Source organism: Lacrimispora xylanolytica, assembly GCF_026723765.1.
Taxonomy (GTDB): Bacteria; Bacillota; Clostridia; order Lachnospirales; family Lachnospiraceae; genus Lacrimispora; species Lacrimispora xylanolytica.
Window position 1 is genome coordinate 3,337,198 of the sequence record NZ_CP113524.1, and the last position, 230,686, is coordinate 3,567,883.

The 230,686-nt window shown below is 43.1% G+C and carries 227 protein-coding genes, 1 tRNA gene and 1 riboswitch (2 of these 229 running past the window's edge); of the genes, 43 read left to right on the forward strand and 185 right to left on the reverse strand.

The window, feature by feature from the left end:
• From OW255_RS15570 to OW255_RS15610, 9 genes are all read right to left on the reverse strand, one after another.
• Positions 1–1,232 carry the 5' portion of a polyribonucleotide nucleotidyltransferase gene (locus OW255_RS15570; RefSeq protein ID WP_024838568.1) on the reverse strand. It extends 907 nt beyond the left edge of the window, so 1,232 of the gene's 2,139 nt are visible here — the first part of the coding sequence; it begins with the start codon at positions 1,230–1,232; its stop codon lies off the left edge, out of view.
• Between the two features lie 202 nt (positions 1,233–1,434).
• Positions 1,435–1,701, reverse strand: a complete 267-nt coding sequence (gene rpsO / locus OW255_RS15575) for a 30S ribosomal protein S15 (RefSeq protein ID WP_024838569.1) — start codon at positions 1,699–1,701, stop codon at positions 1,435–1,437.
• 145 nt (positions 1,702–1,846) lie between these two features.
• A complete protein-coding gene (locus OW255_RS15580; protein WP_268114595.1) occupies positions 1,847–2,104 on the reverse strand; it encodes a hypothetical protein in 258 nt (85 codons plus the stop codon).
• 98 nt (positions 2,105–2,202) lie between these two features.
• Positions 2,203–3,528, reverse strand: coding sequence for an amidohydrolase (locus OW255_RS15585; RefSeq protein WP_268114596.1), 1,326 nt, complete (start codon positions 3,526–3,528; stop codon positions 2,203–2,205).
• Positions 3,529–3,546: 18 nt separating this feature from the next.
• Positions 3,547–5,247, reverse strand: coding sequence for an adenine deaminase C-terminal domain-containing protein (locus tag OW255_RS15590; protein WP_268114597.1), 1,701 nt, complete (start codon positions 5,245–5,247; stop codon positions 3,547–3,549).
• Between the two features lie 15 nt (positions 5,248–5,262).
• Positions 5,263–6,315: an ABC transporter substrate-binding protein gene (locus OW255_RS15595; protein WP_024838573.1), complete on the reverse strand. Its 1,053-nt coding sequence runs from the start codon at positions 6,313–6,315 to the stop codon at positions 5,263–5,265.
• Between the two features lie 46 nt (positions 6,316–6,361).
• Complete coding sequence (locus OW255_RS15600) at positions 6,362–7,399, reverse strand: ABC transporter ATP-binding protein (RefSeq protein ID WP_268114598.1); 1,038 nt, start codon at positions 7,397–7,399, stop codon at positions 6,362–6,364.
• 10 nt (positions 7,400–7,409) lie between these two features.
• Positions 7,410–8,192, reverse strand: coding sequence for an ABC transporter permease (locus OW255_RS15605; protein ID WP_024838575.1), 783 nt, complete (start codon positions 8,190–8,192; stop codon positions 7,410–7,412).
• The gene (locus OW255_RS15610; protein WP_024838576.1) at positions 8,185–9,018 is read right to left on the reverse strand and encodes an ABC transporter permease; all 834 of its coding nucleotides are present in this window, start codon (positions 9,016–9,018) and stop codon (positions 8,185–8,187) included. Before OW255_RS15610 ends, OW255_RS15605 begins: the two co-directional genes overlap by 8 nt.
• Before the next feature lie 191 nt (positions 9,019–9,209).
• On the opposite strand from OW255_RS15610, the gene OW255_RS15615 reads away from it, so the two are divergent.
• The gene (locus tag OW255_RS15615; protein WP_024838577.1) at positions 9,210–10,154 is read left to right on the forward strand and encodes a LysR family transcriptional regulator; all 945 of its coding nucleotides are present in this window, start codon (positions 9,210–9,212) and stop codon (positions 10,152–10,154) included.
• A 96-nt stretch (positions 10,155–10,250) separates the two neighbouring features.
• Here the strand turns inward: OW255_RS15615 and OW255_RS15620 are convergent, their stop codons facing one another.
• From OW255_RS15620 to OW255_RS15660, 9 genes are all read right to left on the reverse strand, one after another.
• Entirely contained in the window at positions 10,251–10,454 is a 204-nt protein-coding gene (locus OW255_RS15620; protein ID WP_026892923.1) for a hypothetical protein, read from the reverse strand.
• Positions 10,455–10,538: 84 nt separating this feature from the next.
• On the reverse strand, positions 10,539–12,635 hold the full coding sequence (locus OW255_RS15625) for a BglG family transcription antiterminator (RefSeq protein WP_268114599.1): 2,097 nt from the start codon (positions 12,633–12,635) through the stop codon (positions 10,539–10,541).
• A gap of 339 nt (positions 12,636–12,974) precedes the next feature.
• A complete protein-coding gene (locus OW255_RS15630) occupies positions 12,975–13,457 on the reverse strand; it encodes a hypothetical protein (RefSeq protein ID WP_024838580.1) in 483 nt (160 codons plus the stop codon).
• A 25-nt stretch (positions 13,458–13,482) separates the two neighbouring features.
• A complete protein-coding gene (locus OW255_RS15635; protein WP_024838581.1) occupies positions 13,483–14,325 on the reverse strand; it encodes a DUF4886 domain-containing protein in 843 nt (280 codons plus the stop codon).
• Between the two features lie 203 nt (positions 14,326–14,528).
• Complete coding sequence (gene larC / locus OW255_RS15640) at positions 14,529–15,785, reverse strand: nickel pincer cofactor biosynthesis protein LarC (protein WP_268114600.1); 1,257 nt, start codon at positions 15,783–15,785, stop codon at positions 14,529–14,531.
• A 1-nt stretch (position 15,786) separates the two neighbouring features.
• On the reverse strand, positions 15,787–16,530 hold the full coding sequence (gene larB, locus OW255_RS15645; protein ID WP_024838583.1) for a nickel pincer cofactor biosynthesis protein LarB: 744 nt from the start codon (positions 16,528–16,530) through the stop codon (positions 15,787–15,789).
• A gap of 97 nt (positions 16,531–16,627) precedes the next feature.
• Positions 16,628–16,810 (reverse strand): hypothetical protein, encoded by a 183-nt coding sequence (locus OW255_RS15650; protein ID WP_024838584.1) that lies wholly within the window; start codon positions 16,808–16,810, stop codon positions 16,628–16,630.
• Positions 16,811–16,917: 107 nt separating this feature from the next.
• Positions 16,918–17,634, reverse strand: coding sequence for a transglycosylase domain-containing protein (locus OW255_RS15655; protein WP_024838585.1), 717 nt, complete (start codon positions 17,632–17,634; stop codon positions 16,918–16,920).
• Positions 17,635–18,074: 440 nt separating this feature from the next.
• The gene (locus tag OW255_RS15660) at positions 18,075–18,626 is read right to left on the reverse strand and encodes a LytTR family DNA-binding domain-containing protein (RefSeq protein WP_024838586.1); all 552 of its coding nucleotides are present in this window, start codon (positions 18,624–18,626) and stop codon (positions 18,075–18,077) included.
• 178 nt (positions 18,627–18,804) lie between these two features.
• Here OW255_RS15660 and OW255_RS15665 point away from each other — a divergent pair, with 178 nt between their 5' ends.
• Positions 18,805–19,014, forward strand: coding sequence for a hypothetical protein (locus tag OW255_RS15665; RefSeq protein ID WP_024838587.1), 210 nt, complete (start codon positions 18,805–18,807; stop codon positions 19,012–19,014).
• Positions 19,015–19,076: 62 nt separating this feature from the next.
• Here OW255_RS15665 and OW255_RS15670 read toward each other — a convergent pair whose 3' ends face one another.
• The 3 genes from OW255_RS15670 to uxuA form a co-directional block, all read right to left on the reverse strand.
• The gene (locus OW255_RS15670; RefSeq protein ID WP_024838588.1) at positions 19,077–21,134 is read right to left on the reverse strand and encodes a methyl-accepting chemotaxis protein; all 2,058 of its coding nucleotides are present in this window, start codon (positions 21,132–21,134) and stop codon (positions 19,077–19,079) included.
• 277 nt (positions 21,135–21,411) lie between these two features.
• Positions 21,412–22,260 (reverse strand): SDR family oxidoreductase, encoded by an 849-nt coding sequence (locus OW255_RS15675; protein ID WP_024838589.1) that lies wholly within the window; start codon positions 22,258–22,260, stop codon positions 21,412–21,414.
• Positions 22,261–22,277: 17 nt separating this feature from the next.
• A complete protein-coding gene (uxuA, locus tag OW255_RS15680; protein WP_024838590.1) occupies positions 22,278–23,333 on the reverse strand; it encodes a mannonate dehydratase in 1,056 nt (351 codons plus the stop codon).
• Between the two features lie 155 nt (positions 23,334–23,488).
• Between uxuA and OW255_RS15685 the strand changes: the two genes are divergently transcribed.
• Positions 23,489–24,367 carry an AraC family transcriptional regulator gene (locus OW255_RS15685; protein WP_268114601.1) on the forward strand — a complete coding sequence of 293 codons (879 nt, stop codon included), beginning with the start codon at positions 23,489–23,491 and terminating at the stop codon, positions 24,365–24,367.
• Positions 24,368–24,377: 10 nt separating this feature from the next.
• Here OW255_RS15685 and OW255_RS15690 read toward each other — a convergent pair whose 3' ends face one another.
• Both OW255_RS15690 and OW255_RS15695 read right to left on the reverse strand, forming a co-directional pair.
• Positions 24,378–24,701 carry a branched-chain amino acid transporter permease gene (locus OW255_RS15690; RefSeq protein ID WP_268116619.1) on the reverse strand — a complete coding sequence of 108 codons (324 nt, stop codon included), beginning with the start codon at positions 24,699–24,701 and terminating at the stop codon, positions 24,378–24,380.
• Positions 24,702–24,709: 8 nt separating this feature from the next.
• Complete coding sequence (locus OW255_RS15695) at positions 24,710–25,441, reverse strand: AzlC family ABC transporter permease (RefSeq protein WP_268114602.1); 732 nt, start codon at positions 25,439–25,441, stop codon at positions 24,710–24,712.
• A gap of 214 nt (positions 25,442–25,655) precedes the next feature.
• On the opposite strand from OW255_RS15695, the gene OW255_RS15700 reads away from it, so the two are divergent.
• A complete protein-coding gene (locus OW255_RS15700; RefSeq protein ID WP_268114603.1) occupies positions 25,656–26,564 on the forward strand; it encodes a radical SAM protein in 909 nt (302 codons plus the stop codon).
• 60 nt (positions 26,565–26,624) lie between these two features.
• Here the strand turns inward: OW255_RS15700 and OW255_RS15705 are convergent, their stop codons facing one another.
• From OW255_RS15705 to OW255_RS15735, 7 genes are all read right to left on the reverse strand, one after another.
• A complete protein-coding gene (locus OW255_RS15705) occupies positions 26,625–27,428 on the reverse strand; it encodes a ChbG/HpnK family deacetylase (RefSeq protein WP_268114604.1) in 804 nt (267 codons plus the stop codon).
• 1 nt (position 27,429) lies between these two features.
• Entirely contained in the window at positions 27,430–28,611 is a 1,182-nt protein-coding gene (locus OW255_RS15710; RefSeq protein WP_268114605.1) for an N-acetylglucosamine-6-phosphate deacetylase, read from the reverse strand.
• A gap of 17 nt (positions 28,612–28,628) precedes the next feature.
• Positions 28,629–29,447: a PTS system mannose/fructose/sorbose family transporter subunit IID gene (locus OW255_RS15715; protein ID WP_024838597.1), complete on the reverse strand. Its 819-nt coding sequence runs from the start codon at positions 29,445–29,447 to the stop codon at positions 28,629–28,631.
• The gene (locus OW255_RS15720; protein ID WP_268114607.1) at positions 29,447–30,253 is read right to left on the reverse strand and encodes a PTS mannose/fructose/sorbose/N-acetylgalactosamine transporter subunit IIC; all 807 of its coding nucleotides are present in this window, start codon (positions 30,251–30,253) and stop codon (positions 29,447–29,449) included. The genes OW255_RS15715 and OW255_RS15720 overlap by 1 nt, the downstream gene beginning before the upstream one ends.
• A gap of 13 nt (positions 30,254–30,266) precedes the next feature.
• Positions 30,267–30,758 (reverse strand): PTS sugar transporter subunit IIB, encoded by a 492-nt coding sequence (locus OW255_RS15725; protein ID WP_268114608.1) that lies wholly within the window; start codon positions 30,756–30,758, stop codon positions 30,267–30,269.
• 16 nt (positions 30,759–30,774) lie between these two features.
• Positions 30,775–31,182: a PTS sugar transporter subunit IIA gene (locus tag OW255_RS15730; RefSeq protein WP_268114609.1), complete on the reverse strand. Its 408-nt coding sequence runs from the start codon at positions 31,180–31,182 to the stop codon at positions 30,775–30,777.
• Between the two features lie 129 nt (positions 31,183–31,311).
• Positions 31,312–33,288: a BglG family transcription antiterminator gene (locus OW255_RS15735; RefSeq protein ID WP_268114610.1), complete on the reverse strand. Its 1,977-nt coding sequence runs from the start codon at positions 33,286–33,288 to the stop codon at positions 31,312–31,314.
• Positions 33,289–33,534: 246 nt separating this feature from the next.
• On the opposite strand from OW255_RS15735, the gene OW255_RS15740 reads away from it, so the two are divergent.
• Positions 33,535–34,533, forward strand: coding sequence for a saccharopine dehydrogenase family protein (locus OW255_RS15740; protein ID WP_268114611.1), 999 nt, complete (start codon positions 33,535–33,537; stop codon positions 34,531–34,533).
• 58 nt (positions 34,534–34,591) lie between these two features.
• Here the strand turns inward: OW255_RS15740 and gnpA are convergent, their stop codons facing one another.
• From gnpA to OW255_RS15765, 5 genes are all read right to left on the reverse strand, one after another.
• Positions 34,592–36,748, reverse strand: a complete 2,157-nt coding sequence (gnpA, locus tag OW255_RS15745; RefSeq protein ID WP_268114612.1) for a 1,3-beta-galactosyl-N-acetylhexosamine phosphorylase — start codon at positions 36,746–36,748, stop codon at positions 34,592–34,594.
• Positions 36,745–37,986: a rhamnogalacturonan acetylesterase gene (locus tag OW255_RS15750; protein ID WP_268114613.1), complete on the reverse strand. Its 1,242-nt coding sequence runs from the start codon at positions 37,984–37,986 to the stop codon at positions 36,745–36,747. The genes gnpA and OW255_RS15750 overlap by 4 nt, the downstream gene beginning before the upstream one ends.
• Before the next feature lie 63 nt (positions 37,987–38,049).
• Positions 38,050–39,717 (reverse strand): extracellular solute-binding protein, encoded by a 1,668-nt coding sequence (locus tag OW255_RS15755; RefSeq protein WP_268114614.1) that lies wholly within the window; start codon positions 39,715–39,717, stop codon positions 38,050–38,052.
• Positions 39,718–39,750: 33 nt separating this feature from the next.
• Positions 39,751–40,665: a carbohydrate ABC transporter permease gene (locus OW255_RS15760; protein WP_268114615.1), complete on the reverse strand. Its 915-nt coding sequence runs from the start codon at positions 40,663–40,665 to the stop codon at positions 39,751–39,753.
• A gap of 12 nt (positions 40,666–40,677) precedes the next feature.
• On the reverse strand, positions 40,678–41,634 hold the full coding sequence (locus OW255_RS15765) for an ABC transporter permease (protein ID WP_024838607.1): 957 nt from the start codon (positions 41,632–41,634) through the stop codon (positions 40,678–40,680).
• A gap of 286 nt (positions 41,635–41,920) precedes the next feature.
• Between OW255_RS15765 and OW255_RS15770 the strand changes: the two genes are divergently transcribed.
• The gene (locus OW255_RS15770; RefSeq protein ID WP_268114617.1) at positions 41,921–42,874 is read left to right on the forward strand and encodes an AraC family transcriptional regulator; all 954 of its coding nucleotides are present in this window, start codon (positions 41,921–41,923) and stop codon (positions 42,872–42,874) included.
• 48 nt (positions 42,875–42,922) lie between these two features.
• Here OW255_RS15770 and OW255_RS15775 read toward each other — a convergent pair whose 3' ends face one another.
• The 9 genes from OW255_RS15775 to hemA form a co-directional block, all read right to left on the reverse strand.
• A complete protein-coding gene (locus OW255_RS15775; RefSeq protein ID WP_268114618.1) occupies positions 42,923–43,702 on the reverse strand; it encodes a hypothetical protein in 780 nt (259 codons plus the stop codon).
• Positions 43,695–44,306 carry an RNA polymerase sigma factor gene (locus OW255_RS15780; RefSeq protein ID WP_268114619.1) on the reverse strand — a complete coding sequence of 204 codons (612 nt, stop codon included), beginning with the start codon at positions 44,304–44,306 and terminating at the stop codon, positions 43,695–43,697. The genes OW255_RS15775 and OW255_RS15780 overlap by 8 nt, the downstream gene beginning before the upstream one ends.
• Before the next feature lie 210 nt (positions 44,307–44,516).
• Complete coding sequence (ftsH, locus tag OW255_RS15785) at positions 44,517–46,379, reverse strand: ATP-dependent zinc metalloprotease FtsH (RefSeq protein WP_024838611.1); 1,863 nt, start codon at positions 46,377–46,379, stop codon at positions 44,517–44,519.
• Positions 46,363–46,905 (reverse strand): flavodoxin family protein BilS, encoded by a 543-nt coding sequence (gene bilS, locus OW255_RS15790; RefSeq protein ID WP_268114620.1) that lies wholly within the window; start codon positions 46,903–46,905, stop codon positions 46,363–46,365. Before bilS ends, ftsH begins: the two co-directional genes overlap by 17 nt.
• Positions 46,906–47,109: 204 nt before the next feature.
• Positions 47,110–48,384: a glutamate-1-semialdehyde 2,1-aminomutase gene (hemL, locus tag OW255_RS15795; RefSeq protein ID WP_268114621.1), complete on the reverse strand. Its 1,275-nt coding sequence runs from the start codon at positions 48,382–48,384 to the stop codon at positions 47,110–47,112.
• A gap of 3 nt (positions 48,385–48,387) precedes the next feature.
• Complete coding sequence (cobA, locus tag OW255_RS15800; RefSeq protein WP_268114622.1) at positions 48,388–49,932, reverse strand: uroporphyrinogen-III C-methyltransferase; 1,545 nt, start codon at positions 49,930–49,932, stop codon at positions 48,388–48,390.
• A 12-nt stretch (positions 49,933–49,944) separates the two neighbouring features.
• On the reverse strand, positions 49,945–50,847 hold the full coding sequence (gene hemC / locus OW255_RS15805) for a hydroxymethylbilane synthase (protein ID WP_268114623.1): 903 nt from the start codon (positions 50,845–50,847) through the stop codon (positions 49,945–49,947).
• The gene (locus tag OW255_RS15810; protein WP_024838616.1) at positions 50,807–51,478 is read right to left on the reverse strand and encodes a precorrin-2 dehydrogenase/sirohydrochlorin ferrochelatase family protein; all 672 of its coding nucleotides are present in this window, start codon (positions 51,476–51,478) and stop codon (positions 50,807–50,809) included. The genes hemC and OW255_RS15810 overlap by 41 nt, the downstream gene beginning before the upstream one ends.
• Positions 51,479–51,480: 2 nt before the next feature.
• Positions 51,481–52,644, reverse strand: coding sequence for a glutamyl-tRNA reductase (gene hemA, locus OW255_RS15815; protein WP_268114624.1), 1,164 nt, complete (start codon positions 52,642–52,644; stop codon positions 51,481–51,483).
• Positions 52,645–52,810: 166 nt separating this feature from the next.
• On the opposite strand from hemA, the gene OW255_RS15820 reads away from it, so the two are divergent.
• Positions 52,811–53,305 (forward strand): GNAT family N-acetyltransferase, encoded by a 495-nt coding sequence (locus OW255_RS15820; RefSeq protein ID WP_268114625.1) that lies wholly within the window; start codon positions 52,811–52,813, stop codon positions 53,303–53,305.
• Between the two features lie 56 nt (positions 53,306–53,361).
• Here the strand turns inward: OW255_RS15820 and OW255_RS15825 are convergent, their stop codons facing one another.
• The 3 genes from OW255_RS15825 to OW255_RS15835 are packed head-to-tail and all read right to left on the reverse strand — an operon-like array spanning position 53,362 to position 55,632.
• Positions 53,362–54,096 carry an amino acid ABC transporter ATP-binding protein gene (locus tag OW255_RS15825; protein WP_156951373.1) on the reverse strand — a complete coding sequence of 245 codons (735 nt, stop codon included), beginning with the start codon at positions 54,094–54,096 and terminating at the stop codon, positions 53,362–53,364.
• A 4-nt stretch (positions 54,097–54,100) separates the two neighbouring features.
• Complete coding sequence (locus OW255_RS15830; RefSeq protein WP_024838620.1) at positions 54,101–54,793, reverse strand: amino acid ABC transporter permease; 693 nt, start codon at positions 54,791–54,793, stop codon at positions 54,101–54,103.
• A 17-nt stretch (positions 54,794–54,810) separates the two neighbouring features.
• Positions 54,811–55,632, reverse strand: coding sequence for a basic amino acid ABC transporter substrate-binding protein (locus OW255_RS15835; protein ID WP_268114626.1), 822 nt, complete (start codon positions 55,630–55,632; stop codon positions 54,811–54,813).
• Positions 55,633–55,839: 207 nt separating this feature from the next.
• Here OW255_RS15835 and OW255_RS15840 point away from each other — a divergent pair, with 207 nt between their 5' ends.
• Together OW255_RS15840 and OW255_RS15845 are read left to right on the forward strand one after the other, a co-directional pair.
• Positions 55,840–56,619, forward strand: a complete 780-nt coding sequence (locus OW255_RS15840; RefSeq protein WP_268114627.1) for a TMEM164 family acyltransferase — start codon at positions 55,840–55,842, stop codon at positions 56,617–56,619.
• Between the two features lie 35 nt (positions 56,620–56,654).
• Positions 56,655–57,077: a C-GCAxxG-C-C family protein gene (locus OW255_RS15845; RefSeq protein WP_024838623.1), complete on the forward strand. Its 423-nt coding sequence runs from the start codon at positions 56,655–56,657 to the stop codon at positions 57,075–57,077.
• Here the strand turns inward: OW255_RS15845 and OW255_RS15850 are convergent.
• The 3 genes from OW255_RS15850 to OW255_RS15860 all read right to left on the reverse strand — a co-directional run bounded on the left by OW255_RS15850 (position 57,046) and on the right by OW255_RS15860 (position 59,833).
• Entirely contained in the window at positions 57,046–57,774 is a 729-nt protein-coding gene (locus OW255_RS15850) for a peptidoglycan recognition protein family protein (RefSeq protein ID WP_024838624.1), read from the reverse strand. The genes OW255_RS15845 and OW255_RS15850 overlap by 32 nt on opposite strands.
• A gap of 84 nt (positions 57,775–57,858) precedes the next feature.
• Complete coding sequence (locus tag OW255_RS15855) at positions 57,859–59,442, reverse strand: ClC family H(+)/Cl(-) exchange transporter (protein WP_268114629.1); 1,584 nt, start codon at positions 59,440–59,442, stop codon at positions 57,859–57,861.
• A gap of 169 nt (positions 59,443–59,611) precedes the next feature.
• Entirely contained in the window at positions 59,612–59,833 is a 222-nt protein-coding gene (locus OW255_RS15860) for an HPr family phosphocarrier protein (RefSeq protein WP_024838626.1), read from the reverse strand.
• Positions 59,834–60,110: 277 nt separating this feature from the next.
• Between OW255_RS15860 and OW255_RS15865 the strand changes: the two genes are divergently transcribed.
• Positions 60,111–60,196: transfer RNA gene (locus tag OW255_RS15865), tRNA-Ser, on the forward strand.
• Positions 60,197–60,396: 200 nt separating this feature from the next.
• Here the strand turns inward: OW255_RS15865 and OW255_RS15870 are convergent.
• The 3 genes from OW255_RS15870 to catA all read right to left on the reverse strand — a co-directional run bounded on the left by OW255_RS15870 (position 60,397) and on the right by catA (position 63,938).
• Positions 60,397–60,831 carry a MarR family winged helix-turn-helix transcriptional regulator gene (locus OW255_RS15870; RefSeq protein WP_024838627.1) on the reverse strand — a complete coding sequence of 145 codons (435 nt, stop codon included), beginning with the start codon at positions 60,829–60,831 and terminating at the stop codon, positions 60,397–60,399.
• A gap of 12 nt (positions 60,832–60,843) precedes the next feature.
• Positions 60,844–63,105, reverse strand: a complete 2,262-nt coding sequence (locus OW255_RS15875) for an excinuclease ABC subunit UvrA (protein ID WP_268114630.1) — start codon at positions 63,103–63,105, stop codon at positions 60,844–60,846.
• Between the two features lie 176 nt (positions 63,106–63,281).
• On the reverse strand, positions 63,282–63,938 hold the full coding sequence (catA, locus tag OW255_RS15880) for a type A chloramphenicol O-acetyltransferase (protein ID WP_268114631.1): 657 nt from the start codon (positions 63,936–63,938) through the stop codon (positions 63,282–63,284).
• A gap of 642 nt (positions 63,939–64,580) precedes the next feature.
• On the opposite strand from catA, the gene licT reads away from it, so the two are divergent.
• The 3 genes from licT (at position 64,581) to nagE (ending at position 67,461) form a co-directional block, all read left to right on the forward strand.
• Entirely contained in the window at positions 64,581–65,408 is an 828-nt protein-coding gene (gene licT, locus OW255_RS15885; protein ID WP_268114632.1) for a BglG family transcription antiterminator LicT, read from the forward strand.
• A 16-nt stretch (positions 65,409–65,424) separates the two neighbouring features.
• A complete protein-coding gene (locus tag OW255_RS15890; protein WP_268114633.1) occupies positions 65,425–65,916 on the forward strand; it encodes a PTS sugar transporter subunit IIA in 492 nt (163 codons plus the stop codon).
• 111 nt (positions 65,917–66,027) lie between these two features.
• Complete coding sequence (gene nagE, locus OW255_RS15895; RefSeq protein WP_268114634.1) at positions 66,028–67,461, forward strand: N-acetylglucosamine-specific PTS transporter subunit IIBC; 1,434 nt, start codon at positions 66,028–66,030, stop codon at positions 67,459–67,461.
• Between the two features lie 184 nt (positions 67,462–67,645).
• On the opposite strand, the gene OW255_RS15900 is transcribed toward nagE, so the two are convergent.
• Positions 67,646–68,077 carry a DUF6097 family protein gene (locus OW255_RS15900; protein WP_024838633.1) on the reverse strand — a complete coding sequence of 144 codons (432 nt, stop codon included), beginning with the start codon at positions 68,075–68,077 and terminating at the stop codon, positions 67,646–67,648.
• Positions 68,078–68,457: 380 nt separating this feature from the next.
• On the opposite strand from OW255_RS15900, the gene OW255_RS15905 reads away from it, so the two are divergent.
• Positions 68,458–69,333: an AraC family transcriptional regulator gene (locus OW255_RS15905; protein WP_024838634.1), complete on the forward strand. Its 876-nt coding sequence runs from the start codon at positions 68,458–68,460 to the stop codon at positions 69,331–69,333.
• A 121-nt stretch (positions 69,334–69,454) separates the two neighbouring features.
• On the opposite strand, the gene OW255_RS15910 is transcribed toward OW255_RS15905, so the two are convergent.
• The 5 genes from OW255_RS15910 to OW255_RS15930 are packed head-to-tail and all read right to left on the reverse strand — an operon-like array spanning position 69,455 to position 73,719.
• The gene (locus OW255_RS15910; RefSeq protein WP_024838635.1) at positions 69,455–70,825 is read right to left on the reverse strand and encodes a sensor histidine kinase; all 1,371 of its coding nucleotides are present in this window, start codon (positions 70,823–70,825) and stop codon (positions 69,455–69,457) included.
• Positions 70,813–71,475 carry a response regulator transcription factor gene (locus tag OW255_RS15915; RefSeq protein WP_024838636.1) on the reverse strand — a complete coding sequence of 221 codons (663 nt, stop codon included), beginning with the start codon at positions 71,473–71,475 and terminating at the stop codon, positions 70,813–70,815. Before OW255_RS15915 ends, OW255_RS15910 begins: the two co-directional genes overlap by 13 nt.
• 54 nt (positions 71,476–71,529) lie before the next feature.
• Positions 71,530–72,279 (reverse strand): lantibiotic immunity ABC transporter MutG family permease subunit, encoded by a 750-nt coding sequence (locus tag OW255_RS15920; RefSeq protein ID WP_024838637.1) that lies wholly within the window; start codon positions 72,277–72,279, stop codon positions 71,530–71,532.
• Positions 72,279–73,013, reverse strand: coding sequence for a lantibiotic immunity ABC transporter MutE/EpiE family permease subunit (locus OW255_RS15925; protein WP_024838638.1), 735 nt, complete (start codon positions 73,011–73,013; stop codon positions 72,279–72,281). Before OW255_RS15925 ends, OW255_RS15920 begins: the two co-directional genes overlap by 1 nt.
• Positions 73,006–73,719, reverse strand: coding sequence for a lantibiotic protection ABC transporter ATP-binding protein (locus OW255_RS15930; protein ID WP_024838639.1), 714 nt, complete (start codon positions 73,717–73,719; stop codon positions 73,006–73,008). Before OW255_RS15930 ends, OW255_RS15925 begins: the two co-directional genes overlap by 8 nt.
• Before the next feature lie 219 nt (positions 73,720–73,938).
• Between OW255_RS15930 and OW255_RS15935 the strand changes: the two genes are divergently transcribed.
• Positions 73,939–74,517: a hypothetical protein gene (locus OW255_RS15935; RefSeq protein ID WP_268114636.1), complete on the forward strand. Its 579-nt coding sequence runs from the start codon at positions 73,939–73,941 to the stop codon at positions 74,515–74,517.
• A 110-nt stretch (positions 74,518–74,627) separates the two neighbouring features.
• Here the strand turns inward: OW255_RS15935 and OW255_RS15940 are convergent, their stop codons facing one another.
• The 3 genes from OW255_RS15940 to OW255_RS15950 form a co-directional block, all read right to left on the reverse strand.
• The gene (locus tag OW255_RS15940) at positions 74,628–75,332 is read right to left on the reverse strand and encodes a hypothetical protein (RefSeq protein ID WP_268114637.1); all 705 of its coding nucleotides are present in this window, start codon (positions 75,330–75,332) and stop codon (positions 74,628–74,630) included.
• A gap of 298 nt (positions 75,333–75,630) precedes the next feature.
• The gene (locus OW255_RS15945; protein ID WP_024838642.1) at positions 75,631–76,236 is read right to left on the reverse strand and encodes a uracil-DNA glycosylase family protein; all 606 of its coding nucleotides are present in this window, start codon (positions 76,234–76,236) and stop codon (positions 75,631–75,633) included.
• 336 nt (positions 76,237–76,572) lie between these two features.
• Positions 76,573–77,403, reverse strand: a complete 831-nt coding sequence (locus OW255_RS15950) for a class I SAM-dependent methyltransferase (RefSeq protein WP_024838643.1) — start codon at positions 77,401–77,403, stop codon at positions 76,573–76,575.
• A gap of 131 nt (positions 77,404–77,534) precedes the next feature.
• Here OW255_RS15950 and OW255_RS15955 point away from each other — a divergent pair, with 131 nt between their 5' ends.
• Positions 77,535–78,125 carry a methyltransferase family protein gene (locus OW255_RS15955; protein WP_024838644.1) on the forward strand — a complete coding sequence of 197 codons (591 nt, stop codon included), beginning with the start codon at positions 77,535–77,537 and terminating at the stop codon, positions 78,123–78,125.
• Positions 78,126–78,233: 108 nt separating this feature from the next.
• Here OW255_RS15955 and OW255_RS15960 read toward each other — a convergent pair whose 3' ends face one another.
• From OW255_RS15960 to OW255_RS15980, 5 genes are all read right to left on the reverse strand, one after another.
• Positions 78,234–79,763, reverse strand: coding sequence for an ABC-F family ATP-binding cassette domain-containing protein (locus tag OW255_RS15960; protein WP_024838645.1), 1,530 nt, complete (start codon positions 79,761–79,763; stop codon positions 78,234–78,236).
• A gap of 424 nt (positions 79,764–80,187) precedes the next feature.
• On the reverse strand, positions 80,188–80,946 hold the full coding sequence (locus OW255_RS15965; RefSeq protein WP_268114638.1) for an ABC transporter ATP-binding protein: 759 nt from the start codon (positions 80,944–80,946) through the stop codon (positions 80,188–80,190).
• 3 nt (positions 80,947–80,949) lie between these two features.
• Positions 80,950–83,268, reverse strand: a complete 2,319-nt coding sequence (locus OW255_RS15970; protein ID WP_268114639.1) for an ABC transporter permease — start codon at positions 83,266–83,268, stop codon at positions 80,950–80,952.
• A complete protein-coding gene (locus OW255_RS15975) occupies positions 83,235–84,551 on the reverse strand; it encodes an MFS transporter (protein ID WP_268114641.1) in 1,317 nt (438 codons plus the stop codon). Before OW255_RS15975 ends, OW255_RS15970 begins: the two co-directional genes overlap by 34 nt.
• Complete coding sequence (locus tag OW255_RS15980; RefSeq protein ID WP_268114642.1) at positions 84,541–85,185, reverse strand: TetR/AcrR family transcriptional regulator; 645 nt, start codon at positions 85,183–85,185, stop codon at positions 84,541–84,543. Before OW255_RS15980 ends, OW255_RS15975 begins: the two co-directional genes overlap by 11 nt.
• Before the next feature lie 197 nt (positions 85,186–85,382).
• Here OW255_RS15980 and OW255_RS15985 point away from each other — a divergent pair, with 197 nt between their 5' ends.
• Entirely contained in the window at positions 85,383–85,805 is a 423-nt protein-coding gene (locus tag OW255_RS15985) for a GNAT family N-acetyltransferase (protein ID WP_024838650.1), read from the forward strand.
• 84 nt (positions 85,806–85,889) lie between these two features.
• On the opposite strand, the gene OW255_RS15990 is transcribed toward OW255_RS15985, so the two are convergent.
• From OW255_RS15990 to OW255_RS16010, 5 genes are all read right to left on the reverse strand, one after another.
• Positions 85,890–86,714 (reverse strand): MerR family transcriptional regulator, encoded by an 825-nt coding sequence (locus tag OW255_RS15990; RefSeq protein ID WP_024838651.1) that lies wholly within the window; start codon positions 86,712–86,714, stop codon positions 85,890–85,892.
• A gap of 86 nt (positions 86,715–86,800) precedes the next feature.
• Positions 86,801–87,385, reverse strand: coding sequence for a helix-turn-helix domain-containing protein (locus OW255_RS15995; protein ID WP_024838652.1), 585 nt, complete (start codon positions 87,383–87,385; stop codon positions 86,801–86,803).
• A gap of 22 nt (positions 87,386–87,407) precedes the next feature.
• The gene (locus OW255_RS16000; protein ID WP_024838653.1) at positions 87,408–87,692 is read right to left on the reverse strand and encodes a DUF2087 domain-containing protein; all 285 of its coding nucleotides are present in this window, start codon (positions 87,690–87,692) and stop codon (positions 87,408–87,410) included.
• Positions 87,676–88,032 carry a GIY-YIG nuclease family protein gene (locus OW255_RS16005; protein ID WP_024838654.1) on the reverse strand — a complete coding sequence of 119 codons (357 nt, stop codon included), beginning with the start codon at positions 88,030–88,032 and terminating at the stop codon, positions 87,676–87,678. Before OW255_RS16005 ends, OW255_RS16000 begins: the two co-directional genes overlap by 17 nt.
• Before the next feature lie 182 nt (positions 88,033–88,214).
• Positions 88,215–89,756 (reverse strand): LysM peptidoglycan-binding domain-containing protein, encoded by a 1,542-nt coding sequence (locus OW255_RS16010; RefSeq protein WP_268114643.1) that lies wholly within the window; start codon positions 89,754–89,756, stop codon positions 88,215–88,217.
• 335 nt (positions 89,757–90,091) lie between these two features.
• Between OW255_RS16010 and OW255_RS16015 the strand changes: the two genes are divergently transcribed.
• The 3 genes from OW255_RS16015 to OW255_RS16025 all read left to right on the forward strand — a co-directional run bounded on the left by OW255_RS16015 (position 90,092) and on the right by OW255_RS16025 (position 94,064).
• Complete coding sequence (locus OW255_RS16015) at positions 90,092–92,617, forward strand: HD domain-containing phosphohydrolase (RefSeq protein WP_268114644.1); 2,526 nt, start codon at positions 90,092–90,094, stop codon at positions 92,615–92,617.
• A gap of 181 nt (positions 92,618–92,798) precedes the next feature.
• Complete coding sequence (locus OW255_RS16020) at positions 92,799–93,272, forward strand: glutathione peroxidase (RefSeq protein WP_024838657.1); 474 nt, start codon at positions 92,799–92,801, stop codon at positions 93,270–93,272.
• 42 nt (positions 93,273–93,314) lie between these two features.
• Entirely contained in the window at positions 93,315–94,064 is a 750-nt protein-coding gene (locus tag OW255_RS16025) for an MBL fold metallo-hydrolase (RefSeq protein ID WP_268114645.1), read from the forward strand.
• A 14-nt stretch (positions 94,065–94,078) separates the two neighbouring features.
• On the opposite strand, the gene OW255_RS16030 is transcribed toward OW255_RS16025, so the two are convergent.
• Complete coding sequence (locus OW255_RS16030; RefSeq protein ID WP_024838659.1) at positions 94,079–95,752, reverse strand: methyl-accepting chemotaxis protein; 1,674 nt, start codon at positions 95,750–95,752, stop codon at positions 94,079–94,081.
• A 191-nt stretch (positions 95,753–95,943) separates the two neighbouring features.
• Positions 95,944–97,074 carry a site-specific integrase gene (locus OW255_RS16035; protein ID WP_024838660.1) on the reverse strand — a complete coding sequence of 377 codons (1,131 nt, stop codon included), beginning with the start codon at positions 97,072–97,074 and terminating at the stop codon, positions 95,944–95,946.
• Between the two features lie 685 nt (positions 97,075–97,759).
• Here OW255_RS16035 and OW255_RS16040 point away from each other — a divergent pair.
• Positions 97,760–99,118 carry an FAD-binding oxidoreductase gene (locus OW255_RS16040; RefSeq protein ID WP_024838661.1) on the forward strand — a complete coding sequence of 453 codons (1,359 nt, stop codon included), beginning with the start codon at positions 97,760–97,762 and terminating at the stop codon, positions 99,116–99,118.
• 435 nt (positions 99,119–99,553) lie between these two features.
• Positions 99,554–101,335 carry a methyl-accepting chemotaxis protein gene (locus OW255_RS16045; protein WP_268114646.1) on the forward strand — a complete coding sequence of 594 codons (1,782 nt, stop codon included), beginning with the start codon at positions 99,554–99,556 and terminating at the stop codon, positions 101,333–101,335.
• Positions 101,336–101,377: 42 nt separating this feature from the next.
• Here OW255_RS16045 and OW255_RS16050 read toward each other — a convergent pair whose 3' ends face one another.
• Positions 101,378–101,821, reverse strand: a complete 444-nt coding sequence (locus OW255_RS16050) for a MarR family winged helix-turn-helix transcriptional regulator (RefSeq protein WP_024838663.1) — start codon at positions 101,819–101,821, stop codon at positions 101,378–101,380.
• 39 nt (positions 101,822–101,860) lie between these two features.
• The gene (locus OW255_RS16055) at positions 101,861–102,406 is read right to left on the reverse strand and encodes a glutathione peroxidase (protein ID WP_024838664.1); all 546 of its coding nucleotides are present in this window, start codon (positions 102,404–102,406) and stop codon (positions 101,861–101,863) included.
• Positions 102,407–102,600: 194 nt separating this feature from the next.
• Here OW255_RS16055 and OW255_RS16060 point away from each other — a divergent pair, with 194 nt between their 5' ends.
• The 3 genes from OW255_RS16060 (at position 102,601) to OW255_RS16070 (ending at position 104,031) form a co-directional block, all read left to right on the forward strand.
• On the forward strand, positions 102,601–103,056 hold the full coding sequence (locus OW255_RS16060) for a MarR family winged helix-turn-helix transcriptional regulator (RefSeq protein ID WP_024838665.1): 456 nt from the start codon (positions 102,601–102,603) through the stop codon (positions 103,054–103,056).
• A gap of 33 nt (positions 103,057–103,089) precedes the next feature.
• Complete coding sequence (locus tag OW255_RS16065) at positions 103,090–103,380, forward strand: putative quinol monooxygenase (protein WP_024838666.1); 291 nt, start codon at positions 103,090–103,092, stop codon at positions 103,378–103,380.
• 120 nt (positions 103,381–103,500) lie between these two features.
• Positions 103,501–104,031, forward strand: a complete 531-nt coding sequence (locus OW255_RS16070; protein WP_024838667.1) for a flavodoxin family protein — start codon at positions 103,501–103,503, stop codon at positions 104,029–104,031.
• A 57-nt stretch (positions 104,032–104,088) separates the two neighbouring features.
• Here the strand turns inward: OW255_RS16070 and OW255_RS16075 are convergent, their stop codons facing one another.
• Positions 104,089–104,736 (reverse strand): cytidylate kinase-like family protein, encoded by a 648-nt coding sequence (locus tag OW255_RS16075; RefSeq protein WP_024838668.1) that lies wholly within the window; start codon positions 104,734–104,736, stop codon positions 104,089–104,091.
• Positions 104,737–104,820: 84 nt separating this feature from the next.
• Entirely contained in the window at positions 104,821–106,119 is a 1,299-nt protein-coding gene (locus OW255_RS16080) for a galactokinase (protein ID WP_024838669.1), read from the reverse strand.
• A 170-nt stretch (positions 106,120–106,289) separates the two neighbouring features.
• On the opposite strand from OW255_RS16080, the gene mnmL reads away from it, so the two are divergent.
• Positions 106,290–107,234: a tRNA modification radical SAM protein MnmL/YtqA gene (mnmL, locus tag OW255_RS16085; protein ID WP_268114648.1), complete on the forward strand. Its 945-nt coding sequence runs from the start codon at positions 106,290–106,292 to the stop codon at positions 107,232–107,234.
• 2 nt (positions 107,235–107,236) lie between these two features.
• Here the strand turns inward: mnmL and OW255_RS16090 are convergent, their stop codons facing one another.
• The 5 genes from OW255_RS16090 to OW255_RS16110 all read right to left on the reverse strand — a co-directional run bounded on the left by OW255_RS16090 (position 107,237) and on the right by OW255_RS16110 (position 113,185).
• Positions 107,237–108,424: a CapA family protein gene (locus tag OW255_RS16090; protein ID WP_024838671.1), complete on the reverse strand. Its 1,188-nt coding sequence runs from the start codon at positions 108,422–108,424 to the stop codon at positions 107,237–107,239.
• A 328-nt stretch (positions 108,425–108,752) separates the two neighbouring features.
• A complete protein-coding gene (locus OW255_RS16095; RefSeq protein ID WP_024838672.1) occupies positions 108,753–109,055 on the reverse strand; it encodes a hypothetical protein in 303 nt (100 codons plus the stop codon).
• A 477-nt stretch (positions 109,056–109,532) separates the two neighbouring features.
• Positions 109,533–110,375, reverse strand: coding sequence for a DegV family protein (locus OW255_RS16100; RefSeq protein ID WP_024838673.1), 843 nt, complete (start codon positions 110,373–110,375; stop codon positions 109,533–109,535).
• Between the two features lie 161 nt (positions 110,376–110,536).
• Entirely contained in the window at positions 110,537–112,537 is a 2,001-nt protein-coding gene (gene htpG / locus OW255_RS16105; protein ID WP_268114649.1) for a molecular chaperone HtpG, read from the reverse strand.
• 150 nt (positions 112,538–112,687) lie between these two features.
• Positions 112,688–113,185: a DUF5721 family protein gene (locus tag OW255_RS16110; protein WP_024838675.1), complete on the reverse strand. Its 498-nt coding sequence runs from the start codon at positions 113,183–113,185 to the stop codon at positions 112,688–112,690.
• Between the two features lie 154 nt (positions 113,186–113,339).
• Here OW255_RS16110 and OW255_RS16115 point away from each other — a divergent pair, with 154 nt between their 5' ends.
• Complete coding sequence (locus OW255_RS16115; RefSeq protein WP_268114650.1) at positions 113,340–114,626, forward strand: M18 family aminopeptidase; 1,287 nt, start codon at positions 113,340–113,342, stop codon at positions 114,624–114,626.
• Between the two features lie 205 nt (positions 114,627–114,831).
• Here OW255_RS16115 and OW255_RS16120 read toward each other — a convergent pair whose 3' ends face one another.
• The 51 genes from OW255_RS16120 to OW255_RS16370 all read right to left on the reverse strand — a co-directional run bounded on the left by OW255_RS16120 (position 114,832) and on the right by OW255_RS16370 (position 162,174).
• Complete coding sequence (locus OW255_RS16120) at positions 114,832–115,068, reverse strand: hypothetical protein (protein ID WP_268114651.1); 237 nt, start codon at positions 115,066–115,068, stop codon at positions 114,832–114,834.
• Positions 115,069–115,094: 26 nt separating this feature from the next.
• Positions 115,095–116,066 carry a peptidylprolyl isomerase gene (locus tag OW255_RS16125; RefSeq protein ID WP_268114652.1) on the reverse strand — a complete coding sequence of 324 codons (972 nt, stop codon included), beginning with the start codon at positions 116,064–116,066 and terminating at the stop codon, positions 115,095–115,097.
• 19 nt (positions 116,067–116,085) lie between these two features.
• Positions 116,086–116,871, reverse strand: coding sequence for an HAD family hydrolase (locus tag OW255_RS16130; RefSeq protein WP_268114653.1), 786 nt, complete (start codon positions 116,869–116,871; stop codon positions 116,086–116,088).
• 10 nt (positions 116,872–116,881) lie between these two features.
• Positions 116,882–117,469 (reverse strand): Maf family protein, encoded by a 588-nt coding sequence (locus OW255_RS16135; RefSeq protein WP_035318573.1) that lies wholly within the window; start codon positions 117,467–117,469, stop codon positions 116,882–116,884.
• A 56-nt stretch (positions 117,470–117,525) separates the two neighbouring features.
• Positions 117,526–118,083 carry a putative ABC transporter permease gene (locus OW255_RS16140; RefSeq protein WP_024838680.1) on the reverse strand — a complete coding sequence of 186 codons (558 nt, stop codon included), beginning with the start codon at positions 118,081–118,083 and terminating at the stop codon, positions 117,526–117,528.
• 111 nt (positions 118,084–118,194) lie between these two features.
• Positions 118,195–118,653, reverse strand: a complete 459-nt coding sequence (locus OW255_RS16145) for a divergent PAP2 family protein (protein ID WP_034599603.1) — start codon at positions 118,651–118,653, stop codon at positions 118,195–118,197.
• Between the two features lie 13 nt (positions 118,654–118,666).
• Positions 118,667–119,236: an HD domain-containing protein gene (locus OW255_RS16150; RefSeq protein ID WP_024838682.1), complete on the reverse strand. Its 570-nt coding sequence runs from the start codon at positions 119,234–119,236 to the stop codon at positions 118,667–118,669.
• Between the two features lie 37 nt (positions 119,237–119,273).
• Positions 119,274–120,719 (reverse strand): glycogen synthase GlgA, encoded by a 1,446-nt coding sequence (gene glgA, locus OW255_RS16155; protein WP_268114654.1) that lies wholly within the window; start codon positions 120,717–120,719, stop codon positions 119,274–119,276.
• A 107-nt stretch (positions 120,720–120,826) separates the two neighbouring features.
• The gene (gene spo0A / locus OW255_RS16160) at positions 120,827–121,633 is read right to left on the reverse strand and encodes a sporulation transcription factor Spo0A (RefSeq protein ID WP_024838684.1); all 807 of its coding nucleotides are present in this window, start codon (positions 121,631–121,633) and stop codon (positions 120,827–120,829) included.
• A gap of 476 nt (positions 121,634–122,109) precedes the next feature.
• Positions 122,110–123,384, reverse strand: a complete 1,275-nt coding sequence (gene spoIVB / locus OW255_RS16165) for a SpoIVB peptidase (protein WP_024838685.1) — start codon at positions 123,382–123,384, stop codon at positions 122,110–122,112.
• Between the two features lie 100 nt (positions 123,385–123,484).
• Positions 123,485–125,158, reverse strand: coding sequence for a DNA repair protein RecN (recN, locus tag OW255_RS16170; RefSeq protein WP_024838686.1), 1,674 nt, complete (start codon positions 125,156–125,158; stop codon positions 123,485–123,487).
• A gap of 10 nt (positions 125,159–125,168) precedes the next feature.
• Positions 125,169–125,618: an arginine repressor gene (gene argR / locus OW255_RS16175; protein WP_024838687.1), complete on the reverse strand. Its 450-nt coding sequence runs from the start codon at positions 125,616–125,618 to the stop codon at positions 125,169–125,171.
• Between the two features lie 12 nt (positions 125,619–125,630).
• On the reverse strand, positions 125,631–126,488 hold the full coding sequence (locus OW255_RS16180; RefSeq protein WP_268114655.1) for an NAD(+)/NADH kinase: 858 nt from the start codon (positions 126,486–126,488) through the stop codon (positions 125,631–125,633).
• Positions 126,489–126,499: 11 nt separating this feature from the next.
• Entirely contained in the window at positions 126,500–127,315 is an 816-nt protein-coding gene (locus tag OW255_RS16185) for a TlyA family RNA methyltransferase (RefSeq protein ID WP_268114656.1), read from the reverse strand.
• Complete coding sequence (dxs, locus tag OW255_RS16190) at positions 127,312–129,237, reverse strand: 1-deoxy-D-xylulose-5-phosphate synthase (protein ID WP_024838690.1); 1,926 nt, start codon at positions 129,235–129,237, stop codon at positions 127,312–127,314. The genes OW255_RS16185 and dxs overlap by 4 nt, the downstream gene beginning before the upstream one ends.
• A 16-nt stretch (positions 129,238–129,253) precedes the next feature.
• The gene (locus tag OW255_RS16195) at positions 129,254–130,153 is read right to left on the reverse strand and encodes a polyprenyl synthetase family protein (RefSeq protein WP_197029695.1); all 900 of its coding nucleotides are present in this window, start codon (positions 130,151–130,153) and stop codon (positions 129,254–129,256) included.
• The gene (xseB, locus tag OW255_RS16200) at positions 130,131–130,343 is read right to left on the reverse strand and encodes an exodeoxyribonuclease VII small subunit (RefSeq protein WP_024838692.1); all 213 of its coding nucleotides are present in this window, start codon (positions 130,341–130,343) and stop codon (positions 130,131–130,133) included. The genes OW255_RS16195 and xseB overlap by 23 nt, the downstream gene beginning before the upstream one ends.
• 11 nt (positions 130,344–130,354) lie before the next feature.
• A complete protein-coding gene (gene xseA / locus OW255_RS16205; RefSeq protein ID WP_024838693.1) occupies positions 130,355–131,653 on the reverse strand; it encodes an exodeoxyribonuclease VII large subunit in 1,299 nt (432 codons plus the stop codon).
• A gap of 1 nt (position 131,654) precedes the next feature.
• On the reverse strand, positions 131,655–132,098 hold the full coding sequence (gene nusB, locus OW255_RS16210) for a transcription antitermination factor NusB (protein WP_024838694.1): 444 nt from the start codon (positions 132,096–132,098) through the stop codon (positions 131,655–131,657).
• Between the two features lie 115 nt (positions 132,099–132,213).
• The gene (locus OW255_RS16215) at positions 132,214–133,641 is read right to left on the reverse strand and encodes a sensor domain-containing diguanylate cyclase (RefSeq protein ID WP_268114657.1); all 1,428 of its coding nucleotides are present in this window, start codon (positions 133,639–133,641) and stop codon (positions 132,214–132,216) included.
• Between the two features lie 153 nt (positions 133,642–133,794).
• Positions 133,795–134,181 (reverse strand): Asp23/Gls24 family envelope stress response protein, encoded by a 387-nt coding sequence (locus OW255_RS16220; RefSeq protein WP_024838696.1) that lies wholly within the window; start codon positions 134,179–134,181, stop codon positions 133,795–133,797.
• Positions 134,182–134,258: 77 nt separating this feature from the next.
• Positions 134,259–135,110 carry a SpoIIIAH-like family protein gene (locus OW255_RS16225; protein WP_268114658.1) on the reverse strand — a complete coding sequence of 284 codons (852 nt, stop codon included), beginning with the start codon at positions 135,108–135,110 and terminating at the stop codon, positions 134,259–134,261.
• Between the two features lie 15 nt (positions 135,111–135,125).
• Positions 135,126–135,752: a stage III sporulation protein AG gene (locus OW255_RS16230; protein ID WP_268114659.1), complete on the reverse strand. Its 627-nt coding sequence runs from the start codon at positions 135,750–135,752 to the stop codon at positions 135,126–135,128.
• The gene (locus tag OW255_RS16235) at positions 135,700–136,371 is read right to left on the reverse strand and encodes a stage III sporulation protein AF (RefSeq protein ID WP_268114660.1); all 672 of its coding nucleotides are present in this window, start codon (positions 136,369–136,371) and stop codon (positions 135,700–135,702) included. The genes OW255_RS16230 and OW255_RS16235 overlap by 53 nt, the downstream gene beginning before the upstream one ends.
• Before the next feature lie 5 nt (positions 136,372–136,376).
• Complete coding sequence (locus OW255_RS16240) at positions 136,377–137,561, reverse strand: stage III sporulation protein AE (RefSeq protein WP_024838700.1); 1,185 nt, start codon at positions 137,559–137,561, stop codon at positions 136,377–136,379.
• Between the two features lie 17 nt (positions 137,562–137,578).
• The gene (gene spoIIIAD / locus OW255_RS16245; protein WP_268114661.1) at positions 137,579–137,965 is read right to left on the reverse strand and encodes a stage III sporulation protein AD; all 387 of its coding nucleotides are present in this window, start codon (positions 137,963–137,965) and stop codon (positions 137,579–137,581) included.
• 8 nt (positions 137,966–137,973) lie between these two features.
• Positions 137,974–138,168, reverse strand: coding sequence for a stage III sporulation protein AC (spoIIIAC, locus tag OW255_RS16250; RefSeq protein WP_024838702.1), 195 nt, complete (start codon positions 138,166–138,168; stop codon positions 137,974–137,976).
• Positions 138,169–138,178: 10 nt separating this feature from the next.
• On the reverse strand, positions 138,179–138,700 hold the full coding sequence (locus OW255_RS16255; protein ID WP_024838703.1) for a stage III sporulation protein AB: 522 nt from the start codon (positions 138,698–138,700) through the stop codon (positions 138,179–138,181).
• Position 138,701: 1 nt separating this feature from the next.
• Entirely contained in the window at positions 138,702–139,706 is a 1,005-nt protein-coding gene (spoIIIAA, locus tag OW255_RS16260; protein ID WP_268116620.1) for a stage III sporulation protein AA, read from the reverse strand.
• 181 nt (positions 139,707–139,887) lie between these two features.
• The gene (locus OW255_RS16265; protein WP_024838705.1) at positions 139,888–141,015 is read right to left on the reverse strand and encodes a glycosyl hydrolase family 8; all 1,128 of its coding nucleotides are present in this window, start codon (positions 141,013–141,015) and stop codon (positions 139,888–139,890) included.
• Positions 141,016–141,027: 12 nt separating this feature from the next.
• Positions 141,028–141,927 (reverse strand): carbohydrate ABC transporter permease, encoded by a 900-nt coding sequence (locus OW255_RS16270; RefSeq protein WP_268116621.1) that lies wholly within the window; start codon positions 141,925–141,927, stop codon positions 141,028–141,030.
• Between the two features lie 14 nt (positions 141,928–141,941).
• Positions 141,942–142,877: an ABC transporter permease gene (locus OW255_RS16275; protein WP_268114662.1), complete on the reverse strand. Its 936-nt coding sequence runs from the start codon at positions 142,875–142,877 to the stop codon at positions 141,942–141,944.
• A gap of 71 nt (positions 142,878–142,948) precedes the next feature.
• Positions 142,949–144,634 carry an extracellular solute-binding protein gene (locus OW255_RS16280; RefSeq protein WP_024838708.1) on the reverse strand — a complete coding sequence of 562 codons (1,686 nt, stop codon included), beginning with the start codon at positions 144,632–144,634 and terminating at the stop codon, positions 142,949–142,951.
• 139 nt (positions 144,635–144,773) lie between these two features.
• On the reverse strand, positions 144,774–146,363 hold the full coding sequence (locus OW255_RS16285; protein WP_024838709.1) for a response regulator transcription factor: 1,590 nt from the start codon (positions 146,361–146,363) through the stop codon (positions 144,774–144,776).
• A 14-nt stretch (positions 146,364–146,377) separates the two neighbouring features.
• Positions 146,378–148,147, reverse strand: a complete 1,770-nt coding sequence (locus OW255_RS16290) for a sensor histidine kinase (RefSeq protein WP_268114664.1) — start codon at positions 148,145–148,147, stop codon at positions 146,378–146,380.
• Between the two features lie 167 nt (positions 148,148–148,314).
• Positions 148,315–148,869: a C40 family peptidase gene (locus tag OW255_RS16295; RefSeq protein WP_024838711.1), complete on the reverse strand. Its 555-nt coding sequence runs from the start codon at positions 148,867–148,869 to the stop codon at positions 148,315–148,317.
• Between the two features lie 24 nt (positions 148,870–148,893).
• Entirely contained in the window at positions 148,894–149,433 is a 540-nt protein-coding gene (locus OW255_RS16300) for a DUF3877 family protein (RefSeq protein WP_035318576.1), read from the reverse strand.
• A 90-nt stretch (positions 149,434–149,523) separates the two neighbouring features.
• Positions 149,524–150,459, reverse strand: a complete 936-nt coding sequence (locus OW255_RS16305) for a M14 family metallopeptidase (RefSeq protein WP_024838713.1) — start codon at positions 150,457–150,459, stop codon at positions 149,524–149,526.
• The gene (locus OW255_RS16310) at positions 150,456–151,394 is read right to left on the reverse strand and encodes a M14 family metallopeptidase (RefSeq protein ID WP_024838714.1); all 939 of its coding nucleotides are present in this window, start codon (positions 151,392–151,394) and stop codon (positions 150,456–150,458) included. Before OW255_RS16310 ends, OW255_RS16305 begins: the two co-directional genes overlap by 4 nt.
• A gap of 135 nt (positions 151,395–151,529) precedes the next feature.
• Complete coding sequence (locus tag OW255_RS16315; RefSeq protein ID WP_268114665.1) at positions 151,530–152,138, reverse strand: DUF1062 domain-containing protein; 609 nt, start codon at positions 152,136–152,138, stop codon at positions 151,530–151,532.
• A 159-nt stretch (positions 152,139–152,297) separates the two neighbouring features.
• Complete coding sequence (locus OW255_RS16320; RefSeq protein ID WP_024838716.1) at positions 152,298–152,594, reverse strand: CD3324 family protein; 297 nt, start codon at positions 152,592–152,594, stop codon at positions 152,298–152,300.
• Between the two features lie 218 nt (positions 152,595–152,812).
• Positions 152,813–153,472, reverse strand: coding sequence for a pentapeptide repeat-containing protein (locus OW255_RS16325; RefSeq protein WP_268114666.1), 660 nt, complete (start codon positions 153,470–153,472; stop codon positions 152,813–152,815).
• Between the two features lie 83 nt (positions 153,473–153,555).
• A complete protein-coding gene (locus tag OW255_RS16330; RefSeq protein ID WP_024838718.1) occupies positions 153,556–155,688 on the reverse strand; it encodes a methyl-accepting chemotaxis protein in 2,133 nt (710 codons plus the stop codon).
• A 339-nt stretch (positions 155,689–156,027) separates the two neighbouring features.
• Positions 156,028–156,252 carry a DUF6718 family protein gene (locus tag OW255_RS16335; RefSeq protein WP_268114667.1) on the reverse strand — a complete coding sequence of 75 codons (225 nt, stop codon included), beginning with the start codon at positions 156,250–156,252 and terminating at the stop codon, positions 156,028–156,030.
• A complete protein-coding gene (locus tag OW255_RS16340) occupies positions 156,224–156,649 on the reverse strand; it encodes a nucleotidyltransferase family protein (RefSeq protein ID WP_268114668.1) in 426 nt (141 codons plus the stop codon). Before OW255_RS16340 ends, OW255_RS16335 begins: the two co-directional genes overlap by 29 nt.
• A gap of 109 nt (positions 156,650–156,758) precedes the next feature.
• A complete protein-coding gene (rlmH, locus tag OW255_RS16345) occupies positions 156,759–157,238 on the reverse strand; it encodes a 23S rRNA (pseudouridine(1915)-N(3))-methyltransferase RlmH (protein WP_268114669.1) in 480 nt (159 codons plus the stop codon).
• Between the two features lie 9 nt (positions 157,239–157,247).
• On the reverse strand, positions 157,248–158,276 hold the full coding sequence (locus OW255_RS16350) for an alpha/beta hydrolase (protein ID WP_268114670.1): 1,029 nt from the start codon (positions 158,274–158,276) through the stop codon (positions 157,248–157,250).
• Between the two features lie 24 nt (positions 158,277–158,300).
• A complete protein-coding gene (locus tag OW255_RS16355; RefSeq protein WP_268114671.1) occupies positions 158,301–160,157 on the reverse strand; it encodes a DUF6320 domain-containing protein in 1,857 nt (618 codons plus the stop codon).
• 121 nt (positions 160,158–160,278) lie between these two features.
• The gene (locus OW255_RS16360) at positions 160,279–160,977 is read right to left on the reverse strand and encodes a response regulator transcription factor (RefSeq protein WP_024838722.1); all 699 of its coding nucleotides are present in this window, start codon (positions 160,975–160,977) and stop codon (positions 160,279–160,281) included.
• A 21-nt stretch (positions 160,978–160,998) separates the two neighbouring features.
• Positions 160,999–161,646, reverse strand: a complete 648-nt coding sequence (locus OW255_RS16365; protein WP_024838723.1) for a ComEA family DNA-binding protein — start codon at positions 161,644–161,646, stop codon at positions 160,999–161,001.
• Positions 161,647–161,748: 102 nt separating this feature from the next.
• Positions 161,749–162,174, reverse strand: coding sequence for a DMT family transporter (locus OW255_RS16370; protein WP_024838724.1), 426 nt, complete (start codon positions 162,172–162,174; stop codon positions 161,749–161,751).
• Positions 162,175–162,314: 140 nt separating this feature from the next.
• Positions 162,315–162,413: riboswitch (TPP riboswitch) on the forward strand.
• A gap of 27 nt (positions 162,414–162,440) precedes the next feature.
• On the opposite strand from OW255_RS16370, the gene thiT reads away from it, so the two are divergent.
• Complete coding sequence (thiT, locus tag OW255_RS16375; RefSeq protein WP_024838725.1) at positions 162,441–163,112, forward strand: energy-coupled thiamine transporter ThiT; 672 nt, start codon at positions 162,441–162,443, stop codon at positions 163,110–163,112.
• 166 nt (positions 163,113–163,278) lie between these two features.
• Here thiT and ablB read toward each other — a convergent pair whose 3' ends face one another.
• From ablB to OW255_RS16410, 7 genes are all read right to left on the reverse strand, one after another.
• Complete coding sequence (ablB, locus tag OW255_RS16380) at positions 163,279–164,145, reverse strand: putative beta-lysine N-acetyltransferase (RefSeq protein ID WP_268114672.1); 867 nt, start codon at positions 164,143–164,145, stop codon at positions 163,279–163,281.
• Positions 164,126–165,403: a lysine 2,3-aminomutase gene (kamA, locus tag OW255_RS16385; RefSeq protein ID WP_268114673.1), complete on the reverse strand. Its 1,278-nt coding sequence runs from the start codon at positions 165,401–165,403 to the stop codon at positions 164,126–164,128. The genes ablB and kamA overlap by 20 nt, the downstream gene beginning before the upstream one ends.
• A gap of 54 nt (positions 165,404–165,457) precedes the next feature.
• Positions 165,458–166,180: an amino acid ABC transporter ATP-binding protein gene (locus tag OW255_RS16390; protein ID WP_268114674.1), complete on the reverse strand. Its 723-nt coding sequence runs from the start codon at positions 166,178–166,180 to the stop codon at positions 165,458–165,460.
• 7 nt (positions 166,181–166,187) lie between these two features.
• Positions 166,188–166,859 (reverse strand): amino acid ABC transporter permease, encoded by a 672-nt coding sequence (locus tag OW255_RS16395; protein WP_268114675.1) that lies wholly within the window; start codon positions 166,857–166,859, stop codon positions 166,188–166,190.
• A 31-nt stretch (positions 166,860–166,890) separates the two neighbouring features.
• Entirely contained in the window at positions 166,891–167,679 is a 789-nt protein-coding gene (locus tag OW255_RS16400; protein WP_268114676.1) for an ABC transporter substrate-binding protein, read from the reverse strand.
• 250 nt (positions 167,680–167,929) lie between these two features.
• Positions 167,930–169,381 (reverse strand): MFS transporter, encoded by a 1,452-nt coding sequence (locus OW255_RS16405; protein ID WP_024838730.1) that lies wholly within the window; start codon positions 169,379–169,381, stop codon positions 167,930–167,932.
• Between the two features lie 54 nt (positions 169,382–169,435).
• Positions 169,436–169,888 (reverse strand): MarR family winged helix-turn-helix transcriptional regulator, encoded by a 453-nt coding sequence (locus tag OW255_RS16410; RefSeq protein WP_024838731.1) that lies wholly within the window; start codon positions 169,886–169,888, stop codon positions 169,436–169,438.
• Between the two features lie 158 nt (positions 169,889–170,046).
• Here OW255_RS16410 and OW255_RS16415 point away from each other — a divergent pair, with 158 nt between their 5' ends.
• Entirely contained in the window at positions 170,047–171,609 is a 1,563-nt protein-coding gene (locus tag OW255_RS16415; RefSeq protein ID WP_024838732.1) for a class I SAM-dependent methyltransferase, read from the forward strand.
• Between the two features lie 88 nt (positions 171,610–171,697).
• Here the strand turns inward: OW255_RS16415 and OW255_RS16420 are convergent, their stop codons facing one another.
• The 15 genes from OW255_RS16420 to argC form a co-directional block, all read right to left on the reverse strand.
• Positions 171,698–172,408, reverse strand: a complete 711-nt coding sequence (locus OW255_RS16420; protein WP_024838733.1) for a response regulator transcription factor — start codon at positions 172,406–172,408, stop codon at positions 171,698–171,700.
• A 1-nt stretch (position 172,409) separates the two neighbouring features.
• Positions 172,410–175,127: a sensor histidine kinase KdpD gene (locus OW255_RS16425; protein WP_326498135.1), complete on the reverse strand. Its 2,718-nt coding sequence runs from the start codon at positions 175,125–175,127 to the stop codon at positions 172,410–172,412.
• Positions 175,128–175,148: 21 nt separating this feature from the next.
• Positions 175,149–175,706 carry a potassium-transporting ATPase subunit C gene (locus OW255_RS16430; RefSeq protein ID WP_268114677.1) on the reverse strand — a complete coding sequence of 186 codons (558 nt, stop codon included), beginning with the start codon at positions 175,704–175,706 and terminating at the stop codon, positions 175,149–175,151.
• A gap of 14 nt (positions 175,707–175,720) precedes the next feature.
• Positions 175,721–177,772: a potassium-transporting ATPase subunit KdpB gene (kdpB, locus tag OW255_RS16435; protein WP_268116623.1), complete on the reverse strand. Its 2,052-nt coding sequence runs from the start codon at positions 177,770–177,772 to the stop codon at positions 175,721–175,723.
• 20 nt (positions 177,773–177,792) lie between these two features.
• Positions 177,793–179,478 (reverse strand): potassium-transporting ATPase subunit KdpA, encoded by a 1,686-nt coding sequence (gene kdpA / locus OW255_RS16440; protein ID WP_268114678.1) that lies wholly within the window; start codon positions 179,476–179,478, stop codon positions 177,793–177,795.
• Positions 179,475–179,564, reverse strand: a complete 90-nt coding sequence (locus OW255_RS21105; protein WP_416861621.1) for a potassium-transporting ATPase subunit F — start codon at positions 179,562–179,564, stop codon at positions 179,475–179,477. The genes kdpA and OW255_RS21105 overlap by 4 nt, the downstream gene beginning before the upstream one ends.
• A gap of 325 nt (positions 179,565–179,889) precedes the next feature.
• On the reverse strand, positions 179,890–180,729 hold the full coding sequence (locus tag OW255_RS16445; protein WP_268114679.1) for a bifunctional 5,10-methylenetetrahydrofolate dehydrogenase/5,10-methenyltetrahydrofolate cyclohydrolase: 840 nt from the start codon (positions 180,727–180,729) through the stop codon (positions 179,890–179,892).
• Positions 180,730–180,746: 17 nt separating this feature from the next.
• Positions 180,747–181,379 (reverse strand): cyclodeaminase/cyclohydrolase family protein, encoded by a 633-nt coding sequence (locus OW255_RS16450; RefSeq protein ID WP_024838739.1) that lies wholly within the window; start codon positions 181,377–181,379, stop codon positions 180,747–180,749.
• 70 nt (positions 181,380–181,449) lie between these two features.
• Complete coding sequence (locus tag OW255_RS16455) at positions 181,450–182,334, reverse strand: HD domain-containing protein (RefSeq protein ID WP_268114680.1); 885 nt, start codon at positions 182,332–182,334, stop codon at positions 181,450–181,452.
• Between the two features lie 154 nt (positions 182,335–182,488).
• Positions 182,489–183,688 carry an aspartate aminotransferase family protein gene (locus tag OW255_RS16460; RefSeq protein ID WP_331485663.1) on the reverse strand — a complete coding sequence of 400 codons (1,200 nt, stop codon included), beginning with the start codon at positions 183,686–183,688 and terminating at the stop codon, positions 182,489–182,491.
• Positions 183,678–184,574, reverse strand: coding sequence for an acetylglutamate kinase (argB, locus tag OW255_RS16465; RefSeq protein WP_024838743.1), 897 nt, complete (start codon positions 184,572–184,574; stop codon positions 183,678–183,680). Before argB ends, OW255_RS16460 begins: the two co-directional genes overlap by 11 nt.
• 25 nt (positions 184,575–184,599) lie before the next feature.
• Positions 184,600–185,823, reverse strand: a complete 1,224-nt coding sequence (gene argJ / locus OW255_RS16470) for a bifunctional glutamate N-acetyltransferase/amino-acid acetyltransferase ArgJ (RefSeq protein ID WP_268114681.1) — start codon at positions 185,821–185,823, stop codon at positions 184,600–184,602.
• Between the two features lie 17 nt (positions 185,824–185,840).
• Positions 185,841–186,215 carry an ACT domain-containing protein gene (locus tag OW255_RS16475; protein WP_268114682.1) on the reverse strand — a complete coding sequence of 125 codons (375 nt, stop codon included), beginning with the start codon at positions 186,213–186,215 and terminating at the stop codon, positions 185,841–185,843.
• A 10-nt stretch (positions 186,216–186,225) separates the two neighbouring features.
• On the reverse strand, positions 186,226–186,672 hold the full coding sequence (locus OW255_RS16480; RefSeq protein ID WP_268116625.1) for a GNAT family N-acetyltransferase: 447 nt from the start codon (positions 186,670–186,672) through the stop codon (positions 186,226–186,228).
• Positions 186,673–186,704: 32 nt separating this feature from the next.
• On the reverse strand, positions 186,705–187,745 hold the full coding sequence (gene argC / locus OW255_RS16485) for an N-acetyl-gamma-glutamyl-phosphate reductase (RefSeq protein ID WP_268114683.1): 1,041 nt from the start codon (positions 187,743–187,745) through the stop codon (positions 186,705–186,707).
• Between the two features lie 223 nt (positions 187,746–187,968).
• On the opposite strand from argC, the gene OW255_RS16490 reads away from it, so the two are divergent.
• Positions 187,969–189,192 (forward strand): argininosuccinate synthase, encoded by a 1,224-nt coding sequence (locus tag OW255_RS16490; RefSeq protein WP_268114684.1) that lies wholly within the window; start codon positions 187,969–187,971, stop codon positions 189,190–189,192.
• A gap of 84 nt (positions 189,193–189,276) precedes the next feature.
• On the opposite strand, the gene OW255_RS16495 is transcribed toward OW255_RS16490, so the two are convergent.
• The 6 genes from OW255_RS16495 to nifS form a co-directional block, all read right to left on the reverse strand.
• A complete protein-coding gene (locus tag OW255_RS16495; RefSeq protein ID WP_268114685.1) occupies positions 189,277–189,750 on the reverse strand; it encodes a GNAT family N-acetyltransferase in 474 nt (157 codons plus the stop codon).
• Positions 189,751–189,791: 41 nt separating this feature from the next.
• Complete coding sequence (locus tag OW255_RS16500) at positions 189,792–190,679, reverse strand: patatin-like phospholipase family protein (RefSeq protein WP_268114686.1); 888 nt, start codon at positions 190,677–190,679, stop codon at positions 189,792–189,794.
• A gap of 178 nt (positions 190,680–190,857) precedes the next feature.
• Positions 190,858–191,976, reverse strand: a complete 1,119-nt coding sequence (locus OW255_RS16505; RefSeq protein WP_268114688.1) for an N-acetylmuramoyl-L-alanine amidase — start codon at positions 191,974–191,976, stop codon at positions 190,858–190,860.
• On the reverse strand, positions 191,973–193,052 hold the full coding sequence (gene mnmA / locus OW255_RS16510; RefSeq protein ID WP_024838751.1) for a tRNA 2-thiouridine(34) synthase MnmA: 1,080 nt from the start codon (positions 193,050–193,052) through the stop codon (positions 191,973–191,975). The genes OW255_RS16505 and mnmA overlap by 4 nt, the downstream gene beginning before the upstream one ends.
• Positions 193,053–193,101: 49 nt before the next feature.
• Positions 193,102–193,539 carry a Fe-S cluster assembly scaffold protein NifU gene (nifU, locus tag OW255_RS16515; RefSeq protein WP_024838752.1) on the reverse strand — a complete coding sequence of 146 codons (438 nt, stop codon included), beginning with the start codon at positions 193,537–193,539 and terminating at the stop codon, positions 193,102–193,104.
• A gap of 62 nt (positions 193,540–193,601) precedes the next feature.
• Positions 193,602–194,786, reverse strand: coding sequence for a cysteine desulfurase NifS (gene nifS, locus OW255_RS16520; protein WP_024838753.1), 1,185 nt, complete (start codon positions 194,784–194,786; stop codon positions 193,602–193,604).
• Between the two features lie 168 nt (positions 194,787–194,954).
• Between nifS and OW255_RS16525 the strand changes: the two genes are divergently transcribed.
• The 6 genes from OW255_RS16525 to asrC all read left to right on the forward strand — a co-directional run bounded on the left by OW255_RS16525 (position 194,955) and on the right by asrC (position 200,872).
• The gene (locus tag OW255_RS16525; protein WP_024838754.1) at positions 194,955–196,502 is read left to right on the forward strand and encodes a putative polysaccharide biosynthesis protein; all 1,548 of its coding nucleotides are present in this window, start codon (positions 194,955–194,957) and stop codon (positions 196,500–196,502) included.
• A 49-nt stretch (positions 196,503–196,551) separates the two neighbouring features.
• A complete protein-coding gene (locus OW255_RS16530; RefSeq protein ID WP_268114689.1) occupies positions 196,552–197,238 on the forward strand; it encodes a Crp/Fnr family transcriptional regulator in 687 nt (228 codons plus the stop codon).
• An 83-nt stretch (positions 197,239–197,321) separates the two neighbouring features.
• On the forward strand, positions 197,322–198,089 hold the full coding sequence (locus OW255_RS16535) for a formate/nitrite transporter family protein (RefSeq protein ID WP_024838756.1): 768 nt from the start codon (positions 197,322–197,324) through the stop codon (positions 198,087–198,089).
• 1 nt (position 198,090) lies between these two features.
• Positions 198,091–199,110, forward strand: coding sequence for an anaerobic sulfite reductase subunit AsrA (gene asrA / locus OW255_RS16540; RefSeq protein WP_268114690.1), 1,020 nt, complete (start codon positions 198,091–198,093; stop codon positions 199,108–199,110).
• On the forward strand, positions 199,100–199,894 hold the full coding sequence (asrB, locus tag OW255_RS16545; protein ID WP_024838758.1) for an anaerobic sulfite reductase subunit AsrB: 795 nt from the start codon (positions 199,100–199,102) through the stop codon (positions 199,892–199,894). The genes asrA and asrB overlap by 11 nt, the downstream gene beginning before the upstream one ends.
• A gap of 15 nt (positions 199,895–199,909) precedes the next feature.
• On the forward strand, positions 199,910–200,872 hold the full coding sequence (gene asrC, locus OW255_RS16550) for a sulfite reductase subunit C (protein WP_024838759.1): 963 nt from the start codon (positions 199,910–199,912) through the stop codon (positions 200,870–200,872).
• A 116-nt stretch (positions 200,873–200,988) separates the two neighbouring features.
• Here asrC and OW255_RS16555 read toward each other — a convergent pair whose 3' ends face one another.
• Together OW255_RS16555 and OW255_RS16560 are read right to left on the reverse strand one after the other, a co-directional pair.
• A complete protein-coding gene (locus tag OW255_RS16555; RefSeq protein WP_268114692.1) occupies positions 200,989–201,321 on the reverse strand; it encodes a phage holin family protein in 333 nt (110 codons plus the stop codon).
• An 84-nt stretch (positions 201,322–201,405) separates the two neighbouring features.
• A complete protein-coding gene (locus OW255_RS16560) occupies positions 201,406–202,317 on the reverse strand; it encodes a helix-turn-helix domain-containing protein (RefSeq protein ID WP_268114693.1) in 912 nt (303 codons plus the stop codon).
• Positions 202,318–202,442: 125 nt separating this feature from the next.
• On the opposite strand from OW255_RS16560, the gene OW255_RS16565 reads away from it, so the two are divergent.
• Together OW255_RS16565 and OW255_RS16570 are read left to right on the forward strand one after the other, a co-directional pair.
• Positions 202,443–203,630: an MFS transporter gene (locus OW255_RS16565; RefSeq protein ID WP_024838762.1), complete on the forward strand. Its 1,188-nt coding sequence runs from the start codon at positions 202,443–202,445 to the stop codon at positions 203,628–203,630.
• Positions 203,627–204,478 carry a histidinol-phosphatase HisJ family protein gene (locus tag OW255_RS16570; protein WP_331485665.1) on the forward strand — a complete coding sequence of 284 codons (852 nt, stop codon included), beginning with the start codon at positions 203,627–203,629 and terminating at the stop codon, positions 204,476–204,478. Before OW255_RS16565 ends, OW255_RS16570 begins: the two co-directional genes overlap by 4 nt.
• Here the strand turns inward: OW255_RS16570 and OW255_RS16575 are convergent.
• Positions 204,470–205,564, reverse strand: a complete 1,095-nt coding sequence (locus OW255_RS16575; protein ID WP_024838764.1) for a CdaR family transcriptional regulator — start codon at positions 205,562–205,564, stop codon at positions 204,470–204,472. The genes OW255_RS16570 and OW255_RS16575 overlap by 9 nt on opposite strands.
• Before the next feature lie 193 nt (positions 205,565–205,757).
• Between OW255_RS16575 and OW255_RS16580 the strand changes: the two genes are divergently transcribed.
• Together OW255_RS16580 and OW255_RS16585 are read left to right on the forward strand one after the other, a co-directional pair.
• The gene (locus tag OW255_RS16580) at positions 205,758–206,903 is read left to right on the forward strand and encodes a glycerate kinase family protein (protein WP_268114694.1); all 1,146 of its coding nucleotides are present in this window, start codon (positions 205,758–205,760) and stop codon (positions 206,901–206,903) included.
• Positions 206,904–208,172 (forward strand): GntP family permease, encoded by a 1,269-nt coding sequence (locus OW255_RS16585; RefSeq protein WP_268114695.1) that lies wholly within the window; start codon positions 206,904–206,906, stop codon positions 208,170–208,172.
• 96 nt (positions 208,173–208,268) lie between these two features.
• Here the strand turns inward: OW255_RS16585 and OW255_RS16590 are convergent, their stop codons facing one another.
• From OW255_RS16590 to modA, 18 genes are all read right to left on the reverse strand, one after another.
• Complete coding sequence (locus OW255_RS16590; protein WP_024838767.1) at positions 208,269–209,255, reverse strand: hypothetical protein; 987 nt, start codon at positions 209,253–209,255, stop codon at positions 208,269–208,271.
• Between the two features lie 15 nt (positions 209,256–209,270).
• Positions 209,271–209,882 carry a Fe-only nitrogenase accessory AnfO family protein gene (locus OW255_RS16595; RefSeq protein ID WP_268114696.1) on the reverse strand — a complete coding sequence of 204 codons (612 nt, stop codon included), beginning with the start codon at positions 209,880–209,882 and terminating at the stop codon, positions 209,271–209,273.
• 18 nt (positions 209,883–209,900) lie between these two features.
• The gene (locus tag OW255_RS16600) at positions 209,901–210,191 is read right to left on the reverse strand and encodes a PqqD family peptide modification chaperone (RefSeq protein WP_268114697.1); all 291 of its coding nucleotides are present in this window, start codon (positions 210,189–210,191) and stop codon (positions 209,901–209,903) included.
• Position 210,192: 1 nt separating this feature from the next.
• A complete protein-coding gene (locus OW255_RS16605; RefSeq protein WP_268114698.1) occupies positions 210,193–211,587 on the reverse strand; it encodes a TCP-1/cpn60 chaperonin family protein in 1,395 nt (464 codons plus the stop codon).
• Positions 211,571–212,392: a beta/alpha barrel domain-containing protein gene (locus OW255_RS16610; protein WP_024838771.1), complete on the reverse strand. Its 822-nt coding sequence runs from the start codon at positions 212,390–212,392 to the stop codon at positions 211,571–211,573. The genes OW255_RS16605 and OW255_RS16610 overlap by 17 nt, the downstream gene beginning before the upstream one ends.
• The gene (locus tag OW255_RS16615; protein ID WP_024838772.1) at positions 212,367–213,350 is read right to left on the reverse strand and encodes a homocitrate synthase/isopropylmalate synthase family protein; all 984 of its coding nucleotides are present in this window, start codon (positions 213,348–213,350) and stop codon (positions 212,367–212,369) included. Before OW255_RS16615 ends, OW255_RS16610 begins: the two co-directional genes overlap by 26 nt.
• Positions 213,351–213,381: 31 nt before the next feature.
• Entirely contained in the window at positions 213,382–213,690 is a 309-nt protein-coding gene (locus OW255_RS16620) for a 2Fe-2S ferredoxin (RefSeq protein WP_024838773.1), read from the reverse strand.
• Positions 213,691–213,704: 14 nt separating this feature from the next.
• Entirely contained in the window at positions 213,705–216,350 is a 2,646-nt protein-coding gene (locus OW255_RS16625) for a nitrogenase component 1 (protein WP_268114699.1), read from the reverse strand.
• Positions 216,351–216,368: 18 nt separating this feature from the next.
• Entirely contained in the window at positions 216,369–217,724 is a 1,356-nt protein-coding gene (gene nifE / locus OW255_RS16630; RefSeq protein WP_024838775.1) for a nitrogenase iron-molybdenum cofactor biosynthesis protein NifE, read from the reverse strand.
• 84 nt (positions 217,725–217,808) lie between these two features.
• Positions 217,809–219,182, reverse strand: coding sequence for a nitrogenase component 1 (locus tag OW255_RS16635; RefSeq protein WP_024838776.1), 1,374 nt, complete (start codon positions 219,180–219,182; stop codon positions 217,809–217,811).
• Entirely contained in the window at positions 219,182–220,780 is a 1,599-nt protein-coding gene (locus OW255_RS16640; RefSeq protein ID WP_024838777.1) for a nitrogenase component I subunit alpha, read from the reverse strand. The genes OW255_RS16635 and OW255_RS16640 overlap by 1 nt, the downstream gene beginning before the upstream one ends.
• 15 nt (positions 220,781–220,795) lie before the next feature.
• Positions 220,796–221,179 carry a P-II family nitrogen regulator gene (locus OW255_RS16645; RefSeq protein ID WP_024838778.1) on the reverse strand — a complete coding sequence of 128 codons (384 nt, stop codon included), beginning with the start codon at positions 221,177–221,179 and terminating at the stop codon, positions 220,796–220,798.
• A gap of 28 nt (positions 221,180–221,207) precedes the next feature.
• Positions 221,208–221,531 carry a P-II family nitrogen regulator gene (locus OW255_RS16650; protein WP_024838779.1) on the reverse strand — a complete coding sequence of 108 codons (324 nt, stop codon included), beginning with the start codon at positions 221,529–221,531 and terminating at the stop codon, positions 221,208–221,210.
• Positions 221,532–221,555: 24 nt separating this feature from the next.
• Positions 221,556–222,374 carry a nitrogenase iron protein gene (gene nifH / locus OW255_RS16655; protein WP_024838780.1) on the reverse strand — a complete coding sequence of 273 codons (819 nt, stop codon included), beginning with the start codon at positions 222,372–222,374 and terminating at the stop codon, positions 221,556–221,558.
• Between the two features lie 260 nt (positions 222,375–222,634).
• The gene (locus tag OW255_RS16660; protein WP_024838781.1) at positions 222,635–222,841 is read right to left on the reverse strand and encodes a TOBE domain-containing protein; all 207 of its coding nucleotides are present in this window, start codon (positions 222,839–222,841) and stop codon (positions 222,635–222,637) included.
• 116 nt (positions 222,842–222,957) lie between these two features.
• Positions 222,958–223,986, reverse strand: coding sequence for a sulfate/molybdate ABC transporter ATP-binding protein (locus tag OW255_RS16665; protein WP_024838782.1), 1,029 nt, complete (start codon positions 223,984–223,986; stop codon positions 222,958–222,960).
• 1 nt (position 223,987) lies between these two features.
• Entirely contained in the window at positions 223,988–224,686 is a 699-nt protein-coding gene (modB, locus tag OW255_RS16670) for a molybdate ABC transporter permease subunit (protein WP_268114701.1), read from the reverse strand.
• A 29-nt stretch (positions 224,687–224,715) separates the two neighbouring features.
• The gene (modA, locus tag OW255_RS16675) at positions 224,716–225,555 is read right to left on the reverse strand and encodes a molybdate ABC transporter substrate-binding protein (RefSeq protein ID WP_268114702.1); all 840 of its coding nucleotides are present in this window, start codon (positions 225,553–225,555) and stop codon (positions 224,716–224,718) included.
• A 271-nt stretch (positions 225,556–225,826) separates the two neighbouring features.
• On the opposite strand from modA, the gene OW255_RS16680 reads away from it, so the two are divergent.
• Positions 225,827–226,819, forward strand: coding sequence for a helix-turn-helix transcriptional regulator (locus OW255_RS16680; protein ID WP_268114703.1), 993 nt, complete (start codon positions 225,827–225,829; stop codon positions 226,817–226,819).
• Here OW255_RS16680 and OW255_RS16685 read toward each other — a convergent pair.
• The gene (locus OW255_RS16685) at positions 226,816–227,970 is read right to left on the reverse strand and encodes an MFS transporter (protein ID WP_268114704.1); all 1,155 of its coding nucleotides are present in this window, start codon (positions 227,968–227,970) and stop codon (positions 226,816–226,818) included. The two genes, OW255_RS16680 and OW255_RS16685, sit on opposite strands and share 4 nt — an antisense overlap.
• Before the next feature lie 248 nt (positions 227,971–228,218).
• Between OW255_RS16685 and OW255_RS16690 the strand changes: the two genes are divergently transcribed.
• Positions 228,219–228,602: a BlaI/MecI/CopY family transcriptional regulator gene (locus OW255_RS16690; protein ID WP_024838787.1), complete on the forward strand. Its 384-nt coding sequence runs from the start codon at positions 228,219–228,221 to the stop codon at positions 228,600–228,602.
• 1 nt (position 228,603) lies between these two features.
• The gene (locus OW255_RS16695) at positions 228,604–230,394 is read left to right on the forward strand and encodes a BlaR1 family beta-lactam sensor/signal transducer (RefSeq protein WP_268114705.1); all 1,791 of its coding nucleotides are present in this window, start codon (positions 228,604–228,606) and stop codon (positions 230,392–230,394) included.
• A 66-nt stretch (positions 230,395–230,460) separates the two neighbouring features.
• On the opposite strand, the gene ascB is transcribed toward OW255_RS16695, so the two are convergent.
• Positions 230,461–230,686: the final stretch of a 6-phospho-beta-glucosidase gene (gene ascB / locus OW255_RS16700; protein ID WP_268114706.1), read on the reverse strand. 1,187 nt of this gene lie beyond the right edge of the window; 226 of the gene's 1,413 nt are visible here — the last part of the coding sequence; the start codon falls outside the window, past its right edge — the gene reads right to left on this strand; it ends in the stop codon at positions 230,461–230,463.

Genomic DNA, 230,686 nt, shown 5'->3' on the forward strand with positions numbered 1-230,686 from the left:
GGAACCAATGCTTTTTCAGCTAATGCACCATGACCGATTTCACGACGTCCCGGACCTCTGGAAGGTCTTGTCTCACCTACAGAGAAGGAAGGGAAATTGTAGTGGTGCATATATCTCTTAGAGGTCTCCATATTATCGATGCCGTCTAATCTCTGGCTTTCAGATAATGGAGCAAGAGTACAAATATTTAAAATCTGAGTTTGACCACGGGTGAACATAGCAGAACCGTGAACTCTTGGAAGCATATCTACTTCAGCTGCCAGATGGCGGATTTGATCCATAGCACGGCCGTCAGGACGCTTGTGATCCTTTAAGATCATCTTACGAACGGTCTTTTTCTGGTACTGATAAATTGCCTCTCCCAGTACAGAAAGCCACTCTTCATTATCTGCAAATGCTTCCTGAAGCTTTGCGGTAATGTTCTTGATGTTCTCTTCTCTTACCTGCTTTTCATCGGTGAAAACAGCAACTTCCATCTCTGCAGGAGGAACTACTTCACGAATGGCAGCAAATAATTCATCTGGAACTGCACAGCTTGTATAGGTGTGTTTTGGTTTTCCGCACTCTGCTACAATGGTATCAATAAACTTAATGATTTCCTTGTTTACTTCGTGAGCTTTAAAGATAGCTTCGATCATTAAATCTTCCGCAACTTCATTGGCTCCTGCTTCAATCATAATGACTTTGTCTCTTACAGAGGCTACGGTAAGAGCCATGTCAGACGCCTGCTTCTGAGCCTGAGTCGGATTGATGACGAACTCGCCGTCAACAAGACCTACCTGAGTGGTCGCGCAAGGACCGTCAAAAGGAATATCAGAAATAGAAGTAGCAATGGCAGAACCTAACATAGCGGTAAGCTCTGGGCTGCAATCCTGATCAACGGACATTACGATGTTATCTAACGTAACGTCGTTACGGTAATCTTTTGGGAATAAAGGTCTCATGGGACGGTCGATAACACGTGATGTCAGAACCGAATTCTCAGAGGCTTTTCCCTCTCTTTTGTTAAAGCCGCCTGGAATCTTACCTACGGCATACAGTTTTTCTTCATATTCTACGCTCAGAGGGAAGAAATCAATTCCATCCCTTGGCTTGTCGGAAGCAGTTGCGGTAGCCAATACTACGGTATCTCCGTAATGCATGAATGCCGCTCCATTTGCCTGCTTCGCTACTCTGCCGACTTCAACGGTTAATGTTCTGCCGGCCAGTTCCATACTAAAACTCTTGTACATATTGGATCTCCTTTAAAAATTTATAAATTTATATTAATTGCAGAAGATGCCGAAACTACTGATCTACACGTAAGCCATTCTAACGGGTCAATTATTCAAATATTACGCGCACATCAGCGGTCTCGGGGGAAACTTCTGCCTTTAACTATCTTTTCATATATAGACAGATAGGGTGGAGAAGTTCTCCACCCTAAATGGTCTATTATTTTCTGATTCCTAATCTTTCGATTAAAGCACGATAGCCCTCTAAGTCTGTCTTCTTTAAGTAATCAAGAAGACCTCTTCTCTGTCCAACCATCATCAGAAGACCTCTTCTGGAGTGATGATCTTTTGGGTTCTTCTGAAGGTGATCTGTTAATTCTGTAATTCTCTCTGTGAGAATTGCAATCTGTACTTCAGGTGAACCTGTGTCGCCAGGCTTTCTGCCAAATTCTGCGATAATTGCTGTTTTCTTTTCCTTTGAAATCATGTTGATTTCCTCCTTTATTGAATGATTCTTACCGTATACCAAGCAACGGCTGGAGTGGCCAAAATACCGGGTATCGGCGCAAATTTTTACCTATACAGTTTACCACAGGGATATAGGCTTGTCAACATTTCTGCCCCTGTGAAAATTAAATCTTTGATAAAAGGAACCGGGCCTTTTCTTCCTCTTCTTTGGAAGTGTACAGCATATAGATGGTTTCTTCTCTCCCGGCTCTAAATAACAGACTTCTCTCATTTGGAAAATTCCTCATGAATGAAGTGAGATTACGGCTGAATGCATTGGTTTTATAAAGAATCCCATGCTCCCTCAGACAATTCTCTGCTTTATACATGGTTTCCAATTTTACGCCAGAGTAAACCAAAAACCATTTCTTTTTAAAAATCATGGCACAACCCTCCTGTTAAATAACACCGGAGCCTGATCGGCTTTTATGTACCATTTCATCATACTCTCTGGGTGGGGAAAATGCAATCCTTATCTCCCTTATTCCGTTTTACCCATGTGTTTTTGAAAGTCTGTGCCTTTCATTTTCTGAAACAGTTGGTTTCTTAAGCCGTCCAAATCGGTTTTTACCAGCTTTTTATCCTTAACAAGACATTCTCCTGCTACGAATACGGCTTCCACATTGGAGGGGTTTGCACTGTAGACAAGGGCGGAATATGGGTCATAGACAGGGAACATATTGGCTGACTGGGTTTCTATTAATACCAGATCCGCCTGTTTTCCAGGCTCCAAAGAACCGGTCACCAAATGGAGTCCCATGGCTCTTGCTCCCTCAATGGTAGCCAGGGAGACAATGATCTCTGCTGGAAATGCACTTCTGTCCTTTGTTTCATTTTTATGAAAATCAGCACAAAGCTTCATCTGGGTTAAGATATCCAGGGTGTTTCCGCTGGCAGGACCGTCCGTTCCAAGTCCAACCGGAATGTTTCTTTTTAACATTTCGGTTACAGGAGCCACACCCTTTGCGGCCTTTGTATTAGAGCCGATGCAGTGAGCTACCCTGGCTCCCCTTTCTTTAAAAAGGTCTAAGTCTTTCCCTGTCATATGAATGCAATGAGCGGCCAGAGTATCCTTTCCAAGAACTCCAATGCTGTCTAAATACTCTGCCGGTGTCATGGAGTATTCTTTTTCAAAAAAATCCATCTCATAGTCCATCTCCGCCGTATGAAGGGTAAATGGAACCTCATAAGAGGAATCAATGGAATAAGCAGCCTTTAAAACCTCACTGGAGCAGGTACTGGTACCGTGAGGCGCAATACAGGCTGAGATTCTGGGGTGGGAGTGATATTTTTTAATCAGCCGCTCTCCATAGGAAATCGCCTCATAAGGGTCGGAAAAATCACACGCCCCCTCATCCATCACCGTCTGACCGGCAATGCCTCTGATTCCCATCTCATCCATGGCCCTTGCTGCCTCTTCTTCATAGTAGTACATATCTAAAACAGAAGTCACACCAGAAAGAAGCATCTCACCTGCGGCGTATCGGGTGGATAAATAGACCATTTCCTCGTCCATGGCCTTATTTTCCATGGGAATTAAAAATACCCGAAGGCGGTCCTTACAGTCATCCCCAAGTCCCCTGAATGGAATCATCCCCATATGAGTATGGAGATTGACCATTCCAGGCATGAGTATTCCTTGCTTTCCATCTATTTGACTGGCACCTGCCAGGATTTCCTCTGTCAGCTCTTTCATTGGTCCAGCTGCTATTATCGTATCATGTTCAAACAATAGGTAACCGGGACTAAAAATCTCTCTTGCCTCATTCATGGTTACCACTATTACATTTTTAATTACAGTTCTCACACTTATCAACCTTTTCCCTTAGGCCGGATTATAGCGTTCCACCAAAGGGACCTTCCTTTTCGTCCTTACATCAAACAACCCCTTATCACTCAGCTTTAATTCCGGCGATACCAAAAGAGTCAGGGTGGAAATGGACATTATCACATTGCTGTTTTCATATCCCATAGCTTCGATTTCACATCTGACCGCGGATAAGGCTTCCGAAAGAGCCGAAAGACCGCCGTCCCATAAAATACCACCTACAGGAAGAGAGGCTGACGACGTTACCTTTCCATCTCTTGCAGTTACATATCCCCCCTGCATATGAACCACCTGGTTCTGTGCAAGCACCATATCCTTGACCGAATTGCCTAAAACCAGCAGATTATGGCTGTCATGGCTCCAAGTGGTGGCAACCGCACCCGGTCGTTTAAATCCGCTTTCCACCAGCCCGTAGGCCACATCACCAGTCTTTCCATACCGCTCATAAACTGCAGCCAGACAAAGACCTGCTTCCCGCCAGCGAAGAGAACCGCCCTTAACCGGAATCTCCCGTTTTACATGGCATATCCTGGTGCCAAAGCTTTGAATCTGCATTACATTGACGATTGCTGTGCCTTCTGAAATCTCACAATGATTTAACTTAAAATCAGAAGCAAGGGCCAGACGGCATTTCACGGACTGATAAAAATGATCCGGGAATTGTGGCTTTTTAACCGTAGTTTCTTTCCTATGCTCTTTTCCGTTCTTATAGACACGTTCCGGATTAAAGTCAACCAGGTTGTCATAGACAGCAAAGTCTGCCAGCTTTCCAGGAGCAATCATTCCCCGGTCATGAAGTCCCATTCTTCTTGCCGGAGTAAAGGTCCCGCAGTAGATCGCCTTCTCTGCCGGCATACCGCATTCCACCGCAAGCTTTAAAATCAGGTTTAAATGACCCTTTGCCAGATGATCCGGCATGGTATCGTCAGTTACAAGAGCTACATTTTCATAAAGATTATGTGCAACCACCGTTTCTACCACTTCTTTTGTCAGGGATTTTTTCTGTAATTCCAGAAACATGCCCATGTCTGTTTTTTCAAGAACGGATTCCGGTGTCTGCTGGGTATGATCTGCATCCACGCCACTTCCAATAAACGCTGCCAGCTCCTCTTTTGTGAGAGCCGGGCAATGGCCCTCGATACGAAGTCCTCTGCCCTCTTTTTTACAAAGAGCCACGATTCGTTTAATCAGAGTATCTTCCTCAGAAAGGAGATCCGTTTCATTCATTACCTCACCAAGACACAAGACACGGTCATCTTTAATCAGTTCCATGACCTCAGCCTCTCCGATGGTTCCACCGGAGGTTTCAAGCTCCGGGCTTGTGGAGGGTACACAGGAGGGAATGCCGTAAAAGATATCCAGTTTTGTTTCCTGAGAAAGAAAGCTTTTGATGCCTTCCAAACCGAATACATTGGCGATTTCATGGGGGTCCGCTACTACTGCAGTGACTCCAAAAGGCAGCACTGCCGCTGAAAATTCACCGGGATAGGTCATAGAGCTTTCGATATGCATGTGGATATCAATAAGCCCTGGAATGATATATTTACCGCTTGCATCCACTTCGGAGTCTGCCTCATAACAGGAAGCAGGGGAAATGTCGTAAAACCTTTCCCCCACTACTGCAATGTCCGCCTGTTCAAAACATTGCCTGTATGTCCGGTAGACCCATCCATTACGGATTAATAAGTCAACCTTCATATTTTTTCACTGTCCTTAATTATTAATGATACGGTTCCACTGGTCAATCCAGTCACTTAAAACCGGATTTACGAAGGAATAGTCAAGAACTTTTGCATTTTCTGCAACTTCACCGTAAGTCATGTTTTTCGCATTTTCTTCTGCAACGGTTACCTGGTTATTGGTAGGAGCTTCGTTTAATGCCTTTGTTGTCTTCTCCTGTAATTCCTTGCTTAAACGGTAATTAATGTATGCATAAGCAAGTTCTTTATCCTTGCAGTTTTTGGTAATGCTTATGGTGTTAAAGTTTGCATAGGTCACTTCTGGTGTTACGAATACCAGATTTGGATTTGCCTTCTGAATGGTAGGTACTCCGAAATCGCCTACAATCGCAGCTTTGATTTCTCCTGAAGTAAACATATTGATTAAGTCAGAGGATTTTGCATAAGTCTTAACCAGATTTGGTTTTAATTCCTCTAATGCCTCAAATGCAGCTTTTCCGTTGTCGCTTTTAATGTCTACATTTTTATAATCACTTGCCATATAGACCATAGCAGGTCCAAAGGTAGTTGTAATATCAGGTATGGCAATGCTTCCTTCTAATTCTGCTTTCCATAAATCATCAAAGCTCTTAATCTCGAATCCAACGGCTTCGGGATCGTACATGATTCCGATGCTGTTGATGGTGTAAGCAACACCCTGGCCAGCCTCTGCCATGGTTTTTGCTGTACCGATCAGATTTTTGCTGTTTTCAATCTTAGATAAATCAAGAGGCTCAAAAAGACCTTCTTCGATCCCCTTTGCTGTCATAGCCTGAGACAGCTCGATGACATCAATGGTGCTCTCCGCATTAGCAGAAAGCTTTGTATAACGCTCATTGGTGCTTCCTGTCTCAGTCACGATCTTGCAGTTAAACTGATCCTCAAAAGGCTTATATACTTCTTCTGCAGAAATATCTTCGCTTAACCCATAAGTAGATAAAACCAGTTTCTTTTCTTCTGTGCTCTTGTTTTCTCCCTTTGGAGCAGCGCCTGCGCAGCCGGTCAATGCCATGGCAGCACATAAGGATAATGCTAATACTTTTTTCATAATTTTGTTCCTCTCTCTTTTATCATTCTTCGGCATGATGCCGCTGTTACCTGTTTACTAAAATCAGCTTTGTCTCTGGAAGATAAAGACGGACGGTGCTTCCCTCTTCATAGGCTTCATCTGCCGGGCGGCTTACCAGGAACTTGCCTGCCTCTGTTTCCACCTCGTACTGATAGCTTTTTCCAAGGAACGTTCTGACCCCAATGGTGCCTGTCAGAATATTTTCAGTCTGGCCTTCCTTAGCGACCCGGATATCCTCCGGACGTATGGTTCCAAGAACGGAAGCATCTCCATTCCCACCTTCTACGGTAAATACTGCGCCAGCCTCTGATTTATATACATCTCCCTGCTTATTTAAAGGAAGGAAATTTTCAAATCCAATGAATCTGGCTACAAATTCTGTTTTTGGTCTGTGATAGATGGTTTCAGGTGTATCAAACTGCTCGATCACTCCCTGGTTCATAACCGCCACTTTATCAGAGATGGAAAAGCATTCTTCCTGGTCGTGAGTTACGAACAATGTGGTAATGCCTAGCTGTTTCTGGATTCTCTTGATTTCCACACGCATATTGATACGCAGCTTCGCGTCCAGATTGCTTAATGGCTCATCCAGTAAAAGCAGCTTTGGTTCAATGACAAGGGCTCTTGCAAGTGCTACCCTTTGTCTTTGTCCGCCGGACATCTGCTGAGGAAATCGGTCTTTTAAATCCGTAAGGCCGCATACCTCAAGAATATTTATTACTTTTTTGTCGATTTCGGACTTTGAAAGCTTTCTCATCTTAAGACCAAAGGCTACATTGTCATAGACACTTAAATGAGGGAACAGGGCGTAGCTCTGGAACACGATACCAAAGTTTCTCTTATGAACGGGAACCTTTGTTAAATCGTCTCCGTCCAGAGTAAATACACCGTTTTCCGGTTCTATAAATCCGGCAACCACGCGAAGTGTGGTGGTCTTGCCGCAGCCACTGGGACCTAAAAGAGAAACCAGCTCTCCCTCTTTTACTTCCAGATCAAGGCCCTTTAAAATCTGTTTCTTCTTATCATAACGGACATCAATGTCCTGTAATGTCATAAATGCCATGGTTTTCCTCCTATTTTGCCAATGCTGCAACGCCAAGTGTTTTATCAACGATTACCATGAGAAGTACGGTGACTGCCATTAAAATAACGGAAACAGCTGACACGGTAGGGTCATAATTGTATTCAATGTAGTTCATAAGGGTCGCCGGAAAGGTAGAAACTCCTGGACCTGAAAGAAACATGGAAACCGGAATGTTGTTAAATGAGTTGATAAAGGCCAGCATAAAAGCAGCCGAAATTCCAGACGTTATATTTGGCAGAACTACCCTAAAAAAAGCACCGGTTTTTGTGCAGCCCAAGCTCCAGGCCGCCTCTTCCACAGAAAAATCAAATTGATCCAGACTGGAACCAACCACTCGGATTACGTATGGAAGTGTCACCATAAAGTGTCCGGCTAAAAGTCCTACAAAGACTGGAATCCGTAAGGTCAGTACAAGGAACTGGTAAAGAACAAAACCGATTACGATTCCTGGAACAATGGTTGGGGATAAAAACACAGATTTTAAAAATCCTTTTCCCTTCATTCCAGACCTTGCCAGTGCATAAGCCGCAGGAATGCCCACCAAAAGAGCGATTAAGGTGGCAAGCAGGGCTATTTGAAGACTGGTGAGAAAGGAAATCCGAAAGGATTTTAAGGCGAACACATTAACAAACCATTTGACAGAAAAGGATTTAATAGGGAACGTAATGGCGCTGCCTTCACCAAATGCGGTAACCGTAATAATGATAAGCGGTGCGATCATGAATACAAATACCAGCAGTGCAAATGCAGTCAGAAGTCTATTTTTACGCATGGTCTCCTCCTCTTTGGTCCAGTCTTTTCGCCAGAGCATTAAAGCCCTTTATCACGGCCAGGGTCACCACGATCATGATTAAGGAAATCACGGCAGCTCCATTCCAGTCTCCCACACTCATCGCTCTCTGATAGATGAAAGTGGCAAGGACCATATTTTTATTTCCTCCTAAAAGCTGTGGAGTGGTATAAGCGGTCAAGGTTCCTGTAAATACTAAAATTCCGCCTACAATGATGCCTGGAAGGCTCATAGGGAAAATGACCTTCATAAACGCTTTCAACCGGTCGGCTCCAAGACTAAGAGCTGCCTCCATCATATCGTCTCCGATGTTTTCCATCACACCGGCAACGGTTACGATCATGAGGGGGAGAAATAAGTATACAGAACCGATGATGATGGCAAAATCCGTATATAAAAGCTTTACAGGCTTTTCCACAAGTCCGGCTGTCATCAGGAACTTGTTTACAATTCCATTGCTTCCTAATATATTAATCCAGGCAAAGCTGCGGATTACGGAATTGGTCATCATGGGGAAAATAGAAACAGAAAGAAGAATTCCTCTCCATTTTTTATCACACCGGCTGATAAAATAAGCAGTCGGAACCCCTGCTGCCATGCATATGGCAGTGGTGATCACAGCGACCTTTACAGTTCGTATAAAGATTTTTAAGTAATACCCATCCTTAAAAAAGTCTGCGTAGGCGCTAAATAAATAATCTCCGGTATAAAATGTGGGCACCAGAACTCTTAAAAGCGGTAGAAACAGACAAATTGCCAGGATCACTAGTCCCGGCACCACCATGATAAATGCACTACTCTTCTTCATCTTTACCTCTCCATGCGTTGAAAAACGTAATTCATTGGTTTTTCTTATAATTATTTATAAGTTTTATTAATTTATCTCTATACATTTATTATAATTTATGATATACTCTACGTCAAATACATATAATCTATATTTTCTATGCAGTAAAGCTATAGTATGCAAACTGTTTGGATCAAAAGGGGACACTCACTATGGAACTAAAAGAAGCAAGATATATTCTGGCCATTGCAAGAGAAAAAAATATCAGTAAAGCGGCTGAAACACTTTTCATCTCCCAGCCTTCCCTGAGTAAGTATTTAAAAAACCTGGAGCAGCAGCTTGGAACCCGTCTTTTTGACCGGATTGGAAGCAGCTATCATCCTACCTACCTTGGAGAGCGCTATATTCACTATGCGGAAAAGATCATGGATTACGGAATGGAATGGGATATTGAATTTGATGATATTATGCACCAGAACCACGGCCGGCTAAACATTGCCATCCCAATCATGCTGGGAAACAGCCTGATCGGACCCACTCTTTTACAGTTCCACAAGCAGTATCCTCATGTCACCGTCAACATGATGGAAGAAGTAAACTTTGTAGCGGAACACACACTGACAGACCATACCGTGGATTTGACCTTTTATAATGTCCATGAATTTCCCACAGATCTTGATTACGAAATCATTGGAAAGGAAGAATTGGTGCTGGTTCTTTCTGCCGGGAATCCGCTGGTTTCCCTGGCTGAAAAAAAAGAAGGCTTCGGGTATCCCTGGATTGATTTAAGTCATCTATCAAGGGAACCCTTTATCCTTCTCTATCCTGACCAGAATACCGGAGGTCTGGCCTTAAAATTATTTAAAGATTATGATATGGAGCCAGAGATCCTTTTGCACACCAGAAACAGTGAAATGTCCATCTGTCTTGCCATGGAAGGCCTTGGCGCAGCATTTGCACCGGAAAGCTATTACCACTATCTGAAAAAACGGGAACCTCAGGAATCTGTCTGCCTCTCCATTGGAAGAGAGCGAATGGATAATACTTTGATAGCCGCCTATCAAAAGAACCGGTATCTGCCCAAATATGCAAAAGCATACCTTGAAATACTGAAGACTTATTATAGGAAAGCTCATTATGGAGCTTCCTCAACATGAGTTTATGGCAAATTATATACAGGATTTAGAAAACACAAAATACGCCTTGATATGGATGTTCATCCAATCAAGACGTATTTTAACTTAAGTCCTTACTTAAGCCTGCCTTGCTAAAAGCTGCCTTGCAAGCTCTGCCGGTGATAACCCGTTTTTCTCTGCTGTCTCTACAAATCTTCGGAGCTCTTCCCGCTCCTTCGCTACCATCAACTGTTTTTTTCTCTCCTGTAAATCAGTGATCTTTGTATCAATTTCTTTGATCTGTTCTTCCAGACTTATTTTACATAGTTCCTTAAGCATCATCTTTACCCTTCATAATAAGTATTTATATTACTTGAGGCCAATATCAAGATATAGCCCATTAACTCTAATTTCCTGACTGGCCCGCTATATGATCAGCTGGTGCAGCTCTTCTACCGTATCTGCCTTCATAAATTTATCATAAGCTGCCCCATCAGAAAATAAGGATGACAGCTCTTTCAGTGCATTCAGATGACTATTCCCATCTGTACTCGCCAGTACAAAAAACAGATTGGCATATTTTTCTTCCGTAAAATAAACCTTTTCTTTTACCTTCAGCAACGACATGGACATCCATCGGACACCAGCTTCCGGTCTGGCGTGGGGAAGCGCAATTCCAGGAGACAGTATTATAAAGGGACCCCCGCTTTCTACTGATAATATCATAGCTTTTGTATAAGCAGGTTCAATACTTCCGTCTTCCTCCAAAGGTTTTGCTGCCAGATAAATCGCTTCTCTCCAGTCCTTCACTGAATCTCTGACTGTGATTCTGCGTTCCGTCAGCAATTCCTTTAATATCTGGCTTTTTTCTATTCCATATTTAATTCTGACCCTATTTGACTTAATATATTCCTCTATTTTACCCCTCAGATGGATACTGTCCTCAAAACAGACTACTTCATTTGAAATATCTGTAAAATCTGTGAGAAATCGTGACAGCTGCTCATCCTCGGAAAATTTATGCTCTGTCAGTCTTTTAATTCGTTCTTTGTCACATTCGGTCAAAAACGTGTTTACCACTACTACTGGAATCCCATGCAATTCAATTGGTATGGTGGATACAATCATATCCATATATTCCGTAAACCTGGTCAAATCCTGAAACAGGGATGCTGTCAGGACTCTTGCCCCTGGCAAAAGATTTTGTAACTGTCCCTGAAGCAGAATGCTGGAATCGGAATTTCCCGCATATACCACCAAAATGCGGGGAGTTCGAACTGTGACATGTCTTACCTTGTATAATCCTCCCAGAAAATTAACACTGAGGAGAATACAGTCACTTTCTGTCATTGAATCTTTGAGTTCATCAATTTCTTCCATTGCTAATTGTGTCATTCCAACGATATGAATGTAATGTTTTTTTACTTCCAGACCTAAGGCATTACAGATCCGAAATCCATACTTTTTCCTTAAAAAAATGCATTTTAAGCTAAGGGCCACGCTTTTTAATAATTCGTTCTTATTCTCAAAAAACATCCCAATGAGAGTTTCAAATTTTTGCATGATCCTGTCTGCATAAATGATTAATTTTTCTTCCTTCATGTGTATCGAGGTAATATCTTCCCCCGTCTCTCCCAAGACACAAACAAGCATCCTGGCCAGACATTCTGCCATCCCATTTCTGACCGCATCCAAAAATGGCTTTCCAAATGAGGAGGCCTCGAGCTGTAAAACAGTGTCCACCACATTTGACTGATAAAGAATGCTGCGTATCCGGCAATTATAAGCACACATTCGGTGATAATTAGGTATCATATCCTGAGAGATCATATGACCAAGACGTATTCTTCTTGTGACCAGGGTGCAGGAAGCACAAAAAATGTAAAGAGCTTCACGATTGAGAGAAAGGTTAAATTGTTTCGATGCGTGAATGAGCATTTGGCCAATGTTTTCGATATCCTTTGCTGGAAATTCAAATAAGGACATAGCCATCTCATAATTTTTAGGAAACAATTCAGAAAAAATCTTTGAGACCACCCATAAGCAGAGCCGGTAAATATCATACTCTTCTCCAGTCAGGGAATAGCCATGATTACCAGCTGTGTATCCAAGGTTGAATTTATCCAGCAGACGATTGACTCCGGCAAGATCCAAAATACAGGTATTTCTGCTGATGCGGAACCGCTCCATAATTTCATGAGTGGAAACAAATTTTTCTCGGATAAGCAGTACGATGATATAGATTCTTCGTTCTCTTGGAGAGTAGTCAAATTCCTCATAATTGGATGTTGACAGTAGTTTTTTTAATTTTTCTTTTGAATCTCCTTTCCTTATGTAGAGTTCTCTCCGCTGATGTAAGGAATCCTCCCCCAAATGATTCTCAATCAACCAGATCTGGCAATTTTGTATAAGAAGATATGCTGCGCTTTTTGATATATTCAAATATTGCATTACCTCGTGCACACCAATGGGCGTATCACTATTTTTTGAGGCCTCAAGAACAATCCCCATTTGATAATTCAAACGCATATTTTTCCTCTCTAAGGTCCAAGTCCAAATAAGGTCATGGATGCTATTGTACATTACATCTACAATAATGTTATATTCAAAACTATGGTTCGTCAATATTATTCCATTAATTTGTTCTTTTAACTCAAAATATGTATTTTACTATATATTACTCTGTTTTTTTTAGATTTTTTTATATATTTTGCTCAATTTATGTTTTTATTTACGTCAAATTGTCCTCAGATGTTGAATTTTCAGGAATTCAGATATAAAAATCCTGAAAGATCCACATACGTTCTATGCTGTCCTTTCAGGATTTTATTTTCCCTCATATTAGCGGTTTAAAAATGAATCTTATCGAGAGAGATTAAAAGTCAGGAACAGGAACAGGATCTGGAGAATCAATGCAACGGCTGCCAGTCCAATACATATTGGCTTTGGATTATCTCGTTTCGGTGATACAGACTGTGTAATCAGCAGAATACCGAAAATAACACCGATTAACAATCCAATCAATCCCCCTGTTGCCATTCCAGACAGAAGCAAAGCTCCTGATAAGATATTAATCCAGGAGGGAACGGTCTTAAACGGGACATAGGGCTTTTGGGAATTCATGTATATCCCATCCACTGCAAGATCAACTTTGTTGCCAATGGCCGTAAGATGAAGGGTCTTACCATCCACCTCAAACGCTTCATCAAAGAGCCGCATGAACCAGTTAGTATTCTGCACGATGGTTCCAACACCATCTACGGTTCGCTTTCCTTTTATAAAGCCAGGTGTATATATAATCTCATGTTGATTCCCATCAATCGTAACGTTCCATTTGTTCTTCACAATTTAACCTCCAAATATTTAGTTCTTAATTCATTCCTGCCGCTATCTTCTGCAACTTTAATGCGGTAGAGCCATCAAGCTCTTCCGGATAGCTAAGTCCCTCCGGAGATTGTTCATACAGAACCTTATATAAGGTGCATGCTGCCAGATAAGTCCCGGCAATGGACGGATGGGTTCCGTCTGCATCCCATAGTTCAATTTCTGGATTGGTTTTTGCACACCTCATAAATGCGATTCCAGCTGGTGCCAGGAGCGCGTTCCGCTCTTTTGAAATATTTAAATAATTCTCTGCCATCAAGGTCTGCATCTCTTCTCTGGTATTCCCAACTTCACTGCCAAGCAGATTACGGGATACTCCATCCTTATAGGCCCAGGTCATTAGAAATACAGACTGTCCGCCGCCAGCTCGGATCTTATTATCAAGAGCCCTTGCCGCCGGAAACATAACCTCCTGCCCAAAGGCAGAAATTCCGCTCTGTTCCTGCATCACTACATAATCCCAGGTATAATTTTCAATGGCATTCAGTGCCTCGGCACCTAACTCATCCGTCTCATCTGCAAAATACTCCAGGCGATAGCTTCCTTCCGTCAGCTCATAAATTTCAGGAACAAATCCACCGCTTAAGCTCAGCCTTTCAAAAACCGTGGGAAGGTCATTGACATAGGTCATGCTGTTTCCAAGAAATAAAATAATGGGTTTCGTCTTAACCTCAGACGGCTTCTTTAAATTCAAATCCTGGTCAAAATTCATGACATTAACCTTTAAGCTGCTGGCACAACTGGAGATAAAGAAGAAAATCCCGGCAAAAACTACGCCGACAAGAATTATAATTCCTATCCCAGCTTTTATCCATACTGATTTTTTCATACTTACACCCCAAAAATAAAATCATTTATATAGTTATCGACCGAATGCTCCGAAATTATAGTTAAAATCGACAAAATTTTATTTTTTAACATTTTTTAACCACTTTTTTAGCCAAAAAGGCAAAATACAGCAGCGGCTCCATTGGATTAATGGTTATCTGGAACCGCCGCGGCCGTAAATCTTTATTAAATTTATGCTCCCATTTAAAGAATTTCAGTAGTATGACGGATTGTGTCGTATACGGTCTGGAAATCCATACCAGTCTGTTTGCATATACTTCTCACGCTTTCATACTCGGGATAACAAAAGGTCCTTTCCTTCCAGAAGCAAACCTTAACCTCTGCCTCTCCCCACTCTGTCTTTATGAGCTTCTTTTCCCGACCAAGAATCGTTCTCTCTACCTGGTATCTCCTGACTCCGATGGTCGTTGTCTGAAGAAACATAAGCTCTTCCATTGTCATTAAGTCCTTTTGTTTGCAAAGAACTGAAATCATATAGGCAGGTCGGTTCTTCTTCATATAGATGGGTGTATTCCAGACATCTGCCGCTCCTGCTTCCAGTAAAGTTTCCATGGCATATCCTAACATCTCACCGCTGCAATCGTCAATATTCGCTTCCAGTACCCACATGGTTTCTTCCGGCTCTTCTTCCCGAAGAACTTCAAGAATCATTGCCCGAAGGACATTGGCATGCTTAAAATCCTTTTTCCCCGCTCCCATTCCAGTTTTAAGGATGCGAAAGGTTTCTGGCAGATTCGTTCTGGTGTTAAGTGCGGCTGCAATGGCAGCGCCGGTAGGTGTCACCATCTCACCCATGGTGTCTGTAAACCGAAGCTTAAGTCCATACTGGGATGCTATATTCACTGTGGCCGGAACCGGAACCGGGATGACACCATGCTGGCAGCGTACATTACCAAACCCTTCCGAAAGAGGAGAGACCACCACCTCTGTCACGCCCAGATTATCGATACAAACAGCCGCACTTATGATATCAACAATGGAATCTATGGCTCCTACCTCATGAAAATGAACCTGGCTTATTGGAAGCGCATGAGCCTTTGACTCCGCTTCTGCCACGATTTCAAACATGCGCTTTGCCATGTTTTTTACATGATCGCCGGCTTCCAGCCGGTCGATGATCTCATAGATGTCTTGGAGATTGCGGTGGGGATGGCTGTGGCTATGTCCTACATCATGGCTATGTCCTGCATCATGACTATGTTCTGCATCATGACTATGACCGCTCATGTTGTCATGCTCATCCTCCAGATGAACCTGAAAATCAAATGCATCAATCCCGCACTTTTTTGCCCGTCCAAAATGCAGATGATATCCGTTTACATTCAGGCTGTCCAAAGCTTTTATAAGTACCTCACGGTCAGCGCCAAGGTCTAAAAGTGCTCCTACGGTCATATCTCCGCTAATACCTGAATTACATTCCAAGTAAAGTATTTTTTTCATATTATTTCTCCGCAATTCGATTGATTTGTGTCGCAATGTATCCGGCTCCGTAACCGTTGTCAATGTTGACAACGGAAATTCCGTTTGCACAGGAATTGAGCATGGTTAAGAGGGCGGATAGTCCGTGGAAGCTGGCTCCGTAGCCTACAGAGGTTGGTACTGCCACCACCGGACACTCTGAGAGGCCTGCGATTACCGTACCTAAAGCTCCCTCCATACCAGCAACTGCAATAATACAATTGGCTTTTATCAGCCGTTCCCTCTGGGATAAGAGCCTGTGGATGCCGGCAACCCCTACGTCATAGACCCGGTCCACATGACAGCCGAAATACTCTGCCGTCTGTGCCGCTTCCTCTGCCACGGGAATGTCAGCCGTCCCGCCTGTGCAGACGGCGATACAGCCTTTCTTATCCTTATCAGGTTTTTCCGCTTTCAAGATTCTGGAAATAGGATCATAGGTGATCTGAGGAAGGGCCGCTTTTACCAGTTCATACTGTTCTTTCGTTGCCCTGGTTCCAAAGACCTCTCCGTCCCGCCCGTATAAGCGTTTATAGATTTCTACCAGATAAGAGTCCGGTTTTCCCTGGCAGAATATGGTCTCCCCAAAACCGGAACGCAGTTTCCTGTGATGATCAAGCTTCGCATATCCAAGTTCTTCATAGGGAAGATTCTTTAACAGCTGTTCTGCCGTATCCATATCCATTTCTCCAGACTTAACCTGCAAAAGCATTTCTCTAACGTCCATAAATCCCAACCTTTCCCCGATAAAAAAGGTACCAGAAATTATCATGCTTTTCTGGTACCTGCTTTTATTTATCATTGCCTGTCCGTATCCGCCATCTTTATGAAGAATATCGTTTTGTTGTCTCTTCCAGCACAAGTACTTTGGCGTTCTTTACTGGACCTTTTATGTCTGCGCCTGTTTTTTTTCCACTGAAATAGCTGTAGGATCCGGCACACAGCAGAACCACGATCAGAACAAACACCAAAAGCATCAGCTTATTGTATAAATCCTTATCCTCCATACTGTTTCCCCTTTTCCTTTGTAATCATACTATGTGGCAGAACCCCACTTAGAACATTCTGTCTTTTCTATTATTATACCTTTTGTTGTATCATTGTTCAAGTAAAATCAGTTGATTGATACAATCTGCTGGGCAACGGTCTCCACTTCATCTGAGGAAAAATATCCACATGCCTCCATTCTGGCAAGCACTTTCTTCTGTCTCATCTGAGCCAGCTTTAAATTCTTTGTTGGGGCGTATTTGGAAGGGGCATTGGGTACTCCAGCTAAAAGTGTACTTTCATAATCCGTCATTTCTTCTGGTGATTTATTAAAATATCCCATACTGGCATCGCCAACGCTGTAATATCCTTCGCCGAAATAAATGCAATTTACATATAATTCAAATATTTGATCTTTTGTATAATGTTTCTCTAATTCAAAGGCCATAAGTACTTCTGCGACTTTTCTGGTAAGCTCTTTATCCTGATTAAAATAAAGATTTTTTGCAAGCTGCTGAGTGATGGTGCTTCCTCCCTCCACAAAACGGCCTGCCTGAATATCATTTAAAATGGCACGGCCAATGGCAATTGCATCAATTCCATTGTGCTTGAAAAAACGCTTATCTTCTACAGATACCACCGCATTTATATAAACATCCGGGAGATCTTTAAAAGAGGTATATCCGTCTTTTTCCTGTATGGCTTCCACACGTTCCTTCAGACTGTCCTCACTTAATACTTCTCGGTAAAGCTCATAACCTTTATGTGCCACAGTGAATCCGGTCAACAGACAAACTGTGACAAATAAAAACAATATTGTTCTTGTTATTTTTCCAAGTTTCATACGTTCACTGCCTCCTTTTTGGTTATCTTTCTTTGTTACTGATTTGATTGTATCATAGACTTCCATTGAAATCAGGAATAATTCCTTATATTTCCCTAAAGTTTTCGGACTGTTACTAACAATTTTATTACAATTCTTACAAATTCAGGAATTTCTCTTCCTCTTAAGCGTCATGTACATCCTGCAGGTCGTGCTTTTTATTATATAGAGGAGTTCGCAGGACTCCCCTATATAATAAAAAACAGACAGCAAATTCGGCAAAATCTGCTGTCTGTCCTGATATGTTAAAGATTTACAAGATATGATTAATAGAAATAAAATGCCGAAGAATGAATGGAATCAGTTGTATTTCTGAATAGAACAACAATATCATTTGTTTCATGCACCCGCAATGGGCTTTGCGCTTTTTGCTTGTTTTATTGCGCTTTTTCGACAATTTTCTACAATAGCATGAAATTGATTTCCAAAAACTTAAGGTATTTTTTTTCAAACTTCTTTCTTCTTGTGTCATTTACATACAGAACATCACCATTCTGCATCTCAATGACCTCTCCTTTTACATTTTTCACATATTGCATATTTACTATATTATGGCGATTGATCCGGATGAAGTGGTCACTTGGAAGCTTTCCTTCCTCTTCATCTAACTTTGCCCGTATCCGTATTCTTTCATTTTCTATTACCACGCTTGTTTTCCGGTAATAGGATTCCAGAAAAAATATATCCTGGATGTCAAACACCCAGGTATGACCGTTAAAAAATGCAGTATACTTTTCTCTCATATCCACCTGCCTGATTATTTTCCCGCAGGAAGCCGTTCCCCCTTTTGGATAGATCACTATCACATCGTACGCGGCGCAATCCAACGTCGGAAGAAGCTTCTCTTCCATGGAAAAATAATCGACCTTTAACAAATGGTTTCTGCTGTCTGTAATTTCTTCCTCCTGTAATTCAGTCAGCTGTTTTTCATTTGTGAAAAAGGCAATTTTCATATAACATTTCCTCCATCATTCTAAATTCTTTTCCGGACTTAATCGCCCCGCACTTTTTATAACGATGAAAGCAAAAAAATATAACGCAAATTATGGATATAAATCCTCAATGAATAATTACTGTATTTTTCCTTACACTAAACAAATAAGAAATCCACCTATTGAAAGGAGAAATCATATGAGTTCCAATAACGAAGAAAAAGAGAAGGACATCATAAAATCAAAACTGGCTAAAAATAATTATGATATTGATATTCAGGCCTGTTCCTCTATGGACTGTACCGGTCTTATTCCTGCCACACCAGGAACAGAGGAAGAACTGGAAGCATACCAGGATATCTATCACTACATCCCACATGCCAATGTAAAAAAGGACGAAACAAAATAGATGAAATAAAAAAACAGCAATACCAAAAGATAAAATCTGCTTTGGTATTGCTGTTATTTATTTTATCGAATCTTAAACCGGCTCATAAGCACGCTTAAGTTCTCTGCCTGTCCGGAAAGCTCCTCGCTTGCTGCAGCACTTTCTTCGGCTGTGGCGGAATTGCTTTGAACAACGGCTGAAATCTGCTCGATTCCTGCGGTTACCTCTTTTACCTTTTCGCTCTGCTCTTTTAATTCCTCTGCAGACTGCTCAATGGCTGAAACCATGCTCTTTGTTTCTGCCAGAATTGTATTTAAGGAATCTCCGGTAGAACTTGCCAGCTGGGTTCCCTTGTTAACGGCCTGAATGGTATCGGCAACAAGGCTTGATGTATCCTTAGCCGCATTGGCACTCTTACCTGCAAGGTTTCTTACCTCATCTGCTACTACTGCAAAGCCTTTTCCTGCTTCTCCTGCACGGGCTGCTTCTACGGCTGCGTTAAGAGCCAGGATATTGGTCTGGAATGCAATGTCTTCAATCAGCTTATTGACCTTTTCAATCTCTTTGGATTTCCGGCTGATCTGATCCATGGAATCCATCATCTCATGCATCTTTTCATTGCCTTCTTCCATAGCTTTACCAACATGGCCTGCCTGCTTATTCATGCCTACAACAGAATTAGCCGTATTCATGAGACTAACTGAAATTTCATTGACGGAAGAGGAAAGTTCCTCAACAGCTGCTGCCTGCTCTACTGCTCCCTGACTTAAGTTCTGAGCTCCAGAGGATACCTGGGCGCTGCTCTTTGCAACTTCGTCAGCAGAAATTTCTACGGTCTCCATGGTCTTTGCAAGCATATCTTCCGTTCTCTGGATTGCCTGCTGAACCATAACATAATCACCCTTGAAGTCCGTTATTTCGGAAGGGCGGAAATCTCCAGAGGCAATCTTGTCAAGTACCTTTATGATGGTGTGGTTTGTATTTCTTACGCTTTGAACATAGTTATTCGCTTCTTCTGCAAGAATTCCAATCTCATCTTTTCTGTTAACGACTGGAACTTCACTGAATAAATCACCCTCAGATAACAGCTTCATACGCGTTGCAATGGCTGAAATCGGTCCGGCAATTGGTGCGGCAAATCTAAATGCCATGATACAGCCTAATGCGATGGATGCTACTCCCAGAATAATCATTGCAGCAACAACGGTATAAATGGAAGTCGTTGTTTCATTCACCGGAGCAACAACTCCAAGTGCCCAGCCGTCAGCGCCAGTTACAGGACTGTAGTAACAGAATCTGGAAACACCTTTGTAATCATAGGTTCCGATTCCTGTTTTTCCGGTAAGCATGGTCTGATACATACGTGCTGATGATTGATAGGATTTATCTGTTTTAGACATTTCAATGAAGTTCTGGCGTTCATTGACCACTTCAGGATAAATACATGCAATCATGGTACCTGTGTTATCAATTAAGAATGCATTACCGCTCTTACCAATGCGGAGATCCTGAATCAGATTACTTAACACGGTGCCGTCATAGGTAGCAACGAGAATTCCCAGGTCATATGGTGCTGCAACACGAATGACCAGCTGGTTATTGCTGTCGAGTTCTGTCGTTGAAACTGCAGTTTCTCCGTTTAAAGCCTTCTTTATGTATTCACGGTCGGAATAATTATCTCCCACGTGATCACCGCTTGCGCTGCGGGTAACCACTCCCTGCTGGGTAATCACTTCCAGATCCTTATAGCCATAAAGCTTACACTGGTTTGTAAGATACTCGGTTACAACTCGTGAGTTAATGGACTTTAAGCTTCCGCCCTGGGTACTGGCTTCGATGTTTGTCTTCATCTGGCTAAGATTCTGTACAATCAGACTGTTTACCAGCTTTCCGGTTGATTCCAGATCGCTTTTTACAACGTCTGTGATCCCTTTGTAGCTGACCGAGATGCTGATGACCATATTGGTTACAGTCAGTGCAAGAATAATAGAGATGATGAACATAAGCATCTTCATCTTTAATGATTTCATGGTAAGCTTAGCGGAAAACAGTGCTCCCACTTTTCTTTCTTTTTTCTTCTTTACTCCTTTCCCCTCTTTTTCACTTCTCTGAAACCATTTCTTTTCCCCCGAAGTCTTCATAGTTTTGTGCTCCTTGTCTTGTCATTGGTGATGTGTACCATTACAAATTATACATGGCTTTAGCTATTATATCCTATTTTGTAATAATTTGTCAACGTATCCATAAATTGACAATATATTACATATATTTCATTTATAGTCCCAGTTGACACAACTTCAAGGAACATAATAAAAAGATATCTCTTTTATCAAGAATGACAAAAAAAGATATCTTTTTATAAGGTGTATTTATATGTTATTGAAAGACAGAATGCTCCCTGCTACAGGAGACAGCCTGTTATACTCCGGAATAAGCAGAAAAACCGCCATCAATTGGGAGTACTACGCCTGTAATAAAGCTTGCTGCCTCATTGTTTAAGAAAAATAAGAGTGCTCCGTTTAACTCGCTCGCATCTCCAAACCGTCCCATTGGAGTTGCGGAAAGAATCTTTTCCGTTCTCTTGGTAGGAGTTCCGTCCTCATTAAATAAAAGCTTTTCATTCTGCTGTGTCACGAAAAATCCTGGTGCAATGGCATTCACACGGATTCCAACCTTGGAAAAGTGAACCGCCAGCCACTGGGTGAAGTTGCTGATGGCTGCTTTTGCTCCGCTGTAAGCCGGAATCTTAGTCAGTGGGGTAAAGGCATTCATAGAAGAGATATTTAAAATACTGCAGCCTTCTCTTCCAATCATATCCTTTGCAAAAATCTGACAGGGAAGCAGGGTTCCTAAGAAGTTTAAGTTAAATACAAATTCAACGCCAGACTGATCTAAGTCGAAGAAGGATTTTACATCTGCCTCTATATCTCCCATTTCAAAGTATTCTTTATCTGTGTTGGCTCTTGCATTGTTTCCGCCTGCACCGTTTATTAAAATATCACAAGGTCCAAGCTCTGCCAGAATGCTTGCGTGAACTTCTTCCAGGCTGCTTCTCTCCAATACATTTGCCTTATATGCTTTTGCTGTGAAGCCTTCTTTTTCAATGGTATCAGCGATTTCCTTTGCTGCCTGCTCGTTTAAATCAAGAACTGCAACCTTTGCTCCCGCCTCTGCAAGTGTTTTTGCAAACATGCCGCATAATACACCGCCAGCTCCTGTTACAACTGCTACTTTTCCGCTTAAATCTGTTCCAAATGTCAATGCCATGGTATCGCCCTTCCTTCTCATTTGCTTGTTTTTTCAATTGCTTCCCATAAACCATTTAAATAGGTAGCGCCAAGGGCACGGTCATAAAGTCCGTATCCAGCCCGTCCGGTCTCTCCCCAGATCATACGACCGTGATCCGGGCGTACATAACCATCAAAGCCATTGTCGTGAAGAGCCTTTAAGATGGCAAACATATCAAGGGAGCCGCATTTGGATAAATGAGCACGCTCTTCAAAGCCCTTGTTATCTTCAAGAACTTTTACGTTTCTGGCATGTACGAAGTGAACGCGTCCCATAGCTGCGTACTTGGCAGCCATTTTAACAACGTCGTTTTGGTTGGAACAGCCTAAGGAGCCGGTACAAAGAGTGATTCCGTTATGAGGATCGTCTACCAGCTTTAAGAAGCGGTCCAGATTCTTCTCATCGGTGATGATTCTTGGGAGACCAAAGATGCTCCAGCATGGGTCATCCTCATGAATGGCCATATTGACACCACACTCTGCTGCCACTGGAATGATTTTTTCCAGGAAATACTTTAAGTTATCCCAAAGATCTTCCTCAGACATGGAATTGTATTCACTTACCACCTGCTTTAATTCTTCTCTTGTATAGCTGGAATCCCAGCCAGGAAGAGTTAAATCACCATCTGACTCCAGAGGATTTACCTTATCCACCTGATCCTGGTAATACACAAGAGTTGTAGAGCCATCCTCTAATACATGGTCAAGCTGGGTTCTGGTCCAGTCAAATACTGGCATGAAGTTATAGCAAACACACTTGATTCCTGCTTCTGCCACTCTTCTGATATTTTCGCAGTAGTTTTCAATGTACTGTTCTCTGCTTGGTTTTCCTAATTTAATATCTTCATGAACTGGTATGCTTTCAATCACTTCAAAAGCAAGTCCTGCTTCTTCTGTTTCTTTCTTTAAATGTGCAATGGTCTCACGGCTCCATACCTCACCAACCGGAACATCGTAAACAGCGGTCACGATGGAATACATTCCTGGAATCTGTCTTATGTTCTGTAATGTAACCTTGTCATCGTCCCCATACCATCTGAATGATAATTTCATTAAAATACCTCCTTTTTTGTTCGGATCATTAGTATGGACTTAGTATATACAAAATACGGATGTATTACCATGGATTAATTTGCCGTTCACATTGCAAATCTTGCGGTCATGTCCTATAATGAAAACAATACATGAATTTTAAAAGGAGGGATTTTATGAAAAAAGAATTGTCCACCGGTTTTAATGACCGGCAGTATATGAACTCCGGAGAGTTTGAAGTGTTCTTTTATAAGGATGCCAATTTAAATCATATAGTGGATCACAGCCATCCTTATTATGAAGTGTACTTTTTTTTAAGCGGAGATGTGACTTATGATGTGGATGGAAATCAGTACAACCTGCAATACGGCGACTATCTGCTCATACCTCCCGGTACGAAGCATCACCCTATCTTTCATTCCACGGATAAGAATTATCAGCGTTTTGTTCTCTGGATCAGCCGGAGCTATTATGAATCCATGTGCACCTGGTCTGAGGATTTTTCCTACAGCTTCCGGTATGCAGAAGAAAAAAAGAGTTACCGGTTCCGCACGGATTTCATCACCTTCCAAAGCATTCAGGGGCGGCTTTTGGATCTTCTTGAGGAGCTTCATGGTAATAGAGCCTTTCACAAGCTGAATGCAGAGCTTTTAGTCCTCTCCTTTCTTCTGCAGATTAATAGAATCACCTACGATATGCTCCATCAGGTTCCAGTGGCTTATGAAAATGTGCTGTATTTAAACCTCTGCGACTATATCAACAATCATCTCAGTGAAGATCTATCCCTGGATAAACTGGCTTCCTTTTTCTATTCCAGTAAATATCATATCTCCCATGTCTTTAAAGACAACATGGGAATATCCATTCATCAGTACATTATTAAAAAGCGGTTACATGCAAGCAAAAATGGAATCCTTTCCGGGATTCCATTTACAGAGCTTTATCACCAATATGGATTTTCAGATTACACCAGCTTTTACCGGGCATTTAAAAAGGAATTCGGCCTTTCCCCGAAAGAATTCAGGGAGCAAAAAGGATTGCCGGAAGGATATTAATTCCCTGCTCTTACCGGAAAATAAGCTGAGTCAGAATCATATAGAAGGCAGTTCCCGCTCCAATGCTTAAGAGGGAATTTCCTTTTATATGATGAAGGATGACAATCAGTACAACGGACAATGCCTCAGAAAGTCCATAGGGATAAGACTGAAAAGAGACCCCCTTTAAGCAGTAGACCACCAAAAGACCAATGGTCGCATAGGGAAGAGTCTTACCAAGATAGGCAATATAAGGGGGCGTCTCCTTGCCTGCCGGAAACATGATAAAAGGCAGAAACCGTGTGATTACAGTGGCAGCCACCATGGAGATTATAATAAGCAGGTATGATATCATTTCCTGATTCAAGACTGTTTCTCCTTTCTCTTTTCCCTATAATAAGCGAAAGTAATCATTCCCAGAATAAGGATCATGGCTGGCACAATAAAGCCGCTGCTTCCAAATATCTTAAGACAAATTACAGACGCTGCAATTCCTGTGACCGCTGACCAATGTCCTTTCCCGGATTTCCACTGATCTACAAATATGACCACAAAAAGGGCAGTCAGTGCAAAGTCCATGCCCGCCGTATTAAAGGTAATCATACTTCCTGCAATGGCACCAAGGAGGGTTCCTGCCACCCAATACAAATGGTCCAGAAGGGATACAAAAAAATACACCATGTATTTTGGGATGCCCTTTGGAGGTTCTTCGTTGCATAAAACGGAAAATGTTTCGTCTGTTAATGCAAAGATCAGATAAGGCTTTAATTTACCAGCCTCCCTGTATTTATCAAGCATGGAAATTCCATAAAACAAATGTCTGGCATTTAACATGAGGGACATAAAAAAAGCATACCAGGGGTTCACCAATGCCACAAAAAATGTGATTCCCAGGTACTGCAGGCTTCCGGCATATACAAACATACTGATTAACAGAGGCCACCAAATTCCATGACCATTGCCGCTCATAAGGATTCCATATGCAGCTCCAAGTACAAGGTAACCTGCCATAACAGGCGCTGTTTTGGGAAATGCATAACGGAGGGCTGATAGATTGGGGGAATGTTGCTCGCAGATTTCTTCTTTGTTGCTCATAATGATATGAATGGTTCCTTTCCTTTTTTTCTTTCTATAATTGAAGTAGAAAAAATTCAAAGTTTCTTATATAATTTTAAATATAGCTTTCTGTTCTTTTTCATCTGATGATTGGATTATTAAGCTAACCCTTTCTTTTTCTTTTAAAGAATCAGCATAATGTTTATTATAGTAACGTACAAAAGTGACTTTGTCAACAACAGGAGAACCCAATATGAATTACGACCATTTATATAAATCCTGCACCTTATGCCCCAGAAACTGTAAGGTGGACCGGACCGTGACCACCGGTTACTGCGGCTGCTCAAGTACCATTAAGGCTGCCAGAGCTGCACTTCACCACTGGGAAGAGCCGTGTATCAGCGGCACCAGGGGGAGTGGCACTGTATTTTTCACCGGCTGTACCCTTCGATGCTGTTTTTGTCAGAATCACTCCATCAGCCAGGAGGAGGTTGGGAAAGAGCTTTCCCCAGAGGAGCTTTCCCAAATCTTTTTAAGACTTCAGGATGAGGGGGCCCACAATATTAATCTGGTCACTGCCACTCAGTATCTTCCCTCTATTCTGTCAGCCCTTGATATGGTCAAGGATAAGCTGTCTATCCCTGTGGTCTATAACTGCGGCGGCTATGAAACAGTAGAAACGGTAAAAGCACTGGAAGGATATGTGGATATATGGCTTCCGGATTTAAAATACGAAAGTACAGATCTGTCCCTGCGCTACAGCGGAGCGAAAGATTATTTTCAGGTTGCTAAAAAAGCAATCCGCCAGATGATTCTCCAAACAGGAGCGCCTGAGTTTGAGGAAGATGGGGCTATTATGAAAAAAGGAGTCATTATACGTCATATGGTTCTTCCGGGTGCTAAGGATGATTCCATAAAACTTCTTCATTTTATAAAGGAGGAACTTCCTGAGGGTATGTATTATATCAGCCTTTTAAGTCAGTACACTCCCTTCTTTCTAAGCAAGGACTTTCCAGAAATCAATCGTAGAATCACTTCTTATGAATATAACAAGGTTCTTGATGAAGCCATATCCCTTTCCCTTGACCAGGGATTTATGCAGGAAAAAAGCAGTGCAAAGGAGGAGTACACACCGCCGTTTGATTTGGAAGGAATTCTTTAAATCGTAAATAAGGGGTGCCGCTTGTATACGGCACCCCTTATTGTCACTTATAACTTTTCTTTACTTATAAATAGAAGAAAAATCTACTAACTCTATGTCGTGGTCAAGAAGCCACTGTTTGACTCCCGGGTCGCATGCAGTCTGTAAATCTCTGCAACGGGCTGTAGTTAAAGAAGAGTTATCCAGAATGTATGCATCCACATACCCTGGATGCAAATGGATGATGTTGTATTCATAAGGACTATTAAGAATTCCAAACCGGTCCTCATAGATATCTTCCGGTCTCAAGCCCCGGTCCAGTATTTCCATAAACAAAGGATTTCCCGTCATAATTTCATGAACCGGATGCCATTTTTCCGTCTCCACCTCCGGCTCTGTCATACAGTGGATATGAAACTCCATGGCTGCCTGATGAAATGCAGCAGAGATATTTTTATTAATAACAGAATGGCCTTCAAAATGATTGGGATAATATCCTGTCAATTCCCGGAAACGATTAATCTGTGCCACCGTCTCCTTATAGCAGTCCTCCACCGTCACCACAATATTACCAATACATTTCTTATCAGAGGGATTGTCTCCCTTCCATTCATAGGAGCGGTAGAACTGCCCTTTTTCATTGACAAGACTCCTGATGTGTTCTGGTTCGCTTACTGGTTTTCCCTGAACGAAATTGGTATGAAGCACCAGATTGGCCTTTGGCACCTCCCGTTTTGCAAGGTTCACTCCATGGGGAGCGGAGGCCATATTGCTCATCAGGGAAAGGACGGTTATGATTCCTTCCTGATAGCCTTTCACCGCTCCGTAATTATATGCCTCGCTGAATCCGAAATCATCGGCAGAAACAATCAGCTTTTTCCTCATTTCACACCTCCTTTTGCCTCCATTCCCTTAGGAAATCAGGATTAAAGACAGGGCCTTCTTTTGCATCGTAAACCTTTTTTCCCATGGAATAGGTGGCAATGGTACGGTATTCATCGTTAATTACCACAAAATCTGCATCTTTTAAAGCCTTCAAGGAGCCTTTATTCCTTTCAAACCCATACTTCCGGCTGGGGTTTAGAGAGAACATGGGCCAAACCTTCTCCATTGGCATGTGAAGCTTCTCCACCAGATTGCCGATTCCATATAAGACCGGCTGGCTGGAGCCCATGAGGCGCCCGGTATCTGTAAGAACAAACCCATCCTTGGATACGTGAATGGTCATGCCTTCTTCAAATCCACGATAGACGCCCTCAGGAGCACCGGAAAATGGAGTACAGTCGGATATCATCATAAAACGCTCTGTGGACTTTATCCGAAAGAAAATTTCCAGCATTTCCAGGGAGATATGCATGCCGTCACAAATCACTTCGCAATCCACCTTGTCATTTAAAAGGGCTGCTCCAAGGCCCCCCACATCTCTGTGGTGAAGTCCGGTCATCACATTGCCTGTATGGGTGGAAACAGAGAAGCCATGCTCATAGGCCCTCTTTGCTTCTTCATAATTACTATCACTGTGGGCCATGGCCAGAACCACTCCCTTATTCAGGAAATACTCTGCCAAAGGGGCAATTCCCGGTATCTCAGGGGCCATAGCGACCAGTTTTAAAAGTCCCTGTCCATGGGAAACCATTTGTTTTGCTGTCTCTAAGGAAACCTCCGGCCAGCCGGTTCGCACTCCTTTTTCTCCGGTCCGGTTTAACCAGGGGCCTTCGCTGTGAATGCCAAGAATGGAGGCCCCCTCATAATGTTCTTTTGCTGCTCTTGCGACTGCGGCAATGGCAGATCGTTCTGCTGTGGGAAACACATTGGTGATTCCCTGAGAAGCACAGCCTTTAAGATAGCCTTTGATTTCTTCCTGGGTTACTTCTCCTGAAAGACCAAAACCGCAGGTTCCATGATTATGGGTATCAAAGATTCCTGGAATGATACGCATATCCCCATAATCAATGATTTCCTCATTATCTGTACGGGGCAGAAACTCCTTTATGGTTCCATCTTCCACTACCAGAAACCCATCTTTTAAGCCGTCTTCCATGTAGATTCGTCTCGATTTTACAATCATGTTTCATCCTCTCCCTTTTAGAATATTCCAATAAAGGCTCCAATAAAGGCAAAGGCAAAGATTCCAACAATCAGCTGTACCGGGCGTCTGCCCTTTTTAATCAGTCGCATCAGGAATAATACAAGAATGATGCTCAAAATACCAGGAAAGATGGAATTTAATACATCTAAGATCACCACAGAGGTCTTTCCCATCTGAATGGTCCAGTTAAGAGGAACATTAACAATGCCTGCCGTCATCGCTCCTACCATGGTAACTCCCAGAATAGATGCTGACTTTCTAAGAGCCGGCATGAGTCCGGAGCTGAATATCTTATCGATAAATGAAGTTCCGTAAATGTATCCGAATTTGACACCAAAATATTTTAAAATAGACTGGGTGATGCCGTACAAAAAGATAAATATAGGGACTCCTAAAAAGTTTCCCTGTGAACAGAGTCCGATGGCAACGCCTGCTGCAATGATTCTCAAACAGTTAAAGAACAGGGAATCGAACATGCCTGCCGTAGGTCCCATTAATGCTGCTTTAATGCTTTCAATGGTCTTTGCGTCAACCGATTGTTTCTCCTTGTGCTCCTTTTCCATGGCATAGGATAGTCCGGCGATAAAGGAAAATGGAACAGCGTGTGTATTAAAAAAATTCTGATGTCTGGCGTAAGCCTCTTTTTTTCCTTCCTCATCGCCTTCGTAGGTTTTCTCGATGGCTGGCTGCATGGTAGCGGTAAAGCCATTGGCCTCCATCTTGGTCATATTAAAGGACAAAAAGGTCAAATGAGAACGGATAAACATAGATTTTAAGACTTTCTTTTCTTCAATGCTTAAATTTTTCTTTTCCATTAGAAAAAATCCTCCTCATCGTCTGATGGCCTCTGTTCCGATGCCACCATGGAATTTTTTACATCAATCAATTGCTTTTCGTAGAAGAACATGGTAATTGCAATGGCTCCTCCGATGATTGCGATGGATAAGGAATCCATTTTAAGAATTTTAGCCATGACATATCCAACAAAGAAGAAGCTGGCTACATCTTTGGACCAGATCATGGAGATCAGGATGGCAAATCCAACTGCCACCATCATACTGGAAGCTGCTGTTAATCCAGTCATGACAAATGGAGGAAGTGCAGCAAGGGCACTATTTAAACCGGTAACTCCAAAAGCGATTCCCAAAAAGATAATAATTACATTGGGAAGGGGATAGATTAGGCCGGAAAAGATTAAGTTCTGTGTAAGGAACCTTCCAGGCTTTCCGGATAAGGCAAGCTTTTCCCAGTAAGGAGCCAGTGCAGAGCTAAAGGATAATAAGATGCTTGATAAGGAAGCCATAACGGTTCCAATGGGAAGAGCAATGGCAAGTCCTGTTTCCACATCAGAGCCGGTCAAAACGGTATAGCATACTGCTACAATACTGGCGGAGAGCGCATCTGCCGGGACAGAACCTCCGATGGCTGAAATCCCCATGAAGATAGATTCAAGAGAAGCTCCCATGATAATGCCCGTTTGAAAATCACCTAACAGCAGGCCGAGAATGGGGGCAACTACAATGGGACGATTCAAACACTGCCAGGAAAGAATATAGGGATCTAATACAAAAAAGATCCAATAGGTCAGAGTACCAATGAGTGCAACTGTTATTACGGACATAATTCACTCCTCCTTATTCCAATATTTTTGATAGTTCCTCCGGAGCATCATCCGGAACCGTCTGGTAATTACATTTGATACCGGTTTCGATTACTTTCTTTAATACAGCAACCTCTTCGTCGTAGGCATATAAGTTTTTCCGGTAGGATTTCCTTGGTTCTGCATTGATCTTTGTCGCTACCCTGCCGTAATTTCCTACATTCACAAGAGGGATATCAGGTACTTCCGTAACAATCCGAAGGAGGTCCAAAGGAGTGCTGACGATGATCAGTATCTTATGCTCCGCTGCCTTTGGATTTTTAAGAAGTTCAATGGAGGAATTCACATCCTTAATGGCTGTTTTCGCCGTGCTGGGCGCTGCCATCATCAGGGATTTTTGTATGAGCGGATTGTTTGCCGCTTCATCATTGGCTACAATGATCCGGTCCACTTCTGTGTGTCTTGACCACTTGATTGCCACCTGTCCGTGTATCATTCGTTCATCAAGTCTTACCATAACAATCATGTTTTTCACGCTCCTTCTAAAAAAAGTCATCCTCTGGTGTCTTATCATCCTGCTCCAATTGTACGATGCAAAGCATCTCCCGGCTCTGCTCAATCAATTGGTTCAATTCCTCTTCTGTGACGGAGTCTCTGCCCATAAGTCCGATTAAAAATGCCAGATTCGCTCCTGCCACAAGAGTGGTGTTAGGTCGTTGCAAATGCATGCTCATGGCCTGGTTGACACTGCTTCCGTAAAGATCGGAAATCAGAAGAACCTGCTCTCCTTCCTTTACTGTTTCAAAAAACAATTCCAGTTGTTCCTGTACGGAATTTTCATCTACATATGCATCAAATACTGTAATATTTTCACAGTTCCCATAGAGTATTTCCAGAGAACTTTTTAATCCGCTAGCTAAATGGCCATGAGACGATAAGAATATTTTCATATGCTCTCTCCTCCTTTGATACGTTTATTATAATACGGATACTGCATTTTTTCCATGCCTGTATTTGTTTGTAAAAAGTGAAAAGCACTAATTCTGCTTCGAATTAGTGCAAATATTTGCATAGATATATTATTCACTTTTTATACAGGTTTCAATCATTTCCAGCAGAACCGGGCGGCCCCTGTCTGAAAATGCCTTCATGCTTTTGTAGTCAGAAAAAAGCTGGCGCAAACAGTTCTCCATTGCCTTTACTCTCTTCCAGTCATGATTCCAGTTCATGGATAAAAGAAGGAGAAATTCAATCTCCTTCCCCTTCCAGGTTCCCGGTGACTGAAGACAATATAATTCCATGCAGTCCCCTTTACACAGCGAATAAGGAAGATATAATACGGCTAGCCTGGCAGGAAATTGTTGTCCGGAGTCGTAACGGCTGATGGTTTTTAAATGCTTTAACAGTTCCTCCCTCTCTTTCGCTGTTTTTCCGTGACGGTATGATAAAAACTGAAGAAACTGAAGTTCGTCCGTATAGTGATAGTTTTTATTTATTTCAATCTGACTCTCCGGCAGGACCAGTTCATCCGTCTGAAAGGCTTTAATCAGGCTCCGGTTGAATAAGATGTCCATCTCTTTTTCACTGCTTAAGGTGTGGATGACACAGCATGGCAGATCATAATGATAGGCAAGCTCGGTGGTATCCGTAAGGACTACATCGTATTCTTCCTGGTTCATCCCTCTGATCTCATATAATTCTACGATTGTAAAAGACTCTATCAAAGGCTTGTACCTTCTTAAAATCCTTTTTATGATAATTTCATTCAGTCCAAGACCATTGGAATTAACCAAAAGCAGCTTCTGCCCCTTAATCTCGTATTCCGCAAGTGAAGCCATCTTAAATACAAAAGATGCCAATCTGGAATAAAAGGAGGTAGAAAGCGAAATCTGAAACCTCTCTTTTAAAAACTCCGATGCAATGGAAGCTATGGCACAGGACACCGGGCTTTTAAACGCTTGATTTTCATAATCATACCAGAACCGGTCAATGCTTTCTAAGCCAAAGTGTATATGGATGATGAGCGAAATAAGGAGACTGATCAATTCCTTTTTCGCCCATGGCTGATCGGAGAAATCCAGTCTGCACGTATCCCTTATCACATCACGCAGCTCTTCATAAATAAGGCTTGCCTCTCCATAATAAGAGGCGTACTCTATCTCCGGATAATCCACATTCCACATATCCCGGCAGGCCATGAGATAGACGGCCAAAAATATGGTCTCCTCTTCCACAAGGTCATAGCCCTCAAACTGAGTTCTGAGATTTTCATAGATTTTGCCTGCCAGACAATATTCCTTGGAATCTTTTATCTCTTCCTTCCACTGTGAAGGCAGCTTAAGACGGTAGCCTGCCTGGCAGCGGTTTCTTACAATAATAAAATAAATGGCAAGGCGTTGAGTGTTGACATCCGATATTTTGATTTCCGTTTCCCGCAGTGTCTTTAAAAATACGTGGCGGATATCCTGCCGCTCCTCATAATCACAGGTGGTCCATTTGGCATAATCCATCCCTGCGTTATCTAAAAGCACCTTATGAAAATGTACCGCAAAGAGCTCCGTCATGGCAAGTCTCATGTGATATTCTGTTCCAAAAGCCCGGATGCCAAGGCCCGGTTTACTTTCTGTTTCCAGATGATAGCTTTTTAAAAAGTTCATCACATGATTGACCGCTTCCCGGATGGCGCTTCTTGATAAGTAAAGTTCATTTGCAATGTCTTCCAGTCTGGAAAAGCGTGAGGAGGAAACCAGCTTTCGTGCAATATAAAGAAACCTGGCATTGTCGTCGGAGCCAAAGTTATTGGCAAGGCTGGATTGAAATCCGATGGGCTCTAAATATTGTTTAAACAACTCCTGGTCAATAACATGTAGGGAGTAGCCTTCATTCCGCTTTGCAATGAGCTCGGCTCCAATGCCTCTAAGACGTTCTCTGACCTCGGTCATCTCATATTTTATGGTACGGGAACTGACTGACAGTCGTTTTGCCAGTTCATCGGTAGTCAGCGGCCTGTCGCTGACAGCTAATTGATATATAATGCTTTCCTGTCTGCGCTTCATTTTAATTCCCCCTGTTTGCCCCTATTATATCAGAAATTCCAAGGTGGTGCTTCCTGTTTTTTAATGCTTTTTTATCTGTTACAATATAAGGAATGTTATAGTATAATAAACTTATAATAAAACCACACCAACCAGATTGATTCTCTGACTCATGGGAATCATAAAAGTATATGTAATCACACGATACCAGACGCATTCTTCTGTTGTGGTTTAAAAATCATTTGGAAAGGAGACTGATACATTCCTATGAGAGATAAAATAATGATCGTGGGTGGTCATGGCCAGGTGGGCCAATATATTTCCCGAGCCTTAAACGGCGAAAAACTTGTGCTGGCTGGACGTAGCCAGGAAAAAATTGCTGCTTTCTTAAAAACCAGTCATATCAAAGCAGAAATCAGGATCGTGGACATTCACACCCCTGACTGGGCACTTCTTGAGGATATCAGAGCCCTGATTGTATGTGTGGACCAGACAGACACAAAGCTGATTCAATACTGCAACAACAATGAAATGGCTTACATGGATGTCACTGCTAACTCTGATTTTATACAAAAGGTCTATGATTTAACCATTGACCGGGCTTCCATTGTTCTTGGAATCGGCCTGGCTCCTGGAATTACGAATCTCCTGGCCCATGAGCTCACCAAGAAACTGACTCCTCCTGCCGAAGTCCAGCTTCATGTAATACTTGGTATGGGGGACAAGCACGGAGATGAAGCTATTTCCTGGACGTTAAAGCAGTTTACCACTCCTTACACTCACAAAAAATATAACCAGCTAAAGCCGCTTTCCCTGGCATCTTCTACCAGATACAAAAACAAGCAGCTGCCAACCTACAATTTTAATTTTGTGGATCAGCATATGTTAAACAGAAACAGGGAAGGTATGGTTTATACCACATACTTTGGGTTTGATGTGGCCTTTTTAAGCCGGCTTCTGCATCTTATGCAAAAAGTAAACGTAATGGGGGTATTCAAATGGCCCTTCCTTCAGTTCGGGATCCGAAAGATGATGAAAAAGCCATTTATGGGTTCTGATATGTTCATGGCAACAGCAGAAGCTCAGGGGAAAGCTTTAAAAGTAGTGGGAAAAGATGAAGCAAAGTTTACCGGATTGGTGGCTGCAGAAGTTGCTAAGAATCTGGCTGGCAGTAAGCTAAGGCCAGGCTTACTTGGAATTGAAGATGTGGTCACCTTAGACCAGCTAAGTAAGGCAATTGGCTTTAAGGTAATTCAAAGAGATTAGAAAAAAGAAAGCAAAGAACAGGGCACCTCTCTTTGCTTTCTTTTTATTTATCCATTGCTTACAGCTCGATCACTGTAGTGTCATATGGCTCCAGCCTTATTTCTGTCATGCCATCATCCGTCTTAATACGGGTGCTTTGCACCGAATCACTGTTGTTGATGACAACCAGCTTTCTGCTGTTGGGATACCAGGCACATTCTGTTTGCGCATTATCCGTCAGATATTTTTGCTCCAGCTCCATCTTTTTTCCAAAGAGCATGAGATTTAAGAGCAGCCTTGTGTTCTCGTTGGTCACCTTAAAGCTACTTAAAAAGATGCCGCAGCCCGTTCCAAAGGCGTGGTATGTAATCAGTGGCTGCTTATCCTTAGCTGCCAGTACTCTGGTGTCCAAACCGGTCAGGTAAAGGTTGGTTCCTTCTTTTATCTTGGCTCCATCAGGAATCAGTCCTGTAATTTCTTCTTTTATAAAATCATATCGGCCATGACACACTCTGGCTCCTGTGTCCTTATCAAGCCCAAGAACGTGAGACATACGTAAGAAGGTGTGATATCCCTCTATAGCAGATGGCTCATTGACTCCAAGGAATACTCCTCCCTGAGAAACAAAGCCGGATAAGGCCTCCACAATACCAGCATCTGACCATGCCTCGCCGCCGCTCCAGGCTGTGCCTGCTGCACCTGCATTGATGACCACATCGATATTTTTTAATCCGTCCTGTCTGATATCATCAAAGTTTATAAAATCCACCGTAACAGGAAGACCGGACAAGGCTTCATTGATATGAATCAAATCGTGCATAAAGGTTTCATGAAAATGGCCGGATAAGGTCCAGGATCTGAGTTTTCCCCAGGAATGAAGGACTGCTACCCGGATTGGCAGGCAGTATACCTCTCCATCTTCATGAAAGGATTTAAGACTGCGGAATTCATCGGCCACCTTTTCCATATAGCTGCAAAAATCAGGATAATCTTCCACCAGATGAAGATACCCACCCAGGCCAATACGGTCGATTTTTTCCCGCAACAGGGCACGCCGCACTCGAATCCAGTATTCCTTTGCATCCCTCACAGGATCTCCCCCTTCACAGAAGGTGGGAGCACCGCCAAGACCAACGGGGAAGAGATAGGGGTGAAGCCTTAGCTCATGGGTGTCTACAAGAGCGCCTGCACACAGTCTTGCTTCATAGCCAGAGAATACACATTTAATCAATCCGTCAAATCCAAACTCTTTAAATCTACTGCCATAGGGCTCCAGGCCGATCCAGCTGTCATCGTAAAATACATAAGCCTTTTTATGATAGGTATGAACCAGCTCTACAAGCTCTTTTCCGAATTCCACTACAAACTTATTTACAAAATCCATATAATCAAGCTGCTGCTTTTCAGGAGGCATATGAGTGACATGGAATTTTCCCTGATGAATGAAATCTTCTGCGGTTAAGGCATAACCGTATTCTTTCTCAAACTCCATAAGTGCCCTTGGGCTTACGGTGAAATCATAGGAGCCCCAATCGCTGAACAGATTCCGTTTTCGATCACTGCTTCCCCACATCCAGACAAAATTATAAAAGAGGGAAGTAAAACGAACTACGGTTGTAGTGGGGTGCTCTTCACACCATGTTTTAAGCCATTGGTATAAATAATTCCTGGTCTCTTCATGTCTTGGGTCCAGAGGCATCAGGTGCTCTTTCTCCCAGTGGTTTGTTACATGGTTGTACATGGATATCTCTTCCCATATCCGGTATGCCAGAAAGCTGACCGTATATTCATGAAAGGGAAGGACGTTGTTAATCTCTACTTCTTTTGTTTCCGAATGATAGGACCAGGAATCATGTGGCATCTCCTCATTGACGGTGCGGTCATAAACCTGCCAGTATTTCATGGAATCAGAAGTTTCGTTGATCTGAAACTGATCCTCATAAAAATCTTCCATCAGGGGAATTCTTAATTGGCCTGTAAATGCCACCCTTGGCTCTGTCATCAAAAAGGTCTGCTGAAGGTGCTCTGTATGGGTGCTTGCCCATTCATTGTGATCACGAATCAGACAGATGGTAGAATAAATTCCGTATCCTGCTTCTGTTATCTCATCGGATAGGGCAGTTCCGTCACTGTCACGGATCACATCCGCTCCCCAGCGGTCCGCCAGGGTAAGGGTCAGTTCTTCATAGCCGGATTCTCCCGGAAGGGTAAAGCTTCCTCTCTTTGTCTCTCTCATAAATGTTCTCCTTTTTCATATGATAACCAGGCATTCCCCCTGGAGGGTACCCATACCGGTATTTCCCTCCCCGAAGCAGATATTACACCTAAATCAAGCAGCTCTTTCCAAACGTAACCAGCCATATGAAAAGCCCCATAATCATTGGTGTGTGTATAATCAAGTGGATAGAACCATTGTTTGAACTCTTCCATTCCATGCTCCTTCATAAGCTCCATGCTCTTTCCATGAAGGTCAACAACTGGAACACGTAAGATGGTTCCAAGGCTTATGACCTCTTTTGCATAATCTTTTAACAGGTCATTATAAGTAGTTCCATTGTCGATCCAGCTATTTCTCGCAAGAGGCGTAACAAGCACGGGTAAGGCTTCCTTTTCCCGTATCTCCTCCACAAATTCCATTAGATTTTTACGATATCCCTCATCTGCTTTTAGATGGTCAAGCTTCTGGTCGTTATGACCAAACTGAAACAGACAGATATCTCCTTTTCCGATTCCTTCCATCATGATCTCATGATGGCCCTCCGCCCGAAAGCTTTCTGTGGTCAGACCGGAGTGGGCATGATTGGATACTGTGTAATCTCCTTCTAAATAAGCAGGCAGCATCTGGCCCCAGCCTCCGTAGCAGACATTGGGAGCATAAGGATACTCTCCGGTTTGATCTGTCAATGTAGAATCCCCGGCAAGGAATATTGTTTTTCCAATCCAAGGCTCTACCTTCAGCTTTTTTATACGAACAGACCTGCTGATGACCGATATTTTTATTGCCTGATCCGGGAACCGTTTCGTCTGTCCTCTGGGTATAAAGTCACAGACCGATACAGGAAATGCACCGTTCCATTCTACCCCTGCCTTAAGACTTCCCTGAAAGACCAGCTGCCTCCTCCCAACGAATACCAGAACCTCAGGCTCATCTTCCTCTGCACAAAGATTTATAGACAGGAGATAATTTCCCTGAGCCTTAACACCTGCCTGAAAAGATAAGGGAATATCTCCATACGTTGATTTAGAATCCATATAGCAGCCCAATTCTTCCTGTTTGATTCTGATTTCTTCCCCAAAGCCAGCAGCAGGAACAAAACCAGTATTAATCTCCGGCAGGCTGAAAGAAAGAGACGAGCCATGAGACTTCTCCGTAAAAAAGCCATACCCAGAACCAGGCATATAAATGTCACTTGGATCTACCGAAATTCCGTCTTTTCCCATTTCCTCTGTTTGATAAAACAAATATTCTGTCATAGAAAACTCCCATTTTGTTTTTAAGAAAGGGCTGCTGCCAGATCTGCAACAGCCCTCCAATTCTTATTGCGCAATAAAATCTCCGGAATCAATCAGCTTCTGCTTTTCATCAAGAATTTCCTGATATCCGTTGTCTAAATATTCCTTACAGTACTTTTCATACTTGGCATCCAGTTCTTCTGGCTTACAGGTAATCATATCCACATAGAATTCCTGCCACATGGCTGTTAAATCTGCTGCATACTCTCCAGTGGATTCAATGCTCTTTGTAAAGATCGGACTGATTAGTCCATACTGCTCCACTTCTTTTGTATAATCATAGGACTGCTTTACCAGGTCCTCATAGCCGGCTGGGGCAAGGGTTCTGATATTTGCTTTCAGATTTTTCTCTTCGTCCCCGTAATCTGCCATTTCCGTTACCAGACACCAGTAATCCTTGTTATTGTTATTGGAAAGCTTGCTTTCTCCTTTAAAATCCTTGACAGGTTCTGCAATTCCATCGGAATCCAGAGTATAATTAGCTCCCTCCACACCATATTGCAGGAAGAAAAGATTATCAGGCTGTGACATCCAATTTAAGAACATATAGACTGCCGCTCTTTGCTTTTCGTCTGTCTTTGAATTGATTCCCATAATCATTCCGTAGGGTGGGTATTTATAATAGTACGCATGACTGCCCTTTGGTACACCAGCGGTTGGACTAATAACAGAAACCTCTGCTTTTGGGTCGTTGGCCTTTAAGCTGTTTATCACATCTGTATTAGAAGTGATATAAAATGAATAGGTTCCCACATTGCCAGCCACGAAATCTGCTTTCCATGCGGCATCATCAGTATTTAAATAAAATTCCGGGTCAAGAATGCCATCGTTAAATTCCTGGTTTCTTACTTTTAAGTAATCCTTAGTCGCACTCCAGGTAAGAGGTGCCACATTTAAGTCCAGATACAGGTTCAAATCCTTTTTATCTGGCGTGGAACCGATAAATGGATATTCGTAGGTGTAGCTTTTATTAATGATCTGGTCTCCCAGTTTACCAAGACCAGCTTCCTTCCAGGCCTTTGCAGCCTCCTGAAGCTCCTCTCTTGTTGTTGGCTTTTCTTTTCCTACCTGATCCAGCCAATCCTGGCGAATCAGAGTGACCCAGTTATAATAGATAGGATTTCGTTCTGCAAAAAAGAACGTATTCTTACCATCCAGGTTTCCGTATGTACTAATATTTTTTTCCGTTTTCTTAAAATAGTCAGGAGCGTAATATTTCATCTCTTCTAAATTAAGCTCCTGCATGGCACCCTCTGAATTATAGTTCACTGCCTGAGGCATATCGTAATGATAAATAATATCAGGTGCGTTTCCAGCAGCAATCATCTGCATATAATCTGCAATCTCATTCTGCCGGTTAATGGCAACATACTGAACCGTTACATTGTATTTATCTCCAAATTCTTTCTGAATCCAGCGGGTGTAATAATTATTGGCAGGATCCCAGCCTTCAAAGCCTCGGTCATATACCGGGATTTTTATGGTCACATTTTCAGGAAATCCTTTGGAGTAATCGGTAAATCCATTGCCCTCCGCCTTTGATGCTTCTGTCTGGCTCCCCTCTTCTTTTTTGTCATTTGCCGTAGTAGCAGAAACCTTAACCTTTGCGCCACATCCCGACAGAACCCCCGCTGCCATCATGGATGCAAGACCAAAGGCTGCTGCCCGTTTGAAACCCTTCCCTTTTCTCATGAATATCCTCCTTTTCATTTTAATTCCATATCATTAGCCCTTCACCGCACCTATCATAGTTCCCTGAACAAAATATCTCTGTACAAAGGGATAGATACAGATAATTGGCAATGTTGCAAATATAATACAGGAAGACTTTAACACCTCAGGACTTGTGATCTGCCCAGCCAAAGATCCTCCCTCCGCCTTAAAGGATTCACTGGCAGCTACCACAAGATAATAAAGCTTTAACTGTAAGGGCCGTAAATCCACACGCTGCTTAATGTAGAACAGAGCATCGGAATAAGCATTCCAGCGCCCTACCGCGTAAAACAGGGAGATGGTTGCTATAATAGGTTTTGATAAAGGAACCACTATGTGGCTTAAAATCTTAAAATGGCTGGCTCCGTCGATCAGTGCGGATTCAATCAGGCTGTCAGGAATGGAGGCCTTAAAGTTATTTTTCATAATCAGAAAATTATAGGCTGCAAAGGACAGGGGCAAAATCATGCACCACCAGGTATCCAGCATACGAAGATTATTCATCAGCAGGTAATCCGGTATGGTTCCTGCTGTGAAATACATGGTAAACATAATCAAAAAGGTCATGACCTTTCTTCCCTTTAGCTGAACTCTGCTTAAGGCATAGGCAGCGCTTATGGTAAGGAAGGTTCCTATGGCTGTAAAAGCAGCCGTCACAACTACGGATACATATAAGGACCTTACAATAGAAGCATCCTGAAAAACCTTCTTGTACGCATCAAAGTTAATTCCCTTGGGAATCAAGAAAATTTTGTTTGCAATGACATAGGCTTCTTTGCTGATGGACTTTGCAAAGATATGGATAAATGGCAAAAGGCAGGTCATTGATATGGCAAGGAGCAATGCGTAAAAGAATAAGTCTACCAGTAAATTCTTTGCTCTGGTTTTGGTCCATGCCCTATGCCTCTGGTTCTTACTATACTGCATGATCTTCCCTCCTTATATAAGACCGTCTTCTCCAAGACGTTTGGCTATGTAGTCAGCGAGAACAACAAGTAAAAGGCCGATGACAGACTGGAATAAGCCCAAAGCCGTGGCTTCACTGAATTTGCCGCTTTCAATTCCCCAACGGTATACCAAAACAGGTATGGTGGTGGTAAATTCTGTGGCCTTCGCATTGGCCAGGGCGTAAATCCGTTCAAAGGAGCCTCCCATCAGTTTTCCAAGATTCATGATTAAGAGTGTGACAATGGTGCTCCGGATGCAGGGAAGTGTCACATGAAGGCACTGCTTTAACCTTCCAGCGCCATCTACCCTGGCTGCCTCATAAAGCTCAGAATTCACACCAGTAATGGCCGCCAGATATATAATCGTCCCCCAGCCCATGGACTGCCATACTCCAATCAGTACGTAGCTGATCAGCCACCAGGTATTATCCTGCAAAAATGGAATCGGACTGTGGCCCGCATTCTGGATCAATACGTTAACTACCCCGCTGCTGATGGAGAACAGGGAATAACCAATTCCTCCAATGATGACCCAGGACAAAAAATGAGGGAGGTATAAAAGAGTCTGCATGACGCTTTTGAAATATCTGTTTTTAATTTCATTGAGGATTAAGGCTAAAATCACTGGCATGGGAAAGGAAAAAACCAGGTCCAGAATATTTAAAAGCAGCGTATTGCCTACGGCCTGACCAAAATCCCGTTTTCCAAACACCTTCTGAAACACAGAAAATCCCACCCATGGACTTCCGGAATACCCTTTTGCCACCTTGTAATCCTTAAACGCTATGGATAACCCGCTGTAAGGCAGAAATTTAAATACCAGTATAAAGAGCATGGGAAGAATCATGAGTACATAAAGCTGCCAGTCTCTTTGTAAATAACGAAGGAACCCATTCTTTTTTTCCCGATTTGTTCTGCTCTGGTTCGTCATTCTTTCCGATTTTTTCATAATATCCCCCCATAGGTGCAAATATTGTTACATCTATTATAAAAAATTCATAAATCCGTTTCCAATCAATTACCGGTTAAAACTATGCAATTTCAACCTTTTATTTCTTTTGCCTGCCTTGTAATACCTTTTATTTTTCTTCCTATTTCGAGTTTATTTGCATTTTCAACGGATACAGAAGGATTTTTTACATGCAAAACCACTTATTCAAAAAGATTTTTGGTTGAAATGAGAATTATATATCATGTATAATAAAAGGAATAAAATCAGGAAGGATTCAGTACATATGCCCAAGCACAAAAAGACAGTGATTGAATTTAGAGATTATGATCTGCCCACCCACTTTCCTGTCCTTCTTTTAACTGGAGAACATTGGAGGATCTCTGATGTACCTTCGGGGCGTCTTCATATTCACAACTGCCTGGAAATCGGTATATGCGAGACAGACAGCGGCATTATGATTTTTGAAGATACCTCCTACCCCTTTCAGGCTGGTGACATCACAGCCGTATCCTGTGACATCCCCCACACCACCTGCAGCGCTTTCGGCACCAGCAGCAAATGGTCCTATTTATTCGTTGATATGGGGGAACTGCTCCACCCCTTTTTCTCTGGTGCAGATCTTCACAATATGGAGCTTTTCTCGGTCTCTGAGCACCATCTAAGCCTGATCATGGGAAAAAGGGAGTATCCAGTCATTCATTCCCTTGTTACGGAAATCATAGAGGAGCTTAAAAGGAAGGAACCTGGGTTTGAACTGGCGGTGCGGGGATTGTTTCTAGCCCTGGCTTCCAATCTTATGAGAATTTCTGCCCTCCATCATCAAAAAAAAGACCAGCCCCCGGAAAATGCACTTGTCATTGCACCGGCACTGGAATTTATTCGCTACCATTATATGGAAGACTTCCCTATGGAACATCTGGCCGCTTTATGCGGTCTAAGTCCTACCCATTTTCGAAGGCTGTTTTCTTCTATTACAGGAACAAGACCGCTAGAGCATCTTAATACCACACGCATCCGAAAGGCGTCTGATCTGCTGCGCATGACAGAGGAATCCGTCTTAAGCATTTCCGAACGGGTGGGGTTTCATTCTATCTCTAGCTTTAACCGGCATTTCCTATCTGTAACAGGAAAATCACCAAGGGACTGGCGTAAACAGATGTCAATTCTTAAGGACCAGTCCTTGTATAAGTATAATGGCTGGATGTATGCAGAAATCCTTAAAAAATCTGATTCTTAAAAGACCGCCTGGGAAATGCCAGGCGGTCTTACCACGTTCAAACTATAATTATTTCATATCAATGATATCTCTGGCCATTCCAGTTAAGGGTTCCAGACCGAATTCATCAAAGGTAAACAGCAGATAATCAATTCCATTTTCAGACCAGCTTACCATTTGGTATACCTTTCGTTCTTCCTCACTGCTTCCATAACTGATCATCAATTTTCCTTCCTCTTCAAGCTTTTTATCTTCTGGAGAAGGCTCTTTATCTGGGGGAAGAAACAAATAGCTTTGAGATGAAACTGTCATTGTTACGTTATGATAGACTTCTTTTTTAGCAGCCTTGTCATTCTCCTCTGCCAATGCTTCCTGATGAACATGACTGGTAAGCGTTACCTGTTTATTCTTTCCATAGTTGGCATAAGCCTGTGGATATTCCATCACCTCAATATTGTCATCGCCCACACCCCTGACCTTTGAAATATGTCCATTTAGAAAGTTCAGATCATTGGATAATGATTCTGGGATTTTGGGTGACATTTTCATCTGGTCTGCTGCCTTTTCACGAAGTTCTGCTATGGTATAATTATCCCTGTTATCTGAACTACTAATAAAACTTGTGATTTTTCCTGAAGCAACTGCAGTCACTGTACCTAATACTGTAATAACTGCCACTGCCATAAATGCTGCTGCCAGCTTATTGGTTCTTAATTTCATATGACCACTCCTTTGATTACATTTTTTATGAATTTCTAATAGGCGGCGTTCCCTGTCCACCATGGGTTCTAAGGAATCTAATTCTGTTTTTATCTTATCTCTTAACTCATCATCCAGATTTCTAGCCATGACAGATTCCCCTTTCCTCTTCCTCTCTGCTGTCATCCTCCAGCAAATCCTTTAAAAGCTTCCTGGCCTTATATAGACGGGATTTTACAGTTCCCTCCAAGGTTCCGGTCACTTTAGCTATTTCCTTTGTACTCAGCTCATTGTAATAATACAATAGAACAACTGTCCTGTATTTTACGTCAAGGCACTGGAGTGCACTTTGAATCTCTAAAGCAGACTCTGCTTCCAGAACTGTCCCAAGGGGCCCTTTATTTGTTTCATCTTCCAGAATCCGCTCCGCCCTCATTTTATCCTCCTCATTAAAAAGAATCCCTTCAAATGAGAGCTCATATCTTCCCTTTTTTCTTTTCTCATACCGCCAGGCTGTTCTCACCATAATCTGGTAGAGCCAGGGTACAAACCGTTCTGGCTCTTTTAGCGTGGCTCTGTGGAGAAAGCATTTCACAAATGTTTCTTGAATGATATCTTCACTGTCGCTTCGGTTTCCAGTTATGAAATATGCCATTCTGTAAAGCTTTCCGAAGCAGGAACGGTATAATTCATCAAACGCTGTCTCGCTGCCGGCAAGCATGCTTTCCACCAATGTCTTTTTCGCTTCGTCCATTGCCTTTTCCTTTCCTTTTTCGATGCATCTATATACTAAGAGCCAGCAAAGACTCCATTGGTTCATTTTAATTGAATCTTTTTGAAATTTTTTCCAGTCCAACGCAAAAAAAGAACCAGAGAATGAAACAACTGGCTGCAGTCTTACGGCATTCGTAATCCTTGTTCCTACACTGCAGTCAAAGCCGTTTTCGTCTCTGATTCTTTTTATTTATCCTTGTACCGCTTCTTTTCGGAAGATTTCCATAAACTCTTCTCCGGTTATGGTCTCCCGTTCTAAGAGGTATTCTGCAATTTCATGAAGCTTATTGATGTTATCCTTTAAGATCTTATACGCCTTCTGGTGCTGCTCACGAACGATCTGGATTACTGCCTCATCGATCCGTTTTGCAGTCTCTGGGGCACAGGCAAGTGACGTATCTCCGCCCAGATATTGGTTGGTCACGGTCTCAAGGGCTACCATATCAAACTCATCGGTCATACCGTAGCGGGTAACCATGGCTCTGGCAATTCTAGTCGCCTGCTCGATATCATTGGAAGCACCGCTGGTAACTGTTTGAAATATCAGTTCTTCTGCCGCTCTTCCTCCGGTAAAGGTGGCAATCTTATTAAGAGCCGCCTCCTTGGTAAGAAGATGACGTTCTTCTTCATCTACCTGCATGGTATATCCAAGGGCTCCTGAGGTTCTTGGAATAATCGTAATCTTATGAACCGGTGCGGATTGTGTCTGGGAAGCGGCTACCAATGCATGTCCCACCTCATGGTAAGCAATGATCTTCTTCTCTTCCACATTGACAGAGGCATCCTTTTTCTGATAACCAGCGATTACAACTTCCACGCTTTCTTCCAGATCCCTCTGTGTTACGGTTTTTCTTCCCAAACGCACGGCTCTTAATGCACCCTCGTTAATAATATTGGCAAGCTCCGCTCCGCTTGCTCCAGAAGTGGCAAGAGCGATTCCTCTAAAATCCACATCATCAGACAGCTTAACATTCTTTCCATGAACCTTTAAAATAGATTCTCTACCATTTAAATCCGGCAGCTCCACTGGAATACGTCTGTCAAACCGGCCTGGACGTAACAGGGCTTTATCCAGAGAATCGGGGCGGTTGGTGGCCGCCAATATAACGACACCCTTCTTTCCGTCAAACCCATCCATCTCAGCCAGAAGCTGATTTAAAGTCTGTTCTCTTTCATCATTACCGGAAAATCCGCCACCATCACGTTTCTTACCTATGGTATCAATCTCATCAATGAACACGATACAAGGTGCTTTGTCGTTGGCCTGCTTAAATAAATCCCTGACCTTAGCTGCACCCATACCTACAAACATTTCCACAAATTCCGAACCGGAGATAGAGAAAAACGGTACGTGAGCCTCACCCGCCACTGCTCTTGCAAGAAGTGTCTTACCAGTTCCAGGAGGTCCTACTAAAAGGGCTCCCTTTGGTAGTGAGGCACCGATTTCTGCATACTTCTGAGGATTATGAAGAAAATCTACAATTTCTTTTAAGGCGTCCTTTGCTTCTTCCTGACCGGCAACATCACGGAAGGTCTTACCTGTCTCAGATTCCGCATAAATCTTTGGATTTGACTTTCCAAAAGACATGGTATTGGGACCGCCCATACGCTTTTGAAGCTGCCTTGACAAGAAGTTACCTAAAAATACAAAAATCAGGATCGGTATGATCCAGGTGAGCATAAAAGAAAGAATGGGTGACATCTGGGCAACGATGGTCTTTTCAAACTGAACATTATGAGAAACCAACCGCTGCATTAAAGTATCATCCGGCCATGGTCCGGTTTTATATACCTGATATACTGGCTTTCCTTCCCAGTCCTTTTTCCCGGTATCGGATTTAAACTGAATCTCTGTTTCTGTTTTTGCCACTGCCTGAACCTTACCCTGATCCACCATTTCCAAAAAGGTACTGTATGGCACCTCTGTCATGGCTTTTGACTGAATCCATGGTACTGTCAGTGCGTTAAATATGATCATAAGCACTAAAACAATGGCGTAATAGTACATAAATGATTTTTTATTTCCAGAGTCTTTATCATCTTTTAACCCCATTTTGATCCTCCTCTTCTTTTGTTACCTGCTTTAATACGGATTTTACGAACCGGCATACATTATCTAAATCCTGCTCATTGGGATGCAGCATGGCATCCTCGTAAGCAGATATCAAAGCCCTGATCTGCGGCGTATTGCTCACCGCCTGCATCTGTCTGTATTTTTCAAGTATAAAGGGTCCTAACTTCCCTCCACACAAAAAGCAGCCAAGATATTCGTTATCTTCCGGCAGAAAAACAGCCACTTGCCGCTCCACCTGCTTTAAATAATCTTCATTTCCCATCAGCCCGCAGGTTCCAAATAATGCAACCCGTTTTCCATGCAGACTGGAAAGAAAGTCCATCATCTCAGTCTCACAGGTTCCGCGGTTATTCCAGAAACCAATAAAATACGTATCAGCTTCCTCCGTTCGTAATTCCTCCAGTCTGACGATATCTTTGGACTTTCCGGGAAGGGCTTCAAAAATTTTCATAGCCACCTTCTGAGTATTTCCGGTTTTACTAATATATACAACCAAATAGTCCATAGATTGAGCCTCCTCTATGAATAAAATATACCAGAGTTGGTTTTTTATCAATAGAAATTCCAAATGTTAATACAATTTATGTAATTTTTAGAATTTTAAAGAATTTGATCCAGCAATATTCGATAGAGGAAATACTGATTTCTTACACATAAAAAGACCGCAGAAGGAAGTTTTTCCTCTTTCTGCGATCCATGTTTCAACCGATTAAAGATGGCTGGCTGCTTCTTTTATAATACGACAGGTCTTCTCAATATCCTCGTCCGTATGGGCTGCGCTTAAGAACAGAATCTCAAACTGAGATGGGGCTGTGTAAATGCCATGGTCTAACAGATAATGGAAGTAGGCTGCATATTTCTTCGTATCAGAGGTGAGGGCTGTTTCAAAGTCCACCACCGGAGTTTTGGAAAAGAACACGCTGAATAAGGAACCTGCCTGATTGATCTGAGTGTCAGGCAGCGCCTCTTTCAGTGCCGATATAAGCCTGTCTGCCTTTTCTTCCAGCCCCTTATAAATTTCTGGGCGTTCCATTAACGTTTTAATGGTAGCGATTCCTGCCGCCGTTGCAATTGGATTGCCGGAAAGGGTTCCTGCCTGATACACCTTTCCCACAGGAGAAACCGTTTCCATGATTTCCCTGCGTCCTCCATAAACTCCCATTGGCATACCGCCTCCTGCTATTTTGCCAAGAGTGGTCATGTCAGGAATCACACCGTAATATTTTTGAGCACCTCCGATTCCCATTCGGAATCCGGTAATGACCTCATCAAAAATAAGCAGCGCCCCATAGCGGGTGGTAATCTCTCTTAAGAATTCCAGAAAGCCCTGACTTGGAGGAACCAGACCCATATTGGCAGCCACAGGCTCAACCACAACTGCAGCTATTGACTGTGGAAACTGTTGAAACAACGTCTTAACGGATTCTTCCCCATTGTATGTGGCAAGCAGAGTATGCTCTGTATAGGAAGCCGGTACACCGGCACTGTCTGGTGCCGATCCGGTTAAGGCACCGGAACCTGCTTTCACCAAAAGGCCGTCGGAATGGCCGTGATAGCAGCCTTTAAATTTTACAATTTTATCTCTTCCTGTAAATCCTCTGGCTGCACGAATGGCGCTCATGACTGCTTCTGTGCCGGAGCTTACCATTCTCATCATCTCCATGGAAGGAATGCATTCCCGGATGAGCCCGCCAAGGACCAGTTCCTTTTTCGTCGGCGCCCCAAAGGACAGGCCATCAAGACACGCTTCTCTGACTGCCTCTATGACAGGTCCGTAACCATGGCCTAGGATGCTTGGCCCCCAGGAATTTACGTAATCAATATATTCATTGCCATCCTCATCAAAGATATGGGAACCTGATGCCCGTTTTACGAACACAGGTGCCCCTCCTACGGATCCAAAGGCTCGGACGGGACTATTTACCCCTCCCGGGAAATAGTTCCTGGATTCCTCAAATAATGCGTTTGATTCTTCGAATTTCATTTGTCAAACTCCTTTCCTGCCATTGGTCTTCTCACTCCAGTGCTGGCATATAGCCTTTGCCACTCCCTGGATGCTGTATTCTTTTGCAATCAGATCTGCTTTTCTTCCATTGGCCTCCAGCGCCTGTGCCGTGATATCTCCGATACAGACAACCATAAGACCCTCTAATGACTTTAATGCTGCCAATGAATCCTCTTCGAAAAATGCGTCAGCTCCGGAAGCACTTGCAAAGGTGATATAATCAAATTCCTTTGTAATATCTGCTCTTTTACCTTTTGCCTGTTCTTCTTCCCGCCCTTCTTTCCTTACATCGTAAAGCACCACATCATCGTAATCAGCTTCCGTCTCATTGAGAATCTGATTTAATTCTCTGGAGCCTCGTGATGATCTTGGAATCAGCAGCCTGTCATGTTTCGTGATTCGTTCCCTTAATCCTTCTGCCAGATCAATGACCTGGTAATGCTTCGGAGTATAATCCGACCGAAAGCCATATTTTAATAGCTCATCTGCCGTTCCTTTTCCTACCGTGGCAAATTTAATATGTCCAAGAGCCCGGTGATCCTCTCCCTGCTCCATCAGTCCAAGAAAGAACTCCCGGACCGCATTGGCACTGGTAAATACAATCCAGGTATAGCTTTTTAAGTCCTCATAGGCTGCTTGCATCCGTTCATCCGACCGGTAAGATTGTAAGGAGAGACTTAAGAGATATTCTACTGTTCCCCCAAGAGAAGACAGCTCCTTATGAAGCTTTCCTGTAAAGGAAGGAGTTCCTGTTATTCCGATGCGGCAGCCCTCTAAAGGCTGTTTTCCTGTGGAGGAGAAATCAAGAGCCGCCGTTTCTCCTACCACAATAATGGCAGGGCTTTTGACTCCAAATGCTTCTACCTTCTGCTGAATATCCAGTAGATTTCCACGTACCACCTTTTGACCGGGCAGGGTCCCATTCTCAATCACAGCGGCTGGCGTGGTACCAGGCTTTCCCTGATCCATAAGCCCCGATACAATTAAAGGGAGATTTCCCAGTCCCATAAGAAAGATAAGCGTCCCGGATAAGCTTGCGAAGGCATTAAAATCAGGAGGCAGGGTTCCTTCCTCTGACAAGGTATGTCCTGTCATCACATGAAAGCTGCGGCTGATGGCCCGATGGGTCACCGGAATTCCTGCGCTTGCAAGGGCGGCCACTGCTGAAGTAACACCAGAAACCACTTCATATGGGATGTCTGCCTTTTTAAGCGCCAGAATCTCTTCTCCGCCTCTTCCAAATACAAAGGGGTCTCCTCCCTTTAAACGGACTACCTTACGTCCCTTTTCTGCCAGTTCCACCAAAAGCTGATTGATTTCCTCCTGCTTCATGGAATGGAAACCTGCCCGTTTTCCCACATAGATTTTCTCACAGTGGTCTGGCACTGCCTTTAGAAGAAGATCAGAAGCCAGGGAATCATATACCACTGCGTCACAGCTTTTCAGTCTCAGCATTCCCTTTTCCGTAATAAGCCCCGGATCCCCGGGGCCTGCACCTACCAGATAGACAATTCCTCTTTCCTTCATTCTTTCCTCCTGTTATGAAAGGCCTTTCGCGGCTAAATGAGCCAGATCGTCCAATTCCGTTAATTCCCCTTTTAAGTGAATCCTTTTTGTTTCTTCTCCTCTTCGGTTGATGCCAAAGACCTCCATCTTATCACCGATTAATCTGGAGTAAATGCCGATTGGCTCATGACAGCCGGCCTCCAGAAGCTTTAATATCCTTCGTTCCAGAGAAAGACAGAGTCCTGTCTCTTCATCATGAATCTTAGCATAGAAAGATTCCATGCCAGAATGGAGGCGCCCTTCCACAGCCAGGATTCCCTGGCCTCCTGCCGGTACAAAGTATTCACAGTCAAAGCATTGATACTGATATCTTTTATCTTTCCAAAGTCCAAGCCTTTTAAGCCCAGCCGCTGCCAGGATAATTCCGTCGTATTCCCCTTGGGACAGCTTATAAAGCCTTGTCTGAACATTGCCTCTTAAATTCTCACAGCGAACCTCCATATCAGGCCACAGATTTTTTCCCATTTCATAAATCTGCATCTGTCTTCGTAAGCTGGAGGTCCCAATCACTAATTCTTTTTTTCCCGTAAAGCTGCTGCCAGCCATGGTCACCAGAACATCTCTTGGGTCCTCTCTCTTAAGAACGGCTACGATTCCAAGCCCCTTCTCCAGTTCCATTGGCATATCCTTGGCACTGTGGACGGCAAGGTCTATTTCCCCATGCAAAAGGGCCTGTTCAAATTCTGTCACGAACACGCCCTTTCCGCCAAATTCCAAAAGTGGTTTGTCAAGGATCCGGTCCCCTTCTGTCTGCTTTAATACCAGTTCTGTCTTCATTCCGTTTCCGGTCTTTTCAATGGCCTCTGCCACTAAATTGGTCTGGGTAACGGCCAATTCACTTCTCCTGGTTCCGATTCGTATGACTTTTTCCTTCATGTTCCAATAGCTTCCTCTCTATCAGTTCTTCTGCCTGTTCTCTGGTAAAGACTCCTCCCTGCCGGATTCCTTCCTCTACCATGGTCTGAAATATATCCGTCCGTATGGAAATTAAATCCACCTTTTCCTTTACTAAATCCCGGTAAGACCCAAGCTGCTCTGCCAGATCACCAAACCCGTCTGGAATAGCCTCTTTAAATTTGCCCTTTAAATACTTGGCTATGGTTGGGGAATCTCCTCCCGTGGATATGGCAACCGTAATATGCTTCTCCTTTATTAAAGCAGGAAAAATAAAGCTGCACTCCTCCTGCACATCGACCACATTAATAGGAATGTTCTTCGCCTTACATAAAAGAGAAATATGTCTGTTCAGCTCTTCCTCTGATGTTCCGGCTATGACAAAGTCAGCGTCTTCTAAATCAGAGTCCTGAAACTTCCGCTCCAAAAGTGTAAGCTTACCGCCCAGTTCTTTTTTAAGCAGGGGAAGCTCCGGGTGAAACTGAGGCGCTACTACCGTAATTTGAGGTCCGTACTCCATGAGTACCAAAACCTTCCGGTACGCCACGATTCCTCCTCCTGCAATCAGACACTTTTTTCCTTCCAAATCCACAAAAAACGGAAAATAAGCCATCCTTATCCCTCCTTGATCCAACTCTCCAGGCCGTCCAACGTCTTAAGTATCACCTTAAGCTCCTCGCTGTTTAACTGATCTCTTACACGAAAGAGAAGGCTTTCCAGCCGCTTTCCGGAAAATGCCGCCTTAAGCTCGTCCATGCGGTGGATATAAGGGTGAAATACCATCTCTTTTATGGCACTGTCCAAATCTTCCTCCATAATGGCACTGGCAAGATCCAGCTCCCTTAGCTTTATCTCCGTGTTGTTCTTTGTCAGGGTATCAAAATAATCGATATCACAGAGGGTCACTCCATCTATCTTTTCAATGGAAGCATCCATATCAACAGGCACTGCCACATCTATAAAAAGGCGCTTCTTTTTACTGGCCAATGCTCCACATAAATCCTCATAGGTTACGGTATAATGGGGACCTAAGGTTGCACTTATGACAATGTCCATGTCATCCATATATTGATACCGGTCTTTATACTCTACTACCTTTACCCGTTCGTGCTCAATATTAACGGTTAAGTAATCGTTGTGTCTTCTGACGGTACCAGTGACCTCAATGCCTCCCTTTGAGACAAGGTTCTTTGTAATGGTGGTTCCCATCTTTCCAGACATGCCGATGACCATTACCTTCTTGCAGTCCCCTCCATGCTTAAAATGAAATACTTCATTGGCAACGAGGGTTGCTATGGACAATGGTGTCTTAGATAAATTAGTATCCGTTTTGATTCGTTTGGCACAGGTAACCGCTCTTTGGAACAGTACATTCATCTCATAATCTACCGTCTTCATATCCTTAGACATCTGATATGCTTCCTTTACCTGCCCAAGAATCTCATCTTCTCCCAGCACCATGGAATCAAATCCGCAGGTCACTTTAAATAAGTGTCCGATGGCACTTTCTCCTCTGTAGATATTTAAATATTTCAGTACTTCCTCAAGCCGCACATTTTTATAATCAGCCAGCTCTTTTTGAAGCTCCGAAACCGCCTGTTTACTTCCTGACACGTAAATCTCACTCCGGTTACAGGTACAGAGGATAACAATTCCCGTAATCGCTTCCCTGCCAGCCAGAAGCTCTATGAACTCTTTTTTCTCCTCTTCCCGAAACGCAAACCGTTCCCGAACACTAACGGGAGCCATCTTATGGCTCACACTTATACAGTACATCATTTTATTCAGCCTTCTTAATCGTTAATATCAATCTAATTGTAAACTCTTTCCTATTCTAACATAACCAAGGCAAAAAGAGCAATCCATAATCACAGGAAGTAACAAATTGAAACTCCTTTTATTTGTGATATAATAAAGAAAATAACAGAAGACAGGAGAATGATGGATGAATTTCAGACAAGCTACCCCGCAGGATTCCAACTGCTTTTTAGAACTGATGAAGCAGCTGGATTATGAGACAGAATTTATGATGCTGGAACCGGGCGAACGTACCTCGACCGCAGAAGATATGGAGCATTACTTACATACGATGGAAACATCAAATTCCCTTCTCCTGCTGCTTTTTGACGACCAAAGGGCCGTTGGCTTTCTATCTGCCAAACGAGGGGCCGCGAACCGAATCAGGCATTCCGCCTATATTGTCTGCGGCATCTTAAAGGATTACAGGGGAAAGGGCTGGGGGAAAATACTGTTTCAGGAACTGTTAACATGGGCCCCTGAAAATAGCATTACCAGACTGGAATTAACCGTCATGGCTCATAATGATAAGGCCATATTATTATATCGGAGCATGGGTTTTGAAGTGGAAGGAAAGCTTGTCCATTCCATGATTGTAAATGGAAGCTACGTGGATCAGTACTCCATGGCAAAGCTTCTGTAATTAAATAAGGGTGATGCAAGAATGGAACTTCCATTTTGCATCACCCTTAACTATATTTACAGCACTTTACTTAAAAATGATTTCAGTCTGTCATTCTTTGGATGTTCAAAGAATTCCACCGGCTCATTCTCTTCCAGGAAATAGCCGCCATCCATGAACATGACCCGGGTGGCGACCTCTTTGGCAAAGCCCATCTCATGGGTCACCACCACCATAGTCATCTTCTCTTCGGCAAGCTCTCTCATAACATTTAAAACCTCGCCTACCATCTCTGGATCAAGAGCAGATGTGGGCTCATCAAACAGCATCACATCTGGATTCATACATAAGGCACGAACAATGGCAATACGCTGTTTCTGACCGCCGGAGAGCTGGTTTGGATAGGAATTTGCTCTGTCCTTTAATCCTACCTTATCCAGAAGCTTTAAGGCCTGCTCTTCTGCTTCCTTACTGCTTTTGCCCTGCAGCTTCATGGGTGCAAGGGTCAAGTTCTTTAATATCGTCATGTGAGGGAATAAATTGAACTGCTGGAATACCATTCCCATCTTCTGACGGTGCTTGTCTATATTTGTATTTTTATCTACAATATCGGTTCCCTCAAAGAGGATATGGCCGCTTGTCGGTTCCTCCAGGCGGTTTAAGCACCGAAGAAATGTACTCTTACCGGAACCGGAAGGACCGATGACACAGACCACATCTCCTTTGTAGATATCAACGGAAATGTCCTTAAGGACCTCCAAATCACCGAATTTCTTTCCCAGATTCTGAACCTGGATTAAGGGGTTTCCCATTTCATTAATGCTCACTCTTTTTCAGCCTCCTCTCCAGTAATGTTACAAGATATGAAAATACCATTACCATGACCAGATAAATAAGGGCCACAGAGATCAGAGGAAAAAATGCGGAATAGGTCCGGCTTTTTATAATATCACCGCCCTTTGTTAAATCCTGGAGACCTATGTATCCGGCTACGGACGTCTCCTTTAACAGGACGATGAACTCGTTGGCCAGAGTAGGAACCACATTTTTGAAGGCCTGGGGCATAATGATAAACCACATGGTCTGGGCATAATTAAAGCCCAGGCTTCGTCCTGCTTCAAACTGTCCCCGCTCAATGGAACTGATTCCGCTTCGGAAAATCTCTGCCACGTAGGCGCCGGAGTTGATTCCGAATGCCAGGATTGCAGTAAATATCTGCCCCGGATCATGAAATGAAAATATAATGAAATACATGATCATAAGCTGTACAACCACCGGCGTTCCGCGGATAACGGTCAAATAAACACTACAGATGGCATTTAAAATCTTTAATCTGCCGGTATTTTCATAGGTGGAGCGAATGATGGCAACCAAAAATCCTAATAAAATACCAATCAAAACTGCAAAAAACGTGATTTTCAGCGTATTTTGCAGACCTTCCGTAATGTATTTCCAACGATCATCCACAATAAAATTCTGATAAAAATCATCCCTTAGCTTTTCCCACATGGCACTCTTCCTTTTTCTTAATTTGCAGTAATGTATTTATCTATGATTTTCTGCAATTCGCCAGAGTCCTTTAATTCCTTAATGGCTCCGTTCATCTTCTCTAATAATTCTGTATTGCCTTTTTTAACAGCAATGGCATACTCTTCTTCTGTAAATGCTTCATCAAGAATCTTTAATCCTGTATTATCCTTAACGAATACAGTTGCAGGCTCACGGTCAATAACAACCGCATCGATTTTATCCTGAGTAAGAGCCATTACAGCATCCATTCCTTTGTTAAAACGCTGTACAGCGGCATCCTTGATATCATCTGCATAGATATCACCGGTCGTTCCAGTCTGAACGCCTACCTTCTTTCCTTCCAGACCATCTGGATTAACAATGTCGCTTCCTTCTTTTACGATAATGACCTGAGCAGCTTTTGCATAAGTATCAGTGAAATCAACGTTTTTCTTACGGTCTTCATTCACAGTCATACCAGCAGCCGTAAAATCTGCCTTTCCTGACTGTACGGCTGGAATCAGAGAATCAAATGCCATATCCTGAATCTCAAGCTCCATGCCTAATTTATCAGCGATTGCCTTAGCGATCTCTGCATCAATACCAACAATTTCATTATTGTTATGGTATTCATAAGGTGGGAATTCGGCATTGGTGACCATAACAAGCTTTCCACCTGCTGCACTTTCTGCTGTTTTTGTCTCTGCAGCAGTGCTTTCTGCTCCTGCTTTTTCCGTTGCTTTCGCAGTTGTTTCTGTTTTAGTACCTGTTCCGCCACAAGCGGTTAAAACTGCGGCCATACATACGGCAGCGGCTATTGCGATTACATTCTTCTTCATAATGCTTCCTCCTTATATGCACAAATCTGCATAATTATTAAACAAAGTATCAGTTATACATTATATAGCATTTTCGGAATTAATCAAGTACTTCGTCCTAAGAAAACGCTTAATTTTATACATCGTTTCATTTACCTTGCATGTTTTTTTCCAATCCTTTATAATATAGTTTAAATTTGGATGACAGGTAGAATTGAGGGTATCAATATGAAGGATTTCCTTGAAAAAACCGCATGGCCTATGAATCCGCCGCTCCCTTACTCCTTGTTTCATATTCTCTTTCTGGCGGTGGGGCTTACACTGGCTGTTTTACTGGCCTATTATACCAGCAGGAGAATTGATAAAAAGAAGCTTCCGCGCCTGCTTTTTATCTGTGGGCTGGTCCTTTTAGGCACGGAGCTTTGGAAGCAGCTTTTTCTTTATTATGTAGTCAATGAGCAGACCTATAACTGGTGGTATTTTCCATTTCAGCTTTGCAGCCTTCCCATGTATTTTTGCCTCCTCCTTCCCTTTGTCCCAGGGAGACAAGGTCAAAGGATTATCTGCACCTTTATGCAGGACTTTAACTTGTTAGGAGGAATCATGGCACTGGCTGAGCCTTCCGGGCTCTTTCACCCTTACTGGCTCTTAACGCTTCACGGTCTTATCTGGCATCTTTTGCTGGTCTATATCGGTCTCTTAATCGCATTCTCCCGCTTTTCAGATGTCTCACTTAAGGGATTTGTAAAAACCTTGCCCCTGTTTTTGATTTGCTGCATCATCGCTTCTATTATAAATCGAACTGCCAAGCCTTTGGGTCAGGCTGATATGTTCTATATTTCCCCCTATTACCCTTCCGCACAGATTGTATTTCATGAAATCGCTGTAGCGTTTGGTATAGGAGCTGGAAATGCAGTCTATTTATTTGCAACCTGTCTGGGTGGATTTATCTTTCACGTGATCTTTAACAGAATCCATCTGCGACCGGTACAGCCAATAGAAAAATAGTAACTTATAAGAGTTAGAAAAAGGAGGAATTTCACATGTCAGATACAACAAAAAGAATGGAAGAAGCTTTGAAAAAGCACGATATGGGATATAACTGTGCCCAGGCCGTTTCCTGTGTCTTCTGCGACAAAGTGGGCATTGACGAGGAAACCATGTTCCGTATCACCGAAGGTATGGGACTGGGAATGGGCGGCATGGAAGGCACCTGCGGAGCCATTGGCGCTGCATCCATACTTTCCGGACTGAAAAACAGCTCCGCCCATTTAGACAGCCCGGACTCTAAAAAGATTTCTTATCAGATGTCCAGGCAATGCTTATCAAATTTTAAAAACCAGAATGGAAGCTTAATCTGTAAAGACATCAAAGGCGTGGAAACAGGGAATGTCCTGCGCTCCTGCAATGACTGCATCGCTGATGCCGTGAAGATTATTGACGAAACTCTTTTCTCGCCTCTTTGACGTCCTGTAAGAACTTCTTCCACTCATCTTCATGGGCTACAAAGTATCTGGGACAATCCTTTCCAGTGGCATCGTAATGGCGGATGACATCTTTCTCCGTCAATCCCAGATTCTCACAAAGCCAGGCAGTGAACTTGACAAGTGATCCATAGGTATCATCACTAAACTTGCCGGTCTCATCGGGATGGCAGCATTCAATGGAGATGGTATTGGGATTCTTTTCTTTTGATGTGGCGTATGCCATCTCAGTGATTGGAATCCCCTGAAGGACCTCACCATCCAGACCAATGATAAAATGACTGCTGGCAGAGATTTTTTTAATCCCCTTCTGATCCTTTAAGCTGTCAAAATAGGCCATGTTCTGCTTGGCAGTGGTTCCTGGATTTGCTACGTAATGTATGACTATTTCCTTGACCCGCTTCATCTCTGTCTGGGGCCTGGAGTATTCGTTGGGGGTTATGAAATCCTGCTCCACCCAAGAGGGCATGGTCACGGATTTTAAATCCACATAATTTCTTTGAAATATCTGACTCAGTGCGATTAAAAGCACGGTCAGGGCGGAAGCTAATATCAGTGTTTTACCGATTATGTACAGGATATTTAAAAATGTCTGTTTCTTCTTTTGCTTCCTGCGTCTTTCTCTTTGGCGCCGGCGCCGTTCCAGCTCGTTAAAGCTATCCTTTGTCTGATTTTTCATATGCCAAACTCCTGAAATGACTTTTCCTTAGTTTACGTCTTTTGAAGGGGGAAAGTCAATAAAAAATCAGGATTCAGGGAAGATTTAAGCCTTAGACTCCATATTCACGGTCTCACAGACCTCCTGTAAGAGCTGATGAAGATCCCTCTGGACCATCTCTTCACAAAGGATCACCAGTTTGTCTCCTGCCAAAAAGGAAGTCTCACCTCTCGGAACAAATTCTGCCTCTCCCCGGATTAAGGAAACCAAAAGACAGGTCCTTGGCCACTGAATTTCTGATACCTTTCGCCCCTCTGCTTCACTTCCATGAAAAATCATGCCTTCTACCAGTACCTTTTCTCCTCTGGAGACAAGACCATTCTGGGGATTTAGTCTGGCTAACAAACGGTGTAGCAGCTGATCGTAGACCGGAGCACAGTGTGCCATATCCGGTATCACATAAGCCACAAGAGATACCATGGAAAGCGTCAATAGATGGGAGAAGCTTCCCGTCATCTCACTAATTAAAATAATTCCTGTAATCGGTGCACGGACAATGGCAGCGAAATAACCAGCCATTCCAAGGATGATGAAATTATCCAAAAGCCCGTCTAAGGAGCCGGTCACCCCTTCGGCAGTCTTATAATATATGCTGCCAATGATTGCCCCTAAGACCAATAGAGGCAGGAATATCCCTCCTGGGGCACCAGAGCCAAAGCTAATGAGGGAAAAACTGAATTTAAGGATAAATAAGAGACAGAGTCCTCCTATGACCAATTGATCCGTGGTCAGGTTCTCTACCAGAGGGTGGCCTCCTCCCAATACATAAGGATAGGTAAAACCAAACACTCCGGCTAAGAAAAAGGGAATCAAAAGCCGTATTGTCTGCTTAGGAATTTTCTGAAACACATCCTGTGTCTTAGCCAGACAGGTATTATACACGATTCCAAGGCCACCAAGAAGCACCCCCAATAAAATCACGTGACCATAGCTTCCAAGGGGCATCATACGGGTAATCTGAAAGTTAAAGACTGGCTTTAATCCAAACACATTTCTGGAAACAAAGTCGGCCGTGATAGAAGAAGCCATGGTAGATAGAAGGATTTCCGGTGAGAAATGCTTATGTACCTCTTCCAAAGAGAACAGGACTCCGGCAATTGGTGCGTTAAACGCTGCGGAAAGACCAGCACTTGCCCCGCAGGTAATCAACAGCTTTTCTTCTGTTTTTCCCCGTCTTATCATACGGGACACACCTTTTGCAGACATGGCTCCAAGCTGGATGCTGGGACCCTCTCTTCCCAGTGATAAGCCGCAGCCAATGGCTAAGAGCCCACCTGTCAGCTTTGCTATGAGGACCTTCCACCAACAAGGATCAAGCGCCCCGATCATCTCCCCTTCCACCTGGGGAATGCCGCTGCCGGATATGAAAGATTCCCATTTTAATAAGCGGGAAACTATAAAGGCTGAAAAGAATAAGAAAGCAAACCAGAGCGGTATCATGAAGGTATGAGCTTTTCCATAGGCTAAGAGGAATTGAAGCAGTTTATCTGCATAGATCAGCAAATATCGAAACAATACCACCACCCCGCCAGAAACCGCTCCTACGAGGATTCCTTCCAGTATTAATTCATAGCGAAAGCTGCGAAATCGATGAATGGTATTTTTAACCGAATGGTCGTCTGGCTGCATGTTCATATCCTCCTGTTTTTAATAATCAATCTTTATCTGAAATAAACAGTTTCAAATTATAACTCTATTATATGTGGTTTGCAAGGAAAAGCCTGGTAAAAACAAAAAGAAACCAGGCTTGTATCGTAAAAAATACAAGTCTGATTTCGTACCTTATTACATAGAAGAATTAAGCAGCACGCCCAACCAGCTCCTCTGGAGATGCGGTTTCGTTATGGCAAACGATTTCTACCTGCCGCCCAATTCCTATAATCATGACTCCCATCAGGGATTTTCCATCAATGACTAATTGATTGCATATCACATCTACCTCATAGCTGCATTTCTCGGCTCTCACCACAAATGCAACCAATTCTTCTACGGTAGTAAATGTGTGCTTTATATTCCTCACTCCTACACCTCTTCCATGAATTTCTTTGGTTTTATATTCATATTTAACAAAATTTTCTGGATTTTATTTATTATTTATGCAGTTTTTTCTAATCTCAATCCTATTATTTCCATTGTATAAAACCTTATTCTGTTAAAATGCATTTATTTCACGAAAAACACTACACAAACCCGACATTATCGTGTATAATCGTATCGTTCGCATTTTTATGGTATGATGTTAAGAAGTAAAATGGGAATGATTTTATAGAATAAAATGAAATTTATTTATATTATATGGAAGCGTATCGAAGTGGTCATAACGAGCCGCACTCGAAATGCGGTTGTCCGCAAGGGCACGTGGGTTCGAATCCCACCGCTTCCGTCATCGACAAAGCCTGTAATCAAACTCGATTACAGGCTTATCCTATTTCTGTGGAGTTAACTAATCGTACCGGCTGGGCTCGTATCTAAAGGCTGATTGGATTGCCCTTTTCCATTGTCACACAAAATCAAACATACATACGCCCATATACCCATCCACTGTCTCTTAAACGGTACTGCCGATGCAGGCAAAGCCTCCAGCTATGGTTCCATTTTCTGCTTTTCTGCGTTTAAGCTGGTTATCCTTTTGCACATCATGGAAAAGGCGTGTACTTCTTCCTCTGTTAATGCTTCTTCAATCAGGTTCATGATTTCGTTTCCAAAGTCCTCAACACGGTCTAAAAAAGCTTTTCCTTCTTTGGTAAGTACAATATGGTAAGAGCGGCGGTCACTGGTCTGCCTTTCCTGAGTAATATAATTCTTTTCCAGCAAACGCTTTGTTAATTTTGAAATGCCAGACTGTGAGATACCTCTCATCTCAGCAAGTTCTTTCGTGGTTTTTTGCCCTTGCTTATTCAGTGTATCCAGTATATAGTATTGTGCCGTTGAAACACCTTCCACATTGAACCGATTGGAATCTGATACAATCATGCATTGAAAGGGAACATAACTTTCCTCTAATTCTTTTTTTGCCATTAAGTCAACCTCCTAATTTTCATTGATATACTTTTTCAAATGCGTTCCAGTCAGAGAATCTGGACAGTGAACCAGATCCTTAGGTAATCCTGTAAACATAATCTTACCACCATTCTGTCCTGCATAGGGGCCTATGTCAATCACCCAATCTGCTTCACAAATAATATCCAAATTGTGTTCTATGACAATAAGAGTGGAATTTTGTTCTACAAGGCGATTCATTACACCTATTAGTTGTTTTATATCTGCCATATGAAGGCCTGTTGACGGTTCGTCTAAGACATAAATCTGACCAACGTTTTCAAGCTCGGAAGCAAGTTTCATTCGCTGTAATTCACCACCTGAAAGGGTGCTTAATGGTTGTCCCAAAGAAAGATACGTGATACCAACGTCTGATAGTCGTTTTAAAACCGTTACGATTTCTTTTTCCTGAAAAAATTCAAGAGCTTCTGTGACCGTCATCTTAAGAACATCGGATATATTTTTTCCTCTTAGCTCATAGGCAAGCACTTCGTCCGTATAACGGTTTCCGTGACATTCTTCGCATACTGTAACAATTGTGTCCATAAACGCCAAATCTGTATAAGTAACTCCCAGACCTTTACAGGCAGGGCAGGCACCCTTTGAATTGAAACTAAATAGGGAGGGGCTTACATCGTTCCTCTTGGCAAATAATTTTCTGATCATATCAAAGATACCTGTAAAGGTTGCAATGTTGGAGCGTTTTGAAGCTTGTATTCCTTTCTGGTCAATAAAAACAGTTTCTGGATAAAACCGTGGCAATACTCCATGAATAAGCGTACTTTTTCCTGAACCGGCAACTCCGGTTACAACAGTCATTACTCCTTTGGGTATCTCAACTGATAAATTCTTTAGATTATGCATGGCTGCATTTTGAATGGAAAGGGAACCTTTCGGGGTACGAGTTTCCGGTTTTAGCTTGGGAATGTGGGATAAGTATTTCCCCGTAAGAGTGCCCGAAGTCTTTAGTCCATCTAAATTTCCCTGATATACAACTTCCCCACCGCGGGTTCCAGCACCTGGTCCCATATCAATAATATGGTCTGCAATTTTTATCATGTCTGGGTCATGCTCTACGATGAGAACGGTGTTCCCTTTGTCACGCAGCAATCTCATAAGCTCATTCATTTTACTTATGTCATGAGGGTGAAGCCCGATACTCGGTTCGTCAAAGATGTAAGTGAGGTCAGTCAAACTACTGCCCAGCTGACTAACCATTTTAATTCTCTGAGACTCCCCGCCTGAAAGTGTAGATGTTTCTCTGCTTAAGCTTAAATAGCCAAGCCCTATGGATACCATGTGATTCATCCGATTCACAAGCTCTGAAACAATGGTAGCGGCTACGGGAGCATGAACGGACTGGACAAAATCAAGAAGCTCATTCATCTGCATCTCCCCGCACTCCCCGATATTTTTACCGTTTACTTTACAAGACAGCACCTTATCATTTAAACGGGTTCCGTGACAGTGGGGGCAATCCTGTTTTACAACAAATGATTCTATTTCTTTTCCGTATCTGACTTTTTCGCCATCTTCTTTTTTAAGAAAGCTCCGCTCAATGCGGAGAATCAGACCCTCATATAATGAGGTTTTATGCCATTCTGGTGTGGGATTCTTAATCTTGATTCCATCTGCGTAAAGTAACAGTTCCAGCTCCTCGGCCGAATAATCTTTCAATTTTTTATCGTTATCAAAAAAGCCTGAATGAATATAACGGGTCAATCGCCAACCGCCAGGTTCAAAGGTTGGAAAACGGATAGCTCCCTGATTTAAGGATTTATTCTTATCCAACAGTCTTTCCAGATCAATGGTTTCAATTTTCCCCAAGCCCTCGCAATGTTCACACATTCCGGACGGATTGTTAAAGGAAAAAACATCGGAATAACCGACAAATGGCTCTCCAATTCTGGAAAACAATAAACGTAATACAGAATAAATATCGGTAATTGTCCCAACCGTTGACCGGGAATTACCGCCTAATCTTTTTTGATTGATGATAAAGGCAACAGACAAATTTTCAATGGTATCCACATCAGGCTTTCCGTAATGTGGCAAGCGGTGACGGATAAAACTGGTGTAGGTCTCATTCAGTTGTCTTTGCGATTCTGCCGCTATTGTATCAAAGACCAAAGATGATTTTCCCGACCCGGAAACACCTGTAAAAACCGTAATTTCTTTTTTGGGTATCAGAACATTTATATTTTTTAAATTTCGCTCCCTTGCACCTGATACCTTGATGTAGTGATCATACATATTTTTCCCTCGTTTTTATATGATACAGTTAATATATGAGTAGGTTAACTATATATTATCACTATTTTTATTTCTATGCAATGACTGTAGTCGAATTTAGTAAATAGCATATCCACGAACAACACCCCCACGCAAACCATAGGTTCACGCGGGGGTGTTAAGATAATCTTTGAAAATTACTTATAGAGCCAATCGTTATAATTGTCTGCCAATTCTTGCAGCGCATTGATAAATCGCCCTACATGAAATCCATCACATACGGAATGATGTACTTGTACTGCTAATGGTATCAAAATCCTTTTATCCTGCTCGATAAACTTGCCAATCGTAAAAATAGGGGGCAGATAGCAGCCATCTGAGTATACATTTAAGTTAAATCCCGTAAAACTCGTCCAGGGCAAGCATGATATATTGAAAGTATTAAGTGGTCCATCAGGTTTCGGCATTAGATTCGTGGCACTTGAATAACAGACCATATCAGAGATACAGTGTTCATAAAATGTAATAAAAGAAGTGCTATACATCGTCCATATGCTTGAAAATGTTTCTTTTTCTTTATTGAAAATGGTGTAGCTCGGATTGAGCTCATCCCAAACCCCTAAATTACCATCAGCATCAACATTCATACGAAACTCCTGATACTGATTCACAATTGTTGTAAGCATATAGATCTGCGCCGGATATATTTTTTTGTCCATACGTTTTAATGCAGTTCTCAAACCGGTTATATCAATATTAGCGGTTAAACTATAAGTGCAACGTAACCCGTGCATATAATGATTATAATATTCTTTACGTGGCCAATTACTTAAATCGATCAAATGAAAGCTCATGATTATTCTCCGTAATTTCATTTATTTTAACGTGCAAAAGCTCATGCCATGCACGATAAAGAAATTGTTGATACCATTGTTTATACATTCCTCTCTCTTTATACTATAACAATAAATTATACTGCATTCGTTCGTATATCACAAGGCTAATGATTCGCCAAAGTACAGTATGCGCTTTGGCGAATCGTTTTAAGGCTATTGGTCAGACTATAAAGGGAGCTTTAATAAAAAAGGTTATCTGCGAGGGCTCGTAAGTTTTAATGCTGCCGTTACAGACATAATTGTCACCTAATATCTTGATTTTACAAGACTTTGGGCTTTTTTTATTTGTTAAGCACATTTGCAGCTATACGTTCAAAATTTAATTTTAACTAATTTAATAAAAGCAGTATATTTTAATGACAACGTTAATAAAATGGATCAAACATTGAAGTTTCCAGGCATAATATGTGCAATGAGTATGAATAATTCCGTTTATGCACAATTAAATTGTTGACTTTTTACAAAAGAGCTGATATGCTAAAAAAAAGTTAATATTGTAATGGGTTGTTACTGACAAGCAGGCAAAACCAATTTTAATTTAGAAAACAGAATTCTATTTTCTAAATTAAGATTGGTTTTTTTTATTCACAGGTGGGGTTTATGAAAATTGATAAGATTATTAACAATAACATTGTAAGCGCACTGGATATTGATGGAAAAGAAGTAATTGTCATTGGCAAGGGAATTGGATTCGGTACAAAACCTGGGAAAGCCATTGCGGAAGATAAGGTTAGCAAGGTGTATCACCTAGACAACCAGAACAGTATGGATAAATTTAAGGAACTTCTTGTAAATTTACCACTGGAGCATCTTCAGGTGTCTACCGAAATCATCAATTATGCAAAAAGTGTTTTAAACAGAAGCCTGAATCAAAATATTTACATTACACTGACGGATCACATTAATTTTGCTATCCATCGGTTTAAAAAGAACATTGAGTTTTCCAACCCTCTCATTCATGAAATAAAGACCTTTTATAAAGAGGAATATCTGATTGGAGAATATGCAATCGCTTTAATTGAACGGAAGGTCGGAGTCAAGTTACCAGTGGATGAAGCGGGATCGATTGCTCTTCATATCGTAAATGCGGAGCTCAATAGTGCCATGCGGGATACCATTGGGATCACCAATTTAATCGGAGGTGCGGTGAAACTTGTGAAAGAGCATTTTTCCAGAGAACTGAATGAGGCATCCCTTAATTATCAGCAGTTTATCAGCCATCTGAGGTTTCTCTCTCAGAGAATTGTTACCAAAGATCCTATCAACTATTTGGATGAGAGATTTAGCCATGCAATCGCTCAGATGTACCCGGCTGAATATGAGTGCAGTCTTAAAGTCAGGAATTATATCTTTGAAACATTTCATTATCAGTTAGCAGATGAGGAGATTGCATGTCTGGCAATTCACATCAAAAGATTAGGAGTTTAACAGGAGGACAATTTGTATGTTTGATTCATGGAAAAAGCTCTTTATAGGCGACGAAAAAGAAAGAGATAAGGTATTGGCGCCTGTGGAGGGAAAGGTGGTTCCTCTAAGCGAAGTCAATGACCCTGCCTTTAGTCAGGAAATTCTGGGGAAAGGCGTCGCTATCATTCCGGAAAGAGGAAGAATTGTGGCACCGTTTGACGGCGTTGTTTCAGTTATGTTTGAGACAAAACATGCAGTCAGCGTTACATCAGAACATGGCACAGAAGTAATTATCCATGTGGGATTAGATACGGTTCGTCTAAAAGGAAGCTATTATACTTCTTTTAAAAATCAGGGGGACCATGTGAAACAAGGAGATCTTCTCCTGGAGTTTGACAGAAAGGCAATCAAAGAGGCTGGTTATGATTTGATAACGCCTGTTATTGTCTGCAATCCTTCGTGCTATCCCGATATGGTATGCCATAGTGGGAGGCAGGTAAATGAGCTGGAACCGATCATTGATTTATAGACAGAGGAGAATTTGTTGAATGAAAAGGTTTTTATGGGGTGAAATCTAAACCTGCATTCATGCAGGAGTGGATAAAAAATGTCCGGGAGGACAGAGGAAGGGAGTTACTTTATGAAGTATTTACAGAAACTGGGGAAATCGTTAATGCTTCCGGTGGCGTGTCTGCCTGCAGCAGGCATCTTAATGGGGATTGGATATTGGATTGATCCCACGGGCTGGGGAGCCAATAGTGCCATTGCCGCTTTTCTGATTAAGGCGGGGGGAGCCATTATTGATAACATGGCCGTCTTATTTGCTATTGGTGTTGGAGTGGGAATGTCAGATGATCACGAGGGTACTTCGGCTTTGGCAGCCATCGTTTCCTGGCTGATGATTCAGACGATTTTATCTCCAGGAGTTGTTGCCATGTTAAAGGGCATTGATGTTAAAGAGGTAAATGCTGCCTTTGGACATATCAGCAACCAGTTTATTGGCATTGTATCAGGAATCATCGGTTCCACCTGTTACAACAAGTTCAAAAATACGAAGCTTCCTGATGCTCTGGCATTCTTTAGCGGAAAGCGTTCGGTTTCTATTGTAACAGCACTGGTCTCACTGGTCGCTTGTCTGGTACTGTTTTTTGTATGGCCCGTTGTATATACAGGACTTGTTACATTTGGTAAAGGTATTTTAGGTATGGGAGCTGTAGGAGCCGGTATCTATGGTTTCTTAAACCGTATTCTGATTCCGGTAGGACTTCACCATGCTCTGAATTCTGTATTCTGGTTTGATGTTGCTGGCGTAAATGATCTTGGAAACTTCTGGGCAGGAACCGGCACCCTGGGCCAGACCGGTCAGTATATGACAGGCTTCTTCCCGGTTATGATGTTTGGTCTTCCGGCGGCAGCTCTTGCTATGTACCATACGGCTAAGCCTGGAAAGAAGAAAAATGTCTATGGTTTATTATTGGCAGCCGCCGTATGTTCCTTCTTTACGGGAGTAACAGAGCCATTGGAATTCGCATTTATGTTTCTTGCACCAGGTTTATATTTGATTCATGCCATCCTTACCGGTATTTCTTTGGCAATCTGTTCCTTGCTTCCGGTGCGTACAGGATTTAACTTTAGCGCTGGTTTTGTTGACTGGATCTTAAGTTTTAAAGCTCCGATGGCTATGAATCCGCTTTACATCATTCCGCTGGGTCTTGCTTATTCAGCAATTTATTATTCTATATTCCGTTTTGCGATTAAAAAGTTTAACTTCAAGACTCCAGGACGAGAGGATGACGATGCAGATGAAGCAAAAATCACTCTATCCAATAATGATTATACCCAGATTGCAGCCATCATTCTGGAAGGTCTTGGGGGGAAGGACAATGTTACCAGCATTGATAACTGCATTACAAGATTAAGGCTTGAAATTAGAGATCAGGCACTGGTAAATGAAATGATGATAAAATCTTCGGGCGTAACCGGAGTGATCCGGCCTGGTAAGAACAGCCTGCAGGTAATCGTGGGAACCCAGGTACAGTTTGTAGCTGACGAATTTAAGAAGTTGTGTCAATGAGTATCTGATACATAAAAACCTTATATAAGGAGCTGTTGCGAAATGACGGTGTTTCAGTTATACGCAATGGCTCCAGCTAATTTCTCTGTTTCACTGCTAATCCATGGGCTCTATTCACAAAAAAACTGCACGTCTCCAGCGATTGTCTATCGTTAGATCGTGCAGCCATACCAATGTAATTAGATTATTTAATATTAAGCTTATGTTTCAATTCTGGATAAATCTTATTATACAGCTTGTTTTTTGTTATGTAAAACAACAGTGACACAATAAGAATGAGTGCAAGCAAAACTCCTGCTCCAATCCACAGGAAGGTATTCTCTAAAATAAAAGCAAAGATATTAACCTCTTCATTTAACTTACTGTAAACAATAACACCTACGATAAGGAGCAAAACAGGAAACGCCATAACTCCAGACAATATATTTAAGGTGCGCATTCTTTTATAGACGTTTTTATAATTATCCTCACCTAAATATTCTTCTAAAAGAATACACTGTTCGTCAAAGGCATCCCGTTTCTTTACAGGCAATTCATTTAAGCTGATATGCTTATGCAGTATGTCTAATTGCTCGCTAAAGTGTAATACATTTCCTACTTCTCTACCAATGTTCATAAATAAATTCCTTTCTTACTATTTATAGCATAGTCCAAAATAAACCTCTTATATTATACCATAATTTTCTACTTTTCGCTCTATGTCAATTGGAAAAATCGTTCCTACGAAGATATTTTTCTTAAGTTAATACCTTAGGATATGGATTATCTGCCAATCTGATGCTTGAATTTTTTATAACTATCCATATTAAGCCTTGAGAAATTACATTTTTGATATTACAGTAGAACTAACTGAATATTACAATATTCATATTTCACGTCCTAATACAGGCTGGTCTTATTGCTTTATCTTTTCTGTAACCTGTGATTAACCGCAACAACTATAACAGGATTTGCATTGAGTTCTCATGTAGGATAGCTTTAAAGGAGGAATCAAAAATGAATATATTAGCTCATTTCAATGAAGCTATGGATTATATTGAAAAAAACTTGATGTGTGATATTGAGCCAAGCCAGATTTCACACATAGCTGGTTGTTCGGAATACCATTTTCGCAGAATGTTTTCTTTTCTGGCAGGAATGCCCTTAGGAGAATACATTCGCCGCAGACGGTTGTCAACCGCAGGTATTCTGCTACAGACCAAACCAATCAAAATCATTGATTTAGCTTTACAGCTTGGATATGAATCACCGGAAGCTTTTAGCAAGGCTTTCTTAGCAATGCATGGTGTTACTCCATCTCAGGCAAAAAAAGAAAATACCAGCCTGAAAGTGTTTCCCGCAATGACATTTCAATTAACAATAAGAGGTGGAATAGAGATGAATTACCGTATCATAGAGAAGAATGAATTTTATATCGTCGGATTTAAGAAAAGGATTACGATGAAGTTTAAAGGCATCAATCCACAGATGGACTCAATCGTAGAGAAATTAACTCCACAAGTAATCGCAGAGCTAAAAGGCTTAAGCGATGTAGAGCCAAAAGGTATTCTTAGTGTATCAGCCAATTTTGAGGAGCGGACCACAGAAGACTCCCAGCTTGATCAATATATTGGCGTAGCAGCTTCGAAAGCAGGATCAAGCGGATACGACATCCTTCCTATTGCTGCTTCAACCTGGGCGGTGTTTAACGTGGTTGGTATATTTCCTGATGCCATACAGGAAACCTGGTCTAAAATATATGCCGAGTGGTTCCCGGCATCCGGTTATGAAATGACCGGAGGACCTGAATTATTATGGAATGAGAGTCCTGATACCAGCAGAACCGATTATAAAAGCGAGATCTGGATTCCTGTCCGCAGGATTGAATTCTAATATTTATTAGTTCGACTCCATACATCTATAGGAAATCTCCTAACCCCTTGATGCACAACGATTCATGCTAGGGAGGTGACTCCTATAGATGTATTTATTGGGAACCGATATTGATATGAATTTACACAGGTATCTCTATGGTAACGATTGCCCCTTGTTTCGTCTTATTATTTTCCAGAATAAGCCGGCCACCATGCTGTATGGCCACAGAGTCCGCCACATAAAGTCCAATTCCATAATGAGATTTTGAATTGCGGCTTTGATCATCCATATAGAATTGAGTCGTAGCATATTTTAGTGCTTCTGGAGAGAAGCCAGTTCCTGTATCCCGGATCGAAAATCTTAGGTAACCGTTCTCCTCCTCAGTCATAAAGGTAATATTCCCACCAGAAGGAGTGTATTCTGTTGCGTTTGCCAAAACATTACTTAATGCTCTCATTAACAGGTTTGGGTCTATTGTAATGTTTGGGATTGTATGGTTGGTTTCCCATACTAACTGAATATCCTTCCCCATACATAATCCTTTTGCTTGTTTTTGGACCTCCTGTAAAAAAGCATTTATGTCAACCTTTTGCAGCTTTGGAGATACCAAATTACCAGACTTATTTATTTCCATTAACATCTGCACATACTCTTGTATTTGCAGAGAGCTCTCTTCAATGTAACTGATACAATCCAACTGTTCGTCCGTAGGATTTGTTTCGTATAATAATTCTGCATTTCCCCTAATCAATGTCAGGGGTGTTTTTAAGTCATGTGCCAGCGCGGATATCTGCTCTTTTCTTGACTGCTCCATATTCCATTGACTTTCCAGAGAAAGCTTTAAGGCATGACGCATATTATCCATGGATGACAAGACCTTGTTTATTTCTTTGATATTGCCTTTTTCCGGAATATAATCCAGGTCTTCATGCTGTATGTGATCTGCGGCTGAGATTAGGGTATTTAGCTTTTTCCTGAGTACATGCCCAAAACGGAGTGCTGTTGTTATTACAAGGGAAAAAATACATGCAATTAGAGTCACTCCAAAGAGAGCTTCCGGGGGGGGAAGGTATCTTCTCAAGGTTTCTGATTGATATTGGGGAATGATTTTATATCTTAGCACGCAATATTCCTGATCCCGTGGAATGACTTTGTAATAATTCCCCTTTATATCTGACGTGCTCCCCTGTACTGCCTCCCAAGCTCTATCCGTTTCTCCAGCCTCAATATTTCCATATTTAACACGCCCATCTAAGGTAAAAATGATATACTGGTTTAATTCAGGAATCATATCTTCGCTTACTTTATCTGCCGTACGTATCTTATCAAAGGAAGCATTTGCCTGTTTTTCTGCATAGTTAGCATAATAGATGAGACCAAAACTATCTAAACTGCTAAAAATCAAGAATAGCACAATGCAGATTGCGATCACACCAAAAAATAAATACAGAAAATATTTTAAATAAAACAGGCTTAACGGAATTTCTCTTTCTTTCCTTACTCTTCCCATTTATATCCAATCCCCCATACCGTTTTCACCGGTGCATAATTCAGGCTCTCTAATTTTAACCGAATATTTTTAATATGAGTTGAAATCGTACTGTCATTGCTTTCCCCATCATATCCAAATACCTTTTCATAAATCTGCTCTCTGGAAAATACCTGGCCTGGGCTGCGAGCCAGAAATTCACATATCTGATATTCCCCCTTTGTTAAAGGAACCGTTACCTCGCCAACGATAAGCTGTTTCCCTGATAGATTAAAGTAAGAATTGGAAAATGTAAGTCTTGAAGTATGTTCTCTTCGGTCCCGCCTTAAATGAGCCGATACCCTTGCACGCAGCTCTAATTTCCCAAAAGGCTTTAAGATATAATCATCTGCACCTGCTTCCAGACCACTTACTAAACTACTTTCTTCTGCTTTTGCAGTTAGAAATAAGATGGGACAGTCCACATAGGAACGTATTTCCTTGCAGAGGGTATAACCATCCACCCCCGGCATCATCACGTCCAATAAAATCAAATCAAACCCGCAAAGATTGAGCTGCTTAACGTCAGCTGGTTCTGAAATAGTTGTTACCATATGTCCGTCTCTCGTTAAGATTTTTTGTATCATAACAAGAATTGCTTCCTCGTCATCAACTGCCAGGATATTTCCCATACTTATCACTTCCTTTCTGCAGAAATTATAACCGTTCTCTATTTCCAAGTAAAGTTAATCACTGGTATTTCCTCCCTCCCATCTGCATGACCAGACACAGTATAAAAGGAAAGCTGCAATTGTAGTAAAAATGCAAAGGCTGATTGCAAGTGAAACATCAGGCCCATCGAATATTGAGCCTTTCTCTTTTGCCAGTGCATAGGTGACGAATCTAGAAGCCCATGAGCAAGGAGTATATTGCCATCTCCCTTCTCCCATCCCAGTAAGAAACAGAGCAGAAATCAGGCTTTCTGTAATCCCTACTCCAATGGATAAGCCTTTGTTAAAGCGTAAGGACAAAAACAAATGCCAAATATATAAATGGAAGCTACTTGCCAGTAGTATCAATGATGCCTTTCCGTAGAACAAAATACTGACTGGAGATCGCTGCAAAAGAAAGGTGTAACCTGCACCAAAAAGCAAACATGCAAAGAAGACAGCCAATACTCCTGCTAAAAACAGAAACATTAATTTACTTAAAAATGCTGGCAATCTTTTTGGAGAACAAAGGAGAATCTGATAATGTCCCGCCGACATCTCCTGCTCAGAAACCATGACACTAAATAATGCAATGAGAAAAGGAAAACCAATTCCCAAAACCTGAACGTAAGCTTCCACCATGCCATAAGCATTTCTTGGGACAGATGCACTATATGCAAGAAATACTCCCGAAATCAATATCGGAATTACAATATGCCAAAGCCAAAAATACATGTGCCTGACCTTTAGGAACTCAGACTTTAGACATCTATAAAATGCAATCATTATGCTTCCCTCTTTTTCTTAAACCAAAACGTTGTACAGAGTGTTATTCCAAGAAACCATATCAAAGACAGACATATTCCGGGAATTATTACATTTGTATTATAAAGTTGGTTATCAACTGGCATCGGAATTCCATTTGGAAAAATTCCTAATACTGGACACATGAGGCGAATGGGAATACAAGGTGGATATACCCACCAATAGCTGCTGCTTGGCAGTGTGACGGTGCCAAAAATAGACAGCACCATGCTGGTAAATATGCTGGCAAACATTCCAAACCTCGCACTTAAAAACAGGAACAAGGGAATTTCCCACATGTAGGAAAGGGTTAACAATAACGCAGCGACACTCCCAGGCCAAAGTGAAATATTGGTACCAGATATAGCTCCTCCTACATAGGTTCCAATGAACATCATAAAATTTGAGAACAGAAGGACAAGTATACAATATCCAACTTTCCCCAGCCAGCTTTTCTCCAGAGCGAAAGGCAGCAACAAGATATGATGATATTTCATTTTTTTATCTTTTTTAATGCAAAGATAACTTACAATGGATAGCATTCCAGGAAGAAATAATGTATACCACCAATTCCATGCCCCTGCCTGAAACGCCCGATCAAAGCCACCTGTAAAGAATAGTGCAAGAAACATAACCATGAATGGGGCGATGATTGGAAGAAATAATCCAAATGTGTGTTTCAGCTTAAGATGCTCCGCCTTTATCATATTAACCATTTGTTCCCTCCTCCTTTCGATTCTCTCTTACTACCTCCATAAAAAGCTTCTCTAAGTCTTCTTTCGGATCTATTTTACCGGTATACCCCAAGACACCACCTACAATAATCCCAATATGATCAACAATTTGCTGTACCTCTGATAGATTATGGCTTGATAGAATCACCGTAATTCCCTTTGCAGGAAACGATTGGATTAACGTTCGCATTTCTTCTATTCCGATAGGATCCAGACCATTGGTAGGTTCGTCAAGAATAAGGAGCTTTGGCTGGCTGATTAAGGCATTTGCAATTCCAAGCCGCTGCTTCATGCCAAGGGAAAACTGACCTGCTCTTTTCTTTCCTGTATGGGTCAGGCCAACAATCTGAAGCACCTCCTCTATTCTTTTATCACTGCAGCCAAGCAAGGTAGTTTTGACCTTTAAATTTTCATATGCAGTGAGATTTTCATAAAGCGGCGGCATTTCAATCAAAGCACCTATGTCGTTTAAATGTTCTCTGGTCCATTCCCTTCCATTAAATTCAATGGTGCCTGAGGTCGGCCTCATAATGCCGGTTATCATTTTTAAAGTTGTAGATTTCCCAGCACCATTGGGTCCCAGCAGACCATAAATAGAGTTTTTTTGTATGCTCAGGGATACTTGGTTGACTGCTATTTGATCATTAAATTTTTTACAAAGATTTTTAGTTTTCAAAATCGTATCCATTTGATATCAGTCCTTTCTATTGATTGATATAGATAGGATAACCAATAATTTTGAAGAATTTATAAAGTTATTCCTTATTGGAATAATTCGTTAAAAACTTGATAATTGCTTCACCACTCTTTATACTAAGATTATAATCCATCATCTTATGAGTCTCGGTTGTAAGAAATTATTTTTATAAAGAGCAAGTTGTCATACTGCATAAGAAGGAGGATTTAAATGAAAAAGCTATCTACCCTGTTTTTAAGTATGGTTATTACCCTAAGTTTTGCAGCATCCACGTGGGCTGCCGATAACACCGCGAGCTCTGGAACCCGCATTGGATATACGGATTTTAATCTGTCAGACTTGGTTGGTACAGAAACACTTTCAGCTGCCAGAGCTGCTACTGCAAGCAAAGATGCTACCGTTGGTACAGTGGAAGCAAGGCTTTTTAACAATGCAACAGGAACTATTGTAGGCACAAGCCCTACCTTTAAGTTCAATGGTATTCCCACTGGTGCGAAAATCACCAACGTCCAGGCATGGAATCCCTCGAAAAGCAATATTTCTCAAGGAAAATTTACAGCCATTGAAAAAGTACAGGTATTCTGCGGCGGACAAGGGTCTGGATTCTTTAATTACTGGGTGACTTCAGCGCCCAGCACTTCAAATCCATGTAATACACCAGTATTAAATGGTTTAAATGCTGACAGTACTTATCAGATTCAGATTCAGGGCCGTGTATTAAGCAACTATACCGGTATGGATGGTTTTACCATCAGGGGGACAATCGTCCGCGTCACATACAGCTATTAATTCAGTTACCATAACATGAAATAATGAAGCGAAGCAGATGACAACTTGCTGAATGCAACAAAAAGCAGGGGCTTGTTTTGAGACAAGCCCCTGCTTTTTGTTGTTATATTTTATGCGAGATAATCCACTCTGTTTTTAAGTTCTGTGGAAGGTTCCATCTCCTGTCCTTGACTTAAGGAGTCACCGTTTATATATTGTCTGTAATACCGTTCTTCCGCTTTATTCAGTTTGGAAAGAAAGGATTTTTGCATGCTTTGTTCCTGGGGGGTATTTACATGATACCAATTACCAGAGGCATATCCCATAACCGTCTGCCCTGCTTTGCTGCCCTTTATCTCAAAAGTATCCGGCTGTAGATCATTTCCCGTAAACACCACTGTGGTACCGGATTTAGAAGCTTTGGAGCTACGGCCATTCTCACCATATTCCCCTATCCCGTCCTTCTTATTTAAGTAATCAATGAGATTCAGGGGTTTATCAGTCTCCTTATTTCCAGTATTGGAACGGGACTGCTTCATTACCTCAGAAGCCTCCTTTGCCATGGTCTTCCGGTCTGGTGACACGAGAGAGATATATTGCGCTCTTAACTTATCTCCTGCTGCGCTCAAACTCTCATATTGGCTTTTGTTATCATGATAACGTGCCTTTGCCAGTTCCTTTGCCAGAGCATCAATCTTACCATCAAATTCCGCTTCTGATGGTCGTTCCATTCCTTTATGGGGTATCTTCTCCCAATCTGGACTACTGACTTTTGATGATTGTGAGAAGGATTGGTATGAAATTCCAGACATTTTGCTGATATTAAAATTCGACATATATTATCACTCCCTTTCCTGGGTTATCCTGCGAAATGATAAATAATTCCTCTACTATTTCATATCGGCAATATATCACTGGAATTAATAAAAACAGGGTTATTTAAGCATCTTATACACTTTCTTAACGTTTTTGACCAGCAATACATAGTCCAAAGAACGCTCTGGTCACCACTGCATTACGAAGCTTTGATTGACGGAGCAGCTCAGTGATTCCGGAAGTGATCATACCACCCACGCCATTCCAGCCCTTTCTCTCATCTTTCCGGCATGTAAATCAAACATCTCTGCAGCAACTTCATTCTGATTCTGTATTTAAGATAGTAAGCATTGTTTCAATATCTTCCGTGGTCATCTGAAGCTTTGACTTTTCAATCAAAAGATTTCCCCCTGTCATGATATAGGAGGGAATGACCCGTATGCTCCCATAATAGAATTCACTGCTTCTTAGTTTATAAGTGGCGGTAGAAGGTATCACGTGTTTCTTCGTAGCTTTTTTTGCAATCATATTGAAGGCTTTTTTTGCAACATCTCCCATAAGCATAATTACCTTAAGATTAGGAAACAAAGCAAGCTCCCTCTCTAAATATGGAAGATGGTCTTCTATCACATTCTTTTCTATGGTGTATTGGGATTTTGGAGTTTTAACAGCATTGGTAATGTAAATCCCCATCTGCAGGATGTCATCAATGGTAGTGATCTTTGCCCCTGCTTTTTGAAATAGGGGAATCGTTGTTTTCAGATAATCGGCATCTGCTTGTCCATAAAAATCCTGCCTGGAATCAGATGGTACAACTTCATTAATCATAACTGCCTGAATCTTCTGTGGGTCGAGGTCAATATTGTTAAAATAAAAGCCCTCTCCCCCACCGGTCACCTGCTCCAATTCTTTCTTTACATTCATAGGTTGCTCCTTCCCAATGTCCCAATTCATTTGCCTGCCTCATTCGGCAGTAACCATCTCCGTGTTCTAATGTTATTACAAGCAATCTGGGAGCAAAAGTCAAGATTTATTTATTCGATTTCAGTTATTCTAAGTTTGATAAAAACTTATACGTTTCGCCGTTATTATAGGTATGACTCTCATCATTTGCGATATTATCTAAATATGTGATTAATTCATTATAGCTGCTAATTCCCATAATTTTTCACCCTAGCTGTCTTTATGATTGATTACCATTCTATTATAACTTACTTCTGAGATCTTGTATCCAGTTAGTATATCGTTTCTTCATATCCCTTACTTTTCTAACAAAATAGCCATGGTTTTCTTATCCTTCTGATACAATCCGCCTGCAACATCTCCAAAGATTTCAATCACCTTAAATCCTGTCTCTTTCACTTCCTGAATCAAGGATTCTTTTGTAAAACAGGTGTTCCACAGATAGTGGGGTGTTATGCTATCATCTGTCATCAGAATATATTGTTCTAATGTCACATGCTCCTCATACTTATACGTTCCTTGAAACATCATGTATTCACTCCCACTCCAAAATCCACCCTCTGGACAGATCTCCCACGATTTTTCCTCTTTGAATTGATGGAAGAATTCCATAGAAAACACATCAAATAAAAAACTTCCCCCTTCAATCAAATGCTGGTACACATAAGTTCTTAAAGTCTTTCTGTCTTCGGTTGACAATGCGCCATAATCGCAATAAATCATGGTGGAAACATCAAACGTCTTATTCAAATCCATGTTTAAATAATTCTGGCAATGATATGTTATGTCCAGCTCCTGCTGTTTGGCCGCTTTCTTTGCATACTCAATGGACCTCTCTGAAACATCAATCCCAGTAACCTGATAGCCCATCTTAGCAAACCGTTCCGTATATAATCCAGGGCCGCAGCCAAGGTCCAAAAGCTTATGATACTTGTCAGGAGGCAGCCGTTTCCCTATCCATTGAGCTGATTTCTCAATAAAGTCTGCTTTTCTGCTGGCACCTTCAAAATTGGGATCCAGATGTGCATGTAACATTTGTTTGGAAATATGTTCCTCATTCCAAAATGCTGCTTCTGACTTCTTATATAGGGCTGGTTGTTCAAACATCTGTTTCATTCTTTGATACATAATTTCCTCCTATTATCTCTATCAATGATTTACGATTCTGTAAATGATTACTTCTCTTCCATCAATTTTAATTCGTACATTCTCTACTTCTGTGATATAATAATCCAAAATACAATATCAGGATGTGAAAAATGATAATGAAACCTTTATTATTTATACTGATTACCACGTTTTACATTGCATACTTTGCAAAGCAGATTCTTCTAAAAAAAAGAGGAATCGTTACAAACCGTCTGGCAAAGGGACAGAAGCCAAGGAAAACAGCTATGATAGAAACCGGCCTGCTCCTTATTACTTACGGTATGGCAATATTCCAATATGCCAGCTTATTTCTTGAGAGATATTTACTTCCACTGAAACTGCCCGCATCGCTTCGCTGGCTGGGCATTGTCCTGGCTTTCATTGGAGTCCTTTTCTTTATTCTTGCCATTACTACCATGAGGGACAGCTGGCGGGCCGGAATCGACGAAAGCCAGAAAACAGCCATGGTTACAAGAGGAATTTACAGCATCAGCCGGAATCCGGCGTTTGTGGGATTCGACCTGCTCTATATTGGCTCTGCTCTGGCTATGCCAGGAGTACTCATCTTTGTCTTAGCCCTTGCAGGCGTCCTGTTTATGCATTTGCAGATTTTAGAGGAAGAGGTTTACTTACCGCGGATTTTCGGTGATGAATATGCAGAGTATCAAAAAAGAACCCCTCGCTATTTTCTCTTTTTTTAATTTTATTTGACTACGTTATATGTATGGGTATTGCAACATGAAAAATGTCAACAAGATAAGATTTCTCTTGTGTAAAACATTCATGTTACAATACCCCTTTTTATTTTGTTATTTCTCTATTTTTATCACCTGGTCAATCCAGTCGCAGTAAAATGCCTGTTCATGAGAAACAAGTAAAACCGTGCCGGAAAAATCAATTAAGGCTGACTTCAGTGAATCCTTTGCCTGAGCATCCAGATGATTGGTAGGCTCATCGAGGATTAAAAAGTTGCACGGTTCAAACTGGAGTAAGCATAGTTTAACCTTTGTCTGTTCTCCTCCGCTTAAGGTTCCTATGGGCTGCATGGCATGTTTACTGGATATTCCGTTTCGGGCAAGATGCTCTCTTACTTCCTTTATGGTCAGGGCTGGATTTTTATCCGAAACTACTTCCATCGGCGTTTTCCTACCATTTTCCCATCTTAAATCCTGTTCAAAATAACACACCTTCACCTGATCTGAAAATCGGTAACAGCCATCAAGAGGTGAAAGCTGGCCCATCAAGGTCTTTAATAGTGTGGATTTACCGATCCCATTAAAGCCCGTAATGACTGCTTTCTGGCCTCCTTTTAAGCTAAAATGAATGCCTTCCAGAACAGGAGTATCATATCCCACTGCCAGATTTTTCACAGTCAGATGCTCTCCATTGGTAACAGGAAGCTCTGGAAAGCAAAAATATGGCTTTCTCTCTTTTTGATGCAATGCCTCCATCCTATCCATGCGGTCAAGCTGCTTTTGACGCCCCCTTGCCATCTTTGATTTTCTTCCGGCAATGTTTTTACGGATAAATTCTTCTGTCTTTTTAATCTCTTTTTGCTGGGCGGAATACTGCCTGATATAATCCTCTCTTAGAAGTGATTTTTTCTTCAAGAACTCGGAGTACGTGCCGTAATATTTGGTTATTTTCAGATTATCAATATCGCAGATTCGGTTGGCGATTCTTTCCAGAAACCCATAATCATGGGATACCACCAGAAAGGCGTTTTCCAGGGAAGACAAATAATCCGATAACCAGCCGATATGCTCTTTGTCAAGGAAGTTGGTAGGCTCATCTAAAAGGAGAACATCCGGCTTTTCTAAAAGCAGCTTTGCAAGAATCACTTTTGCCCTTTGACCTCCGCTTAATTGATGAATGGAACGTTCCAGTCCCACTGCAGTCAGCCCCAGTCCATTGGCTACCTGCTGGATATTGGTATCAATAGAGTAAAACCCCTTTCTCTCAAGCTCTTCCTGATACCGGGCTGCCACACTTAAGGCATCCAGGCTTCCCTTAGCTCCTTTTTCATAGAGCCGGAGTGTTTCTTCCTCCATTTCGTAAAGTTCCTTAAAGGCAGACTTTAAAAAGTCAATGATAGTTACCTCTTTTAAAATTTCTGCATACTGATCCAGATACCCTACGGATATATCCGGTTGCCAATAAGCCCGGCCTGCATCCGGTACCACCTGGTCCGTACAGATTTTAATGAGTGTACTTTTTCCTGTTCCATTCTGACCTACTATGCCGATATGCTCTCCCTTATTTAAAGTCAGTTCTGCTTCTTTGTAAAGCAGGTTATCTCCAAACGAATGTGTTAATCCTTCCAATTCTAATAAACTCATGCTAATTCATTTCCTTTCTTCTCTTATGGCTTGCGCATAAACGAAAAAAGGCAGAAGACAAAGATACACAATGGTATCTGCCTTCTGCCTTTTGGCCTGAATGGGCCAATGGTGATATCAATGCAAAAGGCTGGGGACAAAACATTGTCCTCAGCCTTTTCATACGCAAAATGACACACGGAAAACAAGCTATAGCGAAAATGATACTTTCATTCCTGCTATGGCTATGTTTCCCGATGAAATCTTATGGCGTTGATTTATACGCTATACTCTGCACAATGTTTCACCGGTATGGATTGTACAGAGTTGAATATTCTTGTAGGTTTATCTGTTAAATAAAAGTTCATGCTGATCTCCTTTTAAGGGCACTGCCCTTCTTAAGCATCATACTACATCATGTTTTTGCTGTCAAACCCAAACTTTTTTATATGCCAAGTTCTTTCATTTTCTCCATTACTTCAAGAAGATTCTTGTCCTGGGCCATCTCGTCCTTATTCTGGAACCTTAACTCACTTACGATCTGTCCGTCGCTCATAAATAAGACTCTTCCTGCCCTGGCTGCTACTTTGGGATCGTGGGTCACCAGTAAAAGGGCCGTTCCCTCCCTGTTGATTTCTGCAAAGATATCCATGATCTCATGAGCAGTTTTGGAATTTAAGGCGCCGGTCGGCTCATCTGCCATTATGATTCTTGGTTGGCTCATAAGAGCCCGGCAAATTCCTGCCCGCTGGAGCTGGCCTCCGGATACTTTGGTGATTTCCCGCTGGGAAAGCTCCCCAATTCCCATTCCATCCATAAGTTCTCTGGCTCTCTTTTTAAGCCTTTGGGAATCCTTTTTATGGTCCCTTAAGGACGGGAGTAAAATGTTATCAAGGATATTTAGATTTTTTAACAAAGTGGGCTGTTGAAAGACAAAGCCGATTTTACTGCGCCTTAAATCCGCCAGCGCATCTTCCGAGAGGCCATCTAACGCTCTGCCATCAAAGGCAATGGTTCCGCCATCAGCAGGGTCCATTCCGCTTAATACATAAAGCAGAGTGGATTTTCCCGAGCCAGAAGGACCCATGACTACTGCAAATTCCCCTTCTCCTATCTCCAGAGACACGCCAGAAAGTACTGTCTGAGGTTCCCCGCCCTGGTCATATACTTTTACAATTCCTTCCGCTGTGATCAGTTTTTTCATCTCTTACTCCTTTATATGCTGGGATATTTGAATGCTCCTGATCCCTGACGTTCCAAGAAGAGTCGCCAGCAATACGGTACTTCCCATGAGTAACGGCATGATCAGATAAGCGGATACAGGATCTATGACAAATCGAAAGGCTGCGGCTCCAAAAGATGCAATTAAGGCACCTGCCATGGCCTCTCCCAGCGTATTGGAAAGAACCGTACCAAGCAGGACTCCCAGCAGAAGAATCACCAGGAAACGAGTGATATACTGTATAGAAATATCCTTAAAGGTATATCCCAATGATTTCATGACCGCTATGGAATATTTCTCTTTTGCAAGAAGCAGCTTCATCATCAGCATGGTAACCAGAAGAATCATGAAAAGTGCCGATACCATTCCAATGGAAGCGGCTCTCCCTACGGCACGAATGGTAGGTCCAAAGGTCTGCAAAATATAACCGTCGATGCCCGAAATCTTAGCAAAGGGAAAGCTCTCCCCGTACTCTACTGTTTTCTTATGAGCGGATACCAAAGGCGCCGCTTTTACGGCAATGGTTGTCCACATCGGCTTTTTCCAAGCCCCATCAAAAGATGCCTTAGCTGTTTTTCCGCCGTTGGTAATATCCGAATAAATACCGCAAACCACCAACTGCCTTTCCATGCCATCTTCCACCAGCACCATGGTATCTCCCACCTGTTTGTTCCATTCACTTCCATTGAGGACAGAAAGAGCAATCTCCCCTTCTGCTTCCGGTGGTTTCCCCTTTACGTATTGCACGGGAAATGTGGTGTGGCTGCCTAGTTCAATTTTTAACGGCTCCACACTGCCTGATGCAGATCTGGCATAGAATCGTTTGGTGGTCAATACTGCGTACTCAGCCACCTCCGGATCCCCTTTTAACCTCTGAATTATTTCCTTTCCCATTTCTTCTTCACCTGGTGTAGTTTGGATTCTTATGAGAAAATCACTTCGTCCAATCCCCATATAGGTGCTAAATTCAGGGGAGGAAATGGTATGGTGCAAATTCATTGGTACCAGTATGATAAATGCAGAAGGTATTATTACAAAGAGCATGGTGGCATAAAGCTTTTTCCGACAAAGAACCTCTTTGATTCCAAGAAACACGTTTGTACTGAAAAACATTTGATTGCTTAAGGATAGTCTGCTTGATTTTCCCTTTGTCTCTCCTGCTCCTACAAAGCGGATGGCCTGCGCGGCAGATTGCTTGCCCATGCGTCTTAATACACGGTTAACAAAAAACAGTATGAAGCAATAAATCACCAACATTCCAGCGGCACCCAGACCTATGGCAAGGAGCTTACTTCCTCCCTCTCCTATGGTCTGACGGATATTTTTAAGAGCTGCCCCTGAAAGGCATAAGGATACCATGCCTCCAAGGAGACAGCCGGCACCACCTATGACTGCGTATTTGCCTAGATACAGCTTTTTCAAATCAGATGTACGCATTCCGATGGCTTTCATGACCCCAATTTCCCTGGCCTCTTCCTCCATTTTTTCAAGAAGGGTAAAGCGAATGCATAAAAAGGCAATGAGGACCACCAAAGCGCTGATAAGAAGAATAACTGCAATCATCAGGCCATCGGATACACCATTCATCATTTTAAATAAAGGATAGGTCACCGTTGGTCCATCGGCTTCCAGACCGGCATTTATATAGGCAGATTCAAAGGCACCCAGGTCCTTTAGATCCTTTAGTCTGAATTCAATGAGATACTCGGGGCTGCCTAAGTCCCTTATCTCATTATAATCATGCTCACTAATAAGGAAACGCTTGGAGGAAGCCAGTAAGGAGTTCATCTGGGAGTCCTTAAGAAAGCCAGCCACAATAAACTGCTTTCCTAAAATAACAGCCTTATCTCCAAGGTGTGCGGTGCCATCTCTTCCATAAGCAATGGGAACAAAAAGTTCTCCATCTCTAGGGTGAAGGATTTCTCCGTCAAGGGAAAGAAGAAAATCAAAGGATTTACTTTGAGTGGAGAGACCATTATCCTGGACGCTTTCAGATAAGTTATTGGCACCTATTACAATTTCTGATCCCTCTGCATTTAGAAATTCCAGGACCTGAAAATCGGTAACGCTTTCCTCATTGTCTGCAAACTGCTCCAGACGGGCAAGGTCCGGCTTTTCGGAATTCATCTGAAGAAAATGAGGCGTTTTTGCCTGAACCATAAGCCCGTCAATGGCCCCGGTCAAATGAACCATCAGCAGTGCTGCCAGGGAAACCAGGGCAGCTGCTGCGGCAATAAAAACAAAGGTAATGAATGATACTGCAGGACTCTTTACAATGTCGTTGCGGATGATCCGTCGAAACATAGGTCACCTCCACCTTCCAGCTTCTGGACCGCTTTGATGCGGTATAAAGCGATCGAAACGATACACAGCAATCCGCCGGCTATGACGATTAAAAATCCGGCGCCTCTGCCTTCTCCTGTTCCAAGAATCTCTCCAACGCTTCCAGACAGCCCTCCGCCCTCTATGAGAAGGGGAGTAAACACATAGTCTGCCAATACTCCTGAGGTTGCATAGGCTGCGATATATCCCAGCTGGGAAATCAGTCCCACAAGCCCCCAGACACGTCCTTGCAGCTCGTTATCAATGTTGGTACGAAGGAGATAATCTATACTCATATTGGCAAGAGGGAGCATGGCAAAGAATAATATTCCTGATATGGTTATAAAGGTTAAGTTCTCCTTCATACCAAAGAGTGCCATGAACACCCCAGAGCCAAACAATGAAATACATAATACTTTAACATAACCTTTTTTAATGGGTATGATTCCTAAAAGGATGCTGGTAATGAGCATTCCCGATGCCATTAAGGTCTGTACCAGACCAAGAGTGGTGCTGTCTGAAAAACTTAAGATCATGGGAGATGCAAGCGTCTGGATATAGCCTAAGCACAAGGTGATAAACGTACCCATCCATACCAGTGTCATGACTCCTTTATTCTTAGAAAGGGCTCGGATTCCTTCCTTAAAATCCGAAAGAAATGCATTGTCTTTCTCCCTTTCCTTTGTTGCCAATCCCTTTCGAACCACCAGTGTGGTTGCCAGAGTAACAAAAAATGTACTCACATCAATAATAAGCAAGAGACTGATATCAAAGTGTCTCAGCAAAAAGCCGGCAATCACGGGTGAAATCAAATATTTCGCCGATCCGGCTGCCTGGACAAGACCGCTGGCTTTTGTATACTGGTCCCCTGAAAGCATATCGGTGACCGTGGCACGGTAAGCCGGCTCCAGTAAGGAGAAAAATACGGAGCTAATCGTAACTCCCACATATATCTGCCACATCTGTACATCCTTGTATAAGAAACAAAACAGGATGAACAAAGGACCAAAGGCAGAAAGTCCGTCGCCTAATATCATAATTAGTCTGCGGTCATACCGGTCTGCCAATACCCCTGCCGGAGCACTGAGAAGCAGAGTGGGAAGAAAGGATAAAAGTGTCACCATGGCAACGTGGGAAGCCATGCCAGTCTTTTGATACACGTAAACTCCAAGGCCAAAGGCTGTAAGACCTCCTCCAATGGAAGAAATTAAGTCTCCCAGCCAGAGGAGAAGAAATTTCTGAAATGCATTGTCTTTATGATTCATCTTCATCATCCTTTTCAAATATTTGCTTAGCAAATGTGAGGGTTCCTGTTTCCACGCCAAGGAGACGCTCTGTGTGAAAAATAAAAGCTTTGGCACGGCTCAGCCTTTCCTCATCGGTCAGCTCTATCATATCTCCGTCGAATACGGTATTTGCATAGACTACCAGCATCTCCATGGCTTCATAGGGATATGGCGTGGTGCATAATCCCTGCTCCACTCCTTCTCTGATAATTCCAGCCAGGATAGGGGTCACTCCATTTAAGACAGCTTTCTGGGCCTTAAAATGCATCAGTGCATTCTGTGGCTTATGAATCTGCTCAATGATTTCCCTTCCGCTTCCGTGGTTCATATTAAGTGCCAGAACCGTACTTACGATCCGTTCATAAACAGGAATGCTTTTATTTTTAGCAATCTCCTCTGCTCTGGTTAAAATGCCTCCACTGTACCGTTCTATCAGGGCATCCATAATGTCTTCCTTGGATTTAAAATGATAGTATAAGGTTCCCCGTGCAATGCCAACGGCTTCTAAAATATCATTGGTACTGGTACCATCAAAGCCTTTCTGGGTAAATAAGTGATCTGCTGCATCTAATATTTCATTTTTACGTTCTTCCGGATTTTTTATTATTTTCATTTTAGCATCTCCTTTTATAGACCGACTGTCTGTCTATAGCTATCATATGACAAAATTCTACTTCTGTCAATGGAAAAATCAGAGATTCCAATGGGACCTTGTACCAAATGGGGATTGTTGATATAATAGAATAAGTCAGATGATCCTTCCTAAGAAAGCATGGTCTGACTTATAGTATAAACGAAATGGAGAATAACATGATTAGAGAGTTTACCGCCAATGATCTTGATGTGGTCATGAAGATCTGGTTAGACACCAACACAAACGCACACGACTTCATTCCAGCCAGCTACTGGCAGGGTAATTTTGAAGAAGTGAAACGCATGCTGCCGGAAGCCGATATTTTTGTATACGAAAATAATAACGCAATTCAAGGCTTTATTGGGCTTATGGAAAATTACATCGCAGGCATTTTTATTGATTCTAGCTGTCAGTCCCAGGGGATTGGTAAGGCACTGTTAAATCATGCGAAGGAAATCCGGTCAGAATTGTCCCTGCAGGTGTATAAAAATAACACAGGAGCCGTGAAATTTTATGTCAGAGAAGGCTTTCATCAGGTAAAAGAACAGACAGATGAACATACTGGTGAAACAGAGCTTGTCATGGAATGGACAAAATGAGAATCCTGGATTTACTTGTTTTTATAAAATCACGATAAAAACGGCAGTTTTGAAATCATTTCAAAACCGCCGTTTTCCTTATTTTTATTGCGCCTTTAAACGAACCGGATAACAGACCTCTGTCACAAGCTCCTCCGGATTCTTCGTCTGGGCTGGGCTCACATGATAAATGCAGAACAGGGACCCATTAAATTCGTACCCATTGTCATTGACCCAGCTGGCCACAGAATGGTTGGCATCTGTAATGTGTTCATAGCTGCCTTTATAGATCGCAGATGCGATTTCTACCTCAGGAACCATTTTAAATGTTACGTGCTCCGTATCCTCATAGCTTCCTTTTACGGAAATCTGAATCTCCACGTCAGGGTCGCTTTCTTTATGTTCCTGGTCATGGAATACGGCAAGACTTAAGCAATTATCATCGTATTGCAGATTCAGACCGGAGGTCTCTGTCATAAGAAGGTTCCACAAGATACCCTCCTGATCGTAAGCCGGTATTTTGTCTCTGACGCTTGCCACATATCTTTGGGGCATTGTTTTTAATGTTACATTATAATTCATGGAAGTCTCATCCTTTCTCAGCCTTTCTATGGCTGTTTCAAGGAGCCTCATACGGCGGCTGGTCTCCTGCAGTTCAGAATACACCTCTGACTGCTTAATCTCCAGAAATTTAGCCAGTTCCCCTGGGTTGTGGTAATTTCTGATGATATCACCGATGGCGGCAAGTCCAAATCCCATCTCTTTTAAGGATGTGATGCGACAAGCCATAGGCAGCTGATCCTCACTGTAATAGCGGTAACCCGTTGCCTGATCTATGCTTTTTGGCACCAGCAGACCTATTTCATCGTAATGACGCAGCATCCGTATACTGATCCTTGCTAATTTTGAAAAATCTCCTATTTTCAGCATGTTTTTACCTCACATATATGTGTTTTTGAGCTCAGGATCAGTATATAGTATCTCACTGTGTGAGAGTCAACCAGAATTTTTTATTTTTAAAGCAATTGACTTAAAAGCCCCTGCCCGGTGCTGTACCAGATCAATATCCCATGGCCTCTTTTGGGGATCCGCACGTTTAAATCCCACTCCGGATACTGCTTGATGACCTGAATCCGGTCTCCGGACGCAAAGGCAAGAAATGAGATATAGCACTCCTTATTCATAGGGTGGCTGCTGGTGATGTACCAGTCCTCTTCCATTGCTTCCACATGAAGCTTTTCACTCTCACCGGCCTTTTTAAGCTCCAGGGAAGAAAGCTTCTTTCCGCAACAGGAAATCTCCGCCTCTCCGGTACAGAAGGTCAGGCTGTTGCAGGAAGGACATACATAATATTTTGTATTTTTCATATTACCTCCATCGGATTCATTGGGCGTTAAATCACCTGACAGCAGGTTTACCATCTCGACTCCTAATATGGCAGTCAGTTCCGGCATCAGTGATATATCCGGAAGCCCCTGGCCCCTCTCCCACTTGGAGACCGTTTTGTCACTGATATTCATTTTATCTGCAAGCTGTTTTTGGGTCATGTTCTGTTCCTGCCTCAGAGTGCGGATCACAGCTCCAATTTTACGGTACTCCATGGTTGTTTCCTCCGTGTGCTTATTAGCTTTGTTCTTCTTGTTTCTTTGGCCTCCAATAACTGGAGCCATCCGGTTTACGGTTAAGCAGTTTGTGTTCAATGAGTTCCCGCCTTAATAAGAAAAAATCTCCGAACGTATGCCATTCCTCTAAGATTTCGTTTACTTCTTTTTCTCTGTATTCCCGGTCTTCCATAAACTTATCAGCAAGATACTCTAAAACGGCCGTTCTGCTTCCCTTTTTCTTTGGGAACTGCTCAATTCGACCAGAGGAATCCAGCATCCGGCTGATATCAATCTTCTCTTCCATATTCTTCTCCTTCCTCCGCTTTCTCCTGCCACATTTCCAATAATATTTTTATATCCTCGGAAAATTCTTCCTCGGTCTGGGTTTCTTTCTTTTTTAATTCCTCCAGGACTTCAAAGGAAAATGCTTCTTCCCCGTACTTATCCCATAGCTTGCGCATCCCATGTTCCGGACAGGAATTCATGGACTTGGAAAATAAAAAGCGGTTTTCAGCTCCTTTTAAATCCACGGTGCTCCGCAGCCAGGCCACTTTTTCTTCCTTGCATACAATTCGGTATACGCCACCAATAAGAGCACGGCTTTTATATTGTTCTTTCAGGGATTTTCTTGAAAGTTTGTCCACTTAAGTTTCACCATCCTTTCCTTCTGCCATACAAATGGCAGCACTCTTTTATGGGAATACTGACTTTTTTCAGGCATTTTATAACATCATTGTAACTGAAATACACCACTATTTCAATCTACGCTTCGTAGAGTATAAAACAAAGCAGCCCGGCTAATGTTCCTGCCGGACTGCTGCTATTCTTATCTGAAATACTGTGGGAACTGTCTTATGATTCCATCGGTCATAATATCTGCCAGTTCAGTTGCCTGGCTCTCAATATCAGTAAAAGCTGTTACACTTTCCTCAAAATTACCTGCCAGCATATCATTTACACTGTTTTTGATCATATCCAGGTGATCCCGAAGGAGATTCTGCAAGCTTTCCTGTGACCAGTTGGAATTGATGCTGCTTAAGAAGGAAGCCATCTGATCTGCATTGGCATACCAGCGTCTCTCCGCATCTGCGGCAGCATTGGCATTGGAATTCATGAGCGCAGTGACAAGCTCATTGGCAATGGTAATATGATTGGATAACAGCTCTGCAAATGCCGCTGCATCATCGTTACCGTAGAAGGTCTGCATTGCCATTTCAAAATCTCTTGGATTCTGCATAAGGCGTGCATTGGAAATTCCAGCATCCGGTAGATCAAAAATCATACTCTGAATGGCCATTTTCAGCCAGTAAACATTTTCAAGCCACAGAAGACGAAGATAATTATTCAAATTCTGTTCTGCCTTACTTACCCACATGACCAGGGGAGATTCCGGCTGGGGTGTTGGCTGAGGCGCTGGCTGTGGTGCTGGCTGAGGCGCTGGCTGGGGTGTCGGCTGTGGCATCGGCCTGGGCGCTGGCTGAGGCATTGGCCTGGGCGTTGGCTGTGGCATCGGCTGCGGCGTTGGCTGCGGCATCGGCTGAGGCGTTGGCTGTGGCATCGGCTGAGGCGTTGGCTGTGGCATCGGCTGCGGCGTTGGCTGCGGCATCGGCTGCGGCGTTGGCCGTGGCATCGGCTGAGGCGTTGGCTGCGGCATCGGCTGCGGCATCGGCTGCGGCGTTGGCTGCGGCATCGGCTGAGGCCTTGGTGTTGGCTGAGGCATTGGTTGCGGACATGTATTGACTCTGGCAGCCGGTACGCAGATTACCTGACCTACAAACAGGTTATTGGGATTAATACCTGGGTTTGCAGTCATAAGTGCTTCTACGGTGGTGTTATAGCGTTGAGAAAGAAGCCAGAGTGTATCTCCTGCCTGAATAATATAGGAATGATGTCCCTCCGGGCAGCCGGAAATCTGGTTGCCTTCCATTAATTCATCATTAGATTCCTCCTGCATACGGGGCCATGACGGGAAGTTACGGAATTTGTAACCGGCAGGAATCCAGATTACCTGGCCCTCAACCAAATTGTTCGGGTTGATTCCAGGATTAATTGCCATAATGGTCTCTACGGTGGTGCAGTAGGTCTGAGAAAGTTTCCAGAGAGTATCTCCCCGCTGAATGGTATAAGTACGCAATCCTACCGGACAATTAGCTGGCGGCTGGGGGCTCGGGGGCTGAGGAGCCGGAGGCTGAGGTCTTCCTCTGCGAGGCACACAGATGGTTTGACCGACCTTTAAATTACCTGGCATTAATCCCCGGTTTGCAGACATAATTGCATCAACGGTAGTATTATAGCGTCTTGAAATCAGCCAAAGAGTGTCACCGGCCTGAATGGTGTAAGAAGTCATTCCTTGTGGACAAGAACTCATAATATGAATGCCTTTCAATAAAACAATTTGTCTTATGTTATGTTGAAAAAATCAGAATAGTACCTGTCAGCAAAAGAAAATTTTTATTTTTTTTCCTGGTGATTTTATTTCACTTTTCCATATGTAGATGTTCTCTTTTTTATTCCAAATGTGTGAAAAAATACAGGTTATCACTATCATCTCTTTTTCGTAATATATTATAACATAATTGTACATGCAGAAATGGTACCAAAGGTGGTGAGAAACTTCCTGTCATTCTTGTATTCTAAAAAAAGTTCTGATATTATTTCATTACTACAAAAATAATGCGAATAAGTAAGAAGGAGGGGTCTATCATGACAGCCGAAATTGCAGGTAAGATTTTTATGCAAATCCCGCTGGGCTGTGCGTTTTTTGAGATGGTATCAGAAAACACCAGTCACAGAAATGAATATGTTCTGGCAGATGCCAATGAAGCTTTTTTAAAGTACTTAGGTCTGGACCGGGAAAATGCTATCTCTAAAAATATTTCGCTGCTTCCTGAATTAACATCAGATGCCCCTCATTGGCATACATTCTTTTCCCAATTAAGTCAGTGGAATCATGATATGCCCCTTATGGTCTCAATGGAGAGCCGAACCTTTAAGGTAACAGCCACCAAGCTTAATGAAAACAGTCTGTTCACCGTTTGGGATGAAATTACGGATACATGGCAGCAATATGAGAACGAACAAAAAAGGAATGAATCTCTTTCCCGCTTCAATGACGTTTTCTTTGAAAACACTCAGGATGGACTCTTTCTTGTAGAATATGTAAATGGAACGCTTCGTTACGTAAAAAACAATGAGGCCCATGAACAGATGACAGGCGTGTCCTCTTCCCAGCTAAAGGGGAAGACCCCTGTAGAAGTACTGGGTGAGGTCGATGGGGGTGCTTTGGAGCAAAGCTATCTGCGATGCATCGAATCGAAAAGAAGTATGATGTATGAAGAAAGTTCCTACGTAAATGGCTCACAAAAAAACTGGCTGGTGAGACTTACTCCCATTGAGGATCGTGACAAGAAAACTTACCTGTTTGGTTCCCGCATGGATATTACGGAGCTGAAAGATTTAAAAAAGGATAAGGAACGGCTTTTAAAGAACTTAAATTCCATGTTTACGGAGCACGCTGCTGTCATGCTCATCACAGATATGGAAACGGGACAAATTCTGGATGCCAATCCTCCGGCCTGCTTATTTTACGGCTACTCCAAGGAAGAGCTACTGGCAATGAACATACAGGATATTAATGATATGCGCCAGGAGGCCCTCTGCCGTGAAAACCGGTATTTCTTATACTGCCACCGGTTAAAGAGCGGCGAGACCAAAATGGTCGATGTCTACTCCTCCCCTATTACTTATGAAGGGACTCCGCAGCTCTTTTCCATTATCTTTGATGTATCTGACAGGGAAAAGTTCCGGGATGATTTATATATGGAAAAGGTGCTTCTTAAAGTCACCTTAAATTCCATCGGAGATGGTGTGGTCACAACAAACAACGAAGGACGCATCACCTACTTAAACCAAACAGCTCAGGTCATTTCCGGTTGGAATCAGGCTGATGCTTACTTAAAGCCCTTCCATGAAATCTTTGATTTAAGAAATGCTGTCAATGGAAAGCACGTTACAAATCCCATTCAAAAGGTACTGAAAACAGGGAGAACTGTGGAGCTTGCCGATGATACCGTGCTCTTAAATAAACAAGGGAACATCATTCCAATTGCCGACAGTGCAGCTTCTATTCGGGATGATAACGGAATCGGATATGGAGTAGTCATGGTCTTTCGTGATGTAAGCCAAACCTTAAAGCAGCAACAGCGAATCCTGTATCTAAGCTATCACGACCCTTTGACCGGAATCCACAACCGCAGATATCAGGAAGAGGAAATCCTGCGGCTGGATAAGGAAGCCATGCTCCCGTTAACCGTGATTATGGGAGATGTAAATGGGTTAAAGGTAATTAATGATGTTTTTGGTCACAAAACCGGAGACCTGCTATTAAAAGAAGTGGCTAAAATCATGGAATTTACCATTAAGAAAAAGGGGATTGCCGCCAGATGGGGCGGTGATGAATTTTTAATCCTGCTTCCAAAGACCGGTGTAGAGGGTGCTCAGGAGATGATCCGTAAATTAGAAGAAGCCTTTGATACAAATAATACTCTTCCCTTACAGATCAGTGTTTCCCTTGGGTTTGACGTCAGACAGACCATGTATGAGCCTTTACACATTTCGCTTCATAAGGCAGAGGAACAGATGTATCACAAAAAGCTGCTGGCAGGAAAAAGCTATCGTAACAGCATAATAAATACCCTCCTGGCTACTCTTTATGAAAAGAGCATGGAAACAGAAGAACATGCTTTACGATTGGAGACTTACTGCATTGCCATTGCAGATAAATTAGGTCTTGCCCCAGAAGAAAAAAATGAACTATCCCTTCTTGCCATGCTCCACGACATTGGCAAGGTAGGCATCAATATGGAGATTTTAAAAAAGCCCGGCCCATTAAATGAGGAAGAATGGAAAGAAATGAGGCGGCATCCGGAAATCGGTTACCGCATCGCTCAGAACACGCCGGAGCTTTCTACCGTTGCTGAGTACATTCTCTCCCATCACGAGCGCTTTGATGGATCCGGATACCCCAGAGGATTAAAAGGAGAAGAAATTCCTCTTCTGTGCCGAATTCTATCGGTGGCTGACAGTTATGATGCCATGACGAATCATCGTGTTTACCGAAAGGCTATGGACAGTCAGGTTGCTATGGAGGAAATCAGACGGTGTAAGAGCACCCAGTTCGATCCCCATATTGTAGATATTTTTTTAGGACTGAATCAAATTTATAAATAAGATTGTGCAGGATTAACCGGTTAAGTATTCCGGATTGTCCTGCACATTTTTATTGCATCTTTATGAAATGATACTCTTAGTGATAAAAAAATTATTATTTTAAAAAAAGTATTGACTTTTAAAATTTAATTGTGTACAATACAATTGTGTTAAACAATAAAGAAATGGAGAGGTGCTAACAATGAATCTTTATGATATTACGGTCATGGACATGAAACAAAATCCCGTACCCCTTTCCGATTATAAAGGAAAAGTCCTTTTAATCGTCAACACGGCTACGGGCTGCGGATTTACCCCTCAGTACGAAGGACTGGAAGCCTTATATGGCAAGTATAAGGACCAGGGCTTTGAGATTCTTGATTTTCCATGCAACCAGTTCGGCCATCAGGCGCCTGGAAGCGAGGAAGAAATCCATGAGTTCTGCCAGCTGACATACAAGGTTTCATTTCCTCAATTTGCAAAAATCGAGGTGAACGGTGCCAATGAATCACCACTTTATACTCATCTAAAAGCTCGTCAGTCAGGGGTTCTTGGTTCTGGAATCAAGTGGAATTTTACGAAATTTTTAGTAGACCGGAACGGAAACGTACTAAAACGCTACGCTCCTACGGATAAGCCGGAAAAGCTGGAAAAGGATATCACCGCTCTTTTATAAAGAGCTCTATATAAAAAGAGGTCAAAGAAAGGAAGTATTCACATGAAAATTGAAGCAGTCAGATTATATGAGGGTGGCTATATGACACAGCCGTTTGCCATGGGAGGAGGGGTCAGTGAGCCGATTTTCGATGAAACGAAAACCTACCCATCAAGCCTTCAAAACTATGTCATTGATACAGGCAGTGAAGTGATTTTAATCGATACCGGAATTCCCAAAGAATCTCCTGACGCTCCCCCAAAGGAAGGCCAGAAGATATATCAGGGAAAACGGATTGATGATTATATGACAGCTTTAGAAAAGCTTGGCTACCGCCCGGAGCAGGTTACAAAAATTCTTCTGACTCACAAGCATCCCGATCATTCTGGAGAACTTAGAAGCTTTCCTCATGCAAAGATTTATTTATCCGGAGCAGAAGCCGATGCCCTCAAGCTGGAAGGTGACAATATCATTCGGGTGACCTATGAGGACGGCCCTTATCACAACTTTGAAAAGAGTGAAAAGATTGCAGAAGGAGTTTATTTCCTCCCTGCTCCAGGACATACAAAGGGCAACAGCATCGTAATCGTGGAAGCAGACGGACTCTTCTACATGATTCACGGTGATATTACCTACACGGACGCAGCTTTAATTGAAAACCGGTTGTCCGTTGTCTTTGAAGATGTGGAAGCAGCCAGGGAGACCCTTTTAAAAGCACGTACCTTTATTCAGGAGAATCCCACGGTTTATCTTTCCACCCATACTCCAGAAAGTCTGACCAGTCTGGAAGAAAAAAGAATCATGAAATTATAAGCATTTCATACTTCTTATACCTTCAGCCGGAACTTGTTGACCTCCTGATTAAGAATCTGAGCCTGAGCCGCCAGCTCCTCACTGGATGCAGAGCTTTCCTCGGCTGTCGCAGCATTGGTCTGAACTACAGAAGAAACCTGTGACAGCCCCTGATTGATCTGTTCTATGGCAGCGGCCTGTTCTGTGGAGGAGGCCTCGATTTCGTGTATTGCATCCCCTACCAAAGAAGCCTTTTGTGATACGTCAAGCAAAAGGTTTCTTGTGATATCTGCCAGTCTTCCGCCTTCTCCTACCGTTGCTACGGACTTCTGAATCAAATCTGCCGTCTGTTTGGCTGCTTCTGCTGACCGTGCCGCCAGTGTCCGGACCTCATCTGCGACCACTGCAAATCCCTTTCCTGCATCTCCTGCCCTGGCTGCTTCCACGGCTGCATTTAATGCCAATATATTGGTCTGGAAGGCAATGTCCTCCACCAGCTTTGTGATTTTAGAAATCTCATGAGAAGAAGCGCCTATCTCTGACATAGCCTCATTTAAGTTCTGCATATATTCATTGCTTTCCGTCACGCCCGCTCCTGCCTGAGCCACATATTCCGCTGCTTTTTGTACGGTGACTGCATTTTCTTCTGCCTTAATGGCTACGCTGCTGACAGAAGCATTGAGTTCTTCCACCGTTGCCGCCTGTTCTGTTGCTCCGGAGGAAAGTGCCTGGGCAGCATCGGAAACCTGTTCTGCACCGGAATTGACCTCAGTAGCTACCGTACGAATGGCATGCATGGTCTGGTTCAAATCCGCTTGAATCCTCTGCAGAGCCATACCCATTACATCTTCAGAGGAACGCAGTGGAACTTCCTTTGTAAAATCTCCATTGCTGATAATATCTGCAACCTCTACCTGCTTTTTGATTCCCTCCAGCATTCTTAAAAATGCCTGAGCAAGCTGTCCTGTTTCATCTTTGGAATCAACTTCACTCAAATCAATATCAACCCGGCCCAGAGCAATCCGCTCCGCCGCATTTACAACCAGTCCGATGGGACTGCTGATTGCTTTGGCAATCCGAAATCCCAAAAATAAGGCTGCTGCTGCACCAAGTAAAAGAAAGACCACCAGTAAAATAATCAGTTCCAATGCCAAGGCGGAATTGTCATCACTGGTTTTATCGGCTTCTGCCATTCGGTTGTCCACCAGTATGTCCATGTTACTCATCATGGCTTTGGTGTCTTCCATGCTGGTTTCAATGGCTTTTACTGCCTGGTCCGCTTTGTTCTCTTTTGAGAGAGAAATCACCGATTGAACCAGAGGCATATATTTTTCCTTAAACATGGTTTCTGTCTCATCTAAAAGAAGAAGAGAAGCTGAATCCGTTATGGTAGAACGGTATATCTCCATTCTTTTTATGAATTCTGTGGAACTCTCCTCACAGACCTTTTCTAGTTCAGAAATTTTCTGGACATCTCCTGCATGAATTACAGCATCCCTGACATTAATCCGTATCTGAGTGAGGGCTTCAATGGCATGAATCATATCATCAATGGGGGCTGTCTGCTTTTCATATAGGTAGTTACTGGCCTGAGTCATTCTTATCAAGCCAAAAGTTCCCACACACCCGATCACGATCATAAGAAATACCATACTAAAAAATCCGGTCAGTAACTTTTTCGTAATTTTAAAATCCTTAAAACTCTTCATACTTCATCCTCCTCTTTTGTTCAACGCATTTCTTTTACAAAAACCATTATCATTTCCAATAAATTGAGTATAATATATCTGACATCAATGGGTTTTAATATGGTCGCTGTTTATTCAAAACTGTGACATACCTTATTTTTTCTTTGTTTATAAGGCTTTTTTACGTTACATACGAAAAAATTGACGGGGAATCAAACGACTTTCATTTGAGTCACATGCATCATATTCAGCTTTTCTATGGCTGCCTTCTTCTGCTCCATCAGGGAATGGGCATAGATATTTAAGGTGATTGTAACATTAGAATGTCCTAAAATCTCACTGAGTGTTTTAATGTCTACCCCAACCTCCAGCGCCCTGGTTGCAAATGTATGTCTGATGGCATGAAATTTTCTGTCCTTAATTCCTGTATCTTTCAGAATTCTTTTATATAGCTTCTGATAAACACGGGGCTCAAAAGGCGTATTTTTGTTAGAAAGTATAAAATGTTCCTCGGATTTAATTCCTGGCTTTAGTTCTTTTGCAAGCTCTAACAAAAATCCAGGTAAAGGAATCTTTCTGGTGGAGGTTTTACTTTTTGGCGTTCCTATGTGAAGCATTGTTTTGCTTTCCACCGACTGAAAATTCCGAATGCGGGATACCGTATTTCCAATGTACATAGTCCCTGCCTCCAGATCAATATCACGCCAGCGAAGGGCACAAAGCTCTCCTAAGCGTATGCCCGTATAAAAGCACAGAATGATACCCAGTGCTCTTTTATCCGGAGACATGAATGCAGCCTGCTCCAGTATTCTCTGCTCCTTCATGGTAAAAACGCTGACCTCCTGATGAGTTTTCCCGGTTGGTAAGACAGCCGCTTCCAAAAGCTTGGGCTGATTAGGGTAATCTTTATATATTTCCCTGATAGACATCTTAAACACAGAAATGATCTTTCTTTTATATGTCTGGGAGATGGAAGCGTTCTCAGAGATTGACTTCACAAATCCACAAACACAGGACTGGGACATGGGCTGATTTTCTATGGATTTAAAATAGGGAATTACGTACCCATGAATACAATGATAATAACTCTCATAAGTGGTTGGCTTCACCCTCTCAGATACCGTGTCTGAAAGCCAGCTCTGAAACAGCTCCCCTGGATTTGTTGGAAGGGGAATGGTATTTTTCTTCTCAGCCTCCCTTTCCTGCCAGGCTTCCTTCATCTTGGCCCGTACCTCCCGATAAGTACTTGCATAGAAATACCGGTATTTGCCGTTGGCTCTTAAGCTTCTTCCTTCCCAGCGGCCATCTTTTCGTTTATAAATATTCTCTCCTTTGCGCGGCATCGCACGACTCCTTTCCATATGACGATCATTATGACGGCGGATTTTTTCTTTCAAACCGAAAATAACTGCTATATTTAGGATGAAATCCCTAAATTAGCTTAGAATAAGTTTCATTTCCTCTTGTTGACAAACAATATCTGTCGCTATATAATGAAATTTGTCAGAATATGTCTAACTAAGGGGTCTCGGTTTTGAATAAACTGCGATCATAAAATGCCCGTTCCATAGTTATTATGGAACGGGCGTTTTTTAATTTTAACACAATGATCCAGGACGTTTTTTACCTCTATACGGTCTATAAATATATCTGGACAGGTTTAAATTAAGAAACAGTATACTAACAACCTAATATTTAATCAACTTACTGTTCGTTAAGAATTATCTATGAAGCAGTCCCCTACGCCAGATGCGGTCGATGTTTTTGATAAAAATATATGATTAATCAGATGCCTATGTATGGCACTTTTTTCAAATTACTACAGAATTAAATCGAAAGACAATCACTGAGAAATGAAAACAGGAAGGTTTTAAAAAAGTCCCAGGTAGCTGGCTCTCTTTATCGGTTCCACCATACGTTTCGGCTTAAATCAATATACGTAATCCCCTTTCGTTTAAGTAGACATACAAGCCGCACCAAATCTCCTTTCTTCTAATAACATGATAGTAAGAAAGGAGGCGCTTATATATGAATACTTGTAATTTTGAAGGTCTTACCGGCCGTGTGGTGACACCAGATGACCCTTTCTACCAGGAGTTAAGACAAGTTTACAACCGAGCTGTCAATAAATTCCCACTTGCCATCGTTTTCTGTCAAAACGAGGCGGATGTAAGCAATGCCGTCTTATGGTCCAGATCACACTGTGTATCCCTGCGTATCCGAAGCGGAGGACACAATTACGAAGGCTATTCCACAGGAAATGATATTCTTGATATTGATCTAAGTGAATTCAATCAGATTGCCATAAATGAAGCTTTAAGTCTTGTCACCGTTCAGGGAGGCGTTACCAATAAGCAGGTCTATGAAACTGTTTCAGCCCTGGGATATCCCTTTCCAGGCGGTACCTGCCCTACCGTTGGTGTAAGCGGTTATGCCCTGGGAGGCGGTTGGGGACTCTCCTGCCGGTATCTGGGGCTGGGCTGCGATAATTTGGTGCAGCTGCGGCTTGTGAACTATGAAGGTGTCGTCCTGACAGCCAGCGATACGGAAAATCCAGATCTTTACTGGGCCCTTCGAGGAGGCGGAGGCGGAAACTTTGGCGTAGTCACCTCTATGACCTTCCGGCTTCCACCAAAGGTCTCAAACGTTACACTCATCGATATCCGTTATTCCAATGCTGACCGGGAAAAGCAGTCCTTATTTATCCAGACCTGGCAGGATTGGCTGATGGATGCAGATATCAGGGTCACTCTTGTTTCACGAATCTTTAATTCACAGGAGGAGGGCCTGGGAATCATTGCAAGAGGTATCTTTTATGGTCCCCCGGAAGCTGCTCTTGGTATTGTAAAACCCCTATTAGAGCTTGGAGGTGTAAGATACAGTTTAAGAAGCCTTACCTTTTTAGAAGCTGTCACCATCATTGGAGAATTTTATCCTCCCTATGAATCGTTTCAGTCTGCCAGCCGTTTTGTCCTTCGTGATTTCAGCGAATGTGAAACGTGTCAGCTGGCGGGTCTGATTGCAGAGCGACCCAGGGGTTCTGTCTATACTGCTCTTTCCTTTTATGCTTTAGGAGGAAGGGTCTCAGAGACTGCATCAAATGAAACTGCATTCTTCTACCGAAACGCACATTATATCACATGGCTAAATACTGTATTTGAAAGCTGCAAGTGTGAAAATTCTGACTGGATCAACGAACGATTCTGCTATTTGAAATCTGTTACGGAGGGCTCCTATGTTAATTTCCCCTATGGTCTACTCCCCTGCTATCTAAAAGAATATTATGGAAGCAATGCCTGCCGGTTAAAGAAAGTAAAAAAACGTTATGATCCTTATAATGTTTTCTCCTTCCCTCAGGGAATTCTAAAAAAGCCACCGTGCCTATAAACAGAGAAAAATAATTCCATTTAACACATGAATCATCCCATAGCCTCGTGTAAATTCCCCTTACACGAGGACTTTTTTATTTCAGGTTACATTTATTTACAAAAAGCGACAGTTTTTTACTAATTTGATTGAGTTTTATCATTTTTTCACTTATAATCATAATTACAAATTTTTGGCTGATATGGAAATATTAGCAGATAGGAGTGAGCATAAAGAGTATTATATTTTAGCCTTGATCCAAAACATATATATTTCATCTGGCCCATAAAAATCGTTTGGAACACATGGCAGAACTGCCCTTTTTGTTTTTCAATCATCACCGGATTCCAAAGAGCCTGAGCAGAGAATTAAACTTATTTACGGAATGAAAAATCAGCAGTCTTTCATTTCGTCCCTACCGGGTCAGGTAGCTAGTAACTATCAGGAGGATTACTTATGAGAAATTTTAACGACTACAGTATATCAAAAAAGCTGAGTGCTGGATTTATAGCCGTAGCTGCAATTATGCTGGTGGTAGGTCTGGTGGGTCTTGGGAGTATGCTCCGAATTAATTCATCAGATACCTACATGTACAAAGAAAAGACCGCTCCTCTGGAGGATATGTTCACCGCCGTACGAAGCTTGTATCAGATCCGTACCGATGCCAGGGATATGGTCATTAACTCCGACGACAAGGAAAAAGTAGCAGCGCTGGAACAAAGCTACCAAACGAACAAGGAACTGTTTGTTACCAGCTCAGAAATCTACCGAAAATCCATTCCTTCCTCGGCTCAGGATTCTATACAGTTATACGACGAAGCTATGAAGCTTTTTCACGATTCCTATGACCCTGCTATCACAAAAGCTATTTCAGCCGCCAAATCAGGAGATAAATTAAGCCTTCAATTGGCTTTAGCAAACCAGAGCGAGGAGATTCAGACTATCTATGGTAACTTTGATAAGCTGATTGATAATCGTATGAAAGAAGCAAATGAAATCAGTAACATTAATGAGACCATCGCAGTGGTGGCTACTGTAGCGCTGATACTTTTTATTGCTGCAGGTATGATAGCTGCCATTTTCCTTGGAAAAAGATTATCCGCTATGATCAGTATTCCCATCGGTAAGGTGGTAGACGCAGCAAAGCTGATTTCTCAGGGACAGCTTGATGTGGACCTTACAGACATAACCTCAAAGGACGAGACCGGCCAGCTGGCTATGGCTTTTACCTATATGACTAACGGGATTAAGGAGCAGGCATTGGCTGCCGTTAACATCAGCAACGGAGATTTCACTCAGAATGTTCCCATTCGTTCTGATAAGGATGCCATGGGACTTGCTCTGCTAAAGATTGAAAATGACTTAAACCAGTCTCTTCTTTCCATTCAGACTGCTTCCGATCAGGTAAACACCGGTGCAGAACAGGTATCCTCTGCTGCCCAGGCCCTTGCCTCCGGTACCACAGAACAGGCGGCTACCATCGAGGAATTAAATGCTGCCATTACAAATGTTACACAGCAAGCGGAATTAAACGCTCAAAATGTACAGAAGGCCACCGTTTATGTTGGAGAGGCGGATGCAGGTGTCATTGAGAGCAACGCGCATATGCAGAAATTAAATCTTTCCATGAAGGAGATTTCTGCTTCTTCCGATAAGATTTCAAGCATTACAAAGGTAATCGAAGACATAGCTTTCCAGACCAATATCCTTGCACTGAATGCGGCAGTAGAATCTGCAAGAGCCGGAAGTGCCGGAAAAGGATTTGCCGTAGTGGCTGATGAAGTACGAAATCTGGCTGCGAAATCCGCTGCTGCTGCAAAACAGACAGCTGAGCTCATCGGACATTCTGCGGTTTCTGTTTCAGAGGGTGAAAAGCTTGCCTTAGAAGCAGCTAACATTCTTTTAGAAGTAGGAAAAAAAGCAAAGCTTGCCGAACAGTCTATTAAAGAAATTGACAATGCATCTTCTGCACAGGTCGTTGCCATTGAAGAAATCAACCATGGTCTTGCCCAGGTATCCGCAGTGGTACAAAGCAATGCAGCTACAGCTGAAGAAAGCTCCGCTTCCAGTGAAGAGCTGGCTGCACAGGCACAGATGCTGAAAGAAGAAGTAGGAAGATTTAAGCTTAAAACAGAGACAGGAAATTATCAGCCTCTGAAAGAGGAGTCTCATATTTCCCATGATACATATGATTATGAATCTTCTTATACAAACGATACTATGTACAGCAAATACTAAAAAAAGAACTCAGGAAACCATCTCATTGGCTTCCTGAGTTTTTTATTTGTCTGGATTCCGGTTGGAACTTCCTAAGATCTTATATAACAGGTGATACAGCTGTTTCGCTTCTTCCTGATCAAGAGGGACACATTTTGTAATCTTTTCCGGTATGAGAACCGCCTGTTCCTTCAGTTCCTCTCCCTGCTTCGTCAGCGTGACAATGACACTTCTTTCATCGGTCTTATCCCGGCTGCGGCTTAGAAGGCCTGAAATTTCCATCTTTTTTAACAGGGGAGTTAAGGTACCGCTGTCCAGGTAAAGAAGCTCTCCAAGCTGTTTCACGGTAAGCTGCTTTTTCTCCCATAATACCATCATGGCAATATACTGGGTATAGGTCAGGCCAATCTCATCGAGAAATGGCTTATACATACGCACGATCTCTCGGGAACAGGCATAGAGAGGAAAGCATAGCTGGTTTTCTAATTTTAGTCTATCATAGTTCATTACGTTTCTCCGTTCTCCCACTGTCTTATATGGATTGTTTTACAGCAGCTGATTGATGCGTTCTTCTACAAGCTTCATATCAGCAGTAGGCTCAAATCGTTCTATTACATTACCTTTCCGGTCAACCAGGAATTTTGTAAAATTCCACTTGATATCCGGTTCATTCTTATAGTTGGGATTTTTTTCTTCAAACATGTTTTCCAGAACAGGTGTTAATTTATGGCCGGCATCAAAGCCTTTAAAATCCTTCTCTTTTACCAGATACTGATAAAGAGGAATCGCATTCTCTCCATTTACATCAATCTTGGAAAACTGAGGGAAGGTAACGCCAAAACGTCCGGTACAAAAGGTGTGGATCTCTTCGTTATCACCAGGCGCCTGATTGCCAAACTGGTTGCATGGGAAATCAAGGATTTCCAGGCCTTTTTCTGCATACTTTGCATATAATTCCTGAAGATCCGTATACTGTGGAGTGAACCCGCACTCAGTTGCTGTATTAACGATCAATACTACTTTGCCTTGGTAATCAGATAAGCTCTTCTCTTCTCCAGCCATTGGTTTTACTTTAAAATCATAAACAGACATGTCATATACCTCCTTAAATGTATTATATCAAATTATATTTATCTAAATCATCTTTATTATAAGTTATTCAAGAAAACTTGTCAACGGTAATGTAAAATTTAATTTTGTTAAATTCAATTTTGATATAAAAATAGATTGACACCAGTTTCGTCCAGTGCTATATTTGTATGTACAAACAAGAGAGAGGTGATGCTTTGAACAGGGTTTCAAATACCGAAGAACAACACGGCTTCCTCATGAATAGCTGTCTGTTTTTTACCACCACCAAGCTTTCCAGGGCTTTGGGAAAAATAGCAGAGGAGGCTTTTGCAAAAACAGGTCTTTCTCCAAGCCATGCCTCCCTGCTTTATCTTGTAAATCAAAACGGCGGTATGATGCAAAAAGATTTAGGGGAAACACTTCACTTAACTCCTTCCACCATTACACGGCTGATTGAAAAGCTGGAATTAAAACAGCTTGTCACCAAAAGGCTGGAAGGAAAGCAGGCTTATCTAAATCCTACCCCCAAAGGACTGGCCTTGCAAAAGGAAATCACAGAATCATGGGAACAGCTCCACAGACAATATGATAATATACTTACGGAAGAAGAAACCGCTCAGTTTATTGCCATTAGTGGAAAGCTATTAAAAAGCTTAACAAAAGATTTCTAGTTCATACGATAACAAAAAGCAAAGGAGAACATTATGATACACATTATTGCTAATAACTACGTAAAAGCTGACAAAGTTGAGGAGTATTTAACATTGGCTATGGGTCTGGTTGAGGATACCAGAAACAAGGATGCAGGATGCATCCGCTATGAGCTGGTTCAGGATTTAAAAAATCCACAGATTCTTACCATGCTGGAAGAATGGGAAAGCCAGGAAGCCTTAAACAACCATATGAATTCGGAGCATTTTAAAGAAGTTATGGCAGCAACTGCTGATTTTTCCGAAAAAGCTGCGGAAATTCACGTATGTAAAAAAATTAAATAAAGCACTCACTTATCCAGGAGCATTTTATCCCATAAACAGGATCAACGTTTTATATGCTCCCTATATATAGTTAGATTTACGGGTCATAAATCAATTATTAGGATCATGGAGGGAAGTTTTATGAATGTATTAGTAGTCACAGGCAGTCCAAGACGGAACGGCAATACAGAAATCATGGCAGAGGCCTTTGCCCAGTCAGCAAAAGAAGCCGGTCATGATGTTACAGTGAGGAATTTAAGCACCTTAAAGGTGGGGCCATGTCTGGCCTGTCAATACTGCTTTACCCACGATGGTGTTTGTAGCCAGACAGATGATATGAGTCATCTTTTAAAGGATATCGAAGTGACCGATATGCTGGTTTTAGCCTCTCCCATCTATTGGTTTGACGTTTCCGCACAGACAAAGGCCTTTGTGGATCGTATGTATGCCTTTGCTAAAAAGGGCTTTCGCATCAGATCCATTGCCATGCTCTTAAATTCCGGAGGTAATAATGTTTATGATGCTGCCGAAGCTCAGCTCAATGCCATTTGTTCTTATCTGAAATGGGAAAACAAGGGCGTCATTAAAATATCAGGAATGACAGAAAAGGGGAGCATGAACAATACCGATCAGCTGGATTCCGTCAGAGAATTTGCAGCCAGCCTTTCATAAGAGAATGTACATAATAGAAGATGGTGCTCCCAACAGGAGCACCATCTTCTATTATGTTTAGAGCTCAAGCCCTCTTAATTTAATATAATCTTTGATAAGCGTAGCAGTTTGCTCCAAATCAATTCTGCTGGTATTGATGATCAGATCATAATTATCCCAGTCATCCCAGCTCTCACCGGTGTAATAGCGGTAATATTCTTTCCTCTCCCGGTTGATCTTCTTCACACGCTTGGTCGCTTCTTTTTCATCGATCTTATCTACATCCATGGTTCTTTTCACAAGTGTAGGCGTATCTGCGTATACAAATATCTTTACAAGTCCCGGTACCTTCACATCTTCACGGCTTAAGATATAATCCGCACATCTGCCTGCAATGATACAGGACTCTTCCTCTGCAAGCTCTCTGATGACCTGAGACTGAAAACGGAATAAGTTCTCCGGTTTTACAATATCCGAATCTGTCGATGGCTTTCCTAACTGGGGTTTTAATCCGCTTACGATCCGGTATAGCAGATTATTTCCTGCCTTTTCATCTGCCAGGCGGAAAAATACTTCTCCCACAGCACTCTGCTCAGAAGTAAGGGTCAAAATCTCTTCGTCATAAAAGTTAATTCCAAATTCTTCTGCAAGAGCCTTTCCTACAATACGTCCACCGCTTCCGTACTGTCTTCCTATTGTAATGACCAGATTATTTTTCTCTTTCATAATGCCTGCCTCCTTTAGTTGCACGTTCTCATATCTTCTATTACTTACCTCTATTGTACTCTATTATGGCAGGATTTACAATTATTATTGCTTTAGAATCTCTTCAAAACAGATGGCCCCGTAAGGTCTGATGCTCATGCGGTATGCATTTCCCTGGCCCATGGCTTTTTCCATGTAGGCGATATACTCATCTGCCAGTTCATTGGGAATCATGGTCATAATAACACCGGCAAATCCGCCGCCATGGATCCTGCAGGCTCCTGCCTTTTTTTCTCCCAGGAAAAGCTCCGTCAGAGCCAGAGCCACGGTGATACCCTGCTCCTGATAGCTGGTATTGGTAAAGCAGTTCTGAAGCCATTTCCAGGAGGAATTGCCGGAGGCTGTGATATTATGCAGAAAATCTTCAAAACGCCCTTCCTTTAAGGCTGCCACTTCTGCGTCCACCCGCTTATTCTCCTCAAAGAAATGAAGGGCCCGAAGAACAGAACGGTCACCGGCAAATTCTCTGACCTCATTCAGGTTTAAAAGAACCTGTTCTTCTGTAATCTCTGCACACACTTCTTTTCCGAAGAACTCTGCTACTTTTTTCATCTCCAGGGGAACCAGGGAATAATCCTCACTTAAATCTGCATGTCCCTTGCCTGTATTAACGATAATCAGACTGTGATTTCTGGAAGCAAAATCAAAATCAATCTTTTCCACCTTTGGCTCAGATGGATTCTTAAAATCAATGGTGATAAGGCCACCCACAGCACAGGCCATCTGGTCTAAGAGACCTGAGGACTTGTCCCAGTAAACATTCTCAGAGTATTTGCCGATATGGGCGTAATCCACTGCGGTAAGACGTCCCTGATTAAAAAAGGTATTGATCATGCTGCATAAAAGCATCTCATAAGAAGCAGAGGAGCTAACTCCCGCCGCACTGATTACATTGGTGGTAATATAGGCATCAAAGCCGCCGATTTCATGGCCGGCTTCTAAAAATCCTTTGAACAGGCCCTTTGTTAAATCAATGGTTCCAGCCTTCTTCTCGCTTGGTTTTAAATCATCAAGATCTATGGTAAAATTCTGGTTATAGGTCTCACTGATTATGGTAACGGTCCTGGTCCCATTAATCGCGGCTACGCCTACACAGTCCAGATTAATACTTCCTGCAAGCACCTTTCCATGATTATGATCTGTATGGTTACCGCTGATTTCTGTACGGCCAGGCGCAGAAAACAACAGGACATCCTCATCCTGGGGGAATTTCTTTTCAAAGCTTACTAACAGCTCCTCATACCGTTTTATGTTAGTTTCAATTCCTTCTTCTCCATATAGTGAAGCCATAAGTCTTCTGGAATCATCTGATTTTAAAAGCTTAATGGTATCGGTAACTTTCATCTTTTATTCTCCTTTTCCCCATTCAATTACATTATAAAACAATACTATGAGTATAACATAATTGTCAAAAGTTCTACAATACATTATTCTACGAAATCCTATAAAATAATTTGACAGTATCACCAGGCCGCACCTATAATAAAGCAATGACGAAAACCGGGGAGGCTTCTATGCTTTGGAACGAAAAACCTTATCATTCTCTTGACTACGAAATGAAAAAACAATATGGGCAAAAGATTTATAAGCTGGCCCTGGACGGAGGAATGACCTGTCCCAACCGGGATGGCACCTTGGGGAATAATGGCTGTATCTTTTGCAGCGGCGGAGGCTCAGGGGAATTTGCAGAATCCAGGTGTGCCCATATCTCTGTTTCAGAACAGATTGAAGCTGCCAAAGAAACGGTCATCCGGAAGATGAAACCAGAGGAAGGCCGTTTCATCGCATATTTTCAATCCTATACCAATACTTACGCCCCTGTTTCCTATTTAAGAAAGCTGTTTACAGAGGCCATATCCCATCCGGATGTAGGGATTCTTTCCATTGCTACCCGGCCTGATTGCCTTTCAGAAGACGTAATTTTATTACTAAAAGAGCTCAATAAGCAAAAACCGGTGTGGGTAGAACTCGGATTACAGACCATACATGAGGCCACCGCTCAGTATATCAGGCGGGGCTATTCCCTTCCTGTCTTTTTTGATGCTTACGCACGGCTTAAAGAAGCCGGGTTAACTGTAATTACCCATGTAATTTTAGGGCTGCCAGGCGAAGATAAGGAGATGATTTTTGATACCATCCGCTATCTATCCCGTTTGGGAGACCATGGAACTGATGGCATTAAGCTGCAGCTTCTCCATATTTTAAAAGACACAGACCTGGCCCTGGAATACGAAAAAGGCTTGATTCCCGTCTACACCTTGGAAGAGTATGCAGATTTGGTGATCGACTGCATCGCCCTTCTTCCAAAGGAAGTGGTCATCCACCGAATCAGCGGTGACGGTCCAAAAGCCCTTCTTTTGGCCCCTCTCTGGAGCGGAAACAAGCGCATGGTACTAAATACTCTGGCAAAACGCTTTAAAGAACGAGGTATCTGCCAGGGAGACAGATACCTCGGATAAGATTAATTATTATGATGAAGCACTCCCTGTTCATCCACAGTAACCCCAAAGGAGATTCCCTGAATGTACTGGTAAAAGCTCTGTTTCTCTCCTTCCCCTGTTAAGGTTCTGGTATAACCTGACTTAGAAGTACCTGGAACCAGGGATAAGGTGGTGCTTCCCCCATTAAAATCTACATCAAGGCGTAACAGGGCAGTCTTTGGAATGGAACTTCCAAAGATATAATTGCCAAGACTGTAGCAAATGGGCTTATCCTTATAATATTCAAAGCCCTGGAGTACGTGGGGGTGGCTTCCAATGACCGCATCCGCCCCGGCATCAATGATCTGTTTTCCCAAAGCCCGTTGATATTGCTGGGGTTTTTCATCCCGTTCCACGCCCCAATGGACATAGACGACAAGATAATCGCAGAGAGGTCTTGCTTTTTTTATCTCTTCTAATAGAATCGTAGGATCATATCCACTGACCATGCCAGGCTTCTGACTGCCGGCCACCCAGCCAGGATCGGGATAAACTCTTGAAGCAGCAAGAAATCCTATGGTCTTTCCTTTTACCGCCATGGTCTGCAATTGTTTTGCCCGTTCCATATTAGGACCGGCTCCCACATAACGAATGCCTGCCTCGTCCAGGGCAGTGCAGGTATCAAGAAGGGCATCGGTCCCATAGTCCAGCGTATGATTATTGGCAATGGTCACGATATCCACCCCTATTTCATTCATCATAGATACCCTGGAAGGGGGCAGCCGGAAGGTAAACTGTTTGTCCGGTGCAGCTGTCCCCCGGTCACTGAATGGGAACTCCTGATTTGCCATAAAGATGTCAGACTGGCTGATTTCCGTTCGAAATCCAGTATCAAGCACACCATTAATACCCTTTGCATTATCATAAGCTGATGTTACATAATTAGAAAGTAATATATCCCCTGCAAAGACCAGATGAACCACCGGGTTTTCCGGCTCTTTGTCTGGAACTTTCGTTTCTGTCTCATCTTCCGACTGTTTTACAGTGAGAACTTCTGTTTCTGTCTCAACCTGAGATTCCTCCCCTGATGGGTTGTCTGTTTCGTAGGCCAGGGAGGGCTCGGCCTTTGTTTCTTTCCATTCACTGATTCCAATCCATCCAATAAGCATTACGAACAGTAATGCAGGAAGGAAAACCAGAATTTTGATCCAGTTGCCTGTTTTCTTCATCAATGCCTCCTGATTGTTAATAGTTTCAACATGTTTTTTATGATTTCCATAATGTTTTCCACATTTTTCGAGGAAAACTCCACATTTTCTTATAAAATCGAGGATTATCCACATAATGCATTCTGTTTTTCCATAACTAAACCTTTATGCTTGTCTGGATTTTATTCCCATTTTTTTATCTTACCCAAATAATCAAGTTTTGTCAAATGATAAAAGCACCTGTATAACCATGAGAAAGGACATGGCAAACCTGCCATGTCCTTATTCGTGTGCGTCTATCAATTTATAGTACCACTTAAATCATCAGTTGGAACCACTTATGTATATACTAGTATGTCAAACCTCTTTTATCAATCTCTGCCTTATAAAGCCGATAGATATCCTCCTGCATATTTAAGAAGGATTTGAAGAAAATACCGTACATGAAAATTGCCATAAACTTTCTATTACGGCCTTTATCAGCTGCATTGCACAGCTTGATTAACTGCTGGTCATTGACCTTACCTTTTTCCAGCCTTCTTCTAATGCTGTTTTGCTGAATCTTGCTCAGCATTCTTGTATACAAATTAAATAAAAGCATAATTCCTAAGATAAACGCTATAAGCACGACTATTGAAGTTACGTTATTCATATAATAGTCCCTCCTTTTTTTATCCTTGTAACAATATTTATACCATAAAATGTTAAAAAGGTAAATATTTTATCTATTTTTAATTATGAAATCATTTAACAAAATATGTTCTTTAAAACCATCAAATTTCGTTATTGTCGCATTTTAAACAAAATTATCCCTGTTCTTATCATAAGTTTTGGAAGTATTATCCATATTATGTCTATTTTCATAAGTAGATAGTCCCATGAAGTCATATTGTAGCTGTGTAAGCTTAATAGATTGCCATATCCTTATATTCATGTTCCATTGCAAATAATCATCTCAGTGCAATGTACGTTGGTGTCACCCATCCACCTGCAATTTATATTTAATTTGTATTTCACTCCGCAGCAAACTGTTAAGAATAAAAAGAAGCCTGTCATGAAAAAGGGGAGGACTCTCCTTTTTTGCCCCGACAGGCTTCTTTCTTTTATTCAGGTATTTTAAAACGTAAAATTACAGCGTCATGATGATTCCACCGTCATTGGCATATACAGTGGCAACACCAGCTGTTTCAGTAATGATCACATCTTTGAATTCTGCTCTTTTTCTCATCTCCTGCTTTACATACTCTGCTCTCTCAGGGTTGTTGCAGTGAGCAATGGCAAGTACCTTATCTCTGGTATCACCTGCATTCTTAACAGCGATCTCCACCATGCGTATTAAAGCTTTATTAATGCCTCTTGCCTGATCCAGCTTTATAATCACACCGGATTCTGCGCTCATAACCGGCTTTATATTAAGAGCTGTAGCAAAGAAGGCCTGAAGTCCTGTAAGTCTGCCATTCTTTCGTAATGTATCAAGGCTTTCCAGCACAAAGTAGGTCTTCATATTCTTGATAAAGGCTCTTGCTCTTTGCTCAATTTCCTCAAATGGAAGGGCTGCCTGACAAAGAGACTGAACCAGCAGTGCAATGTTAAGCTGACCGGAAGAAGCGGAATCAGATCCTAACACTGCAATCTTTTTTCCATCGTTTCCGTGCTCTTCTTCATATAGCTTCTTACCAAGGACGGCGCTGTTGTAGCTGCCGCTTAAATGCTCGGATAAGGTAATGACGAAAACATTCTCTTCCTCACACTCATATGCCTCTTTATAAAGCTCTGGGGAAGGACAGGCAGACTTAGGTGATTCACTGCTGTTTTTTACCAGTTCCAGAAATCTTTTCTGATCAAAGGTGTCGTCGTCAACAATCTGGTTTTCTCCCACCTGTAAGGTAAGTGGAATTATCTGAAAGTGGGGATCCTTTTTTAAATCTGCAGTAAGATCAATGCAGCTATCCCCAATAATTTTATAATTCATAATTCTATTCTTCCTCCTGACACGAAACTTATCATGTAGTATTCATTACCATATATTATAGAGAAACCCGTCACGGATGTCAATAGGATTATGGAGAAAAGGACCGTTACCCTTTGTTTTCCAGGGCAGCGGTCCTTTATTTTTTATCATCAGTTTTGTGATTAAGCTTCTGCCATCACCATCATCAGCTCGTTACTTCTTGCAATGAATTTAGTCATACGCTCAGGTGTTAAAGAACCATGGCTTAACGCTGCAAGATCATAAAGCTGCTCGCAAATGGCGTTGGTATGAGATCCTTCCTTATGGTTTAATACATACTGTACCAGCTTATTGTTATAATTAAGTACAAGAGTCTCAGTGCTGCCAAACATGGAGTTATCCATACCAGGCATGGAATACATCTTCATCATCTCTGCCATACGGCGGGATTCTTCTGAAACGGTGATCATAGAAGATACTGCTTCATTTTTCAGCTTTTCAACCTTAACATCAAGGGTTTCTTTGCCTAACACCTTGCGGAACAGCTCAGTAAGCGCATCCACATCGGCTTTCATGGCTTCCTTATCCTCTTCACTCACTTCTTCCTTGAAGATATCGGATAAGTCAGAGTTAATGCATAAGAACTTTACATTCTCATTCTTCTGCTCCAAGTAGCCCACAAAAGGATTGTCTATGTTCTGAGTCATGTAAACAGCATCAAGACCTGCTTCCTTAAACATGTTAACATACTGGCTCTGTTCTTTTTCGTCTGTAATATAGAATACACTGTTTTCGTGCTTTTCTTTATTTTCTTCCAGACATTCAGCAATGGTTAAATACTTGCCTTCTAAATTTTTAAAGATAAGAGAATCATTAATCTTTTCAGCAAACTTTTCATCTTTTAAGCAGCCGAATTTGATGAATGGATTGATATCATCCCAGTATTTTTCATAGTTTTCTCTGTCTGTCTTAAACATACCGGTAAGCTTATCAGCCACCTTCTTTGTAATATAATCAGAGATTTTTTTCACAAAGCCATCGTTTTGAAGTGCGCTTCTTGATACATTAAGAGGAAGATCAGGACAATCGATGACTCCCTTTAACAGCATTAAGAACTCTGGAATGACTTCCTTAATGTTATCCGCGATAAATACCTGGCTGTTAAACAGCTTGATGGTTCCTTCCAGGCTGTCATAGTTGATGTTTAATTTCGGGAAGTAAAGAATTCCTTTTAAGTTAAATGGATAATCCATGTTTAAATGAATCCAGAATAATGGCTCCTTATAATCATGGAATACCTTACGGTAAAATCCTTTGTACTCTTCTTCGGTACATTCATTGGGGTGCTTATTCCAAAGAGGATTGGTATCATTCACCGGTACCGGACGTTTTGCAATTTTATACTTTTCAGTGGCTGGAGAAATTTCAACGACTACTTTTTCGCCGTTCTCATTCTCTTTTTCCTCAGTTTTAGCTTCTTCTACAATGGTCTCGATTACGGTATCTTTGTCTGTCAGCTCATCCTTTTCAATGGTCTCAAACTGAGGTTCTGCAGCTGCATTGGTCAGATAAATCTCAACCGGCATAAAGGAGCAATATTTTTCAAGAACTTCTTTTGCACGGTATTCGTTACAGAACTCAAGGCTTTCTTCGTTTAAGTAAAGCTTAATTGTGGTTCCCTGCTCTGCCTTGTCTCCGTCTACCATCTCAAATTCGGTGCCGCCGTCAGACTCCCAGTGAACTGGTTTTGCTCCATCCTTATAAGATAAGGTATCAATGGTAACCTTATCGGCAACCATGAATGCGGAATAAAATCCAAGTCCGAAATGTCCGATGATCTGCTCTTCATTTGCCTTGTCCTTGTATTTCTCCAAGAAGTCCTGAGCTCCGGAAAATGCGATCTGATTGATATACTGATCAACCTCTTCCACAGTCATACCGATACCGTTATCAATAAAGGTAATGGTCTTTTCATTGGGATCGGTAATTACCTGAATCTTAAATTCAAGATCCTCCGGCTTCTGCCATTCTCCCATGATCTCCAGCTTTTTCAGCTTTGTAATCGCATCGCAGCCATTGGAAACCAGCTCACGATAGAAGATGTCATGGTCAGAATACAACCATTTCTTAATAATTGGAAAGATATTCTCGCTGTTAATCGTCAAACTTCCTTTTTTCGCCATTTCGGAACACTCCTCACTCTCTTTTTTTCTATTTTAGTTCCATGAATTCATGGAATTCTCTCAATATTTGCCTGCAAAGAGTATTTTAATACGCAGTCTAAAAAATGTCAATAGAAAATTAGCACTCATTTAAAATGAGTGCTAATAATATTATTCTTCTACAAATGGTATCTCGTTTTTCTTTAAAAAACTTTTAAAACCTTCATCCCATTCTTCATCAAGTGTCTTGTCCAAAGTGAACACAGAGACAGAAGTTCCTGTAATACAGGTCAGCTTTTCTTCCTCATAGCGGATATTGACATACAGTCCCTTTACCTGTTCTTTGGGAAATCCGATTCTTCTTGCAGAGAGAAAACGCTCTGTCCCCTCTTCCGGCATCAATAGGATAATGCGAAAGCTTACTGGCAGCCGCTTCCCCTTAATCAGGGAGAAGCAAAACGGCTTTAGGGTGGACCAGGAGGAATAGGTTCCTATCTTCTGCTCCTCCAGCTCCTCCTGGGAATAGTATCCACTTTTAATGGTTCCGTCTATGGTAAATGTATTATAGGTCGAAATAGATGCCTCCTTGATCAGGAAGCGGTCAAATACTTCCCCTACAAAAAGCTTGGAGGTAAAGGATTTAATATCCTCAATTTTTACTGAAATCATTTCATAATCTCCCATTCATGATTGTTCTTTGTTTAATATACAACGGATTCCAAACCTCTGTCAACGAAGGATTCCAAACCTTCCATTTCTGTGTTATAATAGAAAGATAAGTTTCGCTCTGGAAACAAAAAGTAGTAAGAAAAGAGGATAACATATGAATACCATCAAAGAGTTAGAAGCCCTGATTGCAGCATCCGTTTCTCCTTATCATTGCATTATGGCATCTTCCAAACAGTTAAAAGACGCAGGCTTTAAAGAACTGCCTCTCTCCGCTTCCTGGAAGTTGAAAAAAGGTGAATCCTACTATATAAATGTTTTTGATTCCTCCCTGATTGCATTTACCGTGGGAGAAAATCTTACCGATACTCCCTCCCTTCGTCTGGCAGCGGCTCATACGGACTGGCCCTGTTTAAAGGTAAAGCCGTCTCCTGAGTTGACTTCCTTAGACTATGGAAAATTAAACGTGGAGGTTTATGGCGGACCTCTTCTTAATACCTGGTTTGACCGTCCCCTTTCCATGGCTGGAAAGGTGTCTGTGATGGGTAAATCCGTGATGGAGCCAAAGACTATTTTTGTTGACTTCGCTCGTCCCATTATCACGGTACCAAGTCTTGCCATTCACATGAACAGAGAGGCAAATAATGGCGTGCCCATTAATGCACAGGTGGATATGCTGCCTATTATTACACTGATCAAAGATAAATTAAATCAGAAAGACTTTTTCCTTCATGCTCTGGCAAAAGAAGCGGGAGTCAGTAAGGAAGATATCCTGGATTATGAAATCTATGTTTACAGCCGGGAAGCCGGGGACTTACTTGGTTTACACGATGAGTTCTTTTCCGCTCCCCGTCTGGATAACATAACCTCTGTCCATGCATGTTTAAATGCAATCATAGAAGCTCCCTGTAAAGAAGGAATTCATGCGATTGCTTTATATGACAACGAAGAGATTGGAAGCAGTACAAAGCAGGGCGCAGCTTCTGCCATGACAGAACATGTCCTTGAAAAGATATATTTATCCTTAGGATATACAAGAGAAACCTTCTTAAACGGCCTTTTAAGCGGTTTTCTGCTTTCCATGGATGTGGCTCACGCATTCCACCCAAACCATGGGGAAAAATGCGACATTAAAAATCAGATTGTCATGGGGGATGGCGTTGCTATCAAGCTTGCTGCCAGTCAGTCTTACGCTACGGATGCCTCAAGCACCGGAGTTATTGAAGGCATCTGCCGAACCAATGACATACCGTATAAGAAATTCTCTAACCGCTCCGACATGAGAGGTGGCTCCACGTTAGGCAGCATTTCCTCTGCCCTTTTGACCATGCGCACCGTAGATGTAGGTGTTCCTATGCTTGCCATGCATTCAGCCAGAGAGCTTATGGGCACCCATGACCAGGCTGCACTTGTAAAACTTGCCACTGAATTCTTTAAAGCTTAAAACAGAAACAATATCGATACAAAATAAGGGTCTGCCGCAGGAAGTAATTCGTGTGACAGACCCTTTATTATATCATTTCTTAGATATCTTGTTCGTTAAGAACAAAGTTGGAATGAGTAATACAAAACTAAGGACTAAGGCTAACATGAAACCATTGTGGTAGGCAGTGGTCATGAGAGAAATTGTTGGTACAAAGGAAAAGCTATTATTTGTCATTTCCATGCATAGTCTCCGGAACTACTTCCCGGCTTGTTTCCAAAGGCTGATTGGAGGTCCGGCTTCCTTCCCAATAGCGGTAACCATAAACTCCTCCGGCTATGACACCTACAAACAGAATCAGTACAAACAAAAACAGCATGAACCCTCCAAAAATTTCCCGCCCACGGCTTTGTCTGCGCCTTCGGCTGTGGCTTCTTCTACGAATGGTATCTCTCTGGCTCATTTGCTTTCTGCCGTCCTTTCTTTTTATCAATCCGTTACATATTTTTTGTAAATTTCAAAAAAATTAGTAGTCGTGGTCTTATCTTCCTTGGAGAACCTGACATCCTTCCATATCTCATTGCTGAAGGTCACAGGATTTTCCTCTTTATATTTATTATAAATCTGGTCAAAGGCTTCTTTTTTCCGTTTCCGGTACAATCCGGCTTTTCTTTCCTGGGTAGCTGTCTCATCATAATCATCGACGCATTTGATAAGGTAAAACCTTCCATTATCTTCCACTACAGGGCTGATTTCTCCTTCTAACAAGGCAAATGCAGCCTCTTCATAGGCCTTGGACACCTCTCCTCTTCCAATATGGCGTTCCATTGTCTCCTCTATGGAATGCTCTCTTGCCAGGGCAGAAAAATCAGCTCCCTCAGCCGTTGTAAGGGACAGAACCTGATCCGCCTGGGTCTTGTCTGTGAGAACGATCTGGTCTACGATAATGACCTTTGCTTCACTGTCACTGATTTCCAGATTCATATCCTTCGTTAATTCAGTCACCACCTTATTGGACAGGTAATATTGCTCGTACATGCTGTGGACATCTTCTTCTGTAATTCCCATATAGGCAATGTCTTCTTTTGTCAGGGATCCAAAGTATTCATCCGATGCCTTACGCACCTTTTCTTTCTCACTGCTGGTAAGGGTGACTCCCTTACTCTCTGCAAGAAGATTCATCATCTTCATCTCCTGGAGAAATTCTTTTACCTGCTCTATGAGATAGGTTTCAAAATTCTGATCTCCGGGCAGGTCTATGCCCCAAATCTGGCTGGTATATATTTGTTGGTACCGGTTTCTCTCCGTTGCCAGGATGATCATGGATTGAGGCAGTGTATATGCCTTCGTCTCCGCAATCTCAGAAACAATGGGGATATCTGCCTTACAACCGGTAAGCAGGGCAATAAGTGCCAAAACTGCCAGGAATATCCTTCCTCTTGGTTTTTTTTCACCTTTCACGTGCTTCCCTCTTTCCATGCTACAACAGCAGCTTCAGTATTTTTAACACTCCGTCATTGATATTTATATCGGTACGGAACCTGGCCGCATTCTTTACTTCTTCTCTGGCATTTCCTACTGCAAAGCTGTAGTATGCCTGGCTCATCATCTCAATATCATTTAACTGGTCTCCAAAGACCATGGTCTCTTCGGGTTTGATCATCAGACTGTCCTGAAGAAGCTTTACTGCCTGCCCCTTATTGATTCCAGGCTTCATGCAATCCATCCACATCTCTCCTGCAATGGTAATCTTAAGACGGTCTGCAAATCTGGCCCTAAGCTCCACGGTATGGGCTTCCACCTCAGATTTACGGTACACAGATACCTTTATAAATTCCGAATCCACCTTGGTCAAATCATCCACCTGCTGAACCTGAAACTTATATCCATGGATCAGCCAGTCTAAGATCTCCTGATCCCTGGTTTCCACATACACCACATCAGGTCCGCTTAACATAAGCTCCAGCCCTTCTGTGCGACGTACCTCCTGAATCATATCCATAACCGTCTGTCTCTCAATGGTATTTAGAAATAGATTTCTACCGTGACAGCCTACATAGGCTCCGTTATCCGACAAATAAAATATTTTTTCCTTCACAGGCTGAAAGATAGATTCAATGCTCACCCACTGGCGTCCACTGGCGGCGGCAAACTGAATTCCCTTAGCCCGCAGTTTTAATATTACATCAAAAATCTCCGGATTGATTTTATGGCTTCCGTCAGGCACCAAAGTTCCGTCAATATCTGATACAATCAGCTTAATCATGACAATCCTCCTATTCAAGCATTCCTTTTATCTCCTGAAACACTCGTCCTACTGGCAATCCTACTACATTATTGTAATCGCCGTCAATCCCTTTGACAAAAGCCGCAAAATTCCCCTGGATTCCATAGGCTCCTGCCTTATCCATTGGCTCCTCACTAAAGGCATACGTCTTTATCTCTTCTTCTGACATGGGATATAGGGTCACATCTGTTTTTTCCACAAAGGTCTTTACCTTCTTCTCCGTTTGTCCACAATAAATTAAGGTGACGCCGGTATAAACCTGATGATCTCTTCCCTGGAGCATGGAAATCATGCGGTAAGCATCCTCATGGCTGACAGGTTTTAATAAAATCTGCTGGTCCATGGCGACTACGGTGTCAGCGCCTATAACAAGAGTACCTGGTTCCTGGTGCTTAGCCACATCCTGGGCTTTCTGGCTGGAAAGCTCAGAAACCACGGCCTCAGGTATGGAAGAGGTAACCTTTTCTTCTAAGGTACTTGGCTCAATCAAAGGGGTAAGCCCGATCTGGGCAAGAAGTTCTCTCCTACGCGGAGAAGCAGATGCCAGCACAAGTTTTTTCATTTGTTTCATATCCATCCTCCCTGTTTTTAAACGAACAAATAAGCGGGACCCGAATCGAATCCCGCCATTCATTAATATACTTTCAAACGACCAATCATAGTTGCATCGTCTTCGTCACAAGATGACTTAAGCTGCAGTCTCATGGTGTAAATAAAGTCGGCGATGTAGAATGCCAAAAGGCTTAATGCCACCATTCGCTCCAGACCTTCCGGAACCACTCCTGCCATCTGGCTTACAAAGCCATCCAGGAACCGGAAATAAAAGATACCTAAAAATCCCCAGGCAACACTGCTTTCCAAACAGATAATGCCCTTGTAGTTAAATGGTTTTCTGCTGTAATCCCACCAGAAGGAACCAAACAGTTTAATCATCATTCTTGCCGTAATGAGCTCCATGGTCGTAGCCATTAACGTTGTTGCAATGTAAAGTAGAATAAGATTATCAGAAAGAGGCTTTAGAAGAATCATGGCTCCCATGGCACCGAATCCATATATAATACAGAAGGGACCATGTCCAAAACCGCGATTGATCACTGGCCTTTTATTTTCATAACTGAGTACTACACATTCAAGAAGGTATCCAAGAAAGCTGAACAGGAAAAAACATATGATCCTGTGATAAATCGTCATACCCATTTTACCTCCAAATTTGACAATTTTTGAACTTGTTAAAGTATAATATGGATATCTTAAGAAATCAAGGTCTAATTTCTTACGATTCACGGAAACAATTCTGTTTATTTAATAATATTGTGCCATAAACAGGGCGAGGAGTATGCCAAGGAGCGCTCCCGCTGCCACCTGCAAAGGAGTATGACCAACATATTCCTTTAATGTCTCCTGTATCAGCTCTCCCTTAAGTTTTAAAGGGTTTTCCAGCAATATGCTGTTTAATAATTTTGCCTGCCGTCCGGTTTCTCTCCGGACTCCCATCGCATCGTACATAACAATCATGGAAAGCACGAAGCAGACTGCAAATTCAAACGAGCCGGGGCCATAACGGTAGCTGGCAGCGGTCGTCAATGCACAAACCGTAGAGGAGTGAGAACTGGGCATTCCCCCGGACCCCACTAACCTCTCCGGATTAAAATTTCTATTAAGAGCAAGATCAATCAGTGTCTTTAAAACCTGAGCCACCATCCAGCCTGTGACAGCGCTCATTAAAACCTGGTTTCCCAGTATATCATCCCAATATTTCATGGTTTCCTCCATCTTATGCAGTACTTTTCCAGCCAACGCTGAATAAAAACCAGCGTTTGAACCTGGCTACGGTTTCTACGAGACCGCAGAATTTGTCCGAATAAACAATCACCAGACCTCCCCTGGTCCTTGGCGGAATCGGGGTTAACGGCCACATATGACGCAGGATCATGTCTTTTTCATTCTCTGTTAATTCAAAGTATTTGACTGCGTTATTCAGTGCAGTCCTGGGATGAGTAAAACCATGAAAATGTTCCCCGGTTTCTCTGGCATGGGTATGCCAGTCATACAAAAATAAATCATGAAGAAGACCGGCTCTGGCGACTTCTTTATAGTCCCAGCCCAGCCTTCTACAGATACTGTAGCTCATATAGGATACTTTGATGCAGTGGTGTTTACAGGTTGTATCCCCATGCTGCATATAGTTTTCCATGGACTGGAATATGGGGTGCTCTAAGATATCTTTCACACAATCCATATAGACCAGATCCGCATTGTAGTTTTCCTGTTCAGCCCAGGAAGAATCTTCTGCCCACGTTACGGCAAGTTCTTTTTCTTCCCGGGTGAAATGCATGCTTTTCATTTTTATTCACTCATTTCTTTTCTGTAATTTCAGTCTGCTAGCAGCCAGTGAGCCAGTCGTAAAGCTCCTGATATTTCATGGCAGAAGTTTTCCATGAAAAATCCTTTGTCATAGCACGGCAGACAAGCAGGTTCCACTCTTTCTTTTTATCGTAGAAAATGCTTTCCGCATACCGAATGATCCCAAGCATCTCATGGGCATTGTAATTGGAGAAGGAGAAGCCGGTCCCGCTCTTCTCATATTCATTGTAAGGCTCTACGGTATCCTTTAACCCTCCGGTCTCCCTGACAATGGGGAGTGTTCCATAGCGAAGCGACATCAGCTGACTGAGCCCGCATGGTTCAAATAAGGAAGGCATGAGAAATGCATCACATGCTGCATAGATCTTGTGGGACATGGCCTCTGAATAATATATATTCGCAGAAACCTTATCCTGATACTTCCATGCGTAATGACGGAACATATTCTCGTAACGTTCATCTCCGGTTCCAAGGATGACAAGCTGAATCTCATCCTGACACAGTTCATCCATGATGCACTGAATCAGGTCAAGTCCCTTCTGATCCGTCAGTCTGGATACAATGCCGATCATAAATTTGTTTTCATCCTGAGCAAGGCCAAGTTCCTTTTGAAGAGCTGTCTTATTCTTACTCTTTTCGTTTTGAACGTTTTCGAAATTATAATTCTGTACAATGTATGTGTCATTCTCAGGATTGAATTCTTCGTAATCAATCCCGTTTACGATACCTCTAAGACTGCCTTCCCTGGCACGCATCAGGCCATCAAGGCCTTCTCCGTAAAAGGGCATCTGAATTTCCTTTGCATAAGTGTCACTTACTGTAGTGATGGCATCTGCATATACGATGCCGCCTTTTAGCAAGTTACCGTCCTTATATGCCTCCAATTTGTCCGGAGTAAAATAATAATCCGGAAGGCAGGTAAGCCTTTGTATGGTCTTTACATCCCATACGCCCTGAAATTTTAAGTTGTGGATCGTAATCACCGACTTCATGCTGCGAAAAAATTCACCGTCATGAAACCGATCCTTTAACAGAACAGGAATAAGTGCAGTCTGCCAATCATGGCAGTGTACCACATCCGGCTGAAATCCAATGACCGGAAGTGAGGATAAAGCTGCTCTTGAAAAGAAGCAGAATTTTTCCAAATCATATAACCAGTCCCCATATGGTTTGGGGCCATTAAAATAACTTTCATTGTCTATGAAATAAAACGTGATACCTTCGTAAACATATTGAAGAATTCCCACATATCTGCTCTGATCCAGATAGTCCATATAAAAGTGATCAATATAGGTCATCTGGTTTCTCAGTTCTTCTTTGATGCATAAATACTTGGGAATCATGACTCTGATATCAAAATGCTCTTTGGGAAAACACTTGGGAAGGGAACCTACAACGTCTGCAAGTCCTCCAGTTTTGATAAAAGGTACTGCCTCTGATGCTACGAAAAGTATCTTCTTCATCCACAAACCTCCCTTATCCTTACCACTAAAATGGTGGCATCTGTTAGTCTATAGTATACTTCATTTTAAAGAAATAAGGAAGTATCTTTCCGTATATTTAGGAAAGTTTAGGAAAGTTTTTTGTAATCAAGTCGTATTTTATCTGCGATTAATGCGATAAACTCTGAGTTTGTGGGTTTTCCTTTGCCAGTACTTACCGTATAACCAAATAATTCATTGATGGTATCCATCTTTCCTCTGCTCCAGGCTACTTCGATCGCATGACGGATGGCTCTTTCTACTCTGCTTGGTGTTGTCTGGTGTTTTTTAGCTATAGAAGGATAAAGTATCTTAGTGACTGAAGTAAGCATCTCCTGGTCCTGTACAGAAATGACAATGGCATCCCGAAGGTACTGGTATCCTTTGATATGGGCAGGAATTCCAATTTCGTGGAGCATCTGTGTTACATCATTTTCCAGATTCTGCTCCATATATTCGGTTTTATTGACATAAGGCTTCACCTTTTTCATCCCCTGTAAATTAGGTGCTTTTGTCTTTCTCTGACCCACTCTTCGAACCTTATCGACGATAATTTCCTTATTGAATGGTTTCATTATGTAATAATTTGCTCCCATGCGAAACGCGTCTTCGGTAATATTCTCGCTTCCTGCCGCTGTTACCATAATAAACGACGGTATCTTTGTAACAGAACCGTTGCCCCTAACTCGTTCCATTACTGTTATTCCGTCCATTCTCGGCATAATTACATCCAATAAGACAACGTCAGGATTTGTTTTGAGGATCATGTTATAAGCATCTTCGCCATTATCCGCTCTGCCTACAACGTGGAAATCCTCCTCTCCTTCCAGTATATCGTTCAACAGATTTAGTGTCTGAAGGTTATCATCGGCAATTGCAATACTGATTTCTGACATAGTAATACTCTCCTCCTGATTCATAAAAATAAAATAAAACTAGTGTATAGCCATTATAATCTTGCCTCAGCTTATGCCGCAATGGAATTCTATCGCAGGATTCGACAAATAATGATTTTTACAAGCTGATTTCCAAATTTTTCCAAATTTCTAAAAATGTCGAACCGATAAAATGCCTTTTTGCATCTTGATTCGCTCCCAGCCCCCCTTTTTAACCAGTGTTGAAATTTGATGCTCCGTGTCGGCAAAAAAATCCGGCCTTGTTCTATTCCTGGTTCTTATACTAACATATTCCCTCTGCCTTGAAAAGTGTTAATCATCAGATTAATATAATTTATCTTACTTTTTTTTAGATTTTTTGAGATTCAAAGTATTTATTTACATACATTTCAAACATTACGGGCAGAATGTAATAGAAGAAAAGGACAGCACTGTAATCCCATTACAATCCTGTCCTTTTCCTACCATATTAAAATTTAATGATTCAACATGTTCTCGATAAAGATTCCGTAACCTCTTGTAGAATCCTGAATGAAAACATGAGTCACCGCACCAATGAGCTTACCGTCCTGAATAATAGGGCTTCCTGACATACCCTGGACAATACCTCCAGTGAGTGCTAAAAGATCCGGATCTGTGACTTTAATGACCATTCCTTTGCTTTTGTGAGCCGTGGAGTAATCCACACGCTGTATTTCAATCTCATAATCTCTTATCTTACCGGATACATCACTTCTGACGTATGCAACGCCCTTTTTTACATCCTGACGGTATCCGATGGGTATGGCATCCTGCTTTATATTTTGCTTAAAGCGGTCGTTTACTGTTCCGAATATTCCTTCTTCTGTGTTGGCTGTAATCGTTCCAAGAGTGGAGCCAGGGCCGTAATAGATAATGCCGCTCATCACTCCCGGTTTCCCGAAGGTGCCTTTTTCAATTCCCATAATTGCTGTTTCATAGAGAGAGCCGTCTGTAATCTGTACTACATTGCCGGTATCACTGTCACTGATTCCGTGACCAAGTGCTCCGAACTGACCATTCATATCCACATAGGTCATGGTACCGATTCCCTGAGTGTCATCTCTGACCCAGACGCCGAGTTTATAGGTGCCATCTTCGGTCTGAACAGGATTCATCTTTACATCAATGGTTTCCCCATTTCTTCTGACCTTTAAAATTGCTTCCGCAGCGCCTATCTTGTTTAATTCACTCATCAGGGTTTCTTTGTCTTTTAGCGGAGTTCCGTTAATGGTTTCAATGTAATCACCAGATTGCAGAATGCCAAATGCTGGTTCCGTTGTCATTCCGTCCTTTTTTGTTACATCTCCAGTACCTATGACCATGATACCATTGGATTTTAAATAAATTCCAATTGGAGTGCCGCATGGAACGGCATACTTGGTATCTACCACGTTGACCTGTATGTCTTTTAGCTGAATAAAGCCAAAAAGCTTCAGGCCCAGTTTGTAGCTTCCCTGATTTTTAGAATACACAGAGAAGGGCTCGTTTAACTGCAGGTGGATCTGATCGGAAGGGATATTGGAACCATTGCTTAGGACCACTTCCTCACTGTCTGAATGGAGGGTTACATCAAAAGGCATGGAGAAATGAAATTGTTCTTCTTCCTCTGCTACAATATTCAATTTGTCGGGGATCACCCGTTTCATATAGAACCAGGAAAACCCGATGCAAAAGACCAGGCTGATCCAGAACGCTCTCACGATAAGCTTATGAACTTTGTTTTTACCCATCTCACATACCTCCTTAGAAGAATAAAGGAGACAATTTTTTTGGCTCCTCTCATAGTATGTGAGAAAAAAGTAAAAACACTCTGTCATATTTTAGTTGAATTCATTTAATTTTGGTCATTGTTTTTTTGACAGCAAGCCGTTTCATCTCTCTGGCGTTCTCTCTGACTGCTTCCGTGATCTTTGCACCACCGAGAAGTCTTGCCAGTTCTTCCACCATCTCCCCATCATTCAGCGTACGAATGGTGGTTTGAGTCATTCCATCTTTTGCCGATTTTAAAATTTCAAAATGAGCATCGGCCATAGCGGCAATCTGAGGCAGATGGGTAATTAAGATCACCTGATGGCTGTTTGCGATATAGGAAAGCTTTTCTGATACCTTCTGCGCTGTCCTGCCGCTGATTCCAGTGTCGATTTCATCAAAAATCAAAGTAGGGATATCATCGGAATCGGCAAGGACTGTTTTCACTGCCAGCATGATTCTTGATAACTCTCCGCCGGAAGCCACCTGGCCAAGAGGCTTTAAGGATTCGCCAGGATTTGTGGAAATAACAAATTCTGCTTCGTCATAACCGTTTGATGTATAGTGGTCCAGACGTTTAAATTCCATAGAAAATTCCACATCTAAAAAGTTTAAATCATTTAAGCCTGCTTTGATTTTTTTTGTCAGTTCTTTTGCCGTGTCTTTTCTCATATAAGATAATTGTCCGCATAAGTCGTCCAGTTTATCCTCGATTTCCTTAATATCCTGTTCTGTTTTCCGCTTTAAGCTGTCGTAATCTTCAAGCTCCTGTAAGCGTATCCTTTTTTCTTCCAGATTTGTAAAAATCTGACTTACACTTTTGCCGTACTTGGCTTCCAGATTATGTATGACATCAAGCCTTTCCTCGATTTGACTGTATTCTTCCTCATCAAATGACATATCATCCATATAAGAAGAAATTTCATGGTTGATGTCACTTAAAATAGAGTCCGCATCAAACAGCTGATCTCTGATTGCTGACAGCCTTTCATCATAAGAAGCAACGGATTCCATCTCTTTTAAAGCCCGGCTGATTAAATCCGTGCTCACAGCAGAATACGCTTGGGAAAGACTTTCGGCTATTTTTTTTCCGTGAAGAAACAGGCGGTATCTGGAAGTAAGCTCTTCTTCCTCTCCATCCTTTAAATCAGCGTTTTCTATCTCTTCCATCTCAAAACGGATGAAATCCATTTCCCTGAGTCTGGTCTCTTCATCAAGAGCAAAGGTAGAAAGACGTTCCTTTAGCCGGCAATATTCCCGGTATGCTTCTGCAATATTCTCTTTTAGCTCATGGGACTTTTTATCCTGGTATCGGTCCAGAATCTCGAGATGTTTTGATTTGTAGAGTAAAGACTGGTGTTCATGCTGTCCATGGATATCAATTAATAGTCCGGTGATATCCCGCAGCTTTCCTGCGGTCACCGTTTCGTCATTGATTTTGCTCAGACTTCTGGAAGGCATGATTTTTTTTGAAATGATTACCGTACCATCGCCGTCGGGATGGACGTCATATTCCTTTAACATGGAAAGCTTTTCTGGATCGCTGACCGTAAAGATCAGTTCAATATAAGCATAATCCGCGCCCTTTCTGATGATGTCCTTGGGTACCTTGCCTCCCAAAGCTATGGTCACAGAGCCGATGATAATTGATTTTCCGGCACCGGTCTCACCGGTCAGGACATTCAGTCCTTCCTTAAATTCTACATCGGCCTTTTCAATCAGGGCTAAGTTTCTTACGTGTAATTCTGAAAGCATGGCAGCCTCCTTATCCCGTAATAAGTTTTTTCAGTTTGTCCATCATCAGGATGGTATCATCGGAGCTTCTTATGGCGCACATGATGGTGTCATCTCCAGCAATGCAGCCCACCATTTCATTAAAGTGAAGGGCGTCAAGAGCCGCAGCTACAGCCATAGCCATACCTGAGACCGTTTTAATGACAAGAATGTTCTGTGCCATGTCCATGGACAAGTATCCATCTTTTAAAATTCTTATATATTTATCGCTGAATGAGCTCTGGCTCTGAAGCACCATATAACGCTGTTTTCCAGATTCTGAAGGAACTTTTGTTAATTTAAGCTCCCTGATATCTCTGGATACGGTAGCCTGAGTTACCGCAAAACCAGCCTTATTTAAATATTCCGCCAGCTCTTCCTGTGTCTCGATTTCATGTTTTCCGATGAGTTCCACAATTTTGCTGTGTCGTTCCAGTTTCATTATGTTTCCTCCTTATATACCGGTCATCTTATTACGCAGGTTATCTAAAAACGAGATATGTTTCAGCTTAACCAGTATGGTCTTACCCTCTGACCTGCCGATTTCCACCATATCCCCGGGGCAAAGCCTCATTTGGGTATCCCCATCAAAAACTGCTTCCTGATAGATATCTTCCTGCCCCATCATCTCCACCCGTATGGAGTCATCGGAAGACAGAACAATGCTTCTGGCTCCCAGAACATGAGAACAGATGGGTGTTAATACAAGCATCCGGGAATCCGGCACCAGAATCGGCCCTCCGGCAGAAAGGTTATAAGCCGTAGAACCAGTTGGAGTTGCAGCTATGAGGCCATCCGCCCGGTACTCATTAAAGTATTCTCCATTGACAAAAACCTTAAATTTAAGAACCTTCAGCTTCTGGTTTCTGATAATAACGATCTCATTTAAGGCAATATCCTGAAATATTTTTTCACCGGAGCGGGTGATGGAACCATGTAACATCATCCGTTCTTCCAGTGTGTAATCTCCTGAAAGGAGGGAGGCAAGAGCTCCGTATATCTCTTCGGTGCGGGATATCTGGGTCAGGTATCCAAGTGTGCCCCGGTTGATTCCAAGTATGGGAATGTTACGGCCGGCCAAGTCTCTGGCTGCCTGAATGAGGGTGCCATCTCCCCCAAGGGTGATGATACAGTCTGTTTCTTCAGGTACCATGGCTGAGTCCGTATAATGGCTGCCCGGATAATCTTCTTTTTTATTGCTTCCTCCAATGACACAAGTAGCGCCATGAGATAAAAGATATTGACTGATGGTATCTGCAGTCTCCTTCGCACCTTCCTTATCCGGATTCATGATTACATAAAAATGTTTCATATAATTGCTCCTTACCTGCCACCACTTAGCTGTTCATGAGCCTCAGCAACAACCCGCTCCGGATCTGCCTCCATGCTTGGAGATAATCCCTCTGACTGGCAGTTTTTCAAATGTAGTAAATATTCAATATTCCCTTCCGGGCCTTTGATCGGAGAAAACTCCAGATGAAGGACGGAAAAACCGATGGAAAGTGCATATTGGATTACCGCTTCTATTACCTCAAGGTGGACTGACTTTTCTCTGACCACCCCTTTTTTGCCAACCTTTTCACGGCCTGCTTCAAATTGGGGCTTAATGAGACAGACAATCTCTCCGTCTTCCTTAAGAAGATTTTTGACTGGGCCTAATACCTTTGTTAAAGATATAAAAGAAACGTCAATGGATGAAAATTCAATGGGATCTCCAATGTCTTCCGGTGTCACATACCTGATGTTGGTTTTCTCCATGCAGACCACTCGCTTATCTTCCCTCAGCTTCCAGGCAAGCTGACCGTGTCCCACATCCACTGCATACACCTTGACCGCACCATTTTGCAGCATGCAATCGGTAAAGCCGCCGGTGGAAGAACCAACGTCCATACAGACCTTACCCATAAGAGTCACATCAAAATGAGTCATAGCCTTCTCAAGCTTTAATCCGCCCCGGCTTACATATTTTAAGGTGTTCCCTCTCACTTCAATGACAGAAGTTTCAGGAAAAGCGGTTCCTGCCTTGTCTTCTTTGTCTCCGTCCACATAGACGATTCCAGACATGATAAGGGCTTTGGCTTTTTCTCTGGACTCTGCCAGGCCCTGCTTTACTAAAAGCACATCCAGTCTTTCTTTCATTCCTTTTTCTCTTTCCCTGTTTCGTCTTTATAATGTTTCCATTCGGTATCCTGGCGTTCCAGATCAAGATACTCTTTTTTCAATCGCCAGATAATGGAATCGCTGTCAATCCCCAACCCTTTTCTAAGAAGGGATACGTTGCCATGTTCTACATAAGAATCCGGCAATGCAATGTTTACCACCTTTATATGGGGATAATTCTCATGAATATAATTGGTTATATTAAGGCCATAGCCGCCCTGAAGTACATTCTCTTCCATGGTAACCATAAGCCAATGGTCTTTCGCCAGAGAATCAACCAGTTCTTTGTCAAAGGGCTTAATGAACCGTCCGTTTGCAAGGGTACAGTTCCAGCCGTCTGCTTTCAGCTTTTCTCTTACATGTTCTCCTGTGCTGACCATGCTTCCTACTGCCAAAAGAGCGATGTCCTTTTCTTTATAGAGCATCTCACCTTTTCCAAATTCAATGGGACTGCGAAACTCCTTTAGTCCCTGGTATGCCTCTCCTCTTGGATAACGAACGGCTATAGGAGCGCCATAGGATAAGGCAAATTCCATCCCATCCATCAGCTCCCATAAGTTTTTCGGCGCAAAAACGCTCATACTTGGAACGGCTGTTAAGAAGGAATAATCAAAGATTCCCTGATGGGTCTCTCCGTCACTGCCCACAAGTCCGGCCCTGTCTACTGCAAATACCACAGGGAGATTCTGGATGCACACATCATGAAGCACCTGATCAAATCCACGCTGCAAAAAAGAGGAATACACAGCTACCACAGGCTTTAAACCTCCTGCTGCCATTCCTGCTGCCGAGGTTACGGCATGCTGCTCTGCTATCCCCACATCAAAAAAGCGGTTCGGAAACTGTTTGGCGAAACGTTTTAAACCGGTTCCGTCAGGCATGGCTGCCGTAACTGCCACAATTTTTTCATCTGCCTCAGCCAGACGGCATATGGTCTTTGAGAACACATCCGTATAGCTTGGGTTCTTTTTTTCTTTTTTAGATTCCCCTGTGAGGATATCAAACGGCTCAACTCCATGGAATCTGGAAGGATTCTTCTCTGCAAAAGAATACCCTTTTCCCTTTTGGGTAATGACATGGACCAGAACCGTATGATTAAGCTTCTTAGCCTCTCTAAAGGCTCTCGTCAGCGCCTTTGTATTATGACCGTCTATGGGACCAAGATAGGTAATTCCCATATTCTCAAACAACATGCCTGGAATCAGCAGCTGCTTGATTCCGTTCTTGGTACGGCTGATTTTCTCAATAATAGAGTCTCCGACTACAGGAACCCTGGAAAGGACATTGGTCACATGTTTTTTTAAATCCAGATATCCTTCTCCCGTTCGAATGCTGCTTAAATATGTGGACATACCGCCTACATTCTCGGAAATAGACATGTTATTGTCATTTAGGATAATGATAAAATTCTTTTCCATCCTGGCCGCATTGTTTAAGGCTTCATAGGCCATGCCTCCGGTTAAGGCGCCATCTCCGATGACAGAGACCACATAATGATCCTCTCCCAGAACATCTCTTGCCTGAGCAAGTCCAAGGCCTGCGGAAATAGAAGTAGAGCTGTGGCCTGTATCAAAGGCATCACAGGGGCTCTCTTTTCTCTTTGGGAAGCCGCTGATTCCGCCAAACTGGCGAAGCTCATCAAATGCAGCCTTCCTTCCGCTTAATATCTTATGGGTATAGGACTGATGTCCTACATCCCAAACCACCTTATCTTTTGGAAGGTCAAAGGCCAGATAAATAGCCATGGTAAGCTCAACCACTCCTAAATTGGAAGCAAGATGGCCTCCTATGGTGCTTATTTTTTCCAGTAAAAAATCCCGGATTTCCTGGCTTAAGACATCGAGCTCCTGCTTATTCAGCTTCTTGATGTCTTCCGGTCCGTTTATCTTATCCAATATCATATTTTAATCAAATCCTTTATTTTTCACGGTTTACCAGCATCCGGATCAGTTCTTCCAAGAATTCATTCTTTCCCGGAAGCTCATGAAGAACGGAAACTGCTTCTTCTGAGATACGTTCCACATCCTGCTTCGCCTTAGTCATACCATAGATGGAAACATAGGTAGTTTTATGATTTTTTTCGTCGCTTAATACAGGCTTTCCAAGAACCTCGTTGCTGCTGGTCAAATCAAGGATATCATCCTGGATCTGGAATGCCATACCAATTAAGGCTGCCATACGTTCCACCTGTTTTAATTCCTCTTCCCCCGCTCCGCCAAGCAGCGCACCAATCATCATGGAGGCTTCTAAGAGAGCACCCGTTTTCAAACGGTATATAAATTCAAGTTTTTCTTTTGGAACCGGTTCTCCTGAAAGCTCTACATCAACAGTCTGTCCGCCGATCATTCCAAAAATTCCTGTTTTTTCTGCCAGGATTCCCATAGAACGGGCAACCCGGTCAGCTCTGTCCGTCATAGAAAGGGCCTTAGCCGCCGTCTCCATGGAATAGATAAGAAGTCCATCTCCAGCTAAAACTGCCATGTCGTAGCCAAATTTCACCCATGCCGTAGGAAGCCCCCGGCGCAGGGTGTCATTATCCATACAGGGCAGATCGTCATGGATTAAGGATGAGGTGTGGATCATCTCAATGGCCGCCATAAAGGGCTCAATTTCTTTGCCACTGCCGCCAAATAAGCGGTATGTCTCCTCCATGAGCATAGGGCGGAGCCTTTTTCCTCCTGCCTTCACACTGTAATCCATGGCCTCAAGCACAGTGGCCTGATAGCCGCTCACTTCAGGTAGATAGGATTCCACCACCTGACCGACCTCTTTCATACGGGCAGAAAACAATTCATTAAAGTTCACTTTTTTCACCATTTTCCTCTAATACGATTATCTTCTTTTCTACGTTATCTATCTTCTCATTGCAGGACTTTACAAGCTTCATGCCTGTTTCATAATGCTGAAAGGACTCTTCCAGGGAGCACTCTCCGCTCTCTAACTTTTTGATCAGTTCCTCCAGCTCAGCAAACGTCTCTTCAATGGTCTTTTCTTTTTTCACTGCCATGATGGACCTCCTTATCTCCTATCCGGATCATCCTTTTTTTCCTCGTCACTTTGGTTGATTCTGGAAATCACTGCTTCCATACTTCCATCCCTGACGATGACCTTAATGCCGTCTCCAGCTTTTACCTTGGTCACAGAATCAATTCTATGATCCTTTTGATCCGTTACGAATCCATATCCTCCGCCAATCTTCTTTAAGGGGGACTGAGCCTCTAAACGGCTGGCAAACAACTCAAGCCGGTGCCTGTCACGGACTGTCTGCTTTTCTAACAGAGTCTTCATCCGATTGGCAGCGTTTTCGGCATCTGCCTTATAGCCTGCGGTCATGGAAAGCAAAATGGTCTGGATCTTTATCTCCAGATCAGAAAGCCTCTGACGGCTTTCCCGGATGCTTCTTCTCGGATCAAAATACTTAAGCCGTAACCCATATTGGTCCGCATGGAAGCGGTAGCGTTCCATCTTTCGTTCCATGGTCTTTTTTAAGGTGTTTCGGTACAGCTCCTTCTGCTCTTCAAACAGGGAATAATCAAAAACTGCCAGCTCCGCCGCGGCAGAAGGCGTGGGAGCACGCATATCCGCCACATAATCTGCTATGGTCACATCGGTTTCATGACCGACTGCAGAAATGACTGGAGTGGAGCACTGGAAAATGGCTCTGGCCACAATTTCTTCGTTAAATGCCCATAAATCTTCAATGGAACCGCCTCCCCTTCCCACAATCAGGACATCAAGCCCCATCTGGTCCAGTACCTCGATTCCTTTTGCAATACTCTCTTTTGCATTCTCTCCCTGGACAAGAGCCGGGTAGAGATAAAGCTGCACGTAAGGATTTCTCCTTGCCGATATATTCATAATGTCCCGGATGGCTGCACCGGTGGGAGCTGTTACGATTCCTATGGTCTTTGCATACCTGGGAATGGGCTTTTTATACTCCGCAGAGAACATTCCCATCTCTTCCAGCTCATTACGCAGCTTCTGGAACCGTTCAAACAGATCTCCAAGCCCTTCTCTTGTTATCTCCTGGGCATAGAGCTGATAGCGCCCATCCCGTTCATAAACCTCAATGCTCCCCTTTACCGTTACCTGCTGGCCTTCTTCCATCTGAAAGGAAAGACCCTTTCTGGAACCGGCAAACATCACAGCAGCTATAGACGATTTTCCGTCCTTTAAGGTAAAGTAGATATGTCCGGAGGTATGATACTTGCAGTTGGAGACTTCTCCTTTTACAGAGATGCGGTTCAGCGCAAAGTCCTGGGCAAACATATTCTTGATGTAAGCATTGACCTGGGAAACAGAATAAGCGCCAGCCATATTACACCAGCTTTGCTAAGACTCCGTTGATAAATGCCGGAGCTTCGTTCCCGCCGTACTTTTTAGCCAGTTCCACTGCCTCGTTGATGGCTACCTTTTCCGGAACATCGTCGTCAAATAATATTTCATATAAAGCAAGACGGAGGATTGTAAGTTCGGCTCTGCCCATACGCTTTGTCTTCCAGCCTTCTGCCACTTCATTGATCTTAAGATCCAGTTCCGGTATCTTAACCATGACAGCTTCTGCTCTTTCTTTTAACTGGTCGGAATTCTCACCGCTCATTGACACATCGTGTATGATCTCTTCCTTTCCTTCTTTGTCGAAATCATACTCCATTGGTTCCTCAAAATATTGGATAAGCTGCTCGTCCTTTTCCTCTGCCGGATGGAAATCCGCACAAAAAAGCAGCTTAAAGCAGTGTTCACGCATTTTACTTCTGGTCATTTACCATGGTCCTCCTGTTGGTAATTTTTCTGGGCGTTTGGAATTATTATACCTTACCGTGGTTTATTATACAATAGCAACTTTTCCTTATCCGTATGTGGATTATATGAAACTATCACCGTTTTACGGCATACTGGTTCTTCCCTTTTCGCTTTGCCTGATACAAAGCTTCATCCGCTCGTTTTAAGATGGCATCGTAATCATTTTCATTCTCGCCTACCAGGGTGATTCCAATGCTTGCATGGATATTCCCTGAGATATTAAAGGCATTTAAAATCCGGGCTGCTATGGCTTCCGGCTGCTTTCTGCCTCTCATGCCAAAGAGCCAGATACAGAATTCATCCCCTCCGAAGCGTACGATGACGTCCTCCTGTCTGGTACAGGCATTTAGAATCTGCCCCACTTCTACCAGAACCAGGTCACCTTTGTGGTGTCCGAAGGTATCATTGATCTTTTTAAAATCATCTATATCAAGAAACATGCAGGCGTAGAATCGTTTATTTCCCACTCCTTTTAATCCCTGGGACACAAGCTTTCTTGCAGTTTCCCGGGTATAAACTCCTGTTAAATAATCCTTCTGCGCCCTTTTTTCTTCCTTCTTTCGGTAATGAAGAATACCAAGGATGAGAAGGATGGCGCAGACCAGCATTAACGTGGAGCTTGTAATAAAGCCAAGGGTCAGTCCCCGAATCCGGTTTAGCATGCTTTCATACCGTTCAGCTTCTACCAGGGAGGCTGTCATCCAATCCTCAATTCCAGTGGGTTGAAAAAGCAAGAGCCGTTTTTTATTATTCTCATAATAAATCAGAAATCCGGCCTGTCCGCTTTTTACGACCTCCCTCATCTGCTCTAAGGATTGTCCATCCCGAAACTCCATATCTTTTAGAAGCTCGAATACCGTATCCTTTTGGTCGATTCCTGAGCTTGAGACCATGATCTGGCCTTCCTGAGTAAAAATGAAATTGGCTCCGTAACGGCTTAAGGGACTGTCATCCAAGTACTTTTCTATCTCTGCTGCGGAGTATTCCAGACAGGCAGCGCCTTTTACTTTAGAATCTCTAATGATAGGAACTGCCAGAACAATTCCATCCTGGCCCTCAAAGCCTCCGGGAAGTAGCCTGGAAACATTTTTTTCACCCTTTAAGACCTTCTGGTAGTAAGCTCTCCCGGAAATATCAGCAGTCTCATGGTTCCCATAATATATGGTTCCCTTATCATCTGCCACCCCTAATCTGGAGGTTTCTTTCTCATTTTCCGCTACCAGCTCCCACCAGCTTTCGTTTCCCGATCCATCGGGAGGATCAGAGAATGAGGCAAACAGTTCCAGCCATTCAAGCTTTGACTCGGTCAAGTTCTGCAGATAGCTGAGAATCTTATCATTTTCAAGCTTAATATCCCGGTACGTCTGATCTACGAGACTTTTTTCCACTTCTCTGAAATAATAAAGATTCATCGCAAGGATTCCTGCGATTATCGAAACCACCAGCCCGAACATTCCCATTATCTTTGGCAAGTAATGATTCCCATCCCTATGATTTATCATATTAAAAAACACCTGTCCTTAACATCCTGTCCTAATGCATATGGTTCATTATAAATCCTGTCCATTTTCATTACAAGATAAACTTTATTACGAAAAGCAAAAGAAAAGCGGGGGTAAGGACCTTTGTGGCCCACCCCCGCGATAGATTTGCATCTATTTGTTTTCTTCCATTGCAACACCGGCGATACGGATATTTACATCTAATACCGTAAGACCTGTCATGTTCTCAATTGCAGTCTGTACCTTTTCCTGAACCTTCTCACTGACAGATGGTATGCTGTATCCGTACTTGATGTTTAAGGACAAATCCACAGATACATGCTCCTCAGTCAGCTCGACCTTAACGCCTTTTGATAAATTTTTCATGCCCAGCTTCGCCACCAGTTCATTGGTGATGTTGCCCGCCATGGAATCTACACCTTCTACTTCGGTTGCAGCAAGACCCGCGATGATAGCAACTACATCATCTGCAATCTGCACTTCGCCGATTTTATCTTTTTCATATACTTTGTGAGTATTTCTGATTTCTGCTTCTGCCACAGCAATTCCCTCCTGTACTAAATTTTCCGGGTTATGGAATCATTATAGCAAAATTGTCCATCGTTTGCAAAGGCTTTTTATTCACCCAGCTTCATAAGGGTGATCACAATATTTTCTGCTCCGACTTCTGCTTTTCTCTTTACAATATCTTCAATCTGTGCGCGCTGCGGATCGGTGATGCTGGAGGCATTGATGACAACATCTACTTTACCGCTGGAAATGCTGACGACTGGATCTGAAAATCCTTTTGCAAGAAGAAGGGTTTCTGCTGCATTTTCTTTTTCGGAAACAGCTGTCATATCAATCATTTCCTGAATGGCCTGCTGTTTTGCGGACTCTTCCAGGTTCGGATTGTTAATCAGATTCATTAAGGTCTCTTTATTTCTTGCCCTTACCTGTTCTCTGTTTAACTGTACGCTGGATATGTAATCTGTTACGCTCATTCCGCTTGTTAAAACGGCTTCTCCCGGATTATCAAGTCCGGCGTCTGCTGCTTTTGTCTCGGCTGCGGCTGCTACCTGGTCTGCGGCTGCTACCTGCTCTGCGGCTGCCTTTGTCTCGCCTGCTGCTGTGCTCTCAGAGTTTGCAACGTCTTTGTTTCCTTCTGACGTTGTTTCTGCGGCTGCCAGTTTATCAATATCCGATGCATCCTGATCCAGACTTGCAATATCCTGGCCGGAAGAACTCTCATTTAAGGCTTTGTTCTCCGCTAAGACGTCTTCTTCGGATATATCAGTCATACCTGCTTCAAACACATCTTTACCTGAAACCGCCTCCTGTTTCCCGGCATAATTTAAATACCCGGCGGCAGCTATCATAACGGCCAGTGTGGTAATGATGATCTGATTTCTTCTGAACAGTTTCTTCATATCCATTTTCTTTGGGGTTTTAGGGACATTTGGTTCATTGCTTGTTTTCCAACTTCTCATACCTGACACTCCTTTTTATTCCACCCTCTTTAATACTTTTATTTTATGTGGGGGCAGGTTAAATAATGCTTCCATGGCACTGGAAATTTCTGCTTTCACCGTAGGACTGCCTCCGCCCTGGGCACTTATGATGATTCCTTCTATTTCCGGACTTATCTCTTTCTCCACAATAGGAGCCGTATTTTCTCCAGAACCGGTCAAAATGGTATTCTCCTGCTGTTCTTTGTTGGTGATATTTCTGGTTCCGCCGGAGCTGTCATTTTCCACGGTGGAAGAATCGGTTGTGTTTCTGTCCACCCTGAGCACCTTTTCCTTTGAGGATTTCAGCACGATCATCACATCCACCTGACCAACTCCATCTACGGTTTTTAACAGCTTTCTCACCCTTAATTCCAGCTGCTCCTCATAGGTATTGTCTGCGTTTGCGGCTACAGCCGTATCTTTCTCTGGCAGCTCTGTCACAATTCCCTTTTGCAGCTCTGTCTTATTTTTGCTCTCCGATGCTGTTCCAGTCTTTCCTGCACTGCCTGGACCGGAGGGAATCGCAAGGATCAGGATGATCATTCCAACCGCCAGCAGGATCAGCCATTTATCCTTTCCCATCTTCCACTTGAATTTCAATATCCTGTTCCTCCAAATCATAATATTCAGCAATCTTCCTTCTAAGACCTGATACTTGTGAATTTTCTTCTTGTCTCCCTTTTTCTTCTTTCTTCGGAGGGGAACCCGTGATTTTTACTCCTTCTACTTTGGCCACTTTTTCAATGGGTTCGATTTCTTTCACCGCAGGAACAGCTTCTTCCCCTTCTTCGCCTTCTTGCCCTTTTTGTACTTCTGGCGTAAGGATTAAGGACACCCGGACCACATGCCCGAACTTCTTGCTGTCCTGATCCTGGCTGATTTCTGCCTTTGACACGCTGCACCCAAAACCAGCAGAGGCTGCCATTGTTTTTAAATCCCCGGAAACAGCCTCCTCGTATTTGCTCATCATTTTATTCAGCCTTTGTCCTTCCATCTTTGCGATTTCTCCAGTAAGCTCTCCTGCCTCTTTTTTCAAACTGATGGATTCGAAATAGTAGGCAAGTGTATCGTCAAGCCTAAGCCCCCCTGTAATCGGCTTTAGAACAAGAAGGATCAGTACCACTCCGGCAAAAAAGCGGATGTATTTTTCATACTTCTTGTTAGGCAGAAGATTCACCACAACTGTGATAAATATAAGATAATATATAATGCTGCGTATCCAATCAAACAATTGTTCCATGTCAATCACCCGGAAAAATAAGTTGCATTCGTCGATGCACATACAAGAGCTATGGTTATTACAAAGAGCATGACAGCAGAAGCTGTTATGGAAAGAAGCAGCTTGTGCCCCTTAGCGATATCAGAGATACAGGAGACGATCCTCTTATCACAGACCGGCTGTAAGAGGGCTGCCACACATTTATAAAGAAGCATCAAAACCACCAGCTTTATTAGGGGAATGGCAGCAATTATTAAAAGTATGACAATTCCAGCTGCACCAATGGTGTTTTTTATTACAACACCGGAACCAAGAACCATCTGGGATACGGAGCCTATGCTATTTCCAATTCCCGGAATAGCTCCCGCCAGTTTCTGAATGGCCCCGGTCTTCATGGAATCTACGTATGGGAGTACCATGCCCTGTATAATCTGGAACCCTAAAACAACCCCAATCATGGTCTTTACGCTCCAGGAGATAATCTGCTCCAGGAGCTCTGTCATCTTAGAGAGCATGTCTTCCTTTGCAATATGACCTGCCATGACAAGAAGAGCGTAGACTTTAATCAGGCTTAATAGGACCTGTCCTAAGAGCCACTGTGCTGCCGCAATTACAAACAGGGTAAATCCATAGGAAGCTGCCGCTGCCGTGCTTCCTCCTGCAAATGCCACCGCCAGGAAATAGGCGGGAAGCAGGGCTTTCATAAATCCCAGAATCTGGCCAATGACATCTCCCGCAATGGAGACACTGGTAAAGAAGCTGGCCGCCAGATAAGTAAACAATAGAAGATATGTAACAAAAAATCCGGTTTCTGAAATCTGACTTCCGGAAAATACACTGGAGAAATTGGAAAATACTGCTCCAATGATGCCAAGTATGATAATCTGTCCCATCATGTGCCCATTGGTTTTAATTTCGCCCAGCAAAAGCTCCTTAATGGCATTTCCTACTTGTCCCATTACCTGATCAAGCTTTCCATTCATCAGATCGAACATCAGCTGTTTAAAGGAAAGGTTAAGACCCTTTGTCCCATTTCTTCCGTCCAGAAACTTTTGAATGTCAGATAAATCGTATTGATCCAGATCCAGGTTGTCCGTCCCCGGGTCTCCTTCTTTATATTCTTTCTGGGAATTTATATCTGCGCCTAGGCAGCTCATGGGAAAAGCCAGAAGATATAAAAAGCAAACAAGGAAAAAAGTGATTCGTTTCATGGCCTTTCTCCCTTCTGTTATGATACAAATGTCTGGAGCGTTTCAATAAGCGCCAATAAGATTGGCATGCTGACTGCCAGTACTGAAAGCTTTCCAAATATTTCAATCTGCGTTCCAATGGCCCCATAGCCCGCATCCTTGCAGATGCCTGCGGCAAATTCTGCGATGTAGGTGATGCCGATCATTTTTATCAGGGTGGACAGATAGATGTTGTTGATCTTTATATAGTTCTGGATCTCTTTCATGGTATCCAGTATGGAGGTAAGCTTTCCCATACCATAGAAGAAGATAAGTAAGCCTGCCGCCATGACCACATAGGTCCCATATTCCACCTTAAGTCCTTTTAAAGAGACTGCCATTATAACCGCGATAATTCCGGTTACGGCAATGGTTACTACCGTCATGCGCTCACCTACAATGCAAACAGATTTTTGATAGATTCAAACAACTGGTATATGTAAGGTACAAGCCAGAACAGCACCAGGACCAGCCCCGCAAGGCTTGTTAAGAATGCCTGCTCTTCCCGTCCGCTATGCTTTAAGACCTGACATATGACGGAAACCAGAATTCCAACTGCTGCAATTTTAAATATCAAATTGACCCCCATGCCATCCTCCTTAATACATTACGATTGTAAGGAATAGTCCGCCCATGATTCCCAGAGTGGTATAAAGGCGGCTCTTTTCCTGCTTATGTTTTCTTAAATAATCAATGGTTAAGTCAAGCTGCTCTAAGTACAAAAGAATGTTCCTCTCCTGCATATCCATATCAAGATAACCCAGATGCTCTCCCAGTCCTTTTAAATGCTGTTTGTCCTCTTTGGACAGGCAGACTTCTTTTGGAAGGTGATCAATCTCTTCCTGCCAGACCGTATAAAATGGTTCTGCCTGCTGTCTCATCAGCCTCTCTGCCACTGCTACAAAAAGATCCCCCAGCCCTCCTCCAGCCTTTTTCCCAGTCCGTTCAAAGGCTTCTGTCAGGGGAGAATTGGCGTATACAATTTCTCCTTTTAATAGAAGAATCATCTTTTTTAAGGTCTCCATTGTTTTTAGATGTTCCCCCCACTGAGCTGCCATGTAACAGCCGAGTCCTGATGAGGATACGATGACAAGTACGGCACCCAATAGCTTTATATACATTCTATCCATATGCCCACTCCTGCCTGTCCCACAGCTTTCCTACGGGCTGTACCGGGGCTTTATAAAGCTGGGTCCCTCTGGAATCGTAGATCTGATCAATGTTTCCGATCCTTCCCTGGCTGTTCAGGATAATATACCGTTCAAAGGTCCTCTCCTCCACCAGCTTTCGTAGAACCGGTTTTTGCCTGATGTCTTCAATGGAACTGCCGTGTACTGTGGCAATGAGCTTGCAGCCGCAATTCATTACATATTCCATGGCCTCTAAATCTTCCCTGCTGCCGATTTCATCCACTGCTATGACCCTGGGCGACATGGTTCGAATGAGCATCATCATTCCTTTTGCCTTGGGACAGCAATCTAAAATATCCGTTCGGATTCCAAGTTCATTTTGTGGCACGCCCTGGAAGCAGGCGCCGATTTCTGACCGCTCATCGACCACTCCCACCGTCAGTCCCGGGTGATCTTTATACCCATTGGATATCTGGCGGATCAAATCTCTTAGGAGGGTTGTCTTCCCGCACCTTGGAGGGGATATGATAAGAGTATGGCAGATATCATTACCTCCCTCATATACATAGGGAAGAACTGGCTGGGCACAGCCCTTGACCTGATGAGACAGTCGTACGTTGATAAAGGATATGTACTTCATGGTCTTGATTCCTGTTTCGTCTAATATGGTCTTTCCTGCGATCCCGATTCTGTGGCCGCCCTGTATGGTTATGAATCCCTGCTTCATCTCTTCTTCAAAGGCGTACAGGGAATGATTGCTCATGTATTCCATGGTCTCTTTCAGCTCATTTTTAGAGGCAGTATAAGCTTCTGTCCTCTCCTTGCTTAAAGCTCCGCTGTAGGCCACATAGAACTCCTCATTGCGGTAAACCATTAAAAGAGGGCCTGCCGCCCGGAGCCTTATCTCCTGAACCTCGTTAAAGTCCACGGAAACCCGGTTAAGAATCTCTCTTATGTTCCTGGAAAATATGTTAATAAGCTCGTCTTTCCTCTCCACCATCATCCCTCCTCTTACCTCAATATATGTAAAGAGGGACAAATTATGCTGAAAAAATAAAAGGCCCCATCTTTCCATGAAAGACAGGACCTCTTCACGATATTTTAACTTCTCTGCAAATGGTGTTACCACATAGCAGATTCATCACAAAGTTTGTTACTTCCCCCTTAAAACTTCCCCCTTAATAAACTCTATAACACCCCCCTAACGCCAGTAATGCAAAGAAATACAGGCAATTGTCATAATATCTCCGGTTGCCCTTTCTAAGTGGAGTATTCCAAAAACGGTGGACCCATTCCCTTTTATATTTGCCATTGGAGGCCAGGGAAGCCTGGGCGTTGGTTGCAATGATCGCAATGGGGTGAAGAGACGTTACTCCCTCTACCCTCGTACCGTCTATGAGATACACTCCGTTTACATCCCCCCTCTCACTAAAAAAGCACTGAAGCTTATCCGCGATCTCAGGGGCCCAGTCATCCGTTGAAAACCAGAGATGGTCCAGGCCAATGTTAGCGATAGTGCGGTAAGCATCGCTGTAATACCAGTCATGTCTGTCTTTTGAATCAGGCATCCAGTTCCTGGGAGTGCCATCGTAATCTGCATACTCCCCACAGAGACCGGTTGCCGGGTGGCAGGCTTTCTTTAAGTATTTCCGACTCTCCTTAGCTGCTTTTTTCCAGAATTTACGATCTTCCTCATACGACCACAACGAGAATAATTCATAAAAATGCGGCAGATGATAGGACGGATCGGTAAAATCACAATCAGTGATAAATTTTATCAGATAGTTATCTAAATTCCACATGGGCTTTCCATCGCCCTTTTTTTCTCCTTTATGAAGGCAGGAACGCAGAATGTCCTTTGCCTCTTTGGAATAACAAAAGATTCCTTCCCCATCTCCCCATCGATGGGAGGCAAAAAACAGTGACATGGCAAAGTATTCTTCCCCATCTGGTGCCGGTCCCCATGAATTCTTTGTCCCGTCTGTTTTACAGGACCAGGCAAAATACCCGGCATTTTCCCCTTTATCCATATACATATAAGTTTTTGACCATTTCCATATACGGTCAAACTCTTCCTTACGGTCCATCTGTACGCACATCATCATGGCGTAAGACATCCCTTCGGTCCGTACATCATGATTCCCCGTATCCTCAACGTATCCCATGTCAGTACCTGCCGGATGATAGATCCGCTCTCCCTTAGACCCATAGAACATGGTCTGAAAGGCGGAATCAATTCTTCTTCTGATTTCATCCTCGCCGTAGCCGCATTCTAAAAATACGTTTGGATAACTCTTCCTTCTCATACTGTTACCTCCTTATTCTTTGACTCCTCCAATGGTAAGGCCAGTAACAAAGTACCTCTGTAAGAATGGATAGAGGCAGACGATGGGAAGCATAGTAAGTATGGTCGCCGCAGCTCGGACGGATGTTGGAGTTACGGTTCCCACCGCATTTTTCATGGATTCTACTGAAGTGCTTTGATTGGTCACCGAGGATAATAGCTTCATTAACTCGTACTGTAACGTAGTCAGATTCGAGTTCATCCTGTTGTATAACATGGCATCAAACCAGGAATTCCAATGCCCCACGGCACAAAATAATGCGACTGTGGCATAGACCGGTTTGCATAGCGGAGAAATGATTTTTGTAAATATAATCATATCTCCAGCTCCATCTAATTGGGCAGATTCCTCAAAGCTGTCTGGTATCCCCACCATAAACGTACGGATTACAAGCATATAAAAGGCACTTATCATTCCTGGAATAATATATACCAGAAAGTTGTTGGTAAGACCAAGTCCTTTGTATAAAAGAAAGGTGGGTATCAAACCTCCGTTTACATACATGGTAATCACCCAGAACAAGGATAGCTGTTTTTTTAAGATAAAACGCTTCCGGCTTACGATATAAGCGAGGATAGCATTGGCCCCCAGTGCCGTAAGAGTTCCTATTACGGTTCTTCCTACAGTGACATAGGCACCTACCAGCAAATTCTTCTTATGTAATACGGTGTTAAAATTCTTAAGAGTCCACATCCTGGGCCATAAATACAATCCACCTCGCAAGGAATCGGTTCCATTATTAAAGGCTATGACCAAGGTATTCCAAACCGGATAAAGGGTTATGATTACGAATAAAATCATAAAAACCCCATTTAAGAAAACAAAAACTTTATCGCCTACTGATGTTTTTTTACGTGTTGCTGCTTTTTTCATCATGCCTGACCTCCTTAGAATAAGCGCTCTTCTCCAGCTCGTTTGGCCATCCCATTCGCTATTAATATGATGACAATACTAACAACGCTTTTGAATACTCCTGCCGCTGTACCCAAGGAATAATCGCCCTGGCTGATGCCCCATTTCAGAACATAGATATCTATGGTCTGGGAGACGCTTTGTACAAGCCCGTTTCCTAAAAGATACTGTACCTCAAAGCCGGCATTTAAAACATTTCCTGCATTCATCAAAAGGAGAATGATAATGGTTGGCTTGATTCCGGGCAGTGTAATGTACTTAATTCTTGCCCATCTTCCGGCTCCGTCAATGGCGGCCGCCTCATAAAGATTTGTGTCAATGGCAACAATCGCGGCCAAATAGATAATGGCATTCCAGCCTGTTTCCTTCCACACATTGGCAAAGGCCACAATCCCCCAGAAATACTTTGGGTGTGCGAAAAAGTTAAGAGGCTCCTTTAATACATGTAAGCGTAATAGAATATCATTTACAATTCCTGTTCCGGCAAGAGCGTCATGCAGGATACCAGTAACAATAATCCAGGATAAAAAGTGGGGCAGATAAGATATGGTCTGAACTACTTTTTTTCCACCCTGGGATTTTAACTCATTTAATAGGATTGCAAATACAATGGCTGCAACAAAGGTTACAACCAGGTTAATCACTCCCATTGCCAGAGTATTTCTAATTACACGAAGAAATCCATCGTCTATAAACAGCTGTTTAAACTTACCAAGTCCTATGAACTGGGAATGAAAAAATCCATCCTTTGGCTTGTAATTTTCAAATGCCATCAGCCAGCCTGCCAGGGGCAGATAACAGAATATAAATCCATAGATCACAAAAACCAAAGACCATAACAACAGCACTTTTTGTCTTTTTATTTCTTTCCAGTTAATTTTTCCAGTTCTTCCTTTCACAACAGATGTCATGGTATCACCCCTTTACTGAAAAACAGGCAGATGCAGTTTAGGGACAAATTGCTCTGCCTGTTCATACACTTTTATTGTGCTGCTTTTTCTGCGAGTTCGATTCTTCGATCTACTTCCGGCTGTACTTCATCTAAAAAGGCCTTAGGATTACAGGATTCATAAACCTTCATATATTCCTTCCATCCCTCTTCAAAATCAGGAGCCATTACCACCTTTGGCAGGTACTCCTGCTTGATTTCACGCATCTTGGTCCAAGCGGTTCCACCTGGTGTAGCAGTTGTCATGGTGCCCACAAAGGTATAAATTGGATACCACGGTCCTGGAATCTCATTTCTTCCTACCATATCTATGTAGTTTTTGCAATTGTAAGCTTCTAAGCACTCCTGAACATTCTTTGGCAGACTGCTTAAAAATTCATTGGGCTGCTGCTCAGGCTTATTTGCATTAAGGTTATCCTGGCTCATTCCTGAATAGGTAGGGAAATAGGAATAAGTACACATATGAGAAGCTTTGTATGCAGTGTTAGTAACCTGCATACGGATTTCAGGAGTCCGGTAGAATAAACCATCTTTATCTACCAAATAATCCACATCTTTTACGCCCCAGTTTCTAAGATTAATGATTTCCTGGTTTAATAAATCATCAATAAACTTCATTGCTCCTTCTACATCCTTGCAGTCTTTGGTGATGGAAATACCAGACCCTACATTTACAGTGTCTCCTGAGGTATGCCATCTGCTTTTCACACCCTCTTTTATGGTAATTGGAAGTGGAACGTAATTGCATCCCAAATCTTCAAGTCCCTGCTGCTTTAAGGCGTCATTAACAGTTCCATAGAAGTCCCACCACTGATCGATCATTCCAAGTACACGGCCGGTGGATAATTTTGCAATGTATTCATCGTATTTCTGAGTGAAGGATTCGGGATCAACAATTCCCTTTTTAAATTCTTCATTCAGCTTATTAAAATAAATCTTTGCTGTTGGTGTGGTATTGTAATCAATTACCTTTTTTGTCTCTGGATCTACGATACAGCTTCCATCATTGGCATATCCGTCCAGGAACAGTGGAGCATTCTCCAGACAGAAATATCTCCAGTCATCACACAGGATGGTGTATGGAATATTCTTAGTTCCATTTGGCATGGTAGGATTAGCTTCCTGATAACGCTCAATCAAGTCAAAATATTGATCCATGGTGGTAATCTTTGGATAGCCTGCCCATTTCAGTACGCGGGTCTGAATCCAGAAGGCTTCGTCGTTATGGGTTGTCTCCATCTCTTTCCCATAGCTGTTGTTAAACTGAGGAATCCAATAGATATGTCCATCTGCCTGACGCAGGCTTTCCCATTCTGTTTTGGTGAAAAAATTCTTTATATTTGGATATTTGTCTATGTAATCATCAAGGGCTACCAAGGCTCCTGCTTCATAGAGCTGGCTGGTTCCTTCACTTCCGCAGATAAAATCAGGATAATCTCCTCCTGCGATTAAGGTACCAACCGCTTCCTTAGCAGTCTGTCCGGTCAGCCATGTTTCTTTTACCTTAACTCCTGTAATTTCAGCAATCTTTTGCTGAATCTCATTATCATCATTGATCTCATTGCCGGGTACTGCAATGAAATACGTAAACTCCTTTACTCCCCCATTATCCTTTGCTGCATTCCCGCCTTTTGATGACGCTCCCTTCGAGCACCCCGAAAGAGTTGTCATTAACACGGCACCAACTAAAAGCAGAGCTGTAATCTGTTTCCTTTTCAAAGCTTTTTCCTCCCTTTTTGTTTTATATTTGTTTTATACTAATAGTTTACTTGAAAGTCCCGTTTTCTCAACTGGAGAAAGCATATAAGAAAACAGGGCAAATTATATATGTGATATACATGATTCGCCCTGTTTCGTTCTAATGTCTGGCCCCTTTTCTAAACTTTGACGGGGTACAACCCTTTACGGAGATAAACCGGTTCACAAAGTAATCCAGGTCGTGATACCCCACTTCCTCCGCGATCTGATAGATTTTATCATCGGTCCTAAGGAGCCGGACCGCCGCCTGCTCAATGCGGCAGTTGTTTAAGTAATCCTTAAAGGACATGCCGTATTTTTTCCGGAACAGCTGTCCTAAGTAAGCGCTGTTTAAGTAGTATTTGTTGCTGTATTCCCGTAAGGTCAGATTTTTTCCATAATTTTTCCGGATGTCTTTCTCTACTTCATAGAGGATATCTTTTGACAGGTGTTTTCGCAGCTGTTCCAAATAGGCTGCATATTCACAGGATAGCCGGGTCAAATGCTCTTTGCCTCCTCTTAGCATCTCTCCCTCAAAGGAATTCTCACTGATGAACCGCATGATTTCCTCCTGATTGACATAGCTGTCCTGTTCGGAGGCCAGGTGAATCAGTTGAAACAGGAGATAATTGATGTTTAAATTGACCGTATCCATGGTAAACCTCATATGGTTCATCTCTTCAAACAGCTTTTCTACGCATTCCCCGATTCTTCCCTTTGCATTCTGTTCCACAGCAAGGAGTAAGTCGTCCAGATATTGTTTGCATAATACAATGCCATTGTTATTGACCTGTACCTCTTTTTCATAAAAATAGATGCGCCGCTTTTTCCGGAATGCCTGAAAGGAGCGGAGAATCCTTGCGGCCCCATAGGAATTTGATATTTTAGAAATATCCCCCACCTTTTTTCCTACCAGCATAACCACAGGAAGATTCATTGCCTCGTATAAATAGTCCCGGAACGCTTCCAAATATTCTTTTTGCGTCTGCTTCTTTTCTTTTGCCATATAATCGCAGTAGATAAATCCGATATCATAGCTTTTTTCATGGCTGGTCACATCAAAAATACAGTGATTTCCATCCTCTTTTAAAAACTCCAGGCACGCAGCGTAAAGCTTTCTTTGCTGGTTCCTTTTTTCCTCGTCCATTAATTCTTCCATCTGACCGATGTTGTCTATTTCGATATCAACGTAACTGATGCCTTCTGACCACCTCATATGCTCCCTGATGTAATCCAGATTGATCTGATCGTATTTTCCAAAGATGAGAGAAATCATGTTCCTTGCAAGATACGCCTTTTCCATCTTCTGAGTGTTCTGTTTTTGTGTCTTACTTCCCTGGCTCTGATAATTTAACCGATGCAGGACGCGAAGCAGCTCTTCCTTAACCACTGGCTTTAGTATGTAGTCAAAGCAGTCATTGCGGATTGCCTGCTGGGCAAAGTTAAAATCACTGAAGCCACTTAAAATAATAAAATAAGCGTCTGAGATTTTCTCTTTTCTTATGACCTCTAATAGCTCCAGTCCTGACATCACAGGCATCTTAATGTCTGCTACGATTAAATCTACCTGTTGTTCCTTTAGGTAGCTTAAAGCCTCCATTCCATTAGCAGCTGTCTTTACGATCTCATAACCTTCTTCTTCCCAATCGATTAAAACCTTTAATCCCTGTACGATAAATGGCTCATCATCTACTAATAAAACACGAAACATAACTACTCCCCCCATTATTTCGTTAGATTTGATACCGGTATTTTTATAGTTACCATGGTGGAAATTCCAGCTTCGCTTTCCACATCAAAGGATACCTGATTGTCCGTGGCCATCTTAAGGCGCAGACAGGCATTTAAGATGCCGACCCCTTTTTTATCCTTTAATTTGTCAATGCTGGCATGTTCCATCTTGTATTTCAGCTCGTTTAAAAATGTCTCCTCGATTCCTTCTCCTGTATCCTCAATTTCCATATAAAACAGCTCATCTTTTAAATAAATGCGGACAAAAATCCAGCCTTCTGTGGTTTTGCTTTCTATCCCGTGAACACATGCATTTTCTGCAAAGGTGACGATAGTAAGCTTTGGAACCCGGTAATTCAGGCATTCCTCCATAATCTCCAGCTTATAAGAAAGCCGGTCCCCAAACCGGTATTTCTGCAGCTGTAAATAAGCCTCTACAAATGAAATCTCTTCCTTTACGGTGATGAAATCCGTTCCCCAATCGAAATTCTGCCGCTCCATCATGGCAAGTTTTTCTACCATGCAGGCTGTTTCTTTTTCATTTTTTAAAAGGCTGTGCATACGAATGCTTTCCAGTGCATTAAAGAGAAAATGAGGATTGATCTGACTGTGAAGGGCTAAAAGCTCTGCATTCTGTCTCTCAATATCCATCTCCTGCTCTCGTAAACGGTCGATATAAACCGTTTGAATCAAGTCGTTAATGGTGGTCACCATCCGATTGTAATTGCGCATAACAATTCCGATTTCATCCTCTCCTCTTGCATTCTTTATTTCCATCAGCTTTTCATCGTCAATCCGTTTAAAGGCCTCGCTCAGTTCCTTTAACCGTTCCGTAAAGGACTGACTGATCATTTTCGTAAAGACCCACGGCAAAATGGTGTTAATGCATATAAGCAATGCAATGAGAGGCATGTTGTTCATAATCTGGTTTATTGTCTGTATCTTTGGCTTTAATACATAGACTTTAAGTTCTGTCCCATAGGATGTGAAGGTGGTTTCATAGCCAACCTGCTTTTGTAAGTCAAAGGTATCGAACTCATTCCATTGACCGAAATGCCCCTGATTTGACAGTATGATCTTATCATTCCAGCAAACATAGACCGGTGCATCATAATTCATCTTTACAAAGCTTTGTGCCATGCCGCTGTAATCCAGATCCATTTTGACAATCTTTTCGCAGCCATCCCTTCGATAAAAATTAAGTCTTCTTATAAATGAAATTCTTCTCCTGGTATCTACCAAGGGAATGTTGCTGTCATCGTAATAAATACATAGGATTCCATCCTGGTCCGAGGCGCTTAGCTTCCGATACCATTCCTGATTCTTAACCGTGGACAATCTTCTAAATTCCCCTCCGCTAATGATGGTGGGGTTGTCCGCATACATGGTGATTTTAGATGCCGTAGTACCGATGCTGCTTTCAAACAGGGAATCCTTCATAAATGCCTGATAGCCCAAGTAATAATCAAGTCCTGATTCAAACTGCTTATCCAGGAATTGATTGACGTACTTGTTCATATAGATTTTTTTGGTGGTGCCTGCTGCCTCTTCCACGTCATAGAAGAAGTTATATTTGACTGCGCTTGCTATGCCTTCCATCCCTTTTTGCATGGAAGCATGTTCCGATGCTATGAATATGTAGATAATCGCACTGTCCGTAATGATGAGAGGAAGTAACACGCAATACACATAAAGAAATTTCAACTTTTTCTTTAATTGGTAATCATCTAATCTGCTCCTAATACTTTTCCATAACCGCCCCATGGTTACCCCCTGTTATATTTTGTCCCTTTGTTTATACTCATTATACGGGACAAACACTTAATATCCTCCTGACAAACTATATATATATGCCCGATAAACTTTTGATATCCGGGGAAAGATATAAAAAGCGCATCAGGCTCCTGACATAAAACCTGCTGCGCTCTCTTTTATTCGCTTAAAATTCTTCTTATGGACTGGATGGGCATAAAATCTACATTGGATACTTTAATGCCATCCTCAGGTCCGCTTGCATGGATGAGCTTATAGTCTCCTCCATAAATTCCGATATGGCCTATGTACGAAATCAGATCACCTGGTTTTGCATTTTCTATTCCATTTACCTCAATTCCTGCTTTTCCCTGCTCCCCTGAGGTTCTGGGCAGGTTGACTCCAAACTGCTTATAGACACTCAGTACAAACCCGGAGCAGTCCGCTCCTTCCGTCAGGCTTGTCCCTCCATACACATAAGGATTCCCAAGAAACTGTCTGGCGTAGGCGGCTACCTCCTGTCCCTTTCCTGAAACAAGGCCTGACGGCATACCAATACCTGGTCCTTTACTGCTGCCAGATGGGCCTGTGGGACCTGCCAAAGCCTCAAACGGCATAGGCGGTACTATGGTAATGTTCTGAGTCTTTAACGTATCAGCCTTTGCCGGAACGCTTCCTGCAGAGATCATAAAAAGACTTAATATGAATGCTTTGACCAATAATTTCTTTCGCATATATCTCTCCCTGTCTGATGTGTTTTATAATCCCATCTCCACGGCTTCTTCCAGAAGAAAGCGGTGGTATGTTACATGATTTTCATGAAACTTTAAATAATACCTGTAATAATCAAAGGATGCGTCTTCAAAAAATATAATATAATCGCACTCCTCCTGGTCTGATGATTTGCAGATGATTCTACCCTTGGAATAGTTTCCAAATACGCTTAGGATATCATCCAGTGTGGTACCCGGCTTTTCCACCGCCTTAATAAATTCTCTTAAAAATCCGTTATCCTCCACATTCCGATATACGTATTCCACGCCTTCGGGAGATATCTCAAAACAAAACCGTTCCTGGCTTTTTGTAATCCTTACGCTTTGAAGCCTGTCCTTTGTATATTCCTTAAAGCCTTCCATAAAGGCCTTTATCTCTTCTTTTGATTCTCCATCTATCTTTACTGCTCTTATGAGAGCCTTTTCCGGATAATAAAACCGAATGGCTTCTCTTTCGTATCCTAATTTAATCTGAACTTCCTTGATTGAATTAATGAGCATCTGTTCTAAAAAAGCATACTGCATGTCTCTTCTCCCAACCTGGTGCCTGTCCTTTTTAGGCAGCATCTACTCCTATTATAGTCAATTATTACCATACCAGTCAAGTCCGTTCTGCTATAGGTGGAGCCTTCGGATGATTTTATAAATAATGGCACCTTCCATGACTAAGGGCTGGGAATGGGCAAAAAAGACGATTCCTTCTGCGGGAGCTAAAATATGGCTGATGACCTCTCCTTCAAAAGGATCGAGAATCTCTGCAAGGACATCTCCCCGTCTTACCTCCTGTCCCGGTTGAAAGCAGGGACGGTAAATACCAGCCTGATCTGTCCTTACACTTGCCAGATCGTTCTCATGAAGTACCGTGGCAATGTAACCGCTGTGGCCTGGATAACGGATCATCCCCATTCTTGTTAAGAAGCGGAGTACAGATGCCGCTGCAAGCTTTGCTGATTCTTCGTCAATCTGATCTGTACTGCTTGTGTAAACAGAGAATGCATTGGTCCCATTTATCTGCCAGTTATAATTAAGGGTCACCTTATCAATTGGCTTTGCTTCCCGTATGAGCACATAGGGTAAGCCAAACAAATTGGCAAGGCTTGGATTTTGTACCCCTGTGTCCATCATTCTTACATGGGGAATAAAATCTCCCGGCATATAAAAGCTGGTAAACTGAATGCCATAGCTGTATTCTTTCACCGCCTCAAAAACTCCTGCTGCAATCCGCTTTGTAGTTTCCCCTTTCATCTCTCCTGGGAACATACGGTTGATGTCGGAATCATCGGTGGGCCAGAATCTTTTTCCTACATTCATGGACGCTGTATTTATGGTGGGGATTACCACGATCTCGTTGCCCTTAACAATGGCGCCTCGCTCCTCCAGTTCTTTTAGCTGGCGGATGAGCTGGGAGCATATATAGAGCTGCTGAACTTCATTCCCCCGGCATGCTCCCATGATACAGACGGACTTGTCTCCCTTTCCAAAGTGATAGCCGTAGATGTCCATATGATCCCGGTAGAGGTTGCTCACCGTAAAAATGGCTTCTTTTCTCATTCCTCTTCCCCTCCTAACACCCTGGCCAGCAGGGAACCGGTGGAAACCACCGGGTATTCTCTTAAGGTGAAAACAAGACCGGAGATAGGGGATACCACTTCCTCCATGATCGTTCCGTCCAAAGGATTTAAGATCTGGCCCATTGGCTGGCCTTCTTTTACCACTCCCAGATGCTCTACAAAAGGCATGAAGATTCCAGCCTTTTCTGCATGGACCAGACCAAGCTTTCTGTTTAAGGATATCATAGGTTCCTTTGGAATAATGGTATCTCCTGTCCACATGCCAAGCTCCTTCATCAGACAGAAGATGCCCTCCGTAATTTGATGCCCGTAGCTTCTGGTGATCCGCATTCCAACTCCCATCTCTACCACAAAGGTAGGAACACCGATGCTGTTTAAGCCATGGGAAAGAGTGGACTCCAGCACCGGAGCACTTTCATGAATCCACACAAGGTCCACGTTCATCTTTTTTGCATAGGAAAGCAAAGCCTCTGCCCGGCTTCCGCTCATTCTTATCTGAGGAATCTCTCTTAAGAATATATTGCTTGCATGAAGGTCCACACAGAAATCAGAGCCTTCTATATCTGCCATGATCCGGGAAGCGATATGCTCTGTCACAGCACCTTCCTCATCTCCTGGAAAAATACGGTTCATATCAATATCAAAGCCCGGCACTCCCCTGGTAACGGAATCTACCCCAAGAGGATTGAGGGCTGGATAAATATCTACAATTCCTTTTAAATGCTCTTTCTTTTCCCCAAGAAGCCGGTTTAGTTCATAGCAGACAAACTGCCCTTCCAGCTCATCACCATGAACTCCGGTGACAACGCTTAACCGCTTCTCATCTCCTGAAAGCTTGTCCGGCGCGATTCTGTTTTTATATATATTCCAGTTCTCTCCTACAGGAAGCCCTACGGACACTACCTTTTCTATCATTCATCCACACCCTAACATTTCTATATTCTCATAAACAGCAATCATCTCCCTTAAAATGCGGGTGATGTACCTTCTAAAAAAAGGCAACGTATGCCCAAAGTGGCGCCGCTGCCTAAGAAATAATATACCGTTTTTTTAAGTATTTGTCAATGAAGCCTGGTCCTCTAGAAGAATCTGAAGCACCATGAAGTCTCTGACTTTGCTTTTATGGGACAGGGGTTTTCCATTGGATCGGACATATCCATTTTCACACCATCTCTTTGCATGGCTTCTGGAAATGGAAAACTGCCGGACCAGCAGGGCATCCAATCTCAAATCGAATCCGGCAGGTATCCGTAATTCCACTTCCATGATCCCCTCTATGTTGCAGGTGCATTCCATCTCCTTATGGATTACCTGGTATTCGATGCAGTTCTGTGACATTTCAGCTTTATTCTTCGTAAAAATCTCTTTGTCATTGCCATATTTCACTGCCAGTTCTTTGGAATTCCTTAAAAATCCTTTGTATTCTTCCTTATTCACCCGCCCTGCTTCTATCCGCTCCAGTACCGTCAGATTATAGGTGGTATCGCAGCATTCACAACGGAAGATCAGCCAAATATCAAGATGACTTCCATTGGCATTGACCCGGAATCTACCGCTGTTTTTAAATTCCTTTTTTTCTTTGCACCTGGAACAGTTTTTTAAGATGGACGGCAGCTCTTTCGGCACAATAGTCCACTGGTTCCGTAAATTCTGATTCATAAGCTCCTCCAATCAGCGTATCATTTACGGATTACTCTACCATGGCTGTCCTCCTGCTCCCACCTCATACTCGTTTCTGGAGTAAAATGGAGAGTATTGTTTTTATAAATTGGGGCTTATGTCCTAATCGATTGCACAAAAAAAAGGCAGAGCACCATCTCATCTTTGATGCTTTGCCTTTTCCATATTTCTTCTTTCCTGCAGCACGATTCTCTGAATGCTTTTCTCCGATAGGTAATATCGTTCTGCAAGGACACTGACGCAGGTGCCGGATGCGTAATCCCGAAAGATTGAACGATCACGCCGGCATCTCTCTTCTCTGGCACCGGTTCCCTCTCCCCAGGTCCTTTTGTTTTCCTGTTTTCTTGGAATATAAATATATTCCCCGTCTATATACTTCTGGATCATTTCCACCAGTTCCTCTGGCATGATCTCACTTGCTTTCTGATAGCGCATCGCTGCCTCCCAAACATATTTTTCTGTCCGGAATAGCAAAGGCTATACAATTACTCAATTCACTGCATAACCTGTGCTATGCAGTCTTCTTGGGTTCCATCATAGAATAATCGCCTCCTCTTTTTTGTATCTATGGGCATTGATTGGTTCCATTGTACCATAGGAGGGGATAGATGAACACCTCAAATTTGAGGCAGAACTAAGTTTGGGGCAGGATTTTAGCTCTTAATGGTAACTCCAAGATATCTGGAAAGCTCTGCTGCCTGATATAAATCAACAACAGCTCCACTTATCTCCTTGGCATCATCAGAAAGAATCAAACCTTTAATATTGCTGGTGGTAAAGTCGGTTCCTCTTAGCAGGGTTTTAAAAAAGCTGGCTCTCTCTAAGTCCGCCCCATTCCAGATGACATCCTTAAAATGGCACTGGGTCAAAAAGCTGCCCCGCAGCTGGCTTTCCAAAAAGTGGACATGCTCCAGCTTAGAGGAATCAAAATTTGCATAATCAAGGTTACAGTTTGTAACTTTCATGTGAAGAATGGTGCTCCCCCCAAATATGGCCCCCATTCCTTTGCAGTGACTCAGCTCCGTCCGGTTAAAATAGCTGTCTGTAAATACACTGTTTGAAACATCACAGGAGCGAAAGACCACATCGTTAAATTCTCCCCGCAAAAAACTGCAGTCCTGAAAGCTGCAATTTTCAAATATAACGGAGTAAAAGCGCATATGAGAAAGCTCTTCCCCTGTCATATGAATATTTTTAATGAGCGTGTGTCTGACCGCTTCTTCCTCCTCTTTTTGAAGAAAAAGCTGGTCAGCCTCTTCATACACCCATTCCATTTCTCCATTTAAAATGGGCGCAAGTAATTTCTGGGCCATGGATTATGGTTCTCCTTCCCTGTTTTCCTGCTTTTATTATGCCATAATGAGGGGAGGGGGACAACCCTTTGGTCGTAATCTTTTTATTCATGAAAATGAAATTTATCCACTTCTTCTTGCAGATTTCCTGCCAGCTGGGATAGTTCTTCACTGGATGACGAAAATTCCTCAGCCGCTGCGGAATTGGTCTGCACCACACTGGATATCTCCTCCATGCCCTGGGTAATCTGATGAATGGCATCTGCCTGCTCTGCCGTCGCTTTTGTTATTTTATTAACAAATCGTTCTACCTCTTCTGCCCCTTTTACCGCTTCTGCCAGGATTTTGGCTTCCCTATCTGCAATCGTGCTTCCTTTTTCCACTGCGCTCAGGGAATTTTCGATTAAAATGGCAGTACTTTTTGAGGCTTCCGAGGCTTTAAGTGCCAGACTCTGTACCTCTCCGGCTACCACTCCAAAGCCTTTTCCAAACTCTCCCGCATGGGTCGCCTCTACGGCTGCATTGAGAGACAGAATCTTTGTCTGATATGCTATGTCTTCAATGGTCTTTATGATTTTTTTTATTTCTCTAGAGCTTACTTTGATTTCTGCCATGGCCTTTAACATTTCCTCCATCTGCTCGCTTCCTTTCATGATTTGATGTCCGGTGTCTGAGACTCTTTGAGCCGCTTCCTTTGCATTTAAGGCATTCTCTTCTGACTGAAGGGATATTTCGCCAATTCCAGCCGCCTGCTCTTCCATGGAAGCGGCCTGTTCCGCTGCCCCCTGAGCCAGGGCCTGGGCACCGGCTGATACCTGCTCTGCACTTGCAAAAAGCTGCATAGAGGAACGGTTCATCTCTTTTAAGGAATGGGTTAAGGTGCTGTTTAATTTACGGATGGATAAAAGAATCTCCCTAAATTCTCCCTGGTAGCTTTCTTCTGCCTGGGTATCCTGATTGAAATTGCCGTCTGCCATTTCTCCTAAAAGGTACTGGATATCGGATAGCATGAGTTTTAAGTGATGGGACATTGTATCAAAGGTCTCTGCCAATGCTCCTATTTCATCACCGGAGCGGTAGGTAACTTCTATTTCAAAATTCCCCACAGATATTCCCGTTGCAGCGTCCACAACTGTTTTTAGTGGATTTAGGAGACGTCTTAATACCATGGGAAATACGATGAGAAGCATTACAAGAGCTGCGGCACATACAAGGCTTAGAAACAGCACCGTTTCATTGACCGACTGGTTCATATCCTTTACGGTTATGGTGGAAAGAGACCACCAGGTATCATTACCTGCATGAATGGGGTAGAAGAAACGCATGACTTGGGTTCCATCCTGCCTTACCGTTTTCAACTGAAAGGCATTTCCATTTCTCAGCATGGACTGGACCTTTGCATAATCATCTTCTAAAGGAATAAATTCCTGAAGGCTTTTTCCCATGTTTGCGGCGTCCTGGCTGTGGTACACGATCTTTTGATTGCTGTCGAAGATGGAAGCGTACATGGAAGGGTATCTGTCCGTGGCTGCATCTACCTTTTTAAAATTCTCCAGGTTGATTTCTGCTACACTGACGCCTTTTAGCCGGTTCTTATAAAAAAAGGGTACACCATAGGCAACCACAGTATTACCAGCTTCTTTCATAGGTTCTGTTACATGAGGGATACCGTATATGGCTGGAGTGTGATAGTATTCCTGAGTGGAGTACTGGTCGTATTCTCCATATGCTTCCGGCTCGCCGGATTGGCTTTTCTTGCCTGCATAGATTCCGTAGTCTCTTAGATTGGGCTGAAACTGATAGGGCTCAAACAGAACAATCATGCTTTCTATATCTGGATTGCCTGCTACTGTGTTTCTAAGGGATTCACTTAAGTATCTTTCTGCGTCCCTTGCGATTGGGGTAAGGGTCTTATGATAGAACTGGCTTTCCAACTGTTTGACGTAGGTATCTGGTCCAGTAGGAATGACCGCCTGCATTGGTGTTTCTTCTGCAGACTCATAGGATCTTTCCATGTACTGCTTTACATTTCCTGCTGCCTTGTCGGCTTCATCAAAAATCTGCTGGATCTGAATGCCGTTCATCTTTGCTTTGGTGTTCAATTCTCCCATTACGGTTTGAGATATGGCTCTTCGGGATAACACAGCTGTCATGGTAATTAGAAGTACAAAAACGGCCAGTAGAATGATTCCCAGAATGAAAGACAGCTTTCGTGACAGATTTAATTTCTTTCCCATATTCCTTCCCCTTTGAATCCCAGATAAGGGATATTTGCATTGTGCTTGACCAGTTTGTTCAGGCTATGCAGACGTTCCATTGATTTTGGACGCGAAAAGGCCTGTATTCATATTACTTTAGGATATTCTAGGGGGAATTGAGTTGTTACGGGAGTGGGAAAGCTAACTCATAAAAAATGAGCAGGACTCTCTTTTTTAGAAAGTTCTGCTCGCCAGTATCTTTGATTATTTTTTTGTGCTTACTTAAACATACCTAAGTGTAAAAACGGTTTTAAATACAAAAGGTGTACAGAGTATTAATTAAATACATTTCTGTATAGCTTTCTATAATTAATAAGTTTACATTTTAAGAACTCGTTCCTGAAATTCTTCTTTACTTCCTATAATTTCATAAGGTTCGTATTCGCCATATGCGCTAGGGCGACTGATTGTCACTAGTTGTATGCCATTATGTCCGATTTGCTGTTGAAGATTTTCAGCGAAGTCAGCCAGTGCTTTTCCGTGCCTGGTTTTCACTGCAATACAACCATTTTCTTCAAATTTCTTTGCTACTAGATAGCACATGCTTTAACACCTCCTCAAAATCATGTTCATTTAATATTCTACCACATACCATTCTTACCCCCTCTGGAGTATTACTGTTTATAAGAGTGTTATAATCATCTACTAGCATTCTAAAGCCTAATATATCATTAAATACCTTTTCCACCTGCATTTCAGGATAATATTTATCATACTTTCGTAAGCAAGAATCCAAGCTTTTAATTCTATAATCCAGGTCCACTTCGTCCAATGTCTCTATCTCGGTATAATAACGAATCATAGTTCTGACTTCATCAAATAATTCTTCTTTACTGAATTTTCTAAGACTATTTTTTAAATTTTTACCGAAAGAACTTTTGTAAGAAATTTCATTTAGAATATTTATAGATAATCCGTTTTTCTCCAATTCATTTAACAAAATAGTCCCCCTATGCTCATATGTTACTTAAAATGTCTCTTCCGCATGTTCTTAAAATAATATCAATCACTTTTTTATAGCCAATTAAATATTCCTTTAGAATTAACCCTTACTTATGATAAGGCTCCCCACAAATAATCCGGTAGCTGCGGTAAACCTGTTCCAGTAGTATTACCCGCATCAGCTGATGAGGAAATGTCATCCTTGAAAAGCTAAGCTTATAATCAGCCCGCTTTAGTACCGCATCTGACAGCCCAAGGGAACCGCCGATGACAAATACAATCTGGCTGGTTCCTCCGATTCCAAGAGAGTCAATTTTCTCAGATAGCTTGACGGAATCCAGCATCTCTCCTTCAATGGCAAGGGCGATCACATAAGCGCCGTCTTTGATTGAACCAAGGATCCGCTCCCCTTCTTTTTCCTTAATCTGGCGTTCCAGCACCTCGCCGGCATGATCCGGTGTTTTTTCATCCGGCAGCTGAATGATATCCAGCTTGCAGTAGCGGCTCAGTCTCTTCGTATATTCTGAAATGGCGTCGGTGTAAAACTTTTCCTTGATCTTTCCGACTGTGACCAAAGTTATCTTCATGTAACTCTCCTATCCATCAAGCTCCTTTTTCATCATGGCGATGAGAAGCTTTGTTACGTCTCTTACTGTTTTTTTCTCTCCGTTTTGTACCTTTCGGACTACTTTTCCATCCGGTTTTACGCTGATATGATATATGATTCTTAAAAACTCCTCGGCTTCTTCCCAGGCTTCCCGGCTTTCTGGAATCAGGTCAAGGCCCATCTGGAATACATGGAACATGCCATCGTATACGGAAAGGCGGTGCTTGACTCCTGCTGCTTTCAGCTTTTCTGCGATGGAAAGGGTATCACTTAAAAGGACCTCATAGCTTCCAGCCTGTAAAAGAACAGGAGGAAACTGGCTGAATTCGCCAAACAGAGGGGAAATGTAAGGATCAGCTGGGTCGTTTTCTCCCACATAGGAAGAATCGTAAAGCATGTTTCTGGTGGAATTTCCAAACAGAGGGTCTATCTCATAGTTGGTCTTATAGCTTTCTCCGCTGTTTGTTAAATCCGTCCAGGCAGACATGGCGATGTAGCCGCCGGGGAGAGGCATATTGTGATCCTTTAAATAAAGACCAAGGGCAAGACCTAAGCCGCCGCCCGCTGAATCTCCTGCAATTACGATGTTGGCAGGGTCGTACTTTTTCTCCTCTATCAGCCATTGGTAAGCAAACAGGGCATCCTTAAGAGCGGCAGGATAAGGATTTTCCGGTGCTACCCGGTAGTCCGGAGTCAGTACATCCCCTCCATAGCTGATTTTGGAATAACGGACGGCAAATCTCCGGTAAATGTTCTTCATGGGACCAATGTAACCGCCGCCGTGAAGCTGTAAGATGACACGGCCGGTAAAGACACCTACTGGCCTTAAATATTCCATTTTGGAATTCTCATTTTCTATGATTTCATATTCATAGCCAGCCGGACAGACCCAGGCAGGTTCTACGGGATTGCGTCTTAATTCCCCGGTCTGTATGGGCTCTTTTAAGGATGTTTCCATAACGTTTTGCATCATTTCTCTCACCAGATTTCCTCTTACGCTTACATTTTTTCTTCTCAAAGCTATGAAAGCTCCTTTCTGCCCTTATATATGAAACCGCCGCTTTAATTCATTTTTCACGCTCCGGTCACCAAGTAAAATGGTGACAGCAAGGAGTATAACCGTCAATGTGACAGCGACTATGGTAAGGGGCGGTCTGGTAATCAGGCCCGCTGCCCAAAAGATCAAAGGGATAAAGCTGAATACGGTGATAGCAATCTGATACATGAAATAGCTTTGCCAGTTCATTCGGTTTACCAGAATCAGGAAAACTACGGATAAATCTGCAAACAGAATGGTACTGGGAATTCCGTAATTCACAGACCAGCCGCTGTAGCCGTTGGAATAATCGATGGCCACCCACAACGCTTCTGCCGCCGCTGTCTGCATCAGAAGCTTAGCACCCAGATTGGAATGGTGCAATAAGGAATATCGAACCGTAATCACCGCATAAGCCATCAGGCCTATGGCAATGACAGACCACATGGAACCAGAATAAGTGGCATAATTAATGATTCCCAGAATAAATGACATAAAAATCATCAGACCATAGAAAACATTGGCAATCTGCTTCATCTTTTCCTGATCGTAACGAATCTGGGGATACATTCCCTTATCATCCCGCTTTTCGGGAACACCGTTGCTTTCCGTTTTTACCGGTACGCCTTCTGACTGTAAAAAGTCAAAGAAGCGGTCCTGGAGTCTGGTATCCTGGAACACAGAGGTAAAAGTGACCACTACCTCACCTCCATAGGAACAGACGGCGCATTTTACCGGCTGCCGGTTGGAGACTCCAATCAGCATATGAAACCGTTCTACGTCTTCCCTGTATTCTTCCAGCACATCAATAGGCCCGATATTTGACAGGGTCATGGTATAGGCTTTATCATTTTTCCGGAACACGTAGTTAATGGCTCCCCATTTCACGAAGAGGGGAACAACCCGCAGATACCATTTTTTCTCATTGGAAACATTATAGGAGATAACTTCCTCCATCCTTTCCTTTGTAATGTTATGATCCATCTGAGAGCTGACCGTTTTTAATATCTCCGGAAAGGTATGGTCTTTTCCGTCTGATAGATACTCAATCAGGGTAACTGCAAAAAAATTCGCCATGGTCTTGGAATCGAAAAAGGTTCTAAGATTAATGGGAATGCTGATTCCAATGGGAGCATGACTCGCTTTTTTCTCCAGAAATTCTTCATAGATAGACCAGATGAGAGCTGCCGTAAGAAACTTGGTAATACTGACATTGTAACGCTTTCCGGCCTCTTTAAGCTCCTTTAATCCCATATAGCCATGAAGGATATTTTCTTCATCAAGAGGAAGGGGCTCTCCTTTTATATGATAAGCACTTTTTGAGCTGTATTTGCGTTTTTCCGTCTTTTTGTAGTTTCTGACATAGCTGTCCTCCACATTCATGGAGATATCCGGGGATATCTTCTGGGAAAAGTTATGCTCTGATTTCCAGCCCTTCTTTAAATCCAGATACCGGTAGACTAAGGCCTTTAAAAAGTTCACGGCTCCCAGTCCGTCTGTAACTGCATGAAAAACCTCCAGATTAATCCGTCTGTCATAATAACTGACCCGGAATAAAAACTGGTGGCTGCTCCTTGGATCAATGTATTTACAGGGATAGGTGGTCTCCCTTTCGATGACAGGCATCCTCTTGTTATGTTCAAAATAATACCAGAAAAATCCTCTTCCCAGCCTGACAGAAAATCCCTCAAACTCAGGAAGGACCTCTTCTAAGGCTGTCTGGAGGGTTCCTGGATCTATCTCTTCTTTTAATGTAGCTGAAATGCGAAACACACTGCTTAAACTTTTGCTTGCTATAACGGGAAATATCTTTGCCGTATTATCAAGTCTTCTCCATCTCTCTCCCTGGGGACTTCGCTTCATCCAGTCTGTGCCTCTCTTCTCGTTCCATATGGACGGTATATAATATTGTTATCTTTTCCCATGATTTGGAAAAGACGGATTTCCCCGGTATGCGGCAGGAAATCCGTCTTATTATTCTACCCTAGACGCGGAAATAATAACCAACGCCCCATTTGGTATGCACATATTTCGGATCGCTTGGGCTAGGCTCTATCTTCTCTCTTAGACGGCGCACATGAACGTCAACGGTACGGACATCTCCGGTGTCCATGGCCTTATTCCCCCAAACAAACGTAAGAAGCTGTTCCCTGCTGTAGACCTTTCCAGGATTGCAGGTCAAAAGCTCTAACAGATCAAATTCCTTGGCGGTCAGATTAATCTCCTTATCGCCAATAAAAACACGTCTGCTGTCACGGTCCAGCTTTAAATCTCCTGCGGTAACAAGACGTCCTTCATCCTGACGATCCCGTCTGCCCTTTTTGGCATTCCGGCGCATGATTGCCTTGATTCTTGCCTTTACTTCCAGAATATTAAAAGGTTTCGTAATATAATCATCAGCCCCGTACTCCAGTCCAAGAATCTTATCCATATCGTTGCCCTTTGCTGTCAGCATAATTATGGGCATCTCGGAAAACTCTCTGATTGCCTGGCAGACCTCATAACCATCAAACTTCGGAAGCATGACATCAAGTAAGACCACGTCGTACTCCTTCTGTTTTGCCAGACTGATGGCTTCCTCTCCGTCATACGCACAATCGACGTCCATGCCATCCTGCTCCAGGCTGAATCTCATGCCCTTCACAATTAATTTTTCATCATCCACTACTAAAACACTTGCCATCTCACACCTCTGTCTTCTATCTTAAACCGTTATATCGTCTTTTATCTTTTGAAATGCTGCATCCTTGATCCCGGATATATTCATAATATCCTCGATCCGTTTAAATCCACCGTGGCTGTCCCGGTACTTTATGATGTCACCCGCTTTGGCTTCTCCGACACCTCTTAAAGTCATCAGTTCTTCCTTTGAGGCAGTGTTTATATTAAGCTTGGAATCTTTCTTTCCGGTTTCTCCTGAATTCGGATTTCCAGCGGTCACTGCTTCTTCTCTGCTTAAGACCACAATCTTCATGCCGTCTCTGATCCGTTCTGCCATATTCAAATGCTCCGGTGCTGCCTGGGGGGTGAAGCCTCCAGCCTTTTCCACGGCCTCAAATACTCTGCTTTCCTCTGAAAGCTGGTACACGCCAGGAAAAACCACCTCTCCGCAGATATGTATATAGCAGGGCAGACTCCCCTCAGCCAATGCATCTGAGAAACTGCTGCCCTTAGATTCTTCTGATATCTTTTCCTGGGAAACAGTGCCTGAGGTTTCTTCCATCTCTTTTGTTGACGGTGATAATTTGGTACTATCTGTCCGCTGATAGGAAAACCTGCTTACGGTATAGCATATGCCTGAAATTAAAATACATAAAACGAGTAAAATTAATTTCGCTTTCTTATATTTCATGATATCCCTCCTGTTACAAAATTTGGATAAAAAGGATACCATCTTCAGCCTATGTTATTATTCTACCGAAAGAAATACGTAAATACAAGCACTATTTCCAAATTAATTAAATATCATGATTCCGATGATAGCCACTACGGCACCGATCAGCTTTTTCCACTCAAATCCTACCTTTTCCACACCAAAGAGACCGAAAAGCTCAACGCCATAAGCCACGATGATCTGGGATACCACAATAACAAGGGCTGCTTTGGCAGGTCCTAAGGTACTCATGCTTCGAACGACCGTATAGGTGATGAACGCGCCGATGATACCTCCCACGAGCATGTATTTTGGATGCACATTAAGAAGGTCTGTAACATTCTCCCGGCCTGAAAAATACCATAACACCAGACAGGTCAAAAATGCAGTGAGCTGCACCCAGCCTGTAGACACCCACATGCTGGTCTGCTTGGTCACTCCTGTATTTAAGACTCCCTGGATGCTCATAAGTGCCCCTGAAATAAGGGCGATTATAAAGCCTGTCATAAATAACCTCCTTTGTTCCTGTTTTCTTTTTCTGCTATATACTAGGTTGTGCCTTATTTGCTTTTTTATGCAAATATTATCATTTGACACAACTTGACAAGGGATACCAATTGCGTTATACTCACAGCAACAAATAAATGTTCACACGCTAGGGGAGCCTCAGGCTGAGATTGGTCGTTACCTAACCCTCACTACTTGAACCGGTTAATACCGGCGTAAGGAAGCATCAGTAGTCCCCTCCTGCGCATATAAAAGGAGGTATTTTTATGTCTTTTTTTCTGAATTACTCCGCTGAGAATGCGGAATATATGCTGACCACGGCAGGATATACAGCTGTGATCCTGTTGTTAGCAGCAGTCTTTTTTGGTTTTCAGTTCTTTTCAAAGTCCCAGGATACAACGCCTCATGTAAAGACCCAGCGTATGGTTTACTGTGCAGGCGCCATGGCTCTTTCTCTTGTGACTTCCTTTATTAAGTTTGCCTCACTTCCATTTGGAGGCTCCATCACCCTGTTTTCCATGCTGTTTATCTGCCTCATTGGCTATGTCTTCGGATTAAGAACAGGAATCATGACTGGGGTTGCTTATGGAATTTTGCAGTTTATCATGAATCCATATATATTCGCTCCCATTCAGGTGCTCCTTGATTATCCTCTGGCATTCGGTGCCCTTGGACTGTCTGGCTTGTTTCGCAATAAAAAGCATGGACTGGTGGCTGGATATATCACAGGCGTTATAGGACGATATCTCTTTCATGTAATCTCCGGTTACATATTTTTTGCTTCTTATGCACCGGAAGGTACCAATTCCATGATTTATACCCTGGTATATAACGCCACTTACATTCTCCCAGAGTTAATTGTAACCGTTATTATTCTTTATATGCCTCCTGTATTTAAGGCAATCACCCAGGTAAAGCGGCTGGCAGTAAGCGAATAAGCTTGATAAGAAGAAGGCGGCCTTTAAACCGTCCTCCAAACAACAGAACATAACATCTGACGTTTGGGGGACGGTTTTTTATGACAAAGAAATACTGTGCTCCTTTTCTGCCTCATCCTTAATTATTTTTCAACGACGTTTGATAGCTGCAATGCATTGTTGATATTTAATTAATAGGATGAATATTTTTTGTCCAGATATTCATATCTTCAAATGCACCGCATATATTACAATTATTTATTAACCTGCCTGCATATATGTATTCGTGTTTACATAACACCATATTAATGCCAGTATTTATAGCTCTGGACAGACTATATAAAGTAATAAAGTTCCTGTTTAAAAGCTCTGATTCCAACTCATTTATAATATTGGACAGAACCCCTTTTCCCCTGTATTCTGCATAGGTGGCGCAATCCGTCATTTCAGCATTCAGATTCACTATGTCCATATCCGCTGAAGCGATCCCAATTATCTTTCCCTCTAATTCAGCAATCTTATACAATACGTTTCTATTCATTGTTTGACTTAGATAATCCTCGTCATATACAGGGGTAGGATATGTCGAAAACACGGCTGAAAACAAAGCAGCGATTTCTCTTATATCTCTTTGTGTCGCGGTTCTAATGCTATATGGCAGAGTGTTACTGCCACCGGCAATATATTTTCCATGTTTCTTTATGCACTGCCTGACCAACATATCTTTCTCTACAGAATTAGCAGCAATTTTTCTTTTGCTGTCTATAAAATAGGACAAACAATATGCATCTTTTCCCTTGAAAAATCCAGCTATCTTTCCTTCGATATTAAATCCTGCCTCAGTAAATATCTTCAAATTAGATATATCGGTATTAACTATTATTTTACCCGCCTGATTTACCGTTGCAACGTCTATTATTTTTTCTAAGGCCTGAACCGATATGTTACTGGAATCAAGTATTTTCACGCGTTTATTCATGTTGTCCAGATATATTTTTATTGTATCTATTGTAATTTTACAATCATTTTCAGCATCACATTGAAATTTTTTCATGATATCTTGCTCTCCTGTCTATTCGTACATTGCTCGCTGGTATCAGGCAAGTACACTCATTTTTTAAGAGTTTCTCCACCCCCTTATATTCATCTTTTTTGTATTTATCACAAATACCACACTGCTTACATGTATGGGTTTTATCCACCGGTTCCGTATACGTACATATAACACCTTCATAGTTTCTTAGAATTACTTTTTCCGGCGATTGAGATATCACATATTGCGGATTAACTGGTATCTTACCACCGCCCCCTGGTGCATCTATTACAAAGGTTGGCACTGCAAATCCTGAAGTATGGCCACGTAATAACTCTATGATCTCAATTCCCGCCGCTACTGGTGTACGAAAATGTTCAATGCCCTCAGACAGATCACATTGATATATGTAATAAGGTCTTACCCGATTAACTACCAATTGCTGCACAAGTGACTTCATAATAGATGGACAGTCATTTATATTCTTTAATAATACAGACTGGTTACCTAGTGGGATTCCTGCATCAGCAAGCATTTTGCATGCAAGTTTTGATTCTTGTGTTATTTCATATGGATGATTGAAATGGGTATTAATCCAAACAGGATGATATTTTTTAATCATGCTGCATAGAGTTTCTGTTACTCGCTGCGGCATAACAACTGGAACGCGAGTTCCAATTCTAATGATTTCAACATGGGGTATTGCTCTTAATTCTTTCAAAATAAATTCAAGTTTTTCATCTGAAACGCACAATGCATCACCGCCAGATAATAAAACATCTCTCACTTCAGTATGGACTTTTATATATTGAATGGCTTTTAAAATAGATCTTCTTGACAAGGAATTATCTTCCTGTCCTGCAAAGCGTCTCCTTGTACAATGTCTGCAATACATAGAACATTGTTCGGTAATAAGAAAAAGCACCCGATCCGGATATCTGTGTGTAAGTCCACAAACTGGAGAGTCAAGGGTTTCATGTAAGGGGTCGCAGCTTTCACAATCTGATATCTCTGATTCATGAACTGTTGGAATCGCTTGCCTTCTAATTGGGCAATTATAGTCATCCGGATTAATTAGCGTTGCGTAATAAGGAGTGATAGCCATTTTTAATTTCTTAAGGCTGGTTATTATTCCATACTTTTCATCATCCGTAAGATTTATAACTTTCTCCAGTTCATCCACCGTGGTAATTCTATTCGATATCTGCCATTGCCAACTGTTCCACTGTTCTTGCGTTACATCCTTCCATAATTCTATATTTTTAAAATTTCTTTTCATAAACACCTCCAGATAAAGCCAATCTATTAGTTAAGTATATTAATTCAGGCAATTCTATAAAATCTGTGATATAAACTCTTTCGTTCTCTCATTTAAAGGACGTTCAAATATTTCCTCCGGTGTTCCTTCCTCGACAATTTTGCCTTCATCCATGTAAACGATTCTGTCAGCAACTTCCTTTGCAAACCCCATCTCATGTGTAACTACAACCATGGTCATACCATCATCTGCAAGGTTTTTCATAACCTTTAAAACTTCACCAACCAGTTCCGGGTCTAAGGCTGATGTAGGTTCGTCAAATAACATAATCTTAGGATTCATAGCTAATGCACGTGCAATAGCGACACGTTGTTTTTGTCCGCCTGATATCATGGCTGGATATGTATCCGCCTTGTCTTGCATATTTACTTTATCTAACAATGAAAGTCCTTCTTCCTTTGCCATTTTAAGCGGAACTTTCTTAACTTGTGTTAAGCCTTCCATCACATTTTCTAATACAGTTTTGTGTGGAAAAAGATTAAAATGCTGAAACACCATGCCTACTTCTTGTCTAATCAGGTGTAAATTCTTCGTTTTTGAGGTTATTGTTTTCCCATCAATCTGAATCATTCCCTCCTGGGCTATTTCAAAAAAATTAATACATCGAAGTAACGTACTCTTCCCTGACCCACTTGAACCAATAATAACAACTACTTCATTCTTGTCTACATGGAATTCGATATCATGCAATACTTGATGCTTTCCAAACCATTTATTAAGTCCTCTTATATTTATCATAGGATGATCACTCCAATACTTTAAAATCACTGACATTTAATCGTTTCTCAATTCCATTAGCTAATATCGTTAATACTGAGGTCATAATCAAATAGTAAATAGCTGCTATGCTTAACATTTCCATTAATCGGAACGTAGAGGAACCAAGCTGTCTTGCATATAGCAATAGCTCCGGTATGGCAACAGCACTCGCTAAAGAGGAATCCTTTAGGGCTATGATCAACTGATTGCTTAATGAGGGGACTGCACGTTTGAATGCCTGCGGTAATACGATACGGCGCATTACCTTCCCCTCTGTCATCCCCAAAGAAAGACCTGCTTCCCGCTGTCCTCTGGCAATTCCCTGTATCGACCCTCTGAATATTTCTGCGATGTACGCCGCATTATGAAGTCCAAGTGCTAAAAAAGCGGAGGGTAGATTACCAATACGAACGATATTAACGAGACCAAAATAAATCAATAGTAACTGTAACAGCAATGGAGTCCCCCGAACAATCCATATATATACCCGTGCAGGAATGCTTAAAATCCTGTAATTGGATATACGCATCAGTGCAAGAATAAGTCCAAATATAATACCAATAAGGATACCGAATACCGTTACCAATACCGTCATCTTTGCTGCATCTAAAAATGACATAAAATAGTTTGGAATAACTGAAAAGTCCCAAATGCTCATACTTTTCCTCCTTTATATGTAAATCTAAAAACTATTTCACCGTGATATCCACGCCACCCAGCCATTTTTCACTGATCTTAGTTAATGTACCATCCTCATGCATTTCTTGTATTATTTTATTTATTTTTTCTAGTAGTTCCTTATCATCCTTGTTGATTGCGATCCCCATATTTTCAAGCCTTAATAGTTCTCCGATAAGAATCAGATTTTCACCGCCTGCAATATCCTCCATTGCAGACAAGCCTACCAATCGGTCTGTAATCACACCATCAACCCGCCCATTGATCAACTCCAAAAGTGTCGCATTATCATCTTGATAAAAGCTTACTTCTGCTCCTAATTTTTCTGCATCTAAAACAAAATTCGTTCCTGTCGTTACAGCAATTTTTTTTCCGCTCAATTGATTCACTTCAGTAATTTCTGAATCTTTATTTACAAATAATTGTGCACCTGAATAATAATAAGGATTTGTAAAATCTACAACTTTAAGGCGCTCATCTGTTATAGCCATACTACCTAAGACAGCATCATATCGCTTGTTCCTTAACCCTTCCGTCAGGCCATCCCAATCAGATGTGACATAGTTAAGTCCAACCCCTAAACGCTTTGCTATTTCTTCCCCTGTATCAACGTCAAATCCGACAACTTTACCATCTTCCATATAGTTAAATGGGGGGTAACCTCCACTTCCTACAACCGTTAATGTACCTGCTTGCTCAACGCGCTTTAAACTGTCTGTTTCCTCCTTTTTGCAGCCGGTGAAAAGAATCGAAATTGATGTTAATACTAAGAATAATATTATTTTTTTTCTCAGATTCATGTAACCTCCTTCTTGTTTCAAGCCAAAAGTAACAACTTCATTTTATCATGAAGTTGTTACTCATCCAAGTAAAATTTTATTTTTTTTACTAATTATGTGTTTAGCACCTGTACCCATTACGCTCAATGTAAGTGAGTAATAAATGGTTTCTTGCATCAAAATAGCGTAGCAGCTGAAAACTACTACGCTATTTTGTCTGAATCATTGGGGCCACATCGTTACATGCCCTTTAAGATACTATTTTTACGCTCTAACTCGTTTCCACATTATGATAGGACTGTTTCTTTCGCTTCTGACCGTACAGTCTCACTGCGGTTAAACAAGCACCCATTCCGCAAATCGCTGCGGCAATCAGATAGACGGTCCTCATTCCATAAATAAATACATCGTCACGTCCCCTGATATAATCTGATACATTATAACCGACCTTCTGACTCATCTGGCTGTAGAGAATAATAACAGCAAAGGACACTCCGCTGATAATACCCAGATTCCGAATCAATGCATTGACACTACCGCAGATTCCCAGCATATTTTTCGGAGCCGTAGACATTGTAATAGAATTGTTGGGAGATTGAAATAATCCGTTTCCTACTGACATGATTGCCAGATAAACCACCAAAACCTTGATTTCTGAAGTTTCCGTTAAGGTGGCCATAAGACAAAGTCCCACTCCTGACAAGCAAAGTCCTGCAAAGGTAAGAATCTCCGAACCTATCTTATCAGATAAATACCCGCTGACTGGAGCTACTACTGCCAGAATTACCGGAGATACCATAAGTATGATTCCTGTAAACGCAGGAGAATATTTAAGGGTATCCTGAAGATAAAAGGGCAGGATGATGGAAGAGCTACTGAGCGCCACAAAGGATAAAAAGGCGCATAATATGCTGATGGAAAACAGGCTGTTTCGAAACAGACTGAGAGGCAAAAGGGGTACTTCTGTCCGGCTCTCCAGATAAAGAAACAAAAGGAAGGAAATAAAAAAGAAAAGGAATCCTCCCACAATCAGCGGGCTTGCGTATCCGTAGTTCTTTCCCAATGTCAGTGATAAAAACAAAGTGACCACGGAAAATAAAAATAAAACACTTCCTTTTCTATCAAAGGGCTGTTGCGATGCTTTTTTTGATTTGGGAAGAATCCTTATTCCTAAAAAATAAACCAAGATTCCAATTGGTACATTAATTAAAAATATATATTCCCAGGCAAAAGAATGTATAATAAAACCGCCCAGGGGTGGACCTGCCATGGACCCAAGCGCTACCGCAGTACCTGAGATTCCAAGGGCTTTTCCCCTCTCATTTGCTGGAAAGACCTGGGTGATGATTCCCTGATTGGTGCCCATAGCTGCCGCTGCTCCAAGAGCCTGGATTCCCCGGGAAATAATGAGCTGTAAAAAGCTATGGGATATCCCGCAAAGCAATGATCCAGCAGTAAAAACTAAAACTCCGTATAAGAAAATCCGTGTCTTTCCTATAATATCGCCCAAACGGCCAAAAATTAAAATGGTTCCGACCACCACCAGAAGATAAATCGTTACTACCCAGGAAATTGCCTCTGAGCTTACGTGTAAAAGCTCTGACATCTGGGGAAGGGCCACGTTTACGATGCTGCTGTCCAGAGTAGCCATAAGGGTGAGCAACACTACATTAATTAAAATAAGCATACGGTTTTTGTATACTTTTTCATTTGTTTGTTCCATTGATATCTCCGTTTCTAGATTCATATAATAAATTCTCTCTTCTTTCTTCCCCTTTTATTCCTCATCTTTTTGAATCCTTCGAAGATGTCTTGCTTCTTTTAAAACCACATCAAGCATCCTCATCAGTTCTTCCTTTTCCTTCTCATCAAGCCCTTTTGTAATGGCATCGTTCCAGAGAGTCATTTCCTTTTTGATGGCTGGAATCATGGATTTTCCCTCTTCCGTCAGATAAAGCTTATACGCTCTTGTATCCTTATGGTCTGTCTCTTTTTTCACATATCCCATTTGGATCAGTTTTTTTACCTCTCTGGCTGACATCGCTTTATCCACGTTTAATTCCTTGCTCAGCTGGTTTTGGTTGATTCCATCTTTAAGAGCTAACGCCAGCAAAAAGGAACCGCTTCCGCCGCATAATCCGTATGGTTTTAATACTTCATTGGTATAAGACAGGGTACAACGATAAATACCTCCCGTATACTTACTGAGCTTTCTATATTCTTCTTTCATTCTCTCTCCTTTTTCCTGATATTCCCCATATTCATTCGTTGGATATTATAGTCCTTTTTAGTTGATATGTCAACTATATAAGAATAGAAAAATTGTCAGTAGCACATCAGCATGTACTTAAGGAATATAATGAAATAAAAAGCTTAAAAGGAGATATTATGAACGATCAGGTGGAAGCCTTACATGAATTGAAAGCGCTTTTGGAAGAAGCCGGAAAGGACAGCCGGAATTTTAAGATTTATGATAAATTAGGAGAATACTATAAAAAGGAAGGGAATTTAAAACGGGCGTATTTTTGCTTTGTCCACAGTTTTTATCTTTGTGAGGATAAAGAAGAAGCTTCCAGGCTTTCAAGCATCATTGAAGCTATGAAAAAGGATTCACCGGAGGATACCCCCCAGGTATCTCTCCTCCTTCCATCCGTACCGGAACTGGCACAAATGAAAGCTATTTTAGCTGCCACACTGGCCCTTAAGGAAGATTCCAATCACGTTGTAATTCTTGACTGGGAGGAATCAAAGGAAGTTACTGACTGGCTGCTTGGTGAAAAAGAGATTACGGTACTTTCTGTCAAGGGACTTACCCTTCATAATGCCTATGAAAAGGCTGTGAAGCTGACAGGAGAAGCAGATGATCTTATGATTTTAGATAAAGGCTCTGCTCTCCTTGCCCATGCCCTGTTCCTCCTTCGCATGTCTCTTTACAGAGATGACGAAATTGGCGCTGTCAATGCAGTCACCAACGGACCTGCCTACGGACTGACAGAATTTGAAACTCCCATTCGCCGGGCTGATGGTTATGCGATTGAACATAACCTGCCTGGAGATGATAATATGGCTCCGGCTCTTGTCCCCTCCTGCGGCAGCATTCTGGTAAACAGAAAATGCTGGGATGAAGTCAAAGGCTTCCATCCATCCTTCCTGACCTTAGAGGTAGCGGAAAAGGATTTAAGCTTCCAGCTTATTTCCTTAAAAAAGCTGACCTTTATCTGCCACCACGGCTATGTCTATACCATTGTACAGAATCAGAATAATCCAGCCAGACTCCTGGATTTCAACCATTTTTATGATAGATGGAACGTGCGCCTTAATTATTCCATGTTCAGCCGTCCGGATATCCTGGCCCTCATTACAGATCCAGCCGATACCCCACTAAGAGTCTTAGATGTAGGCTGTGCCTGTGGAGCTTCTCTGCTAGCCATAAAGAATAAATACCCACTGGCAGAGCTTCACGGCATTGAGCTGGATCCCGGCTCATGGAGCATTGCTTCCAAGCTGTTTCCCGTAACTCAGGGCAACGTAGAACAGGACCTGGATTATCCAGGGGAATATTTTGACTATATTATATTTGGTGATGTACTGGAGCACTTAAACCAGCCTGAGGCTGTGCTGGTAAATATGAAACGTTATTTAAAGCCAGGTGGTATGATTCTTGCAAGCATTCCAAATATCATGCACATTTCGGTTATCGGCGATCTGTTAAATGGTGCCTTTACCTATCAGGACAGCGGAATTTTGGACCGGACCCACCTTCGTTTCTTTACAAAGGCAGAAATCATCAAAATGTTCTCACGGGCAGGATATGAGATCCTTGATGTTGGCAACACCAGAGTCTGGGTCAGTGATGATCAGCTGCGCCTGATTGAGAAGCTTTGCGCTCTCAGTACCAGTCAGACAGACGCATTTACCGCTTATCAGTATCTGGTGAAGGCGAAAAAATAAAAACTGAGAAATAAATAAAAAGAACGCGTTGCAAGACTGGCTTTACAACCAGTATGCAATGCGTCCTTTTCCTGTTACATAAATTTATTTATGCCTCTCCAAGCTCTTCCACCATCCGGTATCCGACCCCCATCTCAGTGAGGATATATTGGGGATTCCCAGGATTAATTTCTATTTTTCTTCGAATGTTGGCCATATTCACCCGCAAGGTATGGCTCTCATCCGTATAAAGCCCCCATATTTCCCGAATGATAAAATCATGAGTCAATACTTTGCCTGCATTTTTGGAAAGAAGCACCATAATCTTGTATTCAATGGGCGTTAAATGAACCCGCTCTCCATCCTTTATGACGATTCGCTTTCCATAATTAATTTCCAGATTCCCTACCATGAATTTATCTGCTTCATGACCTCCCGCGCCAGCTGCCTCTGCGCTGTGGCGGATGGCTGTTCGAATCCGGGCAAGAAGCTCTGGTGTGCCAAAGGGCTTTACGATATAATCATCTGCCCCAAGATCAAGAGCTGCTACTTTCTCCCGTTCATGGCCTCTGGCTGATACTACAATGATAGGTACCTTTGACCAGCTTCGGATTTTTTTCAGTATCTCCACCCCGTCCATATCAGGAAGACCAAGGTCCAAAAGAATGATATCAGGGATGTGAGAGGTGAACATGGAAAGTCCTTCCTTTCCTGTTTTGGCTTTTATGACCTGATAATCGTTAGAAGTTAATACTGCTGAGATGAAATTGCAGATGGCATCCTCATCTTCGATGATTAAGACCGTTGGTTTGGTATCCATTTTATTCACTTCCTTTCAATGGCAGGGTAAGGCGAAATACGGCTCCTTTGCCCTCCCTGTTTTCAGCCATTAATTCGCCTCCATGGGCGTTTATAATGGTCTTGCAGATAGACAATCCGATTCCAAGGCCTCTGGCTGAATCAGAGCTTCTATGTTCTGCCGGCTTATTTCCGGTAAAAAGATAAGGAAATTCCTCCTGGGAAATCCCCTTTCCCCGATCCATGACCATAAATTCAGCCCAATCTCCATTCCTTTTTAAGTGGAGCTCCACAGGGGTATCCTCTGGTGAATACTTGATCCCATTTTCCAAAAGATTGATGAGTACCTGTACAATCAGCGTGCCATCCATGGGAACCTCCAGGTACTCCTCTGGTACATACACCATGATTTCCCGTTGGGGAAACCTGTGCTTGATTCTGCTTACTGCCTCTCCCACTACCTCCTCCGCTGCTTCCGGTTTGGTTACTAAATTAGATGCGTTTTCGTTAATTCTTGTAACCGAAAGAAGATTTTCCACCATGCGGATCAGCCATTGGGATTCTTCCTGTATATTGGCAATAAGGCTATCTCTTGTCGCCTCGTCAAGCGCTTTTCTGTTTTCCAAAATGGCAGAGCTGGAGCCTAATATCCCTGCAAGGGGGGTGCGCAGATCGTGAGAAATGGCCCGCAAAAGCGTGCTCCTCATTCTCTCCTTTTCTGACTCCACCACAATGCGGTTCTGCTCATCAGAAAGCTTTTGCCGCTCCAGAGCCATGGCTGCCTGAGATGCGATCATCCGCAGGAACAGACGGGTATCGTGATCTAACTTTCCCTTTTTACAGGAGATTCCCCAAACAGCAAGAACCTTCCCCTGGGAAACCACTGGCATATAGAAAGCGGCAGCTCCCATTAAAGTATCCGTTCCTGCCCCGGCCCGCTTCTGATTGAGAAATACCCAGTGTGCCACTGCCTTTTCATCCGGAGAATTCAAAACAGAAGCATCCACGTCGTCAAACGCCTGCATGACTATTCCATCTTCCCCCTGTACCGGATCCAAAGGAAAGAACACAATGGATCGGTCAAACAGCCTGGTGATGTAGTCATTGGTCAATGATACAATAGTTTCAAGTCCTCTGGCTGCCAAAAGCTTTTTGTTGATCTCATAAAGCACCTCCGTCCGGTGCTCCCTTTTTACCGCAAGTCTTGCTTCCGCTTTAATCCTTACCGTCATGGCACTTGTAATCAGTGCCACCAAAAGCATAATAAGAAAGGTCAGCGGATAGCCGGTTTGTATGGCATCCAGAGTAAAATAAGGCTCTGTAAAAAAGAAATTAAAGGTCAGGACGCTGATGACGGAGGAGGCAATTCCATATACATACCCTTCTGTGACCCTCGAAATCAGTAAAACAGAAAAAATATAAACCATAATAATGTTCTGGTTCATAACATCCAGACCATGAAATCCAAAGGACAGTAAGGTAGCTGCCACCAAGATAGCAAGGGATTTCATGGAATCTCCTAAGGATAGATGGGGCATTTCCACATTTAAACTTTTACGTGGTTTTCGATAGCTCCGTTTTCCCACAGTTCCAGGGATGATATGGACCTCTATGGCTGGCAAAAGGGAAATCAGCTTATCTTCTAAATCCTCTTCAAACAGACTTTTCAGTGTCTTTCGGTTCCGGCTCTTACCCACCACTATATTTGTAATTCCAGATAGCTTTGCATATTCCGATATGACAATTGAAAGGTCATGACCGGTCAGGTTTACGATTTCAGCTCCCAGCTTTTCTGCCAGCTCTATATTCTCCTGAATGGTCTTTTGCTGCTGCTTTGTGACCCCTTCTCTTTTGGTATCTTCCACATAAAGAGCACTCCAGCTTGCATGAAATGCTTCCGCTGCCCTGGCGGTCCAGCGGATACATTTGGCAGAGGAGGGTGAGGGACCGATGCAGACCAGCATCTTTGTATTAGCCAGCTTATCGGATAAGGTGCGCTGGTTTTGATTTTCCAGACTTATCTTATCAGCCGTGCATCTAAGAGCAATTTCCCGCAAAAGTCTTAAATTTTCCCGACTGAAAAAGTTCTGCATAGCCAGCCTGGCACGGTCAGGACCGTAGACCTTACCGCCTTCCAAACGGCGCAGAAGCTCTTCCGGCTCAAGATCCACCAGCTTGATTTCCTCTGCCCGGTCAAAAATGTAATCCGGTACGGTTTCCTGAACCCTGATTGTTGTGATGTTCTCTATGACATCATTCAGACTTTCCATATGCTGGACATTTACCGTGGTGTAAACATCGATGCCTGCTGCCAGCAGCTCCTCAATATCCTGATACCTTTTTTTATTTCTTCCGCCTTCCCCATTGGTGTGGGCCAGTTCATCCACTAAAATCAGCTCCGGCTTTCGCCTTAGGGCTTCGTCCAAGTCGAATTCTTTTAACTCTATCTTCCGGTATGATACTGTTTTGGGAGGGAGGATGGGGAGTCCTTTCAGCTTTTCCATGGTTTCCGGGCGTGTATGAGGCTCAATATAGCCAACCAGAACATCCACGCCGCTTCTATAAAGCTCCTGCGCCGCATCCAGCATGGCATACGTTTTTCCAACACCAGCCGCGTACCCAAAAAAAATTTTAAGTTTGCCTGCCGGCTTTGACTCTCCGGCTTTGATCGTCTCTAAAATTTCATCGGGATCCGGCCTCTGGTCCATCAGATCCATTCCTGCATCACCACCTTTATCCATGAATCATACCACTTTTTTTGATTATATCAACCCATCCAGCGCTAAATTTACCATGAATACATCAACAGAAGGCTCCCCCATAAATCCCAGCAGCCGGCCACTTGTATATTTATTAATCATATGGCGCACTTCCTCTTCTGTCATCCCTCTGGCCTTTGCAATCCGCGTTACCTGATACTCAGCTGCCTGGGGTGTGATGTGAGGGTCAACGCCGCTTCCCGAACCAGTGACCAGATCCATTGGTATCTCCTTTTCATTCTCTGGATCCAATGTATGCCACCAGTCTATCCGTTCCTGCACCAGCGTTTTCTCCTCCTTGCTGACTGGAGAAAGATTGGAGACCCCTGCTGGCCTTCCCACCAGATATTCCGGCTTTGTGAAGCTTTGGGCAAGGAGTCTGGAACCCATTTCTATTTTTGTACCGTTTTTTTGATGCACGGCAACGATACTTCCATTTGCCTGGTCCTTAAACACAAGCTGGGAAATCCCTGTTATGGCTGCCGTATATAGAGCACCGCAAAGAACCGTCATAATGCCAAAGCAAATGAGTGCTGGTCTTAATTCTTTTTTTAATTTCATAGGTACACACCTCCTTATACCAGCCCACTGGCCGTCAACAGCATATCAATTATCTTAATAGCCAGAAATGGAGCCGTGATTCCCCCCAGTCCATAGATCAATAAGTTTCTTTTTAGCAGCTTACCGGCTGGCAGTTCACGGTATTTGACTCCCTTTAATGCCAGGGGAATGAGCGCTATGATAATGACAGCGTTATAAATAATGGCTGAGAGCATGGCACTGGAAGCACTGGTCAGTCCCATAAAATTAAGGGTTGAAAGCTTAGGATAGATACCGAAAAACAGCACCGGTATAATAGCAAAATACTTTGCCACATCGTTTGCCACACTGAATGTGGTCAGTGAACCTCTGGTCATTAACAGCTGTTTTCCTATCCGGACGATGTCAATCAGCTTTGTGGGACTGGAGTCTAAGTCAACCATGTTTCCGGCTTCCTTCGCCGCCTGTGTGCCCGTATTCATGGCAACGGCAACATCTGCCTGGGCCAGTGCGGGAGCATCGTTTGTTCCATCTCCTGTCATGGCGACCAGATGGCCACCTGCCTGATACTCCCGGATAAGGGCTAGCTTTGCTTCCGGAGTCGCCTCAGCAAGAAAATCATCCACCCCTGCCTCCGCTGCGATAGCCGCTGCAGTCATTGGGTTATCTCCGGTTATCATAATAGTCTTAATGCCCATGATTCTAAGGTCCTCAAAGCGTTCCTTTACTCCGTTCTTTACAATATCCTTTAAGTGAACCACGCCAAGGACCTGACTGTTTTTTACTACCACCAGAGGGGTTCCTCCAGATCCCGCGACCCGTTTCACCAGCCGGTCACATTCCTCTGGATATCTGCCGCCCTTTTTTATGACATACTCTTTTACCGTATCTGCGGCTCCTTTTCTTATTTCATTTCCCTGATAATCAATTCCGCTCATCCTTGTTTTGGCTGTAAACTCTACAAAAACTGCATCGAGCCCGGAAAGCTCCCTGCCCCGTAAGCCAAACCGCTCCTTGGCAAGCACTACAATGCTTCTTCCTTCCGCCGTTTCATCGGCAAGAGAGGACAGCTGGGCGGCATCTGCAAGCTCCTGTTCTGTTACTCCGGGAACCGGAAGAAATTCGCTGGCCTGACGGTTACCTAAGGTAATTGTCCCTGTCTTATCCAGCAAAAGTACATCCACATCTCCTGCCGCCTCAATGGCGCGGCCGCTCATAGCCAGAACATTGGCCTGATTCAAGCGGCTCATTCCTGCAATTCCAATGGAAGAAAGAAGGGCACCGATGGTGGTAGGGGCAAGGCATACGAGTAGAGCGATGATGTTGGTAAGAGAAATCGCAGTGCCAGACCCTGCCTGTTTGCTTGCGAAGTCTGTAAAGGGCAATAAAGCCGCCGTTACCACCAGAAAAATTATGGTTAAGGTAATGAGAAGAATCTGAAGGGCAATTTCATTGGGCGTTTTTTTTCTGGCTGCCCCTTCTACCATTGAAATCATCTTATCCAGAAAGCTCTCTCCGGCCTCTGCCGTCACCCTGATGATGAGCCAGTCAGATACCAGGGTGGTGCCCCCGGTTACTGCACTTCTGTCCCCTCCTGATTCCCGGATTACGGGAGCAGATTCTCCGGTGATGGCACTTTCGTCAACAGAGGCTGCTCCTTCTATGACTTCTCCATCCATTGGAATCTGTTCGTTCCCTTTCACGTATACGATATCCCCTTTTTTCAGGGTATTGGAAAGGACTTCCGTGTAATCAGAAAGGTCCGCAGCATTCTTTAGCTTTCTGGCCTTCACATCTTTTCTGGCACTGCGGAGGCTGGCTGCCTGTGCCCTTCCTCTTCCCTCTGCTATGGATTCTGCAAAATTAGCAAAAAGTACCGTAAACCATAGAATCAGTGAGATGGAAAGGGTATAACCGGCCCTTTCATCGCTGATTCCAAAAAATGAGAGAACATAGAACCCTGAGGTCATGATGGCACCAAGATAAACCACAAGCATCACCGGATTTTTTACCTGGACGCGGGGAGACAGCTTTTTAAAGGACTGTCTGATGGCATCTGCAAATATACTTTTTTTACTATCTTTCATTTCCATATTATCACCTTCTGTTATCTTGATGTTACAAAATCAGCAATGGGGCCAAGTGCCAGAGCAGGTAAAAAGCTGAGCGCACCCACAATCAGGATAACGCCGATCAAAAGGCCGATAAAGGTTACGTTGCTGGTTGATAAGGTTCCTTCACTGGAAGCAACGGTCTTTTTCTTTGCCATATTTCCGGCAAGGAATATGGCTGCGCCCATGGGGATAAAACGGACCAAAAGCATGATGAGACCGCCGGTTACATTGGTAAATACTGTATTCCCATTAAAGCCTCCAAAGCTGCTTCCATTGTTGTTTGCCATGGATGAAAAGGCGTACAAAATCTCTGAAAATCCGTGGGCACCCGAATTGGTAAGCCAGGTTGCTGCCTCTGGCATACAGACTGCTGCTGCCGTTCCAATAAGAGTTAAAAGCGGCGGTGTTAGAACGATTAAACACACCATCTTCATGTCAAATGGCTCCACCTTTTTCCCTAAATACTCCGGCGTTCTCCCCACCATAAGTCCGGCGATAAATACCGTTAAGAGCACAAAACCCAGCATTCCATAAAGGCCACTTCCCACGCCTCCAAATACAATTTCCCCTAGCTGCATGAGAAACATAGTGACAAACCCAGCCATGGGAGTCAGGCTGTCATGCATGGCATTGACAGAGCCATTGGAGGCGGCCGTCGTAACCACAGCCCATAACGAGGACCCTCCCACACCATGAATCACTTCTTTTCCTTCCATGCTTCCAGAGGCAGCCACTCCATTCCAGACAGGGCCAGCCATTTGCTCGCTCATGGTCGCCACCAGCAATGCGGCGGCAAAGAAAATCATCATGACAGCATAGACGGTGCGCCCCTGCTTTCTGTCCTTAACCGCCTTTCCAAAGCTGACACAAAGGGAAGCCGGCAGGAGTAGTATGGATAACACCTGAATGAAATTGGATAATATCGTAGGATTCTCCAGAGGATATGCAGAGTTCATTCCAAAGAAGCCGCCGCCATTGGTGCCAAGCTGTTTAATGGCGATCTGACTGGCTGCAGGGCCAAGAGGAATCACCTGCACTGACCCATGTTCCAGTGTGGAAACCTCTTTATATGGTTCAAAGGACTGGACAACGCCCTGAGAAACCAAAAGAAGAGCAATTACTATGGAAAGAGGCAGAAGGATATAAAGCACACTCCTTGTTACGTCCTCCCAAAAGTTTCCCAACGTGCTTGTTTGCTTCCATATGAACCCTCGAATCAGGGCATAAAGAACTGCGATTCCAGTGGCCGCTGATACAAAGTTCTGAACCGTCAGGCCCAGAAGCTGGGTCAGATAAGACAGAGTGCTCTCCCCGGAATACGCCTGCCAGTTTGTATTGGATACAAAGCTTGCCGCCGTGTTAAAGGCCAGATGCCAGCTGGTTCCCTTCATTCCCTGGGGATTAAAGGGCAGAAACCCCTGTAAAATCAACATAAGAAACAGGAATATAAAGCCTGCTGCACTGAAGAAAATGATGGAACAGGTATACTGCTTTGCAGTCATTTCCTCATGGTCACTCATTCCCATAAGCTTATAAATTTTTTTTTCCACAGGAGCCAAAAGCGGACTTAAAAAAACCTTTTGTCCGCTCATTACCTTATGGATATAATTCCCCGTCAAAATGGATAACCCTAATAAAACAGCCACATAAAAAATATCCTGCATGATGATATACTTCATAATTCATCACCTCGAAATAACACGTAAAACAAATAAATCAGCAAGGCAAGGCCAACCATGCCTGTTACTGCTAAAAGAACGCTCATCTTATCATCTCCTTCGTCTCTTCCTCCTTCATTGATGGATATTGACCCACCACTGAACGATGCAAAGCATGGATAAAACAATGACAAGAATTAAAAGTACCAGTCCAAACCAATCCATAACTCTCACCTCTCGCTTAAATTTTTTAAATAGAAGTCTATCTCCTTACATCTGCAATCATATCAGAAATAGAATCAAAGGGGTGTCAAGATGGAACGGGTCCATGTCAAGAAGTTGGCAAGAAAAAAAGAGCCTGCTTCGGTTTCTGTTACAAAACCAAAACAAGCTCTTTCTACACTTTTTCGTTCATAAATGAAATGTCTTTTCTTACCTCTGGGATAATCCAGCAATCACAAGATGCTTTGCCAACACAGCGGTAGTAACAGCGCCCACCCCGCCAGGAACTGGGGTTGCCATGGATGCGATTCCCTCCAGGGAATCGAAATCCACATCGCCGCAAAGTTTTCCGTTTTCATCCACATTGATTCCCACATCAATGACAACGGCACCAGTTCCAACGTAGGAGCCGTCAAGCATCTTTGCCCGGCCTACGGCCGCAACCAGAATATCTCCCTGTTTGCAGGTCTCCTTTAGATTCTCTGTCCGGGTGTGGCAGATCGTAACAGTGGCATTTTCTTTTAACATCAGCATGGAAAGGGGACGTCCGACCACCATACTTCTGCCGACCACAATTACCTTTTTACCTGTCATGGGGATTTCATTGGCCTTTAGAACCTCGACCACAGCTTCTGCAGTACAAGGTGCAAATCCGGATTCATCTCCTGCAAAGACCTTGGCAATGTTAACAGGGGAAATGCCGTCTAAATCCTTTTTCGGCTGGATCATTTCCTCGATATCTTTTTCCCTGATCTGCTCAGGCAGGGGGCGAAGCAGCAGGATTCCCTGAATCTCAGGATTTTCATTGATCTTTGAAAATTCCCGTTTAAAATCCTCATCGCTGATATCACCTGGAAAGGCAAAGCTTTCTGCCAGAAGGCCGAATGCCTCCATCTTTTTTAAAGCTCCCCGCTCATAGGAAAGATCATCGGGCCGCTCTCCTACTCTTACGATTGCAAGCTTCGGTGTACTTCCTGTCATTCCCTTACAAAGCTCATCCACCTGTTCCCTGATTTTAGCAGATACTTCTGCACCCTTTAATGTTATCACGGCTATTTTTGCCTCCTTTATTCTGTCTTTAACGCCGTTTCCACCTGCGTATAAATTTGATCTGCCCAAAGGATTCCTTCCTCTGAAACGTACTGAGCCCTTGCATTTAATTCTCTGGCTTTTTCCCGGTTGACCATTGTTTTTGTATTGATTAATACGTTCATCTTGGCTCCAAGGAGGGAAGCACGGATCATCTGTACCCCTACTCCCACATCGCTGACCGCCAGGCGGCTTCCTTTGACTGCCAGAACCTCCATATGATTAAGAGCCTTTAAGCAAAGCTCCATGACAGAAAGAGGCACCTGGGCAGCCGAAACAAGGAGATCTTCCAGGATTTCAGTTTTTTTCTTCTTTTCTTCCTCCGTTTTAGACGGAAGGGCATAAGCTTCGGCCAAAGGTGCAAATACAGCTGCATCCTCATCGGCAAGTCTCATAAATTCCTCTCTGATCTGGGAAAGGGATTGAAGGATAGACTGCATCTCCTCTTCCACCTCTGCATACTTCTTTTTACCAAGAGTCAAATTTACCACCATCTCACCGAGAGCCGTTCCAACTGCGCCTCCAAGACCAGCTGCACCGCCTCCCCCTGGTGTGGGGCTTTTGGATGAAAGCTGTTCTAAGAAGGAAGAAACTGTAAAATCCTGTATCATTTGTCTATACCGCCTTTCAGACTGAAAATTTTATTTAACATTATATAAGGCTTTCTGGAAAAACACAAGGTTAACTTGAAAGGTGTGGAAAGGAAAGATCGTCAAGCTCTGATCTGAGCCTGATATCTCCATACTTTGCCGCAAGGGGCGAAAAGATTCTCACTGTCTCTTCTGCCCGTTTCTTAAAGGTGGCCGGATCTACAAATTCTATGGTCCGCATATTGTGAAGACGGTCCGCCAATGCAATCAAAGCACCACGGTCATCGGTACATATGCCTGTTTTTTGAAACTCTTCGTAGGCATAGAGTATCTCTTTGATGATTCCTTCTTCCTCCCATTTTCCTGCATCATGAAGAAGTCCAGCGCCTACCGTCATAAAGTCTGCTCCCATGTCTGCTAAGAGTATGGCTACCTTTAAGGGATGGGTAATGTATTCCTCTCCAGAATACCGCTTTTGTCCCTGATGGAAATGAAATGCCTTTTCATATAGGTTTCTCAATTTTTCCGGTTCATATTCTGTACCATTTTCATTTAGAGTATTTAAAAGCTCTTTATAAAGTTCTTCCGGTTCCTTTAAGTTTTCTGTATTTTTTAAAGATAATCCCATGGTGTCTCCTTTCCATGATTGGTCACGGAGATGAAACGCTCTTAACAGCGCGGGAGAATAGCCGAACTGGCTGATAAAGGCTTTGGCAAAGCCGCCATGGGTATCCCAGCCATAATCGAGAGCCACATCTAAGATTTTCCGGCCTCTGGATATTTCTCCGGCTGCCGCAAAAAGACGTCTCTGCTTTAGATATTCCATGGGAGACGCTCCCACCTTTTCCTTAAAACATCTGGAAAAATACCAGGGGGAATAGCCTGCCCATGCGCTTAAAGCTTCCACAGTCAGATTCTCTTTTAAATGCTCTTCCATATAGAGGGTACATGACAAGGCCCATTCTCCTCTTTTCATTCCGCTGCCTCCTGTTGTTGGTTTCCCACGTGGTAACCTGATTATAGCAGAATGAAAAGAGGCTTGCTGCTCCAAATTTGCCTTTTTTAGAATTTTTAGAACTTCAAGAATATTTAGAATCAATAAAATGATTAGAATGATTGGTAAAAACTGATTATTTCAATGTTTTTAAAACCGCTTCCAGCTTCACGACCATATCATCTACATGTTCCTTCTCAATGACAAGAGGCGGAACCAGACGGATTACATTCGTACCTGCGCTGATGATAATAAGCTTTTCTTCCAGGATTGCCTTTTCCGCTACTGGAGCCACTGGCACAGAAAACTCCAGTCCCTGGATTAAGCCCACTCCCCGGTGTCCGGTTATCACCGGATACTTTTTTACAAGCTCCTCCACCTTTTCCCAAAGATAATCTCCCACCTCATTGACGTGGTTCACAATATCTCTGTTCTCAAAGATTTCAAGAACCTTTGCTGCCGCAGCTGTCACAAAGGGATTGCCGCCGTAGGTGGTTCCATGATCTCCTGGTGCCATGGCTGTAGCGGCCTTTCCTGATGCTAAAAAGGCACCGATTGGCACACCGTTTCCAAGAGCCTTTGCAGCTGTCATCACATCAGGTTTAACGCCGTATTTCTGCCAGGCAAACATATCTCCTGTCCGCCCCATGCCGCACTGAATCTCATCCAAAATAAGAAGCATATCGTATTCATCACAAAGGGCTCTCACGCCTTTTAGAAATTCTTCTGTAGCAGGATAGATTCCTCCTTCTCCCTGAATCGTTTCCATGATTATGGCACATGTTTTATCATTGACCAGTGTCTTTACGCTTTCTAAGTCATTGAAATCTGCAAACTTGATTCCTGGAATAAGGGGCCTAAATGGCTCCTGATATTTATTATTTCCGGTCACGGAAAGAGCTCCAAGGCTTCTTCCATGGAAGGAGTGGTTCATGGCAATGATCTCATGATCATGGCTGTTATCCTTATTATAGGCATATCTTCTGGCGATCTTTAACGCCCCTTCAATGGCTTCTGTTCCACTGTTGGTGAAAAACACCTTATCCATCTGGGAAACCTTTAAAAGCCGTTCTCCCGCCTCTACTACCGGTACGTTATAAAACAGATTGGAGGTGTGAATCAGCTTATCCACCTGAGACTTTAAGGCATTGTCGTATTCCTTATCATGGTAACCAAGACCCATAACTGCAATTCCAGCGGTAAAGTCAAGATACTCGGTTCCATCGGTATCGTAAAGATGAACACCCTCTCCATGGTCAAATACCACGGGAAAACGGTTATAGGTCTTATAAATATGCTCTTCTGACTGATCAATATACTCCTGTTTACTCAGCATGATAAAAACGCTCCTCTCCCGGACTGATAATTGCAGTTCCGATTCCTTTATTAGTGAATATCTCAAGAAGCAGGCAGTGTGGGATACGTCCGTCCATAATATGTACCCTGGATACTCCCTCCTTCATGGCATCAATACAGTTTTGAAGCTTTGGGAGCATTCCACCCCCAAGGGTTCCGCTGCCGACAAAATCCTCCGCTTCTTCAATGGACATTTCGGAGATGAGAGAGTCTTTATCTTTAAAATCCCGGTAGACCCCCTCCACGTCCGTCAAAAAAGCCAGTTTCTCTGCTTTCACGGCTGTGGCAATGGCGCAGGCTGCGTCATCGGCATTGATGTTGTATGTCTTAAAGTCCTCGTCAAAACCAACAGGGCAGATGATAGGTAGAAAATCCTTTTCCAACAAATCATAGATAATCTGTGGGTCCACCTCGGTAATGTCTCCTACAAAGCCGATGTCCTCCCCATTAGAAAAGCGCTTTTTGCATTTTAACATCATTCCGTCTTTTCCGCTGATTCCTACCGCCTTGATTCCAAGCTCATTGACTAGCTGCACCAGACTTTTATTCACCCGGTTAAGAACCATTTCCGCAATCTCCATGGTAGGCTCATCGGTTACCCGAAGTCCTCCCACAAACTGAGGCTCCATGCCAGCCATCTCCACCCAGCGGCTGATTTCCTTTCCGCCTCCATGAACGATAATGGGCTTAAAGCCAACAAGTCTTAATAAAACCACGTCCTGAATGACCTGTCGTTTCAGCTCCTCATCCACCATAGCGCTTCCGCCGTATTTCACTACAATGATCTTTTTGTTGAATCTCTGGATATAAGGTAGGGCCTCAATGAGTACTTCTGCCTTCTGCATGATGCTTTGATCTAAATCCATAATGTTTTTCCTCCCTTATTTCCAGTTACGAACGGTAATCTGCGTTGATTTTTACATAGTCAAAGGTCAAATCACAGCCCCAGGCTGTGGCGGTCGCCTCTCCCATTTTAATGTCTGCGGTGGCCGTCACTTCCGGCTCTGATAATATCTTGGTGGCTTCTTCTTCGCTGTAGGGAAGAGCCACGCCGTCTTCTATGATTTTAAGCTTTCCAGCTGCGCTTTCAAAATATAAATCTACCTTTTCCGGATCAAACTGTGCCCCGGAATAGCCCATGGCACAAAGGATTCTGCCCCAGTTGGCATCGTGGCCGAAGATGGCTGCCTTTGTCAGGCTTGAGGTAATGACAGACTTTGAAAGTGTTTTGGCCTGCTCCTTTGTTTCTGCGCCGATAATCTTTACCTCAAACAGGGCTGTACAGCCCTCTCCGTCTCCTGCCATCTTCTTTGCCAGTGTCTCATTGACTTCGTGGAGTGCCTTTATAAAGGTGTGATAATCCTCATTTTTTTCTGTGATTTCCGGATTCTCTGCCAGGCCGTTGGCAAGGAGCAGTACGGTATCATTGGTGGACGTATCTCCATCTACGGAAATCATGTTATACGTGTCTTTAATGTCTTCCCGTAAGGCTTCTACCAGAAGCTCCTTTGAAATGGCGGCATCTGTGGTAATGAAGCTTAACATGGTACACATATCCGGATGGATCATGCCAGAGCCTTTGCACATGCCTCCGATGGTAACGGTTTTTCCTCCAAGCTCTATCTGCACAGCCACTTCCTTTTTCACGGTATCTGTGGTCATGATAGCTGTGGCTGCATCGGTTCCGCTCTCTATGGCTGGGGATAAAGCCGGAGCCATGGCTTTAATTCCTGCCCGTATCCGGTCCATGGGAAGCTGCATGCCAATGACTCCGGTGGAAGCCACCAATACGGCGTCTGCCGGAATGGAGAGACACTCTGCTGCTTCCTTTGCGGTCTCCTGACAGTAGGAGTAACCCTCCTGACCGGTACAGGCATTGGCGATTCCTGCGTTCACTACAATGGCCTGAATGAATTTGGAATGGTCCACCATTTCCTTATCCCATTTGACTGGTGCTGCTTTTACGATGTTGGTGGTATAGGTTCCTGCTGCTTTACAGGGAACTTCGCTGTAGATCATTGCCATATCTTTTCTGTCTTTATATTTGATTCCCGCTGCCGTGCAGGATGCTTTAAATCCCTTTGCTGCTGTTACTCCGCCGATAATTTCTTTCATATAATGTCCTCCCTGATCTATGGAAATGTATATCCTGCTTGTATGAGTTTTTCCATTGCCTTTTTATAATTTTCTTTTTTCACCAATATGTAATCCGTTTGAAAGGTCGAGACTGCAAAAATTCCGATTCCATGGTCTGCCAAAACAGCGGACAGCCTGGATAGTATGCCAGTCAGAGAAAAATCCAAAGTCCCCTCGATACGAAACGCCCGAAAACCATCTTCGCGCTCGATGGACTCCTTGGGAACCAAAGCGGTTTCACACACCAGGGAAAGTTCTTCATCGGTCTTTCCAAAGAACCAAAACTGGGAAGCCTGGATTTCCTGAGTCAGCTCTGAAAGTTCGGAGATCCTGCAAACGGTATAATCTCCTTTGATCTGTTTTAATTCCATCTTACTCCTCCTATGGATTTACCATGGATTTATTTCCTTCATTTAATATATAATCATAGGAATTAACGTCTTCTCGCAGAGTAAAGCCTAAATCCTGCCAGAACTTATTTCCCACTTCGTTGGAGCAGAACGCAATCAAACTAACCTTATTGATTCCTTCTTTTTTCAGTCTCAAAACAGCTTCCGAAACCATCTTATGTCCCACGCCCCTGCCTCTGTAATCACTAGCTACACATACGTGGTAAAAGCTTGCCTGTCTTCCATCGTGGCCGCTTAAAATGGTACCGATAATTCTGCCGTCTTCCTCTGCAATTACACTGGTCTCTGGATTTCTTCTTAAAAAGCGGTCCACGCCCTCCCTGGAATCATCGAAACTGCGAAGTGCAAATCCTTTGATTCCGGTCCAAAGCTCGTAAACCTTATCGTAATCCCCAGGTGTCATGGTTCGAATGATCATCATCTGCTCCTTACTAAAATCAATTTACTCTTTTACGGAAACATGGGAATCAGCTTAAGCCCCTTTTGTTCCGGAAGTCCAAAGAGAAGGTTCATATTTTGAACCGCCTGTCCTGCGGCTCCCTTAACCAGATTATCCATGGCTCCCATCATGATGACCCGGTTGGTTCTCTCATCCACCACCGCATTCACATCTACGAAGTTGCTGCCTTCCACCCATTTCGTCTGAGGCGTAATGTCACCGTTTAATACCCGGACAAAATATTCCTTCTCATAATATTTATGGTAGATTTCTTTGATTTCCTCATTGGAAACCTTTTTTGTAAGAGTTCCATATGCAGTCACCAGGATTCCCCGATTCATTGGTACAAGATGAGGAGTAAAGCTGATGGTAACCGGATTTCCGGCTCCGTAGGAAAGCTGTTCTTCTATTTCCGGTGTATGTCTGTGAGTTCCTACGCCATAAGCCTTGATGTTTTCGTTGACTTCACAGTAAAGATTATCTACCTTAGCTCCTCTGCCAGCGCCGGAGGTTCCTGATTTTGCATCAATAATGATGCTGGCCGGGTCTATAAGGCCTTCCTTTACCAGAGGATAAATACTTAGAATCGAACAGGTAGGATAACAGCCTGGATTGGCGATCAGCCTTGCTTCCTTAATTTTTTCCCGGTTAATCTCAGGGAGTCCATAAACTGCTTCCTTAATATAATGAGGCGTTTTGTGAACCATTTTATACCATTCTTCGTATACTGCAACGTCCTTGATCCGGTAATCTGCACTTAAATCAATAACCTTTGTCTTTGATAGAATAGTGTCATTCAGCAGAGATGCCAGGTAACCCTGAGGTGTTGCCGTAAAGATTACATCTGCTTGTTCTGCCAAAGCTTCTATATTATCATCCAGACAGCTGCCTTCTACGATTCCAAACATGTTTTGATATACAGAAGCATATTTCTGATCTACATAGCTTTTGGAACCGTACCATATAATTTCCACATCATCTCTCTGGAGCAAAAGTCTTGCAAGCTCTCCTCCTGCATATCCGGTCGAGCCAATGATACCTGCTTTTATCATATCCATCTCTCCTTTTTGTACTTATCTTATACCTATCATTCTTTGCATGAAAATCACGTTTCATGCCTGTGGATTTATTAGTTCATAATTATACATCTGTTTTGTATATTATGCAAGTTCTTTTTAATTTTTATATTTTATGCTTGCATTATACCCAGTTTTGGTGTATATTTATGAAAGTTCAATTAATAAAAAACCATTTAAGGCAGAGGAGGAACATAGAATGAAAGAAAAAGTTATTTTAGCTTATTCCGGAGGACTGGATACCACAGCAATTATCCCTTGGTTAAAGGAGCATTTTGATTACGATGTTGTTTGCTGCTGCATCGACTGCGGCCAGGGAAATGAATTAGACGGTCTGGAAGAGAGAGCCAAATTATCCGGCGCTTCTAAATTATATATTGAAGATCTCGTTGATGATTTCAGCGACAATTACATTATTCCCTGTGTCCAGGCAAATGCCGTATACGAGAATAAATACCTGTTAGGCACTTCCATGGCACGTCCTGCCATTGCAAAAAGACTGGTAGAAATTGCAAGAAAAGAAGGAGCCACTGCTATTTGCCACGGAGCTACCGGAAAAGGAAATGACCAGATTCGTTTTGAGCTTGGCATCAAGGCGCTTGCACCAGATTTAAAGATCATTGCTCCATGGCGTATGACTGATGTATGGACCATGCAGTCCAGAGAAGATGAAATCGAGTACTGCAAGCAGCATGGAATCGACCTTCCCTTCTCCGCAGACAGCAGCTACAGCCGTGACCGTAACTTATGGCACATCAGCCACGAGGGCTTAGAGCTTGAGGATCCAGCCAATGAACCTAATTATGACCATCTTTTAGTACTTGGCGTTTCCCCAGAGCAGGCACCAAATGAAGGCGAGTATGTAACCATGACCTTTGAAAAGGGAGTTCCAGTAAGCGTTAACGGGAAAAAGATGAAGGTTTCTGATATTATCACCACCTTAAATGAGCTGGGCGGAAAGCATGGAATCGGTATCATCGACATCGTTGAAAACCGTGTAGTTGGAATGAAATCAAGAGGTGTTTATGAAACTCCAGGCGGCACCATCTTATTAGAGGCTCATCAGCAGTTGGAGGAGCTTGTGTTAGACCGTGCTACTATGGAAGTGAAAAAGGATATGGGAAATAAATTTGCTCAGATCGTTTACGAAGGAAAATGGTTTACTCCTCTTCGCGAAGCCATTCAGGCGTTCGTAACTTCCACTCAGGAGTATGTGACTGGCGAAGTGAAATTCAAGCTTTATAAAGGAAATATTATTAAGGCTGGAACTACCTCTCCTTATTCCTTATACAGTGAATCCCTTGCTTCCTTTACCACTGGAGATCTTTATGATCACCATGACGCTGACGGATTCATCACACTGTTCGGCCTTCCGTTAAAGGTTCGTGCTATGAAGATGCAGGAAGCTGAGAAGAAGAATTAAGAAGAAATAAAAGGAATAAAAGAAACTAAAAAAGGGTACTGCAAAACGGAAAGAATCAACGTTTCATTTTGCAGCACCCTCTTTTTATTCTCCTAATTGCTTTAAGGAATCCCCGGTAACCCGGTAAACAGTCCACTCATCCATAGAAACCGCTCCCATGGAACGGTAAAAGTCTATGCTTTTCTGATTCCAGTCAAGACATGACCACTCCAGTCTTCCACAGCCACGCTCTACGGTTATGGATGCCAGTTTTTTAAGAAGCGCTTTTCCTACTCCCGCTCCCCGGTATTCTGATCTCACAAAAAGGTCTTCCAGATAGATGCCGGCTCTTCCAAGGAAGGTGGAGAAGTTATGGAAGAACAGGATAAAGCCTGCTTCCTTTCCGTCAGCCTGAGCCAGAATAACCTCTGCTTTTTTCTGGTTAAATATCCACTCTTCTAAAATTTCCTCCGTTGCTACTACTTCATCCTGTAGCTTTTCGTATTCAGCCAGTTCCTTAATATATTCGAGAATCAATCCTAAGTCCTGTCTGTCAGCATATCGAAAAGTAATCTCCATTTCATTTTCCTCCTGAATGTAATTTATTTAATGCCTTATATTCACTGCTTCTCCAGCGCTTTCTTAATGCGGGGAATCATCTGTTTTGTATAAATATAACCATTTTCCATGCACTCCTCCATGCAGTCAAAGGTAAGAAGTCCTGCTTCCTTTGGTAAAGGCGGCTTTAAGAGCATGACCTCGCCTCCGCTTCCGCAGTCCTTTAAATCCCGGCTCATCACGGAGAAGGAATGATAAGCGATCTCTATAATGGAATCGTCATGAGGCTTCTCATACTTTTCTCCAATATCCACGCCTAACACTCTGGGGACTCCGGAGGCAATTAATAAGTCTACCGGAAGATTGTTCGTCACTCCCCCATCTACCAGCAGAAAATTCTTAATAGGTCTTGGGCGGAAGATGGCGGGAACAGAAGAACTTGCCATCATCACCTCACACAAGGTACCGCTTCTCTCCCATTTTACATGTTCCAGTTTTAAGGCCGAGAGAGGAATCTGTTCCTGAAATAAATTGGTGAATACAATGGTATCTCCGCTGTTAATATCCACAGCCGGAATCAAAATTCCTCTGCATTTCCCCTGTATTCCTAAATTGTTGGTAAGATCACAAAGAAAATTTTGTAATCGGTTTCCCTTAATGAGACCTCTAAGGGAAGTCTGCTTTCCCAATATAATCTGGGGAAGAAATAACGCAATCCCAAGAACGTCAGGGTCAATCAGGCTTTTTCCGTGCTTGGCTAACCAACGCACCGTCTCCCTCATTTCCCCAATGTCCATACCTGCTGCGTAAAGCCCTGCCACTATGCTTCCAGCGCTGGCTCCTGCGATATAATCCGGTAGAAGTCCATTCTCCTCCAAGGCTGTTAAAACACCCACATGGGCAGCCCCTCTGGTACCGCCCCCTGCCAGCGCCAGTCCGTAATCTGCCATTCTTCTCTCCTCGCGTTTCAGCTAGGTTTCAGAAAAATTTATGCCCTGGAGGAGAAATATATACCTGTCCTCAGGATACAAAGAAGAACAGATTTTAAGGCATCCCAAACCCCTGGGATCGCTTCTTAAAAACTGTTCTTCATTTCTTTATTTCAATGGATTTGACTAACCCAATGGATTATTTGGCATAATAAGCATCGACACCGTCTGCAATTCCCTTGGCGATCTTATCCCGGTATTCTTCCGAAGCCATCTTCTGGTCTTCCTCTGGATTGCTTAAAAATCCCATCTCTACAATGGTCACCGGAATCTTACACCAGTTGATGCCGCTCATGGAATCAGTCTCCTGAATTCCCTTGTTCTTAAATCCTGTCTGTGCTGCAATTCCATCAACGACTGTCTTAGAAAGAGCATGGCTCTTATCGTATAGATTGCCGTTGTATGGATTTTTCGATGTCTGGCTCATAGTTAAAACACCATGAACACTGCTGTCATTTAAAGAATTGGCATGAACACGGATAAAGATATCGGCACCGCTTTTGTTTGCCATCTCGGCTCTCTCTGCATTGCTGATATTCACATCATCGGACTCACGGATCATATACACCTGATAGCCTCTGTCCGTCAGCTCTTTTTTCAGCTTTAAGGATACGGCAAGGGTAAGCTTATATTCGGGGATTCCGGTCTTAACACCGGTTGCTCCTGATGCCACCTTCGCCTTCATCTGGGAAGAGCCTGGGGCAACTGGTTCCTTCTCAGAATTTCCCTTAGCCTGATGACCTGCATCAATGGCTATGATCTTACCTGCTCCCTTTGAGGAAACTGTAGACGCTTTGCTTGGTTCCTCTTCCTTTGGCTTGTCCTTTGACAAGTACTGGGAAGAGACATAGCTGATCTTTCCATCAAGCACCACGCGGCTCCAGGAGCTGCTATAGCCGGTCCGCTTTAAGGAAGTGCCTTTGTTAAGCTTTGTAAGAATCTCACCACTGGAAGAAGGAGACTTTCTTACATTTACTGATGTGGCAGTCACGTATACGGTTTCATCTTCTCCCTGAAATGCAGGAGCCGTTTCCTTTGTGACCGATGCCTCATTGGAGCTTGATTCCGCTTTTCCTGAACTGTCTTCTATGGAAACAGGAGCTGATTCCTTATCTCCCTCAGGCAGACCACCCTGGGCTTCTTCCACCGAAGGGGCATCCAGGGCCTGGTACTTTTTCTGACAGCCCATAAGGACTGATGCACAAAGAAGAAGCATAAAAAGGAGTAACCAGACCTTACTTTTTCTTAGATTTCTCACAGTATGGTTCCTCCTCCTACTACATAGTCCCCATCATAAAATACCACTGCCTGTCCAGGTGTGATTGCACGCTGAGGTTCCTCAAAGCGGCACTCTACGATTCCATCTTCCACTTCCTTTATGGTACAGGAAGCACCCTTGTGGCTGTAACGGATCTTGGCAGTAACCTTCATCTCTTCCCCATGAAGCCCGTCCACTGACATCCAGTTAAGGGTACCGGCACGAAGGGTATCTGAAAATACATCTTCTCCCTTTCCAATGACTACTTCATTGGTTTCCGGGCGGATCTCCACCACAAAGACAGGATATCCCATGGATAAGTTAAGACCTTTTCTCTGGCCCACCGTATAATGGGTAATGCCTTTATGACGCCCGATGACCTTGCCGTCTAAATCTACAAAGTTACCTTCCGGTGCTTTTTCTCCTGCATTCTCTTCAATAAAGCCTGCATAATCATTATCCGGAATAAAGCAGATCTCCTGGCTGTCCGGCTTATGAGCGACCCGCAGGCTGATCTGAGTGGCTATCTCTCTGATCTGGTCCTTGGAATAAGCGCCTACCGGCATTAAGGTACGGGAAAGCTGCTCCTGGGTCAGATTATAAAGGGCATAGGTCTGGTCCTTCGCAGCAGTGACTGACTTTTTTAAGGCAAACCGTCCGTTTGGCAGCTTGTCTATCTGGGCGTAGTGGCCGGTTGCAATGTAATCGGCACCAATATCCAGACTCCGTTTTAAGAGAGATTCCCATTTCACATACCGGTTACAGGCGATGCAGGGATTGGGCGTTCTTCCCTTTTGGTATTCCTCTACAAAATAATCAATAACACTTGATTTAAATTCCTCTTTGAAATTCATGACATAATAAGGAATAGAAAGATCCCAGGCAACACGTCTGGCATCGTCTACTGCACTGAGTCCGCAGCAGCCTCCGTTTTCTTCCTGGGTATTATTATCCTCATCCTGCCATATCTGCATGGTGACTCCGATCACGTCGTAACCCTGCTCTTTTAAAAGCCAGGCGGCGACTGAGGAATCCACGCCTCCTGACATTCCAACTACTACTTTCGCTTTACTCATAGCTTCACGCTTCCACTTTCCGCCCACGCTTCTGGGTATAGAAGGCTTCTTAATATTCTTCTTCAACCTCTTCTTCACCAATATCAGACTTTGGTTTCTTAAGGCCGTCAATTTTAATCCCGTTCTTATTTGCATAATCCCATAACGCGGCATGAATTGCTTCCTCTGCCAATAAAGAACAGTGTACCTTTACTGGAGGAAGTCCGTCGAGTGCCTCACAAACGGCCTGGTTGGTAATCTCCATGGCCTCCTGTACTGTCTTTCCCTTTACAAGCTCGGTTGCCATACTGCTGGTAGCAACAGCTGCACCGCAGCCAAAGGTTTTAAATTTTACATCCTGAATGACCTGATTCTCATCAATGTCCAGGTACATTCTCATGATATCTCCGCACTTTGCATTTCCTACGGTACCCATACCGCTTGCGTTCTCTATTTCTCCAACATTTCTTGGATGCTCAAAATGATCCATTACTTTTTCAGTATACATATTCTATATTCTCCATTTCCAGGTAATGATTCCCAATTGTGATCGTCTGTCGATTGAATGTTTTATTTGGCCTGATGTCTCATATAATCTTCATAAAGAGGTGACATGCTGCGAAGCTTATCTACAATCTCTTTCATGGACTCCACTACATAATCCATCTCTTCTCTGGTATTAACCTGATCCAGGGTAAGGCGAAGGGATCCATGAGCGATCTCATGAGGCAGCCCAATGGCTAAAAGTACATGGGATGGATCTAAAGACCCGGAAGTACAGGCGGAACCGCTGGAGCCGCAGATGCCCTTCATATCCAGCATGATGAGAAGAGATTCTCCCTCAATGAACTGGAATGCAAAATTAACATTATTGGAAAGTCTGTTCTTTCTATGACCATTAATCCTGGTATACGGAATCTCATCCATGACGCGATTCATTAAATATTCCCGGAGATCGGTTTCTTTCTGGATTCTTTCATCCATCTCTGAAATGGCAAGCTCAACCGCTTTTCCAAAGCCAACGATTCCTGGAACATTCTCAGTTCCTGCACGGCGCTTTCTTTCCTGACCGCCTCCGTGTACAAAGGAACGGGATTTGATTCCGGTTCTTATATATAGAAAGCCAATGCCCTTTGGTCCGTTGATTTTATGACCGCTGGCACTGAGCATATCGATATTGTATTCATCTACATTAATCGGCACATGACCGAAAGCCTGGACTGCATCCGTATGGAAGAGAACTCCGCGTTCCTTTGCAATCTGTCCAATTTCTTTGATTGGTTCTATGGTACCAATTTCGTTATTGGCAAACATAATGGTAATGAGAATGGTATCCGGACGAATGGCTTTTTTTAATTCCTCCAGTTTTATCACACCGTTCTCATCTACATCTAAATAAGTAACTTCAAAGCCCCGTTTTTCTAAATACTCACAGGTGTGAAGCACCGCATGATGTTCAATCTTGCTGGTAATGATGTGTTTTCCTTTTGTTTCGTAGGCTTCTGCCGTAGCAATCAGTGCCCAGTTATCAGCCTCCGAGCCGCCTGCGGTAAAATAAATCTCATTGGATTTTGCACCCAGGGCGTTTGCAATGGTCTCTCTGGCTCCTGTAATGGCCTTTTTTGAGATCCCGGAAAACTCATATACGGAAGATGGATTTCCATAAAATTCCGTAAAATAAGGCAGCATAGTCTCCACGACCTCTGGTCGTGTTTTCGTCGTTGCTGCATTGTCAAGATAAATCAACTGCTTCATAGTTGTTAGTTCCGCCTTTCTGTAGTTCTAAAGTTAAAAGCTTCATCTACAAATTCTATTATACACACATTTCCTAGAATTTCAATAGGAATGATTCTCATTATGAATATGTCATGAAGAAAGAATGCCTTCCATATATTATAATAATTCTCATTTCCAGGAGATTTCATGAATGAATCTTTAAAGATCCCACGAAAACTCTCTCCAACAAAATATGCACTTTTGACCGGCACGATTCTCCTTACTTCTGCCGGACTGATTACCAGAGTGCTGGGCTTTTTTTACCGCATCTTTCTCTCCAGAACCATCGGTGCTGAGGGTCTTGGAGTCTTTAATTTAATTCACCCGGTCTTTGGCATCTGCTTTGCCTTATGCGCAGGCTCGATTCAGACCGCCATATCCCAGTCCGTAGCCGCAAATGCCAGAAAAGGACGGTCTATTTTCCGCACCGGCCTTGTGATTTCTGTGGGAATTTCCGTGGTTTTAGCATATGGTATCATTCAGTTTAAGGATATCATAGCAAATAACATCCTTATGGAACCCAGATGCGCCCCTCTTTTAATCTTTGTGGCTGTGTCCGTTCCCTGTGCCGCCATTCACGCATGCATCAATGGTTACTATTATGGTATGCAAAGACCTCAGGTTCCGGCCTTCGCACAGATCATGGAACAATCCGTCCGGATTGGGGCCGTGTTCCTGATTGCTGATATTATGATAAAATCCGGGATGACAATCACCGTTCAGCTTGCTGTACTGGGCCACTTAATTGGAGAAGTGGCATCTTCCCTTTATACCATTACTGCCTACCGGTTCTTTCCGCCTAAAATGGCATCAGACGCTGCTCCCATACACTCTGGCTTTCGGGATACCGCCCCAGAGCTTATGCAGTTTGCCCTCCCTCTTATGGGAAACCGCCTTATTTTAAATATCCTGGCAAGTGCGGAGGCAATCTTAATTCCCAGCAGACTCCAGATGTCAGGTCTTTCTGACTCTGCTGCTCTATCCGTTTATGGTGTGCTGACCGGAATGGCTCTGCCCTTTATTTTGTTCCCTTCTACGGTATTTAATTCCCTTGCTGTTCTCCTGCTTCCAACGGTTGCAGAAGCCCAGTCAGAGGGAAATGAACGGAGAATCGGATCAGCCATCTCCATGTCACTGCGCTACTGCCTGTATGTGGGTATCCTTTGCATTGGCATATTTACCATGTTTGGGGATGACCTTGGTGTCAGCGTGTTCAAAGACAATACGGCGGGAAGCTATATGACAATCCTTGCCTGGCTATGCCCCTTTTTATACCTGGTCACTACAATGGGAAGTATTTTAAATGGTCTTGGAAGAACCTCCGTCACCTTTGTCCAGAACGTGATTTCCATGGTGGTTCGACTCCTCTTTGTCCTTATTGGCATTCCAAGGTTTGGAATCCTGGCCTATCTGGTGGGGGCTTTGGTAAGCGAAATCTTATTGGCTCTCATGCATGTTCTCACCTTAAAGAAAAAAATGGATTTTGTCTGGAACGCCTGGGATATGATTGTAAAGCCATCGGCTCTCATGATACTGGCCATTGGAATTTATTATGCCGCCATTTCCTTTACAGATCCCTTTGACGGCCTCCCCCTGTTTCTTAAAACAGTCCTACATATCATGGCCTTATGTATCTTCTATTTAGGGTTACTCTTAGGTGCTCACGTTATGAAAAAGGATGAGACCGAGACTTGACTTCAAACTCCTTATTGATATAATGATAAAAAAGGAGTGAGTCGATTCCATGGATGTGAAAGAAGCATGTTCCCAAATTGAATTGTTTCAAATGATATCGGAAAAATCAAACGCTGCGCTGGAAGCCTGCGGAAGTCTGCGCCGCATTCCAAAGGGAACTCATCTCTTTTGGGATAAGGAAATGAACCAGACTCTTTATATGGTAGTTACCGGATTTGTATCCCTTTATAAAATCAATTCCCAGGGGGAAAGAAAAACTGTATTTCTTCTTGGCAAGGGCGATGTGGTCAATGAGGAGGTCTTACAGAACATGCCGGCTTCCATTAACTGCGAGGCCTTTGAATCTTCCCTGGTATTATGCTTTCATAAAATGGATTTTCTGGCAATCATGCGCCAGGACTTTTCCCTGACAAAAGCCATGTTCGATTCTCTGGCCTTAAAAAACCGCCGTCTGTACCGCCAGTTAAAAAATACGTCCAATTCCCTCCACGGGGAAAAGCGGGTAGCTGCTAAGCTTTGGAGACTGTCTAAGGATTATGGCGTTTCAGAGCCTGACGGAACTTTAATTAATATGGAGCTAAGCGTTACCTATCTGGCGGATATGCTGGGCTCAAGACGGGAAACCGTGTCCCGTCATCTAAAGCATCTCACTGAACAAGGTCTTATCCGATCTCAGAATGGAAAAATTGTCATTCCTGACAGGGAGGCCCTCTCTGTTTTTTTCAAGTCACCGTGATATAAATCACGGTGATTTTTTTATTTATTGATTATACTGTCATTACAGGAAGATTGATAAAAAATAAACAAAGGAGGTAATTTATGTTTCAGGAGGAATATTCAGCGTTAGCAAAAGCAGCAGAAATGAAATCAAAGTTCTTTAAAAGCAACCCGGTTGGTTACTGGATTGCATCTATGCTGGCAGGTATTTATGTGGGGTTTGGAATACTGCTGATTAACTCTGCGGGAGGTATGATTTCTGGTCAGCCCTATGTAAAGATTATTATGGGAATGTCCTTTGGTATTGCCCTTAGCCTTGTTATCATGGCTGGTGCCGAACTCTTTACCGGTAATAATTTAGTCATGTTAGGCGGGGTTTTTCATGGTACGGTTAAGTTTTCAGATACAGTTAAAGTATGGGTCATCTGTTTTCTCGGAAACTGGGCTGGTTCCTTTCTTCTTGCACTTATTTTCTGGGGAGCCGGGCTGACAAAGGGTCCTGTGGGAGAATTCATGGCAAACGCAGCCGCAGCAAAGATGGCAATCCCTCTGGTTCCTCTCTTTTTAAGAGGGGTGCTTTGTAATGTATTAGTCTGTCTTGCCATCTGGTGCAGCTTCCGCTGCAAATCAGAGAGCGGAAAGCTGATCATGGTATTTTGGTGTCTCTTTGCTTTTATTACCAGCGGCTATGAGCACAGCATTGCCAATATGACCTTACTCTCCGTAGGTATCTTAAATCCAGGGGAAGCGGCAGTATCACTCTCTGGTTATTTTTACAACATCATCGTAGTGACTCTGGGAAATATGGCAGGAGGAATCCTGTTTACTGCAATTCCATACTATTTGATTTCCAGAAAGAAGGAGGTTTAGCATGGGTTACATTTTAGGTCTGAAGGAAATCGATGAGGTGCTTCTTCACTGGAAAAAGGATTACGTCATCTATGCACCGAAGCTGATCCCCGATGGCGGGGCATGTTCTGATACGGACTCCATTCACTACGGTGAGATACAGTCCATAGAAGAGATTGTCTTTGACAGAAAGTCAGACTTTTCCTTTAAGGAAATTCTTCTCCCCATCTCTGAAACCTTATTCTATTTCACAGAGGATTCCGTCATGGAACCGGCTGCTCCTGAAAAACAGGCCATCGTCTTTCTTCGAAGCTGTGACCTTCACGCAGTAAAGCGTCTGGATACCATGTATCTACATAACGGTGGGGAGGATCCTTATTATAAGAGGCTTCGTGATCGGGTGAAATTTATCCTGATGGGCTGTGAAGAGTCCTATGAAAGCTGCTTTTGCGTGGATATGGAAACAAACCGTACGGAGGATTATCATGCTTCCCTGGATCTTTCCGAAGAAGGTGTCCGCATTGATAACAAAAATCCCGATTGGGATGAGGTGTTTGCTTCCAGATGTCTGGAAGAGAGGGATGTCATTCCTAACTATGTGACTGAGACTGAGACCCGGGTCAATATCCCAGACAATCTCTCCTTAGACATTATGAAATCAACCATGTGGAATCAATACGACAGCCGCTGCATTGGCTGCGGACGGTGTAACTTCGTGTGTCCTACCTGTACCTGTTTTACCATGCAGGATATTTTCTATACGGATAATGGCAAGGCAGGAGAACGCCGCAGAGTCTGGGCCTCCTGTATGACCGACGGCTTTACCGATGTGGCCGGAGGCGGCAGCTACCGTAAGAATAACGGACAGCGCATGCGTTTTAAGGTGCTTCACAAGGTTTATGATTATAAGAAACGGAATGGGATCCATATGTGTGTTGGCTGCGGACGGTGCGACGATGTCTGTCCGGAGTATATCTCCTTTTCCCACTGCATCAATCAGCTTGAAAATGGTATGAAGGAGGTAAACGAACATGAAGCATAATGAATATCTTCCCTTTCCATCCCGGATCAAAGAGGTCATTAAGCATACGGATATCGAATATACCTTCCGCATGGCCTATGAGGGAGACGTAAAACCGGGTCAGTTCTTTGAGGTCTCCATTCCGAAGTTTGGGGAAGCCCCCATTTCCGTCAGCGGCGTCCGTAAGGATTCTGTGGACTTAACCATTCGCCGGGTAGGAAAGGTAACTGGAGAAATCTTTGAGCGGTACGAAGGAGACAGTCTGTTTTTAAGAGGTCCTTACGGCAATGGATTCGACGTAGAAAACTACCGGGGAAAGGAACTGCTTGTGATTGCGGGAGGTACCGGACTTTCTCCTGTGAAGGGCGTGGTGGATTATTTTTCCGATCATATCGAGGAAACCAATGGAATGACACTGGTGGCTGGATTTAAAACGCCAAAGGATATTCTCTTTTTAGAGGATTTCGGCAAATGGAAACAGGCCATGGAGGTCATACTGACCGTTGACTGTGCCGATGATGACACTGCCTGCCAGATCGGACTGGTCACTCAGTACATTCCAGGCTTAAAGCTTAAGAATAAGGAAGAGACTACTGCAATCGTAGTAGGACCTCCTGCCATGATGCGCTTTACCACTCAGGGACTTTTGGATATTGGGCTCAAAGAAGAGAATATCTGGATCTCCCATGAGCGGAAAATGTGTTGCGGAATCGGCAAATGCGGACACTGTAAAATTGATGACACCTATGTGTGCCTGGACGGACCTGTCTTTCCATTTACCAAAGGCCGCAAACTCTTGGACTAGAAAGGGGAACGTCTTATGGATATAAACACAAAGGAACTGAAAAAAAATGCATTTCGAATCACCAAGCACAGGGGACTGACTGCTTCCCGAATCCGGGTTCCCGGCGGCTACTTAGATGCAAAATTACTGTCTATGATACAGAACATTGCAGAAACCTACGGAAATGGTACCGTACAAATCACCTCCAGACAGGGCTTTGAGATTCCTGGCATTCCATTTGCCGATATCCCAAAGGTCAATGCCCTTTTACAGCCTATTATTGAAGAACTGGACATCAACCAGGCAGAAAAAGGACAGGGCTACAGCGCTGCCGGCACCAGAAATATCACCGCCTGCATCGGCAATAACGTATGTCCCTATGCCTGCTATAACACAACTAACTTTGCAAAAAGAATCGAAAAGGCTATTTTCCCTAACAATCTTCATTTTAAGGTGGCCTTGACCGGCTGCCCCAATGACTGTGCCAAGGTGCGAATGCACGACTTTGGAATCATGGGAATGACACTCCCACACTACGATGCAGACCGGTGCGTCAACTGCGGGGCTTGTGTCAAAGCGTGCAAGAGAAAGTCAACCGGCGCTCTTTCATCCGTAAACTGTAAGGTCGTGCGCAATCATGAGTCCTGTATCGGCTGTGGAGAATGTGTCCTTGCCTGTCCTACCCGCGCCTGGACCAGAAGCCGGGAGAAGTTTTACCGTCTTACCCTCCTTGGGCGGACTGGTAAGAAAAATCCCCGTCTCGGTGAGGATTTCATAAAATGGGCGGACGAAGACAGCATTCTTAAAATCATTTTAAACACCTATGACTATGTAGCAAAATACATTGATCTCACCGCTCCTGGCGGAAAGGAACACATTGGCTATATCGTGGACCGGACCGGCTTTGAAGAATTCTACCACTGGGCCATGAAGGATGTTTCCCTGCCAGAGGAGGCCGATGTTTATAAGCCGCTTTACTGGAAAGGTGTCAAATACTAGTTTCTATGCTGCGCCTGTAAAGCTGTGATGATAGAAAAAGGACTTGAATCCATCTCACGATTCAAGTCCTTTTTATTCCTCACGAGAAATCTGGTAATCAGCCTGATGGCTTACCTCTAATCCTTATCCTTAAGCAGATTATTTAAGATTGCTATGATGAAAGCGGCAAGGAGTGAGTTCATAAAACCACCCATGCTTATATTCTCAACAAAATAATCTGCAATCATAATCGTCCAGGCATTGACTACAAAGCTAAACAAGCCCAGGGTGAGCAGATTGACAGGTAATGTTATGAGCATCAAAATCGGCTTTAGAATAAGGTTTACCAGCAATAGCACCATCCCCATAATCAGAAGCGATCCAAAGCTTCCTATATAAATGGTGTTTAATACCAATGACAGTAGATAGATTGCTAATACAATGGATATATATTTTACGAACAGTTTCATTGTCATACCTCCAATCAACATGTTTCCATTATGTTACGTAGTGTCCTGTCGCCAGTCAATAGCCTTAAGAGAATTATATGATGATTATGCTGGTCCCTGTTTCATTATAAATGATTTTCTATATTCCAATGGAGATAGCCCTTTCCATTCACGAAAGCACTTTGAGAAATAGCTAATATCTGAAAATCCACAGCTTATGGCAATTTCATTGGCCTTTTCATCGGTTTCTGTTAACCGTTCCGCTGCCTTTTCAATGCGGTACTGAACCAGGTAGCGAATGGGTGTGGTTCCAATTACCTGGCGAAAACAGCGCAGGCAAACACTTTTGCTGACGTAAGCACTGTCAGCAATGTCATCCAGAGAAAGTTCCTCTGCATAATGTTCTTCCATGTACTGTATCATGACCTTGGTCCTTTCAGCAGATAATCGTTCTCGGTGACTGGTTTTAACCCCTTGCACCTGCCGATTGCTATTTAGAAGCCGAAATGCTTTTGACAAATGATAGCGAGTAAGGTTTTCATAATCATCCAGCTCATCCACCACTGCCTCCCATGCTGCTGCCATATTGTTAATTACATCTGCCTGCCAGGACATGGAATGGTCCAAGCGCAGATACCGAAAGGATTTATCCTGTATTATGGGAGTAATGAGCTTTTGCCAAAATATGCTGTCAATACTGCCGCCTATCAGTCTGGCATGAAACACCAGGGAGCGGTATCTGGCTTCTATCACTTTGCTATTATCAATATTGTGGAGGACACCAGAATTGATAAATATGGCATCTCCCTCCATGAGCTGAATGGTTGTTTCTTCTACCTGGATGGGAGCAATTCCTTCTGTTATCATAATAAATTCAAACTCATCGTGCCAATGCCATGGCACCGTAGTTAATGATAAATCGTCTTCATAGCAGGCTATGGGAAACATAACAAGCCCATGCCTTTTAAGCTCTTTTCTGGTTCTATCTATGGTAACGTCACAAACTGATAATGCCACGCTCCTCCCCCCCTTTCCGTTATAGATAAAAACGAAGATATAATCATAGGATATCGACGATTTCATTCTATATTTTATACCCTTGCGATGATATAATCATATCAACAAACAAGGAGGATTGCAAGATGACTCATTTACTTTTAGCAATTATCTATATTGCTTTTATCAGTCTTGGACTGCCTGATTCTTTACTGGGTTCTGCATGGCCGTCCATCTATACGGAATTCGGTGTGCCGCTTTCTTATGCCGGAATCATATCCATGATTATTGCATTTGGAACTATTATTTCAAGTCTCCAAAGTGATCGATTAACACGTAAATTGGGAACTGGAAAGGTAACGGCCATCAGTGTTGTCATGACTGCTCTTGCACTATTTGGTTTTTCTGTTTCTCATTCTTTTGCAATGCTTTGTCTTTGGGCAATCCCTTATGGCTTAGGCGCAGGCAGCGTTGATGCTTCCCTGAATAATTACGTTGCCCTGCATTATGAAAGCAAGCACATGAGCTGGTTACATTGTATGTGGGGAGTGGGTGCAACTCTGGGACCTTACATTATGGGCTTTGCACTAACCGGGGGAAATGGCTGGAATATGGGCTATCGCTATATTGGTATCTTACAGATCGTGTTGACCGCGGTATTGGTTTTCAGCCTTCCACTATGGAAAGGTTCAAAGACCACTGCTACTGATTTCACGGATACAAGCAGAAAACCGCTTTCCCTGCCTGAAATCATCCGCATTCCCGGTGCTAAAGAAGTTATGCTATGCTTTTTCTGCTACTGTGCCTTAGAGCAGACCACAGGGCTTTGGGCCAGCAGTTATTTAACGCTGTACAAGGGCATCCTTCCTGAGACTGCAGCCAGCTTTGCCAGTCTGTTCTTTATTGGAATCACCATTGGCCGGGCACTGAGTGGATTTGTTACGATGAAGCTGAGTAATGTTCAGATGATTCGCCTGGGCCAGGTGCTGATTGCAGTAGGTATTATCACTATGCTCCTTCCTGGCCTGCCGTTATTTTCCCTCATTGGCCTGATTTTAATTGGTCTTGGATGCGCCCCTATTTATCCTTGTATTATCCATTCCACTCCGGCACACTTTGGGGCGGAACGTTCTCAGGCAATCATTGGGGTTCAGATGGCAAGTGCCTATATTGGTACCTGCCTGATGCCGCCATTGTTTGGAATCTTGGCAAATAGGATCACAGTCGCTTTATTGCCATTGTATCTGCTGGCTGTATTACTTATTATGGTCCTTATGCATGAGCTATTAACACGTAAGACCGGCTCTTTTGCAGGTCCAGAAAGTGAGGGTTGAAATTGTTTGCAGATTATCATGTTCATACTGATTTTAGTGATGATTCGAATTACCCGATGGAAGCGGTTGTTGAGGACGCCATTCAGATGGGAATGGACGAGATTTGCTTTACCGATCATGTAGATTATGGGATTAAATGTGACTGGGATTCTGGCCCTGGGATTCCTTATAGGGATGGTAAATTGCTGGCAAATGTTGATTATCCTCTTTATGCAGAGACCATTCGGCAATTCCAGTATATCTATGGGAGTAGAATCACCATACGAATGGGGATGGAATTTGGCATGCAGACCCATACCATTCCCCAATATGAAACACTATTTAAACGATATGCGTTTGATTTTATCATTCTGTCGGTACATGAAGTGGATGATAAGGAGTTTTGGACACAGGAGTTTCAAAAGGGCCGAACACAAAAGGAATACAACGAACGCTATTATCTGGAGCTTTATGAGCTGGTGAAAACCTATAAAAATTACAGTGTTTTGGGCCATCTGGATTTAATTACCCGTTACGATCCAAATGGAATCTATCCCTTTGAGAAGGTACGTCCCTTAATCACTGAAATTTTAAAAATCGTAATCCAGGATGGAAAAGGGATTGAAGTAAACACCTCCAGCCGCCGTTATGGCTTAAAAGATTTGACTCCTTCCAGAGACATCTTAAAGTTATACCGTGAATTAGGAGGGACTATCCTTACCATTGGAAGTGACAGCCATGAAAAGAAGCACCTTGGAGCTTATATTACGGATACCAAGCGTGAGCTTCTTTCTCTGGAATTTCATCGGTACTGTACCTTCCATAAGATGGAACCATGTTACCATCTCATAAGCAAAGATTTAGAGTAGGTTCACATTCAGCCACAGGGCAACATAAAGAATGACCCCATGTCTGAATTCACGGGGATTATAGCCTGACAGCCTGTGAATGCGGTCTAATTTATATTGAAGGGTATTCTTATGGAGGAATAAAATCTCGCAGGTTTTCGCCAGAGACATTCCCTGCTCGTAATAGGTCCGAAGCAGATTTAAATCTTCTTCACTGAGGGCTGATAATGTCTTTTTTAAATATTCTTCCCGTGATTTTAAATCAATGCTGCCAAGAATGATTTCTATATCCAGTAAATCAAACTCTGCATAGTTGCTTTTTGCCACTTGCAGACTTTTTAGGGCAATATAGCTATTGTTATAAGAAATCTTAAGCTGATTCATCTCCTGACTGCTTCCTACTCCAATGGATAAAATCTGCTCATAATCTGCCGCCAGCTGTTTTAATACGGGAACCGTTTGCTGCAGATTTTTTTCGTAGACCACTGCAATAAATTCATTGGGGTAGGTATAAGTAAAAAGGGGAGCTTCTATGGATTCCAGAGTTCGAAATAGTTTTTGTTCAATCAGGGATATATTTACCACATTATATCTATGATCTAAAAGAAGGACGACGGTCCTCATTTTCTCCGTGGTATCTACCTTTACTTCATTTAAGCATTGGGTCAAGTACGTTCTGTTTGAAAAGTCTCCCGTAATGAGGCTTCGCACAATATAATTTACTTTTTCTTTCTGTGTAAAAATGGCGGCGTCCATCTCCTGCTCACGAATCAAAAGCTGGGTGATTCGAATGGCAAGATGGGCAAATTTGCGGACCTCATCCGGATCCCCGGTGATTCCGATGACCGCCACAAAAAGCGCATTATGAAAGATCGGTATGTTTACCCCTTTTTGCGACCCCTTAAATTGTTGTTCGCCTGTTGTCTCAATCACTTCTCCTGTCATCGCAGCCCGGTAGCCAATCTCGTGAAAATCACCGATTCTATGATGATTGGTACTGGCAAAAATAATTCCGCTTGCATCAATGAAATTAATATGATAGCCGCTCACGTCCTTCACGGTATCCACGATTTGCTGTGCCAGCTTTTTGCTGATTTTTGTAATCATATCTCTCCAATCTGAATTCTCTCATTTGATACAGATACGAGTCTGCCATATTTGTTAAGTGTAACATATTTTCATCATATAAGATACAAATATATGTTATCCAATATATATATTTCTTATAAAAATATTGTATAATTACGATTATAAGAAAATAAGTTTTATCCTTGATGAAATAGATACCTGGAGGTTTATCATGAATATAGTTATTGCAATTGATTCCTTTAAAGGAAGCCTTTCTTCCATGGAAGCAGGGGAGGCGATTGGAGAAGGAATAAAACGAGTGAATCCGCAGGAGCGTATCACAATCTGTCCTCTGGCTGACGGTGGAGAAGGAACCGTAGAAGCATTGGCACATGGAATGAAGGGAACGCTTCTTTCCATACAGGTGACTGGTCCATTAGGGAAGCCAGTGATCTGTACTTATGGAATCATGGAACATACAAAGACTGCCATTATTGAAATGTCGGGAGCCGCCGGAATCACTCTGGTACCGGATAATAAAAAAAATCCTTTGTATACCACCACCTACGGGGTTGGAGAGGTGATTAAAGATGCCATTACAAGGGGATGTCGCAGATTTATCATCGGTATCGGAGGAAGTGCCACCAACGATGGCGGTGCTGGAATGTTACAGGCATTGGGATATGAGCTTTTGGATTATGATGGGAAAGAGATTCCCTTTGGAGCCATTGGACTTTCAAAGCTTAAAACAATTTCTGACCGGAATGTGATTCCGCAATTAAAGGAATGTTCCTTTTTTGTTGCCTGTGATGTGACGAATCCTCTTTGTGGTGAGCTTGGATGCAGTGCGATCTACGGACCGCAAAAAGGGGCAACACCGGAAAGGATTCAGAACATGGACAAATGGCTGGAAGAATATGCCCTCTTGTCAAAGAAATCATATCCAAAGGCAGATCCAGCCCAGCCCGGAACAGGGGCAGCCGGCGGTATGGGATTTGCGTTTCTCACCTTTACCAATGCAGTGCTGGAATCGGGAATAAAAATTGTATTGGAGGAAACCAGGCTGGAGGAGAAGGTAAGGGATGCTGACCTAGTGATTACAGGAGAAGGACGACTGGACGGGCAGACTGCCATGGGGAAAGCGCCAATCGGCGTGGCTAAGCTTGCCAAACAATATGGGAAAACCGTCATTGCATTTGCAGGAAGTGTAACCAGGGATGCAAGGGAATGTAATCAGTACGGAATTGACGCTTATTTTCCTATCCTCCGCACTATCACAACACTAGAGGAAGCTATGGAATCAGAAAATGCCAAGAGAAACCTTTCCGATACCGCAGAACAGGTTTACAGGCTTTACAGGAAAGGGACGGAAGAATAAATGACAGTTACATTTACAACCATAGGGGCTTTGATCGGGCTGGTCACAGCAATCGCACTCATAAATTTAAAGGTACAGCCAGCTTATAGTTTGATACTGGGAGCTTTGATTGGAGGTGTCATTGGAGGCGGCGGCATGGATACGACCATTGCTGCAATGATTACGGGATGCCAGGGAATGGTATCTGCTGTTTTAAGAATATTGACATCAGGAATTTTAGCTGGAGCTCTAATTATGACCGGCTCCGCAGAAAAAATAGCCGATGAGATCGTCAACAGACTTGGGTCGAAACGAGCCTTTCTTGCCATTGGCCTTGCGGCAATGATTATATGTGGAGTAGGCGTTTTTATCACCGTTACTGTAATTACCGTAGCACCTATCGCTCTTGCCATCGGTAAAAAAGCGGGATTTCCTAAGGAGGCCATTGTTTTGGCTATTATTGGAGGAGGTAAAGCGGGTAATATTATTTCTCCCAATTCCAATACCATTGCTGTGGCAGAGGCATTTCAGGTGAATTTAACATCTCTGATGATGAAAAATATGATTCCTGCTATTGTTGCTGTGCTTGTTACGGCACTGCTGGCAGCTCTCCTTTCAAAGAAACCGGGCATCCCAATTACAGATGCCGATTTAGAGCATGGCACCAACCATAGTGCAACACTTCCTCCCATCTGGGCAGCTTTAAGTGGTCCGGCTGTGGTTATTTTCTTACTGGCTATGAGACCATTGTTTCATATTACCGTTGATCCTTTGATTGCACTGCCCATTGGCGGAGTTGTGTGTACCATCGCATGCGGTCACACAAAGCAATTTTTAAAATATGCGGAATTTGGATTGAACAAGGTGATGGGAGTCTCCATTCTATTGTTGGGCACCGGGGCCATTGCAGGCATTATCAAGGCCTCTTCCCTGCCCTCTGATGTACTTGGCTGGCTCCAGATGATGAATCTGCCTACGTTCCTGCTCGCTCCGGTCTCTGGTATTTTAATGGCTGCTGCCACTGCTTCTACTACCGCAGGTTCTACCGTTGCATCACAGACTTTTGCTGGTGTGCTGACTGGTGTTGGTATTTCAGCCCTTTCTGCCGGAGCCATGGTGCACTGCGGTGCCATTGTCATTGATTCCCTGCCACATGGTTCCTTCTTTCATGCATCATGCGAACCAGTGGGCCTGACCATTAAGCAGAGAACGAAATTAATTGGGTATGAAGCAATCATTGGTTTTAGTGCAACCTTAACAGCAGTATTGCTTTATCTTTCAGGGCATTAACAGGAACGGAAATTAGTCTATATATAACACGTAAAAAGAGGACAGCCATGAACTGGCAGTCCTCCTTTTATTTGGTTTAAGATACCTCTTTTACCTTTATTCTGCCATAGATTTGTTGCACAAGGAACAGCTTGCACAGTCGGCTGGACTGCAGTGCATTCCCGGACGTAGAAAAGGTTCAATGGTGAATCCACAGGATTTTATGTAGTATCTATCCCCTTCAATCATCACTTCACCGGAATCCGGGAGAAACTTTACCGGTATGCCTGATACAGTCTGAATCTCATCGTACAGGGGATGGGCCTTTACTCGAGGAGAGTATTTTTTCAGCTCCCCTTCCTCAGTCTGGACATAGATGGAATGGTCACAGGTAATTAACCCCTTTATTTCTCCAGCCTCCGTAAAGGAAAGAGAATTGCTGTCTGCATTGATTCCATTCTGATCCGGGTCATAGGCTGTGATTCTGCCAATAGGGGTAGATACAAGAACCGGGTCTCCAGGTTCTATGGACTCCAGATTACCTGACTCGTATAAGGACAATCCCACCTTAGTCTCCACCATTCCCATAGGTGTCTTTATGACGGCTTTTTCATTTGGAAACAGGGTGATACTTTTGATGTTTCCGTTTTCATAAAAGCAAATGCCATTGATCATTGCTTTAAACTCTGAAAATCCCAGGTCAAAGGTCAGTGAGATGTTCCGCTCCCGCTCATCCTCTTCCGTCCAGAAGCCGCTTAGCTGTCCATCGAGAATAAATACTCTGTGAAGCTCTCCTGAAGGATAAAACTTGACCAGCTCTGCTGGAAGCTCTCCAATGGGGGTATATACCTCCTGCTGTTCTTCCAGAGCTACGCTGATGATCATTCCCTGTTTATTAAATTCCACAGACGGCTTCTTTTTTCTTCTGGCGGTTTCTGTGTAAGCAGGCACCAGCTCTCCTGCCTGGGTGACTATCATGTTTTTTTCGGAGAGATTCACTCCGGAAAGCTCTCCCTTTGGGTGACAGTAAAAGGATTCCACTCCTCCCAGAATGCCGTAAGGAGTCTGAATGGTTTCTCTGTCCAGTACCATATAATTTTGCATTGCTTACACCTCCTGTTAACATCGTGATTTGGTTATGGTTACATACAGCCCGCCCTCTTCTTTTCTTATCTTCTTTTCGTAGGCCGAATCCATGGAAAGCCAGGGCGGAATATGAGCACAGACCAGATGAAGCTCTAAAAAAGGAGTATCGGAAAGAAAGGGAGCGAGTGCCTTTTTTGAGGAAATCTCCGGACACTCTTTTTGCAGCTCCAATAGATTTAAGAAATAGATTCCAGGAGTCTGGGTTTGCGCGGGTCCTGCATTCTTTACCATTTCAGACCGGATTCTCTTTTTTTCATCACTCTCTTCCAGATCGGAAAGTACGCCATCAAAGGTATCTTCATCCGCTTCCTCCGTACAGAAAATCCCATATCCTTTCCGATCAAATACAGAGTATGGAATTCCATTGATTTCCTTGCAGAGAATGGCTTTTGCTCCTTCTGCAAAAGCGGCGGTATTTTGTACCTCTTCCCTTTGCTCCTTTACGGTTGTTCCTTTTATGGGCGCAAAGGAAGCCTCCCTGGCAGGTTTCCAGCCATTTTCCTGCTTCTCATAAATTGTGACCATATTGCAATCGTAAAAAGGTGCCAGCTCTCCTTCTCTGGTATAAACTGCGATTTGATCCATCTGCCGTTCCTCCTTTCTTTATTCCTCAATCTCAACTACATTTCCATGAATCAGCTTCGCCAGAAATTCCTCCAGCTCCAGCGTAGCTTCTTCCTCATCTAGATTTTTTTCCTCTGCTAAAAGTGAGACCAGCTCCGTTACCTTTGTTCCCCGCTCCAGGCTGTTCCAGAGAAAGATACAGGTCTCATTGACAGAAGGAAGGCCGTCTAAAGAACCGTTTTGGCTGTCTCTTTCATCGAATATACAAAATTCTCCTCCCAGCTCCTTTAATACGAAACCAGGCTTTAACCTAACTTGTTTGATTACCATTTCAACCCCTCAGTCTTTCTACATCAATCCCGCTTTTTATCAATTCCAAATCCTCCCTGTCATAGCCTGCACTTACCATGACTGCTCCTGTTGTGAGCCACAGGTACATTAGGCTTGAGGATTTTCGTATCATTAAGGCCAGGAGCCACGCACTGATCTCCGGCTCCTTTACACTTTGATTCATCATCTGGGCCAGAATCGCTTCTGTCTCAGTCACCCATTTCTGTTTTAAGATATCTTCTTTCCTGCAAATGCCGTACTGCTCTATGGTCTGGGCATAGGCCACAGCGTATTCAAGTCTTGTCTTTTCTTCCCTGCTTTCCAAAAGAGTATTCCCCCCAGCCAATATGACTGGTGCACACATGGACAGGCCTGCAATCCGTTCTCTTAGTTTCTGTTTATCATAGTAATTGGTTTCCGGAGCGTTGATTTTATTCTGTATGGATGCGACCCGTCTGCGAATCTCTTCGGAATCCGCATCACCAGCCAGTATGGTATAGTCGCCTGTCATTGTAAGGGTCTTGGCTCTTCCAAGCATCTCCATGGTAATGTCCTTAATTTCACAGGGATATAATCCGTCAAACACTCTGGTTCCTGTTAAAGCTGCCGCATCTTCCATAATATCTGTTTTTCTCCGCCCCAGCCCTGGCCCTTTCATGGCCCATAGGTGGAGACGGTCTTGTTTTACATTAGCAGTGAGAAGAGACAGGGCCTCCCCTTCAATCTGATCTGCGATTAAAAAGAGTTTTCTATCCCCCAGCGTTTCTAAAAGGGGATAAAGCTCCAAAAAAGATGAAAGTGTCCTGTTTATGATGAGTACAAGAACCTCTGTCATGGTTGATGGTTCTCCCACGGAAAGAGGGCCGTCAAGACGCATCCCCCTTGTTATCTCCAGCCTTGTTTCTGCGTACATGGATTCTTTTACAACCAGCTCACCTTCTTTACTGCCTTCCAGTACCATCTGGGCGGTTTTATCATCCCTTGTGATCTGACGGATTAAATTCACTTTGGAATTCGTAGAGGAAAAAGCATGGGATAGGATAGCTTCTTCCAGCCTTTCTGATGAATTCCTTAAGTCTCTTGCCAGTACAATCGGGTTTTCCCCGGAGGCTGATTTTCTTTGGTAAAGGGTAAGCAGGGAAAGAATCATGGAAGCAGTTTCCTTTGTGCCGCATCCTGTAAGGGAATTGATTTCACCAATGGCGGCGGCAGCCAGACGGATTCCCTGATTAAAATAGAGGTCTTCTCCCTCCAGCTCCTTTGCCACCTGGCTGGCAGAAAAGGTATAGCTTCCTTTTACTAAAATGCCCCCGTCCAGGGAAAGGACATTGCAAAGGCACCGAATTCCATCCGCCATTTTTTCTCTTCCGTCCTGATACTTAGTCTGACGTATCATCCTTTACACCTCCTGCCATGATATTTCTTAGTAAATCCTCGGCTTTTCTGATGTCCTGGCTGGTGACTCCTAAATCAAATTTCCGGTTGGCACCATGGACAAACTCGTAAAGATTACAGTTTCCAGCACGCTCTCCTATTCCCAGTAAGGTTCCATCCACCATATCGGCCCCAGCCAGTGCCATGACCATGGAGTTGGCAACTGCCATACCAAAATCATTATGCTCATGGACCTCCACCTGGATGCCGGTCTGTTTGATTTCCTGAATCAGGGCTCTTGCCCTTCTTGGAAATAAGACTCCTACGGTATCGGCAAGGCGTATGACCTCTACCCCCTGCTGTTTCATCAATCGGATTAAGGAAATTAAGAACGCGACATCAGCCCGGGAGGCATCTTCTAAGCCAACGGTTAAGGGAATATTATAATCCTTTGCCACCTGAATGCATTCCATTAGTGTGTTTTCAATCCATTTTTTGTTCTTTCCTATTTTATTATATATTTGTGAGTAGGAGACAGGAGTTCCCACATGGATGAGGTCCGGTTTTTGTCTGGCGGACTCTTCGATATCTCCTGCATTCAGACGGGACCAGACGGAAACAATTGCCTGTTTTTTCTGCTTCATAATCTCACTTAAGTAATTAACGCCTTCTGTTCCGGTGTCATAGATGCCCGCTTCTATTTCATGGATTCCGATGCGGTCTAAATAAAGAGCCAGTCGGATCTTATCCGATGGAGAAAAAACGATGCCAGGGCACTGCTCCCCGTCACGAAGGGTAGTATCAACTATTTTGATTCGTCTCTTCATATTTTTCACACTCGCTCAATATTATTAAAAACTCTTCATCGGTTACTTCTCCGCCTTTTTTCATGCTCTTTCGTTTTACCATATCTAAAAGCTGACCAACATCATATTTTCCCTCGCAGTCAAACTCTTTCAGCTTATATCGAATGGAGGTGCCGCCGGAGTGCTTTCCTAATACCACCTTTCTGGAGGCACCCACCAGCTCAGGCGCAAAGGACTCGTAATTGGATGGCTTTTTTAATACTCCATCCACGTGAATGCCGGATTCAATGTGAAATATCTTCCGGCCGATGACTGGCGTATGATCAGGAATTTCTGTCTTCGTCATTTCTTCAAATAAATCTCTAAGGAGGGTGAGCTTTTCAAAGCTGTGATTTGGCTTATACCGCTCCACCACCCTCATGGCCAGGAGCACCTGTTCTGTTGCTGCCTTATTGCCAATGCCTGTAAAGGTGGTCATAACCGTACCATTGTGATGGTACTGGAGATAATCAGCCGCAATGGCTGATGCACAGTAGTAGGAGTCCTCCGGGTAAAGTATAGGGGATACTGCCATTAAAAGCTTCATCCCCCGCTCATAGATGTCCCGGCTTTCATAGATCAGCAGATCGTCGAGGCCGGTCAGCCTCAGCTTTTTATCCGCTTCCATATCTTCTAACCCCTTTAGCTCCCATAAGTCATTGACCTGAATGTTTCTGATGCTCCTTCCCGTACCGTCGCAGAAGGAAGATAAGAAAAAATGAACTCCAGGATACTTCATATTTTCCGCCAGGCTGGGAAGCTCCATATAATAAACTATTCCCTCCGGCAATTCTCCCTTTAACAGGCGGTAGACTTTTGGGGATAAAACTACCCCTGAAACAGAAAGATTTCCCAGCCCTTCGATAAAACCAGAAGCCAGTTCCTTTGTCAGTGCAAAATCATCAAGCATTGTCAGTGTAGCATCAATTATCTTCATCATCCCACAGCCCCTCCTTTTGCGTGTGAATTTCTTAGATCATTAAATCATCGACTGGCACTCCCCCCTCAAAATGTTCCTCTACAATCCGCTCTACATCATCCTCTGACACATTGCCGTACCAGACTCCTTCTGGATAGACCACTACCACCGGTCCTTTGTCACAGATGCCGAAACATCCGGTATTATTAATGACCACGTCCCCGGTTAAATCCCTGTCTTCAATTTCCTGCATAAAGCTCTGAATGATATCCACGCTGCCTTTTTGAAAACAATAGCCTTTTTGAGTTCCATTGATTCTGCAGCTGGTGCAGATGAATACATGATATTTTGGCTGTACCATTTGACTCCTCCTCTTTACATGGCAGCGGCTGCCTTTTTCACCGCATCTTCGATCATGTCATAGGTATTCACTGGTTTGATTCCCAGCTCTGCCAGCTTTCTCGTTGGCTCCATACCGATCCGCATGGCAATGACTCCATTGCAGCCCTCTATTGCCGCCATAATTCCTTCCATCTTAGTTTCCTTTTCTCCGCATTCCTCTTCCCCCATGCAGTACTGCTCAACCTTTCTTTTTCCGGCGAAACGCACCTCTCCATTTAAGTAATCATAGAGATAAAATTCTTTTGCATGACCAAAATGAGTATCTACGATGACTCCGCTTTTTGAAGCTACCGCAAACCGGTACTTTGTGGTAACTGTCTGGGGATTTTTTGGTTCTTCATTTAAAAATCCTTTCAGCTCTATGGATTTATCATCGGTTAAGGTTCCCACGGCATCTGCCCGGCAATGCTGGCAGTGATACATCTGGGGCATGATCTCCTCACACTGTTTTCTGATCTCCGTCAGCTGCTTATTGGAAATAGGCTCTACCTGTTCAAATATACTTCCCTCTACCGGAATCATCTGCATGATATTGGTAATAAAACACCCCAGGTCTTTTACCGTTTTCACTACTTCTGCTACATGGCCGTCATTGATTCCCCTGACGGTTACAATGTTTACCTTAACAAGAACACCGCTTGCAACGAGAAGACGGATTCCTGCCAGCTGGTTTGCCACCATAATGGCCCCTGCCGCATCTCCCGTATATTCCTTTCCCATGAACCGGATGTACTGATACATCTGGCCGCTGATATGAGGGTCCACCGCATTTAAGGTCACAGTTACGTGGGAGACCGAGAGCTTAGCCAGTTCCTCCGCATAAAGGGGAAGCTTTAATCCGTTGGTGGATAAACAAAAGGTAACATGAGGATCATGAGCCCGGATCAGTTCAAACAGGGACTTTACGCTCTCCCAGTTTTCCAGTGCTTCCCCCGGCCCGGCAATCCCTACCACCGTTAAGTTTGGCATCTTTTCCTTTACCGCCAGATAACGGCTTAGTCCTTCCTCCGGGGTGAGAATCACAGAGGTAACTCCCGGACGGCTTTCATTGGGGCAGTCAAATTTTCTGACACAGTATTTGCACTGGACGTTGCAGGCCGGTGCCACCGGAAGATGAATCCTTGCAAACTTATGACCCTTGCAGTTATAGCAGGGATGCTCCAGAGTCTTTCGTCTCATTTCCTCTTCTCTCGTACTTATCATAGGCTCCACTTCCTTTTCCTTGGTGTCGATTAAAGTATCTTTATAATAGTCCTTGTAAAGGGCTTCCCGAAAACTTGTTTCTGTGGTATCTATCAGGTGGTTGGATATCTCATCCATGTATTCCATGGAACCTTCGTACCCCAGCATCTTTAATCTCTGGCCTCCTACGTGGTCGTGAATGGGAAATCCTCTCCGCACCAGGGGAAGTTTTAAATCCTCTGCAATCCTTCTGCCATCGGAATTCCCCACCAGTATGTTAGCCTTGCATTCAATTACCATAGCCTCAATTTCTTTAAAATCCGCTTTGTCTATAACCTTATACTCTTCCTCCAGATAAAGGTCTGCCAGCTTTTCTATCTCAGGACCGGCTTTCTTTGCCAGCTCCGGACAGGCAGTTCCAGTGGCGCACACAACAGGCAGAATTCCGGATTCACACATGAGACGGATGGTGGAATACACCATATCCGGCTCTCCAAAGACAGCGGCTCTTCCGGCAGAGTTGTATTTGTGGGAGTCGATCATGGAATCCAGATACCGGCCTCTTTCCTTTTTAAGCTCCTCAGGTATCTCCTTTCCTGAAATCTCTGAGAGGGTATTTAAAAAGGTGTCGGTATCTCTTAATCCCACAGGGAGGGGAATTCTTACAAATGGAACCCCATAGGTTTCCTGCAAATATTCTCCCACAGAATTCTTTCTTTCAAAATCGCAGATTTCCAGGGTAATTTTTGCTCCGCCCATTTTCTTTAACTCTGAGATACTGGTTCCATAATGGGGAAGTCTTTTATACTCCTTATGGTGCTCCCCATCCAGATTTTCAGAAAGGTCAGGAAGGAGTATGGCTTCCAGTCCAAACAGCTTTAACATGGATTTTATGTATCTGGTATCCCCTGGGCTTATAGGGGCAGTCACCACATTCACCAGATTGTTTTTCCCGCTGTCCATTATAATAGAAGAAACCATGGAATAGAGTGCTCCGAAATACCCGTCGTACTGACTCCCGCCATATCCTGGGGAAGGACATGAGATGAGTGTGATATCCTTATACTCCGGATGCTCCTCTTTAAAATCATCTAAGATTCCGGGGACATCTTCGCCAATAGTCTCTGCTAAGCATGTGGTCATGACTCCAATGATATCCGGATGGTAAAGCTCGATTAAATTATTCAGGCCTTTCTTTAAATTCTCACTTCCCCCGTAAACAGTTCCTTCCTCTGTGAGGGAAGAGGAAGCAATGTCCACAGGTTCATTGTAATGGGTCGCCATATGTCTGCGGATGTAGGTCGCACACCCCTGAGAGCCATGAAGAATGGTCATGGAATTTTTCAGACCATAAAATGCAGTCGCACTTCCCATTGGCATACACATCTTACAGGGATTGATATTTAGATTTACCAGAGGTTCTACCTTACTTTTCATTCTCATTCCGCCTTTCTGTCAGCTTACAAATTCCCATACCGAACTGTTTATGCTTTTATTGATTTCCATGGTAAAGTTGTAAACCCCCTCAAAGCCTGCCAAAGGTATTTTCCGTTCGTGATTGTGATCGCAAAAGGCGATGCCCAGCTTATAAGCCAGGGGCCGCTCTTTTACTCCCCCTACCAGGATATCAGCTCCTTTTTCCCGCATAAAGGTCTCAAGCTCCGCAGGATTTGCATCGTCAAGGATTACAGTTTCCGGCTCCACCAGGCTCTCTATGATTTCGTAATCTTCCTTTTTTCCTGTCTGAGTTCCCACAACCACGGTTTCAATTCCCATGGCTTTGAACTGGCGGATTAAAGATATGGCCTTAAAGCCTCCCCCTACATAAATTGCTGCTTTTTTTCCCTCCAGATGTTTCCGGTATTTTGCAAGGAAGCTGTTTAATTCTGCCTCTTTTTTAGAACAGAAGGCAACTGCCTTTTTCCTTGCTTCTTCATCCTTAAGTGCTTCTGCCACCCGGATCAAAGAAGCCGTGGTATCCTCGATTCCAAAGAAGCTGACCTTTAAAAATGGAATGCCAAATTCTTCCTCCATCCGATTAGCCAGATAGGTGCTGGACCCTGCACACTGGACGATGTTTAAGGAAGCTTCCGGTGCCTTTATCATCTGCTCATAGCTGCTATCCCCCGTAAACCCGGATATGACATCAATCCCCATTTCCTTAAAATAATTCTTTATAATCCACATTTCCCCTGCAAGATTAAAGTCTCCTAAGATATTGATAGCCTTTCGTTTCTTCTTCCCCTTAAAAGGAAGAATCACCTTCATAATGGCATCGCAGGCCATACGGTAGCCGGTGGATTTATTCCCGGAGAAACCGGGGGATTTTACGGGAATGACCGGAATCCCATATTGTTCCGACTTCATCCTGCAAAGAGCATCCACATCATCTCCGATGACTCCTACGATACAGGTGGCGTAGATGAAAATCAGCTTTACCTTCTCTTCTTTTTCCATTAACTCATCCACTGCTGCCTCCAGCTTTTTGATCCCTCCGAAAATAATATCTGTCTCCTGCAGATCCGTAGAAAAGCTGTTGCGGTAAATATCTTCTCCGCTTGTTAAGGACCCTCTGATATCCCAGGTATAGCTGGAACAGCCAATGGGACCGTGGACGATATGATAAGCATCTGTAATGGGATTTAAGACGACCCTGGCTCCGCAGTATACACAGGCCCTTTGGGACACGGAACCGGATATACTGTTGCTGTCACAGCAGATCCCGCCCTTTGGGCCGTTGCATCCCTGGGTTACGACAATAGAACTTTTTCTGGCATCTAATACATTTTTGTTGCAGCTCTCCGCTTCCATGACCATGCTCCTTTCAAGCCTCTGACGACAAAATACCACAATAGGGAGGGGTCGGCTCCCTCCCTGGTTCCTTTGTTTACTGGTTTACATTACTACTTCAAAATCTTCATCTGCCACATCCCGGTCCAGACGGTCCATTAAGGTATCTACGATTTTTTCCACGTAGCGGATTCCTCCTGCGTAACCAACGGTGGCCTGAATGGGGTTGCCATACCGGTCAAGCACTGGAAATCCCATCCGCACCATTGGAATGTCCTCTGCCTTTGCAATCTGCTTTCCATAGCTGGACCCAAGAAGGAGATCGACGGTCTCGTTCTTAATCAGCTGATGAAGGTAGAATAAATCGGTATCCGCCTTTACCACATACTCGCTTTCATCCACTCCGTACTGATCCATAAGCGCTTTAATTTCCTTCTCCCACCGTTCCTTTGGTGTTCCGGTGATGATATACTTAGGACTCATACCAAGCTCCAGACACAGAGAGGTAAACGCATACACAATATCAGGATCGCCGTAGATGGCTGCCTTTTTCTTATAAACATACTGGTGGGCATCTAACATTAAATCCACCAGACGGCCTCTCTCATCCTCAAGCACAGAGGGAACCTCTTTCTTCGTAAATTTCTGAAGCTCCAGAATGTACTGATCTGTAAGCTTCACTCCCACTGGCACTGGAATGTTTGAAAATGGAACCTTATATTCCTTTTTTAAATGCTCCGACGGCTCCAGACTGCAGTAAGTTCCCATGGAAATAAGCTTTTCACAATCCCCAAGAGCTGCAATGTCCGCACCACTGGTTCCTGCGTTGCTGTGAAAATATTCATTTTTGCCATCCATGGGGTGATCCAGGATTCCATCGTGATCCGGGAAATAGATATATTCCGCACCCATAAGACCCGCAATCCTCTTTAACTCTCTGTCATCTCCGGGATTGACCCAGCCTGGGAAAATAGCAACCTTTCCGTTTGGCTCTCCCGTTTTCTTTGTCATATATTTCATGAAACCAATCATCATATTGGCATAGCCCTGAATATGAGAGCCTTCATAAGAAGGAGTACTGGCATATAAGACGGTCTTTCCTTCCGGCACTTCCACATCGAAAATATAGGAACCAACGTCATCTCCAATGGTCTCGGAAAGACAGGTGGTATGTATGGCCATAATATCCGGATTATAGATATCAAAGACATTTTTCACAGCCGTAGTGATATTGCTTCTTCCGCCAAATACGGATGCTCCCTCTGTAAATGAGCTGCTGGATGCAATGGCCGGTTCTTTAAAATGTCTGCTAAGCACGGTTCTGTGATAGGAACAGCAGCCCTGAGACCCATGGGAATGGGGCATACATTTTTCTGCACCAAGGGCACAGAACATGGCACCTACCGGTTCACAGGTCTTGCATGGGTTTATGGTCATATGGCGTTTTTCCATAATTTCTTTTGGGGTCAATTCAAGCATCAGCCTACACCTCCTAACGTTCCTTCCAGCATTGGGGTTACCTTCCACGGGGGCTTAACGAGAGCCCAGGCATTGGTATACAAACTCATGGAAACATCTCTTCCAAAAATCACAGCTCCCCGAAATCCGGCATAGGGACCGGAATAATCATAGGAATGCATCTGTCTGGATACCACACCGCCGTGCTGAATGGCGTATTTATCCTTGATTCCTGAGAAGAAAATATCAGGTTTGAATTCTTCGATCAACTGGTCTGTCTCAAACATGTTATAGTCATCCACGACTACATAGCCTTTTTTCATATCCCGTATCATACCATCATAGGTGTCAAGCTCTACTCCTGACTTTCTCATGGTATCCATTACTTCTTCCGAGTAACGGTCCTCAAAGCCTGGTTCACGCTCTACCGAAATCTCTTCGATATTTTTGGAATCTGCATCTGCCTTTATCAGGGGAATGACTTCACGTCCTTCGTAATCATCCCGGTGAGCGAATTCATAGCCTGCAATGGTGGTTTCCATACCAAAATCCCTTAAAAGCATCTGGTAATGATGGGAACGGGAGCCTCCTACAAAGATACCGGCGGTCTTTCCCTTTAATTTGGATTTGTAATATTCCATATCCTCATTGATTTCTGCCAGTTCCTCTGCAATGACTTCCTCTGTCCTCTGTGTAAGCTCCGGGTCATTAAAATAGGTGGCAATCATTCGCAGGGATTTACAGGTCGACCCCACTCCGATAAAGTTTACCTTAATCCAGTCCACACCGTATTTGGTCTTCATCATCTCTGCTATGTAATTGATGGACCGATGGCACATGACCAGGTTTAAATCTGCCAGATGGGAATTTTTAATGGTCTCATAGGAACCGTCACCAGTAAAGACCGAAACCACCTCATAGCCGATTTTCTTTAAGATACGTTCCTGCTCCCAGCCATCACCGCCAATGTTATATTCCCCAAGCAGGTTTACACTGTATTTGCCCTTTGGCGCTTCTTCCCCTTTTCCAATGACATAGCGCATCAGGCCGTTATTTGCAATGTGGTGTCCTGCGGACTGGGAAACTCCCTTATAACCCTCGCAGGAATATCCGATTGCAGTGATTCCATACTTTTCTTCCACCCGTCTTGCCACGGCCTGCACATCATCACCAATCAGACCAATGGGACAGGTAGAGCAGATAAAGATACACTTGGGGTTAAAAAGCTTCATGATCTCGTCAATTCCCTCTTCCAGCTTTTTCTCTCCCCCAAACACGATATCAGATGGTCTCATATCCGTACAAAAAGAATACGGTACAAAATTTGGCTCTCCTTCATAGGAAGGCTTTGCCTTGTTTCTTCTGGTAGACCAGGAATAAAATGCACAGCCAATGGGTCCGTGGGTAATGACCACAGAGTCTTTCATGGGTCCTACCACAACGCCCTTACATCCGGCATAACAGCATCCTCTAGCTGTAATAATTCCTGGTATTGCCCTGGTATTGGCAGCGATTTCATCTGGCTTCTCTGCAAATTCCAGCTGCGTAATGTGACTCTTTCGATTCTTAAATACTCTGGATGAATATTTATCCAGCAATATATCTCGTTCTTTTGCCATTGCCTTCACCTCCTGTCAAAAAGCATCCCTGGTGTGCTCGCCGCTTCTTACGGTATACGCCTCGTATATGGGGAGCACAAATATTTTTCCATCCCCTGGATTTCCTGTCTGGTTTGTCTTAATAAGGATATTTACCACATCCTCTACCTGCTCATCTTCCACAATCAGAGTGATCAGCCGCTTTGGAATCCACCGAAAGGACTCTGTCAAATGTTCTCCCTGGGAAGATAAGGGAAGCTCTCCGCTTTCTATGACCAGACTGATAAGCTCCGGATCAATCCGTTTCTTTCCTCTGCCAAGCACCGACCGGCAGGTAAAAGCCGGAAAACCGCCTTCTGCCAAGGCTTTTTTGGTGGGATTGATTTTATTGACCCGGATAAATGCCATTACCTCTTTCATAATAATCATTCCTTTCTTAAAAGCCCTTTTACAGTCCTTTTTTGCCTGTGCTGACGGTATAAGCCTCTTCAATGGGTGATATAAAGATCCGGCCGTCTCCGTAATTACCCTCGCCGGTTCTGGCTGTTCTTAAAATCACCTTTACCAGGTCATCCTTATCTTCATCATTGCAGAAGAATAACAGCATTTCCTTTGGGATCTCATCATAGTGAATTTCTCCTACTGTGATTCCCTTTTGCTTTCCACGTCCATAAACGTCCATTTTGGTCACTGCCTGGAATCCTGCTTCTGCTGCCTCTTTCATTACGTGATCCGCCTTCTCCGGCCGGACGATCGCTCTCACCAATACCATATTTTTTCTCCTCTCCCTGTTTGGTTAGTCCATAACGCCGTACTGCATCAGAATCTCTTCCAATTCATCGATCTTCATTGGATTCGGAATGACGAACATCTCATTGTCATCCACTTTTTTTGCCAGGTTACGGTATTCGTCGGCCTGAGCCTCATCCGGGGAATAGTCAATGACAGTTCTTTTTCTGATCTCCGCTCTCTGTACGGCATTGTCACGGGGAACGAAATGGATCATCTGGGTTCCGATTTTAGCGGCTACCGCTTCCACCAGATCCTGCTCCTTATCTACCTTTCTGGAATTACAGATAAGTCCGCCAAGCCTTACTCCTCCGGTCTTGGCATATTTGGTGATACCTTTGGAAATATTGTTGGCTGCATAAAGAGCCATCATTTCTCCGGAGCATACGATATAGATTTCCTGGGCCTTTCCTTCTCTGATGGGCATTGCAAAGCCTCCGCATACAACATCTCCAAGTACGTCATAAAACACATAATCCAGATCGTCGGTATAAGCGCCAAGCTGTTCCAACAAATTAATAGAAGTAATGATTCCCCGCCCGGCACATCCAACGCCTGGCTCAGGACCACCGGACTCCACGCCCTTGATTCCGCCGTAGCCTTCCTTCATGACTGCCTCCAGTTCGATGTCATCGCCTTCATCACGAAGGGTGTCAAGAACTGTTTTCTGGGCCAGACCTCCAAGAACCAATCGGGTGGAGTCTGCCTTTGGATCGCATCCTACAATCATAATGTGTTTCCCCATTTCGGCAAGACCAGCCGTTAAGTTCTGGGTCGTCGTTGATTTACCGATTCCGCCTTTTCCATAAATAGCAACCTGTCTCATAGCTAATTCCTCCTTACATTAAGAAAAGAGGCAGAAGGCAGATACATAGGTATCCTGCCATTCCACCTCTTCGTGAATAGAATAGAAAACAAAACCACTTAGGTTGCTACTACTATATCTGTTTTAAACAGCCAATTCAATACAGCACTATGTACAAATGAAAGAAGGGCTATGGGGAGCATTCTATACAAATATTACTTATATGCCACTTCAGCCTTCGAAAAAAGAGCTGGATCACCAGCTCTCTCTTCTTAAGTTTCCTAGACCCCGATCATCACCGAGGTCGCTTTCATCACAGCATAGGCGTCTTTTCCTACTTCCAGCTCCAAGTCCTTTACCGCTGCCATGGATATGGTGGCTGATACAAGATTGCCGCCACCGATATCAAGGGTCACCATTGCATTTACGGCCCCTTCTTCGATTCCTATTATTTTTCCTTTTAACTGATTTCTTGCACTTAATCTCATGGGCACCGTCTCCTCCGATTGTCATTGAAAAAAAGCAGGTCCTTGCGTTTTCCTTTTGGAACATCTTACGCACTTCCCTGGCAAAAGTCAATTTATATTCATTAAAACTAATATTATTAAGACAAAAGCAGGATTTCTTCTTTGGGAAACTGAATAAATAATGGTATATCTTCTTTTTTATCCTGTATGAGCCAGATCTGCTTCGAATCCTTTTCCTCCCCGTTGTGAAAAATGACCTGACGCTCAAAGGGAGTATCCGTTACTCCCCTCAGCCGGATCTTCATGGTATTCTCTCCTGGCTGGCTTACGGGAATTAGGGTGTGCCCCCTGATTCCAATATAACGAATGGTTTCCCTGATCCTTTCTGCTGTCTTAAGCCTTATGTTCCAGTCACAGGCATACAGCTCGTAATCTCCCAGTCGTTCTATGGCTGATATATTCTTGCAGCCAGTCAGCCTTGCGGCCTCCATGGTACCGGGATTTTGAAAAATATCTCTTGTATTTCCCTGGAGCAGGCTCTTTCCTTCTGACATGACCACCATTTGATTGCAAAAGGTATAGATCTCATCTCTGGAATGGGATACCATGAGTACATCCTTTCCATAATCTCTGATAAACTCCAGCATCTCATTTTGCAATATATCCCTTAAGAATCCATCCAGAGCGGAAAATGGTTCATCCAGGAGAATGACTTCCGGTGTGCTTAATAGCATACGGGCCAGTGCCACCCTCTGCTGCTGTCCCCCGGATAACTGGGAAGGGTATCTCTTTTTTAACCCGGAGAGCTGAAACCTCTGTAAGATTTCATCAATGACCCGCCCTTTCTCCGTTTTCTTTCCGGGAATTACGATTCCTAAGTTGTCTTCCACCGTCATGGCAGGAAAGAGGGCGTAATTTTGAAACAGATATCCGATGTGACGGTCTCTGGCTGGAACATTGATGCCTTTCCTGGAATCAAAGAGCACCCTATCATTTAACACGATACGGCCTTTATCTGGCTTCTCGATTCCAGCCACACATTTTAATGTCATGCTTTTGCCGCAGCCGGACGCCCCTAAGATTCCCAGGCAGCCGCCGTCCATCTCAAATTCCACCTTCATATGAAATCCGGAAAACTTTTTACTGATATCTACCTGCAATGCCATATTATCTCCACCCGCTGAAATCCTTGCTGCCTTCCCCAGAAACCAGATTAATAAGTACCACCATTAGAAACGATATGACAACAATCACCAGTACCCAAAAGCCTGCCACCTCCCAGTTACCGGCTGCCACCTCTGTGGCAATGGCTACAGAAATGGTCCGGGTCTTTCCAAGGATGTTTCCTGCCAGCATGGTGGTAGCCCCATACTCCCCAATGGCTCTTGAAAAGGAAAGTACAGTTCCTGATGCAAGTCCCGGCCCTGCCATGGGAACAATGATTTTCCAGAATATCTTCCGTTCGGATAGTCCCAGGGTCCGCCCCGCATAAATCATGGTTACATCCACCTGTTCAAAAGCCGCTCTTGCATTCCGGTACATGAGAGGAAAGGCGATTACAAAAGCAGCCATGACACAGCCAAGCCAGGTCTGAACCAGCTTCACCTCATAATGCTCCCATAAAAAAGCACCAAGTGGCCGCCGCAGGCTGAACAGGAACAGGAGAAGAAAACCAGCCACCGTAGGCGGAAGCACCAGAGGAAGGGTAAGGATTCCATCTACAACAGACTTGGCCCGGTGGTTCAGCCTCATGACTCCCCTGGCTGCAGCCGTTCCCAGAAAAAAGGTGAGCACCGTTGCCAGAATCCCCGTTTTCAAAGAGAGAAACAGGGGGCTGAAATCAATGGTATGTATCAAGGTTTCCATGGCCTCTTCACTCCTTTCCTGGCATATATCTACTTATACAATTCAAATCCTGCATCTAAAAACAGTTTTTTCACCTCTTCCGATCCGGTCAAATATTGAAAGAATTCTTCTGCTGCCTCCAATTCTTCCTTTGACGCCTCTTTATCCTCTGTAAGTCCAACAGGATAGATGGCCGGGTCAAGCATTCCTTTGTCCACCGTTGCAATCACTTCCACTTTGTCGGCCATGGAAGCGGCGTCTGTGGCATACACGATTCCCACTTCATTGCTGCCTTCTGCTACGGCTGTGAGCACAGCGGTCACATTTGGTCCCTGATTGATTTCCATTGCCATTACTTTGTCTAGAATCCCCATTTTCTCAAAGAGCTTTCTGGCATATTGGCCCACCGGCACGTCTTCCCCTGCAAGAGCGAGGCTTGAGGCATTTGTTATATTATCAAATCCGATCACTGTGGTTTTACCGCCCTTTGGTTTTATGAGCACCATCTGATTGACCAGTAAATTATTTACTGAATCTTCTTTTACAAAGCCGCCTTTCTTAAGTTCATCCATCTGCTTGGTAGCCGCAGAAAAGAAGATATCACATCTGGCCCCTTCTTCAATCTGGGTCTTTAAGGTTCCGGAGCTGTCCGCATTGTAAATCACCGTAACCCCCGGATGCTTGCTTTCATATTCCTTTTTCACTTCCTCCATGGTATTTTTCAGACTCGCTGCAATGAATACGTAAAGGTCTGCGCTCTGGGAAACGCTTGTTTCCGTTTTTGTCTCAACCTTCCCGGCGTTTACGGCTGCTGCTCCCTGGCAGCCTGTAAGCTGTAAGGCGGTTAATACAGCAAGCAAAAGGGCAAATAACTTTTTTCCTCTCTTCATTGTGTTTCCTCCTTGATTTTTATTTGAATAACATAGAAATGTTGTTCATTCTTATTGTGTTTTGTTCTGTCTTTTTCTGTTTCGTTCATTTTAGAAGATATTGGCATCAAAATCAATGTTCATATATTCACAGTATATCGAGATATAATCAGACACTTTTTATCAATATAGCACAATAGTTCATCTGAATATCCTTTCATTGACAATGATTCAAAATATGATATAACTAATTATAACTGACAGTAACCATAGGAAATTAAGAGGGTCTTGAATGGAGAAAATATATACGCCACAGGAAGTGGCAGACCGGCTGCTGATAAAGAAAGCAACGGTTTATGAACTGATTAAACGGGGAGAATTGAATGCCACCAAAATTGGAAGGCAGATAAGAGTCAGCCAGGAACAGCTTGACAGTTATTTAAAAGTGTCTTCAAAACCGGCTGAAAGGTCCTATGCCGAAAGGCCCAATATGGAGGAAGCTCTGCTACAGGTCACGGACATTCCACGCTTTGCTTCTGTGTCAGGAGCCCAGCAGACGGATTATTTACTCAATACCAGCGGTCTTGTGATAAGCAGTCAGGAGTCCAGAGTGGTAGAACTGCTCCGGGGGCAGCTAGGTAAGGAAAGGAACAGCCTTCCTATATTACATTCTTATATGAACGACTATAACAGTTTGTACTCTCTGTATTATGAGAAGACCCATCTGGCTCTTACTTGTTTTTTATCTGATCGTGAGAATTGGGACAGGAATCCGATGAAACATCTGATGCCGGGAAAGGAAGTGGTGGTTCTTTCTGTGTGCAGTTTTCTGTGTGGCTTCTACGTAAAAAAGGGGAATCCGCTCCATATCCTCACTCTGGATGACCTAACTCGTCCCGAGGTGCGTTTCTTAAACCGGGAGCTGGGAAGCGGTCTGCGCATGTATCTTGATTCTTCCCTGCTGGAAAAAAAGATTCCGAAAAACGCCATTAACGGATATGATAAGGACTGTTTATCCAATATGTCTGCCGCTCATGGAGTCGCATCTGGAGCTGCTGACATAAGCATAGGGGATATCTCCCTGTTGTCCTCTTACCCCCAACTGGAATCTATCCCCTTTGCCCATGGTTTTCTTGACCTTGTTTTTCTTAAATCAGACTTAGACCTTCCTGCGTTAAAGTCCATCTTAAACGCCGTTCATTCGGAAGAATTTAAAAGCAGTCTGCTGCATTTTAAAGGCTATGATACAAAAACGACTGGAAAGATGACTATCATAAGCGGTTAGTCCGCACGCCCTTCCCTTCGATAAAACAGATAAAACATGATGGCTCCAGCCAGACAAAGAATGGCCCCACAGCTCATCGCCCAGGAAATATTTACTTGGGCCGCCTGTCCGAATATCACATTGGTAACCACGCCCGTACCTTCAAGAAGCACGGCATAGATGCTTAAAGCGGTTGCCCGGTCCGCAGTTTTTATTTGCCGGTTCTGCAACTGAGTGGAAAAGGGTGCGAAAAGACTGGCAGAGATGCGCAGCATAACAATTGCTGCCACTGATACCAAAGCCTGGTTGGTCAAGGCCAAGATCACGCAGGATATCGCTCCACTTAAAAACATGGCGAGACCGAAGGATATTCCTCCCATCTTTTTCGTGACCCAGTGAGACCACATCCCAACCATTCCACATAAGGTAACAAGAATATAAATAAGTCCCATGGTTTTTACATCAATTCCAGCTTTCACATATTGAATCTGATTTAAATATATAGTTATCGTCTGGTTTGTCTCAGCCAGAAGTCCCATGCCAATCACAGCCAAAAGAAACCGTCTGTCTTTCACTGTTTCTAAAAATACACGGATAAAGGCCTGATTGCCCCACCTCCCTTGTTCCGTGGCTTTCACTTCCCTGATTCCAAAAGCCAGGACCGCGGCTGCCCCATAGGTTATCATGGTCAGTAATCCGGCCAGTCGGTAATTTGCTCCAACGTATACAGAATACAATAGAGAAGCCCCCAACAACCCAGCCATATTAAAAAACTGATAAATCCCAAATACCTTCTGGCTCTCCTCTTCCTTACAGGACAAATATAAAAGGCTCACGTCACACCCGGAAAATCCAGCCAACACTACACTAAGAAGAATCCGCTCCAGTAAAAAATCAAAAAAGCTGTCTGCTCTCCAGAATACGATTTTTGACAGGAAATAAATTATAGAGCAGGCAATCAGCGTTTTTCTATATCCAATCCGATCTGCCACCATCCCCCAGGGCATCTCAAGACCAATGCACAGCGCCAGGCTTATGCTCTCAATTAAGGTAATCTGAAATACACTCACCCCTGCCGCCTGGCGGTAAAGTGTTGCTATGGGTCCATAAAATACCATTCCATGTAAAAAAGAAATGGCAAACATAATATATATATTTCGTCTCGTTTTCATTTTCTCTTATCTCCCTGTTTTTTCCTACGAAAAATAAGCCCTGCTCTGCAGCGCCTGTTTATAGCCATATTCCTTATAAACTACGTGGGATTGTTTAAGAGAGACATGAAAACTGACATGATAACCAGACCTTCCTGATTTTTTTCAACATTATATCACAGAAGACAGGGTGTGTAAAGAGTATTGACATCCTGCTCTCCCTATTTGTATAATGTATGTATTACAGTTGTAAGAACAGGAGATTTTCAATGAACCATCTGCCTCAGATTTCAGAAGCTGAATATGAAGTAATGAAGGTGCTGTGGAAACATGCCCCCATCAACACCAATGAAGTGACTGACATGCTTACAAAGACTATCGGCTGGAATCCCAAGACAATACACACCCTTTTAAAGCGGCTGGCCCAAAAAGGTGCCATTACCTATGAAAAGGAAGGCCGTGTCTTTGTCTATACTCCTATAGTCAAGGAAGATGAATATCTAAAAAAGGCCAACGACCATTTTTTAAACCGTTTTTATAATGGTAAGATTTCCAGCATGGTGACCAATTATATGAACAATGAACAACTGGAACAGGACGAACTGGAGGAACTGAGAAAGCTTTTACTGAACGGAAACAGGGAGGACCGCTGACATGCCCTATTCTTTTATGGCACGCCTTTTCCTAAACAGTCTGGCCATTCCTCTATTCTTCATCCTCATCCTCTGTATGAGGAAATTCCTGGGCAGCCATCTGACCAGCAGAGACAGATACCGTTTATGGTTCCCCTTTCTGCTTCTTTTAACGTTTCCATTTCTCTACTTCCTCCACCTTGGGACGTATACAGGATATCTGCCTTCCCAACTTTTTTGGGGAATCCATCCTAAGGCAGCCCCTCCCCCGTCTCCACACGCTTATGAAACAGCAGTTTCTGGAAAGGACCTGTTTTTAGATTTTTCTATTTCAGTGATTTGCAATACGCCTTCCATTGTGCCTGTGATTCTTTTTGTTTTGTGGGCTGTTGGTGTGGTATTTATGACAATGGTCACCTTATATAGTCATCATCAGGTCAGACGGCTAAAGAAATCGTCCCTTTTACTACAGAATGAAAGGATACGGGCCTTGTTTGAATCCTGTTTAAGAGAATCCGGTATTCGCAGAGACATTCCCATCTACAGCAGTGCCTATGTGAAATCTCCCATTGCAGTAGGCTTCCTTTTTCCTTCCATCATCGTTCCGATCCACATTCTTTCTGAAATGCCGGAAAAGGATATCCGATATATCCTGCTTCATGAGCTATCTCATTGCAGACATAAGGACCTTTTTATCAGCCAGTTGATGGCCCTGGCTCAGATTGTCTATTGGTTTCATCCTGTGGTATGGCTGGCTTTTAAAACCATGGAACATGACCGGGAAATCGCCTGTGATTCTTCGGTCCTATCCATGCTTCCACCGGAGCAGTATCTGGACTATGGAAATACCTTAATCAACTTTGCAGAAAAACTTTCCCGTTTCCCCTATTGTACCACAGGGATTGGGGGATCAAAAAAAGAAATCCGTAAGCGTATCATAAGCATTGCCCGTTTTCAAAAGGAATCCAAGAAGCATAGAATGAAAAGTGGAGTCATTTTAGTCACAACCACCCTGTTCATAGCTTCCTTATCCCCTTATCTTTCTGCCGGAGCCGCCTATGATGGGAACTATAAATTTCACGGTGAGAATATCAATAAGCTGGATGTTGAATCCTGTTTCTGTGGCAAAAAAGGCAGTTTCGTCTTATATAAAATAAACTCGGACCAATACTCCATTTATAATGAAAACGAGGTTACCAAAAGAATCTCCCCGGATTCCACCTATAAAATATACAGCGCTTTGGCCGCACTGGAGGAGGGCGTCATAGCCCCTTCCTCCTCTAAACTTCGATGGAACGGGAACACCTATCCTTATGAAGCCTGGAATGAGGACCAGACTCTTAACAGCGCCATGAAATATTCCGTAAACTGGTATTTTACTGAATTAGACAAACAAACCGGATTAAATACATTAAAGAGATATTTTCAGAACATGGGCTATGGTAATTCTGATTTCAGCGGTGGCTTAGGGCGGTTCTGGGCAGAATCCACCTTAAAGATATCCCCAGTGGAACAAGTAGAGCTTTTAACACGCTTCTACCAGGGAAATTTAAATGTTTCCCCTGAAAATCAAAGAGCCATTAAGGATTCTTTATTTATCTCTTCCTCAAAGGGAGCTTCCCTGTATGGCAAAACCGGAACCGGTGCAGTCAATGGAAAACAGATAAATGGGTGGTTCATTGGGTTTGTGGAAGCGGCTGAGGAAACCTATGTGTTTGCCACCAATATTCAGGATACAGATTCTGCCAGCGGAAGCGCTGCTGCGAAAATCACTATGGAAATTCTGAATGAAAGAAATATCTATGGGAACTAACAAGGGAGGGCCACGCTGGCCCTCCCCTTTATATGATTCTCCCCTTATTTTGTTTCACTTGGTATCTTATTCTATATTTCTTTTGATAAAATCCTTATACCAATGGAAGGATTTCTTCTTTTTCCGTTCTAAGGTACCATTTCCCTCATTGTCCTTATCCACATAGATAAAACCGTACCGTTTTTCCATCTCTCCGGTTCCTGCACTGACTAAATCAATGCAGCCCCAGGATAAATATCCAAGACAGTCCACACCATCATTGATGGCTTCTTTCATGGCTTCAATATGCTGT

Bases quoted from the DNA above. Each gene is read 5' to 3' on its own strand.
- OW255_RS16620 (WP_024838773.1), bottom strand. From the start codon at position 213,690: ATGGTACAGCCAAAATATCATGTATTCATCTGCACCAGCTGCAGAATC.
- OW255_RS15590 (WP_268114597.1), bottom strand. From the start codon at position 5,247: ATGAAGGTTGACTTATTAATCCGTAATGGATGGGTCTACCGGACATAC.
- OW255_RS15635 (WP_024838581.1), bottom strand. From the start codon at position 14,325: ATGAAAAAATCAGTATGGATAAAAGCTGGGATAGGAATTATAATTCTT.
- OW255_RS15595 (WP_024838573.1), bottom strand. From the start codon at position 6,315: ATGAAAAAAGTATTAGCATTATCCTTATGTGCTGCCATGGCATTGACC.
- OW255_RS16120 (WP_268114651.1), bottom strand. From the start codon at position 115,068: ATGAGCCAGAGAGATACCATTCGTAGAAGAAGCCACAGCCGAAGGCGC.
- OW255_RS16480 (WP_268116625.1), bottom strand. From the start codon at position 186,672: ATGATCATTCGAACCATGACACCTGGGGATTACGATAAGGTTTACGAG.
- OW255_RS15975 (WP_268114641.1), bottom strand. From the start codon at position 84,551: ATGAATCATAAAGACAATGCATTTCAGAAATTTCTTCTCCTCTGGCTG.
- OW255_RS15940 (WP_268114637.1), bottom strand. From the start codon at position 75,332: ATGTCGAATTTTAATATCAGCAAAATGTCTGGAATTTCATACCAATCC.
- rpsO (WP_024838569.1), bottom strand. From the start codon at position 1,701: ATGATTTCAAAGGAAAAGAAAACAGCAATTATCGCAGAATTTGGCAGA.
- OW255_RS16575 (WP_024838764.1), bottom strand. From the start codon at position 205,564: ATGATTACAAAAATCAGCAAAAAGCTGGCACAGCAAATCGTGGATACC.
- OW255_RS16080 (WP_024838669.1), bottom strand. From the start codon at position 106,119: ATGAAAGTTACCGATACCATTAAGCTTTTAAAATCAGATGATTCCAGA.
- OW255_RS15710 (WP_268114605.1), bottom strand. From the start codon at position 28,611: ATGATTGTAAAATCGAGACGAATCTACATGGAAGACGGCTTAAAAGAT.
- OW255_RS16000 (WP_024838653.1), bottom strand. From the start codon at position 87,692: ATGGAAGAGAAGATTGATATCAGCCGGATGCTGGATTCCTCTGGTCGA.
- OW255_RS15905 (WP_024838634.1), top strand. From the start codon at position 68,458: ATGAATATATTAGCTCATTTCAATGAAGCTATGGATTATATTGAAAAA.
- hemL (WP_268114621.1), bottom strand. From the start codon at position 48,384: ATGAAATTCGAAGAATCAAACGCATTATTTGAGGAATCCAGGAACTAT.
- hemA (WP_268114624.1), bottom strand. From the start codon at position 52,644: ATGATGTACTGTATAAGTGTGAGCCATAAGATGGCTCCCGTTAGTGTT.
- OW255_RS16650 (WP_024838779.1), bottom strand. From the start codon at position 221,531: ATGGTATTGGTGAGAGCGATCGTCCGGCCGGAGAAGGCGGATCACGTA.
- OW255_RS16535 (WP_024838756.1), top strand. From the start codon at position 197,322: ATGTTTCAGGAGGAATATTCAGCGTTAGCAAAAGCAGCAGAAATGAAA.
- OW255_RS16295 (WP_024838711.1), bottom strand. From the start codon at position 148,869: ATGCGAAAGAAATTATTGGTCAAAGCATTCATATTAAGTCTTTTTATG.
- OW255_RS15580 (WP_268114595.1), bottom strand. From the start codon at position 2,104: ATGATTTTTAAAAAGAAATGGTTTTTGGTTTACTCTGGCGTAAAATTG.
- OW255_RS16680 (WP_268114703.1), top strand. From the start codon at position 225,827: ATGGAGAAAATATATACGCCACAGGAAGTGGCAGACCGGCTGCTGATA.
- OW255_RS15780 (WP_268114619.1), bottom strand. From the start codon at position 44,306: ATGGACGAAGCGAAAAAGACATTGGTGGAAAGCATGCTTGCCGGCAGC.
- OW255_RS15615 (WP_024838577.1), top strand. From the start codon at position 9,210: ATGGAACTAAAAGAAGCAAGATATATTCTGGCCATTGCAAGAGAAAAA.
- OW255_RS16695 (WP_268114705.1), top strand. From the start codon at position 228,604: ATGCCCTATTCTTTTATGGCACGCCTTTTCCTAAACAGTCTGGCCATT.
- OW255_RS15995 (WP_024838652.1), bottom strand. From the start codon at position 87,385: ATGGAGTACCGTAAAATTGGAGCTGTGATCCGCACTCTGAGGCAGGAA.
- OW255_RS16530 (WP_268114689.1), top strand. From the start codon at position 196,552: ATGGATGTGAAAGAAGCATGTTCCCAAATTGAATTGTTTCAAATGATA.
- larC (WP_268114600.1), bottom strand. From the start codon at position 15,785: ATGAAAAAAATACTTTACTTGGAATGTAATTCAGGTATTAGCGGAGAT.
- OW255_RS16230 (WP_268114659.1), bottom strand. From the start codon at position 135,752: ATGATTTGGAGGAACAGGATATTGAAATTCAAGTGGAAGATGGGAAAG.
- OW255_RS16055 (WP_024838664.1), bottom strand. From the start codon at position 102,406: ATGTCTGTTTATGATTTTAAAGTAAAACCAATGGCTGGAGAAGAGAAG.
- OW255_RS16040 (WP_024838661.1), top strand. From the start codon at position 97,760: ATGAATACTTGTAATTTTGAAGGTCTTACCGGCCGTGTGGTGACACCA.
- nagE (WP_268114634.1), top strand. From the start codon at position 66,028: ATGAAGTATTTACAGAAACTGGGGAAATCGTTAATGCTTCCGGTGGCG.
- OW255_RS15775 (WP_268114618.1), bottom strand. From the start codon at position 43,702: ATGGCTAGAAATCTGGATGATGAGTTAAGAGATAAGATAAAAACAGAA.
- OW255_RS16030 (WP_024838659.1), bottom strand. From the start codon at position 95,752: ATGAAGAGTTTTAAGGATTTTAAAATTACGAAAAAGTTACTGACCGGA.
- OW255_RS16075 (WP_024838668.1), bottom strand. From the start codon at position 104,736: ATGAAAGAGAAAAATAATCTGGTCATTACAATAGGAAGACAGTACGGA.
- spo0A (WP_024838684.1), bottom strand. From the start codon at position 121,633: ATGTCAGAAATCAGTATTGCAATTGCCGATGATAACCTTCAGACACTA.
- OW255_RS15855 (WP_268114629.1), bottom strand. From the start codon at position 59,442: ATGCAGCCAGACGACCATTCGGTTAAAAATACCATTCATCGATTTCGC.
- mnmL (WP_268114648.1), top strand. From the start codon at position 106,290: ATGCTTTGGAACGAAAAACCTTATCATTCTCTTGACTACGAAATGAAA.
- OW255_RS15755 (WP_268114614.1), bottom strand. From the start codon at position 39,717: ATGAGAAAAGGGAAGGGTTTCAAACGGGCAGCAGCCTTTGGTCTTGCA.
- OW255_RS16325 (WP_268114666.1), bottom strand. From the start codon at position 153,472: ATGGCCCAGAAATTACTTGCGCCCATTTTAAATGGAGAAATGGAATGG.
- OW255_RS15990 (WP_024838651.1), bottom strand. From the start codon at position 86,714: ATGCTGAAAATAGGAGATTTTTCAAAATTAGCAAGGATCAGTATACGG.
- OW255_RS15915 (WP_024838636.1), bottom strand. From the start codon at position 71,475: ATGGGAAATATCCTGGCAGTTGATGACGAGGAAGCAATTCTTGTTATG.
- OW255_RS15920 (WP_024838637.1), bottom strand. From the start codon at position 72,279: ATGATTGCATTTTATAGATGTCTAAAGTCTGAGTTCCTAAAGGTCAGG.
- OW255_RS15610 (WP_024838576.1), bottom strand. From the start codon at position 9,018: ATGAAGAAGAGTAGTGCATTTATCATGGTGGTGCCGGGACTAGTGATC.
- OW255_RS16090 (WP_024838671.1), bottom strand. From the start codon at position 108,424: ATGAAGAAAACAGGCAACTGGATCAAAATTCTGGTTTTCCTTCCTGCA.
- OW255_RS16065 (WP_024838666.1), top strand. From the start codon at position 103,090: ATGATACACATTATTGCTAATAACTACGTAAAAGCTGACAAAGTTGAG.
- OW255_RS16460 (WP_331485663.1), bottom strand. From the start codon at position 183,688: ATGCTGAGTAAACAGGAGTATATTGATCAGTCAGAAGAGCATATTTAT.
- OW255_RS16130 (WP_268114653.1), bottom strand. From the start codon at position 116,871: ATGATTAAGCTGATTGTATCAGATATTGACGGAACTTTGGTGCCTGAC.
- OW255_RS15685 (WP_268114601.1), top strand. From the start codon at position 23,489: ATGAAAAAAGAATTGTCCACCGGTTTTAATGACCGGCAGTATATGAAC.
- OW255_RS16010 (WP_268114643.1), bottom strand. From the start codon at position 89,756: ATGAGTTCTTGTCCACAAGGAATGACTTCTTACACCATTCAGGCCGGT.
- OW255_RS15660 (WP_024838586.1), bottom strand. From the start codon at position 18,626: ATGAAAATTGCCTTTTTCACAAATGAAAAACAGCTGACTGAATTACAG.
- hemC (WP_268114623.1), bottom strand. From the start codon at position 50,847: ATGAAGGAAAAAGTCATACGAATCGGAACCAGGAGAAGTGAATTGGCC.
- OW255_RS15900 (WP_024838633.1), bottom strand. From the start codon at position 68,077: ATGAACATTGGTAGAGAAGTAGGAAATGTATTACACTTTAGCGAGCAA.
- OW255_RS16405 (WP_024838730.1), bottom strand. From the start codon at position 169,381: ATGGAACAAACAAATGAAAAAGTATACAAAAACCGTATGCTTATTTTA.
- OW255_RS16635 (WP_024838776.1), bottom strand. From the start codon at position 219,182: ATGCTTGAATTGACCCCAAAAGAAATTATGGAAAAACGCCATATGACC.
- OW255_RS16045 (WP_268114646.1), top strand. From the start codon at position 99,554: ATGAGAAATTTTAACGACTACAGTATATCAAAAAAGCTGAGTGCTGGA.
- OW255_RS16555 (WP_268114692.1), bottom strand. From the start codon at position 201,321: ATGAAACTGTTCGTAAAATATATATCCATTGTATTAGCAATCTATCTA.
- OW255_RS16140 (WP_024838680.1), bottom strand. From the start codon at position 118,083: ATGACGATTTATCACAGGATCATATGTTTTTTCCTGTTCAGCTTTCTT.
- OW255_RS15750 (WP_268114613.1), bottom strand. From the start codon at position 37,986: ATGACAGAATATTTGTTTTATCAAACAGAGGAAATGGGAAAAGACGGA.
- OW255_RS16430 (WP_268114677.1), bottom strand. From the start codon at position 175,706: ATGAAATTAAAAAAAGAATTAAGACCAGCACTCATTTGCTTTGGCATT.
- OW255_RS16100 (WP_024838673.1), bottom strand. From the start codon at position 110,375: ATGAATTATAAAATTATTGGGGATAGCTGCATTGATCTTACTGCAGAT.
- OW255_RS16605 (WP_268114698.1), bottom strand. From the start codon at position 211,587: ATGATACGTCAGACTAAGTATCAGGACGGAAGAGAAAAAATGGCGGAT.
- OW255_RS16195 (WP_197029695.1), bottom strand. From the start codon at position 130,153: ATGGTGAAAAAAGTGAACTTTAATGAATTGTTTTCTGCCCGTATGAAA.
- OW255_RS16625 (WP_268114699.1), bottom strand. From the start codon at position 216,350: ATGAAAAGTAAGGTAGAACCTCTGGTAAATCTAAATATCAATCCCTGT.
- OW255_RS15820 (WP_268114625.1), top strand. From the start codon at position 52,811: ATGAATTTCAGACAAGCTACCCCGCAGGATTCCAACTGCTTTTTAGAA.
- OW255_RS16365 (WP_024838723.1), bottom strand. From the start codon at position 161,646: ATGAAATATAAGAAAGCGAAATTAATTTTACTCGTTTTATGTATTTTA.
- nifH (WP_024838780.1), bottom strand. From the start codon at position 222,374: ATGAGACAGGTTGCTATTTATGGAAAAGGCGGAATCGGTAAATCAACG.
- OW255_RS15605 (WP_024838575.1), bottom strand. From the start codon at position 8,192: ATGCGTAAAAATAGACTTCTGACTGCATTTGCACTGCTGGTATTTGTA.
- OW255_RS16225 (WP_268114658.1), bottom strand. From the start codon at position 135,110: ATGAGAAGTTGGAAAACAAGCAATGAACCAAATGTCCCTAAAACCCCA.
- OW255_RS15825 (WP_156951373.1), bottom strand. From the start codon at position 54,096: ATGGGAAACCCCTTAATCCAGGTTCAGAATCTGGGAAAGAAATTCGGT.
- OW255_RS15835 (WP_268114626.1), bottom strand. From the start codon at position 55,632: ATGAAGAAGAATGTAATCGCAATAGCCGCTGCCGTATGTATGGCCGCA.
- OW255_RS16585 (WP_268114695.1), top strand. From the start codon at position 206,904: ATGACAGTTACATTTACAACCATAGGGGCTTTGATCGGGCTGGTCACA.
- rlmH (WP_268114669.1), bottom strand. From the start codon at position 157,238: ATGAAGATAACTTTGGTCACAGTCGGAAAGATCAAGGAAAAGTTTTAC.
- OW255_RS16240 (WP_024838700.1), bottom strand. From the start codon at position 137,561: ATGAAACGAATCACTTTTTTCCTTGTTTGCTTTTTATATCTTCTGGCT.
- xseA (WP_024838693.1), bottom strand. From the start codon at position 131,653: ATGGCTGGCGCTTATTCTGTTTCCCAGGTCAATGCTTACATCAAGAAT.
- OW255_RS16285 (WP_024838709.1), bottom strand. From the start codon at position 146,363: ATGTTTCGTGTTTTATTAGTAGATGATGAGCCATTTATCGTACAGGGA.
- OW255_RS15770 (WP_268114617.1), top strand. From the start codon at position 41,921: ATGCCCAAGCACAAAAAGACAGTGATTGAATTTAGAGATTATGATCTG.
- asrA (WP_268114690.1), top strand. From the start codon at position 198,091: ATGGGTTACATTTTAGGTCTGAAGGAAATCGATGAGGTGCTTCTTCAC.
- OW255_RS16685 (WP_268114704.1), bottom strand. From the start codon at position 227,970: ATGAAAACGAGACGAAATATATATATTATGTTTGCCATTTCTTTTTTA.
- nusB (WP_024838694.1), bottom strand. From the start codon at position 132,098: ATGACCAGAAGTAAAATGCGTGAACACTGCTTTAAGCTGCTTTTTTGT.
- OW255_RS16215 (WP_268114657.1), bottom strand. From the start codon at position 133,641: ATGATAAATCATAGGGATGGGAATCATTACTTGCCAAAGATAATGGGA.
- OW255_RS15720 (WP_268114607.1), bottom strand. From the start codon at position 30,253: ATGTCCGTAATAACAGTTGCACTCATTGGTACTCTGACCTATTGGATC.
- OW255_RS16640 (WP_024838777.1), bottom strand. From the start codon at position 220,780: ATGGCAAAAGAACGAGATATATTGCTGGATAAATATTCATCCAGAGTA.
- OW255_RS16400 (WP_268114676.1), bottom strand. From the start codon at position 167,679: ATGAATCTGAGAAAAAAAATAATATTATTCTTAGTATTAACATCAATT.
- OW255_RS16690 (WP_024838787.1), top strand. From the start codon at position 228,219: ATGAACCATCTGCCTCAGATTTCAGAAGCTGAATATGAAGTAATGAAG.
- OW255_RS15690 (WP_268116619.1), bottom strand. From the start codon at position 24,701: ATGATATCATACCTGCTTATTATAATCTCCATGGTGGCTGCCACTGTA.
- argR (WP_024838687.1), bottom strand. From the start codon at position 125,618: ATGAAACTGGAACGACACAGCAAAATTGTGGAACTCATCGGAAAACAT.
- mnmA (WP_024838751.1), bottom strand. From the start codon at position 193,052: ATGAGTAAAGCGAAAGTAGTAGTTGGAATGTCAGGAGGCGTGGATTCC.
- OW255_RS16565 (WP_024838762.1), top strand. From the start codon at position 202,443: ATGACTCATTTACTTTTAGCAATTATCTATATTGCTTTTATCAGTCTT.
- OW255_RS15970 (WP_268114639.1), bottom strand. From the start codon at position 83,268: ATGTTTCGACGGATCATCCGCAACGACATTGTAAAGAGTCCTGCAGTA.
- OW255_RS15850 (WP_024838624.1), bottom strand. From the start codon at position 57,774: ATGAAAAATCAGACAAAGGATAGCTTTAACGAGCTGGAACGGCGCCGG.
- OW255_RS16590 (WP_024838767.1), bottom strand. From the start codon at position 209,255: ATGCAAAATTATATGGTACTGGACAGAGAAACCATTCAGACTCCTTAC.
- licT (WP_268114632.1), top strand. From the start codon at position 64,581: ATGAAAATTGATAAGATTATTAACAATAACATTGTAAGCGCACTGGAT.
- OW255_RS15950 (WP_024838643.1), bottom strand. From the start codon at position 77,403: ATGTATCAAAGAATGAAACAGATGTTTGAACAACCAGCCCTATATAAG.
- thiT (WP_024838725.1), top strand. From the start codon at position 162,441: ATGTCTTTTTTTCTGAATTACTCCGCTGAGAATGCGGAATATATGCTG.
- nifS (WP_024838753.1), bottom strand. From the start codon at position 194,786: ATGAAGCAGTTGATTTATCTTGACAATGCAGCAACGACGAAAACACGA.
- bilS (WP_268114620.1), bottom strand. From the start codon at position 46,905: ATGGACTATTTGGTTGTATATATTAGTAAAACCGGAAATACTCAGAAG.
- OW255_RS16330 (WP_024838718.1), bottom strand. From the start codon at position 155,688: ATGGGAAAGAAATTAAATCTGTCACGAAAGCTGTCTTTCATTCTGGGA.
- kdpA (WP_268114678.1), bottom strand. From the start codon at position 179,478: ATGAAGTATATCATCATGCAGGATATTTTTTATGTGGCTGTTTTATTA.
- OW255_RS16455 (WP_268114680.1), bottom strand. From the start codon at position 182,334: ATGAAAAGAGGAGAATGGGCCTTGTCATGTACCCTCTATATGGAAGAG.
- OW255_RS15760 (WP_268114615.1), bottom strand. From the start codon at position 40,665: ATGCAGTATAGTAAGAACCAGAGGCATAGGGCATGGACCAAAACCAGA.
- OW255_RS16180 (WP_268114655.1), bottom strand. From the start codon at position 126,488: ATGAAACATTTTTATGTAATCATGAATCCGGATAAGGAAGGTGCGAAG.
- OW255_RS15930 (WP_024838639.1), bottom strand. From the start codon at position 73,719: ATGGATACGATTTTGAAAACTAAAAATCTTTGTAAAAAATTTAATGAT.
- OW255_RS16615 (WP_024838772.1), bottom strand. From the start codon at position 213,350: ATGATGAAGATAATTGATGCTACACTGACAATGCTTGATGATTTTGCA.
- OW255_RS15695 (WP_268114602.1), bottom strand. From the start codon at position 25,441: ATGAGCAACAAAGAAGAAATCTGCGAGCAACATTCCCCCAATCTATCA.
- OW255_RS16660 (WP_024838781.1), bottom strand. From the start codon at position 222,841: ATGAGATTAAGTGCAAGAAATCAGTTAAAAGGAAAAATAATAGGAATC.
- OW255_RS16185 (WP_268114656.1), bottom strand. From the start codon at position 127,315: ATGAAAGAAAGACTGGATGTGCTTTTAGTAAAGCAGGGCCTGGCAGAG.
- asrB (WP_024838758.1), top strand. From the start codon at position 199,100: ATGAAGCATAATGAATATCTTCCCTTTCCATCCCGGATCAAAGAGGTC.
- OW255_RS15675 (WP_024838589.1), bottom strand. From the start codon at position 22,260: ATGGCATTGACATTTGGAACAGATTTAAGCGGAAAAGTAGCAGTTGTA.
- OW255_RS15965 (WP_268114638.1), bottom strand. From the start codon at position 80,946: ATGAAAAAACTGATCACAGCGGAAGGAATTGTAAAAGTATATGACCAG.
- OW255_RS15765 (WP_024838607.1), bottom strand. From the start codon at position 41,634: ATGAAAAAATCGGAAAGAATGACGAACCAGAGCAGAACAAATCGGGAA.
- OW255_RS16395 (WP_268114675.1), bottom strand. From the start codon at position 166,859: ATGAGCATTTGGGACTTTTCAGTTATTCCAAACTATTTTATGTCATTT.
- recN (WP_024838686.1), bottom strand. From the start codon at position 125,158: ATGCTTTCAGAATTACACGTAAGAAACTTAGCCCTGATTGAAAAGGCC.
- OW255_RS15925 (WP_024838638.1), bottom strand. From the start codon at position 73,013: ATGGTTAATATGATAAAGGCGGAGCATCTTAAGCTGAAACACACATTT.
- OW255_RS16265 (WP_024838705.1), bottom strand. From the start codon at position 141,015: ATGAGAAGGAAGAGTTATCCAAACGTATTTTTAGAATGCGGCTACGGC.
- modB (WP_268114701.1), bottom strand. From the start codon at position 224,686: ATGGAAACCTTGATACATACCATTGATTTCAGCCCCCTGTTTCTCTCT.
- OW255_RS16115 (WP_268114650.1), top strand. From the start codon at position 113,340: ATGAATACCATCAAAGAGTTAGAAGCCCTGATTGCAGCATCCGTTTCT.
- OW255_RS16020 (WP_024838657.1), top strand. From the start codon at position 92,799: ATGAATCTTTATGATATTACGGTCATGGACATGAAACAAAATCCCGTA.
- OW255_RS16315 (WP_268114665.1), bottom strand. From the start codon at position 152,138: ATGAATCAGAATTTACGGAACCAGTGGACTATTGTGCCGAAAGAGCTG.
- OW255_RS15725 (WP_268114608.1), bottom strand. From the start codon at position 30,758: ATGATTGTTATGGTAAGACTTGATGAACGAATGATACACGGACAGGTG.
- catA (WP_268114631.1), bottom strand. From the start codon at position 63,938: ATGAGCTTTCATTTGATCGATTTAAGTAATTGGCCACGTAAAGAATAT.
- OW255_RS16645 (WP_024838778.1), bottom strand. From the start codon at position 221,179: ATGAAAGAGGTAATGGCATTTATCCGGGTCAATAAAATCAATCCCACC.
- OW255_RS16490 (WP_268114684.1), top strand. From the start codon at position 187,969: ATGAAAGAAAAAGTTATTTTAGCTTATTCCGGAGGACTGGATACCACA.
- OW255_RS16360 (WP_024838722.1), bottom strand. From the start codon at position 160,977: ATGGCAAGTGTTTTAGTAGTGGATGATGAAAAATTAATTGTGAAGGGC.
- OW255_RS15985 (WP_024838650.1), top strand. From the start codon at position 85,383: ATGATTAGAGAGTTTACCGCCAATGATCTTGATGTGGTCATGAAGATC.
- ftsH (WP_024838611.1), bottom strand. From the start codon at position 46,379: ATGGGGTTAAAAGATGATAAAGACTCTGGAAATAAAAAATCATTTATG.
- OW255_RS15980 (WP_268114642.1), bottom strand. From the start codon at position 85,185: ATGAAAATAATAAAAAATCCGGAAGAACGTAAAAATGAAATATTAGAT.
- OW255_RS16270 (WP_268116621.1), bottom strand. From the start codon at position 141,927: ATGAAAAAAGCAGCAACACGTAAAAAAACATCAGTAGGCGATAAAGTT.
- OW255_RS16150 (WP_024838682.1), bottom strand. From the start codon at position 119,236: ATGAAAAGCATGCATTTCACCCGGGAAGAAAAAGAACTTGCCGTAACG.
- OW255_RS15955 (WP_024838644.1), top strand. From the start codon at position 77,535: ATGATAATGAAACCTTTATTATTTATACTGATTACCACGTTTTACATT.
- OW255_RS15935 (WP_268114636.1), top strand. From the start codon at position 73,939: ATGAAAAAGCTATCTACCCTGTTTTTAAGTATGGTTATTACCCTAAGT.
- OW255_RS16415 (WP_024838732.1), top strand. From the start codon at position 170,047: ATGAACGATCAGGTGGAAGCCTTACATGAATTGAAAGCGCTTTTGGAA.
- OW255_RS16525 (WP_024838754.1), top strand. From the start codon at position 194,955: ATGAATGAATCTTTAAAGATCCCACGAAAACTCTCTCCAACAAAATAT.
- OW255_RS16495 (WP_268114685.1), bottom strand. From the start codon at position 189,750: ATGGAGATTACTTTTCGATATGCTGACAGACAGGACTTAGGATTGATT.
- OW255_RS16450 (WP_024838739.1), bottom strand. From the start codon at position 181,379: ATGATACAGGATTTTACAGTTTCTTCCTTCTTAGAACAGCTTTCATCC.
- OW255_RS16015 (WP_268114644.1), top strand. From the start codon at position 90,092: ATGACAGCCGAAATTGCAGGTAAGATTTTTATGCAAATCCCGCTGGGC.
- OW255_RS15960 (WP_024838645.1), bottom strand. From the start codon at position 79,763: ATGAGTTTATTAGAATTGGAAGGATTAACACATTCGTTTGGAGATAAC.
- spoIVB (WP_024838685.1), bottom strand. From the start codon at position 123,384: ATGGGTAAAAACAAAGTTCATAAGCTTATCGTGAGAGCGTTCTGGATC.
- OW255_RS15740 (WP_268114611.1), top strand. From the start codon at position 33,535: ATGAGAGATAAAATAATGATCGTGGGTGGTCATGGCCAGGTGGGCCAA.
- OW255_RS15670 (WP_024838588.1), bottom strand. From the start codon at position 21,134: ATGAAGACTTCGGGGGAAAAGAAATGGTTTCAGAGAAGTGAAAAAGAG.
- spoIIIAD (WP_268114661.1), bottom strand. From the start codon at position 137,965: ATGACGGTAGTAACCATTGCCGTAACCGGAATTATCGCGGTTATAATG.
- OW255_RS16095 (WP_024838672.1), bottom strand. From the start codon at position 109,055: ATGAATAACGTAACTTCAATAGTCGTGCTTATAGCGTTTATCTTAGGA.
- argB (WP_024838743.1), bottom strand. From the start codon at position 184,574: ATGGATTTAGATCAAAGCATCATGCAGAAGGCAGAAGTACTCATTGAG.
- OW255_RS16305 (WP_024838713.1), bottom strand. From the start codon at position 150,459: ATGAGAAAAGAAGCCATTTTTACGGTGAGCAACCTCTACCGGGATCAT.
- OW255_RS15810 (WP_024838616.1), bottom strand. From the start codon at position 51,478: ATGGCTTATTTTCCGTTTTTTGTGGATTTGGAAGGAAAAAAGTGTCTG.
- OW255_RS15870 (WP_024838627.1), bottom strand. From the start codon at position 60,831: ATGGCAAAAAAAGAATTAGAGGAAAGTTATGTTCCCTTTCAATGCATG.
- OW255_RS16335 (WP_268114667.1), bottom strand. From the start codon at position 156,252: ATGTGCTATCTAGTAGCAAAGAAATTTGAAGAAAATGGTTGTATTGCA.
- nifE (WP_024838775.1), bottom strand. From the start codon at position 217,724: ATGGAAGCGGAGAGCTGCAACAAAAATGTATTAGATGCCAGAAAAAGT.
- OW255_RS15910 (WP_024838635.1), bottom strand. From the start codon at position 70,825: ATGGGAAGAGTAAGGAAAGAAAGAGAAATTCCGTTAAGCCTGTTTTAT.
- OW255_RS16320 (WP_024838716.1), bottom strand. From the start codon at position 152,594: ATGCGCTATCAGAAAGCAAGTGAGATCATGCCAGAGGAACTGGTGGAA.
- OW255_RS16500 (WP_268114686.1), bottom strand. From the start codon at position 190,679: ATGGCAGATTACGGACTGGCGCTGGCAGGGGGCGGTACCAGAGGGGCT.
- kamA (WP_268114673.1), bottom strand. From the start codon at position 165,403: ATGAAAAGAAATTTTAAAAATATAGAATTATGGAAGGATGTAACGCAA.
- OW255_RS15620 (WP_026892923.1), bottom strand. From the start codon at position 10,454: ATGATGCTTAAGGAACTATGTAAAATAAGTCTGGAAGAACAGATCAAA.
- OW255_RS16290 (WP_268114664.1), bottom strand. From the start codon at position 148,147: ATGGGGCGGTTATGGAAAAGTATTAGGAGCAGATTAGATGATTACCAA.
- OW255_RS16235 (WP_268114660.1), bottom strand. From the start codon at position 136,371: ATGGAACAATTGTTTGATTGGATACGCAGCATTATATATTATCTTATA.
- cobA (WP_268114622.1), bottom strand. From the start codon at position 49,932: ATGAAGGAAAGAGGAATTGTCTATCTGGTAGGTGCAGGCCCCGGGGAT.
- OW255_RS16300 (WP_035318576.1), bottom strand. From the start codon at position 149,433: ATGCAGTATGCTTTTTTAGAACAGATGCTCATTAATTCAATCAAGGAA.
- htpG (WP_268114649.1), bottom strand. From the start codon at position 112,537: ATGGCGAAAAAAGGAAGTTTGACGATTAACAGCGAGAATATCTTTCCA.
- OW255_RS16050 (WP_024838663.1), bottom strand. From the start codon at position 101,821: ATGAACTATGATAGACTAAAATTAGAAAACCAGCTATGCTTTCCTCTC.
- OW255_RS15890 (WP_268114633.1), top strand. From the start codon at position 65,425: ATGTTTGATTCATGGAAAAAGCTCTTTATAGGCGACGAAAAAGAAAGA.
- argJ (WP_268114681.1), bottom strand. From the start codon at position 185,823: ATGAAAGAAATTATCGGCGGAGTAACAGCAGCAAAGGGATTTAAAGCA.
- OW255_RS21105 (WP_416861621.1), bottom strand. From the start codon at position 179,564: ATGAGCGTTCTTTTAGCAGTAACAGGCATGGTTGGCCTTGCCTTGCTG.
- OW255_RS16145 (WP_034599603.1), bottom strand. From the start codon at position 118,653: ATGAAATATTGGGATGATATACTGGGAAACCAGGTTTTAATGAGCGCT.
- OW255_RS16135 (WP_035318573.1), bottom strand. From the start codon at position 117,469: ATGGATATGAAACAAATGAAAAAACTTGTGCTGGCATCTGCTTCTCCG.
- OW255_RS15945 (WP_024838642.1), bottom strand. From the start codon at position 76,236: ATGAATGTAAAGAAAGAATTGGAGCAGGTGACCGGTGGGGGAGAGGGC.
- ablB (WP_268114672.1), bottom strand. From the start codon at position 164,145: ATGAAAAAATTTCAATGTGATGCTGAAAATGATTGTAAAATTACAATA.
- glgA (WP_268114654.1), bottom strand. From the start codon at position 120,719: ATGAAGAAGATACTTTTCGTAGCATCAGAGGCAGTACCTTTTATCAAA.
- OW255_RS16475 (WP_268114682.1), bottom strand. From the start codon at position 186,215: ATGGAATTAAAACAGATCAAAGGAGATTATACCGTTTGCAGGATCTCC.
- OW255_RS16310 (WP_024838714.1), bottom strand. From the start codon at position 151,394: ATGATAGAAAAGGTAGTGTCCGTAGGGCTTCCTGTAGGAGAGAACTGG.
- xseB (WP_024838692.1), bottom strand. From the start codon at position 130,343: ATGGCAGTGAAAAAAGAAAAGACCATTGAAGAGACGTTTGCTGAGCTG.
- OW255_RS15845 (WP_024838623.1), top strand. From the start codon at position 56,655: ATGTCAGATACAACAAAAAGAATGGAAGAAGCTTTGAAAAAGCACGAT.
- OW255_RS15600 (WP_268114598.1), bottom strand. From the start codon at position 7,399: ATGGCATTTATGACATTACAGGACATTGATGTCCGTTATGATAAGAAG.
- larB (WP_024838583.1), bottom strand. From the start codon at position 16,530: ATGGACGTTAGAGAAATGCTTTTGCAGGTTAAGTCTGGAGAAATGGAT.
- OW255_RS16425 (WP_326498135.1), bottom strand. From the start codon at position 175,127: ATGGATAAAGGTGGTGATGCAGGAATGGATCTGATGGACCAGAGGCCG.
- OW255_RS16025 (WP_268114645.1), top strand. From the start codon at position 93,315: ATGAAAATTGAAGCAGTCAGATTATATGAGGGTGGCTATATGACACAG.
- uxuA (WP_024838590.1), bottom strand. From the start codon at position 23,333: ATGAAATTATCATTCAGATGGTATGGGGACGATGACAAGGTTACATTA.
- asrC (WP_024838759.1), top strand. From the start codon at position 199,910: ATGGATATAAACACAAAGGAACTGAAAAAAAATGCATTTCGAATCACC.
- OW255_RS15665 (WP_024838587.1), top strand. From the start codon at position 18,805: ATGAGTTCCAATAACGAAGAAAAAGAGAAGGACATCATAAAATCAAAA.
- OW255_RS16580 (WP_268114694.1), top strand. From the start codon at position 205,758: ATGAATATAGTTATTGCAATTGATTCCTTTAAAGGAAGCCTTTCTTCC.
- OW255_RS16595 (WP_268114696.1), bottom strand. From the start codon at position 209,882: ATGGATCAAATCGCAGTTTATACCAGAGAAGGAGAGCTGGCACCTTTT.
- OW255_RS15875 (WP_268114630.1), bottom strand. From the start codon at position 63,105: ATGTATGATCACTACATCAAGGTATCAGGTGCAAGGGAGCGAAATTTA.
- spoIIIAC (WP_024838702.1), bottom strand. From the start codon at position 138,168: ATGGGGGTCAATTTGATATTTAAAATTGCAGCAGTTGGAATTCTGGTT.
- dxs (WP_024838690.1), bottom strand. From the start codon at position 129,237: ATGATATTGGATAAGATAAACGGACCGGAAGACATCAAGAAGCTGAAT.
- OW255_RS16600 (WP_268114697.1), bottom strand. From the start codon at position 210,191: ATGGTAATCAAACAAGTTAGGTTAAAGCCTGGTTTCGTATTAAAGGAG.
- OW255_RS15650 (WP_024838584.1), bottom strand. From the start codon at position 16,810: ATGGAGGATAAGGATTTATACAATAAGCTGATGCTTTTGGTGTTTGTT.
- OW255_RS16665 (WP_024838782.1), bottom strand. From the start codon at position 223,986: ATGGCATTGCAGGTAGATATCAGTAAAAAGTTTTCCGGATTTCATATG.
- OW255_RS16035 (WP_024838660.1), bottom strand. From the start codon at position 97,074: ATGCCGCGCAAAGGAGAGAATATTTATAAACGAAAAGATGGCCGCTGG.
- OW255_RS15700 (WP_268114603.1), top strand. From the start codon at position 25,656: ATGAATTACGACCATTTATATAAATCCTGCACCTTATGCCCCAGAAAC.
- OW255_RS16610 (WP_024838771.1), bottom strand. From the start codon at position 212,392: ATGAAGAGACGAATCAAAATAGTTGATACTACCCTTCGTGACGGGGAG.
- OW255_RS16070 (WP_024838667.1), top strand. From the start codon at position 103,501: ATGAATGTATTAGTAGTCACAGGCAGTCCAAGACGGAACGGCAATACA.
- OW255_RS15715 (WP_024838597.1), bottom strand. From the start codon at position 29,447: ATGGAAAAGAAAAATTTAAGCATTGAAGAAAAGAAAGTCTTAAAATCT.
- OW255_RS16420 (WP_024838733.1), bottom strand. From the start codon at position 172,408: ATGGATACCAAACCAACGGTCTTAATCATCGAAGATGAGGATGCCATC.
- argC (WP_268114683.1), bottom strand. From the start codon at position 187,745: ATGATAAAAGCAGGTATCATTGGCTCGACCGGATATGCAGGAGGAGAG.
- OW255_RS16390 (WP_268114674.1), bottom strand. From the start codon at position 166,180: ATGATAAATATAAGAGGACTTAATAAATGGTTTGGAAAGCATCAAGTA.
- nifU (WP_024838752.1), bottom strand. From the start codon at position 193,539: ATGTATACTGAAAAAGTAATGGATCATTTTGAGCATCCAAGAAATGTT.
- modA (WP_268114702.1), bottom strand. From the start codon at position 225,555: ATGAAGAGAGGAAAAAAGTTATTTGCCCTTTTGCTTGCTGTATTAACC.
- OW255_RS15830 (WP_024838620.1), bottom strand. From the start codon at position 54,793: ATGTGGGAAAAGCTAAGGGATGATTTTTATCAGAATTTTATTGTGGAT.
- OW255_RS15840 (WP_268114627.1), top strand. From the start codon at position 55,840: ATGAAGGATTTCCTTGAAAAAACCGCATGGCCTATGAATCCGCCGCTC.
- OW255_RS16110 (WP_024838675.1), bottom strand. From the start codon at position 113,185: ATGATTTCAGTAAAAATTGAGGATATTAAATCCTTTACCTCCAAGCTT.
- OW255_RS16370 (WP_024838724.1), bottom strand. From the start codon at position 162,174: ATGACAGGCTTTATAATCGCCCTTATTTCAGGGGCACTTATGAGCATC.
- OW255_RS16355 (WP_268114671.1), bottom strand. From the start codon at position 160,157: ATGAAGCGAAGTCCCCAGGGAGAGAGATGGAGAAGACTTGATAATACG.
- OW255_RS15705 (WP_268114604.1), bottom strand. From the start codon at position 27,428: ATGAGGAAAAAGCTGATTGTTTCTGCCGATGATTTCGGATTCAGCGAG.
- kdpB (WP_268116623.1), bottom strand. From the start codon at position 177,772: ATGAAAGATAGTAAAAAAAGTATATTTGCAGATGCCATCAGACAGTCC.
- gnpA (WP_268114612.1), bottom strand. From the start codon at position 36,748: ATGAGAGAGACAAAGAGAGGAAGCTTTACCCTTCCGGGAGAATCCGGC.
- OW255_RS16410 (WP_024838731.1), bottom strand. From the start codon at position 169,888: ATGAAAGAAGAATATAGAAAGCTCAGTAAGTATACGGGAGGTATTTAT.
- OW255_RS16255 (WP_024838703.1), bottom strand. From the start codon at position 138,700: ATGTATATAAAGCTATTGGGTGCCGTACTTGTCATCGTATCCTCATCA.
- OW255_RS15655 (WP_024838585.1), bottom strand. From the start codon at position 17,634: ATGAAACTTGGAAAAATAACAAGAACAATATTGTTTTTATTTGTCACA.
- OW255_RS16275 (WP_268114662.1), bottom strand. From the start codon at position 142,877: ATGACATCTGTTGTGAAAGGAAGAACTGGAAAAATTAACTGGAAAGAA.
- OW255_RS15735 (WP_268114610.1), bottom strand. From the start codon at position 33,288: ATGAAGCGCAGACAGGAAAGCATTATATATCAATTAGCTGTCAGCGAC.
- OW255_RS15730 (WP_268114609.1), bottom strand. From the start codon at position 31,182: ATGAAAATATTCTTATCGTCTCATGGCCATTTAGCTAGCGGATTAAAA.